General features: G+C 72.0%; 203 protein-coding genes, 2 pseudogenes and 1 other annotated feature (2 of these 206 only partly in view). Of the genes and pseudogenes, 113 read left to right on the forward strand and 92 right to left on the reverse strand.

Annotated features, from left to right (window positions below; all coding sequences use genetic code 11):
* The 10 genes from ACQEVB_RS39810 to ACQEVB_RS39855 all read left to right on the forward strand — a co-directional run.
* A protein-coding gene (locus ACQEVB_RS39810; protein WP_432984803.1) for an FAS1-like dehydratase domain-containing protein crosses the window boundary here: on the forward strand, positions 1–115 show its end. It extends 308 nt beyond the left edge of the window; the window shows 115 of its 423 coding nt (coding positions 309–423); its start codon lies beyond the left edge, outside the window; the stop codon is at positions 113–115.
* A gap of 5 nt (positions 116–120) precedes the next feature.
* Complete coding sequence (locus ACQEVB_RS39815; protein WP_432984806.1) at positions 121–636, forward strand: MaoC/PaaZ C-terminal domain-containing protein; 516 nt, start codon at positions 121–123, stop codon at positions 634–636.
* Positions 637–1,193: 557 nt separating this feature from the next.
* A complete protein-coding gene (locus ACQEVB_RS39820) occupies positions 1,194–2,054 on the forward strand; it encodes an amidohydrolase family protein (protein ID WP_432984809.1) in 861 nt (286 codons plus the stop codon).
* Positions 2,054–2,611 carry an MSMEG_0572/Sll0783 family nitrogen starvation response protein gene (locus ACQEVB_RS39825; protein ID WP_432984812.1) on the forward strand — a complete coding sequence of 186 codons (558 nt, stop codon included), beginning with the start codon at positions 2,054–2,056 and terminating at the stop codon, positions 2,609–2,611. The genes ACQEVB_RS39820 and ACQEVB_RS39825 overlap by 1 nt, the downstream gene beginning before the upstream one ends.
* Before the next feature lie 7 nt (positions 2,612–2,618).
* Positions 2,619–3,692 (forward strand): MSMEG_0568 family radical SAM protein, encoded by a 1,074-nt coding sequence (locus tag ACQEVB_RS39830; RefSeq protein WP_432984815.1) that lies wholly within the window; start codon positions 2,619–2,621, stop codon positions 3,690–3,692.
* Positions 3,662–5,101: an MSMEG_0567/sll0787 family protein gene (locus ACQEVB_RS39835; protein WP_432984818.1), complete on the forward strand. Its 1,440-nt coding sequence runs from the start codon at positions 3,662–3,664 to the stop codon at positions 5,099–5,101. The genes ACQEVB_RS39830 and ACQEVB_RS39835 overlap by 31 nt, the downstream gene beginning before the upstream one ends.
* On the forward strand, positions 5,098–5,964 hold the full coding sequence (locus ACQEVB_RS39840) for a carbon-nitrogen hydrolase family protein (RefSeq protein ID WP_432984821.1): 867 nt from the start codon (positions 5,098–5,100) through the stop codon (positions 5,962–5,964). Before ACQEVB_RS39835 ends, ACQEVB_RS39840 begins: the two co-directional genes overlap by 4 nt.
* A complete protein-coding gene (locus tag ACQEVB_RS39845; protein WP_432984824.1) occupies positions 5,957–7,240 on the forward strand; it encodes an MSMEG_0569 family flavin-dependent oxidoreductase in 1,284 nt (427 codons plus the stop codon). Before ACQEVB_RS39840 ends, ACQEVB_RS39845 begins: the two co-directional genes overlap by 8 nt.
* A 7-nt stretch (positions 7,241–7,247) precedes the next feature.
* Positions 7,248–8,063, forward strand: coding sequence for a carbon-nitrogen hydrolase family protein (locus ACQEVB_RS39850; RefSeq protein WP_432984826.1), 816 nt, complete (start codon positions 7,248–7,250; stop codon positions 8,061–8,063).
* Positions 8,064–8,068: 5 nt separating this feature from the next.
* On the forward strand, positions 8,069–9,190 hold the full coding sequence (locus ACQEVB_RS39855) for an MSMEG_0565 family glycosyltransferase (RefSeq protein WP_432984829.1): 1,122 nt from the start codon (positions 8,069–8,071) through the stop codon (positions 9,188–9,190).
* 352 nt (positions 9,191–9,542) lie between these two features.
* Here ACQEVB_RS39855 and ACQEVB_RS39860 read toward each other — a convergent pair whose 3' ends face one another.
* Positions 9,543–10,076: a TetR/AcrR family transcriptional regulator gene (locus ACQEVB_RS39860; RefSeq protein ID WP_432984832.1), complete on the reverse strand. Its 534-nt coding sequence runs from the start codon at positions 10,074–10,076 to the stop codon at positions 9,543–9,545.
* Positions 10,077–10,232: 156 nt separating this feature from the next.
* On the opposite strand from ACQEVB_RS39860, the gene ACQEVB_RS39865 reads away from it, so the two are divergent.
* Positions 10,233–11,186, forward strand: coding sequence for an alcohol dehydrogenase catalytic domain-containing protein (locus ACQEVB_RS39865; protein WP_432984835.1), 954 nt, complete (start codon positions 10,233–10,235; stop codon positions 11,184–11,186).
* 84 nt (positions 11,187–11,270) lie between these two features.
* Here the strand turns inward: ACQEVB_RS39865 and ACQEVB_RS39870 are convergent, their stop codons facing one another.
* A complete protein-coding gene (locus ACQEVB_RS39870; protein ID WP_432984838.1) occupies positions 11,271–11,624 on the reverse strand; it encodes a hypothetical protein in 354 nt (117 codons plus the stop codon).
* Positions 11,625–11,804: 180 nt separating this feature from the next.
* On the opposite strand from ACQEVB_RS39870, the gene ACQEVB_RS39875 reads away from it, so the two are divergent.
* Complete coding sequence (locus ACQEVB_RS39875) at positions 11,805–11,993, forward strand: AMP-binding enzyme (RefSeq protein ID WP_432984841.1); 189 nt, start codon at positions 11,805–11,807, stop codon at positions 11,991–11,993.
* Between the two features lie 75 nt (positions 11,994–12,068).
* Here ACQEVB_RS39875 and ACQEVB_RS39880 read toward each other — a convergent pair whose 3' ends face one another.
* Complete coding sequence (locus ACQEVB_RS39880; RefSeq protein ID WP_432984843.1) at positions 12,069–13,001, reverse strand: NADP-dependent oxidoreductase; 933 nt, start codon at positions 12,999–13,001, stop codon at positions 12,069–12,071.
* A gap of 66 nt (positions 13,002–13,067) precedes the next feature.
* Between ACQEVB_RS39880 and ACQEVB_RS39885 the strand changes: the two genes are divergently transcribed.
* Positions 13,068–13,478, forward strand: a complete 411-nt coding sequence (locus ACQEVB_RS39885; RefSeq protein ID WP_432984846.1) for a winged helix-turn-helix transcriptional regulator — start codon at positions 13,068–13,070, stop codon at positions 13,476–13,478.
* Positions 13,479–13,727: 249 nt separating this feature from the next.
* Here ACQEVB_RS39885 and ACQEVB_RS39890 read toward each other — a convergent pair whose 3' ends face one another.
* Positions 13,728–14,756, reverse strand: coding sequence for a hypothetical protein (locus tag ACQEVB_RS39890; RefSeq protein WP_432984849.1), 1,029 nt, complete (start codon positions 14,754–14,756; stop codon positions 13,728–13,730).
* A 240-nt stretch (positions 14,757–14,996) separates the two neighbouring features.
* On the opposite strand from ACQEVB_RS39890, the gene ACQEVB_RS39895 reads away from it, so the two are divergent.
* Genes ACQEVB_RS39895 through ACQEVB_RS39905 form a run of 3 tightly spaced genes read left to right on the forward strand, consistent with a single transcriptional unit; the run spans position 14,997 to position 17,652 of the window.
* On the forward strand, positions 14,997–15,827 hold the full coding sequence (locus ACQEVB_RS39895) for a lysostaphin resistance A-like protein (protein WP_432984851.1): 831 nt from the start codon (positions 14,997–14,999) through the stop codon (positions 15,825–15,827).
* A complete protein-coding gene (locus ACQEVB_RS39900; protein WP_432984854.1) occupies positions 15,824–16,981 on the forward strand; it encodes a sensor histidine kinase in 1,158 nt (385 codons plus the stop codon). The genes ACQEVB_RS39895 and ACQEVB_RS39900 overlap by 4 nt, the downstream gene beginning before the upstream one ends.
* On the forward strand, positions 16,978–17,652 hold the full coding sequence (locus tag ACQEVB_RS39905; RefSeq protein ID WP_432984856.1) for a response regulator: 675 nt from the start codon (positions 16,978–16,980) through the stop codon (positions 17,650–17,652). Before ACQEVB_RS39900 ends, ACQEVB_RS39905 begins: the two co-directional genes overlap by 4 nt.
* A gap of 63 nt (positions 17,653–17,715) precedes the next feature.
* Here ACQEVB_RS39905 and ACQEVB_RS39910 read toward each other — a convergent pair whose 3' ends face one another.
* Positions 17,716–18,552: a TIGR03620 family F420-dependent LLM class oxidoreductase gene (locus tag ACQEVB_RS39910; protein ID WP_432984858.1), complete on the reverse strand. Its 837-nt coding sequence runs from the start codon at positions 18,550–18,552 to the stop codon at positions 17,716–17,718.
* Between the two features lie 90 nt (positions 18,553–18,642).
* Here ACQEVB_RS39910 and ACQEVB_RS39915 point away from each other — a divergent pair, with 90 nt between their 5' ends.
* From ACQEVB_RS39915 to ACQEVB_RS39930, 4 genes are all read left to right on the forward strand, one after another.
* On the forward strand, positions 18,643–19,506 hold the full coding sequence (locus tag ACQEVB_RS39915) for a LysR family transcriptional regulator (protein ID WP_432984860.1): 864 nt from the start codon (positions 18,643–18,645) through the stop codon (positions 19,504–19,506).
* A 489-nt stretch (positions 19,507–19,995) separates the two neighbouring features.
* The gene (locus ACQEVB_RS39920) at positions 19,996–20,484 is read left to right on the forward strand and encodes a MarR family winged helix-turn-helix transcriptional regulator (RefSeq protein ID WP_432984862.1); all 489 of its coding nucleotides are present in this window, start codon (positions 19,996–19,998) and stop codon (positions 20,482–20,484) included.
* A 66-nt stretch (positions 20,485–20,550) separates the two neighbouring features.
* On the forward strand, positions 20,551–21,954 hold the full coding sequence (locus ACQEVB_RS39925; protein WP_432984864.1) for an MFS transporter: 1,404 nt from the start codon (positions 20,551–20,553) through the stop codon (positions 21,952–21,954).
* A 96-nt stretch (positions 21,955–22,050) separates the two neighbouring features.
* Positions 22,051–22,521 (forward strand): DoxX family protein, encoded by a 471-nt coding sequence (locus tag ACQEVB_RS39930; protein WP_432984867.1) that lies wholly within the window; start codon positions 22,051–22,053, stop codon positions 22,519–22,521.
* Between the two features lie 88 nt (positions 22,522–22,609).
* Here the strand turns inward: ACQEVB_RS39930 and ACQEVB_RS39935 are convergent, their stop codons facing one another.
* Positions 22,610–23,026 (reverse strand): MarR family winged helix-turn-helix transcriptional regulator, encoded by a 417-nt coding sequence (locus tag ACQEVB_RS39935; RefSeq protein ID WP_432984869.1) that lies wholly within the window; start codon positions 23,024–23,026, stop codon positions 22,610–22,612.
* 83 nt (positions 23,027–23,109) lie between these two features.
* Between ACQEVB_RS39935 and ACQEVB_RS39940 the strand changes: the two genes are divergently transcribed.
* The 3 genes from ACQEVB_RS39940 (at position 23,110) to ACQEVB_RS39950 (ending at position 25,544) form a co-directional block, all read left to right on the forward strand.
* Entirely contained in the window at positions 23,110–23,820 is a 711-nt protein-coding gene (locus ACQEVB_RS39940) for an alpha/beta fold hydrolase (protein WP_432984871.1), read from the forward strand.
* A 168-nt stretch (positions 23,821–23,988) separates the two neighbouring features.
* Positions 23,989–25,122, forward strand: coding sequence for an epoxide hydrolase family protein (locus ACQEVB_RS39945; protein WP_432984873.1), 1,134 nt, complete (start codon positions 23,989–23,991; stop codon positions 25,120–25,122).
* Positions 25,123–25,268: 146 nt separating this feature from the next.
* The gene (locus tag ACQEVB_RS39950; RefSeq protein ID WP_432984875.1) at positions 25,269–25,544 is read left to right on the forward strand and encodes a DUF4242 domain-containing protein; all 276 of its coding nucleotides are present in this window, start codon (positions 25,269–25,271) and stop codon (positions 25,542–25,544) included.
* Positions 25,545–25,574: 30 nt separating this feature from the next.
* On the opposite strand, the gene ACQEVB_RS39955 is transcribed toward ACQEVB_RS39950, so the two are convergent.
* Positions 25,575–28,112, reverse strand: coding sequence for an ATP-binding protein (locus tag ACQEVB_RS39955; RefSeq protein WP_432984877.1), 2,538 nt, complete (start codon positions 28,110–28,112; stop codon positions 25,575–25,577).
* Positions 28,113–28,383: 271 nt separating this feature from the next.
* Here ACQEVB_RS39955 and ACQEVB_RS39960 point away from each other — a divergent pair, with 271 nt between their 5' ends.
* From ACQEVB_RS39960 to ACQEVB_RS39970, 3 genes are all read left to right on the forward strand, one after another.
* Positions 28,384–28,902, forward strand: a complete 519-nt coding sequence (locus ACQEVB_RS39960) for a hypothetical protein (protein WP_432984879.1) — start codon at positions 28,384–28,386, stop codon at positions 28,900–28,902.
* Between the two features lie 63 nt (positions 28,903–28,965).
* Positions 28,966–29,910, forward strand: coding sequence for a ParA family protein (locus ACQEVB_RS39965; protein WP_432984881.1), 945 nt, complete (start codon positions 28,966–28,968; stop codon positions 29,908–29,910).
* Positions 29,911–30,068: 158 nt separating this feature from the next.
* On the forward strand, positions 30,069–30,371 hold the full coding sequence (locus tag ACQEVB_RS39970; protein ID WP_432984883.1) for a hypothetical protein: 303 nt from the start codon (positions 30,069–30,071) through the stop codon (positions 30,369–30,371).
* Between the two features lie 10 nt (positions 30,372–30,381).
* Here ACQEVB_RS39970 and ACQEVB_RS39975 read toward each other — a convergent pair whose 3' ends face one another.
* From ACQEVB_RS39975 to ACQEVB_RS39990, 4 genes are all read right to left on the reverse strand, one after another.
* On the reverse strand, positions 30,382–31,188 hold the full coding sequence (locus ACQEVB_RS39975) for a class I SAM-dependent methyltransferase (protein ID WP_432984885.1): 807 nt from the start codon (positions 31,186–31,188) through the stop codon (positions 30,382–30,384).
* 20 nt (positions 31,189–31,208) lie between these two features.
* Positions 31,209–32,831, reverse strand: coding sequence for a bifunctional diguanylate cyclase/phosphodiesterase (locus ACQEVB_RS39980; protein WP_432984888.1), 1,623 nt, complete (start codon positions 32,829–32,831; stop codon positions 31,209–31,211).
* Positions 32,812–33,207: a hypothetical protein gene (locus ACQEVB_RS39985; protein ID WP_432984891.1), complete on the reverse strand. Its 396-nt coding sequence runs from the start codon at positions 33,205–33,207 to the stop codon at positions 32,812–32,814. Before ACQEVB_RS39985 ends, ACQEVB_RS39980 begins: the two co-directional genes overlap by 20 nt.
* A gap of 109 nt (positions 33,208–33,316) precedes the next feature.
* Positions 33,317–33,988 (reverse strand): TetR/AcrR family transcriptional regulator C-terminal domain-containing protein, encoded by a 672-nt coding sequence (locus ACQEVB_RS39990; RefSeq protein ID WP_432984894.1) that lies wholly within the window; start codon positions 33,986–33,988, stop codon positions 33,317–33,319.
* Between the two features lie 97 nt (positions 33,989–34,085).
* Here ACQEVB_RS39990 and ACQEVB_RS39995 point away from each other — a divergent pair, with 97 nt between their 5' ends.
* From ACQEVB_RS39995 to ACQEVB_RS40005, 3 genes are read left to right on the forward strand one after another with little or no spacing between them, the layout of a single operon-like run.
* Positions 34,086–34,889 (forward strand): alpha/beta fold hydrolase, encoded by an 804-nt coding sequence (locus ACQEVB_RS39995; RefSeq protein WP_432984897.1) that lies wholly within the window; start codon positions 34,086–34,088, stop codon positions 34,887–34,889.
* 25 nt (positions 34,890–34,914) lie between these two features.
* Positions 34,915–35,478 carry a dihydrofolate reductase family protein gene (locus tag ACQEVB_RS40000; protein ID WP_432984900.1) on the forward strand — a complete coding sequence of 188 codons (564 nt, stop codon included), beginning with the start codon at positions 34,915–34,917 and terminating at the stop codon, positions 35,476–35,478.
* Between the two features lie 35 nt (positions 35,479–35,513).
* Positions 35,514–37,049: a N,N-dimethylformamidase beta subunit family domain-containing protein gene (locus tag ACQEVB_RS40005; RefSeq protein ID WP_432984903.1), complete on the forward strand. Its 1,536-nt coding sequence runs from the start codon at positions 35,514–35,516 to the stop codon at positions 37,047–37,049.
* A 235-nt stretch (positions 37,050–37,284) separates the two neighbouring features.
* On the opposite strand, the gene ACQEVB_RS40010 is transcribed toward ACQEVB_RS40005, so the two are convergent.
* Positions 37,285–38,211 (reverse strand): alpha/beta hydrolase, encoded by a 927-nt coding sequence (locus tag ACQEVB_RS40010; protein ID WP_432984906.1) that lies wholly within the window; start codon positions 38,209–38,211, stop codon positions 37,285–37,287.
* Positions 38,212–38,296: 85 nt separating this feature from the next.
* On the opposite strand from ACQEVB_RS40010, the gene ACQEVB_RS40015 reads away from it, so the two are divergent.
* From ACQEVB_RS40015 to ACQEVB_RS40060, 10 genes are read left to right on the forward strand one after another with little or no spacing between them, the layout of a single operon-like run.
* A complete protein-coding gene (locus tag ACQEVB_RS40015) occupies positions 38,297–39,631 on the forward strand; it encodes an MFS transporter (RefSeq protein WP_432984909.1) in 1,335 nt (444 codons plus the stop codon).
* On the forward strand, positions 39,628–40,425 hold the full coding sequence (locus ACQEVB_RS40020; protein WP_432984912.1) for an N-acyl homoserine lactonase family protein: 798 nt from the start codon (positions 39,628–39,630) through the stop codon (positions 40,423–40,425). Before ACQEVB_RS40015 ends, ACQEVB_RS40020 begins: the two co-directional genes overlap by 4 nt.
* The gene (locus ACQEVB_RS40025) at positions 40,422–41,264 is read left to right on the forward strand and encodes an SDR family NAD(P)-dependent oxidoreductase (protein WP_432984915.1); all 843 of its coding nucleotides are present in this window, start codon (positions 40,422–40,424) and stop codon (positions 41,262–41,264) included. The genes ACQEVB_RS40020 and ACQEVB_RS40025 overlap by 4 nt, the downstream gene beginning before the upstream one ends.
* Positions 41,261–42,151 (forward strand): NAD(P)-dependent oxidoreductase, encoded by an 891-nt coding sequence (locus ACQEVB_RS40030; protein ID WP_432984918.1) that lies wholly within the window; start codon positions 41,261–41,263, stop codon positions 42,149–42,151. The genes ACQEVB_RS40025 and ACQEVB_RS40030 overlap by 4 nt, the downstream gene beginning before the upstream one ends.
* A gap of 2 nt (positions 42,152–42,153) precedes the next feature.
* The gene (locus ACQEVB_RS40035) at positions 42,154–42,552 is read left to right on the forward strand and encodes a cupin domain-containing protein (protein ID WP_432984921.1); all 399 of its coding nucleotides are present in this window, start codon (positions 42,154–42,156) and stop codon (positions 42,550–42,552) included.
* The gene (locus ACQEVB_RS40040) at positions 42,545–42,931 is read left to right on the forward strand and encodes a carboxymuconolactone decarboxylase family protein (RefSeq protein ID WP_432984924.1); all 387 of its coding nucleotides are present in this window, start codon (positions 42,545–42,547) and stop codon (positions 42,929–42,931) included. Before ACQEVB_RS40035 ends, ACQEVB_RS40040 begins: the two co-directional genes overlap by 8 nt.
* Complete coding sequence (locus tag ACQEVB_RS40045; RefSeq protein ID WP_432984927.1) at positions 42,924–43,778, forward strand: NAD(P)-dependent oxidoreductase; 855 nt, start codon at positions 42,924–42,926, stop codon at positions 43,776–43,778. Before ACQEVB_RS40040 ends, ACQEVB_RS40045 begins: the two co-directional genes overlap by 8 nt.
* Positions 43,775–44,476 (forward strand): GntR family transcriptional regulator, encoded by a 702-nt coding sequence (locus tag ACQEVB_RS40050; RefSeq protein WP_432984930.1) that lies wholly within the window; start codon positions 43,775–43,777, stop codon positions 44,474–44,476. Before ACQEVB_RS40045 ends, ACQEVB_RS40050 begins: the two co-directional genes overlap by 4 nt.
* A gap of 35 nt (positions 44,477–44,511) precedes the next feature.
* The gene (locus tag ACQEVB_RS40055; protein WP_432984933.1) at positions 44,512–45,276 is read left to right on the forward strand and encodes a carboxymuconolactone decarboxylase family protein; all 765 of its coding nucleotides are present in this window, start codon (positions 44,512–44,514) and stop codon (positions 45,274–45,276) included.
* 41 nt (positions 45,277–45,317) lie between these two features.
* Positions 45,318–47,186, forward strand: a complete 1,869-nt coding sequence (locus ACQEVB_RS40060) for a DUF222 domain-containing protein (RefSeq protein WP_432984936.1) — start codon at positions 45,318–45,320, stop codon at positions 47,184–47,186.
* A 148-nt stretch (positions 47,187–47,334) separates the two neighbouring features.
* Here the strand turns inward: ACQEVB_RS40060 and ACQEVB_RS40065 are convergent, their stop codons facing one another.
* The 5 genes from ACQEVB_RS40065 to ACQEVB_RS40085 all read right to left on the reverse strand — a co-directional run bounded on the left by ACQEVB_RS40065 (position 47,335) and on the right by ACQEVB_RS40085 (position 51,637).
* Positions 47,335–47,907 carry a carboxymuconolactone decarboxylase family protein gene (locus tag ACQEVB_RS40065; RefSeq protein WP_432984939.1) on the reverse strand — a complete coding sequence of 191 codons (573 nt, stop codon included), beginning with the start codon at positions 47,905–47,907 and terminating at the stop codon, positions 47,335–47,337.
* The gene (locus ACQEVB_RS40070) at positions 47,904–48,830 is read right to left on the reverse strand and encodes a DUF6282 family protein (RefSeq protein ID WP_432984942.1); all 927 of its coding nucleotides are present in this window, start codon (positions 48,828–48,830) and stop codon (positions 47,904–47,906) included. The genes ACQEVB_RS40065 and ACQEVB_RS40070 overlap by 4 nt, the downstream gene beginning before the upstream one ends.
* On the reverse strand, positions 48,827–49,648 hold the full coding sequence (locus ACQEVB_RS40075) for an MBL fold metallo-hydrolase (protein ID WP_432984945.1): 822 nt from the start codon (positions 49,646–49,648) through the stop codon (positions 48,827–48,829). Before ACQEVB_RS40075 ends, ACQEVB_RS40070 begins: the two co-directional genes overlap by 4 nt.
* Before the next feature lie 70 nt (positions 49,649–49,718).
* A complete protein-coding gene (locus tag ACQEVB_RS40080) occupies positions 49,719–51,227 on the reverse strand; it encodes a flavin-containing monooxygenase (RefSeq protein WP_432984948.1) in 1,509 nt (502 codons plus the stop codon).
* Between the two features lie 14 nt (positions 51,228–51,241).
* Entirely contained in the window at positions 51,242–51,637 is a 396-nt protein-coding gene (locus ACQEVB_RS40085; RefSeq protein WP_432984951.1) for a carboxymuconolactone decarboxylase family protein, read from the reverse strand.
* Between the two features lie 137 nt (positions 51,638–51,774).
* Between ACQEVB_RS40085 and ACQEVB_RS40090 the strand changes: the two genes are divergently transcribed.
* The 11 genes from ACQEVB_RS40090 to ACQEVB_RS40140 all read left to right on the forward strand — a co-directional run bounded on the left by ACQEVB_RS40090 (position 51,775) and on the right by ACQEVB_RS40140 (position 64,912).
* Positions 51,775–52,518, forward strand: a complete 744-nt coding sequence (locus ACQEVB_RS40090; protein WP_432984954.1) for an SDR family NAD(P)-dependent oxidoreductase — start codon at positions 51,775–51,777, stop codon at positions 52,516–52,518.
* A gap of 151 nt (positions 52,519–52,669) precedes the next feature.
* Entirely contained in the window at positions 52,670–53,446 is a 777-nt protein-coding gene (locus tag ACQEVB_RS40095) for an HpcH/HpaI aldolase family protein (protein WP_432984957.1), read from the forward strand.
* Between the two features lie 23 nt (positions 53,447–53,469).
* The gene (locus ACQEVB_RS40100; protein ID WP_432984960.1) at positions 53,470–54,387 is read left to right on the forward strand and encodes a hypothetical protein; all 918 of its coding nucleotides are present in this window, start codon (positions 53,470–53,472) and stop codon (positions 54,385–54,387) included.
* An 84-nt stretch (positions 54,388–54,471) separates the two neighbouring features.
* Positions 54,472–55,887 (forward strand): MFS transporter, encoded by a 1,416-nt coding sequence (locus ACQEVB_RS40105; RefSeq protein WP_432984963.1) that lies wholly within the window; start codon positions 54,472–54,474, stop codon positions 55,885–55,887.
* On the forward strand, positions 55,887–56,882 hold the full coding sequence (locus ACQEVB_RS40110; RefSeq protein WP_432984966.1) for a cyclase family protein: 996 nt from the start codon (positions 55,887–55,889) through the stop codon (positions 56,880–56,882). Before ACQEVB_RS40105 ends, ACQEVB_RS40110 begins: the two co-directional genes overlap by 1 nt.
* Before the next feature lie 16 nt (positions 56,883–56,898).
* Positions 56,899–57,843, forward strand: a complete 945-nt coding sequence (locus ACQEVB_RS40115) for a DUF6282 family protein (RefSeq protein WP_432984969.1) — start codon at positions 56,899–56,901, stop codon at positions 57,841–57,843.
* Positions 57,844–57,946: 103 nt separating this feature from the next.
* A complete protein-coding gene (locus ACQEVB_RS40120; protein WP_432984972.1) occupies positions 57,947–58,741 on the forward strand; it encodes an IclR family transcriptional regulator in 795 nt (264 codons plus the stop codon).
* Between the two features lie 157 nt (positions 58,742–58,898).
* The gene (locus ACQEVB_RS40125) at positions 58,899–59,828 is read left to right on the forward strand and encodes an alpha/beta hydrolase (protein WP_432984974.1); all 930 of its coding nucleotides are present in this window, start codon (positions 58,899–58,901) and stop codon (positions 59,826–59,828) included.
* 42 nt (positions 59,829–59,870) lie between these two features.
* Positions 59,871–62,216, forward strand: coding sequence for an ATP-binding protein (locus ACQEVB_RS40130; protein ID WP_432984977.1), 2,346 nt, complete (start codon positions 59,871–59,873; stop codon positions 62,214–62,216).
* Between the two features lie 100 nt (positions 62,217–62,316).
* Positions 62,317–63,783: an aldehyde dehydrogenase family protein gene (locus ACQEVB_RS40135; protein WP_432984980.1), complete on the forward strand. Its 1,467-nt coding sequence runs from the start codon at positions 62,317–62,319 to the stop codon at positions 63,781–63,783.
* Positions 63,784–63,796: 13 nt separating this feature from the next.
* Positions 63,797–64,912, forward strand: coding sequence for an NAD(P)-dependent alcohol dehydrogenase (locus ACQEVB_RS40140; protein ID WP_432984983.1), 1,116 nt, complete (start codon positions 63,797–63,799; stop codon positions 64,910–64,912).
* A gap of 55 nt (positions 64,913–64,967) precedes the next feature.
* Here the strand turns inward: ACQEVB_RS40140 and ACQEVB_RS40145 are convergent, their stop codons facing one another.
* A complete protein-coding gene (locus ACQEVB_RS40145) occupies positions 64,968–65,276 on the reverse strand; it encodes a muconolactone Delta-isomerase family protein (RefSeq protein WP_432984986.1) in 309 nt (102 codons plus the stop codon).
* A 141-nt stretch (positions 65,277–65,417) separates the two neighbouring features.
* On the opposite strand from ACQEVB_RS40145, the gene ACQEVB_RS40150 reads away from it, so the two are divergent.
* Complete coding sequence (locus tag ACQEVB_RS40150) at positions 65,418–65,981, forward strand: TetR family transcriptional regulator (RefSeq protein ID WP_432984988.1); 564 nt, start codon at positions 65,418–65,420, stop codon at positions 65,979–65,981.
* A 357-nt stretch (positions 65,982–66,338) separates the two neighbouring features.
* Positions 66,339–67,259: a DMT family transporter gene (locus ACQEVB_RS40155; RefSeq protein ID WP_432984991.1), complete on the forward strand. Its 921-nt coding sequence runs from the start codon at positions 66,339–66,341 to the stop codon at positions 67,257–67,259.
* 17 nt (positions 67,260–67,276) lie between these two features.
* Here the strand turns inward: ACQEVB_RS40155 and ACQEVB_RS40160 are convergent, their stop codons facing one another.
* From ACQEVB_RS40160 to ACQEVB_RS40170, 3 genes are all read right to left on the reverse strand, one after another.
* Entirely contained in the window at positions 67,277–69,142 is a 1,866-nt protein-coding gene (locus ACQEVB_RS40160) for a potassium transporter Kup (RefSeq protein ID WP_432984994.1), read from the reverse strand.
* 265 nt (positions 69,143–69,407) lie between these two features.
* Complete coding sequence (locus ACQEVB_RS40165) at positions 69,408–70,253, reverse strand: DUF2182 domain-containing protein (RefSeq protein WP_432984997.1); 846 nt, start codon at positions 70,251–70,253, stop codon at positions 69,408–69,410.
* A gap of 79 nt (positions 70,254–70,332) precedes the next feature.
* Positions 70,333–70,935 (reverse strand): DUF1326 domain-containing protein, encoded by a 603-nt coding sequence (locus ACQEVB_RS40170; protein ID WP_432985000.1) that lies wholly within the window; start codon positions 70,933–70,935, stop codon positions 70,333–70,335.
* Positions 70,936–71,129: 194 nt separating this feature from the next.
* On the opposite strand from ACQEVB_RS40170, the gene ACQEVB_RS40175 reads away from it, so the two are divergent.
* From ACQEVB_RS40175 to ACQEVB_RS40190, 4 genes are all read left to right on the forward strand, one after another.
* Positions 71,130–73,715, forward strand: coding sequence for a glutamate--cysteine ligase (locus ACQEVB_RS40175; protein WP_432985003.1), 2,586 nt, complete (start codon positions 71,130–71,132; stop codon positions 73,713–73,715).
* 70 nt (positions 73,716–73,785) lie between these two features.
* Positions 73,786–75,567, forward strand: a complete 1,782-nt coding sequence (locus tag ACQEVB_RS40180) for an N-acetylglutaminylglutamine amidotransferase (RefSeq protein WP_432985006.1) — start codon at positions 73,786–73,788, stop codon at positions 75,565–75,567.
* Entirely contained in the window at positions 75,568–77,439 is a 1,872-nt protein-coding gene (locus tag ACQEVB_RS40185) for a S9 family peptidase (protein ID WP_432985009.1), read from the forward strand.
* A 523-nt stretch (positions 77,440–77,962) separates the two neighbouring features.
* Positions 77,963–78,328 carry a hypothetical protein gene (locus ACQEVB_RS40190; RefSeq protein ID WP_432985012.1) on the forward strand — a complete coding sequence of 122 codons (366 nt, stop codon included), beginning with the start codon at positions 77,963–77,965 and terminating at the stop codon, positions 78,326–78,328.
* 46 nt (positions 78,329–78,374) lie between these two features.
* Here ACQEVB_RS40190 and ACQEVB_RS40195 read toward each other — a convergent pair whose 3' ends face one another.
* Entirely contained in the window at positions 78,375–79,811 is a 1,437-nt protein-coding gene (locus tag ACQEVB_RS40195) for an amidohydrolase family protein (protein ID WP_432985015.1), read from the reverse strand.
* A gap of 114 nt (positions 79,812–79,925) precedes the next feature.
* On the opposite strand from ACQEVB_RS40195, the gene ACQEVB_RS40200 reads away from it, so the two are divergent.
* From ACQEVB_RS40200 to ACQEVB_RS40225, 6 genes are all read left to right on the forward strand, one after another.
* Positions 79,926–80,729 carry an IclR family transcriptional regulator domain-containing protein gene (locus ACQEVB_RS40200; RefSeq protein ID WP_432985018.1) on the forward strand — a complete coding sequence of 268 codons (804 nt, stop codon included), beginning with the start codon at positions 79,926–79,928 and terminating at the stop codon, positions 80,727–80,729.
* Positions 80,730–80,776: 47 nt separating this feature from the next.
* On the forward strand, positions 80,777–81,931 hold the full coding sequence (locus tag ACQEVB_RS40205) for a CaiB/BaiF CoA transferase family protein (protein ID WP_432985021.1): 1,155 nt from the start codon (positions 80,777–80,779) through the stop codon (positions 81,929–81,931).
* A complete protein-coding gene (locus tag ACQEVB_RS40210) occupies positions 81,924–82,709 on the forward strand; it encodes a citryl-CoA lyase (RefSeq protein WP_432985024.1) in 786 nt (261 codons plus the stop codon). The genes ACQEVB_RS40205 and ACQEVB_RS40210 overlap by 8 nt, the downstream gene beginning before the upstream one ends.
* Positions 82,710–82,803: 94 nt before the next feature.
* A complete protein-coding gene (locus tag ACQEVB_RS40215) occupies positions 82,804–83,775 on the forward strand; it encodes a zinc-binding dehydrogenase (protein WP_432985027.1) in 972 nt (323 codons plus the stop codon).
* Complete coding sequence (locus tag ACQEVB_RS40220; protein ID WP_432985030.1) at positions 83,772–84,812, forward strand: 5-methyltetrahydropteroyltriglutamate--homocysteine methyltransferase; 1,041 nt, start codon at positions 83,772–83,774, stop codon at positions 84,810–84,812. Before ACQEVB_RS40215 ends, ACQEVB_RS40220 begins: the two co-directional genes overlap by 4 nt.
* Positions 84,812–85,678 (forward strand): dioxygenase, encoded by an 867-nt coding sequence (locus tag ACQEVB_RS40225; RefSeq protein ID WP_432985033.1) that lies wholly within the window; start codon positions 84,812–84,814, stop codon positions 85,676–85,678. Before ACQEVB_RS40220 ends, ACQEVB_RS40225 begins: the two co-directional genes overlap by 1 nt.
* A 35-nt stretch (positions 85,679–85,713) precedes the next feature.
* On the opposite strand, the gene ACQEVB_RS40230 is transcribed toward ACQEVB_RS40225, so the two are convergent.
* From ACQEVB_RS40230 to ACQEVB_RS40245, 4 genes are read right to left on the reverse strand one after another with little or no spacing between them, the layout of a single operon-like run.
* Positions 85,714–86,457: an SDR family NAD(P)-dependent oxidoreductase gene (locus ACQEVB_RS40230; RefSeq protein ID WP_432985516.1), complete on the reverse strand. Its 744-nt coding sequence runs from the start codon at positions 86,455–86,457 to the stop codon at positions 85,714–85,716.
* A gap of 8 nt (positions 86,458–86,465) precedes the next feature.
* A complete protein-coding gene (locus ACQEVB_RS40235) occupies positions 86,466–87,389 on the reverse strand; it encodes a 3-keto-5-aminohexanoate cleavage protein (RefSeq protein ID WP_432985036.1) in 924 nt (307 codons plus the stop codon).
* A complete protein-coding gene (locus ACQEVB_RS40240) occupies positions 87,386–88,729 on the reverse strand; it encodes an MFS transporter (RefSeq protein ID WP_432985039.1) in 1,344 nt (447 codons plus the stop codon). Before ACQEVB_RS40240 ends, ACQEVB_RS40235 begins: the two co-directional genes overlap by 4 nt.
* A 23-nt stretch (positions 88,730–88,752) precedes the next feature.
* Positions 88,753–89,526 (reverse strand): IclR family transcriptional regulator, encoded by a 774-nt coding sequence (locus tag ACQEVB_RS40245; protein ID WP_432985042.1) that lies wholly within the window; start codon positions 89,524–89,526, stop codon positions 88,753–88,755.
* A 153-nt stretch (positions 89,527–89,679) separates the two neighbouring features.
* Between ACQEVB_RS40245 and ACQEVB_RS40250 the strand changes: the two genes are divergently transcribed.
* Complete coding sequence (locus ACQEVB_RS40250) at positions 89,680–90,567, forward strand: DUF6282 family protein (RefSeq protein ID WP_432985045.1); 888 nt, start codon at positions 89,680–89,682, stop codon at positions 90,565–90,567.
* A gap of 16 nt (positions 90,568–90,583) precedes the next feature.
* Positions 90,584–91,498: a hypothetical protein gene (locus ACQEVB_RS40255; RefSeq protein ID WP_432985048.1), complete on the forward strand. Its 915-nt coding sequence runs from the start codon at positions 90,584–90,586 to the stop codon at positions 91,496–91,498.
* 45 nt (positions 91,499–91,543) lie between these two features.
* On the opposite strand, the gene ACQEVB_RS40260 is transcribed toward ACQEVB_RS40255, so the two are convergent.
* Positions 91,544–92,164, reverse strand: coding sequence for a TetR/AcrR family transcriptional regulator (locus tag ACQEVB_RS40260; protein WP_432985051.1), 621 nt, complete (start codon positions 92,162–92,164; stop codon positions 91,544–91,546).
* 71 nt (positions 92,165–92,235) lie between these two features.
* Here ACQEVB_RS40260 and ACQEVB_RS40265 point away from each other — a divergent pair, with 71 nt between their 5' ends.
* Positions 92,236–94,395 (forward strand): 2Fe-2S iron-sulfur cluster-binding protein, encoded by a 2,160-nt coding sequence (locus tag ACQEVB_RS40265; RefSeq protein ID WP_432985054.1) that lies wholly within the window; start codon positions 92,236–92,238, stop codon positions 94,393–94,395.
* A gap of 251 nt (positions 94,396–94,646) precedes the next feature.
* Here ACQEVB_RS40265 and ACQEVB_RS40270 read toward each other — a convergent pair whose 3' ends face one another.
* Both ACQEVB_RS40270 and ACQEVB_RS40275 read right to left on the reverse strand, forming a co-directional pair.
* On the reverse strand, positions 94,647–95,489 hold the full coding sequence (locus ACQEVB_RS40270; protein WP_432985057.1) for an anti-sigma factor domain-containing protein: 843 nt from the start codon (positions 95,487–95,489) through the stop codon (positions 94,647–94,649).
* Positions 95,486–96,166: an RNA polymerase sigma factor gene (locus ACQEVB_RS40275; RefSeq protein ID WP_432985060.1), complete on the reverse strand. Its 681-nt coding sequence runs from the start codon at positions 96,164–96,166 to the stop codon at positions 95,486–95,488. Before ACQEVB_RS40275 ends, ACQEVB_RS40270 begins: the two co-directional genes overlap by 4 nt.
* Before the next feature lie 199 nt (positions 96,167–96,365).
* Here ACQEVB_RS40275 and ACQEVB_RS40280 point away from each other — a divergent pair, with 199 nt between their 5' ends.
* Entirely contained in the window at positions 96,366–97,940 is a 1,575-nt protein-coding gene (locus ACQEVB_RS40280; protein ID WP_432985063.1) for a molybdopterin-dependent oxidoreductase, read from the forward strand.
* A gap of 175 nt (positions 97,941–98,115) precedes the next feature.
* Positions 98,116–98,802 carry a fasciclin domain-containing protein gene (locus ACQEVB_RS40285; protein ID WP_432985066.1) on the forward strand — a complete coding sequence of 229 codons (687 nt, stop codon included), beginning with the start codon at positions 98,116–98,118 and terminating at the stop codon, positions 98,800–98,802.
* Positions 98,803–98,811: 9 nt separating this feature from the next.
* Here ACQEVB_RS40285 and ACQEVB_RS40290 read toward each other — a convergent pair whose 3' ends face one another.
* On the reverse strand, positions 98,812–99,423 hold the full coding sequence (locus ACQEVB_RS40290; protein ID WP_432985069.1) for a hypothetical protein: 612 nt from the start codon (positions 99,421–99,423) through the stop codon (positions 98,812–98,814).
* Positions 99,424–99,526: 103 nt separating this feature from the next.
* Between ACQEVB_RS40290 and ACQEVB_RS40295 the strand changes: the two genes are divergently transcribed.
* Complete coding sequence (locus tag ACQEVB_RS40295; protein WP_432985072.1) at positions 99,527–100,120, forward strand: TetR/AcrR family transcriptional regulator; 594 nt, start codon at positions 99,527–99,529, stop codon at positions 100,118–100,120.
* A 134-nt stretch (positions 100,121–100,254) separates the two neighbouring features.
* On the opposite strand, the gene ACQEVB_RS40300 is transcribed toward ACQEVB_RS40295, so the two are convergent.
* A complete protein-coding gene (locus ACQEVB_RS40300; protein WP_432985075.1) occupies positions 100,255–102,606 on the reverse strand; it encodes a beta-glucosidase family protein in 2,352 nt (783 codons plus the stop codon).
* A gap of 117 nt (positions 102,607–102,723) precedes the next feature.
* On the opposite strand from ACQEVB_RS40300, the gene ACQEVB_RS40305 reads away from it, so the two are divergent.
* Positions 102,724–103,587, forward strand: coding sequence for a hypothetical protein (locus ACQEVB_RS40305; RefSeq protein ID WP_432985078.1), 864 nt, complete (start codon positions 102,724–102,726; stop codon positions 103,585–103,587).
* Complete coding sequence (locus ACQEVB_RS40310) at positions 103,584–104,738, forward strand: NAD(P)/FAD-dependent oxidoreductase (RefSeq protein WP_432985081.1); 1,155 nt, start codon at positions 103,584–103,586, stop codon at positions 104,736–104,738. The genes ACQEVB_RS40305 and ACQEVB_RS40310 overlap by 4 nt, the downstream gene beginning before the upstream one ends.
* 15 nt (positions 104,739–104,753) lie before the next feature.
* Here the strand turns inward: ACQEVB_RS40310 and ACQEVB_RS40315 are convergent, their stop codons facing one another.
* Positions 104,754–105,590: a DUF1707 SHOCT-like domain-containing protein gene (locus ACQEVB_RS40315; RefSeq protein ID WP_432985083.1), complete on the reverse strand. Its 837-nt coding sequence runs from the start codon at positions 105,588–105,590 to the stop codon at positions 104,754–104,756.
* Positions 105,591–105,641: 51 nt separating this feature from the next.
* Positions 105,642–108,860 (reverse strand): ATP-binding protein, encoded by a 3,219-nt coding sequence (locus tag ACQEVB_RS40320; protein WP_432985086.1) that lies wholly within the window; start codon positions 108,858–108,860, stop codon positions 105,642–105,644.
* A 116-nt stretch (positions 108,861–108,976) separates the two neighbouring features.
* Here ACQEVB_RS40320 and ACQEVB_RS40325 point away from each other — a divergent pair, with 116 nt between their 5' ends.
* Both ACQEVB_RS40325 and ACQEVB_RS40330 read left to right on the forward strand, forming a co-directional pair.
* Positions 108,977–110,467: an FAD-dependent oxidoreductase gene (locus ACQEVB_RS40325; RefSeq protein WP_432985089.1), complete on the forward strand. Its 1,491-nt coding sequence runs from the start codon at positions 108,977–108,979 to the stop codon at positions 110,465–110,467.
* A gap of 17 nt (positions 110,468–110,484) precedes the next feature.
* The gene (locus tag ACQEVB_RS40330; protein WP_432985091.1) at positions 110,485–111,648 is read left to right on the forward strand and encodes an SGNH/GDSL hydrolase family protein; all 1,164 of its coding nucleotides are present in this window, start codon (positions 110,485–110,487) and stop codon (positions 111,646–111,648) included.
* Positions 111,649–111,700: 52 nt separating this feature from the next.
* Here ACQEVB_RS40330 and ACQEVB_RS40335 read toward each other — a convergent pair whose 3' ends face one another.
* A complete protein-coding gene (locus ACQEVB_RS40335) occupies positions 111,701–112,456 on the reverse strand; it encodes a FadR/GntR family transcriptional regulator (RefSeq protein ID WP_432985094.1) in 756 nt (251 codons plus the stop codon).
* 197 nt (positions 112,457–112,653) lie between these two features.
* On the opposite strand from ACQEVB_RS40335, the gene ACQEVB_RS40340 reads away from it, so the two are divergent.
* Positions 112,654–113,820 carry a mandelate racemase/muconate lactonizing enzyme family protein gene (locus tag ACQEVB_RS40340; RefSeq protein ID WP_432985096.1) on the forward strand — a complete coding sequence of 389 codons (1,167 nt, stop codon included), beginning with the start codon at positions 112,654–112,656 and terminating at the stop codon, positions 113,818–113,820.
* A 12-nt stretch (positions 113,821–113,832) separates the two neighbouring features.
* On the opposite strand, the gene ACQEVB_RS40345 is transcribed toward ACQEVB_RS40340, so the two are convergent.
* Positions 113,833–114,690: a maleylpyruvate isomerase family mycothiol-dependent enzyme gene (locus tag ACQEVB_RS40345; RefSeq protein ID WP_432985099.1), complete on the reverse strand. Its 858-nt coding sequence runs from the start codon at positions 114,688–114,690 to the stop codon at positions 113,833–113,835.
* Positions 114,687–115,247: an RNA polymerase sigma factor gene (locus ACQEVB_RS40350; RefSeq protein ID WP_432985102.1), complete on the reverse strand. Its 561-nt coding sequence runs from the start codon at positions 115,245–115,247 to the stop codon at positions 114,687–114,689. The genes ACQEVB_RS40345 and ACQEVB_RS40350 overlap by 4 nt, the downstream gene beginning before the upstream one ends.
* A 193-nt stretch (positions 115,248–115,440) precedes the next feature.
* Between ACQEVB_RS40350 and ACQEVB_RS40355 the strand changes: the two genes are divergently transcribed.
* Both ACQEVB_RS40355 and ACQEVB_RS40360 read left to right on the forward strand, forming a co-directional pair.
* The gene (locus tag ACQEVB_RS40355; RefSeq protein ID WP_432985105.1) at positions 115,441–116,145 is read left to right on the forward strand and encodes a nuclear transport factor 2 family protein; all 705 of its coding nucleotides are present in this window, start codon (positions 115,441–115,443) and stop codon (positions 116,143–116,145) included.
* A 4-nt stretch (positions 116,146–116,149) separates the two neighbouring features.
* Positions 116,150–116,587 carry an ester cyclase gene (locus tag ACQEVB_RS40360; protein ID WP_432985108.1) on the forward strand — a complete coding sequence of 146 codons (438 nt, stop codon included), beginning with the start codon at positions 116,150–116,152 and terminating at the stop codon, positions 116,585–116,587.
* Between the two features lie 249 nt (positions 116,588–116,836).
* On the opposite strand, the gene ACQEVB_RS40365 is transcribed toward ACQEVB_RS40360, so the two are convergent.
* Entirely contained in the window at positions 116,837–117,289 is a 453-nt protein-coding gene (locus ACQEVB_RS40365) for a nitroreductase/quinone reductase family protein (protein ID WP_432985111.1), read from the reverse strand.
* Between the two features lie 81 nt (positions 117,290–117,370).
* Between ACQEVB_RS40365 and ACQEVB_RS40370 the strand changes: the two genes are divergently transcribed.
* Entirely contained in the window at positions 117,371–118,051 is a 681-nt protein-coding gene (locus ACQEVB_RS40370; RefSeq protein ID WP_432985114.1) for a TetR/AcrR family transcriptional regulator, read from the forward strand.
* A 170-nt stretch (positions 118,052–118,221) separates the two neighbouring features.
* Here the strand turns inward: ACQEVB_RS40370 and ACQEVB_RS40375 are convergent, their stop codons facing one another.
* Complete coding sequence (locus ACQEVB_RS40375) at positions 118,222–119,370, reverse strand: helix-turn-helix domain-containing protein (protein WP_432985117.1); 1,149 nt, start codon at positions 119,368–119,370, stop codon at positions 118,222–118,224.
* A gap of 343 nt (positions 119,371–119,713) precedes the next feature.
* On the opposite strand from ACQEVB_RS40375, the gene ACQEVB_RS40380 reads away from it, so the two are divergent.
* The 3 genes from ACQEVB_RS40380 (at position 119,714) to ACQEVB_RS40390 (ending at position 123,226) form a co-directional block, all read left to right on the forward strand.
* Positions 119,714–119,914, forward strand: coding sequence for a hypothetical protein (locus tag ACQEVB_RS40380; RefSeq protein ID WP_432985119.1), 201 nt, complete (start codon positions 119,714–119,716; stop codon positions 119,912–119,914).
* Between the two features lie 244 nt (positions 119,915–120,158).
* Positions 120,159–121,435, forward strand: a protein-coding gene (locus ACQEVB_RS40385) for an IS3 family transposase (RefSeq protein WP_432972188.1) whose coding sequence is annotated in 2 segments (ribosomal slippage) — positions 120,159–120,459 and positions 120,459–121,435 — 1,278 coding nt in all. Because the reading frame shifts where the segments join, the coding sequence is not laid out codon by codon here.
* Positions 120,449–120,580, forward strand: a sequence feature (AL1L pseudoknot). It overlaps the preceding gene by 132 nt.
* 459 nt (positions 121,436–121,894) lie before the next feature.
* Entirely contained in the window at positions 121,895–123,226 is a 1,332-nt protein-coding gene (locus ACQEVB_RS40390) for a right-handed parallel beta-helix repeat-containing protein (RefSeq protein WP_432985122.1), read from the forward strand.
* On the opposite strand, the gene ACQEVB_RS40395 is transcribed toward ACQEVB_RS40390, so the two are convergent.
* The gene (locus ACQEVB_RS40395; protein WP_432985125.1) at positions 123,223–124,215 is read right to left on the reverse strand and encodes a LacI family DNA-binding transcriptional regulator; all 993 of its coding nucleotides are present in this window, start codon (positions 124,213–124,215) and stop codon (positions 123,223–123,225) included. The two genes, ACQEVB_RS40390 and ACQEVB_RS40395, sit on opposite strands and share 4 nt — an antisense overlap.
* 58 nt (positions 124,216–124,273) lie before the next feature.
* Here ACQEVB_RS40395 and ACQEVB_RS40400 point away from each other — a divergent pair, with 58 nt between their 5' ends.
* Positions 124,274–125,578, forward strand: a complete 1,305-nt coding sequence (locus tag ACQEVB_RS40400; RefSeq protein WP_432985128.1) for an MFS transporter — start codon at positions 124,274–124,276, stop codon at positions 125,576–125,578.
* A 102-nt stretch (positions 125,579–125,680) separates the two neighbouring features.
* Here the strand turns inward: ACQEVB_RS40400 and ACQEVB_RS40405 are convergent, their stop codons facing one another.
* On the reverse strand, positions 125,681–126,457 hold the full coding sequence (locus ACQEVB_RS40405) for a hypothetical protein (protein WP_432985131.1): 777 nt from the start codon (positions 126,455–126,457) through the stop codon (positions 125,681–125,683).
* Positions 126,454–127,488, reverse strand: coding sequence for an amidohydrolase family protein (locus ACQEVB_RS40410; protein WP_432985134.1), 1,035 nt, complete (start codon positions 127,486–127,488; stop codon positions 126,454–126,456). Before ACQEVB_RS40410 ends, ACQEVB_RS40405 begins: the two co-directional genes overlap by 4 nt.
* Positions 127,489–127,609: 121 nt before the next feature.
* Between ACQEVB_RS40410 and ACQEVB_RS40415 the strand changes: the two genes are divergently transcribed.
* The 4 genes from ACQEVB_RS40415 to ACQEVB_RS40430 all read left to right on the forward strand — a co-directional run bounded on the left by ACQEVB_RS40415 (position 127,610) and on the right by ACQEVB_RS40430 (position 131,265).
* Positions 127,610–127,900 carry a hypothetical protein gene (locus ACQEVB_RS40415; RefSeq protein WP_432985137.1) on the forward strand — a complete coding sequence of 97 codons (291 nt, stop codon included), beginning with the start codon at positions 127,610–127,612 and terminating at the stop codon, positions 127,898–127,900.
* Positions 127,888–128,718, forward strand: coding sequence for a hypothetical protein (locus ACQEVB_RS40420; RefSeq protein ID WP_432985140.1), 831 nt, complete (start codon positions 127,888–127,890; stop codon positions 128,716–128,718). Before ACQEVB_RS40415 ends, ACQEVB_RS40420 begins: the two co-directional genes overlap by 13 nt.
* Positions 128,715–129,548 carry a shikimate dehydrogenase family protein gene (locus ACQEVB_RS40425; protein WP_432985143.1) on the forward strand — a complete coding sequence of 278 codons (834 nt, stop codon included), beginning with the start codon at positions 128,715–128,717 and terminating at the stop codon, positions 129,546–129,548. Before ACQEVB_RS40420 ends, ACQEVB_RS40425 begins: the two co-directional genes overlap by 4 nt.
* A gap of 235 nt (positions 129,549–129,783) precedes the next feature.
* Positions 129,784–131,265 carry an MFS transporter gene (locus ACQEVB_RS40430; RefSeq protein ID WP_432985146.1) on the forward strand — a complete coding sequence of 494 codons (1,482 nt, stop codon included), beginning with the start codon at positions 129,784–129,786 and terminating at the stop codon, positions 131,263–131,265.
* A 48-nt stretch (positions 131,266–131,313) separates the two neighbouring features.
* On the opposite strand, the gene ACQEVB_RS40435 is transcribed toward ACQEVB_RS40430, so the two are convergent.
* Entirely contained in the window at positions 131,314–132,093 is a 780-nt protein-coding gene (locus ACQEVB_RS40435) for an IclR family transcriptional regulator (protein WP_432985149.1), read from the reverse strand.
* A gap of 190 nt (positions 132,094–132,283) precedes the next feature.
* Positions 132,284–132,721: a nuclear transport factor 2 family protein gene (locus ACQEVB_RS40440; RefSeq protein ID WP_432985152.1), complete on the reverse strand. Its 438-nt coding sequence runs from the start codon at positions 132,719–132,721 to the stop codon at positions 132,284–132,286.
* A 109-nt stretch (positions 132,722–132,830) separates the two neighbouring features.
* Between ACQEVB_RS40440 and ACQEVB_RS40445 the strand changes: the two genes are divergently transcribed.
* From ACQEVB_RS40445 to ACQEVB_RS40460, 4 genes are all read left to right on the forward strand, one after another.
* The gene (locus tag ACQEVB_RS40445; protein ID WP_432985155.1) at positions 132,831–133,469 is read left to right on the forward strand and encodes a TetR/AcrR family transcriptional regulator; all 639 of its coding nucleotides are present in this window, start codon (positions 132,831–132,833) and stop codon (positions 133,467–133,469) included.
* A 43-nt stretch (positions 133,470–133,512) separates the two neighbouring features.
* Complete coding sequence (locus ACQEVB_RS40450; protein ID WP_432985159.1) at positions 133,513–136,239, forward strand: helix-turn-helix transcriptional regulator; 2,727 nt, start codon at positions 133,513–133,515, stop codon at positions 136,237–136,239.
* A 62-nt stretch (positions 136,240–136,301) separates the two neighbouring features.
* Entirely contained in the window at positions 136,302–136,688 is a 387-nt protein-coding gene (locus ACQEVB_RS40455; protein ID WP_432985162.1) for a RidA family protein, read from the forward strand.
* A complete protein-coding gene (locus ACQEVB_RS40460) occupies positions 136,681–137,496 on the forward strand; it encodes a sugar phosphate isomerase/epimerase family protein (RefSeq protein ID WP_432985165.1) in 816 nt (271 codons plus the stop codon). The genes ACQEVB_RS40455 and ACQEVB_RS40460 overlap by 8 nt, the downstream gene beginning before the upstream one ends.
* A 6-nt stretch (positions 137,497–137,502) precedes the next feature.
* On the opposite strand, the gene ACQEVB_RS40465 is transcribed toward ACQEVB_RS40460, so the two are convergent.
* The 8 genes from ACQEVB_RS40465 to ACQEVB_RS40500 all read right to left on the reverse strand — a co-directional run bounded on the left by ACQEVB_RS40465 (position 137,503) and on the right by ACQEVB_RS40500 (position 144,773).
* Positions 137,503–138,153, reverse strand: coding sequence for a maltokinase N-terminal cap-like domain-containing protein (locus ACQEVB_RS40465; protein ID WP_432985168.1), 651 nt, complete (start codon positions 138,151–138,153; stop codon positions 137,503–137,505).
* A gap of 23 nt (positions 138,154–138,176) precedes the next feature.
* Entirely contained in the window at positions 138,177–139,238 is a 1,062-nt protein-coding gene (locus ACQEVB_RS40470; protein ID WP_432985171.1) for an exo-alpha-sialidase, read from the reverse strand.
* Positions 139,235–140,095, reverse strand: coding sequence for a dihydrodipicolinate synthase family protein (locus tag ACQEVB_RS40475; protein ID WP_432985174.1), 861 nt, complete (start codon positions 140,093–140,095; stop codon positions 139,235–139,237). The genes ACQEVB_RS40470 and ACQEVB_RS40475 overlap by 4 nt, the downstream gene beginning before the upstream one ends.
* Positions 140,096–140,125: 30 nt before the next feature.
* Positions 140,126–140,794: a GntR family transcriptional regulator gene (locus tag ACQEVB_RS40480; protein WP_432985177.1), complete on the reverse strand. Its 669-nt coding sequence runs from the start codon at positions 140,792–140,794 to the stop codon at positions 140,126–140,128.
* 53 nt (positions 140,795–140,847) lie between these two features.
* Positions 140,848–142,170 carry an MFS transporter gene (locus ACQEVB_RS40485; protein WP_432985180.1) on the reverse strand — a complete coding sequence of 441 codons (1,323 nt, stop codon included), beginning with the start codon at positions 142,168–142,170 and terminating at the stop codon, positions 140,848–140,850.
* Positions 142,171–142,295: 125 nt separating this feature from the next.
* A complete protein-coding gene (locus tag ACQEVB_RS40490) occupies positions 142,296–143,207 on the reverse strand; it encodes a M56 family metallopeptidase (protein ID WP_432985182.1) in 912 nt (303 codons plus the stop codon).
* Positions 143,204–143,614, reverse strand: a complete 411-nt coding sequence (locus ACQEVB_RS40495) for a BlaI/MecI/CopY family transcriptional regulator (protein WP_432985185.1) — start codon at positions 143,612–143,614, stop codon at positions 143,204–143,206. Before ACQEVB_RS40495 ends, ACQEVB_RS40490 begins: the two co-directional genes overlap by 4 nt.
* A complete protein-coding gene (locus tag ACQEVB_RS40500; protein ID WP_432985188.1) occupies positions 143,607–144,773 on the reverse strand; it encodes an MFS transporter in 1,167 nt (388 codons plus the stop codon). Before ACQEVB_RS40500 ends, ACQEVB_RS40495 begins: the two co-directional genes overlap by 8 nt.
* 34 nt (positions 144,774–144,807) lie before the next feature.
* Between ACQEVB_RS40500 and ccsB the strand changes: the two genes are divergently transcribed.
* The 4 genes from ccsB (at position 144,808) to ACQEVB_RS40520 (ending at position 147,839) form a co-directional block, all read left to right on the forward strand.
* On the forward strand, positions 144,808–145,707 hold the full coding sequence (ccsB, locus tag ACQEVB_RS40505) for a c-type cytochrome biogenesis protein CcsB (RefSeq protein WP_432985191.1): 900 nt from the start codon (positions 144,808–144,810) through the stop codon (positions 145,705–145,707).
* A gap of 379 nt (positions 145,708–146,086) precedes the next feature.
* On the forward strand, positions 146,087–146,239 hold the full coding sequence (locus tag ACQEVB_RS40510; RefSeq protein ID WP_432985194.1) for a hypothetical protein: 153 nt from the start codon (positions 146,087–146,089) through the stop codon (positions 146,237–146,239).
* A gap of 384 nt (positions 146,240–146,623) precedes the next feature.
* Positions 146,624–147,064 carry a hypothetical protein gene (locus tag ACQEVB_RS40515; protein WP_432985197.1) on the forward strand — a complete coding sequence of 147 codons (441 nt, stop codon included), beginning with the start codon at positions 146,624–146,626 and terminating at the stop codon, positions 147,062–147,064.
* Positions 146,976–147,839, forward strand: coding sequence for a DUF222 domain-containing protein (locus tag ACQEVB_RS40520; protein ID WP_432985200.1), 864 nt, complete (start codon positions 146,976–146,978; stop codon positions 147,837–147,839). The genes ACQEVB_RS40515 and ACQEVB_RS40520 overlap by 89 nt, the downstream gene beginning before the upstream one ends.
* A 281-nt stretch (positions 147,840–148,120) precedes the next feature.
* On the opposite strand, the gene pip is transcribed toward ACQEVB_RS40520, so the two are convergent.
* Together pip and ACQEVB_RS40530 are read right to left on the reverse strand one after the other, a co-directional pair.
* Entirely contained in the window at positions 148,121–149,083 is a 963-nt protein-coding gene (gene pip, locus ACQEVB_RS40525) for a prolyl aminopeptidase (RefSeq protein ID WP_432985203.1), read from the reverse strand.
* 22 nt (positions 149,084–149,105) lie between these two features.
* A complete protein-coding gene (locus tag ACQEVB_RS40530; protein WP_432985206.1) occupies positions 149,106–149,480 on the reverse strand; it encodes a DUF4267 domain-containing protein in 375 nt (124 codons plus the stop codon).
* 178 nt (positions 149,481–149,658) lie between these two features.
* Between ACQEVB_RS40530 and ACQEVB_RS40535 the strand changes: the two genes are divergently transcribed.
* Positions 149,659–150,477, forward strand: a complete 819-nt coding sequence (locus ACQEVB_RS40535) for a glycoside hydrolase N-terminal domain-containing protein (RefSeq protein ID WP_432985209.1) — start codon at positions 149,659–149,661, stop codon at positions 150,475–150,477.
* Here the strand turns inward: ACQEVB_RS40535 and ACQEVB_RS40540 are convergent.
* Together ACQEVB_RS40540 and ACQEVB_RS40545 are read right to left on the reverse strand one after the other, a co-directional pair.
* Positions 150,461–151,225 (reverse strand): SDR family NAD(P)-dependent oxidoreductase, encoded by a 765-nt coding sequence (locus ACQEVB_RS40540; RefSeq protein ID WP_432985212.1) that lies wholly within the window; start codon positions 151,223–151,225, stop codon positions 150,461–150,463. The genes ACQEVB_RS40535 and ACQEVB_RS40540 overlap by 17 nt on opposite strands.
* Before the next feature lie 16 nt (positions 151,226–151,241).
* Positions 151,242–152,705: an aldehyde dehydrogenase family protein gene (locus ACQEVB_RS40545; RefSeq protein WP_432985215.1), complete on the reverse strand. Its 1,464-nt coding sequence runs from the start codon at positions 152,703–152,705 to the stop codon at positions 151,242–151,244.
* Positions 152,706–152,960: 255 nt separating this feature from the next.
* On the opposite strand from ACQEVB_RS40545, the gene ACQEVB_RS40550 reads away from it, so the two are divergent.
* Both ACQEVB_RS40550 and ACQEVB_RS40555 read left to right on the forward strand, forming a co-directional pair.
* On the forward strand, positions 152,961–154,094 hold the full coding sequence (locus ACQEVB_RS40550) for a 3-isopropylmalate dehydrogenase (RefSeq protein WP_432985218.1): 1,134 nt from the start codon (positions 152,961–152,963) through the stop codon (positions 154,092–154,094).
* A 46-nt stretch (positions 154,095–154,140) separates the two neighbouring features.
* Positions 154,141–154,911: a FadR/GntR family transcriptional regulator gene (locus tag ACQEVB_RS40555; protein ID WP_432985221.1), complete on the forward strand. Its 771-nt coding sequence runs from the start codon at positions 154,141–154,143 to the stop codon at positions 154,909–154,911.
* Here the strand turns inward: ACQEVB_RS40555 and ACQEVB_RS40560 are convergent.
* Positions 154,906–156,057, reverse strand: a complete 1,152-nt coding sequence (locus tag ACQEVB_RS40560) for an MFS transporter (protein WP_432985224.1) — start codon at positions 156,055–156,057, stop codon at positions 154,906–154,908. The genes ACQEVB_RS40555 and ACQEVB_RS40560 overlap by 6 nt on opposite strands.
* A 15-nt stretch (positions 156,058–156,072) precedes the next feature.
* On the opposite strand from ACQEVB_RS40560, the gene ACQEVB_RS40565 reads away from it, so the two are divergent.
* Entirely contained in the window at positions 156,073–157,116 is a 1,044-nt protein-coding gene (locus ACQEVB_RS40565) for a LacI family DNA-binding transcriptional regulator (protein WP_432985227.1), read from the forward strand.
* Positions 157,117–157,186: 70 nt separating this feature from the next.
* Here the strand turns inward: ACQEVB_RS40565 and ACQEVB_RS40570 are convergent, their stop codons facing one another.
* From ACQEVB_RS40570 to ACQEVB_RS40595, 6 genes are read right to left on the reverse strand one after another with little or no spacing between them, the layout of a single operon-like run.
* Entirely contained in the window at positions 157,187–158,140 is a 954-nt protein-coding gene (locus tag ACQEVB_RS40570) for a class I mannose-6-phosphate isomerase (protein WP_432985230.1), read from the reverse strand.
* On the reverse strand, positions 158,137–159,339 hold the full coding sequence (locus ACQEVB_RS40575) for an ADP-dependent glucokinase/phosphofructokinase (RefSeq protein ID WP_432985233.1): 1,203 nt from the start codon (positions 159,337–159,339) through the stop codon (positions 158,137–158,139). The genes ACQEVB_RS40570 and ACQEVB_RS40575 overlap by 4 nt, the downstream gene beginning before the upstream one ends.
* Positions 159,336–160,202, reverse strand: coding sequence for a ketose-bisphosphate aldolase (locus tag ACQEVB_RS40580; RefSeq protein WP_432985236.1), 867 nt, complete (start codon positions 160,200–160,202; stop codon positions 159,336–159,338). Before ACQEVB_RS40580 ends, ACQEVB_RS40575 begins: the two co-directional genes overlap by 4 nt.
* A 26-nt stretch (positions 160,203–160,228) precedes the next feature.
* Positions 160,229–161,071 carry a carbohydrate ABC transporter permease gene (locus ACQEVB_RS40585; protein ID WP_432985239.1) on the reverse strand — a complete coding sequence of 281 codons (843 nt, stop codon included), beginning with the start codon at positions 161,069–161,071 and terminating at the stop codon, positions 160,229–160,231.
* A complete protein-coding gene (locus tag ACQEVB_RS40590) occupies positions 161,071–162,024 on the reverse strand; it encodes a carbohydrate ABC transporter permease (protein ID WP_432985242.1) in 954 nt (317 codons plus the stop codon). Before ACQEVB_RS40590 ends, ACQEVB_RS40585 begins: the two co-directional genes overlap by 1 nt.
* A 10-nt stretch (positions 162,025–162,034) precedes the next feature.
* Positions 162,035–163,327, reverse strand: coding sequence for an ABC transporter substrate-binding protein (locus ACQEVB_RS40595; protein ID WP_432985245.1), 1,293 nt, complete (start codon positions 163,325–163,327; stop codon positions 162,035–162,037).
* Between the two features lie 205 nt (positions 163,328–163,532).
* Here ACQEVB_RS40595 and ACQEVB_RS40600 point away from each other — a divergent pair, with 205 nt between their 5' ends.
* On the forward strand, positions 163,533–164,342 hold the full coding sequence (locus tag ACQEVB_RS40600; protein WP_432985248.1) for a DeoR/GlpR family DNA-binding transcription regulator: 810 nt from the start codon (positions 163,533–163,535) through the stop codon (positions 164,340–164,342).
* 173 nt (positions 164,343–164,515) lie between these two features.
* Here the strand turns inward: ACQEVB_RS40600 and ACQEVB_RS40605 are convergent.
* Positions 164,516–164,934 (reverse strand): annotated as a pseudogene (locus ACQEVB_RS40605) (IS701 family transposase); the annotation flags it as partial.
* A gap of 179 nt (positions 164,935–165,113) precedes the next feature.
* Between ACQEVB_RS40605 and ACQEVB_RS40610 the strand changes: the two are divergent.
* Together ACQEVB_RS40610 and ACQEVB_RS40615 are read left to right on the forward strand one after the other, a co-directional pair.
* Entirely contained in the window at positions 165,114–169,262 is a 4,149-nt protein-coding gene (locus ACQEVB_RS40610; protein ID WP_432985251.1) for an NACHT domain-containing protein, read from the forward strand.
* A 319-nt stretch (positions 169,263–169,581) separates the two neighbouring features.
* Positions 169,582–169,992 carry a GntR family transcriptional regulator gene (locus tag ACQEVB_RS40615; protein WP_432985254.1) on the forward strand — a complete coding sequence of 137 codons (411 nt, stop codon included), beginning with the start codon at positions 169,582–169,584 and terminating at the stop codon, positions 169,990–169,992.
* A gap of 113 nt (positions 169,993–170,105) precedes the next feature.
* Here the strand turns inward: ACQEVB_RS40615 and ACQEVB_RS40620 are convergent, their stop codons facing one another.
* Positions 170,106–171,155: a hypothetical protein gene (locus tag ACQEVB_RS40620; RefSeq protein WP_432985257.1), complete on the reverse strand. Its 1,050-nt coding sequence runs from the start codon at positions 171,153–171,155 to the stop codon at positions 170,106–170,108.
* Positions 171,156–171,393: 238 nt separating this feature from the next.
* Between ACQEVB_RS40620 and ACQEVB_RS40625 the strand changes: the two genes are divergently transcribed.
* Positions 171,394–171,576 carry a hypothetical protein gene (locus ACQEVB_RS40625; RefSeq protein ID WP_432985260.1) on the forward strand — a complete coding sequence of 61 codons (183 nt, stop codon included), beginning with the start codon at positions 171,394–171,396 and terminating at the stop codon, positions 171,574–171,576.
* A 175-nt stretch (positions 171,577–171,751) separates the two neighbouring features.
* A complete protein-coding gene (locus ACQEVB_RS40630; protein WP_432985263.1) occupies positions 171,752–172,348 on the forward strand; it encodes a hypothetical protein in 597 nt (198 codons plus the stop codon).
* Between the two features lie 28 nt (positions 172,349–172,376).
* On the opposite strand, the gene ACQEVB_RS40635 is transcribed toward ACQEVB_RS40630, so the two are convergent.
* From ACQEVB_RS40635 to cas3, 8 genes are all read right to left on the reverse strand, one after another.
* On the reverse strand, positions 172,377–172,505 hold the full coding sequence (locus ACQEVB_RS40635) for a hypothetical protein (protein WP_432985266.1): 129 nt from the start codon (positions 172,503–172,505) through the stop codon (positions 172,377–172,379).
* 2,308 nt (positions 172,506–174,813) lie between these two features.
* A complete protein-coding gene (locus ACQEVB_RS40640) occupies positions 174,814–175,305 on the reverse strand; it encodes a hypothetical protein (protein WP_432985269.1) in 492 nt (163 codons plus the stop codon).
* A 3-nt stretch (positions 175,306–175,308) separates the two neighbouring features.
* Positions 175,309–176,022, reverse strand: coding sequence for a type I-E CRISPR-associated protein Cas6/Cse3/CasE (gene cas6e, locus ACQEVB_RS40645; protein ID WP_432985272.1), 714 nt, complete (start codon positions 176,020–176,022; stop codon positions 175,309–175,311).
* A 6-nt stretch (positions 176,023–176,028) separates the two neighbouring features.
* Entirely contained in the window at positions 176,029–176,808 is a 780-nt protein-coding gene (cas5e, locus tag ACQEVB_RS40650; protein ID WP_432985275.1) for a type I-E CRISPR-associated protein Cas5/CasD, read from the reverse strand.
* An 8-nt stretch (positions 176,809–176,816) separates the two neighbouring features.
* Positions 176,817–178,019: a type I-E CRISPR-associated protein Cas7/Cse4/CasC gene (gene cas7e, locus ACQEVB_RS40655; RefSeq protein ID WP_432985278.1), complete on the reverse strand. Its 1,203-nt coding sequence runs from the start codon at positions 178,017–178,019 to the stop codon at positions 176,817–176,819.
* On the reverse strand, positions 177,956–178,540 hold the full coding sequence (gene casB / locus ACQEVB_RS40660) for a type I-E CRISPR-associated protein Cse2/CasB (RefSeq protein WP_432985281.1): 585 nt from the start codon (positions 178,538–178,540) through the stop codon (positions 177,956–177,958). Before casB ends, cas7e begins: the two co-directional genes overlap by 64 nt.
* Entirely contained in the window at positions 178,537–180,180 is a 1,644-nt protein-coding gene (casA, locus tag ACQEVB_RS40665; RefSeq protein WP_432985284.1) for a type I-E CRISPR-associated protein Cse1/CasA, read from the reverse strand. The genes casB and casA overlap by 4 nt, the downstream gene beginning before the upstream one ends.
* A 54-nt stretch (positions 180,181–180,234) precedes the next feature.
* Positions 180,235–183,000 carry a CRISPR-associated helicase Cas3' gene (cas3, locus tag ACQEVB_RS40670; protein ID WP_432985287.1) on the reverse strand — a complete coding sequence of 922 codons (2,766 nt, stop codon included), beginning with the start codon at positions 182,998–183,000 and terminating at the stop codon, positions 180,235–180,237.
* A gap of 803 nt (positions 183,001–183,803) precedes the next feature.
* On the opposite strand from cas3, the gene ACQEVB_RS40675 reads away from it, so the two are divergent.
* Positions 183,804–184,226, forward strand: a complete 423-nt coding sequence (locus ACQEVB_RS40675) for a hypothetical protein (RefSeq protein ID WP_432985290.1) — start codon at positions 183,804–183,806, stop codon at positions 184,224–184,226.
* 724 nt (positions 184,227–184,950) lie between these two features.
* Here the strand turns inward: ACQEVB_RS40675 and ACQEVB_RS40680 are convergent.
* The 4 genes from ACQEVB_RS40680 to ACQEVB_RS40695 all read right to left on the reverse strand — a co-directional run bounded on the left by ACQEVB_RS40680 (position 184,951) and on the right by ACQEVB_RS40695 (position 189,838).
* Entirely contained in the window at positions 184,951–185,385 is a 435-nt protein-coding gene (locus tag ACQEVB_RS40680; RefSeq protein ID WP_432985293.1) for a hypothetical protein, read from the reverse strand.
* A 14-nt stretch (positions 185,386–185,399) separates the two neighbouring features.
* Complete coding sequence (locus ACQEVB_RS40685; protein ID WP_432985296.1) at positions 185,400–188,222, reverse strand: choice-of-anchor D domain-containing protein; 2,823 nt, start codon at positions 188,220–188,222, stop codon at positions 185,400–185,402.
* A 567-nt stretch (positions 188,223–188,789) separates the two neighbouring features.
* Entirely contained in the window at positions 188,790–188,996 is a 207-nt protein-coding gene (locus ACQEVB_RS40690) for a DUF397 domain-containing protein (protein WP_432985299.1), read from the reverse strand.
* Entirely contained in the window at positions 188,993–189,838 is an 846-nt protein-coding gene (locus ACQEVB_RS40695) for a helix-turn-helix domain-containing protein (RefSeq protein ID WP_432985302.1), read from the reverse strand. The genes ACQEVB_RS40690 and ACQEVB_RS40695 overlap by 4 nt, the downstream gene beginning before the upstream one ends.
* A 491-nt stretch (positions 189,839–190,329) precedes the next feature.
* Here ACQEVB_RS40695 and ACQEVB_RS40700 point away from each other — a divergent pair, with 491 nt between their 5' ends.
* Positions 190,330–190,866 (forward strand): 6-carboxytetrahydropterin synthase, encoded by a 537-nt coding sequence (locus ACQEVB_RS40700; RefSeq protein ID WP_432985305.1) that lies wholly within the window; start codon positions 190,330–190,332, stop codon positions 190,864–190,866.
* 71 nt (positions 190,867–190,937) lie between these two features.
* Entirely contained in the window at positions 190,938–191,693 is a 756-nt protein-coding gene (locus tag ACQEVB_RS40705; RefSeq protein WP_432985308.1) for a GGDEF domain-containing protein, read from the forward strand.
* Between the two features lie 96 nt (positions 191,694–191,789).
* Here the strand turns inward: ACQEVB_RS40705 and ACQEVB_RS40710 are convergent.
* Together ACQEVB_RS40710 and ACQEVB_RS40715 are read right to left on the reverse strand one after the other, a co-directional pair.
* Positions 191,790–192,553, reverse strand: a pseudogene (locus ACQEVB_RS40710) (aminoglycoside phosphotransferase family protein).
* Positions 192,554–192,752: 199 nt separating this feature from the next.
* On the reverse strand, positions 192,753–193,211 hold the full coding sequence (locus ACQEVB_RS40715; protein ID WP_432985311.1) for a hypothetical protein: 459 nt from the start codon (positions 193,209–193,211) through the stop codon (positions 192,753–192,755).
* A gap of 428 nt (positions 193,212–193,639) precedes the next feature.
* Between ACQEVB_RS40715 and ACQEVB_RS40720 the strand changes: the two genes are divergently transcribed.
* Entirely contained in the window at positions 193,640–195,061 is a 1,422-nt protein-coding gene (locus ACQEVB_RS40720) for an IS1380 family transposase (protein WP_432985313.1), read from the forward strand.
* A gap of 165 nt (positions 195,062–195,226) precedes the next feature.
* Here the strand turns inward: ACQEVB_RS40720 and ACQEVB_RS40725 are convergent, their stop codons facing one another.
* The 3 genes from ACQEVB_RS40725 to ACQEVB_RS40735 form a co-directional block, all read right to left on the reverse strand.
* The gene (locus ACQEVB_RS40725) at positions 195,227–196,990 is read right to left on the reverse strand and encodes a hypothetical protein (protein WP_432985316.1); all 1,764 of its coding nucleotides are present in this window, start codon (positions 196,988–196,990) and stop codon (positions 195,227–195,229) included.
* A gap of 86 nt (positions 196,991–197,076) precedes the next feature.
* Entirely contained in the window at positions 197,077–199,251 is a 2,175-nt protein-coding gene (locus ACQEVB_RS40730; protein ID WP_432985319.1) for an ATP-binding protein, read from the reverse strand.
* 20 nt (positions 199,252–199,271) lie between these two features.
* Complete coding sequence (locus ACQEVB_RS40735) at positions 199,272–200,444, reverse strand: hypothetical protein (protein WP_432985322.1); 1,173 nt, start codon at positions 200,442–200,444, stop codon at positions 199,272–199,274.
* 169 nt (positions 200,445–200,613) lie between these two features.
* On the opposite strand from ACQEVB_RS40735, the gene ACQEVB_RS40740 reads away from it, so the two are divergent.
* The 3 genes from ACQEVB_RS40740 to ACQEVB_RS40750 all read left to right on the forward strand — a co-directional run bounded on the left by ACQEVB_RS40740 (position 200,614) and on the right by ACQEVB_RS40750 (position 204,709).
* Complete coding sequence (locus ACQEVB_RS40740; RefSeq protein ID WP_432985325.1) at positions 200,614–201,801, forward strand: DNA methyltransferase; 1,188 nt, start codon at positions 200,614–200,616, stop codon at positions 201,799–201,801.
* Positions 201,802–201,921: 120 nt separating this feature from the next.
* Positions 201,922–203,334, forward strand: a complete 1,413-nt coding sequence (locus tag ACQEVB_RS40745) for an IS1380 family transposase (protein WP_432985328.1) — start codon at positions 201,922–201,924, stop codon at positions 203,332–203,334.
* 499 nt (positions 203,335–203,833) lie between these two features.
* A complete protein-coding gene (locus ACQEVB_RS40750; RefSeq protein ID WP_432985331.1) occupies positions 203,834–204,709 on the forward strand; it encodes a hypothetical protein in 876 nt (291 codons plus the stop codon).
* Here the strand turns inward: ACQEVB_RS40750 and ACQEVB_RS40755 are convergent.
* From ACQEVB_RS40755 to ACQEVB_RS40765, 3 genes are all read right to left on the reverse strand, one after another.
* Entirely contained in the window at positions 204,703–206,118 is a 1,416-nt protein-coding gene (locus tag ACQEVB_RS40755) for a hypothetical protein (protein WP_432985334.1), read from the reverse strand. The two genes, ACQEVB_RS40750 and ACQEVB_RS40755, sit on opposite strands and share 7 nt — an antisense overlap.
* Before the next feature lie 180 nt (positions 206,119–206,298).
* Positions 206,299–206,490, reverse strand: coding sequence for a hypothetical protein (locus ACQEVB_RS40760; RefSeq protein ID WP_432985337.1), 192 nt, complete (start codon positions 206,488–206,490; stop codon positions 206,299–206,301).
* Positions 206,491–206,624: 134 nt separating this feature from the next.
* Entirely contained in the window at positions 206,625–206,999 is a 375-nt protein-coding gene (locus ACQEVB_RS40765) for a hypothetical protein (RefSeq protein WP_432985340.1), read from the reverse strand.
* Between the two features lie 404 nt (positions 207,000–207,403).
* Here ACQEVB_RS40765 and ACQEVB_RS40770 point away from each other — a divergent pair, with 404 nt between their 5' ends.
* Both ACQEVB_RS40770 and ACQEVB_RS40775 read left to right on the forward strand, forming a co-directional pair.
* Positions 207,404–208,429, forward strand: a complete 1,026-nt coding sequence (locus tag ACQEVB_RS40770; RefSeq protein WP_432985343.1) for a NucA/NucB deoxyribonuclease domain-containing protein — start codon at positions 207,404–207,406, stop codon at positions 208,427–208,429.
* A 33-nt stretch (positions 208,430–208,462) separates the two neighbouring features.
* Entirely contained in the window at positions 208,463–209,017 is a 555-nt protein-coding gene (locus ACQEVB_RS40775) for a hypothetical protein (RefSeq protein ID WP_432985346.1), read from the forward strand.
* 866 nt (positions 209,018–209,883) lie between these two features.
* On the opposite strand, the gene ACQEVB_RS40780 is transcribed toward ACQEVB_RS40775, so the two are convergent.
* The 8 genes from ACQEVB_RS40780 to ACQEVB_RS40815 form a co-directional block, all read right to left on the reverse strand.
* Positions 209,884–213,294: a putative T7SS-secreted protein gene (locus ACQEVB_RS40780; RefSeq protein ID WP_432985349.1), complete on the reverse strand. Its 3,411-nt coding sequence runs from the start codon at positions 213,292–213,294 to the stop codon at positions 209,884–209,886.
* Positions 213,291–213,773, reverse strand: coding sequence for a hypothetical protein (locus ACQEVB_RS40785; protein ID WP_432985351.1), 483 nt, complete (start codon positions 213,771–213,773; stop codon positions 213,291–213,293). The genes ACQEVB_RS40780 and ACQEVB_RS40785 overlap by 4 nt, the downstream gene beginning before the upstream one ends.
* Positions 213,774–214,127: 354 nt before the next feature.
* The gene (locus ACQEVB_RS40790) at positions 214,128–215,129 is read right to left on the reverse strand and encodes a C40 family peptidase (protein ID WP_432985354.1); all 1,002 of its coding nucleotides are present in this window, start codon (positions 215,127–215,129) and stop codon (positions 214,128–214,130) included.
* Positions 215,126–217,003 (reverse strand): VirB4 family type IV secretion system protein, encoded by a 1,878-nt coding sequence (locus ACQEVB_RS40795; protein ID WP_432985518.1) that lies wholly within the window; start codon positions 217,001–217,003, stop codon positions 215,126–215,128. Before ACQEVB_RS40795 ends, ACQEVB_RS40790 begins: the two co-directional genes overlap by 4 nt.
* 152 nt (positions 217,004–217,155) lie before the next feature.
* Positions 217,156–218,325, reverse strand: a complete 1,170-nt coding sequence (locus ACQEVB_RS40800; protein ID WP_432985357.1) for a PrgI family protein — start codon at positions 218,323–218,325, stop codon at positions 217,156–217,158.
* A 69-nt stretch (positions 218,326–218,394) separates the two neighbouring features.
* The gene (locus ACQEVB_RS40805; protein WP_432985360.1) at positions 218,395–220,404 is read right to left on the reverse strand and encodes a conjugal transfer protein TrbL family protein; all 2,010 of its coding nucleotides are present in this window, start codon (positions 220,402–220,404) and stop codon (positions 218,395–218,397) included.
* 137 nt (positions 220,405–220,541) lie between these two features.
* Positions 220,542–221,027, reverse strand: coding sequence for a pilin (locus tag ACQEVB_RS40810; protein WP_432985363.1), 486 nt, complete (start codon positions 221,025–221,027; stop codon positions 220,542–220,544).
* A gap of 218 nt (positions 221,028–221,245) precedes the next feature.
* Positions 221,246–221,800 carry a hypothetical protein gene (locus ACQEVB_RS40815; RefSeq protein ID WP_432985366.1) on the reverse strand — a complete coding sequence of 185 codons (555 nt, stop codon included), beginning with the start codon at positions 221,798–221,800 and terminating at the stop codon, positions 221,246–221,248.
* 1,054 nt (positions 221,801–222,854) lie between these two features.
* Here ACQEVB_RS40815 and ACQEVB_RS40820 point away from each other — a divergent pair.
* The 3 genes from ACQEVB_RS40820 to ACQEVB_RS40830 form a co-directional block, all read left to right on the forward strand.
* Positions 222,855–224,282, forward strand: coding sequence for a hypothetical protein (locus ACQEVB_RS40820; protein WP_432985369.1), 1,428 nt, complete (start codon positions 222,855–222,857; stop codon positions 224,280–224,282).
* A gap of 141 nt (positions 224,283–224,423) precedes the next feature.
* On the forward strand, positions 224,424–226,022 hold the full coding sequence (locus ACQEVB_RS40825; protein ID WP_432985372.1) for a trypsin-like peptidase domain-containing protein: 1,599 nt from the start codon (positions 224,424–224,426) through the stop codon (positions 226,020–226,022).
* Between the two features lie 143 nt (positions 226,023–226,165).
* On the forward strand, positions 226,166–227,450 hold the 5' portion of the coding sequence (locus tag ACQEVB_RS40830; protein ID WP_432985375.1) for a type IV secretory system conjugative DNA transfer family protein. It continues 281 nt past the right edge of the window; the window shows 1,285 of its 1,566 coding nt (coding positions 1–1,285); the start codon lies at positions 226,166–226,168; the stop codon falls past the right edge of the window.

Genomic DNA, 227,450 nt, shown 5'->3' on the forward strand with positions numbered 1-227,450 from the left:
CTACGACAAGCGCGGTGGCCTGCTGGAGTTCGTCGTGCTCGAGTCGACCGTGCGACACCGCGACCGCGGACCGATCGTCCGCTCCACCCGCACGCTGGTGCACCGGCTGAGATGACGACGATGCCGCAGCTCGAGATCGGCAGCACGCTGCCGGACGTGGTCTTCGGTCCGATCTCCCGTACCGTCCTCGCGCTGTACGCGGGCGCCTCGGGCGATCACGACCCGGTCCACATCGACATCGACTTCGCCCGCGACGCCGGCCACCCCGACGTGTTCGCGCACGGGATGCTCTCGTTCGGCGTGCTTTCCCGGCTGGTCACGCAGTGGTGCGGCCCGCAGCGGTTGCGCTCCCTCGGAGTTCGGTTCCTCGCGATCACCCACGTCCACGACGTGATCACCTGCACCGGGACGGTGTCGGAGCTTTTCGAGGAGGGCGGCGCTGACTACGCCAAGATCCAGCTCGCCGTCACAACGCATGACGGCCGCCGGACACTGACCGGCGAGGCCGTGGTGGCGCTCGGCCGTCCGGGGTATCCGCTGTCAGGTGGGGGGCAGGTGCGGGGAGCATCAGCGAGCAGGCCCGTGCGCAGAACGGATCGCGGCGGGCGTCAACGGTCTCCAACTCTCCCGCCCTGACCTGCTTAAGGCATGTTCCCGCAGGTCAGGGCGGTGCACCGTTCTTGATCCACACCGAAGAGGTCACGCAACACCGAGATCTGACCTGGGGTGAGTCCAGATCCTGCGCCACGCCCTGCTCCCCGCTTCGCAGCCACCGTTCTTGCATTCCGCGTTTGCCGAGCATCGTGCAGGGATCTGGCGTTGGGCAGCGCGGCGACGCAGTCACGATTCGGGCACCGTCATCAGTGCGGCTGCCTGCGAGGGCGTGAACAACACCGGTCCGGCGACATCGGGGGTGGGCGCTCGATCGGTAGCGGCCGCGCTGGCCGCATCGGCAGTCGTGACCGTCTCCACCCTCGCCGAGCACTGCCGCGACTCCGACACGACGCCGCGCCGGTGCCGCCACGGGCTCGGCCTGCAGCGCGATCCTCGACAGGCGTGTTGTCGAGCTGACGACGTCCGTGCCACTGCCAGGCAACGCACTGCAACTGCCGTGCAACGCCACGTCGCTCCGGGAAACGTGAATTCGTTCCGGACGTCACCACGACGACATGTGAGCGCTCGACGCTTTCCGCATGAAGACGCGGAGCCCCGCCCGGGTGCACGACGCGCACCGGCACCTCGGGGTGCTGCCGGCGCACCCGTTCTACGGCGGTCCGCCGGTCAACCCGGACACCACAGCTCGGGCCACCATCGACGAGCTCCTCGCCGACCTCGACCGCGAGGGCACCGAACGGGCGCTGGTTCTGCCGAACTACGGCGTGCCGGACCCGAGCACGTCGTTCGCGCTGAACGACCTCGTCATCGAGGCCGCGCAGCGCGACGACCGCATCCTCGCCGGGCTGTGGACATCACCGCGCCCGCAGGACGCTGCAGCCACCGAGAAGGCGCTCGCCCTCGCGGGCGAGCGCGGGGTCGCCGCGTTGAAGCTGTCGTTCCTGCTCGGCGGCCGGGCGGGCGACGAGGCGTGCCGCCCGCAGCTGGATGCGATCTTTGCGACGGCGGCCGCACACGGGCTCGTGGTGCACGTGCACACCAGCCCCGGCGCGGCGAGCGACGTCGATGAGATCGGCCTGCTCGTCGAGCGGTACGCCGACGACGTGCCCCTGCACCTCGTGCACCTGGGTGGCGGGATGAGCGGCCACATCAAGCTCATCGGCCACCGGTTCTTCGACTGGATCGCCGCCGGCAAGCGCGTCTACACCGACACGAGCTGGGCGATCGGGTTCGCGCCCCGCTGGCTGGCCGGCGAGATCGAGCGCCGCGGCATCGGCGCCGACCGCGTGCTCTTCGCCTCCGACCAGCCGTGGGGCGACTTCGCCGGCGAGCACGCGCGGCTGCGGGCCGCCGCCGGTGACGGCGAGCTGGCCGAGCTCGTCTTCTCCCGCAACTTCGAGGCCCTGCACGGACAGACCACCACCGAGAAGGAGTCCTGATGACCCAGACCGCGCCCGCCACCACCGGAACCCCGCTGATCTCCGACGAGGAGCTGAAGGCCAACCAGCAGGCGAGCCTCGCCGAGATCCCGCACCCGTCGCTGCCCGCCGGCACGAACCTGTACGGCTCCACCAAGATCTTCCCGGACTACCAGGCCGGCGAGGGCGAGTGCTACTTCACGCTCGTCCACGGCATCGCCCACGAGTCGTCGGTGAGCTTCGTGGCGATCCTGCAGGCGCTGCGCGCCCTGCGGAAGGGCTTCGAGTCGGTGCTGTACTTCTACGGTCCGGCCGCGATGAACGCGATGGCCACCCGCGGCTTCCCGACCACCGGCGAGTCGGCGTTCCCGGGTGAGCACAACATCAACACCCAGATCGAGCGGTTCATCGCCGAGGGCGGCACCGTCTACGTCTGCCGCTTCGGGCTCTCCCTGCACGGCCTGCGCGAGGAGGACCTGATCGCCGGGTGCATCCCGTGCCACCCGCTCGACGTCCAGGACGCGCTGATCCACTACGCGCGCAAGGGCGCCATCATCAACTCCACCTACAACCTCTGAACCGGCCGTGACGGGCACACCCATCCGGCCGTCCACGCGCGTGGACGTCGCGATCCTCGGCGTCAGGGTCGACGCCCCCGTCTCGCGCCGGGCAGGCGCTGGCCCGAGCGACGACGGCCACGTCGTGCTGGCGGGCCGGGCTGCGGCGCTGCCGATCAACCCGACCAGCCCGTACGCGATCCGCGGTGGCCGGCTCGTGCTCGACGGCGCCGACCTCGGCCTGGAGGCCGAGCCGGTGCGGCGGCCGCGGTTCTACGACCTGACCACGGCCGACGGGGTGCCCTACGAGAAGCTCGCGCGCCTGCACGGCCGGGACGTCCTCGCCACCACCGTCGTGCAGACCTGCATCCGCTACGCCGAGGACCAGCGGTGCCGGTTCTGCGCGATCGAGGCATCGCTGCGGGCGGGCGCCACGACCGCGGTGAAGAGCCCGGCGCAGCTCGCCGAGGTGGCCGAGGCGGCGGTCCGGCTGGACGGCGTGCGTCAGATGGTGATGACCACCGGCACGACGAACGGCCGCGATCGCGGCGCCCGGCACCTCGCCCGCTGCGTCCGGGCGGTGCGCGACGCCGTGCCCGGGCTGCCGATCCAGGTGCAGTGCGAGCCGCCCGCGCCGGAGGACCTCGGCGCGATCCGGGAGCTGCGCGACGCCGGGGCCACCGCCATCGGCATCCACGTCGAGTCCCTCGACGACGCCGTCCGGCAGCGGTGGATGCCGGGCAAGGCCACGGTCCCGCTCGCTCACTACGAGGCCGCGTGGGACGAGGCCGTGCGCGTGTTCGGGGCGAACAGGGTGTCGACCTACCTGCTCGTCGGTCTCGGCGAGGACCCCGACGACCTCGTCCACGGCGCGCTCCGGCTCGCCGACCGGGGCGTCTACCCGTTCGTGGTGCCCTACCGGCCGCTCGCGGGGACCCTCGCCACGTCAGACGGCGTCGGGCCGCCCGACCCGCTCGTGCTGGAGGGGATCACCCGGCGGGTGGCGGCCGGCCTGCGGGCCCGCGGCATGTTCGGCGCCGACCAGGGCGCCGGCTGCGCGGCCTGTGGCGCGTGCAGCGCGTTGCAGGCGGCGGGCGCATGAACGGCGACCTGCTGGTGCGCAACGTCCTGCTCGTCGACCACCGCAGCACGCCGGCCGCGCCGGCGTGGCGCATCGAGGAGGCCGACGATCCCGGGCGGCGCGCGCACGCCGCGCTGCGGCAGCAGGCGTTCGTCGTGGAGCAGGGGCTCTTCGCCACTACCGACCGCGACGGGGCCGACGACGACCCGCGGACCCGGGTGCTGGTCGCCCGGGCCGCGGACGGGGCGGTGCTGGGCGGCGTCCGGCTCGGACCGGCCGCGCCGGGCGAGCCCGACGTCGGCTGGTGGATCGGCTCCCGGCTCGTCGCGGCCCCTGGCGCGCCGCACGGGGTGGGGCCGGCGCTGGTGCGGGCGGCGTGCGCCACGGCCGAGTCCGCCGGTGCGCTGCGGTTCGACGCCACCGTCCAGGACCGCTACGAGCGGATGTTCACCCGCCTCGGGTGGCGCCGCACCGGGTCGGCCGTCGTCGGCGGGCGTCCGCACGTGGCGATGACGTGGCCGGTCGGGCGGCTCGCGGCGCTGGCGCGCGCCACCAAGGGTCCGCTGGGCGGGCTGCTCACCGGCATGCATCTCGGCGGCGCGGGGTTCGTCGGCGACGACGGCGCCCCGGTGCCGGGCACGGACCTCGTCGCGGCCTGCGACGCGATCCTGCCGTCGATGGTCGAGCGCGACCCCGAGTGGGCCGGCTGGTGCGGCGTGCTCGTCAACGTGAACGACCTGTCCGCGATGGGCGCCGCCCCGCTCGGCCTGCTCGACGCGGTGGCGGGCCGGGACGCCTCGTTCATGGCGCGGGTGCTGGCCGGGCTCCGCGCGGCGAGCACGGCGTGGGGCGTGCCGGTGCTCGGTGGGCACACCCAGCTCGGCGTGCCCGCGGCCCTGTCCGTCACCGCGCTGGGCCGCGCCGACCGCCCGGTGCCGGCCGGCGGCGGGCGGCCGGGCCACGCCGTGCGCCTCACCGCCGACCTCGGCGGCGGCTGGCGGCGTGGTCACACCGGCCGGCAGTGGGACTCGACGACCGGGCGCTCGACCGAGGAGCTGCGGCTGATCGGATCCGCAGTGGCGCGCACCGCGCCGGCGGCGGCCAAGGACGTGAGCATGGCCGGCCTCGTCGGCACGCTCGGGATGCTCGCCGAGGCCAGCGGCTGCGGCGCCGTGCTCGACGTCGCCGCCGTGCCCCGTCCCGAGGGGGCGACCGCGGGGGACTGGCTGACCTGCTTCCCGGGCTCGGCCTTCCTCACCGCCGACGCCCCCGACCGCGCCGTCGCCCCCGCCGGCCCGGCCACCACCGCCACCTGCGGCGAGCTCGTAGCCGGCAGCGGCGTGGCGCTGCGGTGGCCGGACGGATCGCTGACCCCCGCCCTGCCCGGACCGGTCACCGGGCTCGGCCCCGCCACTGGAGACACCACATGACCACCACCCTCGCGGCCGTCGCCGCGCCGTTCGGGCGTGACCTCGACGCCTGCTTCGCCCGGATCGACCGGTTGCTCGCCGATGCCCGTACGCGGGACGTGCGCCTGCTCGCCCTGCCCGAGGCCGCGCTCGGCGGCTACCTCACCGACCTGGGCGAGCACGGCGTCGAGCGGGAGCTCCCCCGCCACGCCCAACCACCCGCCCTCGACCTCGACGGACCCGAGATCGCCCGGCTCGCGCGCATGGCGGGCGACGTGGTCGTCACGGCAGGCTTCTGCGAATCGGACGGCACCTCGCGCTACAACACGGTCGTCGCGGTGACCGGCGACGGGGTGCTCGGCGTGCACCGCAAGGTGCACCAGCCGCTCGGGGAGTCCAACAGCTACGCGGCAGGGGATTCCTTCCGCGCGTTCGACTCGCCGGTGGGCCGCCTGGGCATGCTGATCTGCTACGACAAGGCCTTCCCCGAGGCCGCTCGCACCCTCGCCATGGACGGGGCCGAGATCATCGTCTGCGTCTCGGCGTGGCCCGCGGCGCGCACGGCCGCGAGCCCCGACCTCGCCGAGGACCGCTGGACCCACCGCTTCGACCTGTTCGACCGCGCCCGCGCGCTGGAGAACCAGGTGGTGTGGGTGGCGTCCAACCAGTCGGGCACGTTCGGGTCGCTGCGGTTCGTCTGCAGCGCGAAGGTCGTCGGCCCAGGAGGCGAGGTGCTGGCCACCACCGGCGTCGAGCCCGGCATGGCCGTCGCCGACGTCGATGTCCCCGCGGTGCTCGCCGGCGCCCGCCGCTCCATGGCGCACCTGCGCGACCGCCGCCCCGAGACGTACGGAGCGACCTACGGAGTGCCGACCAGTGTCTGACACGTCATGGGGCACGCGCCGGGTCCCGTTCCCCACCCACGTCCCGGTTGCCGTCGTCGGCGGCGGGCAGGCCGGCCTCTCGATGTCGTGGTGCCTGCGGCGGCACGGGATCGCCCACGTCGTGCTGGAGCGCGAGACGATCGCGCACGAGTGGTCCGACGCCCGCTGGGACAGCTTCTGCCTGGTCACCCCGAACTGGCAGTGCCGCTTGCCGGGGCGGCCGTACCAGGGCGACGACCCGGACGGCTTCATGGTCCGCGACGAGATCGTCGACTACGTCCGCGGCTACGCGGCCTCGTTCGACCCGCCCGTCCTCGAGCACACCCCCGTGGAGCGGTTGGCGCCCGGCCCCGGCGGCGGGTTCGTCCTCACGACCCCGGCCGGGAGACTCACGGCCGACCAGGTGGTGCTCGCCACCGGCGGCTACCACCGTCCCGTCGTGCCCGACTGCGCCCACCGGCTGCCCGAGCGGATCGCGCATCTGCACAGCTCGGCCTACCGCAACCCGCGACAGCTCCCCGCCGGGGACGTGCTCGTGGTCGGCAGCGGGCAGTCGGGTGCGCAGATCGCCGAGGACCTGCACCTCGCCGGTCGCACCGTGCACCTCGCCGTCGGCCGGGCGCCGCGCATCGCCCGCTTCTACCGAGGGCGCGACATGGTGGCGTGGCTGCACGACATGGGCCACTACGACGTGCCGGTCGAGCAGCACCGCAACGGCGAGGCGGCCCGCCTGGGCACCAACCACTACGTCACCGGTCGCGACGGCGGACGCGACATCGACCTGCGGGCATTCGCCCGTGACGGCATGCACCTGTACGGCAGGCTCGCCGACGTCCGCGGCGGCGTGCTGACGTTCGCCGACGATCTCGCCGCCAACCTCGACACGGCGGACCGCGTCAGCGAGAACGCGAAGGACCTGGTGGACGCGCACATCGCCGCAGCGGGCATCGACGCGCCCACCGAACGGCGGTACGAGCCGGTGTGGAAGCCCTACCCCGACCACCCGACGACCCTCGACAGTGACCGGATCGGCGCGGTCGTCTGGTGCACGGGCTTCCGCAGCGACTGGAGCTGGGTGCACGTGCCGGCCTTCGACGGGCGCGGCTACCCCACCCACTCCCGGGGCGTCACCAGCGTGCCCGGCCTGTCGGTGCTGGGTCTGCCCTGGCTGCACACCTGGGGGTCGGGCCGGTTCTCCGGCATCGCCCGCGACGCCGAGCACCTCGCGCAGCACATCTCCACCGAGCTGCACTGGGCGTTGGCCGCGGTGGGATGACCGTCCGATGAAGGTCGCAGCGGTGGCGGCGCACTTCGGCCGCGACGTCGACCAGTGCCTCACCAAGATCGAGATGATCATCGGGGCGGCGGCGTCCCAGGACGTCGACCTGCTCGTGTTCCCGGACGCGACGATCGGCGGTTACCTCGGCACCTTCGCCGGGACCGACGAGACCGGCCTGCCGCCGGTGCTCACCGAGGACTCCCCGGAGCTCAAGCGGGTCGCGGCCGCGGCCGGGGCCATGGTCGTGTGCCTCGGCTACCGGGAGTTCGCGCCCGACCTGCCGTACAACGCGTCCGTGTGCGTCACCGGCGACGGCGTGCTGGGCCGGCACCGCAAGGTGCATCAGCCGGTCGGCGAGGCGAGCGTGTACCGGGCGGGCGAGAAGTTCGCCGCCTTCGACACCCCCGTCGGACGGTTGGGGATGCTGATCGACTACGACAAGACCTTCCCCGAGGCCGCCCGCGCGCTGGCCGCCGACGGCGCACTGCTGATCGCCTGCCTCTCGGCGTGGCCGGCGAGCCTCACCAACCGTGCGCCGCGCCTCGTGCAGGACCGCCAGACCCGGCTGTTCGACCTGTACGACTGCGCCCGCGCCGCGGAGAACCAGGTGGTGTGGGTCTCGGCGAACCAGACCGGGACGATGGGCCGGCTGCGCTTCCTCGGCCAGTCGAAGGTCGTCGGGCCGGGCGGGGAGGTGCTCGCCCGCACGTGGGCGAAGGCCGGGCTCGCGCTCACGGATCTGGACGTGGCCGGCGAGGTCGCGCGTGCCCGGAGCGTCCTGTCACATCTCGCCGAGCGGCGCCCGGAGACGTACGCGTGAGGCCCATGGGGATCGCCCTGAAGATCGCGCTGCTCACGTACTCCACGAAGCCGCGCGGGGGCGTGGTGCACACGCTCGCGCTCGCCGAGGCACTGGCCCGAGCCGGGCAGGACGTCACCGTCTGGTCCATCGGCCGCGGGGGCGACGCCGCGTTCTTCCGTCCGGTCGACCCGGCGGTCGCCGTGCAGCTGGTGCCGTTCCCGGACGTGCCCGGCGAGGACGTCGGTGACCGGATCCTGCGCTCGATAGCCGTGCTCGATGCGGCGTTCGACAGGAGCGGCGAGACCTACGACATCGTGCATGCACAGGACTGCATCAGCGCCAACGCCGTGCCGGACTGCGTGCGCACGGTGCACCACCTCGACACGTTCACAACGCCCGCCCTCGCGGCCTGTCACGACCGGGCGGTCCGGCGGCCTCGAGCTCTCGTCTGCGTGTCCGCCGCCGTGGCCGCCGAGGTCGAGTGCGGGTGGGGACGGATCCCCACCGTGATCCCCAACGGCGTGGACGCGGCCCGCTTCGCCGCCGCCGCAGGTCCCGACGCCGCGGCCGCGAGGGCGCGGTGGCGTGAGCGGCTCGGCCGCTACGTCCTCGCCGTCGGCGGCATCGAGCCCCGCAAGGGCACCCTCGACCTCGTCGAGGCGATGGCGCTGGTCCACCGCGAGCGGCCAGACCTCGCGCTGGTGGTGGCGGGTGGGGAGACGCTGTTCGACTACCGCGGCTACCGGGCCCGCGTCGAGGCGCGCGCCGCCGAGCTGGGCGTCGCGCCGGTCGTGCTCGGCCCGGTGCAGCATGACGAGCTCCCGGCGCTGGTGGCCGCGGCGGACGTCCTCGCCTTCCCGTCCACGAAGGAGGGCTTCGGACTGGCCGCGATGGAGGCGCTCGCTGCCGGTGTCCCGGTGGTCACCCGCGACCTCCCGGTCCTGCGCGAGGTGTTCGACGGCGCCGCCGCATTCGCCACCGACCCTCCTGGGCTCGCCGCGCAGCTGTTGGCCGCGACCAGCGGTGCCCACCCGGATCGCCGGGCCGCCGGGAGGGCCCTCGCGGCCCGGCACACCTGGGACGCCGCGGCGGCGGAGCATCTGGACTTCTACGCGCGGCATCGAGGCCGCCGGTCCGGCAGATGACTCGGATCTCGCGCCGTCGATCCGGCTGTAGTGCAGGGTGCGCAGTCACGGGAACTCGAAACAGGTCGTGGGTTGTCGACGAGCAGCCGTCGCCGGTCTGCGGGATCGGGGCCCGTCGACCTGACAGCAGCCTTCGCCCGGCGGCAGCGCGGTTGGCCGGTCCTGGACCGGGTAGGCCTCGTCCGGGAGAGCTCCGCCGCCTCCCGTGTGGCGTCGAGCAGGAGCGCCGCCGTCGCGTACGTGCCGTCCGTGCCGAGGTGGCTGGGGAAGGTCAGGCCGACAGTGGTGCGTCCCTCCCGCGTCCCCGCCGCGTCCATGGCGTCGCTGCGTCGTGGGTCGCTCGGCGCTCACGTCACCCGGACTGCGGCGTGCGAGCACCTGGCGTGGCGGGCCGGAGGCCGTCCATCAGGATCCCCAGCAACCGGTCGGCTCGAGCGCCCTGCTCGGGCAGCGGGGCGACGGTGAAGATGCCGATCAGGTGAGCGGCGACGTCCTCGGCGGTGATGTCGATCCGCAGCTCCCCGGCGGCTTGGCCGGCGCGGAGCAGGTCGTCGATCGCGGCGATCAGGGCTGTGTGGGTCCGGGTGTGGGAGATCCGGTCGGACTCGATCATGGCGAGCAGCGTGCTCAGCATGCCCTCCTTCGTCGCGACCCAGTTTCCGAACAGGTCCATCCAGCGCCGAAGTGCCTCGGCGGGCGGCAGGGCCGTGAGGAGCTCGTGCGCGCCCTCGGTGAGCCGGGCCACCTGGTCGGCGTAGACCGCGGCGACCAGCGCCTCGCGGGTGGGGAAGTGCCGGTAGAGCGTGGCTATGCCCACGCCGGCCTCGCGAGCGATCTCGCGCAGCGACGGCTCGGTGGCGGCGGACATGAAGACGCGGGTGGCCACCTCGAGGAGTTGCCGGCGATTGCGCGCGGCATCTGCCCGTGGCGGCGACGGGGACGAGCCGGTCAAAACGGATCACGCTCCGGTTGTGCTACGGTCGGGAGAAACGGAGCATAGTCCGCTTCGTCGCCACCGGTTCTCTCCAGGAGCGCGATCAACATGGGTACGTCGACCACCACCGGCAGGGCCGTCCAGTTCGTCGGGTCGTTCGGCGGGCCCGAGGCCCTCGAGCTGCGTCGAGTGCCGGTCCCGGACGTCGGTGCCGGGCAGGTGCGCGTGCGGGTCACCGCTGCCGGGCTGAACCCGATGGACTGGTTCATGACCTCGGATGCCGCGACGGCAGCGCGTTTCGAGCTGAGCCTGCCGTGCGGCTTCGGGAACGACTACGCGGGCGTCGTGGATGCGGTCGGTGCCGGGCTCGACGGCCTGTACGAGGTCGGGGACCGGGTGTTCGGCGGTGCCTTCTCGCGCAGCGTCGCCGACTACGTGGTCGTGGATGCGCCCGGGCACATCGGCAGGGGTGGCGACGCCCACCGCACGCCGGACGGCCTCGACGACCGCACCGCGGCGACCCTGGCCATCGCGGGGTGCACGGCCGCCGCAGCGATCGCCGTCGTCGACCCCGGCCCGTCCGACACGGTGCTGGTCGGTGGCGCGGGCGGCGGGGTCGGGGTGTTCGCCGTCCAGCTCGCACGCCTCGCGGGCGCGCGCGTGATCGGGACGGGATCGGCCGCCTCGGCCGATGCCCTGCGGGCGCTGGGGGCCGAACCGGTCGTCTACGGAGAGGGACTGGTCGACCGGGTGCGCGGGCTGGCGCCCGCCCGTATCACGGCGGCCATGGACCTGCACGGCACGGGCACGATCGCAGCGGCGCGCGAGCTCGGCGTCCCGGACGCGCGCATGACCACGATCGCCGCCGTCGTCGACGGCGTCACGCCGGCCAACGGCGCCGCCGCCGCTCCCGACGCGATCGACGAGATCGCCCGCCTGGTCGCCGCGGGCCGGCTTCGCGTGCCGATCGCGGCGACCTTCCCGGTCGACGAGGTCCGCGCCGCCGTCGCGCTGCAGGCAGGCCGGCACGTGCACGGCAAGGTCGTCGTCGACCTCACGTGAGGCGGGCGTCGGCCGGCGGCATCGGCACGATCTGTGCGCCGAGGATGGACATCTGCCGTATCAGTCCGGCCCCGATGCCGACGATCAGCGCGAAGACTTGCGGTCGAGGCGGCGGAGAAGGTCGTCGGCGGCTTTCTCGATGCCATCGTGGTCGTTCTGGGCGGCGCGCTGCTTGGCGTGGATGAGGGCGGCCCGATTGACCTTGTGGAAGTCACCGTAGGGGAAGGCGTAGCGGCCCTTGGTGCCTTCGGAGGCGTCGGGGTTGACGGCGAGGTGCCAGTCGGCGAATCCGTCGAAGCTGTCCTCATCGATCTCCTTGTTGGATTCGTCGGCGGACGGCGCGGCCTCCGACCACTCGGTGGTGGTGTCGTACGTGCCGGCATCGATGAGCTTGCGGGCGTGCTTCACAGCGGTGTCGTTGACGCGGTACGTGGGCATGCTCGCCGGTTACCCGGGGCGTCGCTGGGCCACACCGACCGCGACGAGCACACGGCCGAGCATCGCGAATCCGGCGTGCCTCGACCCGGTCGACGTCCAGGCCGCCGACCTGGAACGGCGCGATCCGGCCCAGCCACCGGCGACATCGGCTACCGGGATGACGACGGCTTCATCTAGTCCGTGCTCGACTGCGCGGTCATCGGAGTTCCCGACCGGAAGTGGGGCGAGGCGGTGACCGCGGTCGTCGAACTCAAGAACGGTGCCCGGCTCGACGCCTCCGAGCTGATCACGCTCTGCCACGCTCTGCCGCTCGGCGCTGGGTCCGGTCAAGGCGCCGGGCGCGCGTGGGACGGGTGCTGCGCAGAGTAGTGCGCGAGGAGTACTGGGCCGGCCGGGAACGGCTGGTGCAAGCACCGTCCGGGCACTCGCACCAACCGCCGGCGATCACATGGTGAGGACGGTCTTGCCCTGCACGCCGCCCGCCGCGACGTGCTCGTGTGCCCTGGCCGCCTCGGCCAGGGGGAACGTGGCGCCCACGTGGACGCGCAAGGAGCCGGCGTCGACGAGGTCCGCCAGATGTTCCAGGCCGACGTGGTCCGGTTCGACCGCGACCGCGGCGGCGCGGACGCCGTGTTGCCGGGCGAGGCCGGGGAGTGCGGTGTTGGTCCGCTCGACCGCGGTCACGAGCAGACCACCCGGTCGCAGCACGGAGAAGGAGCGCACGGCGTAGTCGCCGCCGATCGGCTCCAGCACGACGTCGACGTCCCGGACCGCCTCGGTGAAGTCGGTCTCGCGGTAGTCGATCAGCTGGTCGGCGCCCAGTTCGCGAAGGAACTCGTGCTTGCCGGCACTGGCCGTGCCGATCACCTCCGCGCCCAGATGCTTGGCGACCTGGACGGCGACGTGCCCGAGGCCACCTCCCGCACCGTGGATCAGCACCCGCTGACCGGCCCGCACCCCGGCGACGTCGACGAGCGCCTGCCAGGCGGTGAGCCCGACCAGCGGCAGACCGGCGGCCTCGACGTGGCTCAGCTTGGCGGGCTTGTGCGCCAGTTGTCGGGACGGGGCGACCACGTACTCGGCGTACGCGCCCGCGGCTTTGGGGAAGTACGGCATCCCGTACACCTCGTCGCCGACCGCGAACCGGCTGACCCCCGGATCGACGGCTTCGACGACCCCGGAGACGTCCCAGCCGAGGATGAACGGGGGCGGGCCGATCATGGGGAACGCGCCGGAACGGACGAACAGTTCGACCGGGTTGACGCTGGTGGCCCGCATCCGGACGAGGACCTCGGTCGGCCCTGGATCGGGCCGCGGGACCTCGGTGAGCGTGAGGACGTCGGGTCCGCCGAAGGAGTTCTGGGTGATCGCCTGCATGCGGCCATCTTCTGGGTACTGGGTTTCCGTTGAACAGAAGGCACTTGAGAGGTATATAGGTACCTCATGGGTACTATCGATGGCCTGCGGTTCTACGGCGGTGCGGACGCCTACCTGGCCGCCTGCCCGTCCCGGCAGATCCTCGACCTGCTCGCCAACAAGTGGACGATGCTGGTGATGGGCGCCCTCGGCGGCGGCCCGCTGCGGTTCGGCGAGCTGCGCCGCCGCCTGGACGGGATCACCCAGAAGATGCTCACCCAGACCCTGCGCAACCTCGAGCGCGACGGCCTGATCAGCCGCACCGTCTACCCGACCATTCCACCCCGCGTCGACTACGCCGCCACGGACCTGGGGCACAGCGTGATCGAACTGCTGAAGGCCGTGCGCGTGTGGTCGGAGAAGCACATCAACGACGTGCTGGACGCCCGCGACGCCTACGACGAACGCGCCGCCCGGGAACCCCAGCCGCTCGCCTGACGCCCGCGGGGATCACCGAGGTCGTCGCCCGAGGGTGCCCGGCCGGCAACCGTCCGGCCCAGCGCCTCCTCGATGCCACGTTCCCGCAGCGCTCGGCCATCCGGCACGGCCCGGAGACCGCCTTCCGCGCGCGAGTCCCCGGCAGGTGCCGGCCGCTGCCTCACCGCGAAGGCCGCACCAGCGAGATGGGAACCCCAGGCTCATGAGCGGCCGGCCGCCCGCAGGTCCGCACAGGTCGGACGGGCACCCTCAGCGGCCGTCGAAGCTTCGCAGGACCCGCAGCCGGTCCCATGGGATGTGGGGCATCCGGTAGTAGTCGCCCGTGGCGCCGGCTGCGCGGTAGGCAGCGAGCCCGGGCACGTACTCGAAGATGATCGCCATGCGGGCGCCACCGTTGTCGCCCGCGTACGCGCCGAACCGCTGCAGCGCGCGCCCGACGGCGAGCTCGAACGCCGTGATGCCCGGGACTGCGGCGAGGTCGATGGTCGGGTCCAGCTGCACCCGCGTCCCCTCGGGAATGGGTGTGGGCATCCCGTCCATGTTGGAGCCGTCGGTCTTCACGGCGGGGAAGCGCAGGTCGTGCTCGGCGGCCATGTTCGTGCTGAAGAACAGCGCGTGGTTGATCTGGCCGGTCTCGATCTCCGTTGCCCGCACGACCGCGGCGAAGCGGGCGATCCCGGAACCGGTGGAGGAGCCGCCGGACGTCTCGCGGCCGTCGCCGTCGATGGGGGTGAGTGCGCCGTCGTCGACTGTCCAACCGTTGCCGTGCTCGACGGCACCCAGCATGCCGAACGCCGTGCCGGACGCGGGGTCCAGGACTGCGAGCGCCTTGTCCTCGCCGGTGGGGATCGGTGTGCCTGCCGGGATCGGGACCGTCCGGCCGCCGAAGACGTCCCGTCCTCCGGCGGTGACGTGCACGCCGGGCGTCCCGGGCGGGATCGAGCTCTGGTCCCGCAGGGTCACCGCGTATTCCTCGAGGTCGGCCAGGTGCTCACCGGTGCCCAGCTCCTGGGCGATGACCGCGCTCCGCGGGTCGAGGCCGGGATCTGCCGGGATCGGGTTCCACAGCCAGTCGGCCGCCGTGTAGTAGGGCCGGGGCGGCGGCGTGGCGGGGGTCGGCGACGGCATCGCGGCGGTTGTCGGGGGCGCCGGCGGCGTCGCGGTGGGTGGCGTCCGGGGCCACGCGGCGATGGTCACGCCCAGCACCGCCGTCGCCGCAGCGGCCAGGGCGAGCACCTTCTGGCGGCGCGCGGATTCCACGGTGGAGTAGTCAAGCACCTTTCCTGTGTCGCGGTCGTGAGATGTGCGGTCGCGTGGCGGTCCTGATGGAACGAGTCGCTCCCCACCGGCACGTGGGAGCAAGGACGAGCTGGAGGTCTGCTCCACGCCCGGATGGGCCTGTCCCCCGAGCGAGCTACATCCAAGTGTCCACCCGACGGGGACGATCTTGCGTCGGCGGGCTCATAGCGTTCCCGGCATTCGCCGCATCCATGCCGCGGACCTCGCGAAGGAGCTCTCATGAGAGTGGTCTGGCAGCTCGCCGTCACCGTCGGGATCGCGTTCGTCGGCGGGCAGTGCCTCGCCGCGGCACCGGCGAACCCGTGGCTCACACTCGTCATCGGGGTAGTGACGGCCGTGCTCGCGATCCTCGGCTACGGGTGGGTGGTGCGGCGGACGGAGCGTCGCCCGGCGACCGAGGTGGCCGGTGCCGGCGCCGGGGGAGCGGTCGCGAGAGGGACGCTGATCGGTGCCGCGCTGTTCGGGTCCGTCATCGTGAACATCGCTTTCCTCGGCGGCTACGTGGTCCACGGCATCGGCTCGGTGTCGGGTGCCGTCGGCCTGGTCGGCTTCATGGCCGCGGCGGCGGTGACGGAGGAGGTGGTGTTCCGCGGCGTGCTGTTCCGGATCGTCGAGGAGCGCACCGGCACGTGGATCGCGTTGGTGCTGACCGGTGCGCTGTTCGGCCTGGTGCACATGCTCAACCCGCACGCCGACTGGGGTGGCGCCGTTGCCGTCGCGATCGAGGCGGGCGGCATGCTCACCGCCGCCTACGTCGCCACGCGCAGGCTGTGGTTGCCGATCGGGCTGCACTTCGGCTGGAACGTGGCGGCGGGCGCAGTCTTCAGCACCGAGGTCTCAGGCAACGGCACCCCGCAGGGACTGCTGGACGCCACGATGTCCGGTCCGACGATCCTCACCGGGGGCGCGTTCGGTCCGGAGGCGAGCCTGTACTCGGTCGTGTTCTGCGTGGTGGCGACGATCGTGTTCCTGTGGTTGGCGCACCGGCGCGGCCACCTGGTTCCTCGCCGCCGTGCCGACCGGGCCGCCGTCGCTACGCTCGCCCGGTGATCGATCGCCGGTCGGCCCTGCAGCGGTGGCGCCGGTTCGATGTCGTGGTCCGCGATCTCCCGCTCGGGCTGCTGCTGTCGGGGGCCTCGTTCCTGCCGGCGCTCCACAACCACGGAACGCAGTTCGGCGGCGTACCGGATCGCCCGTTCGACCTGCTGGCCATCGGGGTGGTCGCCCTCGAAGGCCTCCCGCTGGCCGTGCGCCGCAGGTGGCCCGCCGTCTGCCTCCTGCTCGTGTCGGTGGGCTTCGCCCTCGACCAGCTGCGCGGCTACCACGCGGTCGCCGGCACCGCCCTGCCGATCGCGCTGCTGAGCGTGGGCGCCCACCTGCACCGGGGCCGCCGCACCACGGCGGTGCTGTTCACCGCCGGGTACCTGCTGCTGGTCGCGCTGCTCCTCGGAGTCGGCTGGGGCGAGCCGCCGGAGGAGCTCGTCACGTTCTACCTCGCGCTCGCTCTCGCATGGGGCGTCGGGGAGTGGCTGCGCTCGACCCGCGCCGCGGAGGCCGAACGCCGTCGGCGCGTTGCCGACGACACCCGTGCCGCCGAGCGCAGCCGCATCGCCCGCGAACTCCACGACGTCGTGACCCACCACGTCACCGCCATGGTCGTGCAGGCCGAGGCGGCGCGGTACCTGACGGCCGCGCCCGAGCGGCTCGACCAGACCCTGACCGCGGTCTCCGACACGGGCCGGCGGGCCATCACCGATCTGCGGCACCTGCTGGACCTGCTCAACCCCGCGCACGGCGACCGCGACGGTGCCACGATGCCGGCCCAGGGCAGTCTCGCCATGCTCGTCGAGCAGGCGCGGCAGGCCGGGCAGCCGGTGGAGTTCACCGAGGAGGGCACGCCGGCGGCATCGTCCGGCAGCGCCGATCTGGTGGCCTACCGGGTCGTGCAGGAGGCGCTGACGAACGCGCTCAAGCACGCCCACGGCAGCCGCACCTCCGTCCAGGTGCACCACGGCGAGCGGGAGATCACCGTGGAGGTCAGCACGGCCGACTCCGGCGCGCTCGTCCCGTCACCCGGTGGGGGTGGGCGGGGTCTCGCCGGCCTCCGCGAACGGGTCGACGTGCTGGGTGGCGACTTCAGCGCGGACCGGAACGGTTCCGGCTTCGCCGTGCGGGCGCGGATCCCGACCGGGAACCGGTCGTGACCGAGCCGACCGGGGCGCCGCTGCGCGTACTCGTCTGCGACGACCAGATGCTGATCCGCACCGGGCTGGTGACGATCATCGACGCGCAACCCGATCTGGAGGTGGTCGGCGAGTGCGGGGACGGGGCCGCCGCGGTCGACCTCGCCGGCCGGCTGCGCCCGGACGTCGTGGTGATGGACATCCGCATGCCGCTGCTCGACGGCATCGCCGCCACCCGCCTGCTCGCCGGTGCCGGGGTCGCGCAGCCGGTCAAGGTGCTCGTGCTGACGACGTTCAACCTCGACGAGTACGTCTACGAGGCGCTGCGCGCGGGAGCGAGCGGGTTCCTGCTCAAGGACGCCCCGCCGAGCCAGCTCCTGCACGGGATCCGCACGGTGGCCACGGGCGCGGCTCTGCTGGACCCCGAGGTGACCCGGCAGCTCGTCGGCAGGTACGCGGCCCGGATCCGACCCCCTGAGGCGGACACCGCGCGCGACACCCCGTTGACGCCGCGGGAGCTGGAGGTGCTGCGGCTCATCGCGCAGGGCCTGTCCAACAGCGAGGTCGCCGCCACCCTCGTGATCAGCCAGGAGACCGTCAAGACCTTCGTGTCCCGCATCCTCGCCAAGCTCGAGCTCCGCGACCGGGTCCAGGCCGTCGTCTACGCCTATCGGCACGGCCTGGTGACCTGACGCGGTCAGCGCGCGGTTCGCCCGCGGGCTCGTCGACCGTGGGAACACCGTGCGGCAGAGCGTTCAGACCGTGGCGGCGTGCACCGCGTCGGCTACCGCGACGAGCGTGGCGATCGGGTCGTCGCCGAGGGGGTAGACGCCGACGTGGTCGGCTCCGGCGGCTCGGTGGGCCAGCAGCCGTGTCGCGACGGTGGCTCGGTCGCCGTGGGCGACGAGGGCGTCGATCAGCCGGTCGCTGCCGTTGTCCGCCAGGTCGTCGTCGGTGAAGCCGAGGCGGCGGAGGTTGTTCGCGTAGTTGCTGACGACCAGCGCGGTTCCGGCTGGCCCGGACCGGGCGATCGCGCGAGCCCGTTCCGCGTCCGTCTCGGCGAGCGCGAAATGGGCGGGTAGCAGCAGCTTCCCGGCGCCGAGGACCGCGCGGGCCTGCCGGGTGTGCTCCGGGGTGACCAGGGCGGGCATGGTCCCGGCGGTGCGGTCGCGGGCCAGGCGCAGCATGCGCGGCCCGAGCGCGGCCACCACGGTGCGGTCGGCCGGCACGCCCGCGCCGGCGAGCCGGTCCAGGTAGGACACCAGCGTGTCGTACGGCGAGGCGTACTCGGCGTGGACCTCGCGGTGCCCGATCCCGACGCCGAGCAGGAACCGCCCGGGGTGCTTGGCCTCGATCCGGTGGTAGGAGGCGGCGACGGTGTCCGCGTCGGCGGTCCAGACGTTCACCACGCTCGTGCCGACGGCCATCCGGGTGGTCGCGTCGAGCAGCTCCTCCACGAGGGCGAGGTCGGCCGGGGGCGAGGCGTCCAGCCAGAGCGTGCCGTAGCCGGCGCGCTCCACCTCCGCCGCGCGGTCCGGATTCACTTCGTGCTCGCGCAGGTGGGCGCCGAGCAGGCCGAGATCGATGTGCATGCCCCGACTCCAGCACGGGGTTCCGCCGGGAACGAGGACCAGTGCTGACGCGCAGCGATAACGTGGCGGCATCGTCGCAGGGGAGTGCATGTGGAACTACGGGCGTTGCGGTACTTCGTCACGGTCGCCGACGAGCTGCACTTCGGCCGGGCTGCCGAGCGGCTGCACATCGCCCAGCCCGCGGTCAGCCGGCAGATCGCGGGGCTGGAGCGCGAGCTGGGGGTCCGGCTGTTCGACCGCTCGTCGCGTCGGGTCCGCCTGACCGAGGCCGGGGATCGGGTGCTCGACGTGGCGCGCGAGGCGCTCGCGGCCGCCGATCGGGTCCGGGTGGCGGCGCGTGAGCGAGCGGGTGTCATGCGCATCGGAACGGGGGCGGGAGGCCAGTTCACCGCCCGCCTGGAACGCGGGATCGACGCCTTGCGGGAGCAGGCTCCGGGATTCGACGTCGTGCTCGTCGACCTGCCGGTGGCCGCGCGCCTGAATGCGCTGCGGCAGGGGGAGATCGACCTGGCCCTGGCCAGGGGAGTGCGTTCGGCACCCGGGTTGCGGGTGTTGCCGAGCTGGTCCGAGTCCGTGTTCGCGGTCGTCTCGGCGCGGCACCCCGCCGCCGGTCGTGCGGCCGTCGGCCTGGCCGAACTGGCCGACGGACCGTTGCGGACGTCCCAGGACCACGACCCGTCGGTGGTCACCGCGCTGCGGGACGCCGGACTGCAGGGACGACCAGCGCACCGCCGCGGGACGGTGCACGACACGATCGTCGAGGTGGGCTCCGACCAGCGCAGCTGGACGGTGCTGCCGGCCGATCAGGCGGCCGAGATCCGCTCCACCCGGGTGCGGGTGATCCCGCTCGAACCGCAGATGACGATCACGGGCAGCGTCGTCGTGTCCACCGACCTCCCGTGCGCCTGCGCGGCGGCCCACGTGGCGGCCTTCGGGGACGCCGTGGCCGGCTGATCCGCCGGCGGTCCGCGCCGCCACCGTGCCCCCTCGTCGGTGCGGGCGACGACCGGGGTGACCTCGCCGCGCCGCCGGACGCAGGCCGAGGCCGCGACCCGCACCGTCGACGTAGCCCTCACGGAGCGCGACCACCAGTTCAGGCTGATCATCGACCTGATGCTCGACGCCATCGAAGCCCGACCCGGCAGCGGAGGCTCGCGGCCGTTCGCCGGCGGTGCGGCCGTAGCCGTCTCGGTGAGGGCCGCACTCGTCGACGGCGTGCTCGCCGGCGCCGGGGCGGTCCGGCGCGTGTTCTGGTACGAGTCGACCGCGCTGACTGGCCTTCGGGATCTCCCGGCTGGTCAAGTCCCGCGCCCTCTCCGTGGGGCGGACGGATCCGGAGGTGCGCGACGGTGCCGGTGAGCCCGGCTCGTGGTCGGGCCGCACGAAGCGGTTTCTAGTTCCGTTCTGGATGGTTCCGTTGCGGATCGTCTGTACTCTGGCGGCATGGACGCGCGCAGTGACGAAGAGATCCGGGCCGACCTCTCCTACCTGTTCGACAAGGCGAGCCAGGCCCTCGCGGCGCGGATGGGCGCCGTGCTGGGCGAGCTGGGCATGACCGTGCGCGACTACTGCGTGCTGGCGAAGGCTGGTGCCCACGAGCTCACGCAGAGCGAGCTGGCGGAGCTGGCGCTGCTCGACAAGACCACCATGGTCGTCACCTGCGACCACCTCGAGAAGGCGGGCCTGGCGCAGCGCACCCCGTCGCCCGGCGACCGCCGGGTGCGGATCGTCCGCACCACCGAGGCGGGCGACGAGGCCGTGGCCAAGGCCCGTGGCGTGATCGACGAGCTCTACGCCGAGGTCCTCGGCGTGCTCGCGCCGGAGCGGCGCGAGGTCCTCCTCGACGCGCTGCTGGCACTCGTCACCCACGACGGCCCGCTGTCGGCCGTCGAGCCGAACCCGCACGCGCCGCGACGGAAGCGGGGCGTCTGACCGTCCCGAAACAAGCAGTCTCTATCGGGATTGTCTGTTAAAAAACTATCTGTTACGGTCGCTCTCATGACGAGTTCGACCGCTCTCGCATCCCGCACAGCACCGTCGCGCTGGCTCGCGCTCGCCGTGCTCTGCATCGCGATGCTCATGATCATTCTCGACGGCACGATCACCACCGTCGCGCTTCCGGTGCTGCAGGCCGACCTCGGCTTCACGACCGCGGCCCTGGCCTGGACGGTCAACGCCTACCTCGTGCCGCTCGGCGGCCTGCTGCTCCTCGCCGGCCGGCTGGGCGACCTCTACGGCAGGCGCCGCATGCTCCTCGGCGGCCTCTCGCTGTTCGTGCTGGCCTCGCTGCTCTGCGGGCTGGCGATCGACGCGACGATGCTGATCGCCGCCCGGTTCGTGCAGGGAGTCGGCGCCGCCATGGCCTCCGCGGTGGTGCTCGGCATGGTCGTCGCGCTCTTTCCCGAGCCGGGGGAGCGCGCCCGTGCCATGGGTGCCTACGCGTTCGTCGGCGCGGCCGGGGCCTCCATCGGCACGCTGCTCGGGGGCGTGCTCACCGACACCGTCGGCTGGCGCTGGATCTTCCTGGTCAACGTCCCGATCGGGGTGGCGGCCGTGTTGCTCGCGCTCAAGTACGTCGCCGCCGACAGCCCGACCGACCGGTCCGCGCGCCCCGACGTCCCCGGCGGGCTGCTGGTCACCGCAGGTCTGGTGCTCGCCGTCTTCACGATCGTCGACACGTCGGCTCCCGCGCTGCGGCTCGGGATGGCCGTCCTCGCGGTGGCCCTGCTCGCCGGGTTCGTCCGCCGCCAGCAGCGGGCGGCCGAGCCGCTCGTCCGGCTCAGGATCTTCCGCTCGCGGGCCGTTTCGGGGGGCAATGCGGCGCAGCTGCTCATGGTGGCCGGCATGCTCGGCTTCCAGTTCGTCGCGGCGCTCTACCTGCAGCGGGCGCTCGGGTACACCGCGGCCCAGACCGGCTTCGGGCTGCTGCCGATCACGCTGACGATCGCGCTGGTGTCACTCACCGCGTCAGGCCGGCTGATCGCGCGCTCGGGAGCGCGCACCGTGCTGATCGCGGGGGAGATCCTGCTCGTGGCCGGTCTGCTGCTGCTCACCCGCCCGCCGGTCGGCAGCTACGTGGTGGACGTGCTCCCGTCGATGATCGTGCTCGGCATCGGCGCCGGCCTCGCGCTGCCGGCGGTCACCACCCTGATGATGTCGGACGCCACCCCCGAGGACGCCGGGCTCGCCTCCGGCCTGGCCAACACCAGCCAGCAGGTGGGTGGCGCGCTGGGCACGGCGGTCCTCGCCGCGCTGGCCGCGGCCCGCACCGATGCCGCCACCGCGGCGGGCGCGACCGTGACCGAGGCGCTGACCAGCGGCTACCACCTGGCGTTCCTCATCAGTGCGGTGGCAGTGGCCACTGCGGGGGTCGTCACCGTGACGGTGCTGCGCCGGGCCTGATCGCCTCGCGGGAGCGGCGCTCCCCTCCTGAACTTTACATTGACAAGATCTGGATTCGACGGCATCTTGTCACTGTAAAGTTCTCGAGGAGGCGTCATGGAACCGTTGATCGTGCTGGTTGCCGTCACCGCACTGCTGACCGTTGCCGGAAGGCCACCCGCGCTGGCGCTGCGGTACGGCCTCGCGGCGATGTTCCCGCTGACCGGGGGAGCGCACTTCATCGGGCTGCGCGAGGAGCTGATCGCCATGGTGCCGCCGTGGCTGCCGGCGCCTGACCTGCTCGTCACCGTGACGGGCGTGCTGGAGTTGCTCGGCGCGGTCGGGCTCGTCCTGAAACGGACGGCGCCCTGGGCCGCCGCCGGGTTGACCGGGTTGCTGCTGGCGATGTTCCCGGCCAACGTGCAGCACGCGCTGAGCGGGACCGAGCTGCCGTGGCACGACCAGCTCGTGCCGCGCACGCTCATGCAGGTGCTGTTCCTCGCGGCGACGGTCGCCGTGGTGGTTCTGGAGGTCCGGTCGCGTCGGGCCGTCGGCGCGGCGCAGGGGGCGCCGGCCGTGGTTTCGTAGCGGCGTCGACCCCGCGGTGCGGGTGACGGCGCAGAGCGAAGGGCGCGGCCCGCGACCGCGCTCGACCGGGGCCCCTTCGACGTGACGGTCAGGCCGTCCCGCCTGCCTTGATCAGCAGGTTGTGCAGTGTGGTGCGCTCGTCGTCGGTGAGGGCGCCGAGTGAGTCGGCGAGCACGGCGTCCAGGACGGCGGCGCCGGCGGTCCGTGCGGTCTCGCCCCGTTGGGTGAGCCGGTGGCGCACGGCCCGGCCCGGCCCGTCGACGCGCTCGATGAGCCCGTTCGCGATCATGCGACTGGCGAGGGTGCCCATCGCCTGGTCGGTCTGGAAGGTGAGTTCGGCGAGGTCGTGCAGGGACGCGTCGGGGTGCTCGCCGAGGTGGCGCAGCGCGTCCCACTGGGGGAGCGACAGGCCGAGCTCGGCGGTGAGCCGGCGGTTGGCCGCCCGGTGATGCCGGTTCTGCAGACGCTTGACGGCGAGTCCGATGTCCCGGAGGTGCACGCTCATGTCCACAACCTTATATCAGCATATTGACTTATGGTGGATGGCCGCGTAAGCCTGTATCAACATCCTTATCAAAGGAGATTGATATGAGCTTCGTCGATCAGGGCTCCGGCCGACCGCTGCTCCTGCTGCACGGCGGCGCCGGGCCGGCGTCGGTCCGCGGCATCGGCGCACTGCTGGCCGCCGACCACCGGGTCGTCACGCCCGTCCACCCCGGGTTCGACGGGACCGGGCGTCCGCCCGAGCTCGACACCATCGCCGGTCTCGCGCGCCACTACGCGCAGCTGCTCGACGACCTCGACCTCGACGACGTCGTGGTCGTCGGCAACTCGATCGGTGGCTGGATCGGCGCCGAGCTCGCGCTGCTGCACAGTCCGCGCGTCGGCGCCCTCGTGCTCGTCGACGCGGTCGGCCTCGACCTGCCCGACAGCCCGATCGTCGACTTCTTCAGCCTGACGATGGACGAGGTCGCCGAGCTGAGCTATCGCAACCCCGCCGCGTTCCGGCTCGACGTCGCCTCGCTCCCGACGGAGCAGAAGGCGGTGATGGCCGGCAACCGTGCGGCCCTGCAGACCTACGGCGGCACCACCATGAGTGACCCGCCGCTGCTCGGCCGACTGCCCGCGATCACCGTGCCGACCAGCGTCGTGTGGGGTGCTGCCGATCGGATCGTGCCCCTGGCACACGGGGCGGCCTACGCGAACGCGATCCCGGACGCCCGGCTCACCGTGCTCGACGCCGCCGGCCACCTCCCGCAGCTGGAGACGCCGCACGAGCTCGCCGAGCTGATCCCCTGACGCGCTGCGGTCTGGGACGAGGGCCGACACACCCGTCGACCCGGCGCGGACCGTCCGCAGCGACGTCGACACCGGCCGGGTCACGACGGCGGTAGACAGGTGACGATGAGATCGTCGCAACCCTCCGAACCGCAGAACGTCCCGACCAGCGTTGGGGGCAGGAGGCACATGTCCCGCACCACCGTCCTCTCCGTCAGCGACGCGGCGGTGGCCGACCTGCGCGCGCGGTTGCGCGCGACCCGGTGGCCGACACCGTGGCCGATCCAGGGGTGGGAGGCGGGCACCGACACGGCGACGCTGCGCCGCCTCGTCGCCCACTGGGCGGACGGCTACGACTGGCGCGTGCAGGAGGCGCGGATCAACGAGCTGCCCTCGCACGTCGCCGACCTCGACGGCACCCCGCTGCACTACCTCCGCTTCGAGGGTGAGATCCCGGAGGCCCTGCCCCTCCTGATGACGAACGGGTGGCCGAGCTCCTTCCTCGAACTGGTGGGTGTCGCGGAGCGGCTGGCGTCGCCGTCGCGGTACGGGGGAGCGGCGGCCGATGCGTTCACGGTCATCGTTCCTTCGCTCCCCGGTTTCCCGCTGTCGCCGCAGCGCCCGGAGCTGTCGGCCGAGGTGCAGACGCACGACCTGTGGCACCGGCTCATGCGCGACGAGCTGGGCTTCGTCCGGTATGCCGCCCACGGCGGCGACCTGGGGGCCGGGGTGACCTCGCGGCTCGCGGAGGCCCACCCGGAGGAGCTCGTCGGCATCCATCTGCTCGCTGTCGCTCCGCCCGCCGCGTTCGACGAGGACGAGCTCACCTCCGAGGAGCGCGACCACCTGGCCGAGGTCGCCGAGTGGCAGCGCTCGGAGGGCGCGTACCAGCGCCAGCAGAGCACCCGGCCGTTGACCCTCGCCCACGGGCTCGCCGACTCACCGGTCGGGCTGTTGTCGTGGATGCTCGAGAAGTACCGGGCGTGGAGCGACTGCGGCGGAGACGTGTCCTCGCGGTTCGACGACGACTTCCTCCTCACCCAGGCGTCCCTCTACTGGTTCACGGAGACGATCTCGACCTCGTTCCGGCCCTACTACGAGTACGCGCAGGGCCTGACCACGCGGGTGGCCCGGGTGGACGTGCCGACCGCCGTCGCGGTGTTCCCGGCCGACCTGACGCACCCACCTCGAGCCTGGGTGGAGCGGACCTACCGGCTCGAGCGCTACACCCGGATGCCTCGCGGCGGGCACTTCGCGGCACACGAGGAGCCGGCCCTGCTCGCTCAGGACATCACGGAGTTCCTGCGCGATCGGCGGCGGTGAACGGCTTCCGGGCCGCCGCCGGGGCGGAGATGGGTAGCCGCGGGGGTGCGGATAGGAAGTTCTCCCGACGCGCCCCAGCTGTCCCCGGACCTAGCGTTCTCCCTGGTCACAGACCACTGATCACTCGGAGAGAACGGAACACGGCAATGGCGACCTTCCTGATCGAGCGCAACCTGCCCGGCGCCTCGCGGCTCACCTCGGAGCAGCTGCGGGACATCGCCCGCACCTCGAACGACGTCGTGGACGGCCTGGGCGTCGAGTACACGTGGCACCACAGCTACGTGGCCGGCGACAAGATCTACTGCGTGCACGAGACCGACGACCCGGAGACCATCCGTGAGCACGCCCGCCGGGGCGGCTTCCCGGCCGACGTGGTGGTGGAGGTCGCAGCCGAGATCGGTCCCGCGACCGCCGGGGACTGACGGTCGTCGAGGGCCGCCCCCGCTCGGGCTTCAGCGCGACGGCTGCGTGAGCCGTTCGAGCCTGAGCCGGCGGGCGGCCACCACGGCCTCGCCCCGCGACCGGGCGCCGAGCTTGGCGAGGATCGCCGACACGTGGTGGTCGGCCGTCTTGCGGGAGATCACCAGCCGCGCGGCGATGTCGGCGTTGCTCAGCCCCTGCAGGAGCAGGGCCAGCACGTCGAGCTGCCGATCGGTGAGGCCGGCTGGGTTGGCGCGGGTGGCGGGTGACGGGCCGCGCGGCGGGTTCGGCACCCCGAGCTCGCGCAGCCGTCCGCGCACCAGTGCGGCGACGGCCCGGGCGCCCAGCTCGTCCAGCAGGGGGAGCGCGGCCAGGAGGTCCTGGGTGGTGCCGCCGTCCCAGAACGCCAGCGCCTGGTCGTAGGGCTGCTGCTCCGGGGGTCGGCCGGGCGGCGGGATGTCGGCGCCGACCTGCTGGACGCCCGACGTGCCGAGCCGGCGCACCCACCGGCGCACCTGGTCCCCTCCGAGGCTCGCGACTCCGGCGACGGCGGTGACGAGGGACTCGTCGAGCCGGGGGTCGGGTCTGCGGAGGATCCAGGCCTGCTCGGCGAGCGCAGCCGCGACGGGGGCCAGCACGCCGGCGATGTCGAGCTTCGTGGCCAGTCGCCACAGCTCGTCGAGGTGGGGGTTCTCCGCCGGCGCGTCCCGCCGGGCGGCGAGCAGCCCGAGCACGAGGTGCGACCACAGCCGGCCCAGCGGCACGTCGCCCACCGCGAGCACCGCGAGCGCGTCCTGCTCCGCCTCCTGCCACCGACCTTGCAGCAGTCGCAGCCGAGCGAGCACTCCGCGCTGCCACATGCTGCAGATGGGGATGTCCCGTTCCTCGCTGAACCGCAGCGCGTCGCCGAGGATCTCGTCGGCCTGCGCGAACCGACCCTGCTCGACGTCGTGGTGCGCGAGGTTGCTCATCGGCACCGTCACCAGCTCGTCGAGCCGCAGCCGCAGACCGGTGTCGCGGGCCGCGATCAGGTGGGACCGCGCCTGCAGGTCGCCCGCGTTCAGCCGGACCAGTGCTTCGCCGATCGTCGCGGCGGTGTGCAGGGCGGCGTCCCCCAGCTCGTCGGCGATCTGCAGCGCGGCCCGGCCCGCCTGCAGCCCGAGCGCCTCGTCACCGCGGCCCGCGGCCAGGTAGGCGCGGTTGGCGAGCGCGCGACCGAGCGCGAGGGGATCGCCCGCCTCGGAGAGGATCGAGATCGCGGCCGCGTCCGACCGTTCGGCCGCGAAGCGATCGGCCGCGTACCACTCGAAGAGGGAGATGGCGCAGTGTCCCGCCCCGACCGCGACGACGTCACCGAGCGCGCGGCGCAGCGCCACGGCGCGCGTGCGGGCGTCGATCGCGTCGTGGAGCCGGTCGGTGAGGTACAGCTCCCCGGCGAGGGCTTCGAGCACCTCGGCGCGGGTCGCGGCGCCGTCACCGGTGTGCGGCAGGGCCAGCTCGTAGAACGCGACGGCCTCGCGGTGCGCCCCGGACCGCGCGGCCTCCGCCGCCGCGGCGATCGCGTACTGCAGGATCCGGGGCACGTCCGCGACGGCGACCGCGTGGTGGACGAGCACGCTCGCGTCGCCGCCCACGGCCTCGAGCGCTTCGATCATGGACGCGTGCAGCGCGGGTTCCGCGCCCGGCGTCACCGCGTCAAGCACGGCCGATCGGGCGATCTCGTGGCGGAAGGCGACCCCGCGCCCGCTGCGGTCGAGCAGCCCGGTGGCGCCGAGCGTCGCCACGGTGGCCTCGGGTATCCCCAGTGCCGCGAGGAGCTCGCTGCTCACCCCGTCGGGCGCGCAGGACAGCAGTTCGAGCGCGCGCCGGTCGTCGGCGGCGAGCGGCGCCGTCCTGGCGAGGACGGCGTCGCGCACGCTCTCCGGCAACGGTGAGTCCGGCTGGGCGAGGATCTGGCTGACGAAGAAGGGGTTGCCCGCCGTCCGGGCATGGACGTCGCCGGCGTCGAGCGCGTGCCCGCCGACCATCTCGGCGACCGCCGACCGGCTCAGCGGGGTGAGCTGCAGCCGCCGTGCCCGCGGGGCGGACACGAGATCGCCCAGGACGGCGCGGAGCGGATCGGTCGGCCCGGTGGTGTCGCGGTAGGACAGCACCAGCAGCAGGGGCAGCCTGTCGATGCGCCGGCCCAGGAACCGCACCAGGTCCAGCGTCGCCTCGTCGCCCCAGTGCAGGTCCTCCACCAGGAGAGCGCGTGACCGGTCCTGCAGGGCCTCCAGCACGGCCGCGAAGATCTCGTGCTGGACGGTCGCCTCGCGCAGCACGGCCGCGACCTCGCCGCTCAGCTCGCCGGCGACGTCGCGCAGCGGGCCCAAGGGTCGGGGAGTGCTCAGGGAGTCGCACATCCCCCACAGCACCGGTGTCGGCGACACCTCGGCGAACGCCCGCAGCAGGGCGGTCTTGCCGATGCCCGCCTCACCGGCGACGAGCACCACCGATCCCTGTCCGTCCGCTGCGCGGCGGGCACGGTCGATGAGCACCTCCAGGGGGTGGTCGCGCTCCCACAGCCGCACCCAGCGACTGTAGGGCGCTGCGCTGACCAGCGACAGAGCCGAGCATTCCAGCCGCTCGGGTCTGCAGGCCCGGCGGCCGACCGGCCCATGCGGTGCGCGCGTCCAGCGGCGGCAGGACCCCGCCGAGCAGGCGAATCCTGCCTCCGGTTGCGCCGACCGCGCTTCGCGCGCGCGGGAAACGGGGACGGGACCGGTGCACGCCCAGCGAGAAGGGAAGCACGCCATGGTCGATCGAGCGTCTGCCGACGTCGCCGACATCAGCGGTTGGTTCATGGTCGGCACCAGGCGAGTGGAGCTGCGGATCACGGTCGAGGAGACGGCACCTCCTGCCGAGCCGGACGAGGAGTGGGTGGCCGACGACGATGCCGACGACGTCGACGATGCCGACGACGTCGACGATGTCGACGAACCGCCTGAGGACGAGGACGACGATCTCGACGACGAGTTCGACGACGGCGACGCGGCCGATGACCAGGACGGCCTCGACGAGGACGTTGACGACGAGGACGTTGACGACCTCGACGACGACCTCGACGAGGACGACGACGAGGAGGACGAGGACGACCTCGACGAGGACGTGGAGGACGAGGACGACCTCGACGACGGCGAAGAGGAGGAGGACCGCAGCGGGTCGCCGGAGTCCACGAGGCTCGAGGGGCTGCTACGGCCGCGCCGTCGATCAGGTGAGTCCGGTCGAGGTGAATCGGACACGCGCCGATCCCGCCGATCCGCGCGGGAGCCGGAAGAACCTCCACGTCGGACGGCGTCTCGGCGGCCGCGCCGCCGGTGACCGGAGCGTCCGGCCGCACCCGGGGCCGCTGGACGTGAGCAGGGCCGATGAGGGAGGAGGGTGATGGCCGGATCCGACAGCCAACGCGACGGCGCGCTCGCGCGGGTGATCGCGATCGTCAACGACAAGGGCGGTGTCGGGAAGACGTCGATCGCCGCGAACCTGGGCGGGCAGTTCGCCGGTGCCGGGTACCGCTGCTTGCTCGTCGACCTCAATCGGCAGGCGAACCTGGCCGACGACCTCGGGTACCGCGGTTCCGCCGGTGACGACCAGGGCGCGGGCCTGCTCGCCGCAGTGATCGCGGGCACGCCGTTGCGGGCGTTGCCGGACGTGCGGCCGCACCTCGACGTCGTGTGCGGGGGATCGCGGCTCGAGGACCTGACACCGGTCATGGTGTCGCGGCTGCAGCATCGCGGACGGGCCGCCTTCACCGTGCTCGGGGACGTGCTGGCGCCGCTGGCGGGGGACTACGACATCGCGTTCATCGACTGCCCGCCCGAGTCGACCATCCTCACCGACCTCGCTCTGGGGGCGGCCCGGTGGGTGCTGATGCCCACGCGATCGGACCTGGGTGGCCTGATCGGGATCGGTCTGGTCGCCGAGCGGTTCGCCCTCGCGCGGGAGATCAACCAGCGACTCGGACTCCTCGGGGTGGTGCTGTTCGGCACCGGCAGCCGCTCGCGCGTCATCCAGGCGCAGGCAGCCGACGCGATCGACGAGGCGTTCGGGGGAGACTCACCGAGGTTTCGCACCACCATCCGGCACGCGGAACGCACGGCGCAGGACGCTCGTCGGCTGGGCAAGCTCGCCCACGAGCTGGAGATCGAGGCTGCGCAGCAGCCGGCCTGGTGGGAGTCGCTCCGCTCCGGCGTACGGGAGCCGCGGATCGCGGAGACCGCGGCGAGCGTCGCGGGGGACTACCGCACACTCGGCGTGGAGGTCCTGACCGCCCTGCAGGCTGCGGAGGAGGCCGAGCTCGACGCCGGTGGTGAGGCGGCGCAGCGGTGAGCGGGTCGGAGCCGTCCGCCCGTGACCTGTCCAGGATCTTCGGACCGTCCGCCGCATCGGGGCGGACACGACCTACCGTCCGGCCGCGCGAGGACCACGGACCGTCGACGGCGGCCCGCGATCCTGTCCCGCAGCACGGGCCGGGCACCCGGATCGTCGTGCGGGACCCGCGCCATGTCGACGTGTTGCTGCTCGCGGCGCTGCACGGGACACCGCGGACGCGCAGTGAGGCGGTGGAGATCATCCGGTGCCGCACCGGCCGCCGCCTGGTGCCGCTCCACGCCGAGGTCCACCGCCGGTTGGGCTACCTCGAGCGGAACCGCCTCGTGCGCCGGACGGGCGAGGGCCGGCGCTTCCGCACCACCGAGCTCGGCGTTCGCGTGCTGATCGGCCGGCTCCGCGAGCTGGACGCACTGATCCAGGGCGTCGACGCGCTGGTGGGCGATGAGGAGCTCGGCTGAGCACGCCGTCTCAGGAACGCGCGGAGCCGCTGCGCCGGCGCAGTACCGCGACCAGGCCGGGGACCGAGTCCGCGCCGCCGCGGTGCGTCGGGACCGTCGCGATACGGGCGTTCCGGTCGGTGCGGACGCGGTCCCAGCGGTCCGGGGGGAAGGTGTCGGCGAGTTCGTCCTCACCGAACTTGGACGGGCGGGGCAGGCCCGCGGTGATGGCGCGGCCGAGGGCTCGCGGGAAGCCGGTCGGGCGGGCGCCCAGGTCCTCCAGGTAGGCCAGCAACGAGCCGGGGTGGTTGGTCTCGGCGACGAGCAGGGTGGCGTCGGGGCCGTCGAGGAGCTCGGCGAGGTTCGCCGCGAGCCGCCGGCGATCGGCGGGCGCCAGGACGTGCAGGACGCCGCGGACCAGCACGTTGCACGGTCCGAGCTCGCTGCGGAGCGCTCGCCCGGTGCTCTCGGCGGTCATGTCGGCCACGCGGAACTGCAGGTGCGGCAGGGAACCGCTCTCCAGGCGCGCCCGGGCGACGGCGTGCGGGGAGAGGTCGACACCGATCGCGGGACGGAAGCGCTGCGCGAGAGCACGGGTGAACCGGCCGTTGCCGCAGCCGACGTCGACGACCGGCAGCCGAGGATCCGCATGAGCGCCGAGCAGTTCGAGGTAGTGGTCGGCCTCGCTCGAGGTGCTGGCGTCCCACAGGACGTCGCCGTCGTCCCCGGTGCGCTCGACGCCTGCCCAGTAGCGGTCCCAACGGGAGTCGACATCGCGCGGGGCGTGCCGGGCCAGCCGGATGATCTGCGGAACGAGCAGGACCCTGCGCAGCCGCATCCCGACCTCCTCGTTGGAGGCTAGTTCGCCAGGACTCCGTCGTCGTCCGGCATCCGAGCGGTGCGGTGCAGGGGTTCCCTGCTCCGGCGCGTGGCGGGGCTCGCGCGCTCGCGCTGCCAGGCGGCGAGGGCCTCGATCAGCGCATCGGGCCCGAGCGGGGTCCCCCAGTTGAACCCCTGCCCGAAGCGGCAGCCGAGCGCCCTGAGCTGCGCGGCCTGCTCGGGCGTCTCGATCCCCTCCGCGACCGCGTCCAGGTCGAAGGCCCGGACGATCGCCAGGATCGCGGCGGCCACCCGGTACTGCTGCGGGTCGGTGTCGAGGCCGGTGATCAGGGACCGGTCGATCTTGACGACGTCGACGAACATGCGCCGGATGTAGCCGATGGACGAGTAGCCGGTGCCGAAGTCGTCGATGCCGACGCGCACACCGGCCGTGCGCAACGCGTCAAGGGCCTGCAGCGTCTGCGCGTCCTCGCCCATCATCTGGTTCTCGGTGACCTCGAGCAGCAGGTCTGCCGGTGCGACGTCGTGCTGCGCGAGGCACGCGAGGACGCCGTCGGAGTAGCCGGGGGAGCGCAGCTCGACCGGGGAGACGTTGACGTGCAGGGCGAACTCCGCGCCGCCGAGCACGTCGGCCCGCCAGCGGGCCAGCTGCGCCATCGCGGTGTCGAGCACCCATCGGTCGAGCGCCGTGACCAGGCCGGTGTTCTCCGCGACACCGATGAACTCGCCGGGGAGCAGGAGCCCGCGGGTCGGGTGCCGCCAGCGGACCAGTGCCTCCGCCCCGACGAACCTGCCGGAGCCGAGGTGGACGATCGGCTGGTACCGGACCTCCAGCTGGCCGCCCGCGATCGCTTCGCGCAGGTCCTCCGCGAGCCGGACGCGCGCCACGGCGGCGGCGTGCATCGCCGGCTCGTAGATCTGCACGCCGCCGCGAGAGCCGCTCTTCGCCGCGTACATCGCGGTGTCGGCGTCGCGCAGCAGCGCGTCCGCGTCCATGCCCCTGGTCGGGAAGCACACGCCGATGCTGGCGGAGACCCAGCACGAGTGCCCGTCCACCAGCACCGGTGTCTGCAGGTCCGACCGGATCCGTTCGGCGACGGCGAGGACCTGCTCGGCCGACGCGTCCACGATGACGAGGGCGAACTCGTCGCCACCGAGGCGGGCGACCGTGTCGGTCGCCCGGAGACTGGAGCGCAACCTGCGGGCGACCTCGGTGAGCAGGAGGTCGCCGACGGCGTGCCCGAAGCTGTCGTTCACCGCCTTGAACCCGTCGAGGTCCAGCACGAGCACCGCCGCCCCCGCGCCGGTGCGCTCGGCGCGGGCCACGGCCGCGTCGATGCGGTCCCTCAGCAGGGTCCGGTTCGCGAGCCCGGTCAGGGGGTCGTAGAGCGCGAGTCGCTGGAGCTGCAGCTGCGCCTCCTCCAGCTGCTGGGTCCGTTCGGCGACGCGTGCCTCGAGATCGACGTTCAGCGCCCGCAGCTCCTCGGCCATCATGTTGATGCCGACGATCACGGCGTCGATCTCGTCGGAGGCGGGCGACGGCTCCATGTGGGCCTCGTCGTCGCCGGAGGCGAGGGCGACGACCAGCTCGACGAGCTGTTCGAGCCGCCCGTCGGACGGCTCAGGTGCCGACGTCGCCATCGGTCAACCACGCGACAGCGAGCGACTCGGAGGTGAAGAACTTCGTCGGCACCGGGACCCCGCTCACCCCGAGGGCGAAGTTCGCGATGACCCGGTCGACGGGTGAACTGCCCAGCAGCGCGATCCTGGAGGCCGAGCACCGCCGGCTGAACGTCATCCGGGCGTCCCGGGTCAGTGCTGCCGTGCCGGCCATGTCCACCAGCAGCGGCCGCTCGCGGCCGGCGTTCGTCGCGTCGACGAGCGCCATCGCGCCCCGGGCCATCTCGCCGGTGATCCGCAGGTTCCGGTCCCAGCTCAGCCGTACGTAGCCGGCCGGCTCGACGCGGACGGTGAGGACGCGATCCGACAGCGGCGTACTGCTGTCGAAGTCCGACATGCGCCAACTCCCTCCGGTGACGGGAACCGGTCTGTCACCGCCCACCTCAGGTCGTCGGCGGAAACGTCGATCGTGTTAGCCCGAGCGGAGGCGTCGCCGGCGAAGCGGCTCAGTCCTCGGGTCTCCCGCGCGGTCCGTAGGCCGCGAGGAACACCTGCACCGCCGCGTCGGCGATCCTCGCCAGCTCGTCGTCGGACGGACGGGCCTCGGTGCCTGCGAACATCAACTGGTTCATCGGCTTGTACATGACCAGGCCGGCGAACTGGTACGCCGTCAGGGTCGGATCGTCGAGCTCGCGCAGCAGTCCGCGGCCCGCCATCCGCGCGAGCGCCGCGCCCAGCAGTACGAGCGACCGCTCGAAACCGTCCACGAACCAGGCACCGGAGACGGCGGGGAAGCGGTCGGCCTCGGCGAGGACGAGCCTTCGCAGCTGCACGATGTCGGGCCGGCAGATGTCGGTGGCGAACCGGCGGGCGAGGACGCGCAGGGCCGTGGCGGCGTCCGTGGCCTCGTCCAGGGCCGCGTACTGCGTGGCGAGGCGGGCGGCGAGCTGGGCGTTGCTCCCGAGGATGACCTCGGCGAACAGGTGCTCCTTGTCGGTGAACTGCTTGTAGACCGTCTGCTTGGACGCCGCGGCCCGCGCGGCCACCTCGTCCATGCTCGCGCCCAGGTAGCCGTGCTGCAGGAACACCTCCGCCGCGGCGGAGAGGATCGCCCGTCGCCTGCGGGCGGTGCGGCCCTCGTCGAGGTCTGCCCCGATGTCCTGCTCGCGCTGATCCATGCTGCTCCTTCCGACGGTCACAGAGTACTAGACAGTTCCGTTCCCGTCTGAGTACTGTACGGTCTAGTTCTCGGATCTACGAAACGGAGCGTGCGACATGGGAACAGTGCAGAGCAAGGACGGCACGACGATCGCCTTCGAGGTGCGCGGCAGCGGCCGGCCCGTGATCCTCGTGGACGGCGCCACCGCCTACCCGGCGATCAGCCCGGACACCGTCGCGCTCGCCGAGGCGTTGAGCGCCGACTTCCGCGTCTACACCTACGACCGGCGCGGTCGGGGAGGCAGCACGGACACGCTGCCCTACGCCGTCGAGCGCGAGATCGACGACCTCGCCGCGCTCGTCGCGGAGGCTGGCGGACCCGTGGTGCTGTTCGGCTGGTCCTCCGGCTCGATCCTGTGCATGGACGCCGTCGCGGCCGGGCTGCCGGTCACCCACCTCGTCGCGTTCGAGCCGCCGTTCGTGGTCGACGACGGCCGCCCGCCCCTGCCGGGCGACTACGTGGAGCGGCTGGAGGCGGCCTGCGCGGCCGGACGGCCGGGCGACGCGGTCGAGCTGTTCATGACCGCCGCGGTCGGCATGCCGGCCGAGTTCGTCGCCGGCATGCGGCAGAGCGAGTACTGGCCGGTCCTGGAGGCGGTCGCGCCGACCATCGCCTACGACGGACGGGTGGTGCGCGATGTGATGCAGGGCCGGCCGCTGCCGACCGACCGGTGGGCGACGATCGCCGTGCCGACCCTGGTCGTGCACGGGAACGCGACGTTCCCGTTCCTGGTCACGGGTGCGCAGGCGGCCGCGGAGGTGCTGCCGGGAGCGTCGCTGCAGAGCGTTCCGGGCGAGAACCACACGGCCGCAGCCGACGTGCTCGCCCCGGCCATCCAGCAGTTCGTCCAGGCCAACTGAGCACATCGGGGAGGAGGAGCACGAGATGGGCAAGATCGTCGTCACGGAGTTCATCTCGCTCGACGGGGTCGTCGAGGCACCCGGCGGCGAGGACTTCGTCCACCGGAACTGGACGTCGACCGTCGACCGGGGCGACGACGGCGAGCGCTTCAAGGTCGACGAGGCGCTCGGCGCCGAGGCGCTGCTGATCGGCCGCCGCACCTACGAGTCCTTCGCCGCTGCCTGGCCGCACGTCGACGGCGAGCTGGGCGACAAGTACAACGGCATGCCCAAGTACGTGGTGTCCAGCACGCTCACGGACCCGTCGTGGAACAACACGACGGTGCTGAGCGGCGACGTCATCGCCGAGACCACCGCGCTGAAGGAACGGATCGTCGGCGAGATCCAGGTGCCGGGCAGCATCCAGCTCGTCCAGGACCTCATCGAGCACGACGTGGTCGACGAGCTGCGCCTCATGACCTACCCGCTCGTCCTCGGCACCGGACGGCGGCTGATCGAACGGACCAGCGACATGTCGCGGTGGCGGCTCACCGCGGCACGCACCGTGGGCGACGGGATCACGATCACCACGTTCGAACGGGCCCGCTAAGCACGCCACCGTGCCTGATCAGGCACGATCTCGGTGTGCTGAGGCGCAGCCGGATGGTCGCGGGCCTGGTCGCCGTCGCGGTGGTGACCGGCGCCTGCACGGGCCCGGTCCCGGCCGCTGATCCTGCTCCACCTGCCCCGACCACGGCGGCCGTCGCGCCGCCGGTCGGGACCCCGGGATGGCAGCTGACCGATCCGGGCGCCGAGCACGCGATCGAGGGCTTCACCGACCGGGTGAGCGTGTCACCCGGCGAGCCGGTCCGCCTGTTCGTCTCGACGGCGGCGCCGTCCTTCGTGGTCACGGCGTTCCGCATGGGCGCCTACCGCGACTCCGACGCGCAGGCCGTCTGGACCTCACCGCCCCGGACCGGCGGCGTCCAGGCGCCCGCGGTGGTGCAGGAGCCGACCCACACCGTCGTCGCGCCCTGGCATCCGTCGATGAGCGTCGCGACGCAGGGCTGGCCGCCTGGGGTCTACCTGCTGCGGCTCGATGGATCCGACGGCGCGCAGCGCTTCGTCCCCCTGACGGTGCGGACACCGTCCAACGCCGGACGGGTGGTGGTGATCAACGCCGTGACCACGTGGCAGGCCTACAACAGGTGGGGCGGCCACAGCCTCTACAAGGGCCCCGACGGCCAGCGGAGGAGCAGGTCGCGCGCGGTGAGCTTCGACCGGCCCTACGAGGCGGGCATGCAGGGCGCCGGGCAGTTCCTCCAGTTCGAGCTCGGTTTCCTGCGGGTGGCCGAGCGATCCGGCGTGCCGCTGGGGTACGCGACCGACACCGACCTGCACGCCGATCCGCACCTCCTCGACGGTGCGCGCGCGATGGTCACGCTGGGCCACGACGAGTACTGGACGACGGCGATGCGCGCCGCGGCGACGGCCGCCCGCGACCGCGGGGTCAACCTCGCCTTCCTGGGAGGCAACGAGGTCTACCGGCACATGCGCTTCGCGCCGACCCCGCTCGGCGACAACCGGCTGGAGATCAACTACAAGTCGGCTGCGGAGGACCCCGTCAGCCGGACCGACCCGACCGAGTCCACTCAGGACTGGCGGCAGCCGCCCGATCCGCGCCCGGAGAGCGTGCTGGTCGGCGGCTACTACAGCTGCTTCCCCGGCCGAGCCGACCTGGTCGTGTCCGACGCCACGAGCTGGCTGCTCTCCGGGATCGTCCACGACGGCGAACGCTTTCCGTCCGTGGTGGGCATCGAGTACGCGAAGGTGGATCTGTCGGTGCCGACGCCGCGTCCGATGGAGGTGCTCTTCCACTCCCCGGTCACGTGCGGCACGACCGGTCGTCGGGAGTTCTCCGACGCCACGTACTACACCGCGTCCAGCGGTGCCGGCGTCTTCTCCAGCGGCACGCAGGACTGGGTGTGCGGGATGGACCCCGGCTGCAAGGGATCGGGGAACGGCGGCCGTGTCGCCCAGGCGCTGGACGCGATCACGACCCGTCTGCTCACCGAGTTCGCGGCCGGTCCGGCCGGCGTCGCCCACCCCGCGCGCGACAACCTCGACGCGCTCGGCATCGGCCGGACTACCGCGGTCCCACCGTCGGCCCACAACGACTGACGGGAGGTGCTTCCTGCTGGCGGCTCGTCGCCAGGGGTGGACCGGCGGAATCGTCCGGGCGCTGATCCGGGCTCTCGCTGCCCAGGTCGGGGGTGGCTGGCCGACCAGCGCGGCGAATCGACGGGCGAAGGGGGCTCGGGACGTCGCCGCCCGGCTGTTGCTGCTCCCGTTCCCCGCCGAACAGGTCGACGGGCGGCGCGCAGCCCCTGGTGGTTTCCGACCCGGGGGCTGACGGTCAGAGCGACCGGATGACGCGGACCCGGTCGGCCACCGCTCGGCGGCTCACGTCCGCCTCCTTCGCGAGCCACTCGAACCCGTGCGGCGCTCCGGGGCGGACGTGCAACTCGCACGACACCCCGGCGGCCAGCAGGCGGGTGGCGAAGGCGAGGCACTCGTCGCGGAAGATGTCCAGCTCCCCGACCTCGACGTAGGCGGGGGCGAGCCCGGCGAGCTCGGCGAGGCGGGCCGGCGCCGCGACCGCCGGCACGTCCGGCCTGCCCCGGTCGGTGCCCAGCACGGCCGTCCAGGCGGTCCAGTTGTCGTCGTAGGACCAGGTCGCGGTGGCTGCCAGCGCCGGGTCCGGGACCACGGTCCGGTCGTCGAGCATCGGGTAGACCAGCACCTGCCGGGCGACCGGCACGCCCTCGTCACGCGCCATGATCGCCGCTCCCGCGGCGATGCCGCCGCCCCCGCTGTCGCCCATCAGCGCGATCCGCCGCCCGTCGACGTCGAGCCCGTCGGCGCGCTCGATCAGCCAGCAGAGCGCGGCGAACGCGTCCTGCGCCGGGCCCGTGCCGGCGTGCTCGGGCGCCCGCCGGTAGCCCACCGCCAGGAACGGGACGCCCGCCAGCCGCGTGTAGTGCCGCAGCAGCGGGTCGTAGCCGTCGAGCGTGCCGGCGATCATGCCGCCGCCGTGCACGTAGACGACCGCGGCGCCGGTGCCGCCGTCCGCCGGTGCGTACCAGCGCAGCTCGATGCCGTCGGCGTGGTGCCGGGAGACGGCCACATCCGGCGCCGGCGGTAGCGCTGCGTAGCTGTCGGCCTGGCGCGCCTCGATGAGCGCCCGCAGGCCGAGCGCGTCGCCGCGCTGGGGGAGAACCACTCCCGCGTTCGCAGCTGCACGTTTCTGCAGCTCAGGCACGATCTCGGGGTCCAACTCCATCGCCGTGTCCTCCTCGTCACACTTGTGCCGGCCCATATTGTCTGACAGCCTGACGATCGCTCAAGGGTCGATGCGGAGGTGTGCGATGACGCACGGTGTTCAGGGTGACCAGGATGCGGCGGGGCGCCGCGTCGTCGCGTTCGCCACCGCGGTCGGCAACTTCACCGAGTGGTTCGACTTCGCCATCTACGGCTTCCTCGCCGCGACGCTGGGCCGGCTGTTCTTCCCCGGCGCGAGCCCGGCCGCGTCGCTGCTGGCGTCGCTGGCCGTCTTCGGCGTCGCGTTCTTCATGCGGCCGCTGGGCGGGTTCGTCCTCGGCGCGGTGGGCGACCGGCTCGGCCGCCGCGCCCTGCTCACGATCTCCATCGGCCTGATGGGGGCCGCCACGACGTTGATCGGGGTGCTGCCCACCTACGCGAGCGCCGGCCTGCTCGCTCCCGTGCTGCTGGTGCTCCTGCGCTGCATCCAGGGCTTCTCCGCCGGCGCCGAGTGGACGGGCTCGGCGGCGTTCCTCGTCGAGCACACCCCGGCCGACCGCCGCGGCCGGTTCGCGAGCGTCGTCTCCGCCACAGCGGCGCTCGCGACCTGCGCCGGCGGGCTGCTGGTGCTCGCGCTCGAGCAGGCACTGACGCCGGACCAGATGGCGGCGTGGGGCTGGCGGATCCCGTTCCTGGTGGCGGTGCCGCTCACCGCCCTCGGCACGTGGGTGCGGCTGCGCATCGACGAGACGCCCGTGTTCCAGCGGCTCGTCGAGGCCGGCGCGCGGGTCGAGGCGCCGCTGCGCCGCTCCGGGCGCGACGTGCGGGCGATCGCGCTGACCTTCGCGTTCTCCAGCGTGCAGGGCCTGGGCTTCTACTACCTGGCGACCTACGTGATCACCCACCTGACGGCGACGGTGAAGCTCGGCCGCCCGCAGGCGCTGCTGCTCGTCGCGATCGGGCTCGTCTGCTACGCGATCCTCACCCCGCTCGCCGGAGCGCTGTCTGACCGGATCGGGCGGCGCAGGGTCAACCTGATCGGCGGCTTCGGGCTGGCGATCGTCGCGATGCCGGCGTTCGCACTCATGGGCACCGGCACGGCGGCAGGCGTGATCGGCGGCATGGTGCTGTTCGCGGTGTTCCAGTCGATGGTCAGCGTGACCACGGTCTGCATGCTCGTCGAGCTGTTCCCGGCCGAGACCCGGTCCACGTCCAGCTCGATCGGCTTCAACCTCGGCCTCGCGCTGATCGGCGGGCCGGGCCCGCTGGTCGCCGCCGCGATCGCCGCCGGCACGGGCAGCAGCACCCTGCCGGCGCTGTACATGGTGATCGTGGCGGCGGTCTGCACGCTGGCGCTCGCGAAGTGGCTGCCCGAGGTGCGGGGGCGCACGCTGGACGCGGAAGCGGCGAAGGAGGTCCCTGTGGTGGACGGCGCAGCATGACCGAGGTTCTCGCCGTGCGCTACGGCACTCGCACGGCTACCAAGGCCGAGAGCTACCTGAACTTCCACGTCTACGGCGAGCCCGACGAGCCGTTCGGCATGGACTACTTCTTCTGGCTGGTCCGCGGCCCGTCCGGCACGGTGCTCGTGGACTGCGGGTTCGGCGCCGAGGCGGGGGAGCGGCGCGGCCGCACGATGCTCGTCGATCCGGTCGCGGCGCTGTCCGCGCTCGGCGTCGACGCGGCGGACGTGGACCGGCTCGTGGTCACCCACGCGCACTACGACCACATCGGCAACCTGCACCGCTTCCCGAACGCCGAGGTCGTGATGGCGCGGCGGGAGTTCGAGTTCTGGACCGGCCCGTACGCCGGCCGGCTGCAGTTCGCGCACTCCACCGAGGCGGACGAGCTCGCCTACCTGGGCACCGTCCGGGAGCAGGGCCGGCTGCGGCTCGTGGAGGACACGCTCGACCTCGCGCCGGGCATCGAGGTGGTCGTCGTCGGCGGGCACACGCCCGGCCAGCTGGTCGCGCAGGTCGCCGTCGACGGCGGGGCCGTGGTGCTCGCCGCCGACGCCCTGCACTTCTACGAGGAGCTGGAGCGCGACCGGCCGTTCTTCGTGGTGTCCGACCTGATCGAGATGTACCGGGGGTTCGACGTGCTGCGGGAGATGACCGAGGACCCGGGGCGGCTGCTCGTCGCCGGGCACGACGCCGCGGTGGGCACGCGGTTCACCGACCGCGTGCCGGGCCTGCCCGACGGGCTGTCCGACCTCGTCGTGCGGATCGCGTCATGAGCCTGGCGGGGAAGGTCTGCCTGGTCACGGGTGCGGCCGGCGGGCTCGGGTCCGCCACTGCCCGTCGGCTCTCGGCGGATGGCGTACGGCTCGTGCTCACCGACCTCGACGGCGATCGCCTCGACGCGCTGGCCAAGGAGCTGCCCGGACCGGCGGTGGTGCACGCCGGCGACGTGGCGAGCGAGTCCGACGTGGACGCTGCGGTGGCGGCGGGCGTCGCCGAGTTCGGGCGCATCGACCTGCACCACCTCAACGCCGGCATCCCGGGCCCGCTGACCCGCTTGACCGATCTGTCGGTCGAGGACTGGGACCGGGTCATGGGCATCAACCTGCGCGGGCCGTTCCTCGGGGTGCGCGCGGCGTTCCGGCAGTACGAAGCCCAGCGGTCCGGTGGCGCGATCGTGCTCACGGCGTCGATCGCGTCGCTGCGCGGCAGCGACGACCTGCTGGCCTACCACGCGTCCAAGCACGGGGTGCTGGGCCTGCTCAAGGGCGCGGCGATGTTCGGCGGGCCGATCGGGGTGCGGGTCAACGCGGTCGCCCCGGGCATCGTCCCCACGGCGCTGTTCGCGGGCGCCGGCAGCGGTCCCGGCGGTGGGGACGACATGGCGCGCCGCGCGGCCACCACCCCGCTGCGGCGGCCCGGTACCGGCGACGAGATCGCGTCCGTCGTCGCGTTCCTGCTGGGGGACGGGGCGGCGTACATGACCGGCGAGGTGGTGTCGGTCGACGGCGGCGCGGCCGCCGTGAGCGTGGTGCGCCCGTCCGGTGGGGCCGGGGCGTGGGACCCGCGGCCGCACGACCGGCGGATGCACCCCGAACTGGAGGCACGAGCATGAGCGAACGGTCCGTCGGGTTCATCGGCCTGGGCAACATGGGCGGTCGGATGACCCGCCGGCTGGTCGACGCGGGGATCCAGGTGATCGGGTTCGACACACGGGCCGGCGCCGCGGAGGAGGTGGGTGCGGTCGCTGCCGCCGATCCGGCCGATGTCGCCGCTCGCGCGGACGTGGTGCTGCTGTCGCTGCCCGACAGCCACGTCGTCGAGCCGGTGGTGCGTGCGCTGCTGCCGGCGGCGCGGTCGGGCGCGACGATCGTCGATCTCTCGACGGCGTCCCCGTCGTCGACCGTCGAGCTGCACACCGCCGCCGCAGCGCAGGGCGTCCGCTACCTCGACGCCGGCATCTCCGGAGGGGCAGCGGCCGCCGAGAAGGGGACGCTGACGATCATGGCGGGCGGCGACGCCGACGCGCTGGCGGAGATCGCGTGGGTGTTCGAGCCGATCGCCGCGCACGTCCACCACATGGGCGCGTCCGGGGCGGGACACACGGCGAAGCTGCTCAACAACTTCCTCAACGCGGTCAGCCTCGCGGCCACCGCCGAGGTGATGGTGGCCGGGCGCAAGGCGGGCCTCGACCTCCCGCAGCTGCTCGACGTCCTCAACTCCAGCAGCGGCGTCAACTTCGCGACGCAGAACCGGTTCCCGCACATCGTCCGCGGCGACTACCTCGAGGGCGGGCTCACCGGCCGACTCATGACCAAGGACGTCGCGCTCTACGTCGACCTGCTCGGCCGGCTCGGCGTCCCCACGCTCAACGCGGCCGGTCCGCTCGCCAGCTTCGGTCTCGCCGAGAACCTCGGCTACGGGGACCAGATCAGCAACCGCGTCGTCGACGCCATCGGCGACGTCGCCGGCGGCGTCCGCGTCCAGGAGAAAGGGAACTGAAGATGCAGATCGTCCGAGGGCGAGCGCCCGACGACGTCGCGACCACGGCCAGGACCGACACCTTCACCGGCACGGTGTGGGGCGACCCGGTGCTGCCGACCACGGACGGAACCACGATCAACTCGGTGACGTTCGCGCCGGGCGCGCGCACCTACTGGCACCACCACACGGCCGGCCAGATCCTCGTCGTGACGGCGGGCCGCGGCTGGGTGTGCACCCACGGAGGGCGGCCGCAGGTCATCCGTGCCGGTGACGTGGTGTGGGTGCCGCCCGGGGAACGCCACTGGCACGGCGGCACCCCCGACACGATCATGACGCACCTCGCGGTGTCCATCGGGCCCACGGTCTGGGCGGACGAGGTCGACGAAGCGGACTACCGGAAGGGAACTCTCGATGGGTGACGAGCGCTACGAGCGCGGGCTGGCGATCCGCAAGGAGGTGCTCGGCGAGGCGCACGTCGAGCGCTCGCTCGCGGCCGTGAGCGAGTTCTCCCGGCCCGTCCAGGAGTTCGTGACCGGCGTGTGCTGGGGCGACATCTGGGGCCGGCCGGGGCTCGACCGGCGCACCCGCAGCCTGCTCAACCTCGTCATGCTCACCGCGCTCGGACGCAACCACGAGCTGGGCGTGCACGTGAAGGGCGCGATCACCAACGGGTGCACCGAGCAGGAGATCCAGGAGGCGCTCCTCCAAGCCGCGATCTACTGCGGGGTGCCCGCGGCGCTGGAGTCGTTCCGGGTGGCGGAGCGGGTGCTCGGAGAGATCGCGGCCGAGAATGGCTGACCTGCCCGGCACCGTCGGGTTCGTCGGGCTCGGGCGCATGGGCGACCCGATGGTCCGCCGGCTGGCCGGGGCCGGGATCGCGGTCCGCGGCCACGACGCGGTGCCGCGGCCGGATCTCGCGGACGTCGTCACGCTCGTGGGATCGGCGGCCGAGGTCGCGGCGCCCGTGGTCGTGCTGATGCTGCCGGACTCGGGCGTCGTCGAGGCGGTCGTGCACGGCGGGCTGCTCGACGCGCTGGAACCGGACACCGTACTCGTCGACATGGGTTCGTCGGAACCGCTGCGCACCCGGGCGCTGGCACCCGTCGTCGCGGAACGCGGGGTCACGCTCGTCGACGCGCCGGTGTCGGGCGGGGTGAAGGGCGCCGTCGCCGGGTCGCTCACGATCATGGCCGGCGGGCCGGAGGACGTCGTCGGTGCGCTGGAACCGCTGCTGGCGCTGCTCGGGCGGGTCCGGCACGTCGGACCCGTCGGCGCAGGCCACGCGCTCAAGGCGCTCAACAACCTCATGTCCGCCGCGCACCTGCTGGCCAGCTCGGAGGCGCTGCTGGCCGGGCAGCGGTTCGGGCTCGATCCGGAGGTGATGCTCGATGCCGTCAACGGCTCCAGCGGGCGTAGCGGCTCCACGGAGAACAAGTGGCCGAACTTCGTCCTGCCCGGCACGTTCGACTCCGGCTTCGCGCTGACGTTGATGCTCAAGGACATCCGCATCGCGCTCGGCCTCGCCGAGGCCACCGGCGTCCCGGCGGCGCTCACCGCCCGCACCGTCGAGCTGTGGGCGGAGGCGGCCGAGGCGTTGGGGCCCGATGCGGACCACACCGAGATCGTGCGATGGTTGCGGGGATGAACGCCAGCACGCCACCGGCCGTCGACGGCCCGACCTGGTCCGCCGACCAGGTCGGACGCGTCGCCGCGCCGCTGCGCGAGCAGGTCGTCACGCTCGTCCGCGACGCGATCCTCGGCTTCAAGGTGCAGCCCGGGCAACGGCTCGTCGAACGCGAGCTGGTCGAGCAGCTGGGCGTGTCCCGCCCGACCGTGCGCGAGGTGCTGCGGCAGCTCGCCGCCGAGGGTCTCGTCACCGTGGTGCCCCAGCGCGGCGCGATCGTCACCGCGCTCACCCCGGACGACGCCGCCGACATCTACGAGATGCGCGCCTCGCTGGAGGCGCTCGCCGTGCAGCGGTTCGTGCAGCGGGCCACCCCCGAGCAGGTGGCGGAGCTGCGGGCGGCCGTCGACGAGATCGCGCGCACCGCCGACTCCGTCGAGCCGCAGGACCAGCTGCGCGCGAAGGACCGCTTCTACGAGGTCCTCTTCGAGGGCTCCGGCAGCGAGCCCTTGCAGCAGACCCTCGCCGGCCTGCAGGCCCGGGTGCGGCTGCTGCGGGCCACCTCACTCTCCGAGCCCGGCCGACCGGCCCAGGCGGCGGCGGAGCTCGCCGCCGTCGTCGAGGCGGTGGAGGCGGGCGACGCCCTGCGCGCCGCCGCGGCCTGCGCCACCCACGTGCACAACGCCTCGCGCACCGCGCTCGCCCGCCTGCGCGCCTGACCCATCTCCCATCCGTGCCGTTCCGGAGGACAGCCATGCCGTCGCACGCCCTCACCACCGAGCAGCAGCAGATCAAGGACGAGTTCGTCGCCGTGCGGGGCACCTGGGGGGAGCCGTGGCAGCGGATGCTGGAGCTCGACCCCGCGTTCGTCCGCGCCTACCTGCACTTCTCCGCTGTCCCGTGGACGGGGGAGCAGCACCTGGAGCCGAAGGTCAAGGAGTTCGTCTACATCGCCGCCGACGCCGCGGCCACCCATCTCTACGAGCCCGGCATCCGCCAGCACGTCGCCGCCGCACTGCAGCACGGCGCAACGCGCGAGGAGATCATGGAGGTCATCGAGCTGACCTCCACCCTCGGCATCCACGCCAGCAACATCGGTGTCCCGCTGCTGCTGGAAGTGCTGCAGGAGGAGGGACTGCGCGACGGCCCCGCCCCGCTCGACGAGCGCCGCGAGAAGCTGAAGGCCGAGTTCACCGCGAACCGCGGCTACTGGCACCAGTTCTGGGACGGACTCCTCGAGCTCGACCCCGACCTCTTCGAGGCCTACATCGAGTTCTCCTCCGTACCGTGGAAGACCGGCACGCTCCCGCCGAAGGTGAAGGAGCTGATCTACATCGCCTTCGACGCCTCGGCCACCCACCTCTACGTCCCGGGCCTGAAGCTGCACATGCAGAACGCGGTCCGGCTCGGCGCCACCGCCGGCGAGATCATGGAGGTGCTCGCCATCGTCAGCGTGATCGGGATCCACGCGGCGACGACGGCGGCCCCGATCCTGGCGGAGCTCGCCGCGCAGACCTGAAGGCACCCCGCGGACGCATCCGCCGTGGTATCGTCGAACCTATGTTCGACGTCGGCTCGAGTGCGCAAGCCGACTTCGACGTGCCCGTCCCCGGATGGGACGACGGCGACGAGTGGGCGCCCGACGGCGGTCCTGTCGTGTTTCCCGAGGTCGAGCTGTCGGCCCGACCGGCCTCGTCGGGGTTGGCCATGGAGCTGGAGTTCGGCCTGCCCCCGCTCGATCAGCTCGACGATGCGACCCTGCTCTCCGTGATCACGTCCTACGCCCGCGTCGCGGCGTGGGCCCAGGCCAACGGGGCGCGGGCGTTGGCCGAGTTCGCCCGGCGGCGGGCGGCCGAGCCCGACGATGCCGACTACGCGGCGGACGAGATCGCTGTCGAGCTTCGGCTGGCCACGGGCACTGCACAGCGCCTGCTCGATCGCGCCACCGCCCTCGACCAGCACCTCGCGCCCACCCGTGCCCTGTGGGAGCAGGGCCTGCTCGACGAGCGCCGGGTCGCCGTGATCGTCGACGGCACCGGCCACCTCCCCGTCGAGATCGCCGCCCGGGTGCAGGACATGGTTCTGCCGCGTGCGCCCCGCCAGACCGTGGGGCAGCTGCGCGCCGCGGTGCAGCGCGCGATCATCGCCGCCGACCCGGGCGGAGCCGAAGCTCGTCACCGGGCAGCCCACGCCGAGCGAGCCGTCCAGCTTTGGCCCGATGCGGAGGGGATGGCCACCCTGGCCGCCAAGTTGTCCGCGCCCGACGCCGTGGGCTGCTACGAGTGGCTCAGCCGGCTGGCGCGCGGGCTCGGCGCCGATGACCCTCGCCCGATGGACGCCCGCCGGGCCGACCTGCTAGTCGGCCTGATCATGGGCCGGATCGTGGCTGGGGTGGCGGTCCCTGATGAGTCCGCGGCAGGCGAGTCGAGCAGTGGCGAGTCGAACAGTGGCGAGTCGAGCAGTGGCGAGTGGGACGTCGCGGAGCCGTCTGCGGGACAGCCGGCCTCCCAAGGAAGCGCCGGTGGGTCGACGGTCGGTGAGCCGGCCGATGGTGGGGCGCCGGTCGTGGGCGAGCCTGCCGTCGCGCAGCCGGACGTTTCCGGTTCGGCGGCAGGTCCGCCGGCAGCCCAGGATCCGGTGGTTCCCGGGGTCGGAGTTCGGGAGCCCGTCGGAGCTGAGGCGGCCGCTGGGTCAGCGTTCGCCCGAGCTTCGGCTGCCGCCGGCGGATCGGACGGGGATGCGGCGATCGACGGCGAGTCGGTCGACGTCACGTCTGCCGCTGTGCAGGCGATCCCCGATGGTGAGTCGGTCGTTCGAGAGCCCGCCGGCGATGCGACCGGTGGGCGCCCGGCTGCCCGCGATCCGGTCGCCGACGGAGCCTTCGTCGTGGAGGTGGTGCGGCCGGTTGCGCCGGGAAAGTCGCTCGTGCAGGTGATCGTGGATCTCGACACCCTGCGCGGGGCGACCGAGCATCCCGCCGAGCTGGCCGGCTACGGTCCGATCACCGCGTGGCAGGCCCGTGCGGTGGCTTCGGACGCGATATGGCGGCGACTGGTCACCGATCCGCTCTCGGGCACGGTGCTCGATGTGGGCCGCACGAGGTACCGACCGCCGGCGGGATTGGCGGAGCTGGTCCGTGCGCGGGATGCGACCTGCCGGTTCCCCGGTTGTCGCCGTGCGGCGTCCGGGTGCGAGCTCGACCACGTGATCGCCTACCCGGAGGGTCCGACCGCCGACACGAACCTGGCCGTCGGCTGTCCGCACCACCACCACCTCAAGCACGACACCGACTGGCGCGTCGAACTGCTGCCCGATGGTGCGCTGGAGTGGACCTCGCCGACGGGCTCGACGTACCGGACGTACCCGCGCGACTACCGGCCCGTCGACATCGGCCGTCCACCACCGGACAGCGACCCGCCACCGTTCTGACCGGGCCCCGGCCGCCGACGAGCAGCCGGGGCCGCGACGGCCTCGGGGCTCATTGCGCGATGTCCGCGCAAGGGGGTCGCTGAGCACCCTCGTCAGTGCTCAACCGCCGAGCCCGCCCCGGGTGTTGCCGCACCGCAGTGGGATCCGGTCACGATTCCGGGGGCACCACGCCGAACACTGCCAGCTGGGTGGCGATCGAGTCGTACCAGCCCAGCAGTACCACCAGTTCCAGCACGCCACGCTTGCCCAGCACCTCGACGGCTGCGGCGAACTCGGTGTCGTCGAGCGTCTTGCGGTCGAGCAGCGCAAGGCTGGCGTCGAAGACCGCCCGCTCCTCGTCGCTCGTGAACGCTGGCGGGGTGCGGGTGGCCAGACCCTCGATCTCGGCGTCGGTGAGCCCTGCAGCGCGGCCGGCCTTCCGGTGCGCATAGAGCTCGAACGGGCTCTCCCGATGGAACGCCATCAGCAGGATCGCGATCTCCCGCGAGCGCGCGGAGAGGCTCAGCTCGAACCGCAGCGCACCGCCGAAGCCCTCCAGCCCGCGGGCCAACGCGGGACTCAGCAGCCACGCGTTGGGCGGTCCGATGAGCCCGCCGTCCGGGTGCACCAGGGAGAACGCGGCGCCGGGAGCGGTCCGGCGGCCGCTGGTGAAGGCGGCGTAGATCTCCTCCTGCTCCGGCGTCATCTCGTCGGGGGTGATGCGGGCCAGACGTGTGGTCATCCGAGGTCCTTCCCGAGGAATCGCCGCGGGTTCGCGGCGAGCATGCGGTGCAGTGCGGCGCGGTCGACGCCGAGGTAGGCGAGCTGCTCCGCGACGAGCCGCAGGCACTCCGGCTCGGGCGGCACCCACCGCGAGAACACGTCCGAGCTGAGGACGAGCTGGTCGGGCCCCAGCACCTCGACGGCGCGGGCGAGATCGCGGACGTGCAGGTGCCCGTCGGGGTGCAGCAGCGGCGCGGCGGCCAGCTCGACGAGCGCACCGGCGTCGGTCAAGTGGCGCAGCTCGGCGGGGTCGTCGACGTAGTGCAGGGGGTGCGTGACGAGCACGCGCCGGTGGCCGATGGCCGCGCAGTGCTCGACGACGGCGGTGCTCTCGTCGAGCCCTATGTGCCCGGTGCCGACGGAGAGCCCGAGTGCCGCGCAGGCGTCGAGCGCGTCGCGGGCGGCTCCGGTGAGCCGCCCGTTCCCGTCGACGACGCGGACGGCGCGCTCGTCCGCGAACGCGTCGACGGACGGGGCGAGCCGGCGCAGCAGCGTGGTGATGTAGCCGCCGCGCCCGATGTCGGCGGCCGCTCCCCAGGTCGGGAGGAAGACCACCGTCGCCCCATGGGCGGCGGCCAGCTCGACGACGGTCGGGGTGACCCCGCCGAGGGTCGGGTTGAGGGTGAAGCTGCCGTGGACGGCGAAGTCGGGTCCCGCCTGCTCCCGCAGCATGAAGGCGCGGTCGGTGGTCGGCCAGAGGTGCGACTTGAGCACCCATCCGGCCATGCCGTAGCGCTGCGCAAGGCGCAGCACAGCGAGGTCGGCGCCGCGGCTCGCCGTGCCCGCGGCGAGGTCGGACTGCCCGTGGACATGGACGTCGATCGCGCCGGCGAGGACGTCGGCGAAACCGGCCGGTTGGGCGGCCGCCCATTCCTCCGTCATCGGGTCACCGGTTCGTACCGGTACCCGCCGGCCGGATCGGTGACGACCCGGCCGGGTACCGCGTCCGGGAAGTGCGCCGGGAACAGCAGAGTGTCGGTGTCGGCGACGTCGCGCAGCAGGGCCTCCCGTGAGTGCGTCGCACACGCCCCGTGCACGCAGAAGTCGGTGCTCAGCGACGGTCGGGCGAGCTGCAGCGGGTGGTGCACCATGTCGCCGGCGAATACGGCCCGCCGCCCCTCCGACACGACTTCGACGCAGACGTTGCCCGGCGTGTGGCCAGGAGCGGGGAGCAGCCGCACCTCCGGGCAGATCCGGTGGTCCGGCGCGACGACGTCGAGCAGGCCCGCCGCGCGCAGCGGCAGGACGCTGTCGCCGACGTAGTCGCCGAGCCGCTCGCGGAAGCCGTCGGGGTCGGTGCCGGTCCAGTACTCCAGCTCGGCCGCGGTCGTCAGGTGGCGCGCGTCGGGGAAGGCCGGTACCCACGCCGACCCGTCGAACCGCGTCGCGAACCCGACGTGGTCGACGTGCAGGTGGGTGAAGACGACGGTGTCGATCTCCCCGGGTGCGACGAGCCACTCGTCGGCGCGGCGGTCGAAGCACGCGTTGGGCCGCGCCTTGCCGTTGCCCACCCCCGCGTCGACGAGCAGCGTCCGCTCCGGCGTACGGACCACGAACGCGCCGATGTCGACGACGAGGAAGCCGTCCTCGCAGTAGGGAGGGCGCAGGTACCACGCGCCGGGGTCGAGGCCGGCGAGGTCGAGGTCGGGGAAGAAGAGCAGGGGATCGACGCGGTAGTGGAACTGGACGACGGGCGTCACGGTCACTGCGCCGACGCGGATCGGGCGAACGGCGGCGCTGCGGGGCCGGGCCCATGACGGACGCGGCACGTCAGACCTGCACCGGGTCGGGGGTGGAGCGCGCGGCCGGGACCGCCCGGATCCCGAACCGGCTCAACAACCGCGTCGCGACCAGGTACTTCAGGTGGGCCCCCGGCCACTGCGTGATGTTCGCGCCGCCGGGCGCGTGGTAGTAGTTGCGGCAGCCCGCCTCCATGGCGTTGGCCTTGCGGGCGATCTGGTCGTCGATCCACGCCACCCACCGGCGCTGCGCCTGCGGGTCCGTGTCGACGTGCCCCGCGCCCATCTCCAACCGGCGGATCGCCTGCGCCGCCACCTCGGCCTGCCGCTCCAGCTGGGCGATGATCGAGAACCCGCCGTTGGTGTTGGGTCCGTAGAGGATGAAGAAGTTGGGGAAGCCGGCGACGGTGACGCCGAGGAACGCCGACGCCCGCTCCGCCCACGCGTCGTGGATGCTGCGTCTGCCGATGCCGCGGACCTGCAGGTTGGCCAGGAACCGCGTGGGCTGGAACCCGGTGCTCATGATCAGCACGTCGACGTCGTGGTGCACGCCGCGCGCGTCGACGAGTCCCTTGTCGGTGACCGACGTGACCGGGTGCGGGACGAGCTCGACGTGCGGCAGGTTCAGCGCCTCGTAGAACGTGGACGCGACGACGGGTCGCTTGCAGCCCCACGGGTAGTCGGGCGTGACGGCGTCGCGCGTGGCCGGGTCCTGCACGGTCGTGCGGATGTAGTCGAGGCAGCGCTGTCGCATCGAGCGCTGCATCGCGCTGGACGCGTCGTAGCCCTTGAACCGCGTGATGGAGCCGTAGAAGAGGTACCCGCGGTGCAGCCACTGCGCGCCGGGCACGTGCCGGTAGACCCACCGCTCGCGCGGGGTGAACTCGCGCTCGCGCTTGGGCTCGATCCAGCCGGGTTCGCGCTGGAACACCAGCAGCGAACCGACGGCGTCGGCGATGCCGGGCACGACCTGCGCGGCCGTCGAGCCGGTGCCCACCACGGCGACCCGCTTGCCCTCCAGGTCGACGTCGTGGCGCCAGCGCGAGGTGTGGAAGCGCTCCCCGCGGAAGTCGTCCAGGCCGGGCCAGTCCGGGTAGTTGGGCACGCTCAGCAGTCCGAGCGCGGAGATCACGGCGTCGAAGGTGTCGACGTCGCCGTCGGCGGTGCGCACGGTGTAGTGCCGTTGCTCGTCGTCCCAGGTCACGTCCGTGACGGCCGTGTTCAGCCGGAGGTGGCGGCGCAGCCCGAAGGCGTCGACGACCTCACGGGCGTAGCGCAGCAGCTCCGGCTGCCGCGCGTGCGTGCGCGGCCAGTCGTACTTGAGGAAGGAGAAGCTGTAGGCGTGCGAGGGTATGTCCACCTCGCAGCCGGGGTAGCGGTTGTCGTACCAGGTGCCGCCCACGTCGGGCGACTGCTCGAAGATCGTGAACGTGGCCGACGTGCGTTGCCGCAGCTTGATGGCGGCCGCGATGCCGCCGAACCCGGCTCCGATGATCGCCACCCGGATCGTGCGGCGGGGCACCCTGCGTCGAAGTGGCACGTGTGGTCCTCCGGTCAGTCCGTGAGTGCGCCGGCCTCGGCCAGCACCTGTTCCGCCTGCCGGAAGGCCTGCAGGGCGGCGGGTGCGCCGCAGTAGGGCGCGGTGTGCAGGAGCAGTTCCTGGATCTCTGTGACGGTGCAGCCGTTGGCCAGCGCCGCGCGCACGTGCGACGCGAACTCGGTGGGCCGGTTCAGTGCGGTGAGCATCGCGAGCGTCGCCAGGCTGCGCGTGCGCCGGTCGAGCCCGTCCCGGGTCCAGACGTCGGCCCACACCGCGCCCGCGATCCAGTCCTGCGCGGGGCGGTGGAACGGCGTGGCGTTCGTGTAGTTCTGCTCGACGAGCCCGGCGCCGAACATCTCTCGTCGCACGGCCAGCCCGGCGGCCACCGCTTCCTCGTTCGCGTCCCGCACCGGACCCTCCCGTCGCCGACCAACATTGTCAGACAGTCAGACGATATGGGTACGGTGGCCCATCGCGCACCCCCTTCTTCCTGCCGGCCGGGGACGCGGTGGCCCGGTTCGGCCGGCGGGAGGTGGAGGAATCGCAGATGGAGCACAGTGAGCAGGGCCGGGTCGCGCTGGTGACGGGTGCAGCAGGCGGTGTCGGTCGGGCGCTCGTCGCCGTGCTGGTGGAGCGCGGCTACGCTGTCGTCGCGGAGGATGTGTCGCCCGCCGTGGAGGAGCTGCGCGACAGCGCGGTGCTCCCCGTCGTCGCCGACGTGGCAACGACCGGGTCGGCGGAGCAGGCTGTCGGGCTGGCCGAGCGGGAGTTCGGCCGGCTCGACCTCCTGGTCAACAACGCCGCGCGCTTCCTGCGCCGCTCGATCGCCGACTCGACCGACGTCGATCTCGAGTCCCTGTTCGCGGTCAACGTGCGCGGCGCGTTCACCCACGCCCGGGCGGCCGTCGAGCCCTTGGCGCGGACGGGCGGCTCGATCGTCACCGTCACGTCGATCTCCGGGCTGGTCGGCATGCCGAACCAGAGCGTGTACGCGCTGACGAAGGGCGCGCTGGTGCAGCTCACGCGCCAGCTCGCCGTGGAGCTGGCGCCGCGCGGGGTGCGCGTCAACGCCGTGGCGCCGGGAGCGATCGACACCGACTTCATCGCCGAGGCGCGGGCCGCCGACCCGGATCCCGAGGCGACCGCCGCCGCCGTGCTGGCGCGGCACCCGTTGGGCCGGATCTCGACGGCGGACGACGTCGCGCAGGCCATCGCCTACCTCGCCTCGCCCGTCGCGTCGGGCATCACCGGCGCGATCCTCAGCGTCGACGGCGGCTACGTGGCCCAGTAGGGCCGGTCGGCCCAGCGGCCACTGCCGCTGAATCGATACGCGGGTGCCCGCCTTCTGTGACCCCTTGCACATCGCCATCACGAGGTGCATTCTGCATCGCGAACAAGCTGTTCGTAAACTGAACAAGCGTTGGACTTGATGGAGCCGCCCGATGACCACCTTCCGCGAGATGCTGCGCTCGACCGACCGGCCGGTGCTCGGCACGTTCGTGAAGCTCCCGGCCCTCGAAGTGGCGGAGATCGTCGGCGGGGCAGGGTTCGACTTCGTCATCGTCGACACCGAGCACGCGCTGCTCTCCGTCCGCGACGTGTACGGGCTGCTCGTGGCCTACTCGCAGCAGGGCGTCGCGCCGCTGGTGCGCATCACCGACCACAGCTACGGCGACGCGCAGCGCTACCTGGACGCGGGCGCGGCGGGCATCCTCGTGCCGCACGTCTCGAACGGGGTGCAGGCGGCCGCGGCGATGCGCCAGTTCCTGTTCCCGCCGGACGGCACGCGCGGCATGGGGTTCGCCGCCCGCGCCGGACGGTGGGGTCAGCTGCCCGGCGGGCCGGCGGAGTACGTCCGCGCCGGTCAGGAGGACGTGGCGCGCGTCGCGATGGTCGAGGAGCAGGAGGCCGTCGACGACATCGGGGGCATCCTCGCGGCGCCCGGCGTCGACGCCGTGTTCGTCGGGCCCGGTGACCTGTCGCTGTCGATGGGGGAGCCGACGGGCTCCCCGGCGGTGCACGACGCCGTCACCCGCTGCATCAAGGCCGCGGTGGCCGCGGGGGTGCCCGTCGGCACCGTCGTGCAGGGCGCGGACCAGGTCCGGCTGCGCGCCGAGCAGGGCTGCCGGTTCATCGTCGTCGGCAACGACACCGGGTTCCTCGCCGGGGCCGCCCGGGCCGCCGCGTCGGCAGCGCGGTCCGCGCTCGACGGGCGCTGATCACCACACGAAGGGAAGCACGCATGGCGTACACGAAGGACGATCCGCGCTCGGCGCTGGCGACGTCGAGCCGCGAGGTGCCGTCGGGCACCGCGATCGCGGCGCCCCAGTTCCTCGACTTCTCCGTGCTCCCGCCGGACGCGACGTCGCCGGACGGCAGCCACCGGTGGATCACCCGGGGCCAGAACTTCGTGCTGATCTACACCGAACCCGCCGCGGGCGACGTGATCTGGCGGTCGACGCTGCGGTCCGAGCAGGTCGTCCTGCTGATCGACGAGCGCAGCGCCCTGCGCGGCACGGACGCCACCGGTGTCCAGCACGAGGTGGTCGGCCCCGCGCAGGTGGTCGTCCCGCCGGGGGAGAGCACGCTCACCGCCACGGGCACGGGACCGATCGCGCAGCTCCTGCAGTCCGACGAGGAGGAATGGGCAGCGCAGGCGTCCAACGCCGCGGCCTACGCCGAGCCGCATCCGCACGTCGCACCGCTGCAGCTGTGGCCGGAGCCGGTCGACGGCTACCGCTGGCGCACCTACCGGATGGCCGACGTGCCCGCCGACCCGAAGCGCTTCGGGCGCATCTTCCGCACCCGCGCGTTCATGGTCAACTTCATGCCGCCCTCGACGGGGCCCCGGGACGCCACGCGCATGTCGCCGCACTTCCACGACGACTTCGAGCAGGCCAGCCTCGTCGTCGCGGGCACCTACGTGCACCACATCCAGACCCCGTGGGGCACCGACGGCACGCAGTGGCGGCCGGAGGACCACGTCCAGGTCGGCAGCCCGTCGGTGACGATCATCCCGCCGCCCACCGTGCACACCTCGCAGAGCATCGGCTGGCGCACCAACCACCTGATCGACATCTTCGCGGGCCCGCGCCACGACTTCTCGGCCCGGCCGGGCTGGGTGCTCAACGCCGCCGAGTACCCCGCCCCGACCACCTGATCCACACCTGATCCACGACCGAGCCTGGACCGCGGGGGACCGGTCCGCCCGTCCTGTCCTTTCACCGGTGAAGGAGACACGTCCATGGCCGATCCCACCTCGGCGCCCCCCGACGCGACCGATCCCGCCTTCCGCGGCCGCCGGCGCAGGGCGATCCTCAGTGCCTGGGCCGGTTTCGCCGTCGACTCTTACTCGATCTACATCGCGTCGTCGGTGCTGCTGCCCGCGCTGATCTACTTCCAGGGCGACATGGCGCCCTCCGAGAAGGCGATCTTCGCCGGGATGACGCTCGCCGTCACCCTGCTCGGCCGCCCGCTCGGCGGCCTGATCTTCGGGCACTTCGCCGACCGGATCGGCCGCCGGCTGATCGGCGCGATCACGATCTACGGCTTCGGCACCGTCTCGCTGCTCATCGCGTGCCTGCCCGGCGCCCAGGTCATCGGCGCGGTGCCGGCGACGGTGCTGCTGCTCGCGCTGCGCTTCATCGAAGGAATCTTCCTCGGCGGGGAGTACACGGCCGCCACCCCGATGGCCCTGGAGTACGCCCCACCGCACCGCCGCGGCTTCATCGGCGCGCTCATCCAGTGCTCCGCGAGCGCCGGCCCGCTCTTCGTGGCGATCGCCATGTCGCTGACGTTGCTCATCGCTCCGAGCGGTGGCATCGACTCGCCGTACGTGCAGTGGGGCTGGCGGCTGCCGTTCGTCCTCGGTGCCGTCCTGTCGTTCCTGGTCGCCTGGTTCCTGCGCCGCCGCGTGGAGGACTCGCAGGTCCAGAAGGCGGTCGTCACCTCGGACGCGCCGCAGCCCTCGCCGCTGCGGATGATCCTGAAGGGCCGCACGGGACGCGCGTTCGTCCAGGCGTGGGTGATCATGACCGGCGTCTTCTTCGTCGTGAACCTGACGGGCAGCGTGCAGGCGCAGTTCCTGCTGCTCAACACCGGCTTCACCCCGGCGGACCTGGCGCGCACGCAGCTGATCACGCCGGTCGCGATGGTCTCCTACGTCTTCTTCGGCTGGCTGTCCGACCACCTGGGTCGAAAGCGGACGCTCTTCATCGCCGCCCCGCTCACGGCCGTGGTCTACCCGATCGCGATCACGCTGATCGGCTCCAACACCGTCCACGGGTGGTTCAACCTGACGCTGCTCGCCGTCGCGGTGAACATCGTGACCGTGGCCCCGCTGGGCGTGCTGCCGGCCTACATCAACGAGCGGTTCGCCACCGTCGTCCGCTCGACCGGCTGGGGCGTGGCCTACGGGACTGCGGTGATCATCCCGTCGTTCTTCTCCTACTACATGCTCTGGCTGAGCGCGCTCGTGCCGTTCGTCTACACGGCCGGGATCCTGGCCGTCCTCGGCGCGGTCCTGATCTTCGTCGCGACGGCGTTCGGCCCTGAGACGCGCGGGATCGACCTGCGGAAGGCCGGCGAGGACGCGCAGCGGGAGGCCCCCGCTCCCGTCGAGCCCGCGGCGCCGGCCGTGCGCACGCCGGTGGAGACCTGATGACGATCGCCGGTCTGCCCGACTTCGCGGAGCTGGCCCGCCGGACGGACGCACCGCCGGGCTCGTCGTGGGGCCTGTTCGGCCCCGACGACCAGCTGGGCACCCTCAACTTCCTGACGCAGGAGTGCACGGCGGCCGCGGCCCGGCTGGTGCGCCGCGGCGCGACGTTCAACCTCGACTACCCGCTCAACACGTTCGTGCCGAGTCTGGCCGGTACTCGCCCGCCGACCGAGCACCACATCTTCGCCAACAACCCGAACCACCGCGACGACTGGCTCGACTCGTTCTACCTGCAGTCGACCTCCCAGGTGGACGGGCTGCGGCACATCCGCCACCCCCGCTACGGCTTCTACGGCGGCGTCGCCGACGAGGCGATCGACGTGTGCCGCCCCGCGCTGGGCGTGCAGCTGCTGGCGGAGAAGGCGATCGCCGGGCGCGGGGTCCTCCTGGACGCCGTCGCGCACTTCGCGAGCATCGGCGCGCCGCTGGACTTCGCGACGATGACCCGGCTGACGCCCGCGGACCTCGACGCCGTCGCCGCGCACTGCGGCGTCGAGATCAGGCCCGGCGACATCGTGCTGCTGCGCACCGGCTTCGCCGAGGAGTGGGTGCGCCGCACCCCCGAGCAGCGGGCGGAGCGCCGCAGCGGCGCCACCGGCCTCGACCAGTCCGACGAGGTGGTCGCGTGGCTGTGGGACCACCGGATCGCGCTCATGGCGTCCGACAACGGCGGTCTGGAGTCGTTCCCGGTCAACCCGGCGTCGGGCTGGATCGACCCGGACGAGCCGCCGCCCGCGCGCGGCCCGTCGCACAACGGGATGTTGCACCGGCCGATGCTCGCGCTGCTCGGCATGGTGATCGGCGAGCTGTGGAAGCTCGACGAGCTGGCCGCGGACTGCGCGGCCGACGGCCGCTACGAGTTCCTGCTGACCGTCAAACCGCTGAACCTGGTGGGCGGGGTGGGTTCGCCACCGAACGCCATCGCCGTCAAGTGATCGAGAGGAAGCCTGCATGACCGCGACCGTGAGTGACCTGTGGGACGAGACGCTCGACGCGGACCGGTTCACGCCGGACCCCGACGTCGACGCGCTGCTCGTCGGCGGCGTCGACCTGCACACCCACCCCGGGCCGAGCCCGTTCCCGCGACGGATGTCGATCCTGGACGCGGCCACCGACGCGGCGACCGTGGGCTTCCGGGCGCTGGTCTGCAAGTCCCACCACCACAGCATGCAGACCGACATCCTGGCCCTGGAGCCGGTCGGGTTGCGCGACACCGGGGTCCACGTCGTCGGCGGCATCGCGCTCAACCGGACCGTGGGCGGGCTCAACCCGTACGGCGTCGAGCTGGCGCTGCGGATGGGCGGGCGGGTGGTGTGGTTCCCGACCATCTCCTCGACCGCCCACCTCGAGTTCCACGCCTCGCACCACAGCGGTTTCCCGATCTCGGGCATCCCGCTGCGCGACAACGAGCCGATCAGCATCCTCGACGAGGCCGGCGCGCTGGTGCCGCCGGTGCACGACATCCTGTCGGTGATCGCCGCCGAGTCGGCGGTGCTCAACTGCGGGCACCTGCCCGCCGCCGAGATCGACGTGCTGGTGCCCGCCGCCGTCGCCGCCGGCATCGAGCGCATCGTCATCAGCCACCCCGACTTCGTCGTCGACGCGGACCCCGAACGGGTCGGTTCGTGGGCTCGGCAGGGTGCCACCGTCGAGCTGTGCCTCGCGATGCTCGTGGGCGCGCGGTCCACCGGATCGCCCGTCGAGCGGACCGCGCCGTACCGCAGCGCGGCCGGCGTGCGGCACACCATCTTCTCCTCCGACCTCGGGCAGAAGGGCAACCCGTTGCCGATCACGGCGTACCGGCGGATGGTGCGTGCCCTGCTGGACGCCGGCACGCCGGAGGACGACATCCGCGGCATGGTGGGCGGCAACGCCGCGCAGCTGCTCGAGGCGTGAGCTCACCGCGCCGCAGTCCGGCCGTCGGCGGGACCCTGGGTATAGTCGCAGGTCGGTCGAGGTGGGGACCGGCCCCTCCGTGATCGAACCCGGAGGAGGGCCCTTGGCCAGCGCGGGCGGCACCGGTGACATCCAGGCGGTGCAGCGGGTCGGGCAGCTGCTGGCGCTGTTCACCGTGAACCGGCCGCGCCTCACCGCCGCCGAGGCCGCCGCGCTCGTCGGGCTCAACCGCAGCACGGTGAGCCGCTACTTCGGCTCGCTCGCACTGGCCGGCTTCCTGGAGCGGTCGCACGAGGAGCCGACGGCGTACGAGCCGGGGCCGCTGCTGCTGCAGCTCGGCGCGGTCGCCCAGGGCCGGCGGCGCGTGCTGGACCTCGCGCCGAGCCACATGCGCCGGCTCTCCCGCGAGACGGGGCTGACGGTCGTGCTGTCGTTGTGGGGATCGGCGGGCCCGGTGGTCTCCCTGGTGAGCGAGATCGGCACCAGCCCGATCCTCATCACCGTGCGCATCGGCACCGTGCTCGAGATGGACTCCGCGCAGGGCAAGCTGTTCCTGCACTTCTCCCGCGACCGCCACGCGGCGGAGCAGTACCTGGCGAGCCTGAGCCCGAGCGAGCGTCGCCGCGTCGAGGCCGAGGTCGCCGAGGTCGGCGAGGTCGGCTTGAGCCGGGCGGATGCCCCGATGGGTATGTCCATCCTCGCCGCACCCATCTTCGACGACCACGACATCGCCGCCACCGTGGCGCTCGTCGGCAAGCTGGACGTCGACACCACGATCGCGTCGGCACTCGGCCGCGCCGCCCACGGGATCACGCAGGACATGGGGGGCAGCGCGCACTGGCGCTCGGTGATGCCGAACCAGGCGCCCGTCTCCGACCCGGCCGTCGAGGCCTCGTAGAGCCTGAGCAGGCGCCACGCGGGACCGCGGGTCGCGGTGGATCCGGTCGTGCAGGACGGGTGGTCGAGGGGGTGGGTTCACCCTCCCCGGCCGGCCGTGCCGGCGTGAGGATCCCCCGACGCGCACTCATCGGCGAATCGCTGTCGGAGGTCCTCCCATGCCGCTCGACCCTGCCTGCCGCGACGTACTGGGCATCCTGGCCGCCTCCGGGGCTCCACCGCTCGACGAGCTGCCCCTGCCCGAGGCGCGGGCGGCGTACGACCAGCTGGCCGCCTTCGCCGGTGCGCCCGCGCCCGTCGCCAGCACGGAGGACGTGTCGGCCGGCGGGGTTCCTGCGCGCCTGTACCGGCCCGAGGGGGAGGGCCCGCACCCGGTCCTGATCTTCCTCCACGGCGGTGGCTGGGTGCTGGGCAGCGCCGCCGGGTACGACACCGTGGCGCGCGGCCTGTGCGCCGGGGCAGGTGCCATCGTGGTGAGCGTCGACTACCGGCTGGCGCCGGAGCACCCGTTCCCGGCCGCCGTCGACGACGTCCGCACGGCCGCCCTGTGGGTCCGCGCAACCGCCGCATCGCTGGGCGGGGATCCGGCCCGGCTCGCCGTGGCCGGCGACTCCGCCGGGGGCAACCTCGCCGCCGTGCTGGCGAACGAGTTGCCCGGCACCTTCGCGTTGCAGGTCCTCCTCTACCCGGGCACCGACCTGACGATGTCGCACCCGTCCGTCGTCGAGAACGGGGAGGGCTACCTGCTCACGCGGGCCGCCATGACCTGGTTCACCGACCAGTACGTCGGGCAGCTGGATCGCCGGAATCCCCGGGTCTCGCCGCTCTACGCCGCCGAGGAGACCCTCGCCGCCGCGCCACCGGCGCTGATCATCACCGCCGAGTTCGACCCGCTGCGTGACGAGGGGACGGCGTACGCCGCGCGGCTGGCCGCGGCCGGGGTGCCCGTCGAGCACACGTCCTACCCGGGCATGATCCACGCCTTCTTCGCGCTGGGTGGCCTGGTCCCGGCCGCCGAACGAGCCCGCGACCAGGTGTGCGCCGCGCTCGACCGGGCATGGAACCGCGCGCCGGCAGCGAGCGCCTGACGAGGACTGCTCATCGGCTGGTGTGCCTCCTACCATCAGCCGATGAGCGACGAGCGGCCCGGCGGGGCAGCGGCGATGCTGCCGGCCGCGACGACCCGGTTCGTCGGCCGCCGGCACGAGAGCCGGGACGTCCGCCGTCTGCTCGAGAACGCCAGGTTGGTGACGCTGACCGGGGTCGGCGGCGTCGGGAAGACCCGCCTGGCGCTGCACGTCGCGGAGGAGGTGCGCCGAGCCTTCGCCGACGGGGTGTGGTTCGTTGAGCTCGCGGTGCTCACCAGCGGCGACCGGATCGCCGACGCCGTCGGCACCGCGCTCGGCATCACCGACCGGTCCACCCGTCCCGCCCTGGACAAGATCGTCGAGCACCTGCGTTCCCGCCAGGTCCTCCTCGTGATCGACAACTGCGAGCACGTCGCGACGGAGGCCGCGCGGTTCGTCGACCGCGTGCTGCGGATGACGACGCAGGTGCGCGTCCTCGCGACCAGCCGGCACACCCTCGGGGTCGACGGCGAGCACGTCTTCGACGTCCCGACGCTCGCGGTCCCCGACCCGCACGGCGTGCACGGCGCCGCGGTGGCGTGCCGGTTCGATGCGGTCCGGCTGCTGTCGGACCGTGCGGCGGCGATCCATCCGGGGTTCGCCGTCACGGACGGGAACGCCACCTCCGTGACCCGGCTGTGCGCGCAGCTCGACGGCCTCCCGCTCGCGATCGAGCTGGCGGCCACGCGGCTGCGCAGCCTGTCCGTCGACCAGGTCGTCGAGCGGCTGGAACACCGGTTCGCTCTGCTCACCGGCGGGTCGTCGGCGGCGCAGCCGCGGCAGCGGACGCTGCGGGCGATGGTCGACTGGAGCCACTCGCTGTGCTCGCCGGCGCAGCGGACCCTGTGGGCGCGGTTGTCGGTGTTCGCCGGGTCGTTCGACCTGACCGCCGCGGAGGCGGTGTGCGCGGACGCCGATCCCGTCGCGGACGGCGGTCTCGCCGCCGGCGACGTGCTCGACCTGCTCGACGACCTGGTGGCGCAGTCGATCGTGCTCGCCGACCGGGACAGCGGCGCCGGTGTGCGGTTCCGGCTGCTCGAGACGATCCGGCAGTACGGGCGCGAGCAGCTGGCGCAGCGCGCCGAGACCGACGCGCTGGTGAAGCGGCACCGGGACCACTACGTCGACGTGGTGGAGACCGTGGCCGCGCGGTGGTGCAGCGGTCACCAGGAGGCCGACCTCGCCCGCTTGCGCGCGGACCGCGGCAACCTCGCGAGCGCTCTCGAGTCGGCGACGTCCGGGACGACCGCGGACCCGCGCGCGGCGTTGCGGCTCGCCGCGGGCCTGCGGCCGCTGTGGTACGCGGACGAGCAGCTCAGCGACGGTCGGCACTGGTGCGACGCCGCACTCGCGCTGCCCCGCGCGGCCGACCCGCTCCGCGTCCGCGCGCTGTGGGTCGCTGCCTGGGTGTCCCTGCTGCAGGGCGACGAGTCGACGGCGAACGCCCGGCTGGGGGAGTGCGAGCAGCTCGCGGCGCGGCTGGGCGACGAGCCGGCCGTCGCGCACGCGATGAGCCTGCGGGCCACGGCGGCGCTGTTCCGCGGTGAGCTCGACACGGCTGCCGACCTCTTCGCCGCCGCGCTGGACCGCATGGAGCGCCTGAACGACCTCGAGGGGCTCGTCTGGGGCCTCTTCCAGCAGGCGATCACCCTCGCGCACCGGGGCGAGCGCGACGTCGTCGTCGACATCCTGAACCGGTCGCTGGAGATCAGCGAACGGCACGGCGAGCTGCTCTGCCGGTCGTACACCCTGTGGGTGCTCGGGTTCTCCGCGTGGCGACGCGGCGACACGGCCGTCGCGAGCCGTCGGGTGTGCGAGGGACTGACGATCCAGAGCGCGTTCAACGACTCCGTCGGGGCCGCCCTCATGATCGACACGCTCGCGTGGATCGCGGCGTCGGCCGGCGACATGCCGCTCGCCGCGTCCCGGCTGGCCGCCGCGCATGCGGCGTGGACGGCGGCGGGCACCTCGATCGCGGCCTTCGGGCCCCCGCTGCTCGTCCATCACGACGCCGCCGTCGCAGCGGTGCAGGCGGCGGGCCGGTCGATCGGTGCCGCGCCGGGAACGGGCGGTCCGGCGACCGTCGCGCAGATCATCGCCGGCGTGCTCGGCCGGCCGGCCACACCGCGCGACGCCGAGCCGCCCGTCGCGCTCACGGCACGCGAGCTGCAGGTGGCCGAGCTGGTCGCCGCGGGGATGAGCAACCGCGAGGTCGCCGCCCGGCTCGTCCTGTCGCCGCGGACCGTCGACGGGCACCTGGAGCGCATCCTCGCCAAGCTCGACTTCACCTCCCGCACCCAGATCGCCGGATGGGTCGCCGAACGCCGCATCGCCTCCGGGAACAGGTAGCCGATCGGGTGGTTCCACCCTCCTCGCCCCGGGGTGCGCGGCGTGATGCTCGCCACCCCTGACGAGGAGGTCGGCGATGACAGCTGCGGTGGATCGAGCTGTGACGGATCAGGACGCGACACATGCGCGGCCGAGCGTCGCGCCCGGTGCGCTGTGGATCGGTGGGCGCCCGGCGGCCGCGGCCGACGGGGCGACCCGCACGATCCTCGACCCGGCCACCGCGCAGGCGGTGACGACCGTGGCGGACGGTGGCGCGGCGGACGTGGCGCTGGCCGTCGTCGCGGCCCGGGCGGCCGCCGACTCGGGGGTGTGGTCCGGCATGGCACCGCGCGCTCGCGCCGAGGTGCTGGCCCGGGTCGCCGCGCTGATCAGGGAGCACGCCGAGGAGCTCGCCCGGCTGGAGTCGCTCGACGTCGGCAAGCCGCTGATGTTCACCCGCATGATCGACGTCCCGACGGCGGCCGACACCTACGCCTACTACGCCCAGCTCGCCGCGAGCATCGAGGGCTCCGCGCGCACGCCGTCGATCCCGGCGTTCGCCTACACCCGCCGCGAGCCCCACGGCGTCGTCGGGGCGATCACGCCGTTCAACTTCCCGTTGATCCTGTCGGCGACCAAGCTCGCGCCCGCCCTGGTCGCCGGGAACACCGTCGTGCACAAGCCGGCCGAGGAGACGCCGCTGACGGCGTTGCGGATGGCTGAGCTGTTCCACGAGGCGGGCCTGCCCGACGGCGTGCTCAACGTGGTCACCGGCGGCGCCGACGCAGGTCGGGCGCTCGTCGCCGACCCGCGGGTGGACAAGATCGCCTTCACCGGGTCGAGCGCCGTGGGCCGGTCGGTCGCCCAGGCCGCGGGCGCCGCGCTCACTCCGGTGCTCGTGGAGCTGGGCGGCAAGGGCGCGAACGTGATCTTCGCCGACGCCGACGTCGAGGCCGCGATCGGCACGGCGATCAACGCGTTCGTGTTCAACACCGGGCAGTTCTGCATGGCCGGCTCGCGCCTGCTCGTCGAGCGGCCCGTCTACGACGCCGTCGTGGAGGCGCTCACCGGCGCCGTCGGGCACGTGCCCGTCGGTGACCCGTTCGCGGACGGGACCGTCGTCGGCCCGATGGCCGGCCCGACCCACGAGGCGAAGGTCCGCAGCTACATCGAGCTGGCCGCCGAGTCGGGCTACCGCCTCGCCTCGGGGCCGGAGCACGACGGCCCCGGCTTCTTCGCGCCGGTGACGGTCGTCGCCGGCGTCGACCAGGCGTCCCCGCTGGTCCAGGAGGAGGTCTTCGGCCCGGTGCTCACCGTGCAGGCGTTCGACACCGAGGACGAGGCCGTCGCCATGGCGAACGGCACTCCGTACGGCCTGTCGGCGGGCCTGCAGACCACGAACCTCGCCCGCGCCCACCGCGTCGCGGCCCGGCTGCGCGCCGGGATCGTCTGGGTCAACGGCTGGTCACTGCTCGACGTCCAGATGCCCTTCGGCGGCACCGGCCGCTCCGGCTACGGCCGCGAGAACGGTCCAGAGGCGCTCGACGAGTACCTCCGCACCAAGTCCGTCCTGATCGACCTCGGCTGAGAGGAACGACCCGATGACCACCACCACCCAGGCCGCCGTCGTGGAGGAGCCCGGAGCCTCGTTCGTCGTGCAGGACGTGCTCCTGGACGACGTCCGGCCCGGCGAGGTCCTCGTCCGGATGGTCGGTGCCGGCCTGTGCCACACCGACCTGGGCGTCCGGGCCGGGGGCATCCCGTTCGCCCTGCCCGGGGTGCTCGGCCACGAAGGCGCGGGCATCGTCGTCGAGGTCGGTGCCGGCGTCACCCGCGTCCGGCCGGGCGACAAGGCGCTGCTGAGCTTCACCTCGTGCGGCAGCTGCCCGAACTGCCGGGCGGGGCACCCCGCGTACTGCGCCACCTGGGTACCCGACAACCTCATCACCGGGACCCGGCGCGACGGCACCCGCACCGTGAGCCGCGGTGGCGCGCCCCTCGGCGGCCACTTCTTCGGCCAGTCGTCGTTCGCCGCCCACGCCGTCGTCGACGAGCGCAGCATCGTCAAGGTCGACGATGAGGCGCCGCTGGAGTACCTGGCCCCGCTCGGCTGCGGCGTGCAGACCGGCTTCGGCACCGTCTGGAACGTCCTCGCCCCGGCACCGGGCAGCACGATCGCCGTGTTCGGGGTGGGCGCGGTCGGGCTGGCCGCCGTCATGGCCGCGAACCTGCTGCCGCTGTCGGGCGTCATCGCCGTCGACCGCCTCCCCGGCCGGCTCGACCTGGCGAAGGACCTCGGCGCCACGCACGTGGTGAACGGCGAGACCGAGGACGTCGCCGCCGCCGTGTTGGCCGCGACCGGCGGCCGCGGGGTCGACCACGCGATCGACACCACGGCGGTCCCGGCGGTCCTCCGCGCCGCCATCGACGCGCTCGCCGTGCGCGGCACCTGCGCGGTGGTCGGCGCCCCGCCGGCCGGCACGGAGGCGTCGTTCGACGTGCAGGACCTGCTGCCCGGCAAGCGCATCGTCGGCGTCACCCTCGGCGACGGCGACCCGGAGTCGCTCCTTCCGCAGCTCGTCGAGCTGCACCGGCGCGGCAGGCTGCCGATCGAACGGCTCGTGCGCCACTACCGCCTCGACGAGCTCGACCAGGCCGCCGCGGACATGCACCACGGCGCCACGGTCAAGCCCGTCGTGCGCTTCAGCGACGTGTGAACGTCGTCGACGCCGCGTGTCCGGCGGCGTTCGGCCGTCATGCAGCGCAGAGTGCTCACGCCCGTGCCCGGTGGGCGGCTTCCGCCGCGTCCGGGGGCGAGGTCGGGTAGACGTCGGCATCGAAGAACCGAGCGAACGGCAGGGTGGCCAGCGTCTCGGCCACCTGCGCCTCGTCGGCGGCGATGACCTCGACGAACGTTGCCCGGCGGGCCGGGGAGACGTAGTGGGCGCCGATCTTCCCCTCCGAGCGCAACACCTCCAACTGCCGGTGTTCGTCGTCCCTCAGCGCGGCGAACTCCGCGACGTCCGTGTCGTCGCGGAGGGTTGCGAACACCATGAACGTCTTCGCCGGGGTCGTCGGCATGATCTTTCCTCTCGATCGTCCTACGAATGGTCAGCCGGTCGCGAGGACGGCATGATGTCATTCAATGACATCACTCTAACACAGTGATGTCATCAGATGACATCACTCTCGGTGTGTGTGCAGCCGCACTAAACTCGCAGCATGGGACGGTGGGAGCCGGGCGCGCGTGACCGCCTGCGCGAGGCAGCCCTGGCCCTGTACCTCGAACACGGCTTCGACCAGACCATGGTGGCCGACATCGCCGAACGGGCCGGCGTGACCGCTCGCACCTTCTTCCGCTACTTCGCCGACAAGCGCGAGGTCCTGTTCGACGCTTCGGCCGAGCTGGCGGAGAAGTCGCTGGCGGCGCTGGAGGCGGCGCCCGCGACGACGTCGCCGCTCGACCTCGTCGCGGTCGCGCTCGACGTCGTGGCCGACCTGGTCGGACACGACCGTGCGCTCGCCCGGAACCGGCACACGGTGATCATGGCCAACACCGACCTCCGGGAACGCGAACTGATCAAGCTCGCGCACATGGCGGCCACCGTCGCCGACGGGCTCCGCCGGCGGGGCATCGCCGACGTCGAGGCCGGCTTGGCCGCCGAGACCGGCGTGGCGGTGTACCGGGTCGCCTTCCAGCGATGGATCGACGCCGACGACCACCTCGACCTCCGCGACTCCATCCGCGACGCCTTCGCCCGACTGCGGAGCCTGACCGCCAGGTGACCGCGACCCCGGCGCTGCACTCGGTGCTCCGCGGAATGCTCGGTCGGAGTTCAGGTGCCTGGGATGGAGGTCGTCGACGGCCCGCTCCTGGACGCCGGCTCCCTCGTAGGTCGCTCCTTGATCGTCTCGGGAGTGCCGGTCCGGCCGTGCGCGCCCACGTCGCCGGGGTAGACCGCGCCGGCACCCGACGGAACGGGTGCAGTGGCAGGAACACGCCGTGCTCGAGGGACCACGCCCACCTGACCGCGAGGTGCGAGGCGTGCAGCTGCGCCCTGCGGGTATCCCCCTCACCATGGAGACCCTGGTCCGCCATCATCGAGGCGTGCAGAAGATCGAGTTCGGGGTGTAGGCGAGCTCATGTCCGTGGTGGAGGTTGTGGCCCTCTTCGGGCGACCGGACTCCGGGACGGTCGGCTGGGCCATCGTGATGGCGGTGGCCGCCTGCTGCTGCTACGCGACCTCGGCGGTGCTCCAGGAGCGTGAGGCAGCGCGCCCGGACGCCGGCGGGACCGCGCACATCCTGCACCTGCTGCGCCGCCCGATGTGGTGGGTGGCGGTGCTCGCCACGATCGCGGCGGCCGGGCTGCACATCGGCGCGCTCGCGCTGGGACCCCTGACGCTGATCCAGCCGCTGGGGGTGTTGACGCTGGTCCTCGCGCTGCCGTTGGGGGCGCGCCTGGCCGGTCGCGTGGTGACCCGCGCGGAGTGGGGCGCCGCCGTGGCGGTGGCCCTCGGCCTGGCGGCGGTGCTCTCCGTCGCGCCGCACCGGGCACCTGCCCTCACCCATTCCGCGGGCGTCGTGCTGGGCACCGCGGCCGTCGTCGCAGGTGTGGCGGCCGGGCTCGCCACGATCGCGACGCGCCTTCCCCGCCGGGTCGCCCCCGTCGTCTTCGCCGTGGCGGCGGCGACCTGCTTCGGGTTCGCGTCCGGCATGGCCCGGATGACGGTGACCGGCATGGGCCCGCTGCTCGTCACGGGGCCGTTGGCGGTCGCGGGTGCCGTGGCCGGTCTGGCACTGGCCCAGTTCGCCTACCGCGACGGCGGCCTGGGGGCGCCGCTCGCGACGTTGAACCTGGTCGACCCGATGGTTGCGGTGATCATCGGGGTGACGGTGCTGGACGAGCCGCTCCAGCTCGCCCCCGGTCCCGTCGCGCTGGGGTTGAGCGGCCTGGTCGCGACGTCGGTGGGGATCTGGGTGCTCGCGCGTGCGCCCGCCGCGGGTGTGGCACCCGCGCAGCCACCGGACGCGCATGTCCGTGACGGCCGACCCGCGGGTTGACCGGGTGGGCCGTCGCGTCAGAACTCGACGTAGGAGCCGACCGTCACGATGCGGTGCTCGGGCAGGCAGAAGGTGTCGACCGGGTTCGTCGAGGTGTTCGCCATCGCCATGAACAGCTTCTTGCGCCAGGTGCTCATCCCGGGTGCGTCGCCGCGCACGATCGTGATGCGGGAGACGAAGTAGGTGGCGCCGTCCACGTCGATGTCGACCTCCAGGCCCTGCTCGGCCGCCTGACGCAGGGCGGCGGGCACGTCGTGCTCGTCCTGGAAGCCGAACCGCATCGAGATGTGCATGATGCCGTCGTCGCGGTAGCCGAGGTCGTCCACGACGATCCGCTCGGCCCTCGGCACGTGCGGGACCTTGCGCGTCTCGACCGACACGATGACGACGGCTTCGTGCACGACGTGGTTGTGCTCGACGTTCTCCCGGAGCGCCAGCGGCATCGTCCCGGCGGCGGCGGTGAGGCAGACCGCGGTGCCCGGCGCTCGGAACACCGGCGGGTCCATGGTGCGGATCTCCTCGACGAAGTCGACGAGCAGCCCGTCGGTCTGGGCGCGCTTGGCGGTGACCAGTTCGCGCCCTCGCTGCCACGTGGTGAGCAGGACGAACACGACCAGGGCCAGCGTGAGCGGGAACCACCCGCCGTGGGTGATCTTCGGGATGTTCGCGCCGAAGAACGCCAGGTCGACGAGCAGGAACAGCGCGGAGCCGGTCACGACGAGCCACAGCGGCCTGCGCCAGAGCGTTCGGACGACCACGAAGTACAGGATCGTGTCGATGGCGAGGGTGCCGGTGACCGCGATGCCGTAGGCCGAGCCGAGGGCGGTGGAGGACCCGAAGCCGATGACGAGCCCGACGACGGCGACGAAGAGCAGGCCGTTGATGGCAGGGACGTAGACCTGGCCCTCCGCCTCCGAGGTGTGCCGGATCTTCAGACGGGGCAGGAAACCGAGCGCCACGGCCTGGCGGGTGACCGAGAACGCTCCTGAGATCACCGCCTGGGAGGCGATCACCGTCGCCGCGGTCGCCAGCACGACCGCCGGGATCAGCGCCCACGCGGGGAGGAGCAGGAAGAACGGGCTCTCGATCGTCGTGGGGGAGTCGAGGATGAGGGCGCCCTGGCCCAGGTAGTTGAGCGTCAGTGCGGGGAAGACGAAGAGGAACCAGGCGCGCCGGATGGCCGGCCGGCCGAAGTGGCCCATGTCGGCGTACAGCGCTTCCGCGCCGGTCACCGCGAGCACGACCGCCCCGAGCGCGAGGAACGCGACCACGCCCTCGTCGAGGAAGAACTCGATCCCGTAGACGGGCGAGAGGGCTCGCAGGACGCCCGGGTCCCGGACGACCTGACCGAGCCCGGCGACCGCGAGGACGGCGAACCACAACGCCATCACCGGCCCGAACAGGCGGCCGACCGCCTCGGTGCCGAACCGCTGGATCGCGAACAGGGCGGTCAGCACGGTGAGGGCGATGGGCACGACCAGCGACTCCAGGCTCGGTGTCACCACCTTGAGCCCCTCGACCGCCGACAGCACCGAGATGGCCGGCGTGATCATCCCGTCGCCGTAGAACAACGCTGCCCCGAAGATCCCCAGCGCGACGAGCACGGCCTTGGCGGCGCGGCTGTTCAGGGTGGCGCCCTGGACGAGCGCGATCAGCGCCATGATCCCGCCTTCGCCACCGTTGTCGGCGCGCATGATGAAGGTGACGTACTTGAGCGAGACGATGATCGTGATCGACCAGACGACCAGCGAGATGATCCCGTAGACGTGGCTCTCGTCGGCCCGGAGTCCCTCGGACACGAACACCGTCTGCATCGCGTAGAGCGGGCTCGTGCCGATGTCTCCGAACACCACACCGAGCGCACCGAGCGTCAACGCCGTCACTCCTGCGGGACCCGCCGACGATCCCGGGGCGGCCGGTGCATCGAGGGCCTCTGCGGAAGGGGAACGCGCCGGGCCGGTCTCCTCCCGATCGGCGGATCTCGACCCGGTCTGGCGATCCTGTGGCACGGCTGCGCAGCGTACGCGCAGGAAGGGGTGAGATGACGCCGAAGAGCCGCCGGGTTGATCGTCGTCAGCGGACTCCCCGGCGCGACTCGTGTCCGACCAGGACGACCTGGGCGGAGTACGACGTCGTCGCGATCGATGCCTAGGAGGACATCGGCGGTGTGTCGCCCATCTGGTCGGGGAGGTTCATCTGGTCGCCAGGAACGGTGAGGCCCGGGACAGCGTCAGGGGCGGCCAACACGAGCACGCCGAGCGTCAGGAGCAGCGCCACGGTCGTGTACGTCGTCACCCGCCGCCACGGAACGGTCTTCTCGATGGCGATCAGCCCGGCGATGAAGGCCATCCAGATGAGGCTCATGACGCCCAGCGCGAACAGCGACGCCATCAGCGCCCAGCAGCAGCCGACGCACCAGGCACCGTTCTTCGCTCCCATCCGCAGCGCGCCTCGGCGGCCCTCGCGCCACGAGCCGAGCAGGAAGCCGAGCGGGCTGGTGCACTTGCCGAGGCAGACGTCCTTGAGCGGGGTCAGCTCGTAGACCGCCGCAGCGACGAGCACGGCGCCCGCGATCCAGTGGCCCGCGTGGTCCCAGGCGAGCACGTTGCCGGGGATCTCGCCGAGGATCGCTGCGAGCGCGTAGGCCACCAGGCCGGCGATCGTCCACGTGAGGAGGTATCCCGCTGTGAACAGCAGTGGCAGCAGCGGAGATCGCTGCTTGGTCATGCGCGAGTACAGCGCGACCGTCGGCGCGACCGACGGAAACATCATCGCGACCATCATCACGAGCCACACCCCGAGGAACCAGCCGAGCCCGCCGAGCGCCGACCAGGGTCCCTGGTCCATGCCGCGCATCTGGTCGGCCGTCCACCACCAGCCGACCCCGGCGAGGGCGAACAGCACGGCGACCAGCCCGAGCCGGACACGGACCGCGGCGTACGCCGGCGCGAGACCGCCGACTCCGCTCGGACTCTCCTGCGCCCGCGCGCTCACCGCTCTCCCTCGCTGCGCGAGCTCGGCACTGCGCGCAGGCGCTGTGCTGATGATTCGCTCGCAAGCTCGCTCATCGGGGTCAGGCGGCCCAGGAGAACTCCGAGGTGGAGAGGCCGGTCTTGCCCTCGTACTGGATGCCGAAGGCGTTGATCCGCGAACGCCGCGCCTCGGCCATCGTCAGGCTCGACCCGACGGGGTGGAACATGCCGTCGAACCGGACCGGCCGACCGGTGTCGACCCCGAACGGCACGATGTCCTCGACCTCGAACTCGATCGCGTCCCCGACGCGGACGCTGTGCAGCAGCCCGTCGTCGCGGATCTCGATCGCGGCCCGCTCCATCCCGACGACCTCGCCGACCAGGGGCGCCAGTGCTTCCATCGGGCCACCCAGTTGTCCGCCGAAGACCTTCGCCAGCTTGTCGAACTGCTCGTCGGTGGCCTGGTCGTCGACGAACATCCCGAGCCGCCAGTTGCCGTCGGTCATGACCTTCGGTGTGTCGATGATCGTCACGACCTTGCGTCCACGCACGTCGGTGCCGTCGATCGCACCGTCACGGATGTCGAAGGCCAGCGTCGCCCGGCAGAAGTCATAGGTGGCGCCGTGATCGAACGAGAGGTTGCACGGGCACATCAGCTCGCACGAACAGGTCTCGACGTAGCTGCCGGTCAGGTTCCACGACATCGTCGGCTCCTTCCGAGGGCGGCAAGTGTCCGCCCCGGACATGGGCCGGTCAACCGCCTGCTGCAGGAACCAGCCGCGCACCGACGGTCGCGACCGGTGCGGGGATCAGGTTCGACCGCGCGGGGGAGAGTCCATACGGCTGAGAAACCCGTTGTGGGTGCCGCCGGTAACAACCCTGCCCTACGGTCGGCAGGATGGCAGACCTCCCGCGGCTCGGCGCGGAGGAGGAGTTCCACGTCGTCGACCTTCGGACGGGTTACGCCGCGCCCGAGGTCGACACCCTCCTCGACCAGCTCGACGGCGCCGAGTTCGCGCCTGAGCTGCAACGCTCGCTCGTCGAGACCAACACCCCGATCTGCGGCACCCTCGACGAGCTGCGCGGGCACCTCCGGCGCCTGCGGGCCCGCCTGGAGGAGGCGGCCGCGCCGCTCGGGCTGGGCGTGGTCGCGGCCGGCACCGTGCCGCTCGTGGACACGACGAGCGAGGCGATCTCGGCCGGTGCCCGCTACGAGCGGATGCAGCACGAGTACCAGATGCTGGTGCGCGAGCAGCACATCTGCGGCGCGCAGGTGCACGTCGACGTGCCCGACCGGGACACCGCGGTTCAGGTGCTGCAACGCGTCGCGCCGCACCTGCCGACGCTGCTCGCCCTGACGGCCAGCTCGCCGTACTGGCACGGGCACGACAGCGGCTACTCGTCGTTCCGCAGCATCGTGTGGTCCCGCTGGCCCACCGCGGGCCCGCCCGCGCACGTCGAGAGCGCGGCCGAGTACGACGCGCTGGTCGCCGACCTGATCTCGTCCGGGACGATCAGCGATGCCGGGATGGTCTACTTCGACGTCCGCCCGAGCGCGCACCTGCCCACCGTCGAGCTGCGGGTGTGCGACGCCTGCCCCGACGTGGAGGCGGTGGTGCTCGTCGCCGGCCTGTTCCGGGCGATGGTGATGCGCGCTGTGGCCGAGGCACAGGCCGGCGCACCGCTCCCCACCGTGCAGCACGAGCTGTTGCGCGCCGCCTCGTGGCGGGCCGCGCGGTCCGGGCTGGAGGGCGACCTCGTCGAGTTCGGCAGGGGTCGCGGTGACGCGCCGTCGCTGGTGCCGCCGCCGCAGCGGGTGCACCGGATGCTCGACGACGTCCGGCCGGAGCTGGAGGAGCTCGGCGACTGGGACCAGGTGTGCGGCCTGGCCGAGGCGATGCTCGCGGGGGGCAGTGCGGCGGCCCTGCAGCGGCGCGCGTTCGGCCGCCGCGGCGAGCTCACCGACGTCGTCGCGGGGCTGGTGGAACGCACGCAGGGCCGCACCCCGGCCATCGGGCCACCGCGCGCGGTGCCGCCGCGGTCGGGCCTGTTCGACGACTACCACGCCCCCGGGTTCGACGAGGTGCTGGGCACCGCAGGCATCGTGCGACCCGAGTACGGCTGGCTGGTCCACGCGCTCGACCGCATGGGCCGGCGCGGCCTCGCCGCGGCCGAGGGCGCGCTGCGCACCGAGCAGCAGGCCCGCGGGGTGACCTTCCGCGTCGGCGACGACGAACCCGACCGCCTCTTCCCCCTCGACGTGGTGCCCCGCATCCTCACCGCCGACGAATGGGAGCCGCTGGCCCGCGGGCTGGCGCAGCGGGTGCGGGCGCTGGAGGCGTTCCTCCACGACGTGTACGGGGCCCGCGAGATCGTCGACGACGGCATCGTGCCCGCGGCTGTCGTCGAGGGTGCGCCCGGCCTGCACCGGGCCGGCCGGTCGGTGCCCGCCGACGCCGTCCGCGTGACGGTCGCCGGCATCGACCTGGTGCGCGACGACGCCGACTCGTGGTTGGTTCTCGAGGACAACCTGCGCGTCCCGTCCGGCATCGGGTACGGCCTGATCAGCAGGCGGCTCATCCGCAGCGCGATGCCCGACCTGGAGCCGCCGGAGGGCGTGGTCGAGGTCGACGGGGTGCCGCGGATGCTGCGCGCCGCCCTGCTCTCGGCCACCGACCCCGACCAGCCCGGCGCCGACTCGGCGGCCCTGCTCACGGCCGGCCCGCACGACTCGGCGTACTTCGAGCACCGGCTGCTCGCCGAGCGGATGGACGTGCCGCTGGTGACCCCGCGGGACCTTCAGGTGACCGACGACGGCGTGCACCTCGTCGGCCCCGGCGGACGGAGACGGCTGGCGGCGCTGTACCGGCGGATCGACGAGGCGGAGCTGTTGGCCGCCCACGGGGCCGGGGACCGCCCGATCGGGCGAGCGCTGGTGAACGCCGTCGACCGGGGCACCGTGGTGATCGGCAACGCGCTGGGCAACGGGGTCGCCGACGACAAGCTCGTCTACGCCTACGTGCCGCAGATGATCGAGTTCTACCTCGGCGAGAAGCCCCTGCTGGCGTCGGTGCCGACCTTCCCGTGCATCGACGCCGATGCCCGCGAGCAGGTCCTCGACCGCGCGGCCGAGCTCGTGCTCAAGCCGGTAGACGGGTACGGGGGCCGCGGCATCGTGATCGGGCCGCAGGCGTCCCGGCAGGAGCTGGCGGAGGTCGTCGAGGCGGTGCGGGCCGACCCGGCCGGCTGGGTGGCGCAGGAGGTGGTGGCGCTGTCGACCCACCCGGTGTTCGACGGCACGCGGCTGCGGCCGCGGGCGGTGGACCTGCGCGCGTTCGCCTTCCAGTCCGGCACCGGCGACCGGCGCCGGGTGGCGGTGGCGCCCGTCGCCCTCTCCCGGGTCGCCCCGGAGGGCAGCATGATCGTCAACTCGTCGCAGGGCGGGGGAGCGAAGGACACCTGGGTGCTCCGCCGGCCCTCCTAGGGGACAGGACACACCATCGCAACACGGGGACGGGTTGCGCCGGGCGGGTTCGCCGTCGTCCACTCGGGGGATGTGCGGCATCGCGGGCGAGGTCCGCTTCGACGGAACACCCCCCGACATCGCGGGGGTCGCGCGGATGACCGCGGAGATGCACCGCCGCGGTCCGGACGCGGAGGGCGTGTACGCCCGGGGCGCGATCGCGCTGGGTCACCGCCGGCTGCAGATCATCGACCTGTCGGAGCGCGGCGCCCAGCCCATGGTCGATGCCGAGCTCGGGCTCTCCGTGGTGTTCAACGGCTGCGTCTACAACTACCGGGAGCTGCGCGCCGAGCTGGAGTCCGCGGGCTACCGGTTCTTCTCGACGTCCGACACCGAGGTCGTGCTCAAGGCGTTCCGGCACTGGGGCACCGCGTGCGTGCAGCGCTTCCTCGGGATGTTCGCCTTCGCCGTCGCCGAGCACGCGACCGGCCGGCTCACGCTCGCCCGCGACCGGCTCGGCATCAAACCGCTCTACCTTGCCGAGACGACGGGCCGGCTGCGGTTCGCCAGCTCGCTGCCCGCGCTGCTGGCCGGCGGCCGGGTCGACACCTCGATCGACCGGGTCGCGCTGCACCACTACATGTCGTTCCACTCGGTGGTCCCGGCGCCGCGGACGATCCTCGCGGGCGTGCGCAAGCTGCCGCCGGCGACCGTGCGGGAGATCGAACCGGACGGCACGTCGACGGAGGAGGTGTACTGGCGGCCGCAGCACGTGCGCGATCCCGCACGCGCCGGCTGGACCGCTGCCGACTGGACCGACGCGGTGCGGGAGTCCCTGCGCACGGCCGTGCGCCGGCGCATGGTGGCCGACGTGCCGGTCGGCGTGCTGCTGTCCGGCGGCATCGACTCGTCGCTCGTGGTGGCGCTGCTGGCCGATGAGGGCCAGCACGGCCTGAAGACGTTCAGCGTCGGGTTCCGGGCCTCCGGGGGCGAGCAGGGCGACGAGTTCGCCTACTCCGACATCGTCGCCCGCGAGTTCGGCACCGACCACCACCAGATCCTCGTCGAGCCGGAGCGCATGCTGCCGGCGGTCGACGCGACGATCGCGGCGATGGCCGAGCCGATGGTGAGCCACGACTGCGTGGCGTTCCACCTGCTGTCGGAGGACGTGTCGCGGTCGGTGAAGGTCGTCCAGTCCGGGCAGGGCGCCGACGAGGTGCTGGCCGGCTACGACTGGTACCCGCCGCTCGCGGGCGTGCCGCGCGACCGGGCCGCCGTCGAGTACGCGAAGGTGTTCACCGACCGCACGCACGCGTCGATGGCCGAGATCCTCGAACCCGAGTGGATGCTCGACGACGACCCGAGCAGGGCGTTCATCGCCGAGCACTTCGCGGTGCCCGGAGCCGAGGACGCGCTCGACGCCGCGCTGCGCATCGACTCCACCGTCATGCTGGTGGACGACCCGGTGAAGCGCGTCGACAACATGACGATGGCGTGGGGGCTGGAAGCGCGGGTACCGTTCCTGGACCACGAGTTCGTCGAGCTGGTGGCGGCGTGCCCGCCGGAGTTGAAGCTCGCCCACGGCGGCAAGGGCGTGCTGAAGGACGCGGCCCGCGGGGTCGTGCCCGACGCCGTGATCGACCGGCCGAAGGGGTACTTCCCGGTGCCGGCGATCCGCCAGCTCGAGGGCCCGTTCCTCGACCGGGTGCGCGACGCCGTGACCGACCCGCGGGCCAAGGACCGCGGCATGGTGCGCCGGGATTGGATCGACGCGATGCTCGCCGATCCGAACACCACGCGAACCAACCTCGGCTCGAACGCGTTGTGGCAGGTAGCACTGCTGGAGATGTGGCTGCAGGAGAGGGGGATCTGAATGGCGGGCCTGAGCGAACGCCGGGTGGCCCGGCTGCGCGGCGAGCACAACGTCCGGGAGCACCACGGCCTGTCCGCCGCCGTGCACCACCGCCCTGCGCCCTCTCCCGACGGCAGGCGCGTCGCGTGGATCAGCGACCGCGACGGGCGCCCCCGGGTGTGGGTCGCACCGCTGCCGGCGACCGGCCCGGTGCTGGTGCCCGCCGCCCCCGTCACGGCGGACTCCGACGTCACGGCCGTCTCCTGGTCCCCGGACGGGGCATGGCTGGCGTGCCAGGTCGCCCCGTCCGGCGGCGAACGCACCCGGGTGCTCCTCGTCGACCCCGACACCGGCGCCACGCGGCGAGTCGGCTCCGGCGCAGCCGCTGTCACGCTCGGTGCCTGGGCGCCCAACGGCCACCACCTCGGCCTCACGCTCTACACCGAGGACCACGGAGACGGTCAGGCGTTCCTCTACGACCTGCGCGACGGGACCTCGACGGCGGTCGCGACCGGCCCCGCCGCGCACGTGTGCGCGATCGACGGCGAGGCGCGGCACGCCGTCGTCCGGCACGGCCGACGCGGCACGCGCTCGCTGGAGCTGGTGGACCTGCGGTCGGGCCGGCGCACCGATCTCGTCCCCGGTGGCGAGGTCTCCGTGGCCGACGCGCGGTTCGCCGTGACCGGCGGCCAGCTCTACGTGCACACCGACGCCGGCGGCGACCGGCCGGCCCTGCTCGCCGTCACGGTGCGGGGCTCATCGGTGTCGGCGGTGTACCCGATCGCCGAGCGCGCCGACGACGATCTCGACTCCGTGAGCCTCGATCCCGACGGCGCGCGGGCGGCGCTGGTGTGGAACGTCGAGGGGCGCAGCGAGGTCGAGCTGCTCGACCTGCGGTCGGGGCTGCTGCGCCCGGTGCCCGGCGCCCCGGGTCAGGTGGTCACGTCCATGGCGTTCGCGCGGGACGGGTCATCGCTGCTCGTGGCGTCGGAGGGGCCGGCCACCACCCCGCGGATCACCCGGGTGGCCGTCGGCGGCGACGCCGAGCTGGCCGCCGAGCACACCGCGGTCGTGCCCCCGGTGCCGCCGGGCGCGGGCGCGCTCGTCGAACCGACGCTGCACACCTACCTCGCCGAGGACGGCCTGCGGATCGCCGGTTGGCTGTTCCGCCCACGCGGCGCGCTCGGCGCCCTGCCGACGCTCGTCTGGCTGCACGGCGGCCCGGAGGCGCAGGAACGGCCGGTGTGGCAGCCGCTCTTCCAGGCGCTCGTGGCCGAGGGCATCGCGGTCTTCGCGCCGAACGTGCGCGGCTCGGGCGGGTACGGGCGGCGCTTCGCCACCGCCGACGACCGGGAGCGCCGGTTCGTCGCGATCACCGACGTCCGCGCCACCGTCGCGTTCCTGACCGGATCGGGGCTGGCCGATCCGTGCCGCGTCGGGGTGGCCGGCCGTTCCTACGGCGGGTACCTGACCCTGGAGGCGCTCGCCGACTTCCCCGAGCTGTTCGCCGTCGGCGTGGACGTGTGCGGCATCAGCGACTTCGCGACGTTCTTCGCCGAGACCGAGCCGTGGATCGCCGACGCGGCCACCACGAAGTACGGCGATCCGGGCACCGACGCCGGGCTGCTGCGACAGCTCTCGCCGCTGCACCGGGCCGACCGGATCGCCGCCCCGCTGCTCGTCGTGCACGGCGCGCACGACACCAACGTCCCGCTCGGCGAGGCCGAGCGGATCCTCCAGGCCCTGCGCGCCCACGGGCAGGCGCCGCGCCTCCTGCTGTTCCCCGACGAGGGCCACGAGGTGCACGACAGCGGGAACCGCGCGCTCTTCGTCCGCGAGGTCGTCGGTTGGGTGACGGCGCACCTGCGGGAGACGGGCGAGCAGACGGCCTGAACCCTACGAGGCCACCGCGTGGGTTCCGACGGCGGCAGGAGCGGTGCTCACCCTGTCGACACGCGCTGGTCGGCACGGGTGGCGCGCTCTGCGTGTTCCGGTTGGCGGTGGGCCGCCGCGCACCGCATGACGCCGCCCAGCGCTGCGAGGGCTGCGAACAGGACGGCACCGGCGGTGAGCGTGATCATGGCCAGCCGGGCTGGTGTCGCACTGCGCGGCCCGCGCCGATCGGGTGCAGGCAACTCGGTCCGGGCAGCTGATCGGGGGAGCGGCATCGTGTTTCCTCGGCAACGGGCGGTCTGGTCGGTGAGCGCACAGTGATCGAGCCAGACCGGCCGCCGGACGTCGCTCTCGGATGAGGCTGCAGGAAATTGCGAAGTATCGAAGACGCGGGTGGACCACCGGTCCTGGACGCCGAACGGCGGACCGGTCGCCCTCGGGGTAGGCGCGCGATTTAGTCCCCCGTTAGCGGGTCGCCCTAGCGTCGTCGCGTCGAGGCCGGCTCCCCATCTCGGAGGTTCGCATGTCCGTCCGATCGACGATCGTCGCCGGCGCCTCGGTCGTGGTGATGCTCGCGGCAACCGTCGCGACCGCCGTTCCCGCCGCGGCAGAGCCGGCCTGCCAGGACGGCATCGTCTGCTCCTTCTCCGAGCCCGGCTACCAGGGCTCCTTCGAGCCGATCACCCCCCGCGGCGGCTGCCGAGCCATCGCGACGGGTGCGATCGGCTGGCGCCAGTCCGCGATCAACAGGTCCGAGGCCCGGGTCGTCTTCGCCGAGGCGATCACCTACGAGAACGGCACGGCGACGTGCCGCGGCGCCATGGCACCGGTCCCGTCCGGGGGCCAGGTCCCGGACTTCGGCTTCCGCGCGACCGCCGTGTACTCGTAGGACGCTCCGCGAAGACGGATCGGCGCGTGGCTGCTCCCGTCGGCCGTCAGCCCCCGTGGGTGGCTGCCGTGCCGTACGTCGTGTACGTGTACGGGTTGTCGAGCAGCGCGGTCGCCGGCACCTCCGGGTGCATGCCCTGCCGCCAGGCCTCCTCGCCGAGCGTCGCGCGCAGGTGGTCGACGGTGTCCTCGACGGCCGCCCGCGCCGCCGCCAGATCGGCGTCAACCAGCCGTCCATCGCGCTTCACGATCCGACCGTCCACCAGCACGGTGTGCACGTCGCCGCGCTGCGCCTGGAACGCGACGTGCCCGTACGGGTGCAGGATCGGGAACGACACCGGCGACGCGTCGTTGCGCAGCAGCACGACGTCGGCCTTCTTGCCGCGCTCCAGGCTGCCCAGCTCGTGGTCGCGCCCCAGGGCCTTCGCCCCGCCGCGGGTGGCCCAGTCGACGACGTGCTCGGCGCGCAGCCGGTGCGCGGTGACCGTGTCGCCCTTGGCGTGCGCGTCCATGTGCTCGCGCGCCCGGTCGGCGCCCAGCGTGGTGCGCATCGCGGAGAACAGGTCGCCGCTCCACCACACGCTCGTGTCCATCGACAGCGAGACGGGGATGCCGTGCGTGCGCAGCACCCAGCTGGGCGGGTAGCCCTGGCCGGCGCTCTGCTCGCTCTCGGTCGCCATCGACACGGAGCCGCCGGTCGCGGCGATGCGGTGGTAGGAGTCGGCCGAGAGCGTGGCGGCGTGCACGAAGATGCTGGACTCGTCGAGGAACCCGGCCTCGTGCGCGAGCCGGATGCCGTCGTCGTTGGTGGCGCCCCACACCCCGGCGTGGGTCGTGACGGCGACGCCGAGCTCGCGCGCCACCTCGTAGGCCTTCTTCTCGGGGAACTCCGGGTCGCCGGTCACGTCGAAGGCCATCTGGAAGCCGAGCATGTCGTCGCGCGCGTCGATCAGGCGCTTGGCGAAGGCCTGGAAGTCCGGCGACGCCGACCACTCCCACGGGCCCTGCTGGATGTTGCCGTAGGCGAGGACGAACCGGCCGGGCACCGCGCGCAACGCGTCGACGGCGGCCTCGGCGTGGTCGAGGGTCTGCAGGCCGTGCGACCAGTCGACGCACGTCGTGACGCCGGCGTCGACCGCCTCCAGCGCGGCGAGCAGGTTGCCGGCGCGCACGTCCTGCGGCCGGAAGTGCTTCCCGGACTCGAGGTAGTACCAGACGAAGTACTGCGTGAGCGTCCAGTCGGCGCCGTAGCCGCGCATCGCGGTCTGCCACATGTGCCGGTGGGTGTCGATCATGCCCGGCATGACGACGCCGCCGCGCGCGTCGATCTCCTCGGTGCCTTCGGGCACGGCGAGGCTCGCGCCGACCTCCTCGATCCGGTCGCCGACGACGAGCACGTCCGCGTCGGGGAGGACGGTGTGCGCGTCGTCCATGGTCAGTACCAACCCGCCGCGCAGCACCACCGGACGTCCGGACTCGGTCATCGAGCACCTCCAGAAGTATCGGACACACGTCCGCGTGACGGTCACGGACTCTCGACTGCGGTACGGTCCGTGTCAAGGGCGGTGTGCGCCTGTTGGGCCGAAGGGGGAACGTCGATGCCGAGAGCGGGGACCGGCCCGGACTTCATCGAGGCCCTCGCCCGCGGGCTGGAGGTGATCACCGCCTTCCGGCCCGGCCGCCCGTCGATGACGTTGGCCGAGGTCGCGACGGCCACCGGGCTCGCCCGCCCGACGGCGCGCCGGATCCTGCTCACCCTCGTCGAGCTGGGGTACGTGCGCGCGGGCGAGCGCGGGTTCGCGCTGACCCCGCGGGTGCTCGACCTCGGCGTCGCCTACACCCGCTCGCTCGGGCTGTGGGACGTCGCGCGGCCGCACATGGAGCGGCTCGTGGCGCGCACCAACGAGTCGTGCTCCATCGCCCAGCTCGACGGCTCCGACATCGTCTACGTGGCCCGCGTGTCCGTGCCGAAGATCGTCGCGCTGGTGGTGCAGATCGGCACCCGGTTCCCGGCGCTGCCGACGTCGCTGGGCAAGGTGCAGCTCGCCGCGCTCCCCGCCGAGGAGGTCGACCGGGTGCTGGCCGAGCCGTCGCGCTCCGGGCTGGTGCCGGTACGGGTGCCCGACCGGGCGACCCGCGACGCCGAGCTGCGTGACGTCCGCGCCCGCGGCTGGGCGCTCACCGACCAGGAGCTGGCCGCCGGCATCCGCTCGGTCGCCGCCCCGCTGCGTGACGGCAGCGGCCGCGTCATCGCCGGCATCAACGTCAACACCCACGCCGCCGAGACGCCGGTCGAGAAGCTGCTCGACGAGCACCTGCCGCTGCTGCTGCAGGTGGCGGGCGACATCAGCGCGGACTTCGCGCGCCTGGAGACGGTGCCGCACGTGACGGTGGCGTCGTAGGATCACGATGACGGACAACTGTCCGCCTGACGAACGCAAGGAGCAGGATGACTTCCCCGGGACCCTTGTCCGGCGTGCTCGTCGCCGACTTCTCCCGGGTGCTCGCCGGGCCCTACGCGACCATGCTGCTGGCCGACATGGGCGCCGACGTGGTGAAGGTCGAGTCCCCTCAGGGCGACGAGACGCGCACCTGGACCCCGCCCACCCGCGGCACGACCTCGACGTACTACCTGGGCATCAACCGCGGGAAGCGCTCGATCGCGCTGGACCTGCGCCATCCCGAGGACGCCGCGCTGGGCCGCGAGCTGGCCCGCCGCGCCGACGTGATGATCCAGAACTTCCGCCCGGGCGCGCTCGCCCGCTACGGCCTCGACGCCGGGTCCGTGCTCGCGGCGAACCCGCGCTCGGTCTACGCGTCGATCAGCGGGTTCGGTGCGGGCGCCGGCGCGCACGTGCCCGGCTACGACCTGATGGTGCAGGCCATGTCGGGCCTGATGAGCCTCACGGGCGACCCCGACGGCCCCCCGTTCCGCGCCGGGATCTCGGTGTTCGACGTGATGGCCGGCAAGGACGCGGTGATCGGCATCCTGGCCGCGCTGCGGCACCGCGACGCCACCGGCGAGGGCCAGCACCTCGAGATCGCGCTGCTGTCGTCGGCGCTGTCGGGCCTGGTCAACCACAGTTCCGCGTACGTGGCCGGCGGGGTGGTGCCCTACCGGATGGGCAACGCGCACCCGAGCGTCTTCCCGTACGAGCCGCTGCCGACGGCCGACCGCGACCTGATCGTCGCCGCCGCGAACGACGGCCAGTTCCGCAAGCTGTGCGAGGTGCTGGGCATCCCCGCGGTGGCGGACGACCCGCGGTTCCTGCGCAACGCCGACCGCACCGCCAACCGCGAGGAGCTGCGGCCGCTGCTCGTCGAGGCACTCGCCGCCCGCGGCGCGGGGGAGTGGTTCGAGCTGCTCGTCGCCGCCGGGGTGCCCGCCGGTCCGATCAACACGATCGACGGCGGCTTCGCCGCGGCCGAGCAGTTCGGGCTCGACCCCGTCGTCGAGGTGGGTGAGGGTTCGCGGGCGGTGCCGATGGCCCGGCACCCGATCACGTACTCCGCCACCCCCGCCCGCTACGAGCTGCCCCCGCCGGAGCTCGACGAGCACGGCGTCGAGCTGCGGAAGTGGCTGGCAGGGGACGCCGATGCCTGAGTACCCCACCGCGCTCGGCGCGTCCGAGCTGCGGACGATCACACTGCTCGGCCAGGACCTGGCCGACGACGTGATGGGCAGCGTGGGCTTCGGCGAGCTGGCCTTCTGGCTGGCCACCCAGCAGCGACCGACGCGCGGGCAGGTGCGGGTGTTCGAGGCCGTGCTCGCCGCGCTGGCCGACCACGGCTTCACCCCGACCGCGATCGCGACCCGCCTGACGTACCTGTCGGCTCCCGACTCGATCCAGGGCGCGCTGGCGGCGGGGCTGCTCGGCGGGGGCTCCCGGTTCCTGGGCGTCACCGAGGACTGCGGCACGTTCCTGCACGGCGTGCTGCGCGACCGCGAGCTGCCGACCGACGACGCCGGCTGGGACGCACTCGCGCTCGCCACCGTCCGGGAGCGTCGGGCGGCCGGCGCGTTCGTGCCCGGGCTCGGGCACCCCGTGCACAAGGAGGGCGATCCGCGCACCCCGCGGCTGCTCGCGATCGCCGCGGAGGAGGGCCTGGTCGGGCCGCACCTGCAGTTGTTCAGCGCGATCGGCCGGGTGCACCACGAGGTGCTCGGTCGCACGCTGCCGCTCAACGGGGCCGGGGTGTGCGGCGCGGCGCTGGCCGACCTGGGCCTGCCGATCCCGCTGCTGCGCGGCTTCGCCCTGCTGGCTCGCACGGCCGGCCTGATCGGCCAACTGGCGGAGGAGATGCGCCACCCCGTGGCCCGGCAGATCTACGACGAGGTGGAGGCGAGCAGCATGCCGAGGTCCCCGGAGCCGTGGACATGACCCCGCCCACGTCACACACCGAGTGTGGTCCGCACACATGTTGCAGCATGTGTGAGGACCGCACTAGGTGTGTGACGTCGATTCGGGAGTGCTCGTGAACTCCGCCGCCCTCGTCCACGTCCCGGGTGAGCCGCCGCGCCATGGCGACGCGGTCGAGCCCGAGCCGGGCCCGGGCGAGCTGCTGATCGCCGTCACGGCCGCGCCGATCACGCCGCTCGACCGGTTGTGCGCGTCCGGCACGTCGTACTTCGGCCGTCCCGCGGTGCCGTACGTGCCGGGTGTCCAGGGCGTCGGGGTGGTGGAGCGGGGGGTCGGGCGGATCCTGCCCGGCACCCCGGTCTGGTTCGCCACCTCGGCCGGCATGGCTCCCGGTGACGGCAGCATGCGCACCCGCGCCACCGCGGCCGAGCAGGACGTGGTGCCGCTGCCGGACGGGGCCGACCCGGTGCTGGTCGCCGCGCTGGGGCTGTCGGCCGTGGCCGCGGAGATGGCGCTGACCTGGCGCGGCGGGCTCGCCGCCGGCGAACACGTGCTCGTGCTCGGTGCGGGCGGGATCGTCGGGCAGGCGGCCGTGCAGCTGGCCCGGGCCGCGGGCGCGGGCCGGGTGGTGGCGGCCGCGCGGTCGCAGGCCGCCCGGGACCGGGCGCTCCGGCTCGGCGCCGACGCCGTGGCCGCGCTGCCGGACGGCCCGGCCGAGGTCGCCGAGCTGGCCACTGAGCTGCGCGAGGCGTGCGGGGAGCCCGTCGACCTCGTGCTCGACCCGGTGTTCGGGGTCGCCGCCGCGGCCGCGCTGCGCGTGCTGCGCCCCGGCGGGCGCCTGGTCAACCTCGGCAGCGCCGCCGCCGAGACCGCGCCCATCGACTCCGCGACGCTGCGCAGCCGGTCCCTGCAGATCAGCGGCTACACCAACAACGAGCTGAGCGCCGAGCAGCGCCACGCCGCCATCACCCGCGTCGCCGAGCTGGCCGCCGCCGGCCGGCTCACCGTCGAGTACGCGCAGGCGCCGCTCACCTCCGTCGCCGACGTGTGGACGGCCGCCGCCCGCACCGTGCTGGTGCCGGCATGACGGGCCTGCCCGTGCTGCCTACATCGCTGGTGGGCAGCGCTCCGCAGCCGGACTGGCTGATCGACCGCGCCCAGCTGTCGGGCCGCCAACCCCCGCGGGTGCGCGCCCGGGAGCTGTGGCGGCCCGCGCCCGAGCACCTCGCCGAGGCCCAGGACGACGCCACCGAGGTCGCGATCCGCACCCAGGAACGGGCCGGGCTCGACATCGTCACGGACGGCGAGATCCGCAGGGAGAGCTACTCCAACCACTTCGCCACCGCGCTGGACGGCATCGACCTCGACCACCCCGGCACGGTGATCAGCCGCTCCGGCACGCCGGCCCCGGTGCCGCGGATCGTCGGGCCGCTGCACCGGCCGTCGCCGGTGCAGGTGCGCGACCTGGAGTTCCTGCGCAGGCGCACCGACCGCGCCGTCAAGATCACGGTGCCGGGCCCGTTCACGATGACCCAGCTGTCCGCCGACGAGCACTACGGCGACCCGGAGGCGGTCGCCATGGCGTACGCGGCGCTGGTCAACGCGGAGATCCGCGACCTCTTCGCCGCCGGCGCCGACATCGTCCAGATCGACGAGCCGTACCTGCAGGCCCGCCCGGACGACGCCCGCGCGTTCGGGCTCGCCGCCGTCACCGCCGCCCTCGACGGGATCTCCGGCACGACCGCGGTGCACCTGTGCTTCGGCTACGCCGCGCTCGTGCACGAGCGGCCGGCCGGTTACTCGTTCCTGCCGGAGCTGGCCGGCTGCCCGGCCGACCAGATCTCCATCGAGACCGCGCAGTCCGGCCTCGACCTCGGCGTGCTCGCCGACCTCGCCGGCAAGACGGTGGTGCTGGGCGTGATCGACCTGTCCGACACCGCCGTCGAGCCCGTCGACGTGGTCGCCGACCGGGTGCGGCGGGCGTTCCGGTACACCCACCCGTCGGCGCTGGTCATCGCACCGGACTGCGGGATGAAGTACCTGCCGCGGGAGTCCGCGGAGGGGAAGATGCGCGCCATGGCCGGTGCGGCGGCCGTGCTGAGAGCGGAACTGGAGGACAGCTGATGCAGCTCGTCACCGAGGAGAACATCACCGAGCTGGCCGTCGAGCGGTGGGGCAGCGCCCACGACCCGCGGCTGGCGGAGATCATGCGCGCGCTGGTGCGGCACCTGCACGACTTCGCCCGCGAGGTGCACCTCACCGAGGAGGAGTGGCTGGCCGCGATGCAGTGGCTCACCGCCACCGGGCAGATCAGCGACGAGAAGCGTGCCGAGTTCATCCTGGCCTCCGACGTGCTCGGCCTGTCGATGCTCGTCGTGCAGCTCAACCACGCGTTCGATCCCGCCGCCACCCCGGCCACGGTGCTCGGCCCCTTCCACATCGACGGCTCCCCGGAGCTCGAGGCAGGCGCCGACATGGCGGCCGGCATCCCCGGCACCCCGCTGTTCGTCCACGGCACCGTCCGCGACCTCGACGGGAAGCCGGTCGCCGGCGCCGTCCTGGACGTGTGGCAGGCCGACGACGAGGGCATGTACGAGGCGCAGCTCGACGTGTCGGAGGCGCGGCTGCGGGCGAAGTACACCACCGGTGACGACGGCGGCTACTGCGTGCGCACCGTGGCCCCGCTGGGCTACAGCATCCCCGTCGACGGGCCGGTGGGGGAGCTCATCGCGCAGACCCCGATCAGCCACTACCGGCCCGCCCACGTGCACTTCATCGTCACGAAGCCCGGCTACGAACCGCTCGTGACGCACCTGTTCCGCGAGGGCGCGCAGTACCTCGACAGCGACGTGGTCTTCGGAGTCAAGGAAGAGCTGGTCGTCCGCTTCGACGAGCGACCCGCCGGGCCGACGCCCGACGGCGGCAGCTCCGAGGTGCCGTGGCTGGAGGCCCGCTACGACTTCGTGGTGCAGGCCGTCGACGGGTCCTGACCGGCGTCGGCCGCTCGGACGGGCGCGGCCCCGGCTCAGGCGGTGAGCCCGCCGTCGACGGGCAGCACGACGCCGCTGACCTGGCTCGCGCGGTCGCTGAGCAGCCACGCCGCCGCCTCCGCCACTTCGGTGGTGGTCCCGGCCCTGCGCAGCGGGACGGCGGCCAGCCGACGGGCGACCCCGTCCGGGTCGCCGTCGCGCCACGCCGCCAGCATCGGGGTCTCGGTGGGGCCGGGGGCGACGGCGTTCACGCGGATGCCGAGCGGGCCGTTGTCGTGCGCCGCGGTGCGGGTCAGCCCGATGACCGCGTGCTTGGTGGCCTGGTAGGCGCCGAGGCCGGTGTTGCCGCGGAAGCCGCCGATGCTGCTGGTGTTGACGATCGATCCGCCGCGCTCGCGCATCGCGCGGATCTCCTCGCGCAGGCACAGCCAGGTGCCCTTGACGTTCACCGCCATGATGCGGTCGAAGTCGGCCTCGGCGACCTCGTCGAGGCGCCCGTACTGGTTCATCGCCGCGTTGTTGAACGCGCCGTCGAGCCGGCCGTGGCGGGCCAGCGCGGCGTCGACGAACGCCGCGACGTCGGCGCCCGCGGCGACGTCGCCGCTGACGTGGACGGCGTCGTGGCCTGCGGCGACGAGCTCGTCGGTGAGGTCGGCGAGCGTCTTCTCGGTGCGGGCGGCCAGCACGACCGCGGCGCCCTCCCGCGCGAAGAGCCGGGCGGCGTCGGCGCCGATGCCCGTGCTCGCGCCGACGATCAGGATCACCTTGCCGTCGAGCATCCCGGCAGTCACTCGGTCTCCTCTCGATGTCCGCGCAGGTGCAGCATCGCGCGCACCTCCGCGGGGGTGGCGATCTCGCGCCCGACCTCGCGCAGGATGCGCACCACCTTCTCCACCTGCTCCGCGTTGCTGGTGGCGAGCCGGCCGCGCTCCAGGTACAGGCTGTCCTCGAGGCCGACCCGCACGTGGGCACCGGCGATGGCCGCAGCGATCGCGAAGCGCATCTGGTGGCGGCCGGCGGCGAAGCAGGAGAGCTGGTGGTCGGCGCCGAAGAGGCGGTCGGCGATGGTCGCCATGTGCCGGAAGTTGTCGAGGTCGGCACCGATGCCGCCGAGCACCCCGAAGATCGCCTGGACGAGCAGCGGCGGACGCACCAGCCCGCGGTCGGCGAAGTGGGCCAGCGTGTAGAGGTGGCCGACGTCGTAGCACTCGAACTCGAACCGCACGCCCAGTCCGTCGCCCAGCTCGCGCACGGTCCGTTCGATCTGGGCGAACGTGTTGGCGAAGATCCGGTCGCGCGAACCGCGCACGTAGGGCTCTTCCCAGTCGTGCCGCCACGACGTGACCCGGTCGGCGGCGCCGTCGAACACGAAGTTCATCGAGCCCATGTTCAGCGACGCCAGCTCCGGCGCGTGGGCGCGCGCGGCGGCGAGCCGGTCCTCGATCGGCATGTCCGTGCTGCCACCGGTGGTGATGTTGACGACCGCGTCGGTCTCTGCGGTGATCTTCGGGAGGAACTCGCCGAAGAGCGCCGGATCACCGCTGGGCCGGCCGGTGCGCGGGTCGCGCGCGTGCAGGTGCAGGATCGCCGCCCCCGCGCGGTGCGCGTCGATCGACTGCTGCGCGATCTCGTCCGGGGTGACGGGCAGGGCCGGAGACATGCTCGGCGTGTGGATCGAGCCCGTCACCGCGCAGCTGATGATCGCCTTCACCGGATCTCCTGCGGCGATGCCGTGCGGTGCTCCGCGTCGCGCATGTCGACGTCTCGTGTCTCCGGGCCGGCGAGCGCGCCGGCCGTGACCAGCAGCCCGGCGAGGACGAGGAGCGCGACGGGCCCGAGCGCCGCGGGCAGGATCGCGGCGAGCCCGCTGAGGTAGAAGGCGTAGAAAGCGGGCACGATCAGCGCGAGGCTGTAGCCGACGCCGTAGCCGCTGGCGCGGACGGCCGACGGGAACCGCTCGGTGAGGTACGCCGCGATCGGCCCGAAGGACCCGAGGGTGGCCACCCCGATCACCGCCGCGAGGACGAGCGCGCCGGCGAACGGCGGCCGCGTGGTGGTGAGCACCGCGTACGCCCCGGCGCCGACGACGGCCATGGCGATCCCGAAGCCGACGTAGAACGGGCGCCGTCCGACGCGCTGCGACAGCAGCCCGTACAGCGGGAACGAGGCCGAGACGATCGCCATCGCCACGAGCATGATCACGCTGACCTGGGTGCTGCTCAGGTGCAGCTGCGAGACGAGCAGGCCGGGCAGCACCGCACTCGTCATGTTGTTGGCCAGCCACACGCCGCTCATCAGCACGAACACCTGCCACAGTGCGCCACGGTGCCGGCCGGTGAGCAGCTCCCCGAGCGGCAGCCGGGCACCCTTCGCGGTGCGCTCGGTCGGCGGCTCCTCGACCTGCCGCTGGTACTGCCGGAACAGCACGGCCGCGAGCAGCGCACCCACCACGAACGGGATGCGCCAGCCCCACTGCGCGTACGGCGAGTCCGGGCTGCCGGCGGGGATGAACTGCAGGAGCACCAGCGTGATCCCCGCGATGAGCGAGTAGGCCCCCGGGGAGGTGCATGTGATGACCCCGCCGATGAACCCTCGCCGGTGCCGGGGGCTCCACTCCATCGCCAGCGGCACGGCCGTCGTGTACTCGCCGCCGAGGAAGAAGCCGTCGACGAACCGCAGCGCGATGAGCAGCCCGACGGACCACAGCCCGATCGTCGCGTAGCCGGGCAGGCACGCGATCAGCAGCGTGGTCACGCCGAAGCCGGCGACCGCGACCAGCGTCGTCTTCTTGCGGCCGGTGGTGTCGGCGAAGTGGCCGAACACGGCCGCGCCGAGCGGTCGGGCGATCAGCGTCGAGGCGAACACCAGGGCCGTGAGGATGGCGGAGGTGCCGGGATCGAGGTTGGCGGACTGGAAGTAGGCCGTGGCCGGCGCCAGCGCGATGATCGGCAGGTAGATGTCGAACTGGTCGACGAAGTAGGCGAGCACGCCGGCGCGGACGGCCGCGCGGGCCTTCGCACTGTCACCGTCGGGGTGGGGGAGATCGGACATCGTCGTCCTCTCGGATGTGATCGCTAGGTGGAGGTGCTCTCGGCACCCATCTCCTTCGACAGCGCGCGGGCCGTGTCGAGCACCGCGCGCACGGTGGCGGAATCGGGTGAGGTCGAGACCGTGCGGTCGGTGCCGACGCCGGCCACCGCCGCACAGATGCCGTGCTCGTCGAACACCGGTGCGCCGACCGCGACGATGCCGGCGACGTCGGTGGCGAACGCGAAGCCGCGCTGCCGGACCTGGACGAGCGCGCCGGAGATGCGGTCCCGCTCCGCCACGGGGAGATTGCCGAGCAGCCGTCCCATGGCGAGCTGGTCGCGGTGGAAGGCGAGGAAGACCTGTGCCTGCGCCGTGTCGAACGGCAGCTGGGCACCGACCCGCACGGTCACCAGCGCTGCCCGGGTGCTGTCCTCCTCGACGCGGGTGACGACCGGACCGGTCGATCCCCAGAGGCTGAGCACCGCGGTGAGGTGGCTGCGCGCGGACAGCTCGCGCAGGAACGGCGGAGCCAGGTCGACCACCTTGCGCCGCCCCAGCGCGAAAGCGCCCACCTGCAGCAGGAGGCCGCCCGGCACGAAGGAACCGGCCTCCATCCCCCGCTCGAGCAGCCCCGCGGCCACGAGCGACGTGCAGTAGCGGTAGGCCGTCGTGCGGTTGAGGCCGAGCCGTTCGGCGGCCTCGCTCGCCGTGATCTCCGGGGTCGCCGGGGTGAAGAGCCCCAGCACCTGGGCGGCCCTGCTCACCGACTGGATCTCCGCGGGCTCGCCCGCGGGATCGGGCGCGTCGAACTCTGCCACCTGGCCACCACCGTTTGTGAACGAGATGTTCGCGATTCGAACCGAGCGAACCGTAGCGAGCTCGTTCCCGTCGCACAAGCCTGGACGAGTCGGACTTGACGATCGGATCGTGAACTCACACTCTGGAATGTGAACACAAGCCGAGGAGAGCTGATGACCGACACCGCTGTCGCCCGCGCCCTGCACGGCCTGGTGGACCTCCACTGCCACTCCGGGCCCAGCCCGTTCCCCCGCCGCTTCGACCACGTCGAGGCCGCCCGGGACGGGGCGGAACGGCTCGGGATGCGGGCGATGGTCGCCAAGTCCCACCACCACAACACCGTCATGGACCTGCTCGCGATGTCCGGGCGGCTGGCGGAGGTCAGCACCGAGGTCTTCGGCGGGATCGCCCTCAACAGCATGGTGGGCGGGCTGAACCCGCACGCCGTGCGGATGTCGCTGTACATGGGCGGGCGGGTCGTCTGGTTCCCGACGATCTCCTCCGGGCGGCACATCGACTGCCATCCCGAGGGCGACCACTTCCCGACGGCCACGGTGCCGCTGACGGTCGACCGCATCGACATCGCGGGCGCGGACGGCGAGCTCAAGCCGGAGGTGCACGAGATCCTCGACATCATCGACGAGACCGGCGCCCTGATGTCGGCCGGGCACCTGCACCCCGACAGCATCCGGCAGCTCTTCGAGGCCGGGCGGGCCCGCGGACTGCGCCGCATGATCATCAGCCACCCCAACTTCGTCATCGGGGCCGAGCCCGAGCAGTGCCTGGAGTACGTGCGGCTCGGCGCGTTCATCGAGCACGAGATCGTGATGTACGACCCCGAGGCCGCCATGCGGTGGGATCCGCGCTCGCTGCTGGAGTGGATCGAGCGGATCGGCCCCGAGCACACCGTGCTGGCCTCGGACATGGGCCAGCACAACAACCCGCCACCCGTCGACGGCTTCCTGCGCGTCGCCGGCGCCCTGCTCGACCTGGGGCTGCCCGAGAAGGACCTGCGCCGGATGGTGCGCGACAACCCCAGCTACCTGCTCGGGCTGGACTGATCCAGGGAGGTTCACCGTGTACGACCCGTCCGATCCGCGGGCGACGCTGGTCGCACCCGCAGCACAGCGCCCGGCCGGCGACGTCGCAGCGCCGGAGTACCACGACTTCACCCGGCTCGCGCCCGACGAGATCAGCGATGCCGGCAGCCGCACGTGGATCACCAGGGCGCAGAACGCCGTCGTGGTCCACGTGCGGCCCGTTGCCGGGGACGCGCTCGAACCCACCGACCTCGACTCCGAGCAGGTGGTGATCCTCGCCCACGACTCGTCGGCGGCGCGCTTCGTCACCTCCGCCGGGGAAGGCACCCTGCACGGTCGCGGAGTCGTGATCGTCTCGCCCGGACCGTGCGAGATCACCGCGCTCGGTGCGGGCGACCTGGTGCGGCTCGTGGAGAGCGGCACGGCGTGGGCCGACCGCGCCCGCAACCGCGACTCCTACGCCGTCGCGCACCCGAACGTCGCGCCACCGGTGCCGTGGCCGGAGCCACCGGGCGGCGCCGCGCTGCGGATCTACCCGCTCGCCGAGGTCCGCGCGGAGCCCGGACGGTTCGGCCGGATCTTCCGGTCCCGGTCCTTCATGGTCAACTTCCTGGACCACCACGACGGCCCGCGGGACCGCTCGAAGCTCTCCCCGCACCACCACGACGACTTCGAGCAGCTCTCCCTCGCCGTCGAGGGCGAGTTCGTCCACCACATCCGCACGCCGTGGGGCACCGACGCCGCCACCTGGCGGGAGGACGAGCACGTCACCGTCGGCAGCCCGTCGCTGACGATCATCCCGCCGCCGACCGTGCACACCACGGAGGCGGTCGGGGCCGGGCGCAACCAGCTGATCGACATCTTCGCGGGTCCGCGGGCGGACTTCTCCGCGCAGCCGGGGTGGGTCCTCAACGCTGACGAGTACCCGGCGCCCGCTGCGTCTGGCGCGTGATCGCGGAGTTGCGCGACGCGACGGTGCGGACGTGGGGCGAACGCGTCAACCGGCACCGCGCAGGTAGCGCGTCACCATCGCGACCAGCTCGTCCGCGAACGTCTCGACGGCGACGGTGCGTGCCGCGGCCATGAACCTGTGCGTGTTGAGCTCCACGGTGAACAGGACGAGCTCCGCGGCGACGTCGAGATCGCCGACGTCGACGTCCGGGTGCCGGGCGAGGACGTCCCGGACGTGAGCGGTGCGCACCTTCTCGTGGCGTGCGATGGCCGCGAGCACGTCCTGGGAGACCGCGGCCTCCTCGATCATCAGCCGGAGCAGCCGGGGATCGTCCCTGTGGTTCCCGATCGCGTCCTCGACGAAGGTCCGCACGGTCGCCTCCAGCGTCCCCGGCGCGAGGTCGAGGTCGCCGGCGGCGGTCCACTGGCCGCGATCGATGTGCTGGACGGCCAGCTCGGCGAGGATCGCGTCCTTGTTGGGGAAGTACTGGTACAGGGAGCCGATCGAGATGCGGGCGCGCTCGGCGATGCGGTTCGTCGTGCCGGCGGCGTAGCCGTGCTCGGCGAAAACGTGAGCAGCCGCGGTGAGGATGCGCTCGCGGGTGAGCTCGGCGCGCACCTGACGGGGCCTGCGACGTGGCGCGGTGCGTCGGTCCGACGGTGCCACACGGCCTCCTGGGGGTGATCGGAAAAGCGAGTTTCCACTATCTGAGCTATTGCTCACAATAGTGCTATGACATGCGACGGAACCACTCGATGAGCGCGGGGCTCGGCCAGACCCCACATCGGCTGACGACGGCCGACGAGGTCGAGGCGATCATCGGGCACCCGATGTCGGCCATCACGCTGAAGCAGGTCGACGTCCTCGACGAGGGCTGCCGCGCCGTGCTGGAGCACAGCCCGCTCGCAGGTCTCGGCTACCGGGACGCCGACGGCACCAGTCGCACCACCTTCGTTGGCGGCGCGCCGGGGTTCGCGCGCGTCCACTCCCCGACCCGGTTCTCGTTCCTGCTGCCCGACGGCTCGGCGCACGGTCCGGTGTCGCTGCTGTTCCTCGTGCCGGGCGTGGGGGAGACGCTGCGCATCAACGGCACCGTCACCCGGCGGAAGGGCGCCGAGACGGTCGTCGACGTGCAGGAGGCGTACGTCCACTGCGCGCAGGCCGTCATCCGTTCCCGGCTGTGGCAGCCGCCCGTCCCGGCCGAGCCGGTGACCCCGGTCGACGGCGCGGGTCCACTGGCCGCGCCCGGCATCGCGGAGTTCGTCGCAGCTGCGCCGTTCCTCGCGCTCTCCTCCTGGGACGACGCGGGCGGCAGCGACACCAGCCCGCGCGGGGACCGGCAGCAGGTCGTGCGCGTCCTCGACGACCGCACGCTGATCCTGCCGGACCGCAAGGGGAACAAGCGCGCGGACACCCTGCACAACCTCGTGCGGGACGACCGGATGTCGTTCGCGGCGCTCGTCCCTGGTCGGTCCGGCGTGCTGCACGTCCGCGGGCGCGGCTCGATCACCGACGATCCGCAGCTGCTCGCGCCGCTCGCGCTGCGCGGCACACCACCGCACGCCGCGCTGCTCATCGACGTCGAGCACGCCGAGATCACCGGCAACGACGCCGTCGCGCGGTCGCGCGTCTGGGCACCCGCCACGCACCTGGACCGGGCCACCGCGCCGGACATGGGTGCGGTGGCCGCCGCCCACCTCGCCCGCACGATGGCGCGGTCGCGCAAGCGCGTGTCCGCGGCTCTGGTGCGGCTCGTCATGCGGGTCCCCGGGATCGGCCGCCTGCTGCGCCGGGTGCTCGACAGCAGCTACCGCTCCGAGCTGGCGGCGGAGGGGTACGACGACGTCGAGATCGGCGGGTCGCGCCCCGGCGCACCGGCCACGGACAACCCGCCACGACAGGTCCGGATCGTCGACGTGCGCCAGGAGACGCCGAGCGCCGCCACCCTGGTCCTGGCGGACGCCGGGCGCCCGCAGCCGTTCGACTTCCGGCCGGGGCAGTTCTTCACCCTGACCGGCGACCTCGCCGGGCGGCCGGTGCGTCGGGCGTACTCCGCGTCGTCGGCTGCGGGGGCGACGCAGCTGGAGGTCACGGTCAAGCTCGTCGACGGCGGCCGGTTCTCGACCCACGTGCACCGCGGCCTGCGCGCCGGGGACCGGCTGGCGCTGCGCGGACCGTCCGGCTCGTTCCACGTCGACCCGGCCGCATCCCACGATCTCGTGCTGGTCGCCGCCGGCAGCGGCATCACCCCGATGATGAGCATCATCCGCACCGTGCTCGCCGCGCCGGGGGACGCCCGGGTCGCGCTGCTCTACAGCAGCCGGACCGCCGAGGAGATCATCTTCGCCGACGAGCTCCACCGGCTTTCCGAGCGGCATCCGCAGCGGCTCTCCGTCACCCACGTCCTGACGCAGGAGCAGGGCCGGCTCGACGCGGCACGCCTGCGCGGCTGGCTCGCCGAGCAGCGCCCGGCCGCGGACACCCGGTACCTCACGTGCGGGCCCGACGGGCTGATGGACACGTTCCGGCAGGTCCTGGCCGAGCTCGGGGTGCCAGAAGAGAAGGTGCACCTCGAGCGCTACGCCAGCGCGACCGGACCGGTCGACGCATCCACGGCTCCGCAGGCGATGGTCGTCCAGGACGGGGAGCACGCGCTCGGGGAGGTGGTGGTCGAGCCCGGACAGACGCTGCTCGACGCCGGCCTCGCGGCCGGGCTGGAGATGCCGTTCTCCTGCACCGTCGGCAATTGCGGCGAGTGCATGGTGCGGCTGCGCAGCGGTCAGGTCGTGATGAGCCGACCGAACTGCCTGACGCCGGAGCAGGAAGCCGACGGCTTCGTCCTGACCTGCGTGGGCTGCCCGCTCTCCGCGGTCACGGTGGACGTCCAGGCGCCGTGAACGGCGTGCCCGTGTGTGCGCCGACACCACGAGACCTCGGCCGACGCCCCGTGGCGACGGCCCGGTCGATCGTGGGGGACCGCGTGCCGCGTCCTCAGCCGAGCGCTGCGCCCTCGGCGGGCGCCTTGGGGTCCGGGCCGAATCGGTCGGGCCCGCGGGTGCTGCACCAGTTCATGACGGCCCCCTGACGTGGCTGAACCTGCACGCGCAGCGTCGTGGCAGCGGCTTTCACCGCGGTTTCAGTCACTTGCTCAGGTCTGCGCGGGACCGCTGGCGACCACGGTGGTGGCGACGGCGGGCATGGTCCGCCCGGGTTCGAGGGAGATGGCGTAGGCCGAGTACGCCGAGCCGACCCCGGCCAGTGGGTAGGCGGCAGTACTGGGCACGACGTCGAAGGCCGCAACGGCGTGCGAGCCCTTGCCGTCGATGCCCCACAGCACGTAGGTGCTGTGGTCGGCCGCGTTCGGGGCGAGTCCGGCAGCGACCACCGTGGCCCCGCCCGGCGACGCCACCACCACGGCCACGGTCTGCCCGGCGGGGGTGTTCAACGTGGCGCGGGTGGTGCCGGGCTGCGCCACTCGCGCGAGGAGCTCGGCGAGCGCCTGGGTCTGCGCGATCTGCGCGTCGCGTTCCTGGCGGGCTTGGACCGCATACGCGGTGACACCGCCGAACCCGAGGACGACCGCGGCAGCCAGGACGAGTGCGACGATGCGGCGCCGGTTCCGCGTCGAGCTGGGACGGGCGGCCGAGGCGTCCCGGCCGGCGGGTCGCGATGCCGGCTCTCGGCGGGCCCCCGGGCGCGGCAGCGACCCGTCCTGGCCCTGCAGCTGGGGGGTGTCGTCCGGTGCCTCCTGCGGTGTCGCCGCGGCTGCGGCCAGGATGCTGGCGCGCAGTCGGGCAGGCGGATCGAGCTGCGGGACGGAGCTGCCGAGCTCGGCCATGGCCAGCTCGGTGGCGCGCACGGTCTCCTGGCACGAGGGGCAGTGCGGCAGGTGCGTGCGCACGGCGATCTCTTCCTCGGGTTCGAGCGCGTGCAGCGCCAGCGCGGCTGCGTCGGGGTTGATCGGGCACGGGGGATCGGCAGGTTGGGTCATCGGACGTCCCGAACGGTGGTGGTGTCGGTGCTGGCCAGCAGCGGTTCGAGGACGGCCCGCAGCCGCTTGATGCCGGTGAACATGCGGGACTTCACGGTCCCGATGGGGGCACCGGTCAGGCCGGCGATCTCGCTCTGGGTGTAGCCGCCGAAGTAGGCCAGCGAGAGGGCTCTGCGCTGCTCGTCGGGCAGTGCGCGCAGCGCCGTGCGCACCTCGTCGGCGGTCAGCGACTCCAGCGCGTCCTGGTCGGCGCCGGGCCCCGTGGCGGCCGACCACTCCTCCCCGTCGTCGGTCGCCGGCACGGTGTGCCGGCGGACCGACGCTTCCCGGCGGACCGCGTCGACCGACCGATGGTGGACGAGGGTGAGGATCCACGTGGAGAACGCCCCGCGGGCGGGATCGAACCGGTGCGGCGCCTTCCAGAAGGACAGGAAGACCTCCTGGACGACCTCCTCGGCGAGGCCGTCGTCACCGCACAGCCGGCGCGCCAGGGAGTAGGTGCGACGGCTGTACCGGTCGTACAGCGCGGCCAACGCGCTCTGCGATCCGTCGACGACGTCGGCGACCAGATCGTCGTCGGACTGCCCGCGAAGATCCTCGGCCGGCTGCTCGACGCGGCGCGCCGGCTCGGGTCGATCGGTTCGGTCGTCCCCGTCCGACTCGTCGGCTCCAGCCATCACCAGCGTCCTCACCTCGAGCTTTCGGCCACGACCCAGGAACGGTTCACCTCACCGCTGCGGGGCGGCCACAAACGCGGATCCGTCGTGCGGAAGCCGGCGCTGCGGAGCAGGAGCGTACGCAACCTCGGCGGGGTTCTCGCCGCCGCCGCGCGAGAAGGGATCGAACCGCCTGGGTGGCGCAGCCGAATGCCTACCCATGAGCACGCCGATCATCTCCCCTCCCACCGACGGGGAAGCCGTGTCCGCGGCTGCTGCCGCATCGACCGGGCTGCTCGCCGCTGGGGCGGCAGTGGGAGCGGGGCAGTTGGTGGCGGCGCTGGTCGCGCCGGCCTCGTCGCCGTTCCTCGCCGTCGCCGACATGGTGATCCGGCTGTCCCCGGAGTGGCTGACCGAGTTCGGCAAGTCGCTGGGACCGGTGCTCGACAAGCTGCTGCTGCAGGCCGGCGTCGGTGTCGCGATCGCGGTGCTGGCCGCCGCGGCCGGTCTGGCCGCCTGCCGACACCTGGCGCGCGGGGTGGCGCTGATCGGGGTGCTCGGCGTGGTCGGGCTGCTGGCGGTCGGGTTCGCGCCCGCGTTCCGGCCCGTCGACCTGGTCGCGCCGGTCGTGGCCGTGGCCACTGGCACGGGCGTGCTGGTGGGACTGACGCGGCTGGCGCGCCACCGACCGACGGCGGAGCCCGGCGAGGCTGCGATGTCCCGACGGCGGGTCCTGATCGGTGCCTCCACGCTGGTCGGCGCAGCCTCGCTGGGCGCAGGTCTGGGTGGGGTCGCCCTCGGCGGTGGCGGGATCGAGGACTCGCGGCGAGCGGTCACCGCGCAGCTGCGGCGTGCCGCGCTCGTGCAGCGCGCCCCCTCCACCCCGGCCACCGCGGCATTCCCGGAGCTTGGCACGCCCAGCTTCATCACCCCCAACGCGGACTTCTACCGGATCGACACCGCCCTGCAGGTGCCGGCGCAACCCGCGGCGGAGTGGACCATGCGCATCCACGGCATGGTCGACGCGCCCGTCGACCTCGACTTCGCCGACCTGCTCGCCCGGCCGCTGGTCGAACGCACGATCACGATGACGTGCGTGTCCAACCCGATCGGCGGGGACCTCGTCTCGACGGCCACCTTCCTCGGCGTCGAGCTGCGCGATCTGCTGCTGGAGGTCGGCATCCGTCCCGGGGCTGATCAGATCTTCACCACCAGCCGCGACGGCTGGTCCACGGGCACCCCGACCGAGGTCGTCATGGAACCCGATCGCGGTGCGCTGCTGGCCATCGGCATGAACGGCGAGGCACTCCCACCCGAGCACGGCTTCCCCGTGCGCATGATCGTGCCCGGTCTCTACGGGTTCGTCTCGGCCACCAAGTGGATCACCGACATGGAGCTGACCACGTTCGACGACCGGCAGGGCTACTGGCTGCGCCGCGGCTGGGCGCAGCGCGCACCCGTCAAGACCCAGACCCGCATCGACGCACCGCGCGGATTCGCCGTCGTGCCCGCCGGGACGGTCACCGTCGCCGGCATCGCCTGGGCGCAGCACACCGGGATCGACCGGGTCGAGGTCCGCGTCGACGGGGGCGCGTGGCGCGACGCCACCCTCGCCACCGAGGTCGACCGGGACACCTGGCGGATGTGGCACACCGAGTTCACCCTCGCGCCCGGCAGCCACACCGTCCAGAGCCGTGCCACTGACCGCACCGGCGCCGTCCAGACCGACGTTCGCACCGATCCCATCCCCGACGGGGCCGGAGGCTGGCCCACCATCATCTTCACCGCCGCCTGAACAATCGGAAATCGTCGGGGCGCAGGAATCCGACCTGCGCCGCATCGGCGTGTCCGAAATCAATTCGGTCGTCGAGACAGAACCGTTACCGAACATTGTCGAACCGAACGGACGACGACGAACGAATGCCTCATGACCCTGCCGGACGAACCGGAAACCTGAGGAGCACAAGCAGATGCACAACTCGATCCGCTACCTGGCCGTCGGCGCCATGGCCGCACTGACCGTGACGCTGACCGCGTGCGGCGGTTCGTCGGGTGCGACAGCCGGATCTGCGCCCACCGCGGCGCCCAGCTCCGCGCCCGCCGCTGCGCCGACCATGGCCCCCACCTCGGCCGGCGTGACCACCAACGCGGACGTGTTCGGCCCCGCCTGCAACCAGCTGCCCCAAGGGGACGCGCCCGGCGGGCTGAACGCCATGGGCCCGATGCCGGTGGCCAGCGCCGCCGCGACCAACCCGCTGCTGACCACGCTGGTGACCGCCGTCGGCAAGGTCGACGGCCTGGCCGACACCCTCAACCAGCAGAAGGGGATCACCGTGTTCGCCCCCTACAACGGGGCGTTCGAGCAGGTGAAGACCTCCGTCGGGGACAAGGCGTTCAACGCTCTCCTGGCCGACCAGAAGCAGCTCGGCGCCCTGCTGTCCTACCACGTGGTCCCGCAGCGCTACGACGCCAAGAGCCTGGTCGCAGCGGGGAGGACCACCGAACTGGCCGGGGGTCAGCTGACCATCGGCGGCACCGCCGACGCCCCGACCGTGACCGACGGCAAGGGGAACACCGCGAAGATCCTCTGCGGCAACATCCCCACCTCGAACGCCACGGTGTTCGTCATCGACAAGGTCCTCATGCCCAAGGGCTGAGAATCCCGCTCACGCATTCCGACGGGTGCTCGCGCACAAGGTGGAACGTGTGCGCGAGCGCCTCGGCATGTGCTTGCGGCCGAGCCGCAGGGCCGAGGCGAGGAAGAAGATGCCGCCGAGCGCGGCGTAGCCCGCCACGCCGGTGAGCGCGGGGTTCGGCCCCGACGCCATCAGGACGAATCCGGTGCCGGCGAGCACGGAGACGCCGCCGCTGAGGATCATCGGCCACTGGCCGCCCAGCGAACGCCGGGTGGCGGCGACGGCGAGCTGGATCAGGCCGGCCACGACCGCCCACGCGCCCCAGACCCGCAGCACCGCGGGGATGCCGGAGGTGAGGGCGACACCCAGGCCGATCGCGGCGAGCAGGCTGATGGCGATGTTGCCGTAGAGCCCGCGCGTCGAGGATGCCGACGACGATCGGAGGTCGACAGCGGCGGCACCGGCGTCGAACAGCGGGTACAGCACGACTAGCACCGCGGTGACCGCGCCGATCGCACCTCCGCTCACCACCAGCAGGGCCGCCCAGGCGATCGCGAACGCGAACCGGACGAGGTACAGGCGCCGCAGCGCCGGACCGGCGGCACCGGGAGATGCGGATGTCCTCACGAGGAGCTCCTTCATTCGGTAGATAGAACGTTCGTTCTTGCTGTGCTGCGTTCATGCTTGCCCTGGGCGGCGGCGCCTGTCAAGAACGAACGTTCTATCTCTCTGCTAGCGTGGAGCGATGGACAGCGGTGCGCGACCGTCGGAGGCCCGGTCTCGCCTCCTGGGCACGGCGAGCCGGATCTTCTACGCCGAGGGACTGCACTCGGTCGGCGTCGACCGGATCATCACCGAGGCGAACACCACGCGGGCGACGTTCTACCGGCACTTCCCCGGCAAGGAGGACCTCGTCGTCGCCTACCTCGAGGAAGCCGACCGGGCCGTGCGTGCGCGCTTCACGGACCGGCGGGAGGGCAGCGCGACGGCCGCGGACGCCCTGCGCGCGGTCGCGGCCGACATCGCGGCCGACATCCGCGGAAAGTCGTTCCGCGGTTGCGCGTTCCTCAACGCCGCGGCGGAGTACCCCGAGCCCGAGAACCCGGTGCATCGCCAGGTGATGCGGCATCGCGAGTGGTTCCTGGGGGCCGTCACCGAGCTGTTCGAGCAGGACGGGATGGGTCCCGCCGGGCCGGCGGGGCGGCACTTCGTGATGCTGCGCGACGGGGCGATGGTGTCGGGCTGCCTGTCGGATCCGGGCGACGTGTGCGCGACGTTCCTCGCCGGCGTCGACGGCCTGCTGTGGTCGCGAACCGTGGTGGGTACGACGCGGACCTGAACCGCGCCCACGAGCGCCGCTGAACGTTGATCATGGGCAAACCGTCGCTGTCGAAGATCGACTGACGACGTTCTGCCCATGATCAACGCAAACCCGGGCCACCCCGCCGCGCCGCCGGCGGCTGCACGCTCTCCTCAGCGGCCGGGCTCCAGGACGACGTGGCAGTGCCGGTCACGGGTGTGGTCGAGTACGAGGGTCGGCCCGGTCATGGTCAGCACCGCGGTGCGCCGGATGTCCGCGCTCGACGTGCCGAACCGCAGCTCGATCTCGCCGGGCTCGACGATCCGGGTCAGGTCGGGGCCGATGAACGACGTCACCGACGCCGGCATGTCGAACCGGACCCGGACTGCGGCGCCGGGCTCGGCGGGTACGCGGGCGAACCCGATCAGCCGGACCACCGGGCGCGTCACCGACGCGACCGGGTCGTGCAGGTAGAGCTGCACGACCTCGACGCCGGCCCGGTCGCCGGTGTTCTCGACGGTGAGCGACACCTCGACCGACCCGTCGGTGGCCAGCCGATCGCCGCTCACCGTCAGCTCCGACCAGCGGAACGACGTGTACCCGATACCGGCGCCGAACGGGTACGCCGGGGTCGGGTCGAGGTTCGAGACCTCGGAGGCGAGGGCGAGCTTCTGGCTCAGGTACGTCCACGGCTGCCCGTACGGCGTCGCGGGGATGCTGACCGGAAGCCGGCCGGACGGGTTCACCCGGCCGCTGAGGACACCGGCCAGCGCCGGTCCGCCCTCCTCGCCGGGGAAGAACATCTGAACGATGCCGGCAGCTCGCTGCGGCGCGGTGCCGAGCGCGTACGGCCGGCCCGAGTCCACCACGAGCAGCACCGGGGTCGGGCCGTCGAGCAGGGCTTCTAGCAGCTCTTCCTGGATCCCGGGCAGCTGCAGCGATGCCGCGTCGCAACCCTCGCCGGAGGTGCCGCGCCCGAACAGCCCGGAGCGGTCGCCGAGGGCCAGTACCACCAGATCGGCCGCCGCGGCGTTCGCGAGGGCCTCGGCGAACCCGTCGGTGCCGGGCTCGCTGACGTGGCAGCCCGCGGCGTAGGTGACGTCGCAGTCGGGGAACTCGGCCCGGACGGCGTCGAGGATCGTCGGGATGTCGACGCCGAGCGGGAGCTCCGGGTGGTGGACGCCGATGTGTGCAGGGAACGAGTAGCAGCCGAGCAGGGTGATCGGGTCGTCCGCGGTCGGGCCGATCACCGCGATCGAGCGCGGCCGGTCCAGCGGCAGCAGCCCGTCGTTCTTCAGCAGCACGACCGCCTGCTCGGCGATCCGGCGGGCCAGGGCGCGGTCCTGCGGGGGATCGAGGTCGACGCGTGCGCCCTCGCCGGCAGCGAGTGCGCTCGGCACCGGCGACCAGTCCGCGTCCAGCAGGCCCAGCTCGAGCTTCTGCAGCAGGACCCGGCGCAGCGCGCGGTCGACGTGCGCCTCGTCGCAGCGGCCGGACTCGATCTCGTCGATCAGGGGAGCCACGTAGGCCGCGGGTCCGGGCAGCTCCACGTCGACGCCGGCGGTCAGCGCCGCGGTGGCCGCCTCGCCGAACGTGCCCGCGACGCCGTGCAGCAGCTTCAGGAAGCCGATGCCGAAGTAGTCGGCGACGACCGTGCCGTCGAAGCCCCAGGTGTCGCGGAGCAGCTCGGTCAGGAGCGCCCGGTTCGCCGCCGCGGGCACGCCGTCGACCTCCGCGTACGAGTGCATGACCGACCGGACCCCGCCCTCGGTCACCGCCATCTCGAAGGGCGGCAGGACCACGTCGGCGAGCTCGCGGGGTCCCATCGACACGGGCGCGAGGTTGCGCCCTGCCCGCGAGGCCGCGTAGCCGGCGAAGTGCTTCAACGTGGCCACGATGCCGGTCGACTCCAGGCCCTGCACGTACGCGGTGGCGATCGTGCCGACCAGGTAGGGGTCCTCGCCGATCGTCTCCTCGACGCGGCCCCAACGCGCGTCGCGCACCACGTCCAGGACCGGGGCCAGCCCTTGGTGCACGCCGACGGCTCGCATGCCCGCACCGATGCGGGTGGCCATCTCGCGGACCAGGTCCGGGTCGAACGTGGCTCCCCAGGACAGCGGCACCGGGTAGGCGGTGGCGCCCCAGGCGGTGAACCCGGCCAGGCACTCCTCGTGGACGAGCGCCGGGATGCCGAACCGGTTGGCGGCGACGAGCTGCTGCTGGGCGCGCACGAGTGCGGCGGCACCCTCGGCGGCGTCGACCGGGCGGGTGCCGAAGACCCGGGTGAGCTGGCCGAGGCCGTACGGGATCAGCTCGTCGAAGCTGTTGCCGTTGTCCATCTCGGTCTGGTGCGGCGCGACGCCCGGGCCGTCGGGGTCGGTGCCCACCCACAGCCCGTGCAGCTGAGCCACCTTCTCCCGCAGGGTCATCGCCTCGATCAGCGCGTCGACGCGCTCGTCCGGGGTCCGTTGCGGGTCCTGCCAGGCTCGCCGGGCACGTTCCCGGGGCGGGTGCGAGATGGTCAACCCTCACCTCTTCGAAAGTTTCGGTAACGACGGCGAAATTTCGTCGAAAGGCGAGCATAAGAAGACGCGTGTTTTACGGTCAAGGAGTCCGCCTGGACGGTCTGGGGAGGAGTCCCTTTGCTGCACCACGACGCCGCGCCGCTGCGCGTGCTGTACCTCGGCGGATCCGGGACGATCAGCGCGTCCTGCGTGCGGCTCTCGGTCGAGACCGGCATGCGCGTCGCGATGCTCAACCGCGGCCGCAACGAGAAGGACCGGCCGCTACCCGACGGGGTCGAAGCCCTGGTCGCCGACGTCACGGACGATGCCGCTGTCACCGCGGCGATCGGCGACCGCACGTTCGACGCTGTGGTCAACTTCCTGTCCTACGACGCCGCCGACGCGCGCCGGGGCTTCCCGCTCACGGTGGTCCGGCCGTCGCACACCTACGACGACGCCAACCCGCCGCTGCCGGGTGGGTGGACGGTGGTCGACCGGATCGCGCGCGGCGCGGAGGTGCCGGTGCACGGCGACGGCACGTCGCTGTGGACGCTCACGCACGCCGAGGACTTCGCCCAAGGGCTGGTCGGCCTGCTCGGCAACCCGCGCGCGATCGGCGAGACGTTCACGATCACCGGGTCGGACGTCTACACCTGGGACCAGATCTACACGATCGTCGCCGAGGCGTTGGGGGTGGCGCCGCGGCTGGTGCACGTCGCGTCGGAGCTGTACCCGGTGGTGGCGCCGGGGTGGTTCTGGTCGGGGGAGGTGTTGGGCGACATCGGGCACAGCGCGGTGTTCGACACGACGAAGATCCGCACCTTCGTGCCGGGCTTCGCCCCGCGGCTGACGTTCCATCGTGCGGCGTCGCGCATGGTCGCGTGGCGACGGGACCACCCCGACACCACCACGGCCGACGCGGCCACCGAGGCCGTCCTGGACCGGATCGTCGGCGCCTACCACGCCGCCCGGGAGGTCTACCGCGCCTGGGGTGCCTCATGAAGATCGTCGTCGTCGGCGGTGGCGTGCTCGGTGCCTCCACCGCGTACCAGCTCGCGAAGCGGGGCTGCGCGGTCGAGCTGTTCGAACGCGGCGAGCCCGGCGGGGAGGCGAGCGCGGCGAGCCTGGCGTGGCTGAACGCGAACGCGAAGCCGCAGCGCAGCTACCACGACCTCAACGTCGTCTCGATGGCGGAGCACCTCGCCGTCGCCCGGGAGCTCCGCAACGACAGCTGGCTGCGCCGCGGGGGCAACATCGAGGTCGCCGGCACCGATGAGGCGGCGCACGCGCTCCGGGCCAAGGTGGCGCGCCTGCACGAGTACGGGTACGCCGCGATCGAGCTCGAACCGCAGGACCTGCCGCGCTACGACCCGGTGGTGCGGGTGCACGAGGACTACCGGACCGCCGTGTTCTACCCGGGGGAGACCTGGGCCGACCTGCCCCTGCTCGTCCACGAGCTGCTGCGGGCCGCGACGGCGCACGGGGCCGTCGTGCACGCCCGCACCGAGGTGGCCCGGCTGCTCGTCGAGTCGGGGGAGGTCACCGGGATCGTCCTCGGCGACGGCAGCCACGTGCGCGCCGACCGCGTGGTCCTCGCCGCCGGGAGCCGCATCGGTGCGCTGATGCGCGGGGTCGGGATCGAGATGTCCACGGCCGGGGAGCCGGGCGCCACCGTCGTCACCGCACCCGGTACGTCAGCGCTGTCCGTCCTGCTGCACCTGCCCGGCGTCGTGGTGCGGCCCGACGCGGGCGGGCGACTCGCCGTCCGCTCGACGCAGGCAGACCGCTCCCTGGACACGGCTACCTGGACGCTGCCGCAGGAGACCGTGACCGACCTGATCCGCCGTGCCGCGCACGGCCTCTCCGACGTCGACGCCGCCAGCACCCGCGGCGAGCGGATCAGCGTCGCCGTGCGGCCCTACCCCGTCGACGGCCTCCCCGTCGTCGGGTTCTGGCCCGGTGTCCCGGGCCTGTACCTGATCACCATGCACAGCGGTGCCACGCTCGCCGCCGTCACGAGCAGGCTGGCCGCGGCCGAGCTGGTCGGCGGCACCCCGTCGGCACTGCTGGACGGGTTCCGCCCGGACCGGTTGACGACGCCCCGGCCGCCGACCCCGGCGTTCGACCCGCACGCCGCGGAGGCCGAGACCTGATCCCGGCCGCACCGCTCAACGGCGCTCGTACGGGTGCACCCCGGTGACCGTCCCGTCGGGCTTCGCCTCGAGGTAGCCGGACTGGCCGGTGTCCTTGTTGCTCGCGTAGATCGCGACCCGCGGGCCCTTGCCGTTGTCCCGGATGATCAGGTAGTGCACCGTCGGGTTCTCGACGTGCAGGCTCTGCCCGGCACCCGTGAGCAGCCCGAGGATCTTGTCGACGTCGATCGTCGCCAGGTCGACGAGCGGGTCGTCGGGGTCGCGGCTGCCCGCGGTGTTGGGGCCGTCGAATCCGCCCTTGTAGTAGTAGCTCTGCGCGCGGGCGGGCGCACTCGGCACCGGCACGTCGACCGAGGCGTAGTCGGGGTAGACGGTGACGTCGGCGACGAGGGTGGTGCCGAGCTGGGTGCGGACGCCGTCGATGAGCGCGCGCAGGCCTGCCGGGGTGTGCAGGGCGGTCGGTCCGATGACGATCGGTGCGGCAGGTGGCCCACCCACCACGATCGGCGTGCCGTTCGGGCCGACCGGTGACGCCGGCGTGCTCAGCTGCCCGACCCCGAACCCGACGCCGAGCAGCGCCAACGCCGCGATTCCCGCCACGAGGGGCCGCCGGGGCCGCTGCGGCCCCTGCGGAGCGCGTTCCCGCAGGTCCGGCAGCGGTTTGTCGAGCTGCAGGTCCTCGACGAGCTCCCGCAGCTCGCCGAGGGTCTTCGCCGCAGCGGCGGCGGCGGTGCGGGAACGGTGCTCCTCGGCGTCGAGCTGACCGTCGGCGTAGCCGCTGTCGAGGAGCCCGCACACTTCGGTGCGGTCGAGATCGCGCGCCCTCGTCCTGGGCGACCGGGCGGACGACACCGGCGGATCGTAGCCAGACGGGGCACGCCGGCCAAGGCGACCGCCCTCGCATCAGTGACGGACGTTCCCGCCGCTCCGCAGGCGGGCCGGATCGGCCGCGATCAGCGCCTCGGGGCCGGTCATCTCCCAGCCCTCCGCGTACGCGGCGGCGAACTGCTCGTCTCCCAGCTCGACTCGGCCGCGGCTGCTCAGCGCCCGGACGTGTGGATCGGTCCGGTCGTGGGTTCCCCGGATGCGGGCCGCGACGCCCAGCAGCACGGCCATGTCCCGGACCCGCTCCTGCAGCGCGGCCAGACCGGCCACCGTGACCGCCGCGGTCGCCAGGATCGGCATGTCCGAGCTGTGGACCGCCGCCTCGTACGCCGCGCCCAGCGCCGCTCCGGCGCCCGGCCCGTCGCCGGTCTCGACGCAGATCGCGCCCCGTGCCACGCCGATCAGTGCCTGCTCGTGACCGCCGCCGAACGGTGCTTGCGCGGACAGCCCGGCCGCGGCCGACTCGACCCGCTCCCGGGCGCGGTGCAGGTCGCCGATCCGCACCCACAGGCCGGCCTCCAGCGCGTCGAGGAGGATCACCGCCTCGGGCGGGATCGAGGGCAGCGCATGCTCCCGGGTGGCGACGATCATCTCCGCCGCCCGCGCCGTCTCACCCAGCCGGACGTGCAGATCGATCCAGCGCAGGTCGAGGAAGAGCTCGTCGCTGCGGCTGAGCGCGCCGAACTCCCGGGCCAGCGCCCGGGCTTCCCGCAGGTCCGCCACCGCGCCGGCGAGGTCGCCGTCGTACTGCCGCAGGAGCGCGCGCAGCGGGAGAGCCGTGGCGATGCCCCAGCGGTCGCCTGCCCGGCCGAAGAGGTCCAGCGCGGCGTCGACGTCGGCACGGACCAGGTCGAGCCGGCCCGCGTTCTCGGCGAACTGAGCCCGGAACAGGTGCGCCAGCGCGGCCAGCCACCTGTCCGGCCCGTCGACGAACCGTGCGGCGACGTCGAGCGACGCGTCCGGCCCGGGCGTGGTGGCCACGCGCAGCGCGACCAGCGCGCTGCCGAACGGCAGCTCCGGCCCGTCGGCCAGCCGGCCGGCCAGGTCCTTCAGCTGTGCGCGCCAGTCCGCGGGCGGGGACTGGGTGGCCAGCCGGTTGAGCAGGAGGACCTGCTCGGCGGTGTCGCGCGCGGCACCGGGCCGTGCGCCGGGCACCGAGATCGCCTCGCCGAGCCAGTGGACCGCGTCCGTGTGCCTGCCGAGCATCTGCCAGTACCACGTCAGGTTCACCGCGAGCCCGATGGCGGCGTCGGCGTCGCCGGTGTCGCAGTGGTGGCGGAGGACGGCCAGCACGTTGTCGTACTCGGCGCGCAGCACGCGCAGTGCGTCGAGCTGCCGTGGGCCGCGCAGCAGCGGCTCGTGGTGGGCGACCAGACCGGCGAAGTGCGCTGCGGCCAGGTCCTTGACGCCGTTCAGCGCGTCCTGCTCGGTCAGGCAGGCCAGGCCGTACTCGCGGATCGTCTCCAGCATGCGGTACCGGCCGGTGTCCGGCGCGAGCTGCAGCAGCGACCGGTCGACCAGGTCCGCGAGCACCTCCGGGACCGCGCCGGCGGACACCGCCGCGTCGGCGCACACGGCGGTGGCCGAGTCCGCGGTCACGCCCCCGCTCAGGACCGAGATCCGCTCCGCCACCGTACGCGCGTCCGGGTCGAGCAGGTCCCAGCTCCAGGCGATGACCGCGCGCAGGGTGCGGTGGCGGGGGAGCGCGGTCCGGCTGCCGCTGGCGAGCAGCCGGAACCGGTCGGACAGGCCGGCGGCCAGGTCGGGCAGCGTGAGCGTCCGCAAGCGTGCCGCGGCCAGCTCGAGCGCCAGCGGCAGGCCGTCCAGGGCACGGACCACCGCCGTCGTGTCGGCGAGGTTCGACTCGTCCACGTCGAAGCCGGGACGCAGCGCGGCCGCCCGTTCGGTGAACAGGCGCACCGACGCGGCCAGCCGGGCCTCCTCGGCCGTCGCGTCCGGCTCGGGCAGTGCGAGCGGGCCGAGCGGCACCAGCGCCTCGCCGTCGATGGCGAGCGGTTCGCGGCTGGTGGCCAGCACGCGCAACCCGGCGCACCGGGCCAGCAGTGCCTCCACCAGCCGGGCGACGGCGTCGACGAGGTGCTCGCAGTTGTCCACGAGCAGCAGGCACGCCCGGCCGCCGAGCCGGTCGGCGAGCACGTCCAGCTCGTCGCCCTCGACCCGCACCCGGGTCTCGAACATCGCCCCGGTCCGCGACCCGATCCCGGCCAGCACCGCCGCGCCGACCTCGGCCGGCTCGGTGACGGGAGCGAGGTCGATCATCCAGACGCCCGCGTACTCGCGGCGGTGGCGGCGTGCGGCCTCCAGCGCGAGCCTGGTCTTCCCCGCGCCGCCGGGTCCGACCACCGTGACCAGACGGCCGGTCGTGAACAGCGCGTCGATCCGGGCGAGGTCGGCCGCGCGACCGACGAAGCTCGTCACCGGAGCGGGCAGGGTGTCGACCACCTCGTCGGTCGCGCTCGCGGCGACGGGGCCGCGCAGCAGGCGCAGGTGCCGCTCCCGCAGGGCGGTGCCCGGGTCGGTGCCCATGTCGTCGGCCAGCGCTGCGCGGATCCGCTCGTACGTGACCAGCGCGTCGGCCTGGCGACCCTGGGCGGCGAGCGCGTCCATGAGCAGGGCTGCGGCGCGCTCGTGGACCGGTTGCTCGGCGAGCAGGGCGGTCATCCGGGCGGCGGCCGCCTCGGGCTGGCCGAGGGACAGCTCGGCCTCGGCGAGATCGGCCACGGCCTCGACCCGGATGTGGGCGAGCCGGGTCGCGACAGCGGGCGCCACCGCGGCGACGGTCGCGGGCTCGGCGCCCGGCCGGTCGCCCCACAGCGCCGCGGCCTCGCCGAGCGCGACCGCTGCGGCCGCCGGGTCACCCGCGCGCAGGTGCGCCCGGCCGGCGGCGGCGCGGAGCTCGAGCTGCAGCGCGTCCACGTCCGTCGGGTGCACGTCCAGCCGGTAGCCGCCCGCGGCCTGCAGCACGGCGCCCGTCGAGCCGAGGGCGCGCCGCAGCCGGGAGACGAGTGCCTGCAGCGCGTGCGTGGGATCGGCGGGCAGGTCGTCGGCCCAGATCGCGTCGACGAGGACGCCGGGCTCGATCGCCCGCCCGCCCGCGAGCGCCAGCCGGGCCGCCAGTGCCTGCAGCCGCGCGCCGGGAACGGGCAGCGTGACGCCGCCGCGGGACACCTGGAAGGCGCCGAGCAGCGTCACGCGGAGCCGCGCCTCCCCCTCCATCCCTCGATCCTCGCGCGCCAGCCCGCGGCCACCCGAACCGGGTGTGAGCGTCGTGTGCGCCCCGTGTGAGCGGCGGTCGCCAGGCTCATGGCGTTCCTCGGAAAGGGGGTTTGGTCATGCACGACGTGGTGATCGTGGGTGGCGGGCCGGTCGGGATGTTCCTCGCCTGCGAGCTCGGCCTCGCGGGCTGCTCGGTGCTCGTGCTCGAACGGGAGCCGGAGCCGCACTCGCCCTGGCGGCGGTTCCCGCTCGGGATGCGGGGACTGTCGGCCGGGTCGGTCGAGGCGTTCTACCGCCGCGGGATGCTGCAGGCGCTGCTGGACGCGGCAGGCGTGGCGGCGGTGCCCGACACCGACGAGCCCGCGCTGCCGCGGTCGGTCGGCCACTTCGCCGGGACCGCGCTCGATCCGGCCGACGTCGACCTCGCCGCGCTACCGCACCGCCTGCCCAGCCCCGCGCCCGAGGGCATCATGACCAGCCTCGACGTGGTCGAGACGGTGCTGGCCGAACGGGCGGCCGAGCTCGGTGTCGAGGTGCGGCGCGGGGTCACCGTCACCGCCGTCACCCAGTACGACGAGACCGTGGTCGTCGAGGGCGGGGGCCGCGAGTACGCGGCGCACTGGCTCGTCGGCTGCGACGGCGGCCGGAGCACGGTGCGCAAGCTCGTGGGCTTCCCGTTCGCCGGCACCGAGCCGCAGCTCACCGGCTACGTCGCACTGGCCACGCTCGCCGATCCCGGTCGGCTGCGCCCCGGCTTCAACCTGACCCCGGCAGGCATGTACCTGACGATGTCCGAGCCGGGCCACGTCGGCGTGCTGGACTTCGACGGCGGCGCGTACGACCGTTCCCAGCCGCTGACCCGCGAGCACCTCCAGTCCGTGCTGCGCCGCGTCTCCGGCACCGACGTGACGCTGCGCGACGTCCACCTCGCCGCCACCTTCACCGACCGCGCTCGGCAGGCGACCACCTACCGGCGCGGCCGGGTCCTGCTCGCCGGGGACGCCGCGCACATCCATTCGCCGCTGGGCGGGCAGGGGCTCAACCTCGGCATCGGCGACGCCATGAACCTGGGCTGGAAGCTCGCGGCGACGGCACGCGGGTACGCACCCGACGGTCTGCTCGACACCTACACCGCCGAACGCCACCCGGTCGGCGCCAGCGTGCTCGACTGGTCCCGCGCCCAGGTGGCGGTCATGCGGCCGGACCCGCACTCGCGGGCGATCCGGTCGGTGGTGCGCGACCTGCTGACGACCCGCGCCGGCACCACGTACGTGTTCGAGCGCACGTCCGGCACGTCGTTGCAATACGACCTCGGCGACCAGCCGTTGGCGGGCCGCAACGCGCCGGACTTCCGCCTGGCCGACGGGACCCGGCTCGGCGAGCTGCTGCAGGACGGCCGCGGCGTCGTCCTCGATCTCAGCGCCGGCCGGAGGCTGCGCGAGGCGACGCAGCGCAGCGGCGCCCGGATCCGGTACGTGGCCGGCCCGGCCCGCGCCGACCTCGGGCTCGGCGCCGTCCTCGTCCGGCCCGACGGGATCGTCGCCTGGACCGGCGACCACGACCCGGACCTCGGCTCGTTCGACAAGGCCCTCACCCGTTGGTTCTGAACACCGTGGAGGTCGACGTGGAAGAGCGCTGGATCGCCACCTGGGGCACGGCGCAGCAGCTGGCGCCCGCGGCAGAAGCCGGCGGCGGCCCGGAGATGCCCGACGAGGAGCCCGACTCCGACACCGCACCCGCGGTCGTCGACGCGCAGACCGTGCGCATGGTGGCCCGGTGCACCGTCGGCGGCACCGCCGTGCGCGTCGCCCTCTCGAACTCGTTCGGGCACGCACCGGTGCGCATCGGCGCCGCGTCCCTCGCGCGCGGCGACGGCTTCGCCCGGCTGACCTTCGGCGGCCGGGACACGGTGGTGCTGCCGGCTGGGGCACTGATCCACAGCGACCCCGTCGAGCTGGAGGTGCCGCCGCAGACCGACCTCGTCGTCTCGCTGCACCTCCCCGACGAGGAGGTCACCCCGACCGTCCACCCGGTCGGGCTGCGCACGGCGTGGCTCGCCCCGGGCGACCAGGTCGTCGCGGCCGAGCTGCAGGGCGCCACGGCGTTCCGGTCGTACCTGTGGCTCACCGGCATCGACGTCCGCGCGCCGGCCACGGCCGCCACCGTCATCGCGCTCGGCGACTCCCTCGTGGACGGCATGGAGACCACGCCCGACGCCGACGCGCCGTGGCCCTCGGCGCTGGCCCGTCGCCTCGCCGGCCACCCACCCCGGGCGGTGATCAACATGGGCATCGCGGGCAACCGCGTCCTGCGCGAGACCGACGGCATGGGCGCCGCCGCGCTCGCCCGGTTCGATCGTGACGTGCTCGCCCGGCCGGGCGCCCGCTGGATCATCCTGCTCGAGGGCGGGAACGACGCGATCTTCGGCCTCATGCCGGGCATGCCGGAGAGCGAACGGGCGACGGCAGCCGACATCGTCACCGGCTACCGCACGCTGATCGCCCGCGCGCACCTGCACCAGCTGCGCGTCATCGGCTGCACCTGGCCACCCATCGGCGGCTCGCCGGTCTGGACACCGGAGTTCGAGGACGTGCGGCGGCAGGTGAACGGCTGGATCCGCGAGAGCGGCGAGTTCGACGCGGTCACCGACCTGGATGCGGCGCTGCGCGACCCGGCCGCGCCGACGACGATGCCCGGCGAGCTGCTCTCCGGCGACGGTGTGCACCCGAACGACGCAGGTCACGCGGCGATCGCCGAGCTCTTCGACCTGGCCCTGCTCCGGGAGTAGCCCGCCCACGCAATTCGTCCCGCCCTGGAGGAGCGGCTTCGCCGGTCGTGACCTACCCGAACACGCGCCGGTGGATCTCGCGCCGGTAGTCCTTGAGGGTGTTCTCCAGGTGGGTCGCCGTGGCGGCCGCGGCCAGCTCGGGCCGGCCGTCCCGGATCGCTCGATGGATGGCCTCGTGCTCCTCGACGGCCTCCGCGGCGTGCCCGCCGATGCCGCGGATGCCGATCACGCTGGCCCGTCGCTGCAGGCGCCGGGCCTCGCGGACGGCGGCGACGAGGAACGAGTTGTGGGACGCGGTCGCGACGCCGAGGTGGAAGGCGTCGTCACCGGCCTCGAACTCGGCCATGTCCGCGAGGTCGTGGCCGTTGCGGCAGCGCTGCGCGGCGGCCTCGATCTCGCGCAGCTCCGCCGGGCCGGCCCGGACCGCGGCCAGCTCGGCGGCGGCGACCTCCTGGACCTTGCGGAACTCGAACAGCTGGAAGATGTGGTCGAGGTCCGTCGGCACGAAGAACCCGCCGAACGGTGCCTCGCCCAGCGGACCCGTGCCGTCGGCGACGAACAGGCCGCGGCCCCGGTGGGCGCTGACCCGGCCCGTGGCCGAGAGGATCTTGACGGCCTCGCGCACGACCGTGCGGCTCGCGCCGAGCCGGATCGCCAGGTCCTTCTCCGTGGGCATGCGGTCGCCGGGGGACAGCTCGGACTCGGCGATGAACCGCAGGATCTGCTCGGCGACCAGCTCGTAGCCGGGGCGGTACGCACCCCCGGCCGGATCGGCCCCCCGCTCCGGCGGGACGGGGTTCGACTGCACTCGCGCACCTTCCTCCGTGTCGATCGATCGATGAATGAACCTGATTCATCCGTGGCTCGGGGAAGCGATGCTAGGTCGGTGGCCAGGTGAAGCCAGGTGCCGTTACTGAAACGTGATCACTGGAACCGATACATCTGGAGGAACCGGAGCCGTATGGATACGCTTCATGCGCGCGAGCCGACCGAGCTGGAGGTTCCATGCGGGTGACCGGACTCCGGCCCTTGACGACCGTGCACGACTGGGGGCGCCCGGTCGGTGACGTGAACGGGGCGTTCAGCAGCGGTGTCACGCCGGTGCAGATCGTCGTCGTCGAGACCGACCAGGGGATCACCGGCGTCGGCCTCGGGTCGCACCAGGAGTGGCAGCCGCTGTTCGCCGCGATCGAGGGCGAGGACCCGCGCTCGGTGACCGCGCTGTACGACCGCATGCTGCGCAGGGCGTTCAAGGCGGGGCACGCGGGCGCGGTGTTCGGCACGATCGGCACGATCGACACGGCGCTGTGGGACATCAAGGCCAAGGCCGCAGGCGAACCGCTGTGGCGGCTGCTCGGGGGTCGCGACCGCCGGCTCCCGGCCTACGCGTCCGGCCTCGACGCGGCACTCGACGACGACGAGCTGGTCGCGCTCTACCGGCGCTACGCCGCGCGCGGCATGCGCTCGGCCAAGCTCAAGGGCGGCATCGACGTCGACCGCGATCGGCACCGGCTGACCCTCGTGCGCGACCTGCTGGCGGAGCTCACCGGAGCGCCGCGGCCCGGTCTGATGCTGGACGCGAACGAGTCCTGGACCCGGAAACAGGCGGTGCGGTACGTCACCGAGCTGGAGCGGACCCTCGACCTCGTCTGGGTCGAGGAGCCCGTCCGCCGCTGGGACGCCGAGGGGCTGGCCGCCGTCGGGCGGGGGGTCCGCGCGTCGATCGCCACCGGGGAGAACCTCACGGGGCTGGAGCAGTTCCGTCCCCTGCTGGCGGCCGGCGCCGTCGACATCGTCCAGACGGCCGCCGTCTGGGGGATCACCCACTTCCTCCGCGTCGCAGCGTTGGCGCACGCCTTCGACCTGCCCGTCAGCCCCATCGGCACCACGCCGATCGGCCTGCTGCACGCCGCGACGTCCGTGCCCAACCACATCGCGAGCGAATGGCAGGACCTGGCCCCGCCCACGGGGATCTCGCTCGACCTCGAGGTGGCGGACGGTTCGTTCGTGCTGGGCGACCAGGCCGGGCTCGGCATCCAGCTCGACGAGGCCGCCGTCGCCGCCGCGCCGTCGCCGCTGCCGCCCGACCCCGCCGTCGGGCCGCACACCCGCCCGGCCGACGCCGGTCTCCGCCTCCTCCTGCAGGACCCCGCACGCCGGAAGCGGGACTGATCGTCCGCCCGCTCAGTCGAGGGCCAGCGCGGCCGCCCCGGCCAGCACCCAGGGCGCGTGCGCGACGGCACCGCTCAGGTGGGCGGGCAGGTCGGCGGGACGGACGCGGTTGGCCACCAGCCGGCAGAAGGTCAGCGCGTCGGCCACGATCGTCACCTCGGGGACGTCGCCGCCGGCCGGCCGCTCGCCCAGCGCGACGTCCCAGGTGCCGCCACCCGCGCCGGTCAGCACGAGGTGCACGTCGACGGGTTCGTGCCCGGCATCGACGCGGGCCACCCCGTGGGGCAGCATCCGTGCCGCGAGGTCGGTCAGCATCGGCAGCGTCGACGGGTCGGGCGCGCTGGGCGCCAGGCCGAGGGCGGCCCGGATGTCGTTCTCGTGCGTCCAGAGCTCGAACGCCCGCACGACCAGCAGCGCCCCGAGCGGCAGGCGCATGCCGTGCACCGCCACGACCCGGGCCGGGTCGTCGGCGGCCACCCTGCTCAGCGTGGCGTCCGCGGCGTCCCGCCACGCGCGACGGGTCTCCTCGAATCCCTGACCGGCCGCTGCGACGGCCGCGGCCTGCGTCGACCGCACGTGGTCGACGCAGGCGACGGCCGGGTCGCCGGCCAGCGCGCGCGCCGTGTCCAGCTCGACGCCGGTGAGGTGCCCCACCAGCCCGTTCACGTCGAGACCACGCAGCGCCGGGACACCCCCGTGCTGCGCGTCCAACGTGAGGAGCAGTTCGTCGAGGGCGTCGACGGCGCGCCGCAGCGCCTCCACCGGCGTGATCTCCGCGGCAGCCGGCAGCGATCTGCCGGGCGGCCGCGCGGCGTGCGCCGCCGCCAGCACCCGGTCCCGGAGGCCGGCGGGCAGCCCGGCCGTGGTCATGGCCCCTCCAGCAGCTGGCGGTCGAGGACGGACTCCAGCTTGGCCAGCGCGAGCCGCACGCGCGACTTCGCGGTGCCCTCCGGGATGCCGACGGCCCGGGCGACGTCGCGGTAGCTCAGCCCGTCGTAGTAGGCCATCTCCACCACCACCCGCTGCTCGGGCGGGAGGGCGCTGACCGCGGCCCGGATCTGGGACGCGGCCTGGGCCTGGGCCGCCTCGTCGTCGGGTGCCGGCTGGCGCTGCGGCGGGATGAGGCGCAGCCGGCGCTCCTCGCGACCGGCGCGCCGCAGGTCGGCGCGGAGCACGTCGTAGGCGCGGTGCCGCGCGCACAGGTTCAGGTAGGTCCGCAGGCTGCCCAGTTCCTCGTCGTAGCGGTCCGGGTGGCACCACAGCTCGACGAGCACGTCCTGCACGACGTCCTGCGCCGCGGCGTCGTCGCCCAGGATGCGCAGGGCGGTGGCGTGGACCGCGGGGCCGAGCGCGTCGACGACCTCGGCGAGCGCACGCTCGTCGCCGGCCGCCAGGCGGTCGGCGAGGAGGCTGGTCGGCGGCTCCACCGCGCACACGCTAGTGCCGGCGCCGGGCCTGCGACATCCGCCGAGCAGGCGCCGTGGCGCCCGTCCGGCCAGAACTGTCGTCACACCCCGGTGCGCCGCCGCACCGGTCGTCGGATCACTTCTGACGTCGACTGATCCGGGTTCCGCCCCGGCGGCGCACACACTCCACATCCACCACCGAAGGGAAGGCGTCATGGCCGTCATCGCCGAGGTCACGCTGCGCGGGGTCGATCAGGAGCAGTACGACGCGATCAGGGAACGCACGGGCTGGCTCGAGCACGCGCCGGACGGCGGGCTGGCGCATCTGACGTGGTGGGAAGGCGAGGACTGCCACAACCTCGACGGCTGGGAGAACGAGGCCGCGTTCGACGCCTTCGGCAAGGAGCGGCTCGGCCCGGCGATGGCGGACCTGGGGGTGACCGCCCAACCGGAGGTCACCTTCCACCCGGCGCACGAGGTCTTCACGGTCCGTCGCCTCGTCGTCGCCGCCACCCCCGTCCCGGCCGGCGCGACCGACAACGTCGCACTCATCCGCGGCGGCTACGACGCCTTCGCCGCCGGCGACATCCCCGCCGTGCTCGCGCTGTTCGCCGACGACATCACCTGGACCACCCCGGACAGCATCCGGGGCGGCGGCCGGCGCACAGGACCGCAGGACGTCGCCGAGTTCTTCGGGACGCTCCGGGACAACTACGCCGAGCTCGCGGTGCTGCCCGAGCGGTTCGTCGACGGTGGCGACACCGTCGTCGTGCTGGGCACCCACCGGGTGCGCACCGTCGGCGGCATCGCGGCAGAGCTCCCGTTCGCCCACGTCTGGACGCTCAGCGACGGCAAGGCGACGAGCTTCACCGAGTACTTCGACGCCTCGCCGCTCGTGCCGGAACTCGGGACGGCGTGACGCCATGACCGACACCGAGACCACCCTGCGGCGGATGTTCGACGAGATCATCAACGAGGGCCGGTTGGACGTGGCCGACGAGCTCTTCGCCGAGGACTACGTCGACCACGGCCCGATGGGCGACATCGCCGGCCGGGAGGCGTTCAAGCAGCTCGTCGCCCAGTGGCGGGCGGCCGTCCCCGACGTGCACTGCGAGATCGACACCGTGATCGTCGACGGCGACCGGTGCGCCTGGCTGGTCAGGACCACGGGCACGCACACCGGCGACGGGCTCGGCTTCCCCGCCACCCACAAGCGCTTCGAGACGGTGAGCGCGAACATCGGTCTGTTCCGCGACGGCCGGGCCGTCGAGCACTGGGCCGAGCAGGGCATGTTCCCGATGCTCATGCAGCTCGGCGTCCTGCCCGCACCCACTGCGACACCGACACCGGCGCCTGCGTGACGGCGCCGTGACACCGGGTCCGGGCGGCGGAGGGAGGGGCCGCCCGGACCCGGGGCCACGGTCCACGTCAGCGACGGGCAACGTGCCGTGGAGCTCTACCGGGACGCCCTGAGGCCGACCGTCGCTTTCCGCGCCGGCGGTCTCCGCATCGGCCGGCATCCGACATCACCGGCCGGGCCGGTGCCGAGGTCCCACAACCCGCTCCACCTGGCCGAACCCCCCGCTCGCAGGAGTCCCGGTCGGCCGCGCTCAGTCCCGCGGCTCCAGGACGACGACCGCGGTCTCGCGGCCGCGCAGTGCCGCCATGGCGTCGAGGTCGCGGCCGTAGCCGTCGTAGCCGCGGACCAGCTCCCACAACCGCTCGCGCTCCGCGCCGTGCGCCTCCCGGGCACGGACCCGGCGGACCGCCGCGGGCAGGTCCACCTCGGCGTCGGGCATGGACCGCAGGTTGAGCCACCAGGCCGGGTCGGGCGCCGACCAGCCGTTCATCGCCAGCGTGACCAGGTCGTCGCCGTCCTCGACGTAGCCGAGCACGACGGCGCGCTCGAGCCCGGAGTGCCGGCCGGTGGTGCGCAGCCGCAGCATCCCGAAGCGGCCGCCGGCCGTCGGCCGGGCGAGCCCCCAGCGCCCGCGTCCCGCACGGACGAGTGCGCGGTGCAGGCGCCAGATCGCCGTGATCACCCAGCGTGGCGGCAGCGTCATGGCCTTCTCCTCTACGGCGTAGGTCTACGGTGTAGAGAATGCGGTCTACGGCGTAGGACGTCAAGGGCCTAGACTCGCCCGGTGCCTCGCCGGACCGCCCGCAGCGCTCCCACCCGCCCTTCCGCGGCCGGTGCCCCGCGGCTGAGCCGCGACCGGATCGTCGCGACCGCTGTCGCCCTCGCCGACCGCGAGGGCGTCGCCGCGGTGAGCATGCGGCGGCTGGGGCAGGAGCTGGGCGTCGATCCCATGTCGCTCTACCACCACGTCGAGGACAAGGAGGTGCTGATCGACGCGATGGTCGACCAGGTCGTCGCGGAGATCCCGCGGGCCGAGCGCGCAGGCAGCTGGGCCGACGCGCTGCGGGCGACGGTGCTCGCCGCGCGCGCGACGCTCCTGCGCCACCCGTGGGCGGCCCGCGTCATCGCCACCCGGCCGGCCCCGACCCCGGCAGCGCTGCGCCACATCGACACCGTGCTCGACATCCTGCGCGGCGGCGGGTTCTCCCTCGATCTCTGCCACCACGCCCTGCACGTCCTCGGCAGCCGCGTACTGGGGTTCTCCCAGGACCTCTTCGACGACTCCGCCGCTGCCGACGCCCCGCCCCCACCGCCGGAGTGGGCCGCGCACCTGCCCCGCGTCGCCGAGCTCGCCGCTGCCGCCCGGCACGACGGCGCACTGGGAGGATGCGACGACGAGGCCGAGTTCGCGTTCGGGCTCGACCTCATCCTCGACGGGCTGGAGCGGCGCCGCACCGGTCGGTGAACACCGTCGGGCCGGTTCACACACGTCCGAGGAAGTGCGGACTTCGTAACCCTCGCACCGCGATAGTTTCCGCAGGTTACGGGCATGCCTTGGCCCGGTGGAGCTGCCCGGCCTATCCGCGGGGAGCGATGACTCCCATGCGTTGGGCGAGCGCGGTCAGGCGGGGCGGGTTACCGGCGCGTTCGCGGAGTTCGCGCACGATCTGCTTTGGGCTGGCTCTGGTAGCGCATCCAGTCCGGGGCCAGGTGTTCGATGCCGAGCAGGACGTCGAGTGCGGCAGCGTCGCGACCCAGGCGGGTGTGGGCGAGTGCGAGGTCGGAGAGGTGGCGGGCGCGGGCGGCGACGGGGAGGGCGGCGTTGGGTGGCATGCGTCGGCCGGTGGTGAGGGCGGCGCCGTAGTTCTCGGTGACGACCTCGACGTCCACGGTCTGCATGAGCACCTGGTCGGGCCCGAACGCGGTTTCGTAGTCGTTGCGTGCGCCGGTGCGCTCAGCGGCGAGGTGGGCCTCGTCCAGCAGAACCCCGGCCAGCGGACGGTCACCCGCGCGGCCCGCCGCGGTGGCGCCGCCGAGCAGCAGCGACCCGTAGACCGACCACGCGGGCAGCGGGGACTCGCCGGTGGGTGCGAGGCCGGCGGCCGATGCGGTGGCGAGGCGGTGGGCTTCGTCGTAACGGCCCTGGGTGAGCAGGACCCAGGACAGGGAGCCGCGCAGGACCGACCCGAGCAGCGGGTCGGACCCGTCGGCGGCCAGGGTCAGCGCCTCGCGCAGGGCGAGGTGCGCGACGTCGCCGTAGCCGAGGTGGACCAGCACGCAGGAGGACAGCTGCAGGAGCTGCGCGGTGAGGTCGCGGGCTTCGGCGCGCTGGTCGGCGGACACGTCACGGACGGTGGCGCGGCCACGCCCGATCGCGTTGGGCAGCAAGTGTCCGAGCTGGTCGTAGCGACCTGCCCAGTAGTAGCCCCAGCCAAGGGTGACGGTGCGCCGGGCCTCGTCGAGCGTGAGCGGCTCGAGGTCGGGCTGATCACCGACGAGATCATCGACGTGGGTGAGCGCACGCCTGATGGCGACCGCGCCGGAGTGCTCGCCGGGGTCGGGCAGGGCCTGCGTCTTGGACAGCAGTTCCCCGGCGTCGACGTCGAGGGCGCGGGCGATGCGTTGCAGGCTGCCGATGGTGACGGTGTGGCGGCGACCCTGTTCCAGCTTGCGGATGAGGTCGACCGAAACTCCGGCGGATGCCGCGAGGCCGGCTTGGGTCATGCGGTGTCCGCGCAGGTGGGCGATGCGCTGCCCGATGCTGGGCCCCGTGCTGGTGTCCATGTGGGAGATCAACCCCTCGGTCCTGCTCTGCGTCGCCCGGATGGTCGGGTCGCGCAGCGCGTCGGCCGTTGTGTGCCCGTGCTCGACGGTACCCCGCTCGTAGGGGCCGTACCGGTGGTTCCGCCCCGTCGTTGTGGTCGACGCTACGAGGCCGTTCGGGTGATCCGGTAGGACGTCGTGTCCTAGTCGGACAACGCGTCCCTCCTGGTCGCGCAGAGGTCGGCGACGGTGCGTGTGTGATCACGATCAGGACGTGGTGGGCCCGGGTCGGGTGGTGGCGTGGCGGTGGCCGACATCGGCTGCGTTCCCACCGCTCCCTGGAACTGCGGGCGGGGGTGCTGCGGTGATCCCGTTGGTGGCGTTGATCGTCTCGCAGCCGGGGATGGCCGACCGGTTGCTCGCGCAGCACCGCGACGACGGGACCGGGCACTGCGCGACGTGCCAGCTCGGCGCGCAGGCGGGCCGCCACCGGTGGCCGTGCTCGATCTTTGCGGCGGCGACGGAGGCGGAGGAGGTGCGGGCTCGTGATGCTTCGGAGCAGTAGTCGGACGTCGTGCCGGTCCGGTCGGTGGCTCCTCGGGATGGATCCGCTGGTCATCTCGCTGGCACGGGGGACGGGCCGGTGAGCTACGCGTGGTCGGCTGCGCCGTTGGACATGACCTCGGTGGCCGACGGCCGCACCCACACGGTCACCACGGAGAGCTTCGACGCCGGGGTACGGAACGGGCGCGGACTGAACCGCCCTGGGCGCGGGAGAGGCTCCTGATCTAACCAAGGAGACTGGGGCTATGTCCGCTCCCCGGAAGTTCGACGACGAGACACGTGCCCGTGCGGTGCGCCTGTATCAGGACCGGTTGCGTGAGCACGGTGACTCGAAGCTGGCCGCGCGTCGCCATGTGGGCGCGCTGTTGGATATCAACCAGTCCACGATCCGGAACTGGATTCGCGCCGAGGAGGGCGAGGGATCGGCATCGGCCCGACCTGTGGCGGCTGCGGATGATGTACAGGCAGAGTTGCGGCGGTTGCGCGCGGAGAATGCGGAATTGCTCCGCGCGAACGACATCTTGAAGACGGCGTCAGCGTTTTTCGCCCAGGCGGAGCTCGACCGTCGACTTCGCTGATCTGCGAGTACATCGCAGACCATCGTGACCGTTTCGGGGTCGAGCCGATCTGCGCCGTGCTGTCGCAACACGGCGTCACGATCGCCCCGGGCACGTTCTACCGCTGGCTGACACGGCCGGTGAGTGATGCGCAGCTGGAGGAAGCGTATGTGGTGAACGCCATCGTCACGCTCTATCGAAAGAACAGGTCGGTGTACGGGGTGCGGAAGCTGTGGCGCGTCGCCCGTCGTGCCGGGCTGCGCGTGGGCCGGGACCAGGTTGGGCGGCTGATGCGGATCGCCGGTGTCCAGGGTGTTCGCCGCGGTGCGCACCGGACCCGGACCACCACCCGCGACGAGCGGGCCGCGCGACATCCCGACCTGGTCAAGCGTGGGTGGGCGGCGCCGACGAAGCCGGACGCGATCTGGGTGGCGGACTTCACCTACGTGTGGACCGCGGCCGGGTTCTGCTACGTCTCGTTCATCACCGATGTGTACTCACGTCGTATTCTTGGCTGGCGGGCATCGATGGACAGATCCGCAGATCTGGTCACCTCGGCGCTGGAGCAAGCATTGAGCACCCGACGCCGGACGGTCTACGGTTTCACCACCAATGGACTGATCCATCATTCCGACGCCGGCTCCCAATACACCGCCATTGCGATGACCGAGGCGTTGGCCGAGGCCGGTATCTCCGGGTCGATCGGGACGGTCGGCGACGCGCTGGACAACGCGCTGATGGAATCGACGATCGGACTGTACAAGACCGAACTGATCAACACCCGTGACCGGGGCCGAAACTGGACCGGACGCCTCGAGGTCGAACGCGAGACCGCCGACTGGGTTCACTGGTACAACAACGACAGAATCCACTCATCAATCGACTACATGACACCCGTAGAACGGGAAATGGTGTACGCTGACACCATCACCCAACGGGTAGCCCACCCAGCCGAGGTGGCCTGAACCCGAGCCTCTCGCGAACCCAGGGCGGTTCAGACTGTATCGCGCCGTCTGCGGAACTGTCGTCGTCGCCGCTGCACTGGTCAGCGCCCCCGGACCGCTCTGCCTGATGTGCCGGGCGCACCACCGACCAGATCCGGCACCGGATCGAATCGCGCGTCTGCTCACGACCCTCGCGTCCGTCGCCCGGGAGGCCCCGGGCGTTCGAAGATCGTCGAAGAGTTGTCGTTGAACCCGATCGCCAGCCCATACTCTTGGGGTTGACCACTCGAATGGGGGCATGGGGTGGCACAGATGGACGGCGCGCTCTGCGCCGTCTGCGCGTCGACTGCGCTGAACGCGTGGCGGCGGGCGACACCCGGGCCCCGAACAGGTGCGTGATCGCGCCGCCCGGAAAGGACCAGCCGCACGATGTCAGTACCCCCACGGAGCCGCCGGGCGGTTCATCTGACCGGAGCCGCGGTGGTCGCGGCGTTGCTGGCCACCGTGTCGGTGGCGCCCGGTAGCGCGGAACGGCCGGTGCGGCCGCTGGCCGGTCGCACGATCACCGTGGCGCAGAACGGCCCGGCCGACTTCACCACGATCCAGGCGGCGGCGGATGCGACCAGGCCGGGGGACACGGTGGTGATCGGCTCGGGCACCTACCCGGAGCGGGTGCGGGTGCCCCACGACGGCACGGCCGATGCCCGGATCACGTTCACGGCCGCGCCGGGTGCGCAGGTGAAGATCGAGGGCGGCAAGGTCGGTGAGGAGGACGACGGGCTGATCCTGCTCTCGGACCGCTCGTACATCACGATCGCCGACATCACGGTCAAGGGGTCGACCCGGTTCGGGATCTTCGCGGCCGGCACCACCGGGATCGAGCTGCGCAACGTCCACGTCACCGACTCCCTGGACGGCGGGATCGTGTTCCTCGGCGGGTCGAACGCCCGCGTCCTGCACAGCGTGGTCAGCCGCAACAACGCGCGCGGCACGTCGGCCGATCACGAGGGCATCTCGTTCGGTGACAACCTCGACGGTTTCGAGCTGACCGGAAGCATCATCAGCGACAACGGCGAGGAAGGTGTGGACGCCAAGTACGGCGCCCGCAACGGGCGGATCCACGACAACATCGTCAAGGACAACCGCGGCCCCGACGTCTACGTCGACTCCTCTCGGGACATCCAGATCTACAACAACGTCGTCACCGGGACGAAGCACGAGTCGAAGCCCAGCATCCTGCTCGGCGTCGAGGAGGTCGAGGAGTACGAGCGCCCGATGATGGCGCGGTTCAACGCCGAGGCGTCCGGTCGGACCACCAACGTCACGATCTTCAACAACCTGATCACCGACGGCCTCAACGGCGGCATCGGCTACTGGACCCCGGCGGGGAACCCCGGCGTCTTCGTCGACACCAAGATCCTCAACAACACCGTCGTGGACAACCCCGGCGGCGGGCTGAAGGTCATCCGCGGCGGCTTCGAGGGCATCAACCTCATCCGCAACAACATCTTCGCCGGCAACGGCCCGGGCGACCTGATCGGTGACACCAGCAAGTTCGTCATCGACCACAACCTGTTCCTGACCAAGCCCGGGGCCACCGCGGCGAGCGATCCCCAGCTCTTCGTCAACCGCGCCGCCAAGGACCTGCGGCTGGCCGCCGGATCGCCCGCGCTGGGCACCGGGGTGGCGGACCAGGCGCCTGCGTTCGACATCTCGGGGGCGCCGCGACCGGCCGGGGGCAGCACCGACCTCGGCGCCTTCCAGGGGATGGGATCAGGTCGGCTGCCGCTGGCGATCGACCTGCTGAACTAACCGAACGCTACGGGCCCGGTCGAGTCGCGGACGAGCAGCGTGGTCGGCAGGACGGTCCGCTCGGCGAAGGGCGCGTCCGGGCCGGCCAGCAACGCGTCCACGAGGCGGCGGCCCGCCTCCTCGACGGGGGCGGCGACCGTCGTGAGCGGCGGGTGGCAGAAGTCGGCGCCGTAGATGTCGTCGAACCCGACGACGCTGACCTCGCCCGGGACGTCGACGCCGCGGCGCTCCAGGCGGCGCAGCGCGCCGATGGCCATGAGGTCGTTGAAGGCGACGACCGCGGTCGCCCGGGTGGCGAGGGCAGCGTCGACCCCGGCGGTGCCGCCGTCCATCGTGGGGGAGTGCGGGCCGATCCGGCGCACTGCGATCCCGACGTCCGCGGCACGCCGGGCGAGCGCCCCGTGCCGTTGGTGCTCGGTCCACGAGTCGGCGGGGCCGGCCAGGTAGGCGATCGACCGGTGGCCGAGCGCGTGGAGGTGGTCGACGACCTGACCGGCGGCGTCGGCGGCGTCGGTGACCACGCTGCGCACCCCGTCCAGCTCGCGGTTGTAGAGGACGACGGGCCGGCGCGTCCCGACGGCGTGCAGCGAGTCGTCCTCGCCGCGCGGTGACACCAGCAGGAACCCGTCGACCGTGGAGGCCAGCCGCTGGGTGTGCCCGGCCTCCAGCCCGGGCAGGCCCTGCGTGTCGCCGAGCACGAGCGTGTAGCCCGCGGCTCTGGCCTGCGCCTCGGCGCCGCGGATCAGCCCGAAGTGGTGCGGGTTGGTGATGTCGGGGACGAGCATCCCCAGCATCTGCATGCTGCCGGTCGGCAGGGCCTGCGCGATCCGGTTGGGCCGGTAGTCCAGCCGCTGCGCGACGGCGCGGACGTGCTCGCGGGTGCGCGCGTTGACGCGATCGGGGTTGGAGAGCGCCCGGGAGACCGTCGACACGGCCACCCCGGCCTCGCGCGCCACGTCGTGCAGCGTGACGGCGCGGGTGTGATCCATGGCCGGGGTTCTACCGCACGCTGGCAAATCATGGCAAACGCTTGCCATACTCGCACTCATGCGTCGTGCGAGTCCCTGGGTCGTCTGGGCCGTCGGCGTACTGGCCTATGTCGTCGCGGTCACCCAGCGCACGACGCTCGGCGTCGCCGGCCTCGACGCGGCCGAGCGCTTCGGCATCTCCCCGGGCGCGCTGGCGACGTTCGTCTTCGTGCAGCTCACCGTCTACGTGCTGGCCCAGATCCCGGCCGGGGTGCTCGTCGACCGGTACGGGTCACGCGTGATGCTGACGATCAGCGCGCTGGTGATGGCCGCTGGTCAGCTCCTGCTGGCGACGGCCCCCGGCGTCGGGTTCGCGCTGCTCGCGCGGGTACTGGTCGGCGCGGGCGACGCCGTGGTGTTCACCGCGGCGCTCGCGCTCGTCCCACGGTGGTTCCCGGCCCGCCGCGTCCCGCTGATGACGCAGGTGACGACGATCCTGTGCCAGCTGGGCCAGGTGGTGTCGGCCGTCCCGTTCGCCGCGCTCCTGCACGGGGCCGGGTGGGGTCCGGCGTTCGTGGCAGCGGCCGGAGCCGGCGTGCTCGTGGCGGGGCTCGCCGGCGCGGTCGTGCGCAACGCTCCCGGCGCGTGGACGCGCGGCGGCACGGCGTCCCCACGGGAGATCGCCGCGGCCGTCGCAGCGGTGTGGCGGCGGCCCGGCACCCGGCTGGGCTTCTTCGGCCACATGGGGACCCAGTTCTCGATGATGGTCTTCACGCTCCTGTGGGGCGTGCCCTACCTGGTGACGGCGCAGGGGCTGAGCAGCGCGGCCGCGAGCGCGCTGCTGACGCTGTTCGTCGTCGCCACGATCTGCACGGGCCCGGTCATCGGCGTGCTGACGGTGCGCCATCCCCTGCGCCGGTCGTGGCTGCTGCTGGCCGTCATCGGCGCGCAGGTGACCACCTGGACCGCCGTCCTGCTGCACCCCGGCCGGGCGCCAGTCTGGCTGCTGGTCGTGCTCGTCCTGGTGCTGGCGACGGGCGGCCCCGGCTCGGTGGTGGGCATCGACATCGCGCGCACCGCCAACCCCAGCCCGAACCTCGCCGTCGCGCAGAGCATGGCCAACCTGGGCGGCTTCCTGGCCACGTTGCTGGTGCTGACGGCGATGGGCGGCGTGCTGACCGCGCTCGGCGGGTTCGGCGCGGACGCCTTCCGCGTGGCGTGGCTCGTGCAGTACCCGGTGTGGGCGGTGGCGGTGGTCGGGCTGCTGGTGTGGCGGCGTCGGGCGCGGCGGCTCGACGCCGAGCGCGGCATCGAGCCACGACCGCTGCGCGAGCTGCTGGTGGCCCACCGCAGGCCCGGTGTCAGCACGCGCGATGCAGCGTGAGCCACGGTTGGGCTTGGTGATCAAGGGCAGAGTGTCGCTCGTCGACCGTGCACAGCAACCTTCTGCCCTTGATCACCGCAACGGCGGCCGCGAACCGAGCGATCAGCGCGTGACCTCGGCCCGCGGGTGGCGCAGCAGCGTGTCGACCGCCGCCCGCAGTGCGGTCACCCGCGCGACATGGTCGGAGTCGACCGGCCCGGCCGTCCCGGGGACGTCCGCGGGCGCTGCCCCGATCGCGACTGCCACCTGCGGGGGGAGGGTGGCGAGCAGGCCGGGTCGCGGCGGGCCGGCCGCCAGTGCGCGAGCCCCGATCCGCACGTACCCGACCAGCGGGCCGAGGTCGGCGATGGTGTCGGCGAGCGCCTCGGCGGCGTCGTCGTCCGCGTGCGGGTCGACGTCCACCACGACGCCGCCGCCGGTGTCGCCGACGACCCGCGCGGCGTCGGCGAGGGTGGCGACGGCGGTGCCCGGGGTCGGGGTCATCAGCGCGCGCAGCTGGTAGTGCTGCGCGAGCTCCGCGAGGACGGCGAAGAGCGTGGTCGGGTCGCCGCGGCCGGCGCGGGCGGTGACGTACTGCGCACCGATGCGGACGCCGATCTCCAGCGCCCGGACGTACGCTTCCCGGCCGTCGATGACGTGCAGGTCGGGTCCGAGCTCGACGCTGCCGACGTCGAGGACGGTGACGCGGGAGGCGAGCAGGGCCTCGATGAGGTCGCGCAGCATGGGCGAGCCGAGGCCCTTGGACCACCACTCCTGCTCGTCGGCCACCGCGGCGACGCGCAGGCCGATGGACTCCACACCGGCGGCGCCGGCCAGCGCCACCTGCCGCACCGGGTCCATCGGCAGGACGACGGACTGGTGCAGGGCGATCCGGTTCATCGGGTCACCGTAGGACAGGGCGGCCCGGGTCCTCCCAGGAGTGCTGCCGCGTTGTCCCCCAGGATCGCGCGGGTCTCCGCCGGACCCAGGCCCAGCGCCCGCACCGTGCCGATCGGGTCGCGGTCGGCCAGCTCGAAGGGGTGGTCGGTGCCCAGCAGGACGTGGTCGGCGCCGACGTCGGCGACGAGGCGGCGCAGCTGGACGGGCGAGAAGACGGCCGTGTCGTAGAACAGGCGTCCGGTGTACTCGCTGGGCGGCAGCGGGGTCGTGCGGGCGACGTCCTTGCGCTCCCAGCCCAGGTCCAGGCGCCCGCGCAGTGCCGGCAGGCAACCCCCGCCGTGCGCGAGGCACAGGGCCAGGGGGAACCGTTCGAGCACCCGCCCGAGGACCAGGCGGGCGACGGCGAGCGCGGTCTCCATCGGGTAGCCGACGAGCTGCGGGAGCCAGAAGTCGGACTGGCGGTGCGCGTCGGGGACGCCGCTGGGGTGCAGGAACACGAACGTCCGTCGCTCCGAGAGCAGCGCCCACAGCTCGTCGTTGACGGGGTCGTCGAGGTCGCGGCCCGCGCCCCGGCTGCCGATGGCGATGCCGGCCATGCCGAGGTCGTCGAGCGCGCGGCGCGCCTCCTCGGCGGCGCCGGGCCAGCCGAGCGCCACCGAGCCCAGGCCGAGCAGCCGGTCGGGTGCCTCCGCCACGTAGGTCGCCAGCTCGTCGTTGCCCGCCGCGACGACACCGCGGGCGAGCCGCTCGTCGTCCGCGGTCGAGCAGAACAGGAACGGTGGCAGCGAGACCGCGTGCCGGTCGACGCCGAGCGCGGCCATCTCCGCCAGCCGGGCGCCGACGTCGTACTGCGACCTCGCCAACGGCAGGGGCGCCCGGGGTCCGACTCCGCTGACGCGCGGGTCGATGCGGACGATCCCGTCCGCCACGTCGGAGAGATCGGCCAGCGTCCGGACCGCCAGCCGCTGCAGCAGGGGGAGCGGCATGGCGTGCGCGTGCACGTCGAGCGCACGTCCGCCGATGACGTCCATGGCGACACACTCCCGGTGCCGGACGGTCGGTGCCCACCGGCTCTCACTGGTCGGAAGATCCCCGCGACGGGCCGTGCCGAGGCGGACGGGCGTGCGACCGTGCAGGTCGAGGGGAGGGCCGATGAGTGTCTACCAACTGAACAGGTGTGTGTACGACTGGGTGCGGGCCGGCGAGGTCGGCAACGCCGGGTCGGACGGTCGGATCGGGTTCGACGACTCCGGCTACGACCTCACGGACGACGAGCGCGCGGCGTTCGCGGAGCAGGACGTCGCCGGGCTCTACCGGCTCGGGCTGCACGACGTGCTGCTCAACCGGTTCTGCCGCGCCGCTGGATTCGGCCGTGACGAGTACCGGAAACTGCTGGAGCCGCTCTGGCGTCCGGCGGAGAGGAGGGGCCGGTGGCAGACATAGCCCTGGCGTACTGCGCATCGCACGCGCCGTTGATGTCCTCGGCCAGGATGGCCGCGCCGCAGGAGCAGCGGGACAACTTCTTCGGGGCCCTGACCCGGTTGCGCGAGCAGTCGGTCGAGCGCGGCGTGGAGGCCGTGGTGGTGCTCGCCAACGAGCACTTCACGAACTTCTTCCTGGAGAACTTCCCGCAGATCTGCGTCGGGCTGGGGGAGCGGAACTGGGGGCCGGTCGAGGAGTGGCTGCCGATCGAGAAGGTGTGGATCCCCGGCCACCCCGGCCTGGCCACGCACCTGGCCGAGCAGACCCTGCAGGCGGGCTTCGACCCGGCGTTCTCCCACCAGCTCGAGCTCGACCACGGGATCATGACCGTCTACCACGAGCTCGACCACGAGATGCGGCTGCCGCTGGTGCCGATCGTGCAGAACTGCGCTGTGCCGCCGATGATGCCGCTGCGCCGCGCCTACGAGTTCGGTGTCGCGCTCGGCGCGGCCATCCGGTCCTACCCCGGGCTGCAGCGGGTGGCGCTCGTCGGGGCCGGCGGGATCTCGCACTCCCTCGGCAACCCCCGCGTCGGCGACATCGAGGAGGGCTTCGACCGCTGGTTCCTCGACCGCCTGGAGAAGGGCGAGCTCGACCAGGTCCTCGACATGCCCGACAGCGAGATCGAGCTGGCCGGCAACGGGGCACACGAGATCCGCAGCTGGCTGGCCGTCGCCGGTGCGATGGCACCCGTGAACGCGACGAAGCTGGCCTACGAGCCGGTGCAGCAGTGGATCACGGGCATGGGCGTCGTCCAGTGGGAGACGGAGGAGCGATGATCAGCGGCACCACGACCCTGATCGCGCACATCGGCGACCCGACCTTCGCCTTCAAGGCGCCGTTGATCTACAACCCGTGGTTCGAGAAGAACGCGATCGACGCCGTGGTGGTGCCGATGGGAGTCCGGGCGGGCGACTTCCGCGCCATGTTCCCGCTCCTGTTCCGCATGACGAACATCCGTGGCGCGCTGGTGACCATGCCGCACAAGGTGGTCACCGTCGAGCTGGTCGACGAGCTGACGCCGACGGCGGCGGTAGCGGGCTCGGTGAACGCGGTGCTCCGGCGCCCGGACGGCTCGCTCGTCGGCGACCAGTTCGACGGCGCGGGCTTCTGCCGCGGGGTCGCCCGCAAGGGCTTCGACGTGACCGGCAAGCGGGCGCTCGTCGTCGGCGGCGGCGGGGTCGGGTCGGCGATCTCCGCGGCGCTCGCCGCCGACGGGGTGGGCACGCTCGGGCTGTACGACTCCGCCCCGGCCACGGCCGAGGGGCTCGCGGAGCGGCTCGCCGCGCACTACCCGGACCTGGAACTGCGGACCGGGTCGAAGGATCCCGACGGGTACGACCTCGTCGTCAACGCGACACCGCTCGGGATGCAGGACGACGACCCGCTGCCGGTCGACGTCGACCGCATCGCGCCCGGCACGTTCGTGGGTGAGGTCGTCATGCGGCAGACCATCACGCCGTTCCTGGCCGCGGCCCGGGCCAGGGGCTGCCCGATCCAGGTCGGCAGCGACATGCTCTTCGAGCAGATCCCGGCCTACCTGGAGTTCTTCGGCTTCGGCACCGCCACCCCCGACGAGCTGCGGGCCGTCTCGCAGCTGCCGGGTTGAGCCGCGGAGGTTCGGCGGGGCGAGCTGGCGTGTCGATCAAGGGCAAACGGTCGTGCTGGATCGATTCCGCAACGACCTTTTGCCCTTGATCAACCTCCGCGCTGGGCGAGCGCAGGCCGAGCACTGCCGTCCAGCGGAAACCGGCGCGGAACTCGTTGACCGTGGTGGCGGTCACCGCTGCACTGTGCCGACAGCCCCGGCGGGTGCCGGCGGGCTCGGTCGTCGAGGAGGACGCATGAGCAGCGAGATCGTCGAGCCACCCGGCTCGCACGAACCGGTGGAGTACGCCAAGACCCCGAAGAAGGCGGCGGCCAGCGGCTGGATCGGCAGTGCGCTCGAGTACTACGACTTCTTCATCTACGCGCAGGCCGCAGCGCTGGTGTTCCCGCTGATCTTCTTCCCGTCGAACAACCCGCAGGTGGCCATCGTCGCTTCCTTCGCGACGTTCGGGGTGGGCTACGTGGCCCGCCCGATCGGCGCGTTCGTGCTGGGGCACTGGGGCGACACGCACGGGCGCAAGAACGTGCTGGTGCTGTGCATGCTGATGATGGGCGTCTCGACGTTCGCGGTGGCGCTGCTGCCGACCTACGCGACCGCCGGGATCTGGGCGCCCATCCTGCTGGTGGTGCTGCGGCTCATCCAGGGCTTCGCGGTGGGCGGGGAGATCTCCGGCGCCAGCGCGATGATCATCGAGCACGCGCCGTTCGGGCGGCGCGGCTACTTCGGCAGCTTCACCCTCCAGGGCGTGCAGGCCGGGCAGGTGCTGGCCGCTGCGGTGTTCCTGCCCCTGTCGGCGGCGATGTCGGCCGAGGCGTTCCAGTCGTGGGGCTGGCGGATCCCGTTCCTGCTCAGCGCGCTCGTCGTCGTCGCCGGGTACATCATCCGCCGCCGCGTTGACGAGACCCCGGCGTTCAAGGAGGAGGCCGTGCACGGCGCCCTGCCCAAGGCGCCGATCGTCCAGGCCGTGCGGGAGAACGGCCTCGACATGTTCCGCGTGATCTGCATGGCGCTGATGAACGCGATCCCCACCGCCGTCACGGTGTTCGGTGCGACCTTCGCGACCAACGCCGGCTACGGCGTCGGCCTCACCTCCACGAACTACCTGTGGATCTCGGTGGTCGGCAACGTGGTCGCGGTGATCCTGATCCCGTTCGTCGGCAACCTGTCCGACCGGATCGGCCGGCGGCCGGTGATGATCGTCGGCTGCCTGGGCTCCGGCATCCTCGGATACTTCTACCTGTACTTCGTGTCGCAGGCGAACATCGTGCTGGCGTTCGTGTTCGCCATGCTGATGTGGGGGATCGTCTACCAGGGCTACAACGCGGTGTTCCCCGCGTTCTACCAGGAGCTGTTCCCGACCAGGACGCGCGTCACGGCGTTCGCGATCTCGCAGAACATCGGCACGCTCATCACCGCGTTCCTGCCCACCATCTACGCCGCGCTGGTCGGGCCGACGCCGAGCGCCTGCGTGGTCGACAAGAAGTTCGCCGGCGACGTTGTGCTGCCCTCGGGTCAGACGTGCCGCGCTGCCGCGGACGCGATCGAGACCAGCGTGGTGTGGACGGTCGGCTCGTTCACGCTGGGGCTCGCGATCATCGCGGCCATCGCGGCGTACAGCGCGCGGGAGACCTTCCGCGTCCACCTCAACGACCTCGGGCGCCGCGACGCACCCGAGGTGCCGCGCGAGGAGTACGACCGGCTGCGCGCCGCGGTCTGACCGAACCCGCGGCCGGGTCGGAGGGAGCACCGACCCGGTCGCGGACGGTCAGCCGGCCGCAGGCGTGGCGACCGGGACGCTGCCGGCGAGCTCCCGGGAGAGGCTGCGGCTCGCGATCTGCAGCGCCGCCATGACCGGCTGCAGGTCGGCGCCCAGGTCACGCACGGTCAGCTCGATCGCGGCGACCACCTCGCCACCGGCGCCGAAGACCGGCATGGCGACCCCGCAGGTGCCGGCCTCCAGCTCGCAGCGCGTCACCGCGACCCGGGTGAGCCGGGTGACGGCCAGCGCGCGGCGGAACCGGTCGGGAGAGGTCACGGTGTGCCGGGTGTACTGGCGCAGCCCGCGCATGATCGTCATCTCGACGACGCCGGTCGGGGCGAAGGCCAGCAGCGCCCTGCCCAGCGCGGTGGGGTGCGCGGGCAGCGTCGCCGCGGGGGAGAACGCGGTCACCGGCCGGAGGCCCGGCTGCTTCTCGATGTACGCGACGTCCAGCTCCTGCAGCACGCCCAGCCGGGCCCGGCAGCGGGTGGCGGCGGCCAGGTCCTCCAGCACGTACGGGGCGCGCTCGGCGATGCTGGACGGGCAGGTGCCGCGGGTGCCGATCATGCGCAGCGGCAGGCCGGCCCGGTAGCGACCGTGCTCGGTGCGCTCCAGCATCCGCCACGACGTCAGCTCGGACGCCAGGCGGTGCGCCGTCGAGATCGGGAGGCCCGCGAGGCGGGCGATCTCGGTCAGGGAGTGCTCGCTGCCCTCGGTGAACGTCAGGAGGATCGACGTGATCTTGCTGGTGACCGATCGGCCCGATTCCACCGAGTTCCCAGCCATCTGAGCGTGCCTCCTCGTCGTCGAGCGCCTGCAGCGCACCGACGGCGAACCGACCCGACGACAACCGCACGCGCCGGGCGAACGCCAGGCCGGCAGCCGTCGCCTCGTGCCCGACGATCGCGGCCCGTCCCCAGGTTCGCCCCAGGGTCCGACCCCAGGGTCGACCCGAGTTCCCGCGGGAGCGCGGAGGCTAGACAGCGGTGACCGTGGCGAGCAGTTGCTCCGCCGCGCCGAAGGCGATCGCCCCGTCGAGCGGGTTGGAGTAGGTGCGTGACCACGCGATCAGCCCATCCCTGACGCGGGCGAACATCACCATGTCGAAGATGAACTGCTTCCCCGTGGCCAGGACGCGGCCGTGGAGACGGTAGTCGGCGACGACGAGCTCGGGGTCCGTCGTCTCGTGCACGTGGACCTGGTCCACGGCGGTGAACTTCTGCAGCTTCGCGCCTTCCCGCAGGTGCGCCCGGAAGGCGTCCCGTCCCGGCTCCTGGGCGGGTGCACCCGGCGGCAGGTAGGGCATCTCGAAGACGGCGTTCGTGGTGAAGAGGTCGGCCATCGCCTCGCTGGGACCTTCGGCGGTGAGGCGGAGGAAGTGGTGGAGGACTTCACGCGGTGCGGCAGTGGTCATGGGACACTCCTCTCGACGCAACCGGGGCGCTTGCCCCGGTTGCGCGAAGGACTATACGGGGCAAGTGCCCCGCTTATCAATGGCCCCAGTCCCGGTGCCGGGAGGACACGTGACCACTGAGCGACAGCGCCCGCTGCGCGCCGATGCCCGCCGCAACCGGGAACGCATCCTGGAAGCCGCCCGCACAGCCTTCGCGTCCGAGGGCCTCGCCGTCCCCCTGGACGAGATCGCCCACCGGGCCGGGGTCGGGCCGGGCACCGTCCACCGCCACTTCCCCAGCAAGGAGGCGCTGATCGAGGCGGTCGCATGCGAACACCTGGAGCGGCTGACACTCGACGTCCGCGCCGCCCTGGCCGACCCCGATGCCGGGCCGGCGTTCTTCGCCTTCCTCGCCAGGATGACCGCCGAGGCCGACACGAAGCAGGACCTGACCGAAGCCGTCGCTTCAACGGGCGGCCCCATGGGCGCCGAGGCCGAGGAACGTGCCGCGCAGCTGCGCGAGCAGTTCGGCTCGCTCCTCGCGCGGGCCCAGCAGGCCGGGGCCGTACGCGACGACGTGGACGCAGCCGACGTGCAGGCCATCGTCGTGGCCGCGCTGTCGGCCGGCCGCCGACGCAGCACGGATGAGCGGCCCGGGAGGCTCGCAGAGATCGTCTTCGACTGCCTGCTCCCGCGCCGGCTCCACGGCCGCCCTCGACGTGCGGAGCTGTCCCGAGCGATCCCTCCTGGGCGGTCGCCGGTCGGGTAGGGTCCCCGGCCGGGGGCATGCTCCCGACGAACGGAGGACGGACATGACGCCCTTCGTCGGACGGCAGCTCGAGGTGGCGGCGCTGCGCTCCCGGCTCGCGGAGACGGTCGCCGGGGACCCGCAGGTCGTCCTGATCGACGGGCCGCCCGGCATCGGGAAGACGGCGCTGGTCGAGCACTTCCTCGCCGGTGTGGAGCAGCCGCTCGTCGTGCTGCGCAGCGGCGGCGAGGAGACCGAGGCGCTGCTCGCCAACGGGGTGGTGGAGCAGGTGGCCCGGTCCGCCGGGGCCGCCGGGGCGGGGCTGCTCGCCGCGCTGGGCGCGGAGCCGGTCCCCGATCCCGTCAGCGTCGGGACGCGCATCCTCGACATGGTGGACCGCATCGAGGGGGAGATGCCCGTCGTCCTCGTGGTCGACGACGCCCACTGGGCCGACCTGCCGTCGATGATGGCGCTGGTCTTCGCGCTGCGCAGGCTGGTGGCCGAGCCGCTCCTCGCGTTGTTCACCGCGCGGGCCGAGGAGGTCGCAGCGCTGCCCGAGAGCCTGCACCGGCTCGTCAACGGGCACCGCGGCAGCACGCTGCGCGTGCGCGGCCTCGACGAGGAGGACCTCCTCGAGCTCGCCCGCGGGCTCGGTGTGCACGAGCTGGGCCTGACCGCCGCCCAGCGGCTGCGCTACGGCACCCAGGGCAACCCGCTGCACGCCAAGGCGTTGATCGAGGAGTTCCCGCCGGACCGATGGGTGCCGCTGCAGCAGCCGCTGCCCTCGCCGCGCTCGTTCCGGGTGCTGGTGCAGGACCGGTTCGGCCGATGCTCGGCCGCGGCCCGCGCGCTCGTCGAGGGGGCGGCCGCGCTGGGCCCGCACTGCCCGCTGCCGCTCGCCGCCGCCGTCGCCGGACTCGACGCGCCGCTGCCGGCACTGGACGAGGCGGTGCGCGCCGAGCTGCTCGTGACCGACGAGTCCCGCACGCCGTGGGTGCTGTCGTTCCCGCACCCGCTGGTGCGCGCGGCCGTCCACGACACGATGGGACCTGCCCGCCGCCACGCCCTGCACACCGCGGCCGCCGGTGTCGTCACCGACGAGGCCGAGATCCTGCGGCACCGCGTGGCGGCCGCGGCCGAGCCCGACGACGAGCTGGCGGCCGACCTGACCCGCTTCGCCGACGCGGAGGCCGAGCGGCAGGCGTGGCAGAGCGCGTCCGCGCACCTCGTCGACGCCAGCCGGCTCAGCACCGCCCCGGCGGAGGCGCAGCGGCGGGTGCTGCAGGCCGTCGAGTGGACGCTCCTGCGCGGCGACGCGGCGAGCGCGAGCCCGTTCGCGCAGGAGATCGCGACGTTCCCGCCAGGGCCGCTGCGCGACGCCGTCCTCGGCTCGCTCGCCACGGCGGCCGACGATCCCGCCGCGGCGGAGCACCTGCTGGCGACCGCCTGGTCAGCCGCCGACGGAGCCGACAGCGAGACCCTCGCCGCCGTCGCCACCGCCATCGCGATCCACCACTACGGGCGCCTCGACGCCGCGGGCACCGTCGAGTGGTGCGAGCGCGCGCTCGCCCACACGGCACCGGGCACCGCAACGCGTGCGGTGACGCAGACCTACCTGCTGCACGGGCTCGGCTACGCAGGCCGCGCGGAGGCGGCTGCCGCGGTCGGGAAGGCCGCCGACGAGGACGCCGGAGCGGACGAGCTGTGGCTGAATCCCCGATCGGCGCGGGGTGTGCTGCGCCTCGTCGACGACGACCTCGACGGTGCGCGCGCGGACCTCGAGTCGGTGGCTGCGACGGCGACGCGGCTGGGCATCCTCAACACCACCGCGTTCGGGTTGGCCTACCTGGCGCGCGCCGAGTGGACGGCGGGGGAGTGGGACGGCGCGGCCGTCCACGCCGAACGGGCGGTGGCGGTCAACCTGCAGTCCGACTTCGGGTTCATGCAGGCCGCGGTCGTCGGCATCGCCGTGCTCGTGCCGGCCGCCCGCGGCGACTGGGCGACCGCGACGGCGCACGTGCGCGCCATGGGCGAGGGCACCGCCGGCTACGAGCGGTCCGTCGTCGCGCGAGGGATGGCACGGGCGCGGATCGGGGAGGCGCAGGGCGACGCGGCCGCGGTCGTCGCCGCGCTCGAGCCGGTGTGCGGGTTCCGCTACCGCGACGCCGTCGACGAGCCCGGCTTCTGGCCGTGGCAGGACCTCTACGCCGACGCGCTGGTGGGGGTCGGGCGCGCTGCCGAGGCCGACGCGTTCCTCGTCCCGCACGAGCACCGCGCCGCGGAGCGGGGCCGGCGGTCCTCGATCGCCCGGCTGGCCAGGTCCCGCGGCCGGGTGGAGGCCGCGCTCGGCCGGATCGACGCGGCCGAGGCGGCGTTCGCGCACGCCCTCGACGTCTCGGACGGTCTGCGGGCCCCGTTCGAACGCGCCCGGATCGAGCTCGCCGCTGGTGCGGTGCTCCGCAGGGCGGGTCGGCGGCGGCGCGCGGCGGAGCTGCTGGCCGCGGCCGAGGACCGGTTCACCGCCCTCGGTGCGCTGCCCTACGCGCAGCGGTGCGCGAAGGAGCTGGCCGGCTCCGGGTTGCACCCGGCGCGCCGCGCCACCCGCGACCGGACGGAGCTGACGTCGCAGGAACTGGTCGTCGCCCGGCTGGCGGCCGCCGGCCGGAGCAACCGCGAGATCGCGGACGAGCTCGTCGTCAGCATCAAGACGATCGAGTACCACCTGCGCAACGTCTTCCAGAAGCTCGGCGTGACCGGGCGCCGGCAGCTGGCGGACAGCGGGATCGACTGATCCGCGTTCCCACTGCACGGAAGGGCGTTGCACCGGACCACCGCGCTGACGAGGGTGGACGCGTGAGGATCATCCGGACCGATGCGGCGCCCACGCACACCGGGCCCGTCCCGCAGGCCGTGGAGGCGGGTGGCTGGATCCACGTGTCGGCGCTGTTCGGCGCGCACCCGGACGACCACGCCATCCCCGAGGACGCGACCGCCGAGGCCGAGCAGCTCTTCGACAACCTGGAGGCGATCCTCGCCGCGGCCGGGGCGACGCTCACCGACGTCGTCCGGGTCGGGATCGTCATGCGCGCGCTGCAGCGCGACCGGCCCGCGTTCAACCAGGTGTGGGCGCGGCGGTTCGGCGACCACCGGCCCGCGCGCTCGGCGATCGAGTCGACGGACTTCGGACGGGCGGGCGAGCACGCCCGCTTCATGGTGGAGGTCGCCGCCTACCGTGGTTGAGCTGGTCGCGAGCCACTACACACTCACCGGAGCCGGGTTCGCCGAGCCGCCGCGCCATGGGTTCGCCGAGCGCTGCCGGGCGGCGGCCGACGCCGGGTTCGCCGGCATCGGCGTCCACGTCGACGAGCTGGACCGCACGCCGCCGGCGGACATGCGGGCCGTCCTCGACGCGACCGGGCTGCGCGTCGTCGAGATCGAGTTCCTCGGCGGCTGGGCGCTCGACGGCCCCGACACCGCGCTCGTGGAGCGCATCGAGGCCGTCGCCGACGCGGTGGGTGGACGGCACGTCAGCACCGGCGAGTTCCGTGCCGGCGACCTGGACCGGACGGCCGCCGCGCAGCGGCTGCGGGAGCTGGCCGACCGGCTCGCCGCCCGCGGCCTGCTGCTCGCGCTGGAGGCGTTCCCGTGGTCCGCGCTGGACGGTCCGGCCGCGGCCGCGGACCTGCTGCGTCTGGCGAGCACGGCGGGCGCCGGGCTGATGGTGGACGTCTGGCAGTTCTGGAACGGCGGCGGCGACCCGGGGATGCTCGCCGATGTGCCCGTGGCCGCCGTCCAGCTCAACGACGGGCCGTACGTGCGGCCCGCGACCCCCGCGGAGTACCTGCACCACGCGCGCGCGGCCCGGCAACTGCCCGGCACCGGCGAGCTGGACGTCGTCGGCCTGGTGCGGGCGGCCGCGGCCGCCGGGTTCACCGGGCCGTGGAGCGTCGAGGTCAACACCCCGCAGCTGCGGGCGCTCCCTGCTGCCGAGGCGGCGCGTCAGGCCGCGTCGACGGCGCGGGCGGTCCTGGACGAGGCGCTGGGCTGAGCCGGCTCAGCGGCGGCGCCGGAGGCCGGGCCGGAAGAACGCCAGCAGGACCGGCTCGTCGACGCCCGGCCAGATGCCGGTGAGGGTGGGACCCCGCTCGCGCGAGCCGTCGTCGGGTGCGCCCTCTCCGACGGCGCGCTGCACGCCGACCTGCAGGACCCCCGTGTCGATGGCCGTGATGCCGCCGGCGTCGAACCGCTGCATCGGCACGGTGGCGTCGACCGCGGTGCCGTCGGTGATGACGCCGCCGCTGCCCCGCACGTGCACGCGCGGCGCGTCGTCGTCGGGATGCGGGGCGGACTCGTGGCCGCCGGCGAGGATCGTGGTGCACAGGGCGGCGAAGTAGACCGGGTCGGCGCAGCCGTCGTAGACCCAGCGGGTGCCCAGCTCCGGGTGCTCGACCGTGCCGAGCAGCGCGAAGTCGCCGTTCTCGAGCGGCTCGGGCCGGTGGGTCACCGGCACCTGCAGCACCCGGCCGTCGGCGGTGCGCACGAGATGGGTCTCGATGTCGACCTCGCCGTCGGGATCGGCGAAGCGGAACGACCCGACCAGCTCGTCGGTCAGCGGGGCCCGCGCCCACGGCTGGTCCGGCACCCACGCCGCCACCAGGGCCCGCAGCGTCGGGGTGAGCTGGGCTCCGGGAGGGGTCAGTGACATGGGCAGACGCTACAGGCGACCGGTCACCCTGCGGAACCGTCGAGCCGGCCGAGATCGGCTTCCAGCACCGCGACGGGCAACCGGGCCAGCACGATCCCGCGTCGCTGCCACGTGTAGGTGACGACCAGCTCGTCGCCGCGGACCACGGCCGTCGGGTAGGAGTACTCGCCGACCCCGCTGGTCACCACACCTGCGTCGCCCGGGGCGAACCCGCCGGGGTCGGCGCTCGCGTCGTGCGGCACCGACTCGTCGACCGGCGTCCGGCCGTCGTCGACGACGAGTGCCGCACGCCAGGTCAGGCCGTCGTCGTCGGAGACGGAGATCGTCAGCGGGCAGCGGCTGCCCCAGTCGTCCGACGACGGGTTGTGCACGCAGGCGACCCGGCCGGACGGGAGGGCGACGGCGGCGAGCCCGGAGTTGTTGTTGGGCAGGCCGGTCGGCTCGGCCGGGGTCCAGGAGCGGCCGTCCGGTGACGTGGACCGGTACGCGTGGCCCTCGGTGCTGCGCATCAGCGCGACCACGCCGGACCTGCCGGCCCACAGCGACGGCTGGATGTGCCCGGCGCCGCGCAGGCCGGCGCGGTCGACCGGGATCTCCGCGCGTTCCCAGGTGCGGGCGTCGGTCGAGACGTCGACGAACGGGTCCCAGCGCGGCGGCGCGCCCCACCGCTCGACGGAGGCACCGGCCAGCCACAGCCCGTCGGCGGTCAGCAGCGGCGGCGTCCGCACCGGGCCGCGACCCCCGGACGCGTCACCCGGCACCAGCTCGCGCGCCGGCTCCCAGGTGGCGCCACCGTCGTCCGAGCGGGTGACGAGGGTGCGCCACTCCGAGATCCGCGGGCCGACCTTGCAGAACAGCCACAGCTGCCCGTCCGGCCCGTCGGCGAGCACGGGGTTCCAGTGCGCCGCGTCGTGCCCGGTGTCCAGGACGGTGGTGGTTCCGTCTCGCCACAGGACGATCCGGTTGTCGGGCGTGCCCTCCCGGGTGCCGGCGAACCACGCCGCGACCCGTCCGTCGGGGGAGACGGTGGAGGCGTGGCACTGCGTCCACCGCGGATCGTCGATGGTCAGGAAGGTGCGGATCACGCGACCGGGGCGGGCACCAGCCGGGCGATCGCGTCGGGATCGGGCAGGGCGGGCGCGGGCATGCGCAGCGCTCCGGTGCCGAAGCCGAGCAGGGTCAGCGCATGCTTGATGCCCTCCACGCTGCCGCGGGTGGCGGCGAGCACGGCGTCCGCGCGCTGCTGCGCGGCCCGCTCGGCAGCGGCGTCGCCGGTCGCGACCGCGTCGGCGAGCGCCGCGAAGACCTCCGGGAACGCCGCGGAGAGCCCGGACACGATGCCGGCCCCACCCCGTCGCACGACCGCGCCCAGCGTGGTGTCGGCGCCCGACCACAGCCGCGCGCCCGCGGGCAGGGCGTCCAGGTAGGCATCGAGCTGGTCGTTCGCCGACCCGGACAGCTTCACCCCCGCCAGCCCCGTTGCGGCTGCGATCCCGCCGAACTCGGCCGGCGTGACGTCGACGCCGCTGCGCTCGGTGAACAGGTAGCCGTAGGTCGCGGCGTTCCCGGCGGCCGCGACGATCGCGGCGAAGTGGCGCGCGACGGCGTCGGCGTCCGCCGGCAGGTAGTACGGCGTCAGCGCCGCGACGCGGCGCACACCCGCGGCCACGACGTCCCGGGTGAGCGCCACGGCCTCGCGGGTGCTCGCCGCCCCGACGTGCACCACCACGCGATCGGCCCCGAACGCGGCCAGCGCCAGCTCGGCGAGCGCCACCCGCTCGGGTCGGTCCAGGGCGGGGAACTCGCCGGTGGTGCCGGCGACGAACACGCCGTCGACGCGGGTGGCCAGCCAGTCGAGGTGGGCCGCCGTCGTGGGGCGGTCGAGCTCACCGCGGACGTCGAAGAAGGTGGGCAGGGCGGCGAGCACTTCGGCTCGGGACATGGTGGTGCCTCGTTCGCAGTGGGAGAGGGGTCAGGACGCGTCGCGCAGCTGGGCGGCGAGCACGGATCGCATGCGGGCGCAGGAGCCGTCCAGGTGCAGGGCGAGCGCCGCGAGCGCGGGCTCGACCTCGCCGGACCGGATGGTCGCCGAGAGGTCGGCGTGGTCCTGGGCGACGGGGGCCAGGTCGCGGTCGGTGTTGGTGACCTCGAGCATCGCGGCGAAGATCGGGCGGTGCAGGCCCCAGGTCGCGGCGAGCCTGCGGTTGCCGGCGATCGTGTAGAAGGCCGAGTGGAAGTCCAGGTCGGCGGCACCGAACCGGGTGGGATCGGCATCGGCCGCGGCCGCGCGCATCGCCGCCACCGCCGCGTCGACGGGACGCCAGTCGGCGTCGGCGAGGCGGGCGATGGTCTCGCGGATCGCCATAGCCTCCAGCGTCTGGCGCACGGCGTACAGCTCGACCAGGTCGGTGTCGGTGAGGCCGCGGACGAACACTCCGCGCTTGCGGCTCTCCACCAGGCCCTCGATCTCCAGCTGGCGCAGCGCGTCGCGCACCGGGCCGCGGCTGACCCCGTACTCCTCGGCCAGCGCGCCCTCGACGAGGTGGGTGCCGGGCCGGACCCCGCCCTGCACGATCAGCGCGCGCAGCTGGTCGAGCAGCTGCTCGCCGAGTGGTGCGTGACGGACCGGGCCGGTGACCATGCGCAGACGTCCTCTCGGTGCTCGGTTCTCCGTCGACCGTAGTCGGTCGACGGTCATCCGGACACCGCCGTGAGATCTCGGCGGAACGTCTCGGGCGCCTTCCAGACCGCGATCATCGTGATCAGCGCGCCGAGCATCACGTAACCCGCCACCAGCGGCCAGCGGCTGCCGTCCGCCCCCGCGAGCGCGGTGGCGACGAAGGGGGTGAGCCCGCCCGCGAGGATCGACGCGATCTCGCGACCGGCCGCGGCACCCGTGTAGCGGCGGTCGGCCGGGAAGAGCTCCGCGAAGAACGCCGGCTGGATCGAGTTGATCGCGTTGTGGCCGACGTTCAGCACCAGCACGTAGGCCAGCACGATGAGCAGGAACGAGCCGGACTGCAGCATCCCGAAGAACGGGAACGCCATGACGAACACGACGGCGGCCCCGAAGAAGTACACCGGTCGGCGTCCGATCCGGTCGGACACCAGCGCGAAGACGCCGTGCGCGACGAACGCCACGACCGAGGCGACGAGGATCGCGGTGTTGAGCGTGCTCGCCGCGACGCCGATGGTCTTGCCGTAGGAGAGCGCGAAGACCGTGAGCAGGAAGTAGGGCAGCGCCTCGGCGAAGCGCAGGCCGAGGATGAGCAGCAGGCTGCGCCAGTCCTCGCGGAAGGTGCCGAGGATCGTGCCGGGCCGGCCGCTCGTGACCTCGTCGGTGACGGGCGCGACCGCTTCGGTGAAGACCGGGCTCTCCGACAGCGAGCGCCGCATCCAGAACGTGACCACCAGGATCGCCGCAGACAGGAGGAACGGCACCCGCCAGCCCCAGCTGAGCAGGTCGTCCTGGGGGAGCGTGTAGACCCAGGCGAACACGCCGGTGATCAGGATCTGGGCGGAGAAGCCGCCGGTGTTGGGCCATGCGCTGTAGAAGCCGCGCTTCTGCGGCGGCGCCGACTCCAGGACGATGATCATCGAGCCGCCCCACTCGCCCCCGACTGCGAAGCCCTGCACCAGCCGCAGCAGGACCAGGAGCACGGGCGCGACGACCCCGATGCTGTGGAAGTCCGGGAGAAGGCCGATCAGGATCGTCGACAGCCCCATGACCGTCAGCGTGATCAGCAGCGTGGACTTGCGTCCGCTCCGGTCGCCGCGGCGCCCGAAGAACAACCCGCCGAGCGGCCGGGCCAGGAACCCGACCGCGAACGTGCCGAACGCCGCCAGCGTGGCGACGAACCCGCTCGCGTCCGGGAAGAAGACCTTCGGGAAGACGACGGCAGCGGCCGTTCCGTAGACCAGGAAGTCGTAGTACTCCAGCGTGTTGCCCAGGAAGCTGGAGCCCGTGACCTTCCAGGTGTAGCGACGGTCCTGCTGCAACGCGGTCGCGACGACCATGCCAACGCCTCTCGCGTGGGGGACCTCCGGGTGGAGGCAGCACGTCCATGTGCCGCGACAAGGGTGAACGGTAAACGGTTAACCGTCAACGGATGAGCTCACTGGATCGGTACAGTCGCTCGGACTCAGAGCGGCAGGGCGAACAGGCTGAGCGGAGTGGCCGCCACGACGAGGGCGGCCGCGACCGCGACCGCTCCGATCGGGGTGGCGGAGCGCCGGCGTGGGGCCGGCCGGTCGAGCCGCCGGATGCGGTGGTCCAGCGCCGTGACGCCGGCGGCGAGGGTGTCGAGCGGGGTGGCCGGCAGCACGGCGTGCCGCCGCATCGAGCGGAGCGCGGACACCAGCGGTGCCGTCCCGACCCGGCGGGCGGCCGCGTCGTCCGCGCACAGCTCGACGAGCAGCGCCATCCGGTTCGCCATCACGCGGAACGGGCGCAGCGGCACCGCCCGGTGCAGGGCCTGGAACGGGGCGAGCGCGATGTGGTGGTGGTAGCGGGCGTGCGCCTCTTCGTGCGCGATGACGGCGCCGAGCTCGTCGGGGGTGAGGACGCTCAGCGCGCCTCGGCTGACCACGACGCAGCCGGTGCGCCCCGGCAGGTAGTAGGCGGTCACGGCGGGGTGGTCGAGCACGTGGACGTGCCGGTCGGCGTCGTGCGCGGCGACGAGGTCAAGGAGCTGCCGGTGGCGCGACCGGCGACGGTGGCAGCGCCACGAGCTGCCGGCCTGGATCGCGACCATCGCGGCGACGACGGCGAGACCCGTGCCGACCGCGATCAGCTGCGCGGTGGTGGGCAGCGGTGCTCCCGTCGTCAGGTCGGCGGTGAGCGCGGTCAGGCCGGGGACGATGCCGCGCGCGTAGGGCCGCAGGCCCGCCGTGAGCAGCAGCCCGACCGCGGACAGGGCGACCGTCAGGGTGCTGGCCTGCCACAACAGGATCGATGTCCGCGGCGCGCCCAGGCTGCGCGAGGACCGGGTGAGCGCGGCGATCGTGAGCACGCCGACCGTCAGCGTCACTGCGTGGTGGACGAGGTAGATCACGGCTGCTCGTCGGGGGCGTTCTGCTCGAGGGCGGCGCGCAGGACGGCGGCGTCGGTCTCGCTGACCGTGTGGGCGAAGCGGACGAGCGCGCCGTCGCGGTCGGCGGTGCGGTCGAGTGCCGCGAGCATCAGCTCTGCCACGTAGGAGTCGCGTGACCCGGCCGCGCTGTAGTGCCACGAGCGGTCGACCTGCACCCGCGTGACGATCCCTTTGCGGGTGAGGCGTTCGAGCACCGTCTTCACCGTCGTGTAGGCGATGTCGGGGTCGCCGAGTGCGGCGAGGACGGTGCGCACCGCGGCCGGCGCGGACTGCCGCCACAGCACGTTCATCACGTCCTGCTCGAGCTCGCCGCGCTGCCGGCCCACCCCGCCTCCTCCGGCCGGCCCGCCCAGGTCCGGCTCATCCACGGGCCAGTCTCGCATCCGGCTCCACCGGCGCGGCCGACAGCGCCACCGCGGCACCGGCGGCCGCCGCGGCCGATGCGGCGATCCACACGGGAGCGGTCGCTGTGACGTCGAAACCGGCGCCGACCAGCACCGGGCCGATCGCGCGTGCCGCCGCCGCGCCGGACTGCGCCCGGCCCATGACGCGGCCGCGAGGGGTGGTGGACATGCGGGAGAGCAGGCTCGTGCACGCCGTGGCCAGCACGCCCTGGCTCGCCGCGACGACCGCCACGACGACCGCGAACGCGATCGGCTCTGTCAGCGGGAGGAGCGCCAGCCCGGTGACCATGCACGCCGCCGCGGCCAGGGCGACCCGCCGCTCGCCCCAGCGCGCCGCCGCTACGACGAGCGGGCGCGCCTGGACGACCGTCATCGTCAGGCCTGCGGCGGCGAGGACGACACCGACGAACCGGGGCCCCGCCGCGAACCACGTGCCGGCCAGGAGCCCGACGCTCGACTCCAGCCCGACGAGCGCGAGCATCCCGGCCGCCACCGCGACCACCAGCGGCCACACCCGGCCCGTGCCCCGAGCGGCCGGCTCCGCGTGGTCGGCCCGCTCGACGGGTGTCCTCGGGATGGTCGACCAGGCGAGCACGAACGCGAGCGCGGCGAGTCCGGCCCCGGCGGCCGCGACCGCGGCGAACCCGGCACCGGCCAGCAGCGCGCCCAGCAGCGGCCCGACGGTGAACGCGGCACCGACGGACATGCCCAACCTGCCCATCGCCGCGGTCCGGCGGTCCACGCTCGTGAGGTCCGCGGCCAAGGCGTGCGCCACGCCGATGCTGCCGCCGCAGGCGCCGGCGAGCAGGCGGGCGACGACCAGCCACCCGACTGACGGCGCGAGCGCCATCGCGGCCAGCGACAGGCACGAGCCGGCCAGGCTCAGCAACAGCAGCGGACGCCGTCCGGCGCGGTCGGACCAGCGTCCCCACAGCGGTGCCGCGACGAACTGCGCGAGGGAGAAGCTCGCGAGGACCGCACCCAGGCCGGTGCCGCCGCCACCGAGGTCCAGGACGTGGAACGGCAGCGCCGGGAGCATCAGCGTCAGCCCGAGCAGGTCGACCAGTACGACGACCTGAAGACCGAGGACCGGCTCCCGGACGGCTCTGCTACGTTTCGTCACACTACGAGTTGTAGCAGAAAGACGGAGGCGGATGATGCTCGGTGACTGGTGCTACTTCGCGGCAGCTGCCGCCTACGTCGTCGCGATGCTGGTGCACGCGGTCGACCTCGTCATCGGCGACCGCGTGGCGGTCGGCGCCGCGCGGGCGGTCGTCGCGGCGGCGGTCGGTGGCCCCGCGCCCGACGTCACGCGGCCGGTCGGACTCCGCCTCGGCCGCATGGCCGCGTACGTCACCGTCGCCGGGGCCGGGCTGCACGCCGCGTCGATCGTCCTGCGCGCGATCGCAACGGGCCGCTGGCCGCTGGCCAACATGTACGAGTTCACCGCGGTGATCACGTTCGCGATGGTGGTCACGTGGCTCGTCCGGCTGCGTCGCCGGCCGCAGCTGAGCCGGATCGGGGTGTTCGTGCTCGCCCCCGTGTCGGTGCTCGTGTTCCTCGGCGGCACCGCGCTGCACGTCGCGGCCGGACCGGTGATGCCCGCGCTGCGGTCGCCGTGGCTCGCGGTGCACGTCACGACCGTCGCGCTGTCCTCCGGCGTGCTCCTCCTGGCCGGGCTGGCGTCGGCGGCCGTCGTCGCGGCCCGCTCGGACCGGGTACCGCGCATCGTCGGCGCGCTGCCACCCGCCGACGAGCTCGACCGGCTCGCCTACCGGCTCACCGCGGTCGCCTTCCCCGTGTTCACCTTCGCGATCGTCGCCGGAGGGATCTGGGCGGAGTCGGCGTGGGGCCGCTTCTGGGGATGGGACCCCAAGGAGACCGTCGCGTTCATCTCCTGGGTCGTGTACGCCGCCTACCTGCACGCCCGCGCGACAGCGGGCTGGCGCACCCGCGGCGCGGCGTGGATCAACGTCGCCGCCGGCGCGACCGTGGTCGTCAACCTGTTCGTCGTCAACCTCGTCGTCGCCGGTCTGCACTCGTACGCGGGGTACTGACGGTGCTCCCTCGGATGGTCCGGGGACGGAGGCCGAGGTCTGGGACGTCGAGGCCGACTTTGACGGCTGCTGCTCGCCGAGCTCGGCCACCGCGGATGGTCCGGCGGGCCCGGGCAGCCCGCCAGCGCGAGGTGGACGTGCGCTTCACGGTGGGCGACGCCGCCGACCCGCCCGCCGCGTACGGGCACGGCCTGCTCGTCCTGAGCGAAGGCTGCTGGTCGTCTCGCCGATGACCGAGCTGTGGGGCGTGGCGATGACGGACGAGCGCTACCGCGTCTCTGTCGGCGTGTGGACGGCGCGCGAAGGTTGACACCCTGCCCCGCGGGGAAGACACCGTGTTGCGGCCGCGCGGCCGGTCGCCCGACGAAGGCGGTGTCTCATGGGTCTGATCATCGGTCTGCTGGTGCTGTGGGTCGTGCTGGCGGTGGTGGGGTTCGTCGTGAAGTCGTTGTTCTGGCTGGCGATCGTGGCGCTGGTGCTGTTCGTCGGCACTGCCGTGTTCGGGGCCGTTCGCGGGCGCGCGGTGCGGTGAGTCGCGCGCACGGCGCCCGTCGTGTGCAAGCACATGTCCTCATCGGGCGGACGGATCGCGAGTAGTGCACCTCGCGCCGCGGCGGCTGCTCGGCCCGTGACTCGTCCTGACCAGCGGCGCGGTGGTTGCGGTCTTTCCGGGGCTCTGCCCCGGACCCCGGCGCCTCCCTCCGGTGGAGCTGTCCGGCCGACGGTGGAGCCACTTACCCGCGCCTATTCGTGATCGACACGGGCGAGATGAACCTGAGCGGGGATTTCCGCGCCCAGAACCCCGCTGATGTTCATCTCACCCGTGTCGATCTTCGTCATTCGACCCGGCGCCAAACGGTGTCTGACCTGCGACAACCGGCACCCGTTCGAACCTGCGTTCGGGTATCATTGGGGCATGACCGAGAACCCACTCGCCCAGGCCGCGAGCCTGATCGAGCAGGCGTTCACGGCCATCTCCGACAACCCCGACCCCCTCGCCGCACTCCTCGTTCTCGAGGGTGTGTCACGGCAGGTCGACCGGGCCAAGGTTGCCGCGATCGCCGCTGTCGAGCGCGACGGCACCCTTTCCGAGAAGGGCTACCGCACCACCGTTGCGGGGTTGAAGGATCTGCTTGGCTGGGATCACGAGACTTCCCGCCGGCATGTCACCGTCGCCGAGCACGTTGGGCCGCGGGTCGCCCTGGACGGCGAGCCGTTGGAGCCGGTGCTCCCGGCCACCGCGGCCGCGTTCGCCGATGGTGCGGCATGTGGACACCATCGCCGCGCTGATGAACTCCCGGCCGGCCTCCCGGATCAGTCTCGCGGATCGGGTCTCGATCGAGGCCAGCCTCGGTGAGGCGGCCCGCACCTTCACTCCGCGGGAAGTGCGGCTGATGGGGCTGGAGCTGTTGGCGGCGGCTGATTTGGACGGGCCGGAGCCGGATGAGCGGCCCGGTCGTAACGAACTGCAGATGGGTGCCAACGCTGATGGCAGCGGGTGGCTGCGTGGGCAGTTCGAGGATCCGTTGGCGTTCGCGGCGATCCGCACCGCGATCGAGGCGCGCACCCGACCGACTCCCGAGAATCGGGGCACCACGAGTGCGGAGCGCAACGCTGCGGCGTTGGCGGAGATCTGCGGGTTCGCCCTCGGCCACGGCGCCTCCGGCGAGGTCGGTGGGGAACGCCCGCGGGTCACCGTCACGATCCGCCTCGACGATCTGGAAGACCGGGCCCGTACGGCGATGCTGGACACCGGGGGACAGTTGACTCCCGGGCAGTTGCGGCGGCTGTTGTGCGATGCCCACCTGGTCCCGGTCGTGCTCGACGGGGACAGCCAACCTCTCGATGTCGGCCGTACCCGCCGCCTGGTCCCGCCTTGGTTGCGCCGCGTGGTTGCCCTGCGCGATCACGGTTGCGCCCACCCCGGCTGTGATCGACCACCGTCGTGGTGCGAGGTCCATCATGTGATCGAGTGGCAACACGGCGGCGCGACCGCCTTGGACAACCTGGTCATGTTGTGTTGCCAGCATCATGATCAAGTCCATTCGACCGAGTGGCGCATAGACATGTCGTCCGGGAAACCGGAGTTCATCCCGCCACCCTGGATGGCTGATCTGTGGGCTGCGCCGTGACCGGGACAGCACTGTGCCCGCAGGCAGGTGTGAGGCTCCACCGTCGATCGGGCGTGCGCAGCAACGCCGCAGCACCGGTCCGGCCGCAAACACGTTTCACCGTTTGCGGGCGGGCCGGGGCTGTGGCATCCCGTCAGGGCGACCGGTCGGCGGTGGAGCCGACCCGCTCGTTCCCGCTCCACCAGAGGAGGGCCGGGGTTCGGGGCGGAGCCCCGAGAAGCCACTGCGTCCGCCGGGCAGACCGGTCGACAGCCGAGCCTCCGGTTCCACGTCGCCCGCGGTCAGGGGTGCTGGTCGAGCAGTTCTGCCGCGGCCTTTCGCAAGGCGGCGTGCATCTCCGGGTCGGTGCGGAGGTGGCCGCTGTTGGCCCAGCGCAGGTCCAGTCGTGGGCCGTACGCCGTGGCGAGGTGGTGGGCGCTGGAGGCGGGGGTGCAGAGGTCGAACCGTCCGTGCACGGCGATCGCCGGGATGTGGGTGATGGTGGGGAGGTTGTCGAGGATGTGGCCCTCGGGGACGAAGCAGCCGGCCAGGAAGTAGTGCGTCTCCAGGATGGCGATGCTGAGCGTGGCCGGGTCGTCCGCGATCTCCGCCTCGAGCGTGGTCGGGTCGTACTGCACCGACAGCAGCGCCGACTCCCACAGCGTCCACTCCCGGGCGAAGAGCTGTCGGCGGGCGGGGTCGGGAGAGCGGAGCTGGTCGGCGTAGAACCGCATCACCGACGTCCCGCTGCCGCGGTGCTCCGCGGGGACGTGGCCGATGAACCGCTCCCACTCCGCCGGCAGGTGATGGCGGGGGTAGCCCTCGTTCACCCAGTCCGACTCGAACTGGGTGGCCAGGTAGATGCTCCACAGCAGCAGGGCGCGGACCGCGTCGGGGTGGGCGATCGCGTACAGGAGCGCGAGGGTGGAGCCCCACGACCCGCCCGCGACGACCACCCGACCCAGTCCGAGGTGTCGCCGGAGCGCCTCGACGTCGGCGACGAGGTGCCGGCTGGTGTTGTGCTCCGTCGCGGCGAACGGCGTGCTGCGACCACAGCCGCGCTGGTCGTGGAACACCACCCGGTGCCGGGCAGGGTCGTAGAGGCTCTTGTGGCTGTCGGAGAAGCCGGCGCCCGGCCCGCCGTGCAGGTGCACGACGACGAGCTCGGCGTCCGGGTTGCCCCAGTCCTCCCAGTACAGGGAGTGGCCGTCGCCGACGTCCAGCCGACCCGACCTGTTGACGTGATCCGTGGCCCCCGCCGGCATGGCGGTGAGCCTACGGCGGCGGTCAGGCGACGGCGAAGAGAAGGGCCGCGCTGATCAGGACGACGACCGCGGTCGCGAAGTGGATGCCGAACGCGGTGGCCTTCGTGCCGCCGTTGCGCAGCACGATCACCGTGTCACCGAGCGGCACCAGCGCGATGACCAGGGCGAACCAGGCCGCGGCCGCGGGGCCGGCGAAGAGCAGGAGTGCGAGCCCGACCAACCCGCTCGTGCCGTCGCGCAGCCCCTTGATCGTCAGGTAGGCGCGGTCGCCGCCCGGCTTGGCCGCGACGCCGTAGCCCGCGGCGGCCGCCCGGGGCGCGAACAGGAAGCGCGCCCCGATGAAGACGATGAACACGTCGAGCAGGACGGCGAGGCCGTAGGCGGTGGGGGTGAGCACAGGAACCTCCATGAGCTAGCAGTGCTAGGAACGAGATCGACGGTAGCATGCCGACGACAGAAGATCTAGCGACGCTAGAAGGTCGGACGTGTGCTTGCTGCACCGTTGTGCGCGGATCGGGACGTCGCTACGCTGCTCCGTCGTCGATGCGTATCGATCTGGGACATCAGGGTGGGCAATGGCGGCACCGACGTACCGGGCAGCGCGCTGCGTCGTCGGGCGGCACGGCAGCCACGACACCGCGCCGGCCACGCGCTGGGAGGACGGCTTCCGGTCCGGCGACGGCGACTGCGGCCTGGTCATGCTGGGCGACCCGCTGGCGGAACGACTGCTGCTGAGCGGACGGCGCTACCCGCTGCCTGGCAGCTCGACGGACCAGCAGGGGCACCGCGGCGTCGTGATCGAGCTGGACCGCGCGGTGCTGGCGCCGGCCGCGGACTACCGCCGCGAGGCGGACTTCCGCACAGGCGAGGTGACCGTCCACTGGACCGATGTCTCCGGCTCGTGGCGCAGCCGCGCGTTCGTCTCCCGCGCCGACAAGGTGCTGGTGTACGACCTGGTCGGGCCCGCCATCGACCTCACCGTCCGGCTCTCCACCAGCCGCCCCGACCCCGGCCCACAGGCCGAGACCGGCGGCCCCGGTGAGGTGCTGCTGACGATCCCCGGTGGTGCCACGGGCCCCGGCGCCGTCACGCGGCTCGTCGCCGTGGACGGCCCGGCGCACGTCGACGGTGCCGCGGCGGTCGTCCGCGGCGCGTTGCGGCTCGTGCTGCTGGCCGCGCTGGACCGCTCCGGCCAGGGGCCCGCGCTGCGCCGCCGCCTGGCCGCGCTCCCGATCGACTACCCGCGGCTGCTGCGCCGCCACGTGGCGCTGCAGGCGCCCGCGTACGAGCGCATGGAGCTGGGGTTCGGCCTGCCCGCGGGGGTCATGGTCGGCGCCCGAGCCGGACGACGGTGCGGTGGTCAGCCGCGGGAGACGATCAGGTGGGCGGGGTGAACCGGCCGTCGACGGCGGTCCAGCCGCCGTCGACCATCAGCGTGGCGCCGGTGACGTAGCTCGCCGCGTCGGAGGCGAGGAACACGACGGCGCCGGCCAGTTCCTCCGGCTTCGACCAGCGCCCGAGCGCGCTCTTGGTCGCGTAGGCGCGGTACCAGTCCGGTTGGGCCTTGATCTGCGCCGTCAACGGGGTCTCGACGACGCCGGGGGCGATCGCGTTGACCCGCACCCCGGCCTCGCCGAACTCGGCGGCCGCCGTCTTGACCAGCTGGATCGCCCCCGCCTTCGTCGCGGCGTAGACGGACTGGCCCGGCTCGACCACCAGACCCCGCACGGACGAGAACACGACGATGCTGCCCGCGCGGCGCTCGACCATGCCCCGGCCGAACGCCTGCAGCACCGTGAAGGTGGCGGTGAGGTTGAGCGAGACGACGCGGTCGAACTCGGCGGGGGAGTAGTCGAGGATGCGCTTGCGGACGTTCGTCGCCGCGGTGAGCACCAGCACGTCGACGGCGCCGATCTCGTCCGCGGCGCAGTGCACGGCCGCCGCGTCGGTCACGTCGAGCGCGCGCGCCTCCCCGTCGACGGCGCGGGCGGTCTCCTCTGCGGTCGCCGCGTCCTTGTCGGCGCAGATGACGTGCGCGCCGTGGGCGGCCAGCGCGCGTGCCGCCTCGCGGCCGATCCCACCGGCCCCGACGAGCAACGCGCGCTTGCCGTCGAGCCGGAACAGTGTGCTGTAGTCGGTCATACCCCTACTCCGTCGGTCACTGGGGCCGGATGATCGCCATGCGGGTCACGGTCAGCTCCTCGATGGCGAACCGCGGTCCTTCCCGCCCGATGCCGGAGTCCTTGACCCCGCCGTAGGGCATGACGTCGGAGCGGAACCCGGGCACCTCGTTGATCACGACACCGCCGACGTCGAGCTCGTCGATGGCGGTGAACGCGGTGGCGAGCGAGCGGGTGAACACGGCGGCGTGCAGCCCGTAGCGGGACCGGTTGACCGTGTCCAGCGCGCTCGACAGGTCGGGGGCCGAGTTGATCGCGACGACCGGGGCGAAGACCTCCTCGCACCACGCCTTCGCGGTCTCCGGGACGTCGAGCAGGATCGTGGGCTCGATCGTGCGGTCGACGACCCGGCCGCCGTGCAGCACCTTGGCGCCGGCCTGCTCCGCCTCGGCGATCCACGCGAGAACGCGCTCGGTGGCGGCCGGGTCGATCAGGGGCGCGACGCGGGTCGCGGGGTCGCGCGGGTCCCCGACGGTCAGCTCGCCGATCCGCTCGGTCAGTGCGGCGACGAACGCGTCGCGCACCGCGGCGCACACGATGATCCGCTGCACCGCGATGCAGGCCTGGCCGTTGAAGTAGAACCCGCCGCGCAGCACCGCGTCGGCGGCCTTGGCGACGTCGGCGTCGACGTCGACGACGAGCGCGGTGTTCGACCCCAGCTCGAGCAGCGTCTTGCGGGGTGCGGCGTCGCGGGCGATCCGGTGACCCACCTCGGCCGAGCCGGTGAACGACACGGCGCCGATGAGCGGGTCGGTGACCAGCGTCCGCCCGACCTCGGCGTCGCCGGTGACGACCTGCACGATCTCCGGCGGCGCCCCGTGCGCGACGGCGGCACGGCGCACGATGTCGGCCAGCCACAGCGTGGCCAGCGGGGTCGCCGGGGCGGGCTTGCAGATGACCGGGCAGCCGGCGGCGATCGCGGGGGCGATCTTGTGGCTGGCCAGCAGCAGCGGCGCGTTGAACCCGGCGATGCCGATGACCAGTCCGATGGGCTTGCGCACCCAGAACCCGATCAGACCGGCGCCGGCGGGTTGCACGTCCAGCGCCACGGTCTCGCCGTGCAGCCGCGCCACCTCCTCGGCCGCCGCCGCCCACGTGAACAGGGTGCGGGAGAACTCCACCGCGCAGTCCGACCGGGTCTTGCCGGTCTCGGCGACGAGCAGCTCGACGAACTGCTCGGACTGCGTCGCCAGCTCGCGCTCGACGTCGATCAGGATCGCGCGCCGGACGGCCGAGGTGAGTCGGCCGACCGGACGGACCGCGGCCACTCCCGCGTCGAGGGCCGCCTGTGCGTGCGCCACGGTGCCGACGGGGGCGTGCGCCACGATGGACCCGTCGTAGGGGAACACGACGGGGGCCTCCCCGGTATCGGTCCGCCATCCCGGGCCCACCGGCAGGCCGGCCGGGACGGCGGGAAGAACGATGCTCGTCGTCGAGCCCATCAGCAGATCTCCTCTGGACCGCGGTGGTCCCCGCCTGGTCTACGGCGAGGCTGGCGGAACGCCGTGCGGGTCAGCTGGTCCGACCAGTTGTGCGCCCACGAGGATGCCTTCCGTCGCGAGCCGCGTCAAGCGCAAGCGACAGTTACCAGGCACAACGCGGACATCTCTGGGCTCGCCTTGACGTCGAGCAACGACTCCATCAGTCTTGAGTCCGCTGTATCCAGATCTCGCCATCAACGGAGAGGGTGGCCGGCGATGCGCACCCACCACCTCGCTGTCATCGGCGGCGACGGGATCGGACCCGACGTGACCGCGGCCGCTCTCGACGGGGTGCACGCCGCCGCCGACCGCTTCGGGTTCGAGGTGCGCACCACGGACGTCGGGCTGGGCGCCGAGCACTACCTGGCGACCGGCGTCGCGATCGACGAGGAGTCCGTCGCCCGCCTGCGCGAGCACGACGCGATCCTGCTCGGCGCGGTCGGTGACCCGCGTGTGCCGCCGGGGATCCTCGAACGCGGCCTGATCGTGGCGCTGCGCGTGGCGTTCGGCCAGTCGGTGAACATCCGGCCCGTCCGCCTCTACCCGGGCGTGATGAGCCCGGTCGCCGGTGTGACGCCGGAGAACTGCGATCTGGTGATCGTCCGGGAGAACACGGAGGGCCTGTACACCGGCAGCGGCTCGACCGCGCACGCCGGCACGCCGGACGCCGTCGCGTTCCAGAACTCGATCACCACCGTGCCGGCGACCACGGCCGCGGTCGAGTTCGCGTTCCGGCTCGCGTCAGCCCGGCGCAAGCGGCTGACGCTCTGCCACAAGAAGAACATCCTCGTGCACGCCGGGCAGCTGTGGCAGGACGTCGTCGACGAGGTCGGCGCCCGCTACCCGGACGTGGAGCACGACTACGTGCACGCCGACGCCATGTGCCTGCACCTGCCGCTCGATCCCGGCCGGTTCGACGTGGTCGTCACGGACAACCTGTTCGGCGACATCATCAGCGACCTCGGCGCCACCGTGCAGGGCGGTCTCGGAGTGGCGGCGAGCGCCAACCACAACCCGACGGGCAGCGCGCCGAGCATGTTCGAGCCCGTCCACGGCTCCGCGCCGGACATCGCCGGCACCGGCTGGGCCAACCCGGTGGCGGCGGCACTGTCGGCCGCGCTGTGCCTCGCCGTCCTCGGTGAGCGCGAGGCCGCGCTGGCGCTGGAGGCGGCCGTGGGCGCCGTCCTGGCGGAGCTGCCCGCCATGGCCGGGCCCGCGATGGGCGCCGACACCGCCGAGATCGGCAGGCGGATCGCCGAGCGCGTCGGTGACGTCGACCCCGGCAAGATCGGTGACCCCGACCTGTCGCTGATGACGGCGCTGGCGCGGCTGGCCCCGCTCAGCGGTTGAGGCCCGGTACGCTCGGGTCGAGGCCGAGCTTCCGGGAAGGTGCGCGGTGACGATCGAGCCAGCCGCCGACGAGCGGGTCTTCCAGCGGGTGGTCGAGTACGTCCAGAACGCGATCGCATCGGGGGAGCTGCGGCCCGGTCAGCGGCTGCCCAGCGAGCGCGAGCTTGTGGAGAAGTTCTCCATCGGGCGGGCGTCGGTCCGCGAGGCGCTGCGCGTGCTGGAGAGCATGGAGCTGGTCCGGTCGCGGCCGCGCGACCCACGCGGTCCGCTGGTCCTGCCGGTGTCGGCGGGGCCCGTCCGCCGGTCCGTGGCCATGCTGACCTCGGCGAAGGCGTTCAGCCTCGCCGAGCTCGTCCAGTTCCGCATGATCGCCGACGCGTCGGCCAACCTGCTCGCCGCCAACCGCCGTACCGACGCGCAGCTCGTCGCCCTCGAACGGAACATGGCGCGCATGCGGCAGTGCCTGCGCCGCGGGTACGCGGAGTTCAGCCAGGCCGACATGGAGTTCCACGAGATCATCGCCGAGGCCGGCGGCAACCAGCTAGTGCAGATCTACGGCGACGTCACCCGCGAGGCCGTGCTCGCGCTGATCCAGCGCACCATCCTCGACGCCGACGACCGGACCGCGCTCATGCTGAAGTCGATCAGGCACCACCGCGCCGTGTTCGACGCCATCGCCGACCGCGACGGGCTGCTCGCCTCCCGCCTGGCCCGCGAGACCCTCTACGCCTACTACGCCGACCACGTCGACGAGGCGGACCGGGCGATCATGGCCGACCTGGTGCGGGAGTGCGGGGGACGGCTGCCCGGCTCATGAGCGGCTGCGCAGGCCGCTGAGCAGCAACAGCAGGCACAGCCCGATCAGGACGGGCTCGACGGTGTACGCGGCGGTCAGCCCGACGGCGTCGGCCAGCGCGCCGAGTGCGAACGGCGCGCCGACGACCAGCAGGCCGCCGAGCACCTGCGACAGCGCGTTGACCCGGTCCTCCCGGCCCGGTGCGGAGCCGAGCGCCAGGGCCAGGGCCAGCGGGTAGAGGTTGGCGATGCCCACCCCGGCCAGGAACAGGCCGACGACGGCGACCGGCAGGGGAGCGAGCCAGAACAGCGCGAACCCGACCGCGGTGCCGGCCAGCGACCCGAACTGCAGCGCGGTGGTGCGTCCGGGGCGGCGGGTGGCGAGCGCGCCGGCGACGCGTCCGACCAGCAGCCCGACGTAGTGGGCGCTCATGGCCGTGGCGGCGGCCGCCGTGGGCAGGCCGATCGCCGCGAGCTGCTCCGCGCCGTAGTAGACCAGGCAGAACTCGACGGCCATGCTGGCCGCGACCAGGCCGGCGAACAGCAGGGCCGCCCGCGGCAGCCGCGCGGTCCCCGCCGGGTGGTCGGGCGCCGCCCGGGGGAGCGGGTGGCGCCGGTAGCGGACGTTGAGCACCACGAGCCCGAGCACCGGCAGGACGAAGGCCGCCCGCCAGCCCAGCACCGTGCCGGCGAGCGCGCCCAGCACCAGCGGGGCGAGCACGGCGCACGCCGCGGCGCCCATGTTGGCCTCGGTGAGTGCCCGTTCGCGCTGGTCACCGTGCTGGTCGGAGAGGACCGCCTGGATGACGGTGAGCAGCGTCGTGCCGCCCAGCCCGAGCAGGCCACCGCCGATCAGCGTCGGCGCGACGCCGGGGCCGAGCACGAACAGGACGGCTCCTGCCGAGGACAGGAGCGCCGAGCCCCACAGCAGCCCGGCGCGGGACACCCGGCGCGCGAGCGCGGGGAACGCGATCCCGGTCAGCACTGCGCCGGCCGACCACGCGGCCGTGTAGACGCCCAGCAACGTGTAGGAGAAGTGCAGCTCGGCGCGCAGCAGGGTCAGCGCCGGCCCGTACCCGTAGTTCCAGAACGTGAAGCAGAGCAGGGCGGCGTAGCTGAGGACGGTCGGTGCGCCACGGCGGAACGCCGTGGCTGTGTAACGATACACGACTACACTGTACGAGTGCCCGGCCCCGACCGCCCGCTGGAAGGCCGCCCGACCATGCGGCAGGTCGCGCGCGCCGCCGGCGTCTCGCCGATGACGGTCTCCTACGCCTACTCCCAGCCGGGACGCGTGTCGCCGCAGATCAGGGAGCGGGTCATGGCGGCGGCGCGGGAGCTGGGCTACGTCGGGCCCGACCCGACGGCCCGGTCGCTGCGCCGAGGGCGGGTCGGCACGCTCGGCGTCGTGCTCGGCGAACACCTCGGCTACGCGTTCGACGACCCGCAGGCCGCGCGCTTCCTCGGCGGCGTGGCCGACGTGTGCGCGGCGGAGGGCGTCGGCCTGACCCTCGTGCCGACGTCCGGGGCGGCCAGCGACGTCGACCGCGTGACCAGCGCGGTGGTGGACGGCTTCGTCGTCTGGACCACCAGCGACGACGACCCGGTGCTCGACGCCGTAGCCGACCGCGGCCTCCCCGCCGTCGTCCACGCCGGGCCCGCGCACCGCGGCCTGCCCGTGGTCGGCATCGACGACCGCGCGGCGGCCGCGGCGATCGGGCGCACGGTCTTCGCCGGCGCGCGCCGCCCGGTGGTGCTCGGCTTCCCGCTGGACCGGGCCCGGGTGCGGCAGCTCCTGGCCGGCCCGCAGGTGGGGGAGGTGCGGTTCCCCGTGACCCGGCGCCGCTGGGCGGGCTTCCGCGACGCGTGGACGGCGGGTGGCCGGCCGCTCACCGACCTGCGTCTGGCGGTGTGCCCGGCCAACAGCACCGCGGCCGGCGCCGGGTTCGCAGCCGAGCTGCTCGCCGGCACCGACCCGCCGGACGCGATCGCCGCCATGAGCGACGAGCTGGCTTTGGGGGTCCTCCAGGTCGCGGGCGGCGCCGTGCCCGACGCCGTCGCCGTCAGCGGCTGGGACGACAGCGAGGCCGCCGAGGCGGCCGGACTGACGACCGTGGCCCAGTCCCTGCGCGAGCAGGGCGCACAGTGCGCCCGCATCGCGCTGGGCCAGCCGGCGGCGCCGGCGGCCCCACAGTGGAGGGTGGTCGCCCGGTACACGACACGCTGACGCGCTCACGCACACCGTCGAGTGCCCACGCACACGGTGCGACGTGTGCGTGGGCACATCAGCGTGTGCGTCAGCCGCCCGACGGGGCCAGGCGGATGGCCTCGACCTGGCCGTCCAGGCGCAGCGGGCCCGCCGCGTGCGGCACCAGGAGCGTGTCGCCCCGGCGCACGGCCAGGTCGTCCTGTTCGCCGGCCAGCCGGCCTGCGCCGGACACCACCACGAGCACGCCGAAGCCCTGCTCCACGCGGTCTCCGCCGCCCAGCCTGCGAGCGGAGAAGAACTCGTCGGCCGTCTCCGGCAGCAACCGGGACGGGGTGCCGCGCAGGCCGTCGAGGCGCTCGGGGGTCCACGCCGCCCGGTCGACGCACTGCAGCGCCAGGTCGTAGCCGAGGCCGAGGTGCCCGTCGGCCACCCCGAAGGTCTCGTACTCCAGGAGCACGGAGAAGTCGGTCGGTTCCTGCACCTCGACCAGCAGGATGCCCTCGCCGATCGCGTGCGGCAGGCCGGCCGGGCAGAAGATCGCGTCGCCCGCCGCGACCGGCACCCTGTTGGTGGCCGCCAGCATCTGCCCCGTGTCCTGCGCGGCCACCCAGCCGGCCAGCTCGTCGGGCGAGACGTCGCGGGCGAACCCGAGGTGGACGTAGGCGTCCGGCACTGCGGAGACGATCACCCACGCCTCCGCCTTCCCGTACGGCGACGCCAGGTGCGACAGCGCGAACCGGCGGTCGGGATGGACGTGCAGGGGCAGCCGCTGCCCGGCGTCGAGCAGCTTCACCAGCACGCCGGCGTCGGTGCGCTGCGGCCCCAGCCACCACGCCGGATCGGCGCTGATCGCATCGGCCAGCACCCGGCCGTCGGGCAGGGTGGACAGGCCGCTCGGGGCGAGGCCGAACCGGGTGGTCGTCGAACCGACCCAGTCCTCGGGGCGGTCCGGCGCGGCCGGCGCGGAGCGGAACGCGGCGATCCGGCCGGCACCGCGGTAGAACGTCTCGGGCTGGTTGGCCGGCAGCACCTCGACGGTCATCGAGCCTCCTTCCGGGAGAGCGCTGCCAGGAACCCGCCGACGAACGTGTCGCCGAGCCCGACGGTGGTCGGGTGCGCGACGTCGAGCGCGAAACCGGGCACGCACCGGACATCGTCCCCCATTCGCTCGTGCAGCTCCGCCGCGAAGGCGACCGACTCCGGCCGGCGCGGCCGCCGGCTCATCCGCTCGACGTCCTCGTCGGTGAATCCGTCGCCGTGGCCGTACCGGACCGCGGCCAGCACGGTGCCGGTGTCGAGGGCGTCGACGTACTCGACGGCGCGGTCGGCGAGGACCAGCGCCCAGTACTTCGTGTGCAGCACCAGTGCCGGCACGGGGACGAGCGCGTGCACCTCGGTGAGCGCGGCCGCCACCTCGGGCGCCGACAGCAGGTCGACGGGGTGGCCGAGGTAGGCCTGCAGCTCGTCCTCGTTCATCCCGTGGACGTCGATGGCGTCGAGCAGCGCGGCCCGGACGCGGCTGCTGAACGCGGGCACGTGGTACGCGGCGTCCTCGAAATACGTCACCGCGCCGGGCGGCAGCCGGCGCATGTGGGCGCGCAGCGCGCGGAGCCGCTCATCCAGCGCCTCCTGGTCGCGCATGGCGTTGAACCCGGAGATCAGGAAGATCTCCGCCGCCTCCAGGCGTGCGCCGAGCTCGTCGTCGAGCAGCATGGCCTCGTTGGCCGGGTCGTTGACGTAGATCAGCCGGTTGGGGAACGGCGCGCTGACGTCGACGTCGCCGGCACGGACCCGCAGGCCCTGCTCCCACTGGACGATCAGGTGCGGGTGCGCGGAGTCCGCGTCGGCGCTGCACAGGTACTCGCCGCCGGCCGGGAGCAGCCTGCGCACCGTGTCGTCGATGCTGACCAGGTGGAATGTGGCCGGCACGCCCAGCCGGCTCATCGCGAGCCCGGCCCGCACCGACGTGCCGCCGAGCGTCGTCCGGTGCGGGAACCGGCCGGCGAAGGTCTGCAGCGCGGCGGCGGAGGCGACGAAGTGCTCGCCGCCCCCGCCCCGCGCCACGTACCCGAGGATCGACACGACGAGGTCCCGCTCGCCGGCCACGGGCGGCGGCGATGCCAGTTCCGCCGCCCGGATGCCGAACTCGCTGACGAGCCGTTCCAGGACGTCCGCGGTCAGCGTCAGCTCGTGGTCGACGCAGCCGCCGAGACCCAGCACCACCCGCGACGCGTCGGTCATCGGTAGAGCGAGGCCTTCCCGGCGGCTCCGAACAGCTCGATCTTCTGGGCGGCGACCACGTTCATGGCCTCGATGCACGCGGGCTGGATGGCGTTGGGTTCGCGCATCTTCGGGTCGTTGCCCAGCACCTCGCGCATCTTCTCGTGGTACGCGATCTTGATGTCGGTCGAGATGTTGATCTTGTTGATGCCGATCCTCGCGGCCTCGCGGATCTCGTCGTCCGGGTTGCCGGAGCCGCCGTGCAGCACCAGCGGGATCGACACCCGGCTCTTGATCTCCTTGAGCAGGTCGAGCTTGAGCTCCGGCTTGAGGTGAGCCGGGTAGAGGCCGTGGAACGTGCCGATCGCGACGGCCAGGCTGTCCACTCCGGTCTCCTCGACGAACGTGACGGCGTCGTCGGGATCGGTGTAGATGATCTCGGCGGAGCCGGCCTCCGCGTAGCTGTCGTTGGCGCCGATCGTGCCGAGCTCGGCCTCCACCGACAGCCCGAGCACGTGCGCGGTCTCGGCGACCTTCCGGGAGATCGCCACGTTCTCCTCGAACGGCTTCAGCGAGCCGTCGATCATCACGGACGTGAAGCCGAACCGGATCGCCTCGAGGATCTGCTCGTAGGTGGCGCCGTGGTCCCAGTGGATCGCGATCGGGACGGTCGAGCGGTGCGCGCGCTCGATGATGCCGGTGATCATGTCGCGGCCGATGTGGCGCACCTCGTCGGGGTGGATCGCGACGAGCAGCGGCGCGTTCGTCTCCTCGCTGATCTCCACGATCCCCTGGAACATCGCCCAGTCGCTGATGTTGAAGGCGGGCACGGCGAAGCTGTGCTCGTTGGCGACGTCGAGGATGACCTTGCCGGTCGTCAGCATTGCTGTGGTTCTCCTTCTGGAGCGGGTCAGGCCTTCACGGCGCCGGCGGTGAGTCCGCCGATGAATCGCCGTTGGAACAGGAGGAAGAGGAGGAGGACCGGCACGGAGCCGAGGATGCTCATGGCCATCATCTGGTTCCACTCGTACGAGTGCTGGCCCATGAGCAGCTGGATGCCGATCGGCACCGTGCGCATGTCGTCGGTGCGGGTCAGCGTGAGCGCGAACAGGTACTCGTTCCACGAGATCATGAACGTGTAGACGCCGACGGCGATCAGGCCGGGCACCGAGATCGGCACCAGCACCCGCCACAGCGCCGTCCAGCTCGTGCCGCCGTCGATCTTCACCGACTCGTCCAGCTCGCGGGGCAGGGTGTTCAGGTACGCGGTGATCATGATGATCGCGTACGGGAGGGTGAACACCATGTGCGTGAGGATCAGCCCGAGGTAGGTGTTGTAGAGCCCGAGCCCCACGACGAGCCCGAAGTACGGGATGACCAGCGTGATCGGCGGCACCACCTGGACGCTGACGATCACCGCGTTGATGGTCCGCTGGAACGGGAAGCGGAAGCGGCTGAACGCGTAGCCGGCGAGCAGCGCCACCAGCAGCGTCAGGACCGTCACCGCGAACGCGACGACGTAGCTGTTGAGGAAGAACCGCAGCTGGGCGGCGTTGCCGAGGATCTCGCGGTAGGCGTCGAGGGAGAAGGCGTCGGTGATCAGCTGCGGCGGGTTCTGGAACACCTCCCCGTTGCTCTTGAACGAGGTGGAGAGCATCCACAGCACCGGCAGGCCGGCGAACAGCGCGCCGAGGACCAGCCCGGTGAGGACGCCCGTCTTCGCGAGGGCGCGCTTCGTCCTGATCGTGACCATCACTGCTCCCGCTGCTGGCGCACGTAGAAGAAGGCCAGGACCGTCGTGAGGAGCAGGACGACCACCGCGGCGGCGGACGCGGTCGCGAACTCGTACTCGCTGAACGCCTGCTTGTAGGTGTAGGTGCTGAGCACCTCGGTGGCGTTCAGCGGGCCGCCGCCGGTCATCATCCAGATCAGCGCGAACTGCTGGGACGTCCAGATCAGGTCGAGCACGGCCATGCTGATGATCACCGGCCGCAGCTGCGGCAACGTGACGTGGACGAACCGCTGGAACCAGTTCGTGCCGTCGACGGCCGCCGCCTCGTAGAGATCGGCCGAGATGCCCTGCAGGGCGGCCAGCAGGCTGATCATGAAGAACGGGTAGCCGGACCAGATGTTGGCGAACGTGACCGCCCACAGCGCCGTGCCCGGGTCGCCGAGCCAGCTCACGCCCTCGCGCAGGAGGCCCATCGTCTGCAGCACGTAGTTGACGACGCCGGCCGGGTCGAGCAGCAGCCGCCAGATCACGGCGATCACCGCGATCGTGAACAGCCACGGCAGGATGTAGACGATGCGGAAGACCGCCTTCGTGACCCCGCTCAGCAGCTTGGTGTTGAGCATCATCGCGAAGGCGAGACCGAGCACCAGGTGGGCCACGGTGCTGACGGTGATGAAGACCGCGGTGTTGCCCAGCGCCGCCAGGAAGTCCGCGTCGCTGAGCACCTTCGCGTAGTTGACGAGCCCGGCGAACACCGGGTTCTTCTTGACGATCACGTTGTCGCGGAACGAGTAGCCGATCACCATGACGATGGGGACCACCATCAGCACGGTGAGCAGCAGGATCGTGGGGGACAGGTAGCCGTAGGGGACCAGGCGCCGCCCGACGCCCGGCCGCTGCCGGCCGGAGACCATCGCTCCGGCCGGCAGCGCAGTGGTCGGGGCAGCCGCGGGATCGATGTTCGCGGACGTCATGTCGTCCCGGTCACCCGATCACCGACGACCACGACTGCTGCGACTTCGCCAGCGCGTCGTCGACGCCCGCCTTGCCGGTGAGCACGAGCTGGAGCTGCTCGTCGAAGGTGCGCATCAGGTCCTCGGACTTCGGCAGGCCGACGAACTCGTTGGCCGGGTAGCCCTGCTGGTAGATGTCGAAGGCCGTCTTGAACCGCGCGTCGCTGCCGGTGAAGTCGGGCTGCGCGGTCTTGTTGCCGGGGAAGCCGTTGGCGATCGTCGCGAGCTTCGCGTTGACGTCCTTGCTGAGCAGGTACTGCACGAACGCGAACGCCTCGGCCTTGTGCTCGGTGGAGTCGGAGATCCCGATGCCCCACGACGCGTACGGGATGCCGCGCTTGCCGGTGTAGGCGTCGTCGGCGGGCACGGCCGCCACCTCGAAGTTCAGGTCCGGCTTGTTCTTCTTGATCAGGTTGATGTGCGCGAGCGAGTCGATCATCATGCCGACCTGGCCGTTGGTGAACTTCTCGACCTTGTCCTGCTCCTTCATCGTGAGCGAGCCGGGGGCGATGACGCCCGCGTCGTTCAGGCTCTTCACGTACTCGACGGCGCTCTTGACCCCGGGGCTGCCGAGGTCCGGCTTGCCGTCCTTCAGCATGCTGCCGCCGGAGGCCCACAGCCACGACATGACGTCGTTCTGCACGCCGTTCGGCACGGCGGTGTCGAGCGGGAGCGCCCAGCCCTTGGCGTCACCGCCGGTCGCGCTGATCTTCTTCGCGGCGTCGAGGAACTGGCTGCGCGTCGTGGGCACCGCGGAGACGCCGGCCTTCGCGAGCAGGTCCTTGTTGACGAACAGCGGGTAGACGAAGTTGACCACGGGGATCATGTACGTCTTGCCCGAGACCTGGACCTGGCTGGCGAGCTCGCCAGGGTCGTAGTTGGTCTCGGCCATCAGTGCGGACATGTCGGTGATCGCGCCCTGCTTGGCGAAGTCGTTGACCCACGCGCCGTCGAGTCCGACGACGTCCGGCAGCGTCTGCGAGGCCGCGCCGGTGACCAGCTGCTGTTTCGTCGACGCGTAGGGCGCGCTGAGCAGCTTGACCGTGACGTTCGGGTGCTGCGCGGTGAAGCCGGCGACGATCTTGTCGAACTCCCCGGCCGGGAGCTCCGCGCCCCACCACTGGGCGAACTCCAGCGTCACGGGGCCGTTGCTCGGGGCTGCCGCGCTCGAGCCACCCGAACCGCACGCCGCCGTGACCGCGAGCGACGCGGCCACGGTCGCCGCCGCGAGCAATCGCTTCAACCGGGATGCGCGGATGGGCATGGCGAGCTCCTTCATTGGAGAGGGCACTGTTCTCTGCTGCAGCGGCGTCACGCTAGCAGCGCTGTAACAGCGGAAACAAGAGAAGAACCGCAGAAAACTGCAAAGTCGGGCGCTGGAGTGCGCCAACTGGACGGATGGCGCTGCAACTCTCTGCGGTTCTGTTCGCGTGGTTGTGGCATACTGCCGCACTCGTGGAGGGGGAGCAGTGAGCGCTGACAGTCAGGAACGGCAGCGGCGGCTGCCGGCAGGCCGCAAGGCGCAGCTGGCCGCCTACGTCGCGGAGACGGGCCAGGTCACGGTGGGGGAGCTGGCCGAGCGGTTCGGGGTCTCGATCGACACCGTGCGGCGCGACCTCGACCAGCTCAGCGCCGACGGTGTGCTCGTGCGCACGTACGGCGGCGCCGTCAGCCTGTCGACGGCCTACCGCACCGACAGCGCCGTCGACCAACGACTCCTGCTCCTGGCGGAGGAGAAGGAGCAGATCGCGGAGCTGGCCGCGCCGCTGGTCCAGGACGGCTCGACCATCATGGTCAACGGCGGGACGACCACCCTCGCGCTGGCCCGCAGCCTGCGGCAGCACCGCGACCTCACGGTCGCGACGAACAACCTGCTGGTGCCTGGCGCGCTGCCGCCCACGGCGATCCGAGACGTCTACATCTTCGGCGGTGCGGTGCGCACGCTGACGCTCACGACCATCGGGCCCGTCAGCTTCCGGGCCGCCGGCGGCGCCGAACTGGACATCAGCTGCGACCTGGCGCTGATCGGCGTCGGCGCGGTGTCCGCGGACGGCGGCTACACCACCAGCCACCTCGGCGAAGCCGCGATGATGCAGGAGATGATCTCGCGCGCGGCGCGCGTCGCGATCCTCGCCGACTCGTCCAAGTTCGGCCGCCGCCTCTTCGCGCAGGTGGCGGAGCTGGGCAGCGCCGACTACCTCGTCACCGACACCGCCCCACCCCCCGACCTCCGCGACGCCCTCGCCGCGAGCGGGGTGGAGGTGATCACGCCGGGGTGACCCCGGGTCGAGGGTGCGGCCGGCGGGACCCGCCCGCCCGACCTCACACACGGCCAGGCCCGTTCACACACGTCCGGGCAAGCGCTGGATTGATAACACTTCCGCATCCGTCCTCGTCGGATATGGCGTTGCCTGAGCGGAGGTTGTCCTAGTACTCCAGCCGGAGATCGTGATCATGTCTCGGATCGGGCGCGGTATTGGTGGCGTCGTCGCCAGTCTGTCCAGGTCAGGGCAATGGCGGGGCGGCGGGCGGGGTCGAGGACGAGCTGGTTGAGCAGGCGGGCGATCTCGTTGCAGGTCAACGTGATCAGCCCGGCCGGTGTCGGGTCGCGGTCTCGTTCGGTTACAGCCAGCACCGCGAGTAGGGCGTGGGCGAGCATCGCGATCAACGTCCAACGCCGCCACGAGGTCCAGCGCCGGACCTGATGCTCGTCCAGCCCGGTCAGGCCCTTCGCGGCCTGAAAGGACTCCTCGACGCTCCACCGCGCACCGGCGACCCGAACTGGTTCGGGCAGCCCGACCGGCTCGGGTGCGTAGCAGCGGTAGAACGCCAGCTGCCGTGACCGGGGTGGCGCCGGATCAACAGTCCGCGCTGCACCCCCACCGTCGGCGCGGCCATGCTGCGCACACCCGACCGACGGCGGAGCCTCAACTCGCGCTGATCGACGAGCCATGCGATGGCCGACGGATCGGCGATGAAACGGAGCAGCTCGCCGTCGCGACCGGCCAAGCGTAGGTGTTGAGCTGCGGTTCGGGTGGCACGATCACGTCATGCCCGGCCCGGACATCGACTTCGAACGGATTCGTCCCTACGGGCGGCCCGCGAGCAGGCCGAACGCCTTCGAGGAACTGTCATCGATCCTTCTGCGGCACGGCGTGATCGAGTGGCCGACCGGCACGCGCTTCCAGCGGTTCGGGAACCCGGACGGCGGGCGGGAGGGTCGGGGAGTCCTTCCGAACGGTGATGTCTGGGCATGGCAGTCGAAGTACCTGTTCACTTTCGACGCGTCGGCAGCGGCGCAGATCAGCTCGTCGGTCAAGCGAGTCCTTGAGAGCGAACCCAACCTCAAGCGGTACTTCGTGACGCTGCCGATCGACCTGTCGGCTGGCGACACCGAGACCAGGGGCTCCGCCCAGACCCGCTGGGACGACAAGGTCAGCGAGTGGAAGGCGCTCGCCACGCAGCGTGGCATGGACGTCGAGTTCCACTTTGTCGGCGCGCACGAGCTGACCTCGGCTCTGACGCTTGCGACGAACGAGGGCCGCGCACGGTACTGGTTCGACGCTGACGTCCTCACCGAAGGATGGCAGCGCCGACGCCTGGGAGAGGCCGTCGCGAAGGCGGGACGCCGGTACACCCCCAAGATTCACGTCGAGGTCCACACGGTGCAGGCGCTGCACGCCGTCGGCCGGGCGGACCCGTACCTCGATCGCTGGCGCATTGCCCTTGCCGAGCTCCGGGAGGCACGCCGGTGGTGCTGGCGATCTCCGCGCGACCTACCAGCCTTCGACTCCGCGCTGGCGCGATGCAGCGAGGCTCTGGCCGTGGCCGACACTTGCCTGGCGACCATGATCGCCACCCTGGAGTCGAGCGATAACCTCCCCGCGATCGACACGGTCTTGTCCGGCGCTCTCGCAGCGCTCGGGGAAGTCGACGATCTCCTCCATGAACACTGCCTGACCGATGGCCGGTACTTCGTGGGCGACGCCGGGTCACTGGCCAGTGCCTGCACCAAGGTGCGAAGCGCGCTGTGGCAGGCGAGCGAGCTCGCCCGTAGTGCCCTGCTGCGTGCCGCGGACACGAAACGCCTGGTGATCACCGGCCGCGCCGGCAACGGCAAGACCCACCTGTTCTGCGACGTCGCTACTCAACGCATCTCCGAGGGCCGGCCGACTCTCCTTGTGCTCGGCCAGGACTTCGACGCGAGGAACCTGCTCCCGCAGTTCGCGGAGATCACGCAGCTCAACGGCGGGACCGAGGCTGCGATCGCGTCCTTCGCGGCCGCGGCGGAGGCGTCCGGGCACCTCGGTCTTGTGATGATCGACGCCCTCAACGAGAGCGAACGGCCTGAACGCTGGCGCGATGATCTGCGCACGTTGCTGTCCATCATGGACCGGTACGAGCACGTCGCGGTGACAGTGTCCTGCCGGACCGAGTTCGTCGACGCCGTCCTCGGCGACGACGATCGACCGACGGTCGAGCACCCGGGCTTCGCGGAGGCGACGGACCGGGCGATCAGCCGGTACACCGAGGAGTACGGACTCGAACCGGCATCCTTCCCCGTCCTGGGCCCAGAGTTCAGCAACCCGCTGTACCTGAAGCTGACCTGCGAGGCTCTCCGCACCCTGGGGGCGACCCGGTTTCCATTCGGCTCGGCCGGGGTCACGACGGTTTGCGAGGCCTTTCTCGACGCCGTGAACCGCCGCCTCGCTGAGCCATCCCGCTGCGACTACGACGAGACGTCTGATGCCGTCGCTGCGGTCGTGCGCGAACTCGCTTCGCTCGGCGGGAGCACGTATGACCGAGCCGACGTGCGACGGCTGACCGAGTCGGTCCTGCCCGGCGATCGTGGGTGGTCCCGATCGCTGCTGCGTGGGCTGATTGCCGAGGGCGTGCTCATCGAGGTGGGCACGGACCGGATCGCGTTCGGGTATCAGCGCCTGGGGGACCTTGTTCGCGCCACCCGACTGGCGGAGGACGGAACCGAAGCGGTACGGGCATGGTTCGACGAGCTCGGCGACCGCCGCTGGCAGGAACGGGGGCTGTTGGGGGCGCTTGCCGTCGTCATGCCCGAGCAGCACGGCGTGGAGCTATTCGAGCTCGTGGTGGACGACGACGGGAAGGTCTCGCGCGGCGTCGCCGACGCGTTCCTGGAGAGCCTGCTCCTGCGCGGTCCGGACAGCATCACCCCGCCAGCGGTTACTGCGGTGCAGCGTCTCCTCGACAGTGGTAAGGGCCGGGGCGACGCCTGGGAGGTCTGGGGCCGTCTCCTGCGGATCGCCTGCATCCCCGGGCACCCGCTCAACGCCGGCTGGTTGCACGAGCACCTCCGGTCCCTGGATCTTGCCGATCGTGACGCGACATGGTCCCAGTGGTTGATCGGGTCCATCGACGATGATCACGAGTCGCCGGTGCGGCGCCTACTCGACTGGGCCTGGCCTGAGGACCTCGACAGCTGCCGCCCACTCCCCGACGACGTCGCCTCGCTAGCCACGACCTGCCTCGGCTGGCTGCTGACCACGACCGACCGCCGGTTCAGGGACCGCGCCACGAAGGCTCTCACCAGCATCGCCGAACGCGCGCCGGTCGGCTTCGCCACCGGACTCGCCCGCTTCGCCGGGATCAACGACCCCTACGTCACCGAGCGGCTGGCGGGCGCAGCATGTGGAGCCGCACTCCGGACCGACGACGAGGAGACCATCCGCAGCCTCGCCGACGGGGTAAGTGCCCTCCTCGCCGATTGCTGGCCGGACCACCTACTGACCCGGGACTACGCCCATCGCGTGGTCGAGACCGCACGCGCGCACGGGTGGGCGGGGTCGCTCCCCGCACCGGCGCCGGGCGCCTGGCCGATGCCGGTGCGCCCAGCGGAGGAGATCAACGCGCTCGCCGGGGCGCCAGATTACGCGTACAGCACGATCTGGCACTCGCTCACGGGCATTGGGGGCGACTTCGGTCGCTACATCCTGAAGCCGGCCCTCGAGCACATCGCGGTGGACGACGAGCAGAAGCTGGCCCGCGACGTCGAGCGAGCTGTGTTCGAGCGCGTGCTCGACCTGGGCTGGACCCCCGAACGCTTCAAAGATCTGGACCGGGCTCGCCACGGTGGCCACGACGGTGTCGTCGAGCGGGTCGGCAAGAAGTACCAGTGGATCGCCTTCTACGAAGTGCTGGGCCGCCTCACAGACCACCACCTCGTCCGGACGCGGTGGAGAGACGACACTCCCCGCGTCTACGAGCACGCCGAACAGCTCATCTGGCGCGACATCGACCCGACCGTCCTGGTACGGAAGCCGCCCCGGCAGCCCCAGCGAGGGCGGCACCCGTGGTTCGCCCCAGTCGCCGCCGAGTTCCCGGACACGGTCGTCGACGAGTACCCGAGCGACATGACCGGGGTACCGGACCCTCTAGACCTGCTCGCGATCACCGACGCCGACGGGACGGACTGGCTCACTCTCATTGGCAACCACACCTGGGAGCAGCCGCTGCCGGTTGAGGTCGTCGCACAGAGAGGCCCGCGGCTCGTCACCTGGATGCACCTGCGCGCCTACCTGGTGCCCACGACCAAGGTCGACGGTCTGACCAGCTGGGCGCAGGGCCAGGACTGGTACGGGCGCTGGATGCCCGATACCGCCGAGATACACAACGTGCTGCTCGGAGCCCATCCGGACGGGCCCGGATGGAAGGCCGCCGACGGAGCTGTCGAGTGGTGGCCCACCGGGCGAGTCCCGCCACCCTGCGAACTGCAGCAGTGCGCGCTCTGGTACGGCGGAACCGGCACCGATCGTGACGCCTCCGCCGGGGACGAAACCCGCGGTTTCGTCCCCACCCGACCGCTGATCGACGCGCTGGGGCTGTCGAAGGGATGCGATTTTCGGTGGCGCGACCCCGATGGTCTCGCCGTCCATGATCCCTCCGTCGTGCTGGGCGGGCGAGGACTGCTCGTGATGCGGCGCGACCTCGCGTCCCCCCTCCAAGCTGATGGCGTGACGGTCTTCTGGACGGTTCTCCTGGGGTGTGAACTGCGGCCACCCGATCATCAGCACCCCGGTGACGAGTACAGGTGGATCAGCGCGAGCGCGTCATACGTCCTCGACGGCGACTCGATCACGAGGGTCCACTCCCTGGCGAAGAGGTGCCGCCCGGGGCCGGTGACGGAGCACGATGTCGAGTGGGTGTCACGGGCAGGGGACCCCTAATACGACCCGGAAGCTGGCAGACGGCCTCGGCCGGGGCCCGTTCGCTGGCAGTCGCGTGATCAGCTTGGTGTGCACGAGGGTGGCCGAGTTGACTGGCGGCTCCTCCTGCTGCCGCGATGTGTGCTGTCGGCGCTGGTACTTGCTGTGGTTGCCACCAGGTCGGCCGTCTTGAATCATTAGGTCCGGTCGAGGGGCGACTCTCATGGCATCGACGGGGGCCTTGGTGGAAGCGTGGAACCAATCGTGGTGCGACGACCACGTCGTCGCGAGTGTTTCCTGAGCCTTCGTAGACGGGCCCTGCGACTGTCGTTGCTGGAAGATGCGTCGAGAGCTGTCGTCGCCCCGAATTACAACCGAGCGGTCGCAGGTTCGAACCCTGCCGCGCCCACGCATCTGCCCAGGACATTTGGAACGCGCTGACCTGCGGGTCTGCTCGCGTGACACATTTCGCTGGCGCCGGCTCGCCCGGCGGCGCCCCCTGACGAGGCTGAGCGAGCGTTGCTCCGGCCACGGAGCCCCGCGTCTGGCCGTCGAGCTTCGCGAGAAGATCCTGAACGGTGAGCACGCCGCTGGCGATCACCTTCCAGGAGGCAAGGCGCTGGCTGTCGAGTACGGCTTGTCGTCGTCGACGGTGAAGCGAGCATTCGACCTTCTGCATGAGTTGGGACTTGATCTCCGGCGCCGAGAGGGCGTGGCCCCACGTTCGGCCGGCAGCGCGACTACTCGGTGAGGCTGGTGCAGATGGCGCTACCGCGCAATAGGGTCATGGACGTCCGCAGACCGCCTCCGTAAGGCCCGGCTGCTCGCGTTCACCATGGGCGCGCCGCACTAGCGCACCCCACGTCAGCGTTCTTGGTCGATAGAAAACGCGCCGACACCACGCCGGCGACGGAGATGCGTAATCAACCAGTCGGCGCCGATGTCTATGCGGTCGCTGTCGGTCGACGTGGTAATCACCTGGAACTTCCAATTTCGGGAGGTGAGCCGATCGTACACTTCTTGCTGAGTATTGGGGGTTAAGCGTCCAGTAATGGCGTCTAGAATGAGAATTGCCGCACTCTCCCGCGCCTTAACTTGCGAGATTGTTAGGCAGATATCAAGATTGATGCTCAGTAGTTCATTGCCGCTCAGGTTCGGCGAACCCGGCTTAACCCATCTGTCCGGCTGACCTGGTTGAACCAACCTAACGACTAGGGCGCCGTCGGCGTCTACATCCGCGTCTGCGATGCAGCCGCTAGTCAGCTCACGTGATTGAGCGACAGCATTGACGAACTCTACCTTTCCAAGGCCGTACGCATTCGCGGCGCTCTCGGCAGAGAATCCTCGCCATTCGCGGTAAAAAAGCACTCGATAAGGACGTGGTACGAACGGGGACTCGACGCCATCGAGCACGAATCTTGTGCGCCTGCCATTGGCGCGAATCGTCAGCGTGCGGCGCTGCGGGTCATGCCAGACTAGATCAACGATGATTGCCCGTCCCCCTTGCGTTAGGCGGGCGAGTCTGTCGGGATCAGCGGCACTCGACAGAATCTGCAGGAGAAGCGTCTTGCCGACACCATTTCGTCCGACGATCAGATTATGAGACGATAGAACTAGCTCGTGATCGCCAATTGCGGGGGCGTTGGCGACCTTCAGCCGCTCGATCCAGCCGAGCGTTTCGTGACGGCCGCCTAGTGCCAAACGAGTGCGGGCGTCATGCAGGCCTCGCCACCCTTGAAGTAGGGCAGCGGGATACGCGCCGCCCTCATTAGTGTCGACAAGCCGGCCGTGGTGAGCGCACAGCCAAATCCCATTACTCAAATCACTCCGTTGCTCAGGTGTAAGTCCGCCGGTGCCGCGCGGACCGCCGTCCGCGGCTGCAAAGATGTGCGCAGCAGTTCCGACATTAGCCACGTCGTTGAGACCGACCCCCGGCCCGATTGTGACGCGACTGCAACTTGGAGCCGAGCAGCGATACCCGGCACGTTCTGCCAGCGTCCGGCGTGTCCGCTCGGAGAATTCGGCTCGTTTGATGGCGACTGGGATCAATCCTCGCGGTCTGGCTTACGGGTTGCCGATGAAGATACGCTCAAGCGGGAGACTAGCAAGTCCACGGTATTGCGGGATGCGTCATCCGTCAGTCGGTGTCCTGATGCTCACGATGCTCGACGACGACGAGTCCGTCCGGGCCGCGCTCGCCGCGGGCGCGTCCGGGAACGTCCTCAAGGGCGACTCCGCGGAGCGGATCGTGTGGGCCATCCACGCGGTCGCCGACGGTGAGACCGTGCCATCCGCGTTCCAGCAGGGGATGCTGGCCGAGATCACGGTCGCCTGACGGGGGCTCGGGATCGACGGTTGGCACAACGTGCCCTGGCCGCCGGCGAGCGGCTGAGGCACCGGTCGCACAGATGCGTGCGCTGCCAACGGAATTCGAGTGGTCCACTACCCGCGCCGCGCACCTGCGACGCGGCGACGATGCGGACGAACGTCCGTCCAAGGAGGGAGGATCGATGACCACGCTCGCCCGCTCCCGCGTCGCCGTGGCGGCGCTGCTCGTCCCGCTCGCGGTCGGTGCGCTCGCCGGGTGCGGTGGTCCCGCCGCCCCCGCCGCCCCCGCCGCTCCGGCCACCGCACCGAGCCCGCCCGCGCCTGCGCTCAGCTGCGCGCGATCGACCTCGTCCCCACCCCTGACTCGGGGCCCGGGCCGGGAGCCCGCGCCCGCCGCCGTCACCACCTTCGCCGCGAAGATCGGACCGTTGGTCGAGCAGGCCAAGACCGGTGCCCCCGCAGATCTGGCGCCCGCCCTCGACAAGATGGCGCAGCTCGTCGACAGCATGCGCACGACCGGGAAGATGCCCGACTTCTCCGATCCCGCCGTCTCCGGCGCCATCAACGGCTCCGAGGCCTGGGCGCACACGAACTGCGCCTTCCAGAACGTCGACGTGACGGCCGTCGGTGCGAAGTTCGAAGGCCTGCCGTCGCCGCATGAGGCGTGCCTCGCACCGGCCGTCGCCGGTATCCGCTCTGCCGCCGCCGAGCACGGCGTCGAGTCTCCCGAGTTCGCCGAGCTGGTCCGACTCACGGCCGGCCTCAACGGCGACTCGTGACCGGGTGGACTGTCGGGCGGTGCGGCGTCTACGCGGTCCTCGCCGCCGCCGGACCGTTCCACAGGAACCGCCCAGTGCCGGCGTCGCCGCGGTGTGCCGGGCGGGCCAGGGTCAAGTTGGGGAACGCGTAGCGGACCAGCGCACGCAGCGTGGTCACGTCGCCGTCTTTCTCTGCTTCCGTCCAGGCTGCGACGACGTCGGGCCGTCGGATAGCCCCGTTCGCGCGGACGTCACAGAGGGCGCTCTGTCATTGACCGCTGAGGACGGATGACCCCCGCGTGTGCGGGGACGACTGCAACGGCGGCCGTATACGCCGGCCCAGCGGATGAGCGCCGCGTGCGTGGGGATGACACCACTGACTTCAGCGGCAACCACATCGGGCACGGATGACCTCCGCGTGCGCTGGGAGGACACCGCCTCCGCCATGGCGACGACCCCACTCTCGGATGACCCCCCGCGTGCGCGGGGACGACGAAGGAGCCTGCGACACCCGGCCTGACCCGCGGGGATGACCCCCGAGTGCGCGGGGACGACCACGTTGATCCGCTCGCCGGCACATCTGACAGCCGGCGTTCCCCGCGGGTGGGGGACGACCAGGACAAACTGAGGTCAGTTCTCAGGAGATCAGGGATGACCCCCCGCGGGCGCGGGGACGACCCGATCCGCAACCTGCCCGACCTCTACAGCTACGGGTGACCCCCGCAGGCGCGGGGACGACTGGGTGTGGCCCATGATGACCGACTTCATGAACGGATGACCCCCGCGGGCGCAGGGACGACTTGTGCGTCAGCGAGTCGAGGCCGTGGGAGTTCGTGTGACCCCCGCGGGCGCGGGGACGACACCGGCATGGGCATCGGCTGGATCGCCAGCGACGGGTGACCCCCGCGCGCGGGGACGACTCCAGCAGGTGCAGCGATGAGCAGTCGATCCCGGGGTGACCCCCGCGGGCGCGGGGACGACATCGTTCGGCACTGGGGCTCATCGAGGCCGACGGGTGACCCCAGCGGGCGCGGGGACGACCGGGCTAGCTCGTCTGGGCTGTGCCGCATCCACGGGTCACCGCCGCCGGGCGGGGACAACATCCACCCACCGGGACCGCTCGGCATCTACGGCGAGTGACCCCCGCGGGCGGGGGACGACCCCGTCGCGGACCCAGCCGCCCGGGGGCAGCGGGTGACCCCCGCGGGCGCGGGGACGACGTGTTGAACACCGCGGCGTGGCCGAAGAACCGCGGGTGACCCCCGCGGGCGCGGGGACGACTGGTGGGCGCCCTCCTTGAATCCAACCCGTCGGGATGACCCCCGCGTGCGCGAGGACGACCGCTCCATCGCCACCCTCCTCACCTTCCTGGGCGGATGACCCCCCGTGTGCGGGGACGACGGCGCGGTCGAGTCGAACGCCGCGGCGAACGACGGATGACCCCAGCGTGCGCGGGGACGACGGTTCGGACGCGGCCGAAGACGACCCCGTTACCGGATGACCCCCGCGTGCGCGGGGACGACGCCCACGTACCTGGCGAACACGGGCGTGTTCGACGGATGACCCCCGGGTGCGCGGGGACGACGTGGCCTTGATCAGGACGTCCGGGCGGAACACCGGGTGACCCCGCGGCGCCGGGGGCGACCAGCTCGCCTACGGCTACTCCGACCAGATCAGCGGGTAACCCCCGCGGGCCGGGGACGACTCGGGTGGCACGCTCCACCCGACGTGCGTGAGCGGTTGACCCCCGCGGACGCGGGGACGAGGCTCCGCCGAGCACGAGCACGTTAAGGAACGGGGATGACCCCGCGCGCGCGAGGACGACCGCTACCGGGTTCTCTACCTGAACTCGATGTTCGGATGACCCACGCGTGCGCGGGGATGACGGACAACACCATCGCCTTGGTCGCAGGCATGTCGGATGACCCCGCGTACGCGTGGACGACGTCGGCGGCCACTTCGACCACGTCCACGTCAGCGGATGACCCCCGCGTGCGCGGAGACGAGAACCGCGCGTACATCGCGCCCGCCTGCTCAGGGGATGGACCCACGCGTGCGCGGGGTCGACTGTCGATCAGGAGGGGACCCGATGAAGGAGAGGGGATGACCCCCCGTGCGCGGGGACGACCTCACGGTGACGGTGTCCGGCCCGTCGAACAGAGGATGATCCCCGCGTGCGCGGGGACGACACCGCCTCGACAGTCACCGTCGCGATATAGCCCGGATGACCCCGCGTACGCGGGGACGACCGCCGCCCCGCAGGCCTTCCGCTGGGCGTGGCGGGATCACCCCGCATGCGCGGGGACGACACATCGCCCGTGGCCACGATGTGTTTGCACCAGGGGTGACCCCCGCGGGCGCGGGGACGACCAGCCACAGAGGCGGGGCTGGCTCCGATCCCGACGATCGCGGCGTTGCAGACGCCGTAGAGGCAGCTGTGTCCCGCGGAGAGGAGCCGGTTGACGTCATCGCCGGCGGCGAACGGTTCACCGGGTCGGTAGAGCGCGACCGCAAACCACGCCGGTCCGCGCCGACTCGGCCCGGTAGAGCTGCTTGATGCGGGCCCCTTCGCGTCGTCGGAGCTGCTGCATGATGGCGGTGGAGACGTCGTCGGCGGGGAAGCTCATGGCGTACATCTGGCGTGCCACACCGAGTCGTTCCTTGGTTGCCTGACGAATGAACATGCCTGCGCCGTGGCTGGGTCCGAGACCGGACGCGTACATGCGGACGCCGCGCTCGCCGACCCAGCACACCGCGGTGCCGGAGTCAGCGAGCAGCCGGACCGCGCCGCTGGTGACGCGCGCGCCTGGCCCGACGAGCATCGTTGCGACCATCGCGGCCGGCACGCGAACGCTGCGTTCCCGATTGACCAGCACGACGGCGTTGTCGTCTCGGTCGATGTGGCATTTCTCGACGTAGATCGTGGAGACGCGGTCCTCGACGCGGTGCAGGTCCGGGGGCCATGAGACCCACCACACGGCTCAGGCGCCGCTGGCCGTGACGGGTGCGAGGGTGATCAGCCCGCAGCCGTAGCCCTTGGCCGGCCCGACCCCTCCCAGCAGCCGTTCCCGGGCGATGGCCGGGTCGGTCACGCGGACGACGGCGTCGAAGGTGGCGGTGTTGAGCACGACGCGGTGCCCGCCGTTCTTGGTGAAGACCAGCCGGTCACGAGCCGACAGCGCGACGCGTGGCCCGGACTCTGGTGACAGGACGGTCTCGAATCCCCAGCCCTCGAGGTGGTCGGTGAACCACCGGAGCTGGTGGCCTGCGGTCCGGTGCGCCACCCGCACCCCCCGGCGCCGTTCCTTCGCGAGCTGCTTCTGCTGCGCTGGTGACGGCTTGTCCGGCCGGCGGGTGCTGCTGACCGGATTGGCGCGCACCCGCAGCCGGAACTCCCGGCCGCGCTGGACCTTGTCGAGAAGGGGCTGGTAGTCGCGGACGATCTCTTGAGGTTCGTCGGCGCTGGCCCAGCCGGCCTGCTCGACGAGGTGTTCCCACGACGGCATCGACTCGGTGAGCACGAGAACCTCGGCCCGGTGCCGGAAGTCGGTGTTCAGCCGCCACAGCACCCGTTCGGTGACGGGTTGTCGGGAGAGTCCACCGAGCACGGCGGCGTGCAGCGCGTGCGGGTTGGCCAGGAACAGCTGGGCGCGTGAGCGCAGCGGGTTGAGCCAGATGCGGGACAGGTAGGGCATTTGTGATCACCAGCCCAGGAGTGCGAACGGGTCGTGTGGGTCGGCGGGCCCGGTCTGATCGGGCACGGCGTAGGGCGGTGCAAGGTGGACCCAGTCCTGGCGTACTCGCCGGGTGCCGAACGATCGGCGGTGAAGGTCGAAGCTGCGCGGCACGTCGGTGCGGACGTCGTCGCCGCTGGGGTCGTCGACGGTGATGGGCAGGTCAATCGTGCGCGGCCGGTGTCGTCGGCGCTCGATCGCCGCCCGCGTTGCCGGGCCGGCCTGCCAGGTCACGGCGCCGAGGACGTCGATGGCGTTACCGGGCCAGAGGTACCCGGAGGTGGGTGAGGGTAGGAGCAGCGGCATCGCGGGTGGGCACGCGCGGCGCCCGAGGGCGAGCGGGAAGCCCGGCGCACGCACGGCGTCGGCCAATCCGGCCAGCACCGGCTCGGGTGCCTCGACGGCCGCGACGAACACCGCGTCCTGCAGGTAGTAGCGGTATGTCAGCTGGGAGGCGCCGGTCGAGCGGCGTTTCTGACGTCCCTTGCCGTCAACCGCCGCGGTCGGCAGCCCGAGACCGCGCAGGTCGCTGACGGTGTGGAAGTCGCGCAGCAGCGTGCCGGGCTGGTCGGTCCGCACGCCGAGGGTCAGGTTGACGAGGTCCTCGATGGGTTCGTGGCGGCGGCGGCCCTGCGCGGCCGCGAGCAGCCCAACGATGCCGCTCTTCGTCGGTTCGCCGAGGGTTTCGCGCCGGTTGTACTGGCTGTGCCCGCCCCAGGACTGCAGCGGCCCCGCCAGGCGCAGCACCAGACAGCTCACCGGTCCGTGCCCGTCAGGCGCTCGCGGGCAGCGGCGACGACCGTGGCCACGACCTGCTCGAACGGCATGCTCGTGCCGAGCGCCTCGACCGCCTTGTCCTGCGCGCCCGGCTCGGGAGCCCGGTAGGTCGAGGCGACCAAGGCCGGGCGCAGCCCCCAGTTCTCCGCCGCCGCGCCCAGCTCCTCGCCGAGCGCGGTGATCGAGTCGCTGACGACGCCGCCGTTGATCGGTCGCACCGGCCTCTCGAACGCCGAGACCAGGTTGACCGGTTGGTCGTCGCGGACCACGACGGTGACGAGGTTCGGGGGTGTGCGGTGGGCGAACGAGTTCTGGTGACCGGTCGGCATCGACGTCGCGAATGTCGTCAAGAAGACGCGCAACGCCTCGACCGTTGCGTTCACGTCCTCGCCAAGGTTCTCGGTGAGCTGGTGCAGGCCCACCGTCGCGTAGCGGTAGAGAGTTGAGGAGCTGAACTCGACGGTGCCGATCATGCCGGCGCCGGTTTCGTCGGCGGTGTTCTCGTCGTCGACGGCGGTGAAGTAGTCGAACTCGGTGTCGACGGCGTGGGTCGAGATCGCGTGGGCGACCTGGGCGGCGGCATCGACGTTGAGGCCGGGAATGTCGGCGACCATCCGCCCGAACAGCGCCACGTCGATCGGATGCCCCTCTCCGAGCACTGCGCGTGCCGAGATCCCGGAGACCGCGTCCGTGAGCTCGTCGTCGCTGAGCGTGGCGATCCGGGCGAGGTCGTTGGCGATCGGGTCGATCAGCCGCTCCATCTGTGCCCGGCCGAAGAACAGCAGGTAGGCGGTGTCGGTTTCCTTCTTTCCTGCCTTGATCCCCAGATCTGCCAGCAGCGCGGTGGCGATCCGGGTCGCCGGTTCGGCGTCGAGACCGCCGCGGTCGGCGATCCGGCTGGCCAGCAGGGTGGAGACCCGCCGGGTGCGAGTGGCCAGCGCCGCTTCGTCGATGTGGTCGGTGAACGCCTGGCGGGTGGCCCGTTTCCACGCCTGGGATGACACCCGGGCCCGCCGTACCCCACCGTAGGTCGCCTGCTTCGGGCTTCCGGCGTCGTCGCGGTTGATGTTGGACGGTGGCACCGTCTGCAGGATGTGCACATCGACGTAGGTGCGCATTACAACTCCTCCGACTTGTTGTGGTCGTCCTTGGACTTGGTGACGAAGAACTGCAGGCCCCACCTGCGGCGCACCTCGCCGGCCCGCTCGGGGTTCTGCCAGTGCACGAGGTCGGTGAGCAGCGCGGTGTAGTCCATGACCTGGTCGATCTCGCGCAGCTGGGTGACCAAGCCACGCAGGTGCGTGCCGGCCTCGGTCAGCGATGTGGCGGTCGCGAACGCGGCGAAGCGCCGCTCCACGGCATCGGTGCTGAACCGATCAGACCCACGCAGTCTCGCCATCGCGGCGCCGACCGACACCCCGGCGCGGTGCATGGGTTGCCGTTTCGACTGCTGGTGAACACCGAACAGCGTCAACACGAGGTGCTCGGCCCGCAGTACCCGGGTGACCTCACCGCGTTCGTTGAGGTGCTGGTAGTACGGCCACATCGCCGCGACGGTGCCGGCCTCCCGCCCGATGCCGCGACGCAGCGCGGCAAGAACCGCGCCGTCGATGCCGCCGATCTGGCCCGACCGGGTGGGGTGCAGCCGCCGCGTCCAGACGTAGCCAGGCGTCGTCTCTAGAACGTCGTCGGATGTGGTCACGGGTTTCCTCCGCTCCCCGAGGTGGTGACGAGCGCCTCAGCCGGGCCGAGGATCGTGTTGAGTTGATGGCGGAATGCCGCGTCCGCTGTGGCGAGCCGGGCATGGTGGGTCTTGGTGATCTTGCGGCCGAGGAACGCGGTGGCCGGTACGGCGTCCAGCGCCGGCGCGGCGATCTGTTCCGCGGTGCGCCGGGCAACGGTGCGCCACGCGGCTGCGGCCCGGTCGGCGTCGTCCGGGTGGCGCTGTAGCCCGGCCAACAGCCGGCGCACGGTCGGGGTAAACGCGTTGACCAGTAACTCGCCCAGCTTCTGGCCGCGGTCCCACGGCACCTTCGTGGCGCCGAGCGCGGCGTGCAGGTCGTCGTCGAGCCCGTTGGCCGCTCGGCGCAGCGCCTCAGCCTGGTCGACGACCTCCAACAAGGTCGCCCGCACCTCGTTGCCCTCGGTGGTGTCGTCGGTGGTGTCGTCGGTGTCGAGCAGCGCGAGCACCGGAAGCGGGATCGTGTCGGACACGACGTCCTCGATCACCGCAGCTTGGTTGCCGTAGCTGACGCCGACGACCAGCGCGCGCAGTGGAAAGTCCTCGGGAAGCACACCTTCCTGGCGTAGGGCGGCGACCTGCTGCATGGCCAGGGGCGCGGCCTTGCCCTCGGATGTGGGTCGGCGGGTGGCGATCATGGCGGCGAGCCCGCGCCACGGCGACCGGTCGGGTTGGTGGCGGTCGGGGCGTGGCGGTTCGTCGGGCTTGCGTCTGTCCGCCAGGCGCCACGCGGTGTGGGGTTCGACGTCGTGGGGCAACGTCTGGATCCGATCACCGGCGCACAGCACGACCCTCCTGATACGGATCTCGCCGTCGTTCTTCTCGGGCACGAGCCGGATCCGCCGCGACTGCCAAGTCAGCAGATCCAGCAGGCCGTGCGGACTGCGGGACGCCCAGGTCGGGCATTGCGGTTCTTCGGTCGCCCACTGCGGCCGATCGTCGAGCGGAAGCCCCTGCCGCAGGACAGGCACGCTGAGCATCAGCGTCTCGAACAGCGACCCGCCCAGCGGGATCACCACACCAAGCTGCCCCAGCGGCCCGGTCGGGTTCCCCGCGGTCTTCCCAGACTTCATCTTCGGGTCGCCGACCGCGCCGGTCTTGATCGCCGCGGTATCCCAGCAGTGCGCGGACAGCACCGCGCGCGCCGCCTCGGCGGGAGTCAGCGCCGGCGGGTCGGCGTCGGTGCGAGCGCTGAACAGCGGCACGTTGTTGCCCGAGGCGAGCTGCGGGAGCAGCAGCGACACCGGCTTGGTTTCGCCGTTCGCGGCGTGCAGGTCTGCGACCTGCGCGAACGGTTGGGCCGGATCGAACAGATCGAACCGCGCCGCATACTCGTCCAGATAGGCGGTGACGACCTCGGGCGGGAACGCGCCAGCGGTGTGCCGGTCGTGCCAGCCGTCGATGTCGCGCGGGACCCCGAAGGCGTGCAGTACGACCGGTAGCAGCACCTGCCGCAACACCGCCACCGCCTGCAGCGGATCGTCGACCGCGAGCCCGTCGATCTCGTGGGCCTGCAGCAGCGCGTCGCGGACCGACACCTCTGCGCGCACACCCTGCACCGTGACCGGAATCCAGGGCTGCGTCGTCAGGTCGAAGCTCATGTCGAACCGGCCTTTCGGGCATGTCAAAACTCGAGGTGATGAAGATGAGGACTGCTACGAGACGCGCTCGACGATCAACCCGAGGTCGGTGTCGTAGCAGAGGAGATACCTACCAAGTGCCACCGACAGTTCTGGTTCGATCACGAGGGCGCGGGTGCGGCGCAGCCACGGGTCGAACGCCCATCCCGACAGCGGGGCCAGCGTGGCGAGTGCCGCCTGGGTGAGGTCGTTGTGGGGCGGGAGGCGGACGGTGGCGCTGGTGACCTCGTCGAGGACTGCGTCATCGGTGACGCCCTCGCCGTGTGGGCCGATCGGTCGCCCGGCCAAGGTCAGGTAGCTGCCGGCTTCCCGGCGGACGAGTACGACCTCGATCGATGGGTCGCCGTCCCGCACGACGGCCGCGACCTTCTCGTCGCTGTCGAGGTCGGCGCTATGGCGGTCGTGCAGGCCGGCCAAGGTCGGCGCGCCGAAGTCTTGCTCACCGACCAGCAGGAACTGCTTAGCCGCAGCGGCGCGCTCACCTTCGGACCATTCGTGGTTCGCCTGAGCTGTCGCCATCCGGGATGCCCAGTCGTCTGGCCCGAGCGAGTAGTCGCCGTAACCGGCAGCGACGAGATCGGGCACCTGCGCCGGTACCGACCAGCCGCCGTCCAGTGTCGCCTGGTGGACGAGGGCGGCCGCGCGCAGCAGCAGGTGATCGCCGTAGACGTGACTGCTGCCGCGCGGGAACGATGGCCCGTCCAACCGCACCCCGGATACGACGACCCGCGGTGTCTGCATGCGCTCAGGGCGGTCGGCCGGGTCGCGCTGGTGGCGGTGCAGGCGCCCGACGCGTTGCAGGAGCAGGTCGATGGGTGCCAGGTCGGTCACCAGCAGATCGACATCGACGTCGAAGCTCTGCTCGGCCAGCTGCGTCGCGACAATGACCAGCCGCGTCGGACGTGTAACACCAGCACCGAGTTGAGTCACCAGCCGCTGAGTGCGATCAGCCCGGGTGGCCGCGGTAAGCCGTGCGTGCAGCAGGACGGCGTCGTCGCCGATCACGGCACGCACCTCCCGATACACCGCCTGCGCCCGCGCGACGGTGTTGCAGATGACGAGCGCACACCCGCCATCGCCGACCTCGTCGACGACAAAATTGCTGACCGTCTCCGGGGCGAAATCCGGCGGCTCGGCCAGCACCTCCACCTGTACCTGGATCGACTGGCGCCAGGACGCGCAAGACACCGCTGCAGCGGTAGCGCCGACCACGCTGGTCACCCGCGGGTAGCCGGGGTCGTCTGCCAGCACGACCTCGACGTCGCGAACAGAAGTCGCCCCCTGGGCGTAGGCGCGCACGAGCGCGGCACGCATCGCCGGGGGCAGCGTCGCGGACAGCATGACGACGGGAACCCGTGCACCGGCGAGCCAGCGCAGCGCCTCGGCCAGGAACTGGGACATGTAGATGTCGTGGGCATGCACCTCGTCCAGGACCACGACCCGGCCGGCGAGCCCGGCATGGCGCAGCATCACAAACTTGGAGCGCGTCGCAGCATGCAGCAGCTGATCGACCGTGGCCACGACCACCGGGGCCAGCAACCCACGGTTGCGGCCCAGGAACCACTCCGCCGCCGCTACCCCGGTGCCGTCCGGGCAGCACGATGTTGGACCGCCGAGTCGAGCCGGCGGGCCGAACTCTTCGGGCAGCTCGAACTCGTCGCCGACACCTTGAAACCGCGCCGAGCGGCGCAGTTGCATCCATTCCTTGTTGAACCGGCTGCGCCCGTGCAACAGCGCAACGGGAACGTCGGGGTCGATCGCGGCGAGCCAGCGCCGCAACCGCCCGAACATCGGATCGCTCGTCGCCTGCGTCGGCATCCCGACGAAGACCCCGTCGGCGCCGAACCGGCGAGCCAGGACCTCAGCGGCGGCCAGCGCCGCTTCCGTCTTCCCCTCCCCCATCGGGGCCTCAACGATCAGCAGACCCGGCTCTGACATGCGCTCGGCCTGCTCGATCACCTGGCGCTGCGAGGCCCGGGACGACTTGCCGAAACGCTGCCGGATCAGGTCGCGACCGCCGGCAGTGCGCCCCGGGTCGAGCACATCGGCCGACCAGCCACCACGCAGCATCAACGCATCCCAAGCCTTGCTCGCTCGGTGCCTCGATGCCGCCATCGACACCTCGTCCAGCCGGGAGATCCCGCAGAATTCTGCGTCGTTGCTTGCCACCCAGTCGGCCATGACCACCAGGCCGGACAGCACGAGCTGCACTGCCTGCGTCGGGACCTGAATGTCGGCGAAGTCGCGCAGATCCACGCCTAGCTCGGCCTGCACGCGGGCGAGGAACGCCTGCTGCGCGGCGGGCCACCCGCCGCGACCATGAACCTGCCGATCAGGAAGCTCCAGCTTGTCCGCTCCCGGAACCCGGCCATGGTGACCCGCCACCAGAGGCCATACCCAGTTCACGTTCCGCCGCGGCCACCCCGCCCGTCGCAGGGCATCCCGAACGATCAGCCCACCCGCCAAGCTATGGTGCCAGCGGCTCGACTGCATCGGTTCCCGCCAGCCGAACCCGGCGGCGCGGACCACCGCCGCTAAGTCGGCGTCCTTTACCTGGAACGCCGGCGTGGCCTTCCCGACATCGTGCAGGCCGCAGACCAGCGCAACGAGCGCCCGGCCCTGCCCGGCCGCGCAACGGTCCAGCGCGTCACGTACCGACGGCGCGAGGTAGCGATCCCAGATCAGCTCGGCGACCGCAGCCGTATCCAGCAGGTGCGCGATCAGCAGATGCATCGAACCACCGGCGTTCGACTTCCCCCACATAACGCCGAGCGGATCCATCGTGGTGCGCCCCCCAGGTGTAGTTCGGCAACGACGTCGCAGGACAGGAACTCTGTCGATGACAGCGTCGTGTTACGGCGCAGTGGCTCGCCGACCTGTGCGACAGCGCCGGCCAGGGCATCCCTGCTCGGCAGATCAGCGTCGGCGCGCTCACCTTCGTCATTTGTCGACGACCAGGAGGTACTGCCGCGCACCGAAGGACGGATCGGTCACGTTGGCCTCCTTCATGGTCGGGTTCGGCGCGGTCAACGTGCTTGCGCGACCACAGCCAGGACCCGGTGATTTCGCGCAACGCGTCGGCAGCTGGTGCTTGCTTGCGCCGAACGTGTGATCGTTCGCGAGTTTTCCATTCGCCCACGGCAGTGAGCGGCGATCCCTAACCGCACGGTCGATCGCCGACAACCGGTCGGCGCTACGGCACCGGCCGGGCAGACGACCGCCCCGCTGCATCGTGAGGCCAACGCGCGGAACCCCGGCGGCACCAAGGGCACCGGGGGCCCCTGCGACGAGTACCCGTAGACCCTCGAAGCCCAGGGCGACGAGATCGCCGTCACCGGCATGGGCGGCGAGTGGCGGACCTACCGAAGCTGTCGCTGGAGCCGGGCGATGAGTATCACGTCCGGATCTCGGTCCGCGGGTCCGCGGCCTGCACGGAGCGGACGGAGTACACGTGCAGTTGTGGCCCCGCACCTGAGCCGGTACTCGCTGTTAACACTCGCCTTCCGGGCTTCGAGTTTGTGGGTGGCCGCACGGAGCGGCCCGCGCCTTCGAGAGGCGCGACATGTCCTCTGGAGGACAGAGCTATGAGTAGCGGTACGAGCGCGTTCAAACGCGTCGAGATCACGGTTGAGATCTTCTACGACCAGCCTGACCAGTCCATCTCACTGGTGACCGACGACGGACGGATGACCGACGAGAACGGTCAACGGCCCGGCTTTCGGGTCACCTTCAACGCCAACCCGAAGTCGGCGGACTACAACCCGGCGAACTTCAACCGGCTCGCCCGGCTCCTTCGTGCCGAGGGTCGCCCGGCGCCAGCCGAGGTGCCGGTCAAGCAGCGGCAGCTGAACCGACGCTCCACCGTGATCGCGGAGCTGACCGGCGAGCAGGTCCGTCCCACCGGTCAGCCCGCCGACACGACTCTTCTCGGGTGGGCGATCTGCCCGACATGTACCGCGGTGGTCGTGAACCTCGCGAAACACAAGGGCGTCTCGGCTGCCTGCTGACCGCGGGGATCTGCGCCGCGGGCGGTTCAGGAGAGGCTGAAGTCGACGCAGTTCGACGGATACCGAGGACATCGATGCAGGTCAACAAGCGTCGTCCCCGCGCTCGCTGGGGTGGTCCCGGCAACCCGCTCGGCTATCACCGGTGGGTGGTGTCGTCCCCGCGCTCGCGGGGTGGTCCCCTCGAGCTGCAGGCCGCACGCGACAAGGCCCTTTCGTCCCCGCGCTCGCGGGGGTGGTCCTAACGAGGCGTCGGGCTACCAGCGCACCGCAGTGTCGTCCCCGCGCTCCCGGGGGTGGTCTCTCGGTCGCCAACCGGTCCGGGCCGCGAAGCCGGTCGTCCCGCGCTCGCGGGGGTGGTCCGTTCCGTGAAGATATCGTCGACTTCCCGGCCAAGTCGTCCCCGCGCTCGCGGGGTGGCCCCAGGCCATCGATCTGCGCCATGAACTCGTCGTCGTCGTCCCTGCGCTCGCGGGGGTGATCCCATCAACGGCTGGCTTTCTCGCCCTGGCTTCGCGTCGTCCCCGCGCTGGCGGGGTGGTCCCACGATGTCGTCGCCGCCAAGAGCCTCGCAGCCGTCGTCCCCGCGCTCGCGGGGTTGTTCCGCGACGAAGCAACCCCAGTCGCTGCCGCCGCAGTCGAGCACTGCGAGCTCGGTTCCGGGGTTCGCCCAATCGTTTGACTAGGGATTCCGCGAGGATCGGGGAATGGTCCGAGGCAGGTGGACTCAGGCTCCCATGACGTCGTGGAGCAGGCGCTCGAGGTCCTTGGCGGCGACGTCGCCGGCCGCGCCGACGACCTTCGCGACGAGCGGGTTGAGCACCAGGTCCCGGACGGCGCCCGCGAGTGGGCCGATCTTGTCGCGGAACCAGTTGAGCACGTAGCGGACGGTGCCGATGTCCGGCTGCTCGGCGGTGATCGCCTCGGCGAGCTCGTCCACCCGCTCTACGGCGCCGTCGCGGCGTTCCGGCGGAGCTTCGGTGGCGATGCGTGTGCGGAGGTCGTTGATCAGTGCCTGCAGCTCGGCCAGCTCGGCGTCGCTGACCTCGGGCCGTTCGATTCGGGTCGACGTCTGTGTGATCCGGTTGCCGACGGCGATCTGGCCGGATGCGTCGCCACCGATGCGGATCCGGGCCTTGACGCTATTGTCCTTGCTGGTCATGTGGGCTCCTTGGGTCAGTCGCTGTTGACGATGATGATGTTGACTGCGGAGCCGACAGCGACGACGGTCCCGAGTCCAGGACTGGTTCCGAGCTTGTCACCCGTCTTGACGACCTTTGGGACAGTCCCGACGACCAGATTGGCCTTCTTGATCTCCCTCTCGGCGTCCTCGATCGTGTGGTCGTCCACGTCCACGTTCGGTACCGAGACTCCGGGCGTCGAGACCGCAAGCTGGACGGGCTCACCTTTCGCCAGGGTCGTGCCAGCTGGCGGATCGGTGCTGGTCACCGTGGCCTGTTTGACCGCGAGGCTGGGCTTGCCCCGCCGCATTTCGCCGAGCACACCGCAGCTTCGTGCGATGGCGGCCTTCGCCGCCTCGATCGTCAGCCCGACGAGCTGAGGCACCGTGCAACCCGCAGCGCCCGAGGACGTGACGAGCCGGACCTGACTCCCGGGTGCCAGGCTGGTGCCGGCCGGTGGGCTGCTCGACACCACTGAACCTGCGGGGACCGTGTCGCTCGGTGCTGAGGTGACGGCGCCGGGCCGGAGGCGTGCTGCGCTGATCGCATTCTGGGCAGCCGCGAGGGGCATGCCGATCGTTCGGGGAACGACCGCTCCAACCGGTACCGGTGTGGCTGTCCTGGGCGGGGTGCCCGTTCCGCGCACAGGCACGGTCGCGACCACGCGTCCGTCGGTTGCGGGGATCTGTACGGAGGCGGATCTGGTGCCGGTCGCGGACGGTGTGAAGAGGACGGCGAAGGTGCATGTGCCGCCGGCAGGTGCGGTGATGTGGGAGCAGGTGTCGGCGACCAGCTGGTAGTCGGCGGCAGCCGGGCCGTCGGGCACGAGGCTGCCGAGACCTGTGCCGCTGGCTGGGGCGGTCAGGGTCACGGTGAACGGGGTGCTGCCGGTGCCCACCTCTTGAGGGCCGAACACGACGGCGGGTGGATCGGAGGTCGGGCCGATCGGCGGCGATCCGGTGCCGGACAGGTGTGCCTGGATCGGCGCTCCGTCGGCCGTGTCGAGAGCGAGTTTGGCCTGGCGCTCGCCTTCCGCGACCGGGGTGAACGTGATGGAGGCCCGGCAGGATTGGCCTGGTGGGAGCTCGGTGCCGCAGTTCGTGTCGGTGATCTCGAAGTCGGTGGCGTCGGTGCCGGCTGACCGGATGCCGGTGAGGTGGGCGGTCGCGCTGCCGTGGTTGATCAACGAAATGGATTGGACGGTGCCGGGCTGGTTGACCGGCTGCGCCTGGAAAGAGATCCCCGCGGGCTCAAACGCGACCGACGGCGATGCCGAGGCCAGTACGACGGTGGCGGTCATGGACGCACCGATGACCGCCGTAGCGGCCACGGCGACAGCCGTCCGTACATGGTGCGCATGCCGCGTGGCCCTCGGCCGGCGAAGGGGGATCGGTGTCGGGGCGGAGGGCAGGATCGATAGGTTGTGGCCGGTCGCCGCGGCGCCGTGGGTGTCGCCTATGGCCTGGCGGATCGCCAGCGCGGCGGCGAGCAGGGATGCGGCGGCGGCCGTGCCGGCCAGGCAGAGTTCGCGGGTGCCCAGCTGGTGCAGGGCCAGTGCCTCGGCGGCGCGGTCGCCCATCGCCTGTGCGGCGGTGAGGTTCGTGGTGAGGACGTCGTGCCAGGCGTCCCATCGCCCGGACTGGGCGTAGCTGGGGTCGAGCACTCGGCCCAGGTCCAGCACTGCCCGCCATTCGCCGCGCCGCGCGCAGTCGGCCTGGATGCAGCGCAGTGCCTCCACCGTCGTGGACGGCCGGTGTGCCCGGCCGTCGCGCGCTTGCGCCCACCGCACTGCGTGGTCGACAAGGCAGGCGCGGGCCTGTTCAGTCGAGGTTGCCCAGCCGGTTGCGCGGAATCCAAGGTCGGGGACGTGCTCGACGAGCCCGCTCGCGGCCGCGCGGGCGAGCCGGGCGCCCGCATCGGGCACCCCTGTGATCATCGCGAGCCACCGCTCGTCGAGCAGGGCGCCGGGTACGGCGGCGAGCACGTCGAGCAGGCGCCTCTCTACACCTGTGGGTCGTGGACCCGGCTGCCCTCCGGTCCACGCCGACTCGGCGAACTCGGGCAGCGGTCGACCGGAGTTGCGTGCGGCTGCTGCGGCGGCGAGCACCCGGTTCGGGGCGTTCCCCGCCAGCATGCACAACCGGTCGGCAGCGTAGGTCTCGCTGGGCAGCAGGGGGCGGCCCAGACCGTGTTCCAGCAGGGCTCGTGCTTCGTCCGTGGCGAGACCCGACAGTGGTACCGACCGGACGCCCGCGGGCCCACCGTTCACCGGGGCGACGACGAAGCCGCATCGGGGCGCAACGTCGACCAGCCGTGTGACGTGGGCGGCGGGGATGTCGTCGACCACCACCGCTGCACGAATGTCGCCCAACCACAGCCTTGCCTGCGCCAGGGTCGGCTTGACTGCGGTGACGCTCGAGTAGCACGCCTCGAACAGCATCTGGACGGCATCGTCGAGCGTTGCGTCACGCGCGGAGAAGTAGATGACCGACGCCAGGTCGCGGTGCGTGGCCACGTGCCGTAGCAGCGTGGAGCGTCCGATGCCGGGCGGGCCCTGCACGGCGACCACGCGACCGGTCCGGGCCTCCGCGACGAGCAACGCCGCTTCGGTGCGCCGCCCGTGGAACGGCACGGGCGGCCGTGGGATCACCCGTAGGGGTTCCGGCCGCCGCACCGGTTGTGGGATCGAGGTGGCCGGGACGACGACGTTTCCGTGCATGACGCCGATCTGCACGATGTTGTTGCCGACGGCGATCTGGCCTTGCATGTCGCCCGCGACGTGCACGTCCGCGTGTACGTCGCCGAGGGCGCCGCCCATTCGCCCCTCCCTTCCCGGCCGCGGCCGGACGGCGCGGAAGAGGTCTTCGACGCGGCGCGGCAACGCACGATTCATTCGTCATGAGTGACGGCGCCGTTACACCCCGAGATCACCAGAGGAGGACCTGGCGCGAACCTAAACTGGCTCCCACGCGCCGTCGCGCTCCGACTACCAGGACGTCTGGGATCCTTCAGATTCCAGGCGGGTCAGCTCCGCCGCGGTCGCCACCCCGAACCTCCCGCCACGTCTGTCGCAGCCGGACCACCAGCGGGGGCAACGTCGCGTTCTCATGAAGGACCGGCTCGCACCACTCTGGCAGCACCACCGTCGCGTCATGGTGTTCGCCCGGCAGCCGTAACCACATGGGGTACCACCGCAAGACGTGGTAAAAACTCCGCGTCAAGGACCACGCCAACAGGCAGCTGGCCGCGTGCGGATCCGGACAGCGAGAACAAGCGATTCCGGTCTCCCAGATCACCACCAGGGGTCGCGCGCGGCCGAGACCACCAGCCCTCAACGCCACCGCCGCCGCCACCACCACCGCGATCCCCAAAATCCCGGCGTTGATCAGTCGTCGAACTCGCCGTCCTTTGCGCCCGCGATGAACGCCTGCCACTCGGACGCGGTGAAATGCAGCACGGGACCGTGGCCGTGAGCCTTGGTGTCACGGACTGCCCGGCCACCGTCGGGAAGTTTGGCGACTTCGACGCACTCGCCGCCGCCGCCGTTTGAATAGCTGGACTTGTGCCAGGTTAGGCCTTCCGTCTCGATCATGGCAGCTCCTTCATCACCCCGTTGATCGCAGTCCGTGTGGCCTGCTCGTCCATCGCCGACGTGCAGAGACGATCGAAGACCTCTGCGTAGGCGGAGGTCTGCTTGGGTTTGTCCAGGTAGTCGGCGCTCCAGCGGTCCTCGAGGTACACCACCTGTGCGCCCTCGGGCTCCGCTAGTCGCAGGATCAGGAACGGCATCCCCATCGAGGCATGCGGTCCGGCGGCGAACGGGATCATTCGCACGGAGACGTGCGGCAACTCGGCCATCTCCAGGACCCGAGCAAGTTGCTCTCGCATGACGTCGCTGTCGCCGGCGAGGGTGCGTACCGCGGCTTCGGTCAGCACCACCCAGAGCGTGGGCGGGTTGTCGGTGAACAATCTCGACTGGCGTTCGCGCCGGATCGCGACGAGCTGCTCGACCTCGGTTGGCGACTGCGTCGGGTCGTGCGCGGCTGCGATGGCCCGGATGTAGCGCTCGGTCTGCAACATGGCCGGGATGAGATCGATCTGGAAGACCTTGATCTCCACCGCCTCGGCTTCGAGGGAGACGTATGCACGGAGGTAGGAGGGGACTGCGACGATCTCGTCGCGCTTCCGGGCCTCGCGCACCAGCGTGAGAATCCTGTCCTGCTCGGCAGGATCGTCGACCTTGTACAGCCCCAGGAGAACCCGGGCCTCGGCTGCCGAGACGCCCTGCTTGCCGGACTCGATGCGGGAGACCTTCGCCGGGTCGCAGTCGAGCAGCTCCATGACCTGTTCACGGGACACGCCGGCTTGTTCGCGAAGCCGGCGCAGGTCTCGTGCCAGCCGCAGGCGGCGGGTTGTCGGGATCTGTTGAGGCACGTTGCGCATCGTCGCATGCGCACGACCACCGTCGCCGCTCGGTTGCGTTGGCACAATTGTGCCAGTACATTTGCGCCTGCGCCGGACACCGCTGCGAAGCCGGCGAGGGGACGGGCGAGGGGCACGGGGACGGGTGTGGGGGGCGACATGCTGACATCGATGACGGACATCACCTGCACGGCTGATGGCCGATCGCACCAGGTGAGTCTGGCCGCGTTCGCCGCGGGGTTAGAGGTATGCCGGGGCCGGTACATGGCACGCTGCGGACATCTCGTCATCGCGGCCGCCCTGGCGTCCCCACCAGGCCCAGCGTGCAGAGCCTGCCGCACCACCGACCCGTCCAACCCTGTCGCTGCGGCACTGCTACCGGCACGGAGAGCTGCAACGTTCGTCCGCTTGCTTCGTCATGCTGGATGCCTGCGTCGCCGGACGACGACGTGACCGGTCCTGGCTCCCATGGACACCGGCGCGGCGTGCGTCGCAGAGGATCAGTGCCGTACTCGCCAGCGCACCCCTACCTGCCGATCATCTACAGCGACACCGTCGCCGTCACCTTCCCCGCCGTTCACCATCTGGGCCAACAGAACACCGGGCAACCGGACGGCACGTTCGCCCCGAATTCTCGCGGCCGCCAAGGCATCGGTCGCTGCTCGGAACTCGATCGCCGGTCCCACCGCCCGCACGGGCACGACTTCCACGTGGCGTTCACCTTCCACGCGACCGGTCTGCTCCATCCCGGCGTGGTGGTCGACGCGGACATGCGCGCGGAGATCCTGGACCACCTCGATAGCCGCTACGCCTATCAGGACCTCAACCTGCTCCTACCTGCGACCGAGCAGCCCACCTGCGCGAACATCGCCGCGCATCTCGCCCGCTGGCACTACCGCTCAGCCCGCATCACGCCGCATGCCTACCTGCACACCGTCGTCGTCACCACCGGGTCAGGCGATCGCGGCCAGATCGTCAACCCGCCACCTCCTCAGTTGGCATCCGCTGATCAACAGCCACACCCCTGGACCTCGCCATGAGCCCGGATCGCTCCCTACCACCAGATGACCCGTCCGCCCCGTCCGCGGCCGCTCGCCGCAGCACTTCTCACGTGGCCCTGCACGACGACAGGATCCGCGCCCTGATCCGCGCCACCCGCGACGCCGCAGATCCACAACGGGCCTTGCACGCCGTGCGCGCCGCACTGCACGAGCTCGCGCGCCGACCAGCCGACCGTGACGCCGACCCGGCGTGGAACGACCGGCGATACGACGGCCTCGGCGTGCTCTCGACTGCCATCGACGCCCACCTCGCAGCGGCCCGACGCGACCCAGGCAACGACGCCTACCTCGCGGCCCTTCAGGCCGAACTCCATCAGGACGCTCTCACCGGCCTCGGTAACCGACGTGCCCTCAACCATCATCTGTCGCAGAGCAGCACGTGGACGACCGCGCCATGCGTTGTGGCGATGATCGACCTCGACCGCTTCAAGGCGGTCAATGATCAGCGCTCCCACGCCGCAGGCGACGCAGTCCTGATCACCGTCGCCCACACCGTGAACTCCAGCCTGCGCACCAAGCCACCAGGCCGCGACATCCTGACCCGCTTCGGCGGCGACGAGTTCGTCGCGATCCTGCCGAACACGACGCTACCCCCCGCCGTTCAGGCGCTCCGCCGCGCCGTCGCCGCGGTTCACGCCTTGCCAACCAACACCGGAGGCGGAGTGACGCTGTCCGTGGGCGCCGCGGCCGTCCAGCCAGACGGCGACGCGGCCGCCGCCCTCGACACAGCTGATCGGGCCATGTACGCGGCCAAACGACTAGGCGACAACACGGTCATGTCCGCGCCGACACCGGAGATTCGCTGATCGGGCAAGTCCTCGTGATCTGGCTACACGGCCAGGTTGGATAGAAGATCTCATACCGTCCCGCCGCGTCGGGCGTCCGGAGCTCGTTGGTCCCGATCATGGCGATCCGACGTACGGACCGGGAGCCTCGCAGCGGGACCTCTGTCTGTCGTCAGAGCGATGACGGATGCGTTCTGTGCGTCGGGTCGAGTCGCTCGACAACCAGGGAACGGCGCTTGTCGGCACGGTTTCGCGGGCGATCTCGTCGCACGCAGCGGCCGCGTCCCGCGGGCGCCGAAGCTTGCGAAGCCAGAGGGCGGTGATCGTTGCGCGCTCGTGTGTCCACTGCCGGACCCGTTCGGGATCGATCTGCGCTGAGTCGGCGAACTCGGCGATGCGGCGGTCGATCGCTCGGCGGAGGTTCGCCTCGGCGGCGACGGCGGGCCAGTCGCTGCGCAGGACCTGCAGGAAGTCGTAGGCAGGGTCGCCGGCGAGACCGTGCGGATCCACCGCTCGGAGGTCGCGCTGCGCATCAGGTTGCCGTGGTGAAGGTCGCCGTGCACGAGCAGGTTGGGTTGGTCGGCGAGTAGTTCCTGAGCCAGCCGCGCGGCGTTGACAGAACCAGGTTTCGGGAAGTGTGCGTCGATGTCGTCGACGTCCTGGTAGATCTTCTGCGCCAGGCTGGGAGTTCCGGGCGGAGCCGGAACGGACAGGAGAAGTGCGATTCGGCCGACCTCGGTGAAGGAGATCGGCTCGTCATGACACATCGGTTCAAGCCTCTCAAGGAGCATCGCATGCCGGTCGTCGTCGCGCCCGAGCAGGCGAACCGCGCCGCGACCGCCCCCCGCCTGTAACGCGTCGGGTTCTGCGGTGCTGTGCATCGCGATGCCGCCATCAGGGCGGGTCTTCACGCCTGAAGATGAATCTTTAGGTCGCCATACAATCGCACCTTAACCTGGACGTTCGCACGGCCAAAACGTGATCTCCAAGGCGTCGGTTGCGATCTTGCGTTAGCCCTTCCCCTCCACCTCACGGACCCACCCATCCAACAGCGGCTGCGTCGCGGCCAGCGAGGAGACGTCATTTAGTAAAGTCCCACACGAAAGTCTGCAGCAGCACCAGCTGGCCCGAGGTATGGGCGGTGTCCAGCGACACCTGCCCGCGGTACTTGGCCGCTGGCCGCATCTGGTTCGGGATCATGGTGTCAACGTCACAGACGCTCGGGCTCGGTGTCTCGTCGACCCCATCTGCTCCGATCGTCGACCAGGCGCTAGTCGAGGCGTCACGGCCGCTCACGGCCGAGAAGCTCGGCGAGGTTTCGACGCGGATGGTCGCCACCAACCGGTGACCGCGTGTCGGCTTCGGGGCGTACTGGCTGCACTTCGGGTCGACGACGATGCTGTCGACCACTACGCGCACGTCCCAGTCGCGTGGATTGCTCTCCGGTCCGGCTTGGGCGACCTTGCCCAGCTGCTTCTTGAGCAACCCGCCAGGCAATTCCTCGCGGGGGCCGAACAGCTCTTCCTCCCCGAGTGTCATCTCCACGGCGGGCGGGGCGACAGGCGTGGCAGCTGGCGGCACGTTGAAGCTCGGGGCACTTGAGCTCGGCGACGAGCAGGCTGCGAAGACCACTGGCAGCACGAGGATGGCCAGCAGGTGTCTGGCCCGTCGACTACGGCGTGTTCCGCCGGGGGCATGATCGGGACTTCCGTGCGTGGTCAAGATGTCCGCCTCCGCGTCCGCCGGCAGTGCGTGCCGTCCTTCGGTTCAGCGCCACGCGGCGTTACGAACGATTCGAGGTGCCGCTCATGTCGGCACCGTCAAGAGCAGCGTTGGCTCGCCTAGCCCGGGGCTTTCACGGGCGGTCCCGACGGAGGGTGTGTCGAGCGGCTGAAAGGTGCTCCTGAGCAGCAAGGATGTGGCTTGTCGAAGGTCACTGTCCGCGCCAGATCAGGAGCACCCTCCAGGTGAGCAAGCGTAGTGGGTTCTACCCGCGTCCCGATGCCGATGCAGCCGGAACGCAGGTCGTGTCGCACGCCGGGGCGGTGCTGTTGACCGAGACCGTGCGCGCTACCGGTCTCGACACCGCCTTGTCCGCGGCGCTGGCGCGGTGGCGGCCGCCGACGGCGGTGCATGACCCGGCGAAGGTGCTGTGCGATCTCGCGCTCGCGCTGGCCGCAGGAGGCGATTGCTTGGCCGACATCGCGCTGGCCCGGGCCGAGCCGGGGGTGTTCGGACTGGTTGCGTCGGACCCGACGGTGTCGCGCACGATCGACCGGCTCGCCGCCGACCCGGATCGGGTGCTGGCCGCGCTCAACACCGCCCGCGCCGCCGCCCGCGCGCGGGCGTGGCAGCTGGCCGGCAAGCACGCCCCCGACCACGATGTGGACGCGGGCCGGCCGTTGATCATCGATGCGGACGCCACGCTGGTCACCGCGCACTCGGAGAAGGAAGGCGCGGCGCCGACGTTCAAGCGCGGGTTCGGCCATCACCCGCTGCTTGCCTTCGTCGATCACGGCCCGGTCGGGACCGGTGAACCGGTGGCCGCGCTGCTGCGCCCGGGCAACGCCGGCTCCAACACCGCCGCTGACCACATCGCGGTGATCCGTGCTGCGCTGCGCCAACTCCCGGGCTATCGGCCCGGTCACCGAGCGGGGCGGAAGGTCCTGATCCGCGTCGATGGTGCCGGCGCCTCCCACGAGCTGCTGGACTGGCTGACCGGGCAGCGCCTGTCCTACTCGGTCGGGTTCGGCCTGACCCAAGACCTGGTCGACGAGCTGGCCGCGCTGCCGATGTCGGCCTGGCAGCGCGCCTACGACGCCGACGGACAACCCCGCCCGGGCGCGTGGTTGATCGAGGCCACCGGCCTCATGGCGCTGTCGGGGTGGCCAGCCGGGATGCGGGTGATCGTGCGCCGGGAACGCCCCCACCCCGGCGCGCAACTGCGCTTGACCGACCCCGACGGGCACCGCTACATCGCCCCATCGATCAGCAGCGCCACCAACACCCGCCACGGTGGACCCGGGCGGCAACTCGCCGATCTCGAGCTGCGGCACCGCCGCCGCGCCCGGGTCGAGGACCGCATCCGCGCCGCGAAAGACACCGGGCTGCGCAACCTGCCCCTGCACGAGTTGAACCAGAACCGGATCTGGCAGGCCATCGTCATGCTCGCCTGCGAGATCACCGCCTGGACCCAGATGCTCGCCTTCGCCACCGAGCCTGCGCGGCGCTGGGAACCCAAACGACTGCGCCTGCGCATCTTGTCGCTGCCCGCCGAAGCGGCCCGTCACGCCCGCCGCACCGTGCTGCACCTGCCCGCCCGCTCACCATGGACCGCGCGGGTCCTGGCCGGGATCGCCCGGCTCCGCGCGCTCGCCGTTCCCGGATGAACGCCACCCCGACCGACCCGACGAGCCCTGAAACCGACCGGACCGTGGACCCGGCGCACCGAGCGACCTCGGCCAAACTGTCGTGCCCACCAGACAAAATCCAACCTCACGACCGGATCAGACACCGGCCAAGATCACCATCGGCCGGCCGACGAAAGATCCGGGCTAATCGAGGCCGTGTACCCACCGTGCCGCCGAATGCACATCCCGAGCGCGTCGAAGAAGATCCTTATGATAGCGGACAGCGTCCTCGGCGCCATCCATCAAATGGCGAGCGGACAACCCGAGTAGGTGCGCACTACCCAGACATGCAGCGTCCAACGTCAGGCCAAGCATCTCCGGCGTCAGTTCGTTACCATGCCATATACCGTCCCGAAACTGTACAGTGTGGAGATGCCCAAGAGATGTACTATGGACGATCTGACTAAGCAGGGAATACGCAACTTCTAACCAGCCCGGCTCATGGAATGCAGCCCCCATCTCGCGGAGCATGGCCCCGATTGGTGGAAGCGGAAGACGGTTCTTGGCTATTTCGTCGATAGGCGTGATAACAAGAACGGTTTCCGGCTGGTCAAATATTCGCTCCGCATCCGCACGCGGCACGCCACTTCCTGCCAGTGTATCGATCGCCCTCTTTCGGCGGGATCGAAACTCATCAAAATATTGCTTGGCGCGTTCCGTGAACTCCGTCCAGTCCTTCACCGAATATCGCCAGACCATTCGAGCCGCTTCCTCCAGCAGCATCCGAGCGGCGAAGACAGCGATCACAGACGAACCCGGCTGATCATAGGTAGAGAACACCGTTTGCAGATTCGAGTGCCCTCCGCCATACGCCAACATGGCATGCAATGCGGGCTGTCCGCAGTCCCACGGCCTAACGCGCAACCCACGAGCAGTGCGATAGAAGTCCTCGGCGGCTTCGATAACGGCTTCAGTCGAGTTGACGTCAGGTAGTAGCTCGCTCGGAGGTACGACGACACCAGGCCTCAGCAGCCCTCCCGCTCGGGAATCGAGGCGCTTCTTCTTGCTCTGCGCAATGGGACGGCGAGCTGTGTCCAATCTATGGATAGGTACCGCGGCCGCGCAAACATCTTCTGTCAGTATGACCGCCCGCTCGAGAAACGGCAGCGTCGGCACCTCATTGGGCCAACATTCTGGAACCGACGCAGCTGTGCCTATCAGTGATGCGGTTACCCCAGCAGCCGCGGCATGCATGTAGAGCGCTTCATGATCGCTTCGCAGGTCGTGCCCAGCGGCGCCGTCATCCGTGAGGCTGCTCTGCAGGCCCAGATAGTTCCCATGACCCGCATGTGCCAGCACCATCACAGCGCCCCGCAAGCCCGTCATGTCCAGCAACTTGCGCGACTCGGCAAGTAAGGTTGCTTGATCGTCGTCGGCACCCGCTTCTGAGCCTCCATCGCCACGTCGATCAAGGAATTCATCCAGTAATTCTTCCTCGGACGGCAGCGATGGGGAGTCAATCCAGTTGAGCGATTGGCCCGTCAGGTCCGCAATGTCCGGCAATGGCATGAGCCAGCGTGGCAAATTCCCGCAGCTGGCGTTCGCCTGCTCAAGCAAGATGAGCAGGCGATTTCGCTCGTCACGCAACTCTCCCAAGAAGGCGCGCCGTCGATCGCGCCGTCCGCCTATCCACAGCCACCGCAGTCCGGTAACAAACAGGCTGCGAGCCATAGATCCGATCACGGTACCGCCAAAACCAGCGCCGATCATGGAGTCGGCACAGGCGTAGCGTTGGCGGGCAAACATAAATCCGAGGCCAGCCAGAAACTGGTCTCCGGGTACGTCAAGGTTGTAGTCAATGGGTAGTTGGTCCAAGTGGAGGCGTAGTGCCCGCGTCGCGTTGCGCAGCCGAAGTGTCTCAGCCGTAACCGGACGACCGTCCGGTCGCCACTGCGGATCCTCACTCATATTCGACCTGACTTTGCCCGTTGATGGCCGCCAGTTGTTGTCGCAAATCTTCGGAGTGCGGTCGCTGGTACAGGTCGAAAATCAGGTTAGAACGGCGGTTCCTCGTCACCATCGTTCGCTGGATCCGCGGCGGGGTTGACCGTCGGCAAAGGCTCGAGCACGAACCAGACTTTCCGATCCTCACGTCGCTCCTTCCGCCAACGACGGCCGCGCGCCGCGGTGACCTCATCCATCGCCTGCGGGACGACGCCGTATGCCCAGTCGAATGGCTTTTCGATGACAGACGGAGCGCTCTTGGACATGATGCCTTGCACTGTCCCCCACTTGATACCGGAATCCGACTCGAGCTGTCGCCAGAATGACTGGTCCTGGGCAAGCGCGTTAATCACCACTCGCCTGTATGCGGCCTCGACGTCTACATCGCTGGCACCTGACGCGGCGGATGCTTCGACGGGGCCTCCATCCGCGATCGCAGCAGCGACCGCCGCCTCGTACTCAGCCCGTACACGCGACGCATATACATCCAAGGCTTGCCCGCGGTAGCCGGGGTCGCGCAATACATGGGAGCGGGAGAAGTTCAATGCTCGAATAGATAGTGGGTACGGGCGTGCGTGACGATCAGTACCCGGAGCACTGGACCAAAATACGCCATGTCCGACCAATGGTTCGTTGAGTAGGGAAGCAAGTAAGTCGTCTGAGAAGTGAGCGTTTGCACGCTTGAGAGAAGCCAGGTCACCCTGCGACAGGAGATGAAACACGAAAAAGTTGTCACCCTGACTAAGCAGCTCGGCCGGGATACTGCCTGGCTGCTGCGTGATCATCAAGGCGCCTAGATCGTACTTCCGCCCTTCTTTGACCCACGACACAAACGGGCCATCCTCCTTCTCCGAGCCACCGCCAAGGACCGACTGCGCTTCCTCAATCACCGCAATTGTCGGGATCGTCCGAGGTCGACTTGCAGTAAACTGCTCCTGATTGTGCTCAAAGATATGGCTGAGCACAATACCGGCGAGCCTCAAACCCTGCGGCCCTCGCATCTGCGAGATATCGACGACGCAAAGCTTGCCATCTCGCAGCGCTTGGACTAGGGCGCGCAATAGTTGACTCGATGGATCATGCAGTTCCCGGACTACGCGGGACATGTTGCTAATTGCGGCGTTGACCTCGGCGTCCTGACCCGGACCAAATCCCACAATCGCCTTAAAGCGCGCCGGATCGGCATAGAGATCACCGAGACTTGATCCAGCTACAAGATCAACCAGCTCCCGCCACTTGCCGGCGTTGAGCCCCTTCAACTTCGCGACGTTCTGTTGATCCTGCCGCTCGGCGGAGAGGGCGATACCGAGCACCTTCGCTGCCGTAAGTTGCCGGAGATCCAGTTTGATACCACCGATGACGAACGAGCCGTACGTCTCGCTTGGGGCCTGGCGGTTCGTGAAGACCACAAGCCGATCCTGCAGTGCCTCAACGTCGCACAGGCCGGGGTTGCCACGCGGATCTGGCCAGAAGTACTCGCCGTCAGGATCGAAGATGACCGTGCCTACGGGAGCGCGTCCGCCGTCTCGTCGCGGCACCGTTGGCCCGTTGGCAGTGCTGTACAAGGCGGAGAACAGGAGCTTCACCAGGTTAGACTTGCCGAAGCCTGCCCGCGCGAACACAAAGCTACGGCGCGAGATCATCTTGTCGATCGGAAACTTCGGAGCGATGACTGGCGCCTTCGGCACCACCCACGACTCGATATCGGCACGGGGGTCTGCGCCGCAATAGACGAACTCGCCAAACGCCAGGTAGCCGATCTCCGCGGCCTCCGGGTCCGGGTCGTTGGCGTTGGCCACCTCCGCCAGAACATCTGGAGACAGGAAGGCCACTGGTGAGCCAACGTGCGGCAGGCGCCGATGGCTCGGCACGAAGAGCAGCTTGTCACCTTCCTGGCGAAGCACGCCGAGGACGCGGATGTTGACCTTGTACTTCAGGTACTGATCGCGCAGCTCTTCAGGGATCTCCCGCTGGTCGCGCACGGCACGCACCGCGTAGTCCTCACCGATTGGGGAGACCAGCCGACCCTGCGCGGCGATAGTGGTGATCCGACCGAAGACCGCTTCGCGGTTGTGCTCGAGCTGCACAAGAACGAATTGGCCGTGCATCGGCGTCGACTGGAACTCGTCGCGATACGGCATGACCAAGTCGGCGTGGAACTCCATGCCACTCTCGGAAAAGCCGCGGAAGACGCCAACGATGTGTTCGGGAGCAAACAAGTCCATGCTGGAAGTCCCGCCTCCGGCTACTCGTAGCGTCTGGCTGCGACGTCTGTCGCCAGCCGCAGCTCGTCGATGATCGTCGCGCGCTGCTCGCCGACCTGTCCGCGGACAGCATCGATCAGGGCGTCCTCGACGATGTCTAGGTCGAAGTCGGCCACGCGCGAGTATCGGTCTGCCTGTTGCAGACAGTTGGGGTAGAACGGCACTGGGAAGCCGGCGACAGCATCGGCCAGCAGGTAGCCGAAAACCGTCTGGGCGTCCTGCCGTTGGCAGTCGAGCAGATCGACGGTCCAGACTGGATCGCCGGAGCGTGACCCGAAGCGCACGAAGTGCATCGCGCCCATGTTGAACTTGGGGTTCTCTCGGTCCTCGGCGGCCTCGTCTGGCCCGCGGATGTACTCCTCCCAGCGGTAAACGTCCTTCTGCATCTCGTATGGGACCGGGACGTAGCACGGCGATCCGCGCTCGAACATCCCCGACAACGACATGGCCAGGCGGTAGTGCTCGAGCGCTTGGCTGCTCTTCGCTAGGCCAACCAGCCACAGGCGGCGGCGATCTTGACGCCACTTGGCCTCGATCGCTTCCTGCAGCTTGCGGTACATGGCAATGAACAGCTCCCCGCGAAACTTCTTGGATCGCAGCAGGCCGTCGTAGACGATGAGAGTGTCATGGGCAAAGTCCCGGTGACAGATCAGGTCGAATAAGGTGGCCCACTCGCACAGCTCGCGGTAGACGAGCACCCAGCTGGCCGACTCGCCAGACATCATGTGGGACAGAGCCTGCAGGTCCGGCACGTCGAGCGCCGTCATCAGCCGGCCAAGGGGCTTCATCGCGCCCCGGCTGTCGGTGAACTGGCTGCGGCTCAACTCGTCGATGTCTGTCGACGGCGACACGACGTCGAGGCAGAGCTGCTTGCCGAGCGAGTCGACGATGCGAACTATCTGCAGATAGAACGGGTTGAACATGACCCGGTTGTTGCCGCCGTCCGCCGCCATCAGAGCGACGGAGCTCGCCGACCGCGGCTTGATGGTTCGTACCTCTGCCTTGGCCGGAGCGAGTTGCTCCAGGAGCCGGTCGAGTACCGCGCGGTCCCGCGCTACCTGCGCGCTGATAAGACGCCGCAGCTCAGGCAGCTCAGCTGCCTCGAACATGGCAACCTCCGGCAGGCGGGTAGCAGAGAGTGTCAGCTGGATCACCCGAAGCATGCCACGATGCACCACCGGTTCGTGGCGTATCCGCACGCTCCCGCGTGCCGCGAGCTGACCAAGTCGCCTCGAACGGGCGATTCAGCCACTCAACCGGTAGGTGTCGTCCGTACCAGGATGTCGTCAGTCCCGGCGGCACGTCTTGATCTAGGATGCGCCGGTGACGCTGACAGCCACTCCGCGAGCTGTCGGCCAACATGTCGCCGATCAGGCTTGGACTCGCCTGGCACAGCGGCTGAACACCGTGTGCCCGTACTTCACCATGTTCCCGCTCGACTTTCCGCTCCAGATCTTGAGCGCTGCTCATGTTGGGGACTGGGTGCTCGATCCGTTCTGTGGCCGGGGCACAACACTCTTTGCCGCTCGCCAGCTCGGACTCGGGTCCATCGGTATCGACATCAGCCCGGTGGCGGTCGCGATCGCTGAAGCCAAGATCGCCCCGGCGCAGGCGAGCAGCGTCATACGCTTAGCAACGCGATTGCTCACCAATGACTATGCACCGCAAGACGTTCCGACTGGCGACTTCTGGCAACTGATTTACCACCCGTCGACCCTCCTTGACATCTGCCGCCTAAGGGAGCAGTTGATGCTGGAGAAGAGCGGTACCGCCAGCATGCTCCGAGCCATCACCTTGGGAATTCTCCATGGACCGATGACAAAAGGGCAGCCTACGTACCTCTCGAACCAGATGCCGCGAACGTACGCGACCAAGCCTGCCGCGGCAGTCAAGTTCTGGCAAAAACGCGGCATGCTGCCGCCTGCCACTTCGGTACTCGAAACGCTGATCCGGCGAATTGACTATAGCTTATGCCTTATACCACCGGTGCCGGTCCGCAGCTACATCTACCAAGGTGATGCTCGCACAGTCTTACCTCGCCTGCGCAAACGATTCGACTGGGTCATTACATCGCCGCCGTACTACGGGATGAATACATATGTTCCCGATCAGTGGCTACGCAACTGGTTCCTGGGAGGCCCCGATTTCGTCGTCTACGGCGCTGGCGATCAAGTCTCTCGTGGGGGTATCAACGGCTTCACGACAGGTCTAGCCGACGTCTGGCGCGCAGTGGCACAGCGGTGCAATCCGTCGGCACGCATGGTCATCAGGTTTGGAGCACTGCCTGGCATGCAGGTCGATCCGGAGGCGCTGCTCCGGGCATCGCTGGAGGAGGCAGCCGCGGGTTGGACGGTTGAATCAGTACGGTCCGCCGGCAGGCCTGCCAAGCAGGCCCGTCAAGCAGCGCAATTCACCGGGCCTGGCGAGTACGCGCTGGAGATCGACTGCGAGGTCATCCTCGATCCGTCACCGACATCGCAGACCCGGGCCAGGCTGTCACGGCAAGGCTAGCCCGGGCTCTTCATGGGGGCTGGGTGGTGGGTGACCCCGAGAGAAGAAAGTGCCTCGTGACCAGGTAGGACAGGGCTTGTCGAGGGCTCTGTTCACCGCGGTCGAGGAGGCACTTTCCGAGTGCAGGCTACAACCACGCGTCCGAGGATCATCGTGACCGCCGATGGGGCCGGGGTGGTGTCACACGTCGGGTCCCGCCTGTTGGCCGATGTTGCGGACCGGACCACGTTGACCGGCGAGTTGTCGCAGGCCATGACCGGGTTGCGGCGGGCGCGGGCCCGGCATGATCCGGGCCGAGTGCTGGTGGACCTCGCGGTCGCGGTCGCCGACGGCGCGACCACGATCTCTGAGATCGACGTGCTGCGCGATCAGCGTGAGTTGTTCGGGGCGGTGGCGTCGGACTCGACGTGCTGGCGGCTGCTCGACCGCCTCGACGACGCCGCACTCAGGGCCGTGGCGGCGGCGGCCAGGGCTCGGGCGCGGGAGGTGGTCTGGGACCAACATGCTGAACGCCACGGGCGGGCGTTCCCACCGGCCACAGTGGCCGGCCGAGACCTCGACGTGCTGGTCATCGACCTGGACGCCTCGATCGTGATCTGCCACAGCGAGAAGGAACAGGCGGCGCCGACGTTCAAGCGGACCTTTGGCTACCACCCGCTGATGGCGTTCTGCGACAACACCGGCGAGTTCCTCGCCGGCATGCTGCGCCGCGGCAACGCCGGCGCGAACACCGCCGCCGACCACATCACCGTCCTCGACCACGCCCTCGCCCAGATCCCGGACCAGCACCGCCACGGCCGCCCGATCCTGGTCCGCGCCGACACCGCCGGCTGCACGAAGGGATTCCTCGCTCACGTCCGCGGCCAGCAGGACAAGCTGATGAGCTGCGAGTTCTCCGTTGGCTGGGCCATCACCGACCGCGAACGCGCCGCCCTCGCGATGGTCCCGCGCAAGGTATGGACCGACGCGGTCGACGCCGACGGCGGCCACCGCGACGGCGCCGGCCTGGCCGAGCTCACCGGGCTACTTCCCGCCACCTCGCTCGAGGGCTACCCCGCAGGAACGCGGGTGATCGTCCGCCGGGAGCGCCCGCACCCGGGCGCGCAGCTGGACCTGATGGAGACCCGCGACGGCTGGCGCTACACCTGCTTCGCCACCGACACCCGCGCCGGACAGTTGGCGTTCCTCGACGCCCGCAACCGCGCCCACGCCCGCGTCGAGGACCGCATCCGCACCGCTAAGGACACCGGGCTCAACCACTTCCCGTCCCGGACGTTCGCCATCAACTCAGCCTGGCTGCACGTCGTGATGCTCGCCGTCGACCTGCTCGCCTGGACCCAGCACCTCGCGCTCGACGGCCACCTCGCGAAGGCCGAACCGAAGACCCTGCGCTACCGACTGCTCCACGTCGCCGCCCGGATCACCCGAGGTCAGCGACGCACCTTCGCCCGGATCCAGCAGTCCTGGCCCTGGGCGACCGACCTCGCCACGGCGTTCACCCGGCTCCACGCCCTGCCCGTCCCCGCAGGCTGAATCCACTCCCGGCCAGCACGAGCGGCGCGGAGCACCCGGCAGAACCGCAGGCCGGACAATCCCGCATGCCCGCGCCCGGAAACCGAAGACGATCAGGGATCTGACGCCAGCCGCCGGTCCTCATGAATCACCGGGGCTAGGAGCCAGTTAGCCCGTAGCTCTCTATGTCCGAGAGACCGTCCGCTTCGAGCGCTCTGTCGCCGGATCCTGAAATCTTCAAGATCCGTTGACACGCTCAGGCTAGATGACACGCGGCCCGCGCGGATGCTGTTGGCCGCATGGTCGGCGAGCGCCGGGTCATCCTCGCGGCACTGGCGGAGATCGTCCACTGGAGCGTGGCAGCGGATCCGGCCGCCGCTAGAAGTAGGCCGAGTCGGGCAGCGGACTGCGTTGCGACCGACCGTCGCCGTGCAGGGGCTGTTTCTTGTCGGTGACGAGCGCCAACATGGAGGCGTGTGCTCTGCGGTCAGCATCATGTGCGACAAGGCTTGGCACAACGATGAGCACTGAAGCGCAACCAGCAGAAGGCGAGATCTGGGCTTACCGCGCTCGAGGCACCGATCCGTTCAGCGCGGTAGCGGTCGTCCGCTACGGCACCAAGAAGCCGCTGCGTGTCCTGGTCCGCTTCATCGCTCCTGAGGACGAAGGTCGCGAGGAGTGGGTGCCACCTGGTCGGCTCAAAGTGCCGTGGCCGGAGCGGCAGGCTTACCTCGACCGTGAGCAACGTTGGCATGCTGTCCGCAGCGACGCCTACCTGCGCGATACGCCGACGGGTTCAGCCATCAGCTTGGTTTGCGACAACCTGCCGGACAGTTGGCTCGACCGATCGCTTCTCCAGCGCGGAATGAACAACGACACCGGTGTGCTGTTCATCAGCGACCTCGACGCCGTTGTCAGCGAACTCGAACTGGACCGCAGCGTGATCGTCGACCACCCCCTGTCCTTCGAGGAGGGCACGCAGTGGATCGTCCCCTGGTCAGTCGGCCAGCACATCGTGCATCGCCTGGCTGAGCGTTTCGCTGAACAGATCTTGGCGGCGGTCGACGCTGAGGAGCGTCGGGCCGAGCAGGAGAACCGCTGGGGCTACTACAGCGGCGGCAGGTACATACCGGCCGAGATCTGCGCTGAGGTCGACGCCGAGTACGCCCCCGCCCGTGCGCTCGCCCGCGAGTGGTGCGGTCAGCCGGCCCGGGAGCGACACGACGAGCTACTTGCCCTCCGTGAAGAGGTGGTCCGACTCGGTCTGCTCGTCGAGGAAGCCGTTACCGCCTTGCGTGCCGCCGGAGCCAAGCAGGCCGCCGCCGCCGTCGAGACCAAGCTCGGAGTGCCAGTCAGTGTCATCCAAGCTCACGCTGAACAGCAGCGTCGTCAGTAGTGATGGCTGCGCTCCGGGCCGTACGGGCTCCAGCCCTTGAGGTACGGCCTCAGATCCTCCGGGCGCGGCGTCCGCTCAGCCGGCATGCGCAGCGGACGCAAGCGTGGATCGATGTCGTCGGCGTAGGCCAGCGCCCAATCCAGCCACGTCTGGCGCGCTGCTGGGTCGGCCTCGAAAGCACTCGGTTCCGCGGCAGCGGCGCAGAAGGCCCGGATGCGCTCGGCCTTGTCCCAGTTGGCCAGCTGGGTCTCGAGCACGACCGCTCGGGCGGCCCGCTGGAACGCCTCACGGGCACGTGACATGGCATCCTGCCAGTCGAGCTGACGCTGCTCGGCTTCACGGCGTTCGTCGGCGTGGCGTTCGTTGGTGGCGTCAAGCCGGTGCAGGATCTCGCGCAGCACCTTGCCGAGCTTGTCTTCCAAGTTCCAGCGCTCGCGTTCAGCCCAACGGTGCCGGTGGCCGCTGAACTTCCAGTCCTGACCGACGTCGAGTACCAGCCGCCCGGTCGGCACTGACACGCCGCGCGGCTGGACGCGTTGCCAGGCGTAGGTCTTCGTTCCGGCGAGCTCCTCCGCGTCCGGCAAGACGTGGGTGTACTGAACGACCTCGTAGAGCATGAGGCCGCAGACGGCGGTGCCGCGGCCGAACTGGAAATCGACGTCCTTGGCATCAGACAGGGCGACTGTGCAGCCGCGGTGTTCGGCCTCACTGAAGAGCGCGTGCAGCAGCCGCAGCGCCCGCGGCAGCGTCGACTCCGAGACGCGCAAAGCCTTGGCGGCGTGCCGGCCGAGCCGTTTGAGCAGCGGGTGCAGTTCGGCGACTTCGTCGGGCACGTAGATTTCGAGCTGGTGCTGGGGCTGGGCTTGTTCCTGCAGTGGATGCCGACCGGCGCGCAGCTCGATGATCAGATCACCACGGTCACGGCCCCGATGGATGAGGTGGTGATCCGTCGGGATGTCGCCGCTGCGCCGGGTGGCGTCGAGCAGCCGGCGCCAGGCCGCCCGTTCGACCGGATCTGGATCGGCGACGACCACCGGCCCGGTTTCCAGCCGGCGCAGCAGCTCAGCGACCGAGGGCGTTGGCGGCACGGGTGTCGCCCCGACCGACTTCGTCACGGCCGCGACGGACGAGCCCGCTGCGCTCGCCGCGGTCAACGACGGGGCGATGCGGCTCGACGGCAGCAGCGGCTCGGGGTAGCGGTCGTGCTCCAGGTAGTACCGGCCGCGCTCAGTGATAAGTGCCTGCCAGCTGCCACTAGCCTTGCTGATGGTCACCAGCTTGCGATCGCGCAGCGCACCGGCGGTGTGCTTGTACTGCTGCGGGTGGTCGTAGACGCCGTCCGGGCAACCGTTGCCGATCCAACTGAGCACTGCCCGCTGACGCTCATTGAGTCGGTCGCTCAGCCGCACCTCAGTGATGGTAGGTAGCTCGACACCGTCGGCAAGGGCGACCCAGGATGAGGTCGGGATGCCAGGCTCCCGTCCCACGAGCCAAGATCGATTCCTGAACACGCCTTGATCGGGGGCCGGCGTCTCTTCACCGGAGGGTTGTTCTCCGGCACCGACGTCGAGCTCAGGTGGAGGCACCCCTCATTGAATTCCTCCTCGAAGGTCCACCTTCTTCGACATCGAGGTCGACTCATGATCGGCCGATAGGGCGGGTTCCACACGCCGCGGCAGCGGTGCCAGCAGCGCGCGAAGGACGAGCCGCTGATGAGCCGTGAGCGGCGGGGCCGTATCGACAAGCGCCCGGACGTGCCGGGCGAGCTCAGTGGCGTCCATTCGGCAACGTTAGGAGAGCAACTCGTCGGGGCGAGCAGCGCAATCCGAGGTTCGCTGGAATGGCCGAACGATCACGGGCCGCTGAAGGCGCGACCGGAGCGCAGCTCGACGTGAACCCGCGGAGTCAGCGGACGTCATGACTTCGGGCAGAGCACCTGTGCGGCTACCGCGCCGGACTGCTTGTCCTCCGCAGAGATGTTCCCTGCCTCCTTTACGGCCGGGTATGCGGCACCGTAGGCCTCGTCCGGGTCGATCCCGGCGATGATCAGGGCGCACATCTGACGCCCTGACAGCTCCGCGTTGTGGCGGCTGACCTCGTCCCAGCCATCGCGGTAGACGTACCCGTACTTCGGGTCAGCCTGGTAGAGCTTCAGCAGCTGATCGAGGTACTGCGGCATGCGGTCCTCGCGGATGATCCGCTGGCCAGGCGCCGCCGTCGGAGCGGGCGCGGCCGAGCAGCCGGCGAGGATGGCAAGCACGACGGCGGACACCGCGGCGGTCAGACGCATAACGGACAGTTCGTCGTCGCAGCCGCCCTGGTTACGCCGCATTTTCGCCCGTGCCGAGAGCACTCCACGGCGGCGGAGACCGCACAGAAGTCGCGGCGACCATGCCGGCAAACGGGTGATGCCGGTTCATTCGCCCACGAAGATCGGGACCGCGCCATAGCGTCCTCCTGACCCGTCGGATCGGCCGACGGTGCCGGATCTTCTCGCCACAGCACCACCCAGCCCGGTGGTGTTCTTCGTGCTGTGCAGGAACCGGTCGGGCATGCGCTGGGGGGACCGTGCGCTACTTCAGACGAAGAGCAGCAGCGGCTGCAGCCGCTACCACCTTCGCCGCCACGGTGGTGATCGCCGCGGGCCCTCAGGTTCCTGCCGAATCACAGCTACCGTACTGGGAGCGCGTCCTGGTGACCGACACCGTGCGGCCAGTCGCGGCCACGACGAGCCTGGCAGTGCCCGCACAGGACCCGGTCGGGATGTGCAGCGCCGGCGAAGGCGGACGCTTCCAGGACTGTGAGAGCGGCACCTACCACTGGGTCATCCGCGAAGGTGGCCGTGGTGCGGAAATCGGATCGGTGGACGCGACGGTGACAGTCCGCGAGACGCTCAACCCCACCAGCACCGAGTGGGATGCGACCGTCGGGGTGAACTTCCTGAGCATGACGGGCGTGGCCGCCTCCGGCACCACCGCGACGATCAACGCGGAGTGCCATGGGGACTGCTCTGCGCCCGCAACGGCACCAGTCGCTGGTCGGCCTGTTCAACAAGGCTCGACGATCGCCGAGCCCGTTCACTTCACGTCCACGCCGCTGATTCATGGTGTCGGCACTGGTCGCCAGACGATCAACATGATCTTGACGAACCCCGCGGCGCCCACAACGATCGGCTCCACGGCCGGCGACCCGCGCACCGAGCTCGGCCCCGTCCGCTGCGACGACACGCTCGTCGACGACAACGATCAGAAACAGCCTGCCGGCTGTGTAACCCTCGCCCTGCCGACGATGGTCTACAGCAAGGCGAGGACCCCCAACATCGCGCGGCACATCGAACTGGCTCAGGGCTCAGGCCTGCCGGGCAAGAGCGCCGCAGCGCCGCTGAGCCGGAACTCCAACCAGACCCTGAAGCGGGCCAATGGGAGCCTCGCCTGCCCGGCGGGCAAGCTGCCCGCGAAGCCCGCCTTCAGCTGCGACGAGTACCCGTTTCGCAGCACCCAGCAAGGGCTCGCCTTTCCCGGGCCGCAACAGCGACGGTCCTTCGACGGCTGCTCGTTCGACGCGGCGTTCGCCTTACCCCGGATGACTGGTCCCGGCGGCGTGAGCGTCTGCATGGTCCCGGCCAAGGAACAGACCTCCCAGGGTGGGACCGTCTCGGGGTTCTACTCGAAGTACCGTCTCCTCGACGGAGACAAGTTCCTCGTGGCCGTGGCGCCGTGACCGTCCAGGTTCGACCATGAAAGGTCACCAAGCATGCATGACGTCGAGCAGCCCTCGGGTGAGCTGGCGCACGGTTCTGACCATGTGGCTGTCGAGTACCACCAGTTCGTCGTCATCGATCCCGCCACCGACGAACGCCCGGACGCCGACGTGGTCAACGGGCTGGTCGGAGTGACCGAGGTCGGCGCGCAGATCGTCTGCGGCATGCAGATGGGCGATGTTGGCTGCGAGGTATCCGTCCGTGCCGAAGCACCAGCGGCACCTACCGCGCTCGATCTCGAGCGCTGGGACGAAATCGTCGACGTCTCTATCCGTTCAGTCTCGGGGAACCTGTACGTGGTCGCGGTCGACGACGAGGCGCCAGACCTTCCCAATCTGTGCGGGAGTGGCCCCGGCGTTTACCGGCTGCGGGTGCACGCCCGCGGCCGGGACACCCATCCGAGCGAAATCGTCGACGAGCTGCCCACCGACGCCGAACCAGCCGAGCAGTACCTGCTCATCACATGGCGTGCCGAGGCCGGGCCAGCCACCGTGCACCAGACCCGCGACCAGTTCGGCAAGGCGTACCGCGACTCGATCGCTGGGTAGCGCGGCGACCCGACAGCAGCCGATAGACCTCATTCACTTCGGGTCGCGCCCCTAACTGTTCGGAATGGACCCGCACTCTGCCGATCAGGCATCCATCATGTATTTATCCACACGCCGGGGAACCGATGGTATTCCGAATCGCGTTACAGTTCCTTTTATGGGATGCAGACTTGAAGGAGTATGCCACTGCCCATGTATCAACCGCTTGGCGGCCGCATCCGGCCAGTAGTGCTTGTAGCTGCCGCGGCGCCGCTGGCGGCGGCAATCACGGCGGCTCGACTTATACCGTATTGGTGGCTCAATATAGATCCGTGGCTTTCGTCGTTCTTCTTGCCGGAATTATTCTACGGATAGTCCGCGGCCGACGGCCTGTCGCCAACTTGGATGCCCGCAAGACAGGCTTCGTTGCCGGACTACTATGCAGCGGCTACTTTTTAGTCTGTGGCGCATTGCCGATCGGGCCCAAGCCAGCGCCCATGGATACTGGAACCATACTGGCGGCAGCATGGTACGTCGTGCCGGCGATATATATATATATATTGCAGCCAACATGATCGCCAGAGGCATTCTGGCATTTGAGGCCGAGTCGACGCACAGTTAGTGCGCCCATTGTGAGCGGAGAGGGCGGTGCTACTCAGGCAGCTGGCATCGGTTTCGCAAGCGATGAATAGTAGAACGTCGTCTGCGGCGTTGGCGCACCAGTCATACATTGGGCTCCGACATGAACGACCGAGTCCATGCCGAAACTTGGTAGGGTGACGCTGACAGAATTCCAGTTGCCACCACTTGCTTGCGCGCTTGTCTTCTGCACCGGCGTTGACGCTAGGTCTTAGCGTTCGTCACACTGACGGTCGGCGGGCCCGGTTTCACCGCGATGGCGCAGGTCGCGCGTCGAGGTCGGGGAATGAAGATTCGACCAGGCTGCGTGTCGACATCTTGGGTGAGGAGTCGATGCTTTCGAGTTGTTCGACGAGGGTCGCGTAGGTACGTTTCGCCGCCCCGGGCCGGTCGAGCCGCCGTTGAAGTGCGATGAGTTTGCGATAGGTCTCCTCTTCGAGGGGGTCGAGTGTGATAGCGAATTCGAGAATGCTGACCGCCTGGTCCGGATCGGTGTCGGCGAAGAGTTGAGCGAGGCTGTCGGCGGTGTCGAGCGCGTGTCGCAGGGCGTCTTTTCGGATCGATGCGATCCATTCGGCGTCGTGTCCGTCCGCGAGAGGACCCGCGTACGTGTTGAGTAGTGCGAGGCCGGCGGTCTCTCGCTCGTGGCGGGTGGTGGCTATGCGGCGTTGATGGATGGCGTCGGTGAATGTTGCGTAGTCGGTGGTGATGAGGTCCGGGTTGAGGCCGTAACGGTTGTCGCTGAGCGAAGTGATCATGTTGACGGTTTCGGCGCTTGTCGCGTCGGCGATGGTTTTGCGGAGCCGGCCGAGGGCGGTGTTGATGGTGTTCGTGGGCCGCGTGGGCGCGGTGTCTCCCCAGATGTCGGTGATGATGGTGTCGCGGCGGTCGCCGGGCAGATGAGTCGCGATGTGCAGCAGTAGCTCCCATTTCCGGGCGCTTAGCGACGCGGAGAGATCGGCTGCGGTCTCGCCTGGCGGCTGCGTCGCGGCGTGGGCGTGGTAGGTCAGGCGCGGCGGGCCGAACAGGGTCAGCCGCAGCGGCGGTGGGCTCGCCGGCGGGATGGTCGTGGTCGGTGGCCGAGTCCGTTTCTGGGACACCGGCGCGGCCGCGTCCGAGTCGTTGCCGGCCGGCTCCGTCCGTGCCGGCGATTCGTCCTCAGCAGTGGGTGCACGGTCGGTGACGGCGCTGTCGGCGATCGGGTCGGTGTTCCGTGTGCCCGGGTCCGGTGTGCTCTCGGGGATCGCGGGTGGTTCGGTGATCGCGGTGGGTGGCGCGAGGTCTCGCAGGGCGGAGCGGACGGCTGGTTGCCCGAGGCGGTAGGCGGTGGTGCCGGCTAGGTGCGCGGTGTTGGGCCCGGTTGCGCGGGTGATGACGGCGGTGGCGTCGAGGGAGAGCTGTGTGCGGGCGGTGGGCCACGCGCCGAGCACGACCACGGCCGGACCGGACGTGGCGGTCGCCTCCTCGGGGGTCGCAGCGCCGTGGACGAGGTGGTCGAGGTCGAAGTGATCGGCATAGGTCGCGGCGGTGGCGGAGCGGATGAGCAGCATCCACGGCCGATCCGGATGCGGATGCTGGTGCCACCAGGTGGCGAGGTTGGGCGTGATGTGCAGCCACGCCGGTGCCGGATGTGCGGCGTAGTCGGCGCCGATCAGGACGGGCGCGTCCTCGGCGGCGATTGCCACGGCGATAGGTGTGACTGCGGGTGCGGTGTCCGGTGCGGTGTCGCTGCTGCCCGTTCCGGTGGGCCTCGTGTTGAGGGCGGTACTGGGTGTGGTGAGCGCGGCGACGAGCAGGGCACGGGCGGTGGCGGTGATGGTGTCGGGGTCGCCGGTGAGGCAGAGGCCGGCGGCGGCGGTGAGGTCGTGGTGATGGACGGGTTGTCCGGGATGCGAGGCGAGCGGGAGCACGACGGCGCCGCTGGTCGGGCGCTGCCGCGGGCGGGTGGGGTCCTCGGGCACACCGTCGCGCGGACCCTGCTGGCCCTGCCGGCGCTGCTGCGGTGGGTACGCCGTCCCGGTGGGCGGGTAAGGCGGGCGGGCCGGGGGTGGACCGGGTTGCCGCGGACCGGGGCGGGGTGGTGTGCCCGGTGGTGGGGTCGCGGGAGGGTAGCGGCGCGGTTCGGGTTGCGGGAACGTGCTCGGGGGTGCGGGCCGCGGGATGACGGGCGGGCCGGGGAGCAGCCGTCGGGCCGGGCGCACGACCGGTGGTAGTCCGCTGTCGAACGCGGCACGGGCGGGAAGCCCGGTGAGGCCGGCGGCGGGGTGGTGGCGGCGGGCGAGCATCAGGGCCGCGAGCGCGACCACGGCTCCACCACCGCCGATTGCGGCCACGGTCGCGACGTCCATGGTGGTCCCTTCCGATGCGTGTGGATCTCCGGTGCCCGGTGGCGGCGCGGGCGGGGGCGTGGGCGGGCGCGGGGGCGAGGCGATCGGCCCGCCTGGCTCGTTATCGCCCGGTGCCGGGTTCTGCCGGTCGGCGCCATCCCCGCTGTCGCTGTCTCCGGGTTCGGGTCCGGGGCTATCGGTTCCGGGATCGGGCGCGGTGGGGCCGGGCAGGGTCGGAGACAGGTCCGGCCACGGCACAGGATCCGGCCCTCTGTCCGGCCCTCTGTCCGGCCCTTGATCCGGGTCGCCGTCCGGGAGCGGGGTTGGTGGTGTGTCCGGCATGGCGAGGGTCCACCCGGGGTGGAGCAGCCACACCCGGTCCAGGCTGGACCCGTCGGTCTGCGGGAGGCCGCGGTTGAGCTCGAAGATTTCGTGCCAACGTCGACTGTCGCCGAGGTACTGCGCGGCCAGTCCGGTCAGGGTGTCGCCACGCTCGACGGTGATCACGTGTCGCTGCACGGTCGCGGCGTGTTCTGCCGAGGTGTGGCCGATGTGCGCGGCGACCGGCGTCGCCACGCTCGCCGTCGCCCCGGCGGCATCGGTGGTGGCTGCGATGGTCGCGGTGGCTTCGTGCGGGCCACGGAGTCCGGGTGTGGTCGGTGTCGAGTGGCGGCGCGGAGGGGCCACGGCGGACCCGGCTGTGCTCGTGGGTGTGGGGGTGTCGGGGTCGCGGAGGAGTCGGGTGGTGTCGGGCAGGGCGTTGCGGGCGGTGGTGAGCGCGGCGACGGTGTCGCGGCTGACGGTGTCGACTTGGTCGCGGGCGCGGTCGAAGAGCGCGAAGGCGGATGCGGTGCTGGCTATGTTGGCGGGTCCGTCGGCGCTGTCGGCGGGTTTGGCGTCGGCGTAGAGGGCGGCCGCTTCGCGGGCTTGACGGTGGGCCCAGTCGATCAGGTCGGCGTGGCGGTCGAGCGCGGCGGCGGCGAGGCCCGCGGACGTCGCGGCGGCGTTGAATCGGCCGGCCTGGTCGTGCGCGGCCATGCGGGCGGCGTCGGCGCCGTCACCGGCCCATCCGGCCCATCTGTCGCCGCCGGGGGCGTGCTCGGTCAGGGTGGATGCGCCTTCGGTGAGGGTGGCGGCGTCGACTCGCAGATCGTGGACCAGCTCGCGCAGCGGGGCGGCGTCAGCGGGGATGAGTTGGCCGGGTTGCGCAGTGTCGGCAAGCCCGAGCCCAGACGAGTGCCCTTCCCTTCCCGCATCCCCCGCGGTGGGGGGTGAAAGGGGCGAGTCGTCCGGGGTACGGCCGGGTGCGGTCCCGGTGCTGTGATCGGTCATCCGCTAAGCGCTGCCGTGATGACGCCTGGGACGTACCCGCCACCGCTGCCGGCCCCGGCTCGGCCGTCGGGCTCGACGCTGGCGGTGTCGACGCTGGGGGTGTCGACGCTGGGGGTGTCGCCGCTGGCTTCGTCGCCGGTGCCGGTGATCGTCGCGGTCGCGGCTCGGGGCGTCGTGGTGGTGAAGCGGGCGGTGGCGTCGCGGAGGTCGGCGAGCTGTCGGGCTTCGCCGTCGCGGTAGATGTGGGCGGCCTCGTGCAGGGCCGCGGTGTAGGCGGTGTGATCGGCTGCCAGCGCGGCGATGCTGCGGCGGTATGCGCTCAGGTAGGCCTCGATCGCCTCGCCCACCGCGCGGTTACCGGCCGCCTGGGCAGCCGCGAGCGCGTGTGATGCGCGAGTGGCGCGCCATTGCATCTGCTCCCCGGCGTCGGCCAACGTTCGCGCCCCACGCTCGATCGCGTCAGGATCAACCACCAGCATGTCGGCCGCGGAGGTCCCGGCGCCGGTGCGTTGGGCAGGGACGGTGCCCGACGTTCGGCCAGCGTCGGCGTCGGAGTCGGCGTCCGCGTCGGGGGCGAAGGCGGGATCGTGTGCCGTGCGGTCAGATGGCATAGCGAGTCTCCTCAGTGGCGCGGCCGAGCGTCGATGTGTGGCTGTGGACGTCCTCAGTGCTGGTTCGAGTGCTGACTGGAGCTGGCTGGAGCACGGGTAGGGGTGCGGGCAGGGGAAGGTGGTTGACCATGGAACTCCGGTCGTGATCGCCTCGTGGTCGTTTCGGATCACCCCGCCCGTCCGGCGTAACGAGGGCTACAGCGGGTTCACCCTTTTGACCTATCACCGCGGGTTACGTAGCTGACTGGTCGGTCGGGAGGCGGCAAGGAAGTCGTCCCCGGGGTAGCGGTAGGGCGCCAAGCGCACGGTTTGGCCGCGATCGGGGGCGTGGACCATCTGGCCGCCGCCGACGTAGATGCCGACGTGATGCACGCGGGCCGGGGTGCCGTAGAAGATCAAGTCCCCGGGTTGCAGTGGATCGCTCGCGGCGATAAGGGGGCCGGTGTCGTACTGGGTCTGCGCGGTCCGTGGCAAGGTGACCCCGCCTGTAGCCCAGGCGGCGACGGTCAGGCCGGAGCAGTCGAACCCGCCGCCGTCGGCCGGGCCGTCACCACCCCACACATAGGGCTGTCCGATCGCGGCATGCGCGAACGCCACAGCCCGCGCAGCACCGGAGTCGAGCCGCCCGTTGGGCGTGCCGGGCGGGAGGCAGGTGGCGCCGCCGACCGCGGCCGCGATGGCGCGGGCGGCGGGTTCGTGGCGGGCGTAGGCGTTCGGGAACGCCGAGCGTTGCACCGCTTGCGCGGCGTCGCTGAGGCTGAGCTGCTCCCACCCGCGTACCGCGAGCAATGCCCGGTAGAACGAGGTTGCCGCGTGCGCGGGATCGGTGACCTCTGCGCGGGTACCCCAGCCCTGGGAGGGGCGTTGCTGGAACAGGCCGAGGGAGTCGCGGTCGCCGTAGTTCAGGTTCCGCAGCCCCGATTCCTGCAGCGCGGTGGCGATCGCGATCACCTGCCCACGCACCGGCACCGCCAACTGCTTCCCCACCGCAACAATCACCGCAGCGTTGCTCAGTTGCTCGGCGGTGTAGCCGTCCATCCCACCCGCGGCAGGCCCGGCACGCGTGCCACCAGCTAGGCCACCGGCCGGGCCGGCGACCAGGCAGCCGCCGGTGCCGGTGGTGGGGTCGCCGCCGATCATCTGCCCGACGACCGCGGCGACGGTCACGACCAGCACCACCACCAGCGCCAGCGCCACCACGGCGACGAGCAGCGGCGCTTTCATGGTGTCACCATCGGAAGCTCCACCGTGTCCGCGTCCATCCCGGCGGCGTCCATCCCGGCGGCGTCCCAGGGCCTACCGGCGTGGTGGCCAGCTTCGTGCCGGGCGACGTGCCAGTCGTTGCGACGGGCGGCGCGCTGCTGGGTGTGCTGGTCGGTGAGGTCGACATAGCCGGCGTCGTCGGGGACGGTCTCGCGCGGGTCGGAGGTGATGACCTCGTACTCCCGCCCGGACGCGGTGACCTGCAGGGCGACCCGATGCGAGCCGGCGATCAGCAGGCCCTGGCCTTGCTCGGCGCGCAGCAGGAACTCCCGCTCGCCACCGGACAGGCCGAACATGGCGGCCACCTCGTCGATGGCCTGGGTGGATTGACGCAGCAAGATCTGGGTGGCGGCGTTGGTGATGACCGCCCGCCCCAGCTCGCTGGCCAGCACGTCGGGGGCGTCCTGGGTGGCCACGGTGAGGCCGGCCCAGCGCTTGCGGGCGGTGCGGGCGAGTCGGGCCAGGAACCGGGCTCCGGCCGGGGACTGCAACAGCGTCCATGCCTCGTCGACCACGACCAGCCGGGGCCGCACCGCCGACGGGTCCGACACCTGCCGCCAGATCGTCTCCAACGTCAACAGCGTGGCCACCGCGCGCAGCTCGTCCGGCACCGCGCGCAGCGACACCGTGACCAGGTGCTGCCCCTCAGGCGGTGTGGTCGTCGGCCCAGCGAACAGACCGGCATAGGCGCCGCTGGTGAACGGCGCGAGCCGCTCCGCCAGCTCCGGTCCAGCGGCACCGATGGTCGCGAGGGTGGCGGCGAGGTCGGCCAGCAGCGGCGCCGGGCGACCCCAGGTGCGCGGGTCGTGCTCGTCGATCCCGGCACGGGAGTAGGAGGCGCGGATCCCGGCGTCGAGCACGGCGCGTTCGGTCGACGTAGGTTCCCCGAGCAGCACCCCGACCACGGTGTGCACGAACAACGCGGCGCGCACGAGGGCGTCGCCGGGGGCGCGGCGGTGCCCGTCCGGGCCGACCACCGTGGGCAGGTCGAGCGGGTTGAGGTAGACCCCGGGGTCGCCGAGGCGGATCACGGTGCCGCCGACCGCATCCGCGAGTGGGGTGTACTCCTGCTCCGGGTCGATGATCCACGCCTGCACCCCCCGATACAGCGACCGCAACACCTCGGCCTTGACCAGGAAGCTCTTCCCGGCGCCGCTGCGGCCGATGATGACCGCGTTGTGGTTCTCCGCGGCGAACCGGTCCCAGATCACCGGCCCGGAAGATTGGAGATTCAGCCCCAGCATCACCCCGTCCGGGGCGGCAGTCTCGGCCGGGTTCGCGCTGGGCAGGTCCGGGGAGGTGAACGGGAACGCCGCGGCGATGGCGTCGGTGTCCATGATGCGGTGCACCCGCAGGGCATCGATCCCGACCGGCAAACAGGTGGTCCACCCGGCGAGCTGCCGATACGACGCCGGCCGCGCGTCCAGCAGGAGTGAGGACACCAGCGGCCGGACCGCGGCCACCTCGTCGGCCAGCGCGCGCTCGTCGGGGGCATAGACGGCCAGGGTGAGACCGACCCGGAACAGGTGCGCCTCACCCCGGGCAACCCGCGACGCGAGTTCGTGCGCGTCCTCCACCGCGGCCTCCACGTGCGGGTCCGGGAGCCGGCCGTGGTCATCGTCGTGGCGGCGCCCGGACTCGAGTCGGGCCAACTGCCGCCGCAACCGCGTCGCGGCGGTGGCGGAGTCGATCGGCTCCACATGCATCGACACGTCGAGCCGGCCCGGGTAGGTCAGCAGCGGTTCCAGCCAGCCGGGCGCGACCTCGGCCGGGTAGCCGGTCACCGCGAACACGGCGACGTGCTCGCCGTCGATCACCAGATGCCGGGCACCCATCTCGATCAAGTCCGGCGAGAACTCCGCCGCGCGATCGACCTCCTCCGCGGTATCGGTGACGGAATCTGCGATGGTGTCGGTGGCGATGGCTTCGGCGATGACCTGCGACATCCGGGGCAACGGCTGACCGCGGCGGCCACGGCGGCGCGGGCTCATTCCGCCCACGCCCCGCCGGTAGTGATCGCGAGTGGCCCGGCCGTATCGGAGCAGCCGGGAAGACCGTCGGGGATGGTGCCGGGGTGACACGCCGCGGACAGCACCGCCCGCGCACCGGCGTCGTCCAGCGGCGCCACCACGATCCCGGCCGCTGCGAGGAGGTCCCGCGCTTCGGCGATGCGGCGCAGCAACCGAGTCTCCGTCGCAGCCTCCGCCCGCGTCCGCGCCGGATCCACCGCGTCGCCAGTGTTCGGCTCGCCGTGCCCGGGCCGGATCCGGTGCCGGATGCGGGCGAGCAGACCGCGGCCCGTGGCGGGGGGTGCCGGGTGGTCGGGGTGGGATTCGCGGACCACCAGGAGGACCTGGCGGCGCAGCAGGTCGTGCTCGCGGGTCAGGTCGGCCAGGTGGGCGGCGTGGTCGAGCGCGGCGGCGGCCAACGCCGGATGCGGCAGCGTCGCGGCGGCGTCGTGCAAGGCGTCGATCTGGCCGCCCAGCTCGACCCGGACCGCGCGCACCAGGATCTGCACCGGCGCGGTCGCGGCGTTGAGGAACCCGCCGAACACCGCACACAACACCGTCTGTTCGCGCGGGGTGCGCAACGCGAACGCCACCGTCGAGCAGACCGCGACCGCGGCCAGCCCCTGCGCGCCCAGATCGATGACACCGACCTCGCTCCCGCGCCCGACGGGCGGGCGAACGTGGCGGGCCGGTGGTGGCGGGCGGTGGGTCGGCACCCGCACCGCACCACCCACCGACCCCCCGGTCCGGGATGTCCCGGACAGGAGTGGGGCCGGTGTCGTCGCCGCGGTCAGCCACCCCGGCACCCCCACCGCGCCGTCACCATCCGGCGACGCACCCGGCGCCGCACTCGGCGACACGGGAGCCTGAGTGTGGTGGCGGGGTGGGCGGGTGGTGACGACGTAGCGAGCGGCGGCCACAACGAGCCGGTCCATGCTGATGCCGTCGCGGCGCCCGAGCGCCACCACGGCGACGACCGCCGCGACCGGGGCCGCGGCGATCAGCAACACCATCACCGGCACCACCGCGCGCAGCGCCAACCACAGCAGGTACAACACAACCGCCGCACTGCCCAGGATCGCGACCTGCCGGGCGGTCAGCCGCCCCAAGATCCGGTCTTCCATGTCGACGTCGGCGGGTATCCGCACGCTGCGCAACACCTCAGCCCCGGGCATGGCCGGGGACAGATTCGCGGACATGTTCGTGGCCACGACGGGTCACCTCTTCCGAGACGATCCCCGGGACGCACCCGGAGAGAACGAACGAGACGGGCGGGTCATGCGCAGCGGCCGCACCGGGCGCGCTGACCGCGTCCGCGACCGCGCAGCAACCCCGGAGGACTGCGGGGCCGGCGCGGGGTGGAGTCGGCCGGCAACCCGCGGCGCGCGGACAGGACGGGCCGGTGCCAGCGGCGGGACGGACCCGATCCGGGCCCCGCCTCGCGCCCTCGGCGCACCGGGACCGAACTCACCGCCGGGTGTGGAGCGGCGCAACGGTCGAGCGTCCGCCGCAGCCCCCGGGGCGGGGCCGTCGGCGCCGCCACGGATCAACACCAGCCCGCCCCGTTCGATGTGCCGCGACGACGGCGGGCCGGCTTGCCCAGGGGTGCGCCGCGCGGGCGCGGGAGACGGGACCGGGGACGGGTGGGGGACCATGCCCGGCCGCCGCCGCGAAGGCATCCCGGACCGCGTCGACCCGGGCGCCTCGTCATGCCCACCAGACCCCGTGCCCGATGTCGTGCCCGGAGCGCCGCCGGAGGGATCGGCGTGCCCGCGCGGCCGGCCCGGCCCGGTCCCACCCCCACCACGGGTTCGGCGCCCGGCGACGGGCCGCCGTCGGTTCGGGTCGCGGCCAGGCCCCGGGTTGGGCCGGCGACCGCGACGGCCGGCCAGGCCACCACCTCCACCGCCGCCGGACGGTCCCCCTGGACCACCGGTGGGTCCCGGGCGGCCGCCACTCCCGCCGCCTCCGCCGGTTCCTCCACCGGAGCCACCGCGACCCCGCCGACCACCAGGCCGGCCGCCGGCGGCGCCGCTGCGCAACATGCCGAGGCTCTTGACCGCGAAGTAGGTGCGCAACGCGGTCCGCGTCACCGATCCCCCGCTGCTGGACTGGACCACCGACAGCGCCATCATCGGGATCTTCAGCATGATCAACAACATCGCCAGGACCAACAGGACGTTGGTCCAGCCGGTGCCGGCCCCGTCGCCGAACAGCGAGAATCCGTACGGGGTGAGGAACACCCGGAGCATCACTGCCATAGTCAGCGACTGCGCGATCTGCACAGCCAGCACCGCACACAGCGCGCGCCACCACCACCGGGCCGCGCCGCTGGTGACGGGCAGCGCGTAGCAGACCAGCGCGAGCGGTGCCATCACGGTCAGCGCGGCAACGATGGCCAGCCGGATCACGAACGTGACGAGGATGATCACGAGCATGATCGCGACCGCCGCGGACATCAGGATCAACCACAGGCCGCCGGTCTGGTCGTCGAGGATGGCCGTGCGCAGCCTGTCTCCGCCGGTGGCCGGATCGATCGGCCCCAGCAAGGCCGCCGACAGCCCGTTGGCCAGGTCGGTGGCCTGCCCGATTAGCCACAACGACTGGCTCGCCACGATGAACGCGAGCACCAGCCGGGGGGCGACCTCCCGGATCGTGGTGTGGGTCTGCACCGTCTCGTAGCCCATGACCAGCACCCCGGCCGCCATCACCAGCAACCCGAACAGGCTCATCGCGATCAGCCACGTCCCGTTCCACAGGTCGGCCACCGGAGGCAGATCCGCCGGAGTCGGGGTGTGCAGCAACGTCCCGCCGATCAGATCGAGCAACGGATTCAACGCCGCGTTGACCACCGTGCGGAACAAGCCCGTGACCGCCGAATCGACAAGATCACCCAGCCACGACGACTCGGCCCCAGCCCCACCACCTGGAGCCGGAGCCGGAGCCGGGGTATCGGGGTTCGGCGCGACGGGTGCGGTCGGCGGTGGGGTCGGGGACGGTGGCGGCTGGCCGGGCCGCCTGGCCTGCGCCAAGGCGGCGTACCCATCCGTCGCTTCCCCCGCGATGGTCGCGGCCTCGACCATGCCGGCCGGCGCGCCGCTCGTGGGCGTCGGCCCCGGCTCTGCCGCGGATGCTGCTGTGGCGACAGGGCCGACGAGCAGCGTCACCAGCAGCGCCACCAGCAATGCCGCGCCCGTCAGCACCGACCCGACGAACCGCACCCGCACCAGGCGGCCACGGCCCGGGCCGGCCGGGGGCCGGGCGCTGTATGCCGCTCGGGCGCGGCTGGTGCCGCCAGCGGTAGGTGAGGCGGTGCTGGGCGAGGCGGTGCTGGGCGAGGCGTTGGAGTGTGCGGTGACCACGGTCAGGCCCCGACGACGCTCTTGAGGATTTCCACGACCAGGGGAGCCAGTGCGGCCAGCGCGAGCCCCCACGCGCCGGAGCGCAGCGTGGCCTTGGCGCGCTCCACCTGCGACGGGTCGCCGTCGCTGGTGACGTAGCGGACACCAGCGACGGTGACGCACACAGTGGTGAGGCCGAACAGGATGCCCATCAGCCAGTTCCGCAGGTTGGTCAGGAGCTGATCCACCGACCCCACCTGCGCCAGCACGATCTGGTCCCCGGCAACACGATCCGGTCGGGTCGACCCGGCGTCCGAGGCGGTGCGCGCACCGTGGCCTACGGGCTCGGATGCCGCGCGCGCTGTCGCGGCCGAATCGGCTGGACAAGCGGGGAGGGCGGGGTGTGCCGTTGAGACGACGACCGGCGTTCCGTTTCCCGGCGGGGTGTCGGTGCGGCTGACGGTGTTGGCGTCGCCGGCCAGGATCGACACCAGGATGGAGACGAGCACCGCGACCGCGACGGAGACGGCCGTCGTGGTGACTGCCACCAGCGCGACCGCGAGGGCGGTCCCGACTCCGGTCAGCGCGATCCGTGGCCGGTGCGTGGTCGGCTCGGGATCGGTATCGCGGTGCGTGTCCCGGTTTGGGTCGCGGTCCGGTTCATGGCCGGGCAGGGCCGGGTCTTGGTCGGGTGCGGCTGCGGGGGTCTGGTGGTGCGCGCGGCGGGTCATCGCGCGTCCCGGATGATCAGCGGCGCAGCCGAGGCGGCGGGGTTGGCCGGGGTGGCGGAGAGGGTGTCGCGGTAGCGGACGGCGGCGCGGTAGGCGGCGGTGCGCAACCGGGCCGGGATGTGCGGGATGCACGGGTCGGTGCGGTGCAGCTCCACGAGGAATCCGGACAAGGTGGCGGCCTCGATGTCGTGGGCGTGGCCGCGGTGGCGGATCGCGACGTTGGCCGCGATCCGCACCAATCCGGGCAGCGCCACACCGGCACATCCGACGGTCCACGCGCTCGGCGAGGACACCGCGTCCCGACCGTCCCTGCCACGTCCAGCGGCGCCGGAGGCGTCGGTCCGCGGTCGGCGTGCCCCCGCTGCGGCCCCGGCCGGTGTTGTCGTGGGGGTCGTGGGGACGGTGGCGGCGGCCGCGTGGGTGGCGGCGTGGGTGGCCGCGGTCGCGGTCACATCCGGGGCGCCGCGGCGGGCGCGCACGATCAGGTGCGCCCACACCGCGTCCGCGGTGACGGCCGGCAGCCGGCGGGAGGCCAGGCGAGTCCGGACCACGTGTAGTGGCACCCGCCCCGACGGCAATCCCGGAAACACGCCGCCCTCGATCGACAGCGGCGACGGCTCGGTCACCAGCCACACAAATGCCTGCTCCACCGCCTCCAATGGGGAGGCGAAACGGGCCCGCGAATCCGGCAATGCCGCCGGAACCAGAGCTGACGAGCGGTTGGCAGAACCAGCAACGCGGCGCCGCGGGGACGAACTCGAACGAGGCATAGCAACTCCCGAAACAGGGCGAGAACAACCTGGCCCTGCCATGTCGCCACACCAGCTACTACCGATCTCCTACCGAACCGCCACCGAATCGCCACAGACCTCCTACGGCCGCGACACCAAGGTGGAACCGAATTCGCCAGTCCGGTGACATCACGCGAAAATTGCACTGTCAGCGCAGTTCTCCAAGTCGCCCGGCCCGGAGAACGCGGATACGTTCTGGGTGATGTCGGACCGCTCGCCCGGCGCGCAGGAGGCGGCCACGGTGATGGGCCTCCGGCCTGCAACAGGCCCGCAACAGCGGCCGCCACCAACCCGCAACAGGCCCGCAACAAGCCAGCTCAGCGGCGCAGAGCTGCCACGTTCGCCTGTGGCGGCGCCATCTGGGAGCACCCGGCGCCCGCTCGGTCCCGCCGGCGTGGGTCCGGCGGTCGTTCTGCGCTGTGGCAGATGCCCGCAACGGTGTTGCACGCCGGTGTGGCCGTGTGGTGGTCGCGCGGTAGTAGGGCGGTAGTAGCGGCTGGGTTTCTCTGGTTGTCACACCCCGACGGGTGACCGGCCACGGCGTTTCCCGTGAGGCCGGTCCGGTTCATTCTTCCGGTTCCCGTCGTCGTGGGTGTCGACGACGCGGAGGGATTCACCGACGATGGCGACCGAGACCACCGAGACCTTCACCTGCACGCACCAGCGCGACCAGATTCCAGCGATCCCTTCCGATCTGATCACGTCATGGAATAGCCGGCTGGCGTCGGGATTGAGCGTCGATTGCCAGCCGGGCGCGGTGCTCGCGCGGGAGGTTGCCGATTCCGGTGTCTGTGCGGATTCGATCCTGACGCGGATGCTCTGCGACCCGGGGGCCGCGGTCACTGAGGTCGGGAACGGGGCGCGGCAGCTCGTCGAGGATCTGGCCGCGCACGGGCTGGCCGTGCTCGCCGCTCTGGTGGTTGCGGCCGCCGTTGCCGCGGTCGCGGGGGCGATGTGGATGCGCGCGCGGACAGCGGCACGGGCCCGCCGCGCGGCCGCAGCGCAGTGGTGGGAGATCACCCCACCCGCCGAGCTGACCCCGGACGCCGCCGTGGCGGCGTGGCGGGTCCTGCACGCCGCCATCGCCCGCACACCGCGCCGGCTCCGCCTGGCCGGCCCACCCACGTTGGTCGCGGAGATCACCGCCACGGCCACCGGCGGCGTCCGCCTGGGGTTGTGGATCGCGCCGCCACTGCCCGGCGAACGCATCGCCGCCGGGCTGCGCCATGCCTGGCCCGGCGCCCGCATCGACCGCGCCACCCCACCCCAGCTCCCGCCCCCACCCCAACTCCCGCCCAAGTCCTCGTCAGCGGTTGAGCCTGCGAATGCGCGGGCCGGGGCGAGGTTGGCCGCCGTCGAGCTGACCCCCTCCGGTGGTCCGTGGGCACCGCTGATCACCCCGCCCGCGCACCGCCCAACCGGTGCCTTCGTCCCGGCACACTCGACGCCCGGCACGGGTGAGCAGCGCGCAGCGTCAGCCGGGGGCGACCCGCTGCGGGCGGTGCTCGGCGCGCTCGCCGATTGCGCATCCGGGGATCACGCGCTCGTCCAGATCATCATCACCCGCGCCAGCCCCACGGCGCGCCCGCTCGCCGCGATCGTGCTCGCTGCGGCTGCGTGGGCTGCGGCCGCGTTGCTGTCCGAAGCGTTGACGATCGTGGCGCCCGGCCCGATCCACCGGCGGCGCCGCTCCTCCGGGCGCGCCAACGGACCGGACGCGCGCAAGCGGGCCGCCGGACGCGACCCGGTCGCCGCCGCGCGGGACGCGCACGCGGAGGGGGTGGCGCGCAAGCGAGCGGCCGGGCCGCATTTGCGGGTCACGCTCCGCGTCGCGCTGGCCCATCACCGCGGCACGACCGCGGCCGAGGCGCGGGACGCGGGACGGCGCGGCATCGCCAACATCACCGACGGCTACGCGCTCGTCCTCGACCCCACCGCCGCATTCCGCGTGCGCCGGCTTGCCCGCACCGCAACGCGGTGGACGCGGATCGCGCACCGCGTGCCCGGGCGGTCGTTCGTGGCGACCCTGCCCGAACTCGCCGCGCTGTGGCATCTGCCCGTCGACCCGGCGCGGCACGGCATGCCGGTCCCACCCGCGCGCACCCGCCCCGCCGGCCGCGTCCTGCCCCGCGCCGCGCACCCCCACACGCCGATCCCGGCATCCCATTCGCGTGCGGCCGTCACCGGCCACCCCGCTGACCCGTCGGCCGGCCCCGCGACCGGGCCGCACCGCCCGGCATGACCCATCCACCGCGCCGCAGCGGGGGCCAGCCGGGGCAACCGGGCGCCGGTTCGGCGCGGGCACCGCCGGCCGCCCACACCCGGAGTCCGCCCACCACGCCCACCCGCCATCACCGCCACCCCCAATCACGGAGGAACCGCCATGAATCACCACCTCGAACCAACCCCCGGCCCGGCACAGCCAACACCAGCGGCAACGCCCTCGACGGCACGCACGGGAGTGCGTCCGGGAACGCGACTGCGCCGCTGCGCGGCCGCAGTCGCCGCTGCAGGGGTATGCCTGATCGCCACCCCCGTGGCCGCGTCCGCAGCCCCGACAGCACACCCGACCCCCGCGTCCGCAGCACCGGCAGCGACGGCGACCGTCACCCCCACCGGCGCTGTTCGCGAGGCCGGGGACAGCGGGCTCATCGACCCGGACCGGCTGGAGTCGGTGCAGGCCTCGATCGTGGGACTGGTCATCGTTTGGGAGGAGCCGACCGCGACGACGTGGGCGGCGACCGAACCGCTTACCGTCAGCCCGGCGGACTCACCGGTGATCGCGATCTGCACGGGCTGGTTCGACACGCCCTCGACGATCGCGACGGCCGGGCACTGCGTGGACCCGAAGGTCGGGCGTGCCGAGCTGGACTGGCAGCACCAGACCTACGACCCGGACACCGGGACGTTCACCCCGCCCCCGGCGGGGCGCCCTGACCCGGTCGCGACGGTGTGGGCGTTTCAGCCCCACGAGTCCGGCGGAGTGCTCGACACCCCGGTCAAGGTGCACGTAGAGGACTACCGCTCCGTTGGAGACGGCGACACCGCCGCCCTCTCGGTCGCCGGGATGCCCGCCGGTGCCCCGCTCGCGGTCGCGGCCACCGACCCGCGCATCGGACAGAACGTCACCTCAATTGGCTACGCCGGCCTGAATCTGATGGACACCGACGGCGTGGACCTGTCCAGCCTCGCGATCGCAAACAGCGACGTCGGGCAGTCGATCGCGCGGATGCTGCAGGACTCGCGGCTGCAGCCGGTCAACACCAGCGGCACCATCAGCAGCCGGCAGTACCGCGGCGGTGTGCCCGTCTACCAGGTCAGCGCCGACTTCGACCAGGGCATGTCCGGCGGCCCGACCCTCAACTCCGACGGCGAGGTCGTCGGCCTCAACAGCCAGATGACCATTCCGTTCGCCGCACAGAACTTCAATGTGGTCACCGATACCGCCCGCCTGCGGAAGTTCCTGCACGCCAACACCGACACCACGAGCGCCATCAGCGGCAGCGCCACCGGCACCGGCACCGGCGGCGGCACCGGGCACGACACCCCGGGCAGCGTCGACTCCACCGTCGACTCCACTGACCCGACGACCACGGCCCCGGCGCCGGCCCCGGCGGCTGCGGCCGACCCTTCCGCCGCACACGGAGCTTCGGCCCCCGCCGTCGAGGACAGCGGGCGGCCCGAATTCGTCGGTGTGCTCGTCAGCGTGCTCACCGGCCTGGCTGGGATCGGGCTCGGGTGGGGCATCGCACGCCGGATCCGGCCTGCCAACAACACCGCCAGCAACACCGCCAGCGACACCGGCAGCGACACCGCCGGCAATGCCGGCAATGCCGGTCGTGACGCCGGCGCCGCTCCGGCCAGCGGTCAGGGAGACCAGCGGGGACGCGACCGGGGCCGGCGACGCGGGCGTCAGGGACGCGGCACCAGGGATGTGGCCGCCGGTGATGCCGGCGCGCTGACCGACGAGTCCGGGAGGTAGGTCCAGATGTCGCAGCGCACGGTCACGCTCGGCCCGGCGGGGCGGCACGGACACACCGAACGTGACCGTGCGCTCCACCCCACCCCGCATCCCCACCGCGTCGCCGGCACACCAACGCTTACCGTCGTGCGGGGAGGTCGGTCGTGACCACCGATCCGACGGCCCACCGCGCCTCCCACACCGCCACACCCGCACACACCGCCACACCCGCGTACTCCGCGGCGGCGCAGTCCCAGGCCGCGCAGTCCCGTGCCGAGCAGGCCGGGCTCGTGGGCCCGCCCTGGCCGCCTCGGCTGGAGCTGACCGCGCCCGACGACCCGGCGCGGCAGGCGGGCAAGCCGCTCGGGCTCGACGTCGACGGCGCCGGGGATCTGATCGGCTTGTCGGTCCCCGACGCCCGCCACCACGTCCACGTGCAAGGCATCACCGGCGCCGGGAAAACGACCTTCCTCGTTCACGCCGCCGTTGCCGAAGCGTCTGCCGGACGCGGGCTGGTGGTGATCGACCCGCAGGGTGACCTGTGTCGGATGATCCTCGACCGGCTTCCCAGCCACGTCGGGAACCGGCTGGTCATCATCGACCCTGCCGAGACGCTCGCGCCGCCGGCGTGCAACGTGCTCGACACCGGACCCGGCGCCACCGTTCGGGACCGCGAATGGACCGCGCTGAACGTTGCGGCCACGTTCGCCCGCCTCTACGGGCGGTGGTGGGGACCGCGGATGGACGACCTCATGCGGGGAGCGTGCCTGACTCTCGTGCGCCGGCCCGGCTCGACCCTGGCCGACATCGTCGCGTTGCTGACCCACAGCGCGTTCCGTCACCAGGTCCTCACCACCTACGGTGCCCCGCCCGGTCTGGCTGGGCTGTGGCGCGACTTCGACGCCATGGGCTCGGCCGCGCGCGGGACACTGGCCGGGCCGTTGTTGGCCCGGCTGCGCGGTGTGCTCGGGCGCAGCTTCGCCCGGGACCTGCTCGGTGTGCCGGCCTCGACGATCCCGTTCACCGACGTCCTGGACGGCGGGATCCTGCTGGCCCGCCTCCCCAAGGGTGAGATCGGCGCAGACACCACCGCCCTGGTCGGGTCACTGATGCTGACCACCGTGTGGGCGCACATCCTGCGCCGCAGCGCCCGCACACCCGAGGACCGCCCAGACGCCACTATCCTCGTCGACGAGGCGCACAACTTCTTGCACCTGCCCATCGGAATGGACGAGGTGTTCGCCGAGTCCCGCGGCTACCGCGTGTCCTGGGTCGTCGCGCACCAACACCTGCGCCAGCTCTCCGGCGAGGTCGGCGCCGCGATCGACGCCAACGCGCGGACGAAACTGCTGTTCACCGTGTCGCCGGACGACGCCCGCCACCAGGCCCGCCACATGGGCGGCTGGTTCGACGAACGTGATCTCGCCGAGCGGCCGGCGCACACCATGA

This window comes from Pseudonocardia sp. CA-107938, from assembly GCF_050936315.1.
GTDB lineage: Bacteria > Actinomycetota > Actinomycetes > Mycobacteriales > Pseudonocardiaceae > Pseudonocardia.

Excerpts from the sequence above, each read along its gene's own strand:
- ACQEVB_RS39815 (WP_432984806.1), top strand. The coding sequence starts at position 121 with ATGCCGCAGCTCGAGATCGGCAGCACGCTGCCGGACGTGGTCTTCGGT.
- ACQEVB_RS39820 (WP_432984809.1), top strand. The coding sequence starts at position 1,194 with ATGAAGACGCGGAGCCCCGCCCGGGTGCACGACGCGCACCGGCACCTC.
- ACQEVB_RS39825 (WP_432984812.1), top strand. The coding sequence starts at position 2,054 with ATGACCCAGACCGCGCCCGCCACCACCGGAACCCCGCTGATCTCCGAC.
- ACQEVB_RS39840 (WP_432984821.1), top strand. The coding sequence starts at position 5,098 with ATGACCACCACCCTCGCGGCCGTCGCCGCGCCGTTCGGGCGTGACCTC.
- ACQEVB_RS39850 (WP_432984826.1), top strand. The coding sequence starts at position 7,248 with ATGAAGGTCGCAGCGGTGGCGGCGCACTTCGGCCGCGACGTCGACCAG.
- ACQEVB_RS39855 (WP_432984829.1), top strand. The coding sequence starts at position 8,069 with ATGGGGATCGCCCTGAAGATCGCGCTGCTCACGTACTCCACGAAGCCG.
- ACQEVB_RS39865 (WP_432984835.1), top strand. The coding sequence starts at position 10,233 with ATGGGTACGTCGACCACCACCGGCAGGGCCGTCCAGTTCGTCGGGTCG.
- ACQEVB_RS39870 (WP_432984838.1), bottom strand. The coding sequence starts at position 11,624 with ATGCCCACGTACCGCGTCAACGACACCGCTGTGAAGCACGCCCGCAAG.
- ACQEVB_RS39880 (WP_432984843.1), bottom strand. The coding sequence starts at position 13,001 with ATGCAGGCGATCACCCAGAACTCCTTCGGCGGACCCGACGTCCTCACG.
- ACQEVB_RS39885 (WP_432984846.1), top strand. The coding sequence starts at position 13,068 with ATGGGTACTATCGATGGCCTGCGGTTCTACGGCGGTGCGGACGCCTAC.
- ACQEVB_RS39895 (WP_432984851.1), top strand. The coding sequence starts at position 14,997 with ATGAGAGTGGTCTGGCAGCTCGCCGTCACCGTCGGGATCGCGTTCGTC.
- ACQEVB_RS39910 (WP_432984858.1), bottom strand. The coding sequence starts at position 18,552 with ATGCACATCGATCTCGGCCTGCTCGGCGCCCACCTGCGCGAGCACGAA.
- ACQEVB_RS39920 (WP_432984862.1), top strand. The coding sequence starts at position 19,996 with ATGGACGCGCGCAGTGACGAAGAGATCCGGGCCGACCTCTCCTACCTG.
- ACQEVB_RS39925 (WP_432984864.1), top strand. The coding sequence starts at position 20,551 with ATGACGAGTTCGACCGCTCTCGCATCCCGCACAGCACCGTCGCGCTGG.
- ACQEVB_RS39930 (WP_432984867.1), top strand. The coding sequence starts at position 22,051 with ATGGAACCGTTGATCGTGCTGGTTGCCGTCACCGCACTGCTGACCGTT.
- ACQEVB_RS39935 (WP_432984869.1), bottom strand. The coding sequence starts at position 23,026 with ATGAGCGTGCACCTCCGGGACATCGGACTCGCCGTCAAGCGTCTGCAG.
- ACQEVB_RS39940 (WP_432984871.1), top strand. The coding sequence starts at position 23,110 with ATGAGCTTCGTCGATCAGGGCTCCGGCCGACCGCTGCTCCTGCTGCAC.
- ACQEVB_RS39945 (WP_432984873.1), top strand. The coding sequence starts at position 23,989 with ATGTCCCGCACCACCGTCCTCTCCGTCAGCGACGCGGCGGTGGCCGAC.
- ACQEVB_RS39950 (WP_432984875.1), top strand. The coding sequence starts at position 25,269 with ATGGCGACCTTCCTGATCGAGCGCAACCTGCCCGGCGCCTCGCGGCTC.
- ACQEVB_RS39960 (WP_432984879.1), top strand. The coding sequence starts at position 28,384 with ATGGTCGGCACCAGGCGAGTGGAGCTGCGGATCACGGTCGAGGAGACG.
- ACQEVB_RS39965 (WP_432984881.1), top strand. The coding sequence starts at position 28,966 with ATGGCCGGATCCGACAGCCAACGCGACGGCGCGCTCGCGCGGGTGATC.
- ACQEVB_RS39975 (WP_432984885.1), bottom strand. The coding sequence starts at position 31,188 with ATGCGGCTGCGCAGGGTCCTGCTCGTTCCGCAGATCATCCGGCTGGCC.
- ACQEVB_RS39980 (WP_432984888.1), bottom strand. The coding sequence starts at position 32,831 with ATGGCGACGTCGGCACCTGAGCCGTCCGACGGGCGGCTCGAACAGCTC.
- ACQEVB_RS39985 (WP_432984891.1), bottom strand. The coding sequence starts at position 33,207 with ATGTCGGACTTCGACAGCAGTACGCCGCTGTCGGATCGCGTCCTCACC.
- ACQEVB_RS39990 (WP_432984894.1), bottom strand. The coding sequence starts at position 33,988 with ATGGATCAGCGCGAGCAGGACATCGGGGCAGACCTCGACGAGGGCCGC.
- ACQEVB_RS39995 (WP_432984897.1), top strand. The coding sequence starts at position 34,086 with ATGGGAACAGTGCAGAGCAAGGACGGCACGACGATCGCCTTCGAGGTG.
- ACQEVB_RS40000 (WP_432984900.1), top strand. The coding sequence starts at position 34,915 with ATGGGCAAGATCGTCGTCACGGAGTTCATCTCGCTCGACGGGGTCGTC.
- ACQEVB_RS40010 (WP_432984906.1), bottom strand. The coding sequence starts at position 38,211 with ATGGAGTTGGACCCCGAGATCGTGCCTGAGCTGCAGAAACGTGCAGCT.
- ACQEVB_RS40015 (WP_432984909.1), top strand. The coding sequence starts at position 38,297 with ATGACGCACGGTGTTCAGGGTGACCAGGATGCGGCGGGGCGCCGCGTC.
- ACQEVB_RS40020 (WP_432984912.1), top strand. The coding sequence starts at position 39,628 with ATGACCGAGGTTCTCGCCGTGCGCTACGGCACTCGCACGGCTACCAAG.
- ACQEVB_RS40025 (WP_432984915.1), top strand. The coding sequence starts at position 40,422 with ATGAGCCTGGCGGGGAAGGTCTGCCTGGTCACGGGTGCGGCCGGCGGG.
- ACQEVB_RS40030 (WP_432984918.1), top strand. The coding sequence starts at position 41,261 with ATGAGCGAACGGTCCGTCGGGTTCATCGGCCTGGGCAACATGGGCGGT.
- ACQEVB_RS40035 (WP_432984921.1), top strand. The coding sequence starts at position 42,154 with ATGCAGATCGTCCGAGGGCGAGCGCCCGACGACGTCGCGACCACGGCC.
- ACQEVB_RS40040 (WP_432984924.1), top strand. The coding sequence starts at position 42,545 with ATGGGTGACGAGCGCTACGAGCGCGGGCTGGCGATCCGCAAGGAGGTG.
- ACQEVB_RS40045 (WP_432984927.1), top strand. The coding sequence starts at position 42,924 with ATGGCTGACCTGCCCGGCACCGTCGGGTTCGTCGGGCTCGGGCGCATG.
- ACQEVB_RS40050 (WP_432984930.1), top strand. The coding sequence starts at position 43,775 with ATGAACGCCAGCACGCCACCGGCCGTCGACGGCCCGACCTGGTCCGCC.
- ACQEVB_RS40055 (WP_432984933.1), top strand. The coding sequence starts at position 44,512 with ATGCCGTCGCACGCCCTCACCACCGAGCAGCAGCAGATCAAGGACGAG.
- ACQEVB_RS40060 (WP_432984936.1), top strand. The coding sequence starts at position 45,318 with ATGTTCGACGTCGGCTCGAGTGCGCAAGCCGACTTCGACGTGCCCGTC.
- ACQEVB_RS40065 (WP_432984939.1), bottom strand. The coding sequence starts at position 47,907 with ATGACCACACGTCTGGCCCGCATCACCCCCGACGAGATGACGCCGGAG.
- ACQEVB_RS40070 (WP_432984942.1), bottom strand. The coding sequence starts at position 48,830 with ATGACGGAGGAATGGGCGGCCGCCCAACCGGCCGGTTTCGCCGACGTC.
- ACQEVB_RS40090 (WP_432984954.1), top strand. The coding sequence starts at position 51,775 with ATGGAGCACAGTGAGCAGGGCCGGGTCGCGCTGGTGACGGGTGCAGCA.
- ACQEVB_RS40095 (WP_432984957.1), top strand. The coding sequence starts at position 52,670 with ATGACCACCTTCCGCGAGATGCTGCGCTCGACCGACCGGCCGGTGCTC.
- ACQEVB_RS40100 (WP_432984960.1), top strand. The coding sequence starts at position 53,470 with ATGGCGTACACGAAGGACGATCCGCGCTCGGCGCTGGCGACGTCGAGC.
- ACQEVB_RS40105 (WP_432984963.1), top strand. The coding sequence starts at position 54,472 with ATGGCCGATCCCACCTCGGCGCCCCCCGACGCGACCGATCCCGCCTTC.
- ACQEVB_RS40110 (WP_432984966.1), top strand. The coding sequence starts at position 55,887 with ATGACGATCGCCGGTCTGCCCGACTTCGCGGAGCTGGCCCGCCGGACG.
- ACQEVB_RS40115 (WP_432984969.1), top strand. The coding sequence starts at position 56,899 with ATGACCGCGACCGTGAGTGACCTGTGGGACGAGACGCTCGACGCGGAC.
- ACQEVB_RS40125 (WP_432984974.1), top strand. The coding sequence starts at position 58,899 with ATGCCGCTCGACCCTGCCTGCCGCGACGTACTGGGCATCCTGGCCGCC.
- ACQEVB_RS40130 (WP_432984977.1), top strand. The coding sequence starts at position 59,871 with ATGAGCGACGAGCGGCCCGGCGGGGCAGCGGCGATGCTGCCGGCCGCG.
- ACQEVB_RS40140 (WP_432984983.1), top strand. The coding sequence starts at position 63,797 with ATGACCACCACCACCCAGGCCGCCGTCGTGGAGGAGCCCGGAGCCTCG.
- ACQEVB_RS40145 (WP_432984986.1), bottom strand. The coding sequence starts at position 65,276 with ATGCCGACGACCCCGGCGAAGACGTTCATGGTGTTCGCAACCCTCCGC.
- ACQEVB_RS40150 (WP_432984988.1), top strand. The coding sequence starts at position 65,418 with ATGGGACGGTGGGAGCCGGGCGCGCGTGACCGCCTGCGCGAGGCAGCC.
- ACQEVB_RS40155 (WP_432984991.1), top strand. The coding sequence starts at position 66,339 with ATGTCCGTGGTGGAGGTTGTGGCCCTCTTCGGGCGACCGGACTCCGGG.
- ACQEVB_RS40170 (WP_432985000.1), bottom strand. The coding sequence starts at position 70,935 with ATGTCGTGGAACCTGACCGGCAGCTACGTCGAGACCTGTTCGTGCGAG.
- ACQEVB_RS40175 (WP_432985003.1), top strand. The coding sequence starts at position 71,130 with ATGGCAGACCTCCCGCGGCTCGGCGCGGAGGAGGAGTTCCACGTCGTC.
- ACQEVB_RS40180 (WP_432985006.1), top strand. The coding sequence starts at position 73,786 with ATGTGCGGCATCGCGGGCGAGGTCCGCTTCGACGGAACACCCCCCGAC.
- ACQEVB_RS40185 (WP_432985009.1), top strand. The coding sequence starts at position 75,568 with ATGGCGGGCCTGAGCGAACGCCGGGTGGCCCGGCTGCGCGGCGAGCAC.
- ACQEVB_RS40190 (WP_432985012.1), top strand. The coding sequence starts at position 77,963 with ATGTCCGTCCGATCGACGATCGTCGCCGGCGCCTCGGTCGTGGTGATG.
- ACQEVB_RS40195 (WP_432985015.1), bottom strand. The coding sequence starts at position 79,811 with ATGACCGAGTCCGGACGTCCGGTGGTGCTGCGCGGCGGGTTGGTACTG.
- ACQEVB_RS40200 (WP_432985018.1), top strand. The coding sequence starts at position 79,926 with ATGCCGAGAGCGGGGACCGGCCCGGACTTCATCGAGGCCCTCGCCCGC.
- ACQEVB_RS40205 (WP_432985021.1), top strand. The coding sequence starts at position 80,777 with ATGACTTCCCCGGGACCCTTGTCCGGCGTGCTCGTCGCCGACTTCTCC.
- ACQEVB_RS40210 (WP_432985024.1), top strand. The coding sequence starts at position 81,924 with ATGCCTGAGTACCCCACCGCGCTCGGCGCGTCCGAGCTGCGGACGATC.
- ACQEVB_RS40220 (WP_432985030.1), top strand. The coding sequence starts at position 83,772 with ATGACGGGCCTGCCCGTGCTGCCTACATCGCTGGTGGGCAGCGCTCCG.
- ACQEVB_RS40225 (WP_432985033.1), top strand. The coding sequence starts at position 84,812 with ATGCAGCTCGTCACCGAGGAGAACATCACCGAGCTGGCCGTCGAGCGG.
- ACQEVB_RS40230 (WP_432985516.1), bottom strand. The coding sequence starts at position 86,457 with ATGCTCGACGGCAAGGTGATCCTGATCGTCGGCGCGAGCACGGGCATC.
- ACQEVB_RS40240 (WP_432985039.1), bottom strand. The coding sequence starts at position 88,729 with ATGTCCGATCTCCCCCACCCCGACGGTGACAGTGCGAAGGCCCGCGCG.
- ACQEVB_RS40250 (WP_432985045.1), top strand. The coding sequence starts at position 89,680 with ATGACCGACACCGCTGTCGCCCGCGCCCTGCACGGCCTGGTGGACCTC.
- ACQEVB_RS40265 (WP_432985054.1), top strand. The coding sequence starts at position 92,236 with ATGCGACGGAACCACTCGATGAGCGCGGGGCTCGGCCAGACCCCACAT.
- ACQEVB_RS40270 (WP_432985057.1), bottom strand. The coding sequence starts at position 95,489 with ATGACCCAACCTGCCGATCCCCCGTGCCCGATCAACCCCGACGCAGCC.
- ACQEVB_RS40275 (WP_432985060.1), bottom strand. The coding sequence starts at position 96,166 with ATGGCTGGAGCCGACGAGTCGGACGGGGACGACCGAACCGATCGACCC.
- ACQEVB_RS40280 (WP_432985063.1), top strand. The coding sequence starts at position 96,366 with ATGAGCACGCCGATCATCTCCCCTCCCACCGACGGGGAAGCCGTGTCC.
- ACQEVB_RS40285 (WP_432985066.1), top strand. The coding sequence starts at position 98,116 with ATGCACAACTCGATCCGCTACCTGGCCGTCGGCGCCATGGCCGCACTG.
- ACQEVB_RS40290 (WP_432985069.1), bottom strand. The coding sequence starts at position 99,423 with ATGAAGGAGCTCCTCGTGAGGACATCCGCATCTCCCGGTGCCGCCGGT.
- ACQEVB_RS40295 (WP_432985072.1), top strand. The coding sequence starts at position 99,527 with ATGGACAGCGGTGCGCGACCGTCGGAGGCCCGGTCTCGCCTCCTGGGC.
- ACQEVB_RS40310 (WP_432985081.1), top strand. The coding sequence starts at position 103,584 with ATGAAGATCGTCGTCGTCGGCGGTGGCGTGCTCGGTGCCTCCACCGCG.
- ACQEVB_RS40320 (WP_432985086.1), bottom strand. The coding sequence starts at position 108,860 with ATGGAGGGGGAGGCGCGGCTCCGCGTGACGCTGCTCGGCGCCTTCCAG.
- ACQEVB_RS40325 (WP_432985089.1), top strand. The coding sequence starts at position 108,977 with ATGCACGACGTGGTGATCGTGGGTGGCGGGCCGGTCGGGATGTTCCTC.
- ACQEVB_RS40340 (WP_432985096.1), top strand. The coding sequence starts at position 112,654 with ATGCGGGTGACCGGACTCCGGCCCTTGACGACCGTGCACGACTGGGGG.
- ACQEVB_RS40345 (WP_432985099.1), bottom strand. The coding sequence starts at position 114,690 with ATGACCACGGCCGGGCTGCCCGCCGGCCTCCGGGACCGGGTGCTGGCG.
- ACQEVB_RS40355 (WP_432985105.1), top strand. The coding sequence starts at position 115,441 with ATGGCCGTCATCGCCGAGGTCACGCTGCGCGGGGTCGATCAGGAGCAG.
- ACQEVB_RS40360 (WP_432985108.1), top strand. The coding sequence starts at position 116,150 with ATGACCGACACCGAGACCACCCTGCGGCGGATGTTCGACGAGATCATC.
- ACQEVB_RS40365 (WP_432985111.1), bottom strand. The coding sequence starts at position 117,289 with ATGACGCTGCCGCCACGCTGGGTGATCACGGCGATCTGGCGCCTGCAC.
- ACQEVB_RS40375 (WP_432985117.1), bottom strand. The coding sequence starts at position 119,370 with ATGGACACCAGCACGGGGCCCAGCATCGGGCAGCGCATCGCCCACCTG.
- ACQEVB_RS40395 (WP_432985125.1), bottom strand. The coding sequence starts at position 124,215 with ATGGATCACACCCGCGCCGTCACGCTGCACGACGTGGCGCGCGAGGCC.
- ACQEVB_RS40400 (WP_432985128.1), top strand. The coding sequence starts at position 124,274 with ATGCGTCGTGCGAGTCCCTGGGTCGTCTGGGCCGTCGGCGTACTGGCC.
- ACQEVB_RS40405 (WP_432985131.1), bottom strand. The coding sequence starts at position 126,457 with ATGAACCGGATCGCCCTGCACCAGTCCGTCGTCCTGCCGATGGACCCG.
- ACQEVB_RS40410 (WP_432985134.1), bottom strand. The coding sequence starts at position 127,488 with ATGGACGTCATCGGCGGACGTGCGCTCGACGTGCACGCGCACGCCATG.
- ACQEVB_RS40415 (WP_432985137.1), top strand. The coding sequence starts at position 127,610 with ATGAGTGTCTACCAACTGAACAGGTGTGTGTACGACTGGGTGCGGGCC.
- ACQEVB_RS40425 (WP_432985143.1), top strand. The coding sequence starts at position 128,715 with ATGATCAGCGGCACCACGACCCTGATCGCGCACATCGGCGACCCGACC.
- ACQEVB_RS40430 (WP_432985146.1), top strand. The coding sequence starts at position 129,784 with ATGAGCAGCGAGATCGTCGAGCCACCCGGCTCGCACGAACCGGTGGAG.
- ACQEVB_RS40435 (WP_432985149.1), bottom strand. The coding sequence starts at position 132,093 with ATGGCTGGGAACTCGGTGGAATCGGGCCGATCGGTCACCAGCAAGATC.
- ACQEVB_RS40440 (WP_432985152.1), bottom strand. The coding sequence starts at position 132,721 with ATGACCACTGCCGCACCGCGTGAAGTCCTCCACCACTTCCTCCGCCTC.
- ACQEVB_RS40450 (WP_432985159.1), top strand. The coding sequence starts at position 133,513 with ATGACGCCCTTCGTCGGACGGCAGCTCGAGGTGGCGGCGCTGCGCTCC.
- ACQEVB_RS40465 (WP_432985168.1), bottom strand. The coding sequence starts at position 138,153 with ATGTCACTGACCCCTCCCGGAGCCCAGCTCACCCCGACGCTGCGGGCC.
- ACQEVB_RS40475 (WP_432985174.1), bottom strand. The coding sequence starts at position 140,095 with ATGTCCCGAGCCGAAGTGCTCGCCGCCCTGCCCACCTTCTTCGACGTC.
- ACQEVB_RS40480 (WP_432985177.1), bottom strand. The coding sequence starts at position 140,794 with ATGGTCACCGGCCCGGTCCGTCACGCACCACTCGGCGAGCAGCTGCTC.
- ACQEVB_RS40485 (WP_432985180.1), bottom strand. The coding sequence starts at position 142,170 with ATGGTCGTCGCGACCGCGTTGCAGCAGGACCGTCGCTACACCTGGAAG.
- ccsB (WP_432985191.1), top strand. The coding sequence starts at position 144,808 with ATGCTCGGTGACTGGTGCTACTTCGCGGCAGCTGCCGCCTACGTCGTC.
- ACQEVB_RS40510 (WP_432985194.1), top strand. The coding sequence starts at position 146,087 with ATGGGTCTGATCATCGGTCTGCTGGTGCTGTGGGTCGTGCTGGCGGTG.
- ACQEVB_RS40515 (WP_432985197.1), top strand. The coding sequence starts at position 146,624 with ATGACCGAGAACCCACTCGCCCAGGCCGCGAGCCTGATCGAGCAGGCG.
- pip (WP_432985203.1), bottom strand. The coding sequence starts at position 149,083 with ATGCCGGCGGGGGCCACGGATCACGTCAACAGGTCGGGTCGGCTGGAC.
- ACQEVB_RS40535 (WP_432985209.1), top strand. The coding sequence starts at position 149,659 with ATGGCGGCACCGACGTACCGGGCAGCGCGCTGCGTCGTCGGGCGGCAC.
- ACQEVB_RS40540 (WP_432985212.1), bottom strand. The coding sequence starts at position 151,225 with ATGACCGACTACAGCACACTGTTCCGGCTCGACGGCAAGCGCGCGTTG.
- ACQEVB_RS40545 (WP_432985215.1), bottom strand. The coding sequence starts at position 152,705 with ATGGGCTCGACGACGAGCATCGTTCTTCCCGCCGTCCCGGCCGGCCTG.
- ACQEVB_RS40550 (WP_432985218.1), top strand. The coding sequence starts at position 152,961 with ATGCGCACCCACCACCTCGCTGTCATCGGCGGCGACGGGATCGGACCC.
- ACQEVB_RS40570 (WP_432985230.1), bottom strand. The coding sequence starts at position 158,140 with ATGACCGTCGAGGTGCTGCCGGCCAACCAGCCCGAGACGTTCTACCGC.
- ACQEVB_RS40575 (WP_432985233.1), bottom strand. The coding sequence starts at position 159,339 with ATGACCGACGCGTCGCGGGTGGTGCTGGGTCTCGGCGGCTGCGTCGAC.
- ACQEVB_RS40580 (WP_432985236.1), bottom strand. The coding sequence starts at position 160,202 with ATGCTGACGACCGGCAAGGTCATCCTCGACGTCGCCAACGAGCACAGC.
- ACQEVB_RS40585 (WP_432985239.1), bottom strand. The coding sequence starts at position 161,071 with ATGGTCACGATCAGGACGAAGCGCGCCCTCGCGAAGACGGGCGTCCTC.
- ACQEVB_RS40590 (WP_432985242.1), bottom strand. The coding sequence starts at position 162,024 with ATGACGTCCGCGAACATCGATCCCGCGGCTGCCCCGACCACTGCGCTG.
- ACQEVB_RS40595 (WP_432985245.1), bottom strand. The coding sequence starts at position 163,327 with ATGCCCATCCGCGCATCCCGGTTGAAGCGATTGCTCGCGGCGGCGACC.
- ACQEVB_RS40610 (WP_432985251.1), top strand. The coding sequence starts at position 165,114 with ATGCCCGGCCCGGACATCGACTTCGAACGGATTCGTCCCTACGGGCGG.
- ACQEVB_RS40615 (WP_432985254.1), top strand. The coding sequence starts at position 169,582 with ATGCGTCGAGAGCTGTCGTCGCCCCGAATTACAACCGAGCGGTCGCAG.
- ACQEVB_RS40625 (WP_432985260.1), top strand. The coding sequence starts at position 171,394 with ATGCTCACGATGCTCGACGACGACGAGTCCGTCCGGGCCGCGCTCGCC.
- ACQEVB_RS40630 (WP_432985263.1), top strand. The coding sequence starts at position 171,752 with ATGACCACGCTCGCCCGCTCCCGCGTCGCCGTGGCGGCGCTGCTCGTC.
- cas6e (WP_432985272.1), bottom strand. The coding sequence starts at position 176,022 with ATGCCCTACCTGTCCCGCATCTGGCTCAACCCGCTGCGCTCACGCGCC.
- casA (WP_432985284.1), bottom strand. The coding sequence starts at position 180,180 with ATGAGCTTCGACCTGACGACGCAGCCCTGGATTCCGGTCACGGTGCAG.
- cas3 (WP_432985287.1), bottom strand. The coding sequence starts at position 183,000 with ATGGATCCGCTCGGCGTTATGTGGGGGAAGTCGAACGCCGGTGGTTCG.
- ACQEVB_RS40675 (WP_432985290.1), top strand. The coding sequence starts at position 183,804 with ATGAGTAGCGGTACGAGCGCGTTCAAACGCGTCGAGATCACGGTTGAG.
- ACQEVB_RS40680 (WP_432985293.1), bottom strand. The coding sequence starts at position 185,385 with ATGACCAGCAAGGACAATAGCGTCAAGGCCCGGATCCGCATCGGTGGC.
- ACQEVB_RS40685 (WP_432985296.1), bottom strand. The coding sequence starts at position 188,222 with ATGGGCGGCGCCCTCGGCGACGTACACGCGGACGTGCACGTCGCGGGC.
- ACQEVB_RS40690 (WP_432985299.1), bottom strand. The coding sequence starts at position 188,996 with ATGATCGAGACGGAAGGCCTAACCTGGCACAAGTCCAGCTATTCAAAC.
- ACQEVB_RS40715 (WP_432985311.1), bottom strand. The coding sequence starts at position 193,211 with ATGACACTCGGGGAGGAAGAGCTGTTCGGCCCCCGCGAGGAATTGCCT.
- ACQEVB_RS40725 (WP_432985316.1), bottom strand. The coding sequence starts at position 196,990 with ATGAGTGAGGATCCGCAGTGGCGACCGGACGGTCGTCCGGTTACGGCT.
- ACQEVB_RS40730 (WP_432985319.1), bottom strand. The coding sequence starts at position 199,251 with ATGGACTTGTTTGCTCCCGAACACATCGTTGGCGTCTTCCGCGGCTTT.
- ACQEVB_RS40750 (WP_432985331.1), top strand. The coding sequence starts at position 203,834 with ATGAGCACTGAAGCGCAACCAGCAGAAGGCGAGATCTGGGCTTACCGC.
- ACQEVB_RS40760 (WP_432985337.1), bottom strand. The coding sequence starts at position 206,490 with ATGGACGCCACTGAGCTCGCCCGGCACGTCCGGGCGCTTGTCGATACG.
- ACQEVB_RS40765 (WP_432985340.1), bottom strand. The coding sequence starts at position 206,999 with ATGCGTCTGACCGCCGCGGTGTCCGCCGTCGTGCTTGCCATCCTCGCC.
- ACQEVB_RS40775 (WP_432985346.1), top strand. The coding sequence starts at position 208,463 with ATGCATGACGTCGAGCAGCCCTCGGGTGAGCTGGCGCACGGTTCTGAC.
- ACQEVB_RS40780 (WP_432985349.1), bottom strand. The coding sequence starts at position 213,294 with ATGACCGATCACAGCACCGGGACCGCACCCGGCCGTACCCCGGACGAC.
- ACQEVB_RS40785 (WP_432985351.1), bottom strand. The coding sequence starts at position 213,773 with ATGCTGGTGGTTGATCCTGACGCGATCGAGCGTGGGGCGCGAACGTTG.
- ACQEVB_RS40790 (WP_432985354.1), bottom strand. The coding sequence starts at position 215,129 with ATGAAAGCGCCGCTGCTCGTCGCCGTGGTGGCGCTGGCGCTGGTGGTG.
- ACQEVB_RS40795 (WP_432985518.1), bottom strand. The coding sequence starts at position 217,003 with ATGGGTGCCCGGCATCTGGTGATCGACGGCGAGCACGTCGCCGTGTTC.
- ACQEVB_RS40820 (WP_432985369.1), top strand. The coding sequence starts at position 222,855 with ATGCTCTGCGACCCGGGGGCCGCGGTCACTGAGGTCGGGAACGGGGCG.
- ACQEVB_RS40825 (WP_432985372.1), top strand. The coding sequence starts at position 224,424 with ATGAATCACCACCTCGAACCAACCCCCGGCCCGGCACAGCCAACACCA.